239 protein-coding genes, 1 tRNA gene, 1 rRNA gene, 1 other RNA gene, 4 pseudogenes and 2 other annotated features are annotated in these 230,686 nt (G+C 40.8%); of the genes and pseudogenes, 180 read left to right on the top strand and 66 right to left on the bottom strand.

What is annotated here, in order from left to right; translation table 11 throughout:
• Nucleotides 1–5 precede the first annotated feature (5 nt).
• Together LM917_RS01225 and LM917_RS01220 are read right to left on the bottom strand one after the other, a co-directional pair.
• Complete coding sequence (locus LM917_RS01225; protein ID WP_232695571.1) at nt 6–608, bottom strand: TlpA family protein disulfide reductase; 603 nt, start codon at nt 606–608, stop codon at nt 6–8.
• Nucleotides 609–628: 20 nt separating this feature from the next.
• A complete protein-coding gene (locus tag LM917_RS01220) occupies nt 629–1,147 on the bottom strand; it encodes a MauE/DoxX family redox-associated membrane protein (RefSeq protein ID WP_232695570.1) in 519 nt (172 codons plus the stop codon).
• Between the two features lie 449 nt (nt 1,148–1,596).
• Here LM917_RS01220 and LM917_RS01215 point away from each other — a divergent pair, with 449 nt between their 5' ends.
• The 7 genes from LM917_RS01215 (at nt 1,597) to yajC (ending at nt 7,275) form a co-directional block, all read left to right on the top strand.
• Nucleotides 1,597–1,788, top strand: coding sequence for a hypothetical protein (locus tag LM917_RS01215; protein WP_232695569.1), 192 nt, complete (start codon nt 1,597–1,599; stop codon nt 1,786–1,788).
• A 708-nt stretch (nt 1,789–2,496) separates the two neighbouring features.
• Nucleotides 2,497–2,997, top strand: a complete 501-nt coding sequence (gene ruvC, locus LM917_RS01210; protein ID WP_232695568.1) for a crossover junction endodeoxyribonuclease RuvC — start codon at nt 2,497–2,499, stop codon at nt 2,995–2,997.
• Nucleotides 2,994–3,614 carry a Holliday junction branch migration protein RuvA gene (gene ruvA, locus LM917_RS01205; protein WP_232695567.1) on the top strand — a complete coding sequence of 207 codons (621 nt, stop codon included), beginning with the start codon at nt 2,994–2,996 and terminating at the stop codon, nt 3,612–3,614. Before ruvC ends, ruvA begins: the two co-directional genes overlap by 4 nt.
• A 3-nt stretch (nt 3,615–3,617) precedes the next feature.
• Nucleotides 3,618–4,616, top strand: a complete 999-nt coding sequence (gene ruvB, locus LM917_RS01200) for a Holliday junction branch migration DNA helicase RuvB (protein ID WP_232695566.1) — start codon at nt 3,618–3,620, stop codon at nt 4,614–4,616.
• A 48-nt stretch (nt 4,617–4,664) separates the two neighbouring features.
• Nucleotides 4,665–5,693, top strand: coding sequence for a tRNA preQ1(34) S-adenosylmethionine ribosyltransferase-isomerase QueA (gene queA, locus LM917_RS01195; RefSeq protein WP_232695565.1), 1,029 nt, complete (start codon nt 4,665–4,667; stop codon nt 5,691–5,693).
• A 140-nt stretch (nt 5,694–5,833) separates the two neighbouring features.
• Entirely contained in the window at nt 5,834–6,964 is a 1,131-nt protein-coding gene (gene tgt, locus LM917_RS01190; RefSeq protein WP_232695564.1) for a tRNA guanosine(34) transglycosylase Tgt, read from the top strand.
• A gap of 20 nt (nt 6,965–6,984) precedes the next feature.
• Nucleotides 6,985–7,275 (top strand): preprotein translocase subunit YajC, encoded by a 291-nt coding sequence (yajC, locus tag LM917_RS01185; protein ID WP_232695563.1) that lies wholly within the window; start codon nt 6,985–6,987, stop codon nt 7,273–7,275.
• A gap of 387 nt (nt 7,276–7,662) precedes the next feature.
• On the opposite strand, the gene LM917_RS01180 is transcribed toward yajC, so the two are convergent.
• A complete protein-coding gene (locus tag LM917_RS01180; protein WP_232695958.1) occupies nt 7,663–8,034 on the bottom strand; it encodes a TIGR04086 family membrane protein in 372 nt (123 codons plus the stop codon).
• Nucleotides 8,035–8,163: 129 nt separating this feature from the next.
• On the opposite strand from LM917_RS01180, the gene corA reads away from it, so the two are divergent.
• Nucleotides 8,164–9,141, top strand: a complete 978-nt coding sequence (gene corA, locus LM917_RS01175) for a magnesium/cobalt transporter CorA (RefSeq protein WP_232695562.1) — start codon at nt 8,164–8,166, stop codon at nt 9,139–9,141.
• Nucleotides 9,142–9,246: 105 nt separating this feature from the next.
• The gene (locus LM917_RS01170; RefSeq protein WP_232695561.1) at nt 9,247–9,960 is read left to right on the top strand and encodes a DUF421 domain-containing protein; all 714 of its coding nucleotides are present in this window, start codon (nt 9,247–9,249) and stop codon (nt 9,958–9,960) included.
• On the opposite strand, the gene spoVB is transcribed toward LM917_RS01170, so the two are convergent.
• Nucleotides 9,961–11,544 (bottom strand): stage V sporulation protein B, encoded by a 1,584-nt coding sequence (gene spoVB, locus LM917_RS01165; protein ID WP_232695560.1) that lies wholly within the window; start codon nt 11,542–11,544, stop codon nt 9,961–9,963.
• A 138-nt stretch (nt 11,545–11,682) separates the two neighbouring features.
• Between spoVB and LM917_RS01160 the strand changes: the two genes are divergently transcribed.
• The 8 genes from LM917_RS01160 to dtd all read left to right on the top strand — a co-directional run bounded on the left by LM917_RS01160 (nt 11,683) and on the right by dtd (nt 20,746).
• Nucleotides 11,683–11,943, top strand: coding sequence for a post-transcriptional regulator (locus LM917_RS01160; protein ID WP_232695559.1), 261 nt, complete (start codon nt 11,683–11,685; stop codon nt 11,941–11,943).
• Nucleotides 11,944–12,048: 105 nt separating this feature from the next.
• Nucleotides 12,049–13,284 carry a protein translocase subunit SecD gene (secD, locus tag LM917_RS01155; protein WP_232695558.1) on the top strand — a complete coding sequence of 412 codons (1,236 nt, stop codon included), beginning with the start codon at nt 12,049–12,051 and terminating at the stop codon, nt 13,282–13,284.
• Nucleotides 13,274–14,209 (top strand): protein translocase subunit SecF, encoded by a 936-nt coding sequence (gene secF, locus LM917_RS01150; protein ID WP_232695557.1) that lies wholly within the window; start codon nt 13,274–13,276, stop codon nt 14,207–14,209. Before secD ends, secF begins: the two co-directional genes overlap by 11 nt.
• A gap of 159 nt (nt 14,210–14,368) precedes the next feature.
• Nucleotides 14,369–16,732 (top strand): single-stranded-DNA-specific exonuclease RecJ, encoded by a 2,364-nt coding sequence (gene recJ / locus LM917_RS01145; RefSeq protein ID WP_232695556.1) that lies wholly within the window; start codon nt 14,369–14,371, stop codon nt 16,730–16,732.
• A 48-nt stretch (nt 16,733–16,780) separates the two neighbouring features.
• Nucleotides 16,781–17,290, top strand: coding sequence for an adenine phosphoribosyltransferase (locus LM917_RS01140; RefSeq protein ID WP_232695555.1), 510 nt, complete (start codon nt 16,781–16,783; stop codon nt 17,288–17,290).
• A 91-nt stretch (nt 17,291–17,381) separates the two neighbouring features.
• Nucleotides 17,382–17,747 carry a YybH family protein gene (locus LM917_RS01135; RefSeq protein ID WP_232695554.1) on the top strand — a complete coding sequence of 122 codons (366 nt, stop codon included), beginning with the start codon at nt 17,382–17,384 and terminating at the stop codon, nt 17,745–17,747.
• A 183-nt stretch (nt 17,748–17,930) separates the two neighbouring features.
• Nucleotides 17,931–20,108, top strand: a complete 2,178-nt coding sequence (locus LM917_RS01130) for a RelA/SpoT family protein (protein ID WP_232695553.1) — start codon at nt 17,931–17,933, stop codon at nt 20,106–20,108.
• A 200-nt stretch (nt 20,109–20,308) separates the two neighbouring features.
• Nucleotides 20,309–20,746 (top strand): D-aminoacyl-tRNA deacylase, encoded by a 438-nt coding sequence (gene dtd, locus LM917_RS01125; RefSeq protein WP_232695552.1) that lies wholly within the window; start codon nt 20,309–20,311, stop codon nt 20,744–20,746.
• A gap of 71 nt (nt 20,747–20,817) precedes the next feature.
• Here the strand turns inward: dtd and LM917_RS01120 are convergent, their stop codons facing one another.
• Nucleotides 20,818–22,725, bottom strand: a complete 1,908-nt coding sequence (locus LM917_RS01120) for an N-acetylmuramoyl-L-alanine amidase family protein (protein ID WP_232695551.1) — start codon at nt 22,723–22,725, stop codon at nt 20,818–20,820.
• A 268-nt stretch (nt 22,726–22,993) separates the two neighbouring features.
• Here LM917_RS01120 and LM917_RS01115 point away from each other — a divergent pair, with 268 nt between their 5' ends.
• The 6 genes from LM917_RS01115 (at nt 22,994) to LM917_RS01090 (ending at nt 29,988) form a co-directional block, all read left to right on the top strand.
• Nucleotides 22,994–23,167, top strand: coding sequence for a hypothetical protein (locus tag LM917_RS01115; protein WP_232695550.1), 174 nt, complete (start codon nt 22,994–22,996; stop codon nt 23,165–23,167).
• Between the two features lie 113 nt (nt 23,168–23,280).
• Entirely contained in the window at nt 23,281–24,795 is a 1,515-nt protein-coding gene (locus LM917_RS01110) for a coproporphyrinogen III oxidase (protein WP_232695549.1), read from the top strand.
• 558 nt (nt 24,796–25,353) lie between these two features.
• Nucleotides 25,354–26,619 (top strand): histidine--tRNA ligase, encoded by a 1,266-nt coding sequence (gene hisS, locus LM917_RS01105; RefSeq protein ID WP_232695548.1) that lies wholly within the window; start codon nt 25,354–25,356, stop codon nt 26,617–26,619.
• A gap of 98 nt (nt 26,620–26,717) precedes the next feature.
• The gene (gene aspS / locus LM917_RS01100; protein WP_232695547.1) at nt 26,718–28,508 is read left to right on the top strand and encodes an aspartate--tRNA ligase; all 1,791 of its coding nucleotides are present in this window, start codon (nt 26,718–26,720) and stop codon (nt 28,506–28,508) included.
• Nucleotides 28,509–28,946: 438 nt separating this feature from the next.
• Nucleotides 28,947–29,125: non-coding RNA, 6S RNA (gene ssrS, locus LM917_RS01095), on the top strand.
• A 110-nt stretch (nt 29,126–29,235) separates the two neighbouring features.
• Nucleotides 29,236–29,988: a tRNA threonylcarbamoyladenosine dehydratase gene (locus LM917_RS01090; protein ID WP_232695546.1), complete on the top strand. Its 753-nt coding sequence runs from the start codon at nt 29,236–29,238 to the stop codon at nt 29,986–29,988.
• A 161-nt stretch (nt 29,989–30,149) separates the two neighbouring features.
• Here LM917_RS01090 and LM917_RS01085 read toward each other — a convergent pair whose 3' ends face one another.
• Nucleotides 30,150–30,614 carry a DinB family protein gene (locus tag LM917_RS01085; RefSeq protein WP_232695545.1) on the bottom strand — a complete coding sequence of 155 codons (465 nt, stop codon included), beginning with the start codon at nt 30,612–30,614 and terminating at the stop codon, nt 30,150–30,152.
• A 248-nt stretch (nt 30,615–30,862) separates the two neighbouring features.
• Here LM917_RS01085 and LM917_RS01080 point away from each other — a divergent pair, with 248 nt between their 5' ends.
• From LM917_RS01080 to LM917_RS01065, 4 genes are all read left to right on the top strand, one after another.
• A complete protein-coding gene (locus LM917_RS01080) occupies nt 30,863–31,201 on the top strand; it encodes a PadR family transcriptional regulator (RefSeq protein WP_232695544.1) in 339 nt (112 codons plus the stop codon).
• Nucleotides 31,194–31,766 carry a DUF1700 domain-containing protein gene (locus LM917_RS01075; protein ID WP_232695543.1) on the top strand — a complete coding sequence of 191 codons (573 nt, stop codon included), beginning with the start codon at nt 31,194–31,196 and terminating at the stop codon, nt 31,764–31,766. Before LM917_RS01080 ends, LM917_RS01075 begins: the two co-directional genes overlap by 8 nt.
• Nucleotides 31,767–32,645 carry a DUF4097 family beta strand repeat-containing protein gene (locus LM917_RS01070; protein WP_232695542.1) on the top strand — a complete coding sequence of 293 codons (879 nt, stop codon included), beginning with the start codon at nt 31,767–31,769 and terminating at the stop codon, nt 32,643–32,645.
• 210 nt (nt 32,646–32,855) lie between these two features.
• On the top strand, nt 32,856–34,187 hold the full coding sequence (locus tag LM917_RS01065; RefSeq protein ID WP_232695541.1) for a replication-associated recombination protein A: 1,332 nt from the start codon (nt 32,856–32,858) through the stop codon (nt 34,185–34,187).
• 164 nt (nt 34,188–34,351) lie between these two features.
• On the opposite strand, the gene LM917_RS01060 is transcribed toward LM917_RS01065, so the two are convergent.
• Nucleotides 34,352–34,543, bottom strand: a complete 192-nt coding sequence (locus LM917_RS01060; RefSeq protein WP_232695540.1) for a hypothetical protein — start codon at nt 34,541–34,543, stop codon at nt 34,352–34,354.
• A gap of 111 nt (nt 34,544–34,654) precedes the next feature.
• Here LM917_RS01060 and cymR point away from each other — a divergent pair, with 111 nt between their 5' ends.
• From cymR to LM917_RS00990, 14 genes are all read left to right on the top strand, one after another.
• Complete coding sequence (gene cymR / locus LM917_RS01055) at nt 34,655–35,074, top strand: cysteine metabolism transcriptional regulator CymR (protein ID WP_232695539.1); 420 nt, start codon at nt 34,655–34,657, stop codon at nt 35,072–35,074.
• 39 nt (nt 35,075–35,113) lie between these two features.
• Nucleotides 35,114–36,256 carry a cysteine desulfurase family protein gene (locus LM917_RS01050; RefSeq protein ID WP_232695538.1) on the top strand — a complete coding sequence of 381 codons (1,143 nt, stop codon included), beginning with the start codon at nt 35,114–35,116 and terminating at the stop codon, nt 36,254–36,256.
• Between the two features lie 129 nt (nt 36,257–36,385).
• Complete coding sequence (recD2, locus tag LM917_RS01045; RefSeq protein ID WP_232695537.1) at nt 36,386–38,650, top strand: SF1B family DNA helicase RecD2; 2,265 nt, start codon at nt 36,386–36,388, stop codon at nt 38,648–38,650.
• An 84-nt stretch (nt 38,651–38,734) separates the two neighbouring features.
• Nucleotides 38,735–39,220 carry a PRC-barrel domain-containing protein gene (locus LM917_RS01040; RefSeq protein ID WP_232695536.1) on the top strand — a complete coding sequence of 162 codons (486 nt, stop codon included), beginning with the start codon at nt 38,735–38,737 and terminating at the stop codon, nt 39,218–39,220.
• A gap of 40 nt (nt 39,221–39,260) precedes the next feature.
• Nucleotides 39,261–39,458, top strand: a complete 198-nt coding sequence (locus LM917_RS01035) for a YrzR-like zinc ribbon domain (protein ID WP_232695535.1) — start codon at nt 39,261–39,263, stop codon at nt 39,456–39,458.
• Between the two features lie 26 nt (nt 39,459–39,484).
• Nucleotides 39,485–39,724 carry a hypothetical protein gene (locus tag LM917_RS01030; RefSeq protein ID WP_232695534.1) on the top strand — a complete coding sequence of 80 codons (240 nt, stop codon included), beginning with the start codon at nt 39,485–39,487 and terminating at the stop codon, nt 39,722–39,724.
• Between the two features lie 518 nt (nt 39,725–40,242).
• The gene (locus LM917_RS01025; protein ID WP_232695533.1) at nt 40,243–40,605 is read left to right on the top strand and encodes a nuclear transport factor 2 family protein; all 363 of its coding nucleotides are present in this window, start codon (nt 40,243–40,245) and stop codon (nt 40,603–40,605) included.
• A gap of 49 nt (nt 40,606–40,654) precedes the next feature.
• Entirely contained in the window at nt 40,655–41,443 is a 789-nt protein-coding gene (locus tag LM917_RS01020; RefSeq protein WP_232695532.1) for an alpha/beta fold hydrolase, read from the top strand.
• Nucleotides 41,444–41,499: 56 nt separating this feature from the next.
• Nucleotides 41,500–42,579: an AI-2E family transporter gene (locus tag LM917_RS01015; protein ID WP_232695531.1), complete on the top strand. Its 1,080-nt coding sequence runs from the start codon at nt 41,500–41,502 to the stop codon at nt 42,577–42,579.
• Nucleotides 42,580–43,016: 437 nt separating this feature from the next.
• Nucleotides 43,017–45,671 (top strand): alanine--tRNA ligase, encoded by a 2,655-nt coding sequence (gene alaS / locus LM917_RS01010; RefSeq protein WP_232695530.1) that lies wholly within the window; start codon nt 43,017–43,019, stop codon nt 45,669–45,671.
• Between the two features lie 247 nt (nt 45,672–45,918).
• Entirely contained in the window at nt 45,919–46,179 is a 261-nt protein-coding gene (locus LM917_RS01005; protein WP_232695529.1) for an IreB family regulatory phosphoprotein, read from the top strand.
• Nucleotides 46,180–46,196: 17 nt separating this feature from the next.
• The gene (gene ruvX, locus LM917_RS01000; RefSeq protein ID WP_232695957.1) at nt 46,197–46,610 is read left to right on the top strand and encodes a Holliday junction resolvase RuvX; all 414 of its coding nucleotides are present in this window, start codon (nt 46,197–46,199) and stop codon (nt 46,608–46,610) included.
• 6 nt (nt 46,611–46,616) lie between these two features.
• Nucleotides 46,617–46,910, top strand: coding sequence for a DUF1292 domain-containing protein (locus tag LM917_RS00995; protein ID WP_232695528.1), 294 nt, complete (start codon nt 46,617–46,619; stop codon nt 46,908–46,910).
• A 230-nt stretch (nt 46,911–47,140) separates the two neighbouring features.
• Nucleotides 47,141–49,105 carry a methyl-accepting chemotaxis protein gene (locus LM917_RS00990; protein WP_232695527.1) on the top strand — a complete coding sequence of 655 codons (1,965 nt, stop codon included), beginning with the start codon at nt 47,141–47,143 and terminating at the stop codon, nt 49,103–49,105.
• Between the two features lie 122 nt (nt 49,106–49,227).
• On the opposite strand, the gene LM917_RS00985 is transcribed toward LM917_RS00990, so the two are convergent.
• The 4 genes from LM917_RS00985 to LM917_RS00970 all read right to left on the bottom strand — a co-directional run bounded on the left by LM917_RS00985 (nt 49,228) and on the right by LM917_RS00970 (nt 56,045).
• Entirely contained in the window at nt 49,228–50,373 is a 1,146-nt protein-coding gene (locus LM917_RS00985) for a glycerate kinase family protein (RefSeq protein ID WP_232695526.1), read from the bottom strand.
• A 244-nt stretch (nt 50,374–50,617) separates the two neighbouring features.
• Complete coding sequence (gene mngB, locus LM917_RS00980; RefSeq protein ID WP_232695525.1) at nt 50,618–53,221, bottom strand: mannosylglycerate hydrolase; 2,604 nt, start codon at nt 53,219–53,221, stop codon at nt 50,618–50,620.
• A gap of 16 nt (nt 53,222–53,237) precedes the next feature.
• Nucleotides 53,238–55,178: a PTS 2-O-a-mannosyl-D-glycerate transporter subunit IIABC gene (gene mngA, locus LM917_RS00975; RefSeq protein WP_232695524.1), complete on the bottom strand. Its 1,941-nt coding sequence runs from the start codon at nt 55,176–55,178 to the stop codon at nt 53,238–53,240.
• 132 nt (nt 55,179–55,310) lie between these two features.
• Nucleotides 55,311–56,045, bottom strand: a complete 735-nt coding sequence (locus tag LM917_RS00970; RefSeq protein WP_232695523.1) for a MurR/RpiR family transcriptional regulator — start codon at nt 56,043–56,045, stop codon at nt 55,311–55,313.
• A 387-nt stretch (nt 56,046–56,432) separates the two neighbouring features.
• Between LM917_RS00970 and LM917_RS00965 the strand changes: the two genes are divergently transcribed.
• From LM917_RS00965 to LM917_RS00935, 7 genes are all read left to right on the top strand, one after another.
• Nucleotides 56,433–58,403 (top strand): methyl-accepting chemotaxis protein, encoded by a 1,971-nt coding sequence (locus LM917_RS00965; RefSeq protein ID WP_232695522.1) that lies wholly within the window; start codon nt 56,433–56,435, stop codon nt 58,401–58,403.
• A 241-nt stretch (nt 58,404–58,644) separates the two neighbouring features.
• The gene (gene mltG, locus LM917_RS00960) at nt 58,645–59,742 is read left to right on the top strand and encodes an endolytic transglycosylase MltG (RefSeq protein WP_232695521.1); all 1,098 of its coding nucleotides are present in this window, start codon (nt 58,645–58,647) and stop codon (nt 59,740–59,742) included.
• A 215-nt stretch (nt 59,743–59,957) separates the two neighbouring features.
• On the top strand, nt 59,958–60,611 hold the full coding sequence (locus tag LM917_RS00955) for an O-methyltransferase (protein ID WP_232695520.1): 654 nt from the start codon (nt 59,958–59,960) through the stop codon (nt 60,609–60,611).
• Entirely contained in the window at nt 60,608–61,549 is a 942-nt protein-coding gene (locus LM917_RS00950; RefSeq protein WP_232695519.1) for a peptidase U32 family protein, read from the top strand. Before LM917_RS00955 ends, LM917_RS00950 begins: the two co-directional genes overlap by 4 nt.
• 82 nt (nt 61,550–61,631) lie before the next feature.
• The gene (locus LM917_RS00945; protein ID WP_232695518.1) at nt 61,632–62,912 is read left to right on the top strand and encodes a peptidase U32 family protein; all 1,281 of its coding nucleotides are present in this window, start codon (nt 61,632–61,634) and stop codon (nt 62,910–62,912) included.
• Between the two features lies 1 nt (nt 62,913).
• On the top strand, nt 62,914–63,561 hold the full coding sequence (gene udk / locus LM917_RS00940) for a uridine kinase (protein WP_232695517.1): 648 nt from the start codon (nt 62,914–62,916) through the stop codon (nt 63,559–63,561).
• Between the two features lie 846 nt (nt 63,562–64,407).
• Nucleotides 64,408–66,237, top strand: coding sequence for a peptidoglycan D,D-transpeptidase FtsI family protein (locus LM917_RS00935; RefSeq protein ID WP_232695516.1), 1,830 nt, complete (start codon nt 64,408–64,410; stop codon nt 66,235–66,237).
• Here LM917_RS00935 and LM917_RS00930 read toward each other — a convergent pair.
• The 3 genes from LM917_RS00930 to LM917_RS00920 form a co-directional block, all read right to left on the bottom strand.
• Nucleotides 66,176–66,643, bottom strand: coding sequence for a Mov34/MPN/PAD-1 family protein (locus LM917_RS00930; protein WP_232695515.1), 468 nt, complete (start codon nt 66,641–66,643; stop codon nt 66,176–66,178). The two genes, LM917_RS00935 and LM917_RS00930, sit on opposite strands and share 62 nt — an antisense overlap.
• Nucleotides 66,644–66,932: 289 nt before the next feature.
• Nucleotides 66,933–67,208: a Wzz/FepE/Etk N-terminal domain-containing protein gene (locus tag LM917_RS00925; RefSeq protein ID WP_232695514.1), complete on the bottom strand. Its 276-nt coding sequence runs from the start codon at nt 67,206–67,208 to the stop codon at nt 66,933–66,935.
• 61 nt (nt 67,209–67,269) lie between these two features.
• Nucleotides 67,270–68,292 (bottom strand): polysaccharide deacetylase family protein, encoded by a 1,023-nt coding sequence (locus LM917_RS00920; protein ID WP_232695513.1) that lies wholly within the window; start codon nt 68,290–68,292, stop codon nt 67,270–67,272.
• A 231-nt stretch (nt 68,293–68,523) separates the two neighbouring features.
• Nucleotides 68,524–68,781 (top strand) — a binding site (T-box leader).
• Between the two features lie 65 nt (nt 68,782–68,846).
• On the opposite strand from LM917_RS00920, the gene trpS reads away from it, so the two are divergent.
• Nucleotides 68,847–69,833, top strand: coding sequence for a tryptophan--tRNA ligase (gene trpS, locus LM917_RS00915; protein WP_232695512.1), 987 nt, complete (start codon nt 68,847–68,849; stop codon nt 69,831–69,833).
• A gap of 250 nt (nt 69,834–70,083) precedes the next feature.
• Nucleotides 70,084–70,515 (top strand): annotated as a pseudogene (locus LM917_RS00910) (sigma-70 family RNA polymerase sigma factor); the annotation flags it as partial.
• An 8-nt stretch (nt 70,516–70,523) separates the two neighbouring features.
• Here LM917_RS00910 and LM917_RS00905 read toward each other — a convergent pair.
• Nucleotides 70,524–72,086: a recombinase family protein gene (locus tag LM917_RS00905; protein ID WP_232695511.1), complete on the bottom strand. Its 1,563-nt coding sequence runs from the start codon at nt 72,084–72,086 to the stop codon at nt 70,524–70,526.
• A gap of 11 nt (nt 72,087–72,097) precedes the next feature.
• The gene (locus LM917_RS00900; protein WP_232695510.1) at nt 72,098–72,502 is read right to left on the bottom strand and encodes a hypothetical protein; all 405 of its coding nucleotides are present in this window, start codon (nt 72,500–72,502) and stop codon (nt 72,098–72,100) included.
• A gap of 198 nt (nt 72,503–72,700) precedes the next feature.
• Between LM917_RS00900 and LM917_RS00895 the strand changes: the two genes are divergently transcribed.
• A complete protein-coding gene (locus tag LM917_RS00895) occupies nt 72,701–72,880 on the top strand; it encodes a hypothetical protein (protein ID WP_232695509.1) in 180 nt (59 codons plus the stop codon).
• Nucleotides 72,881–72,921: 41 nt separating this feature from the next.
• On the opposite strand, the gene LM917_RS00890 is transcribed toward LM917_RS00895, so the two are convergent.
• The 3 genes from LM917_RS00890 to LM917_RS00885 all read right to left on the bottom strand — a co-directional run bounded on the left by LM917_RS00890 (nt 72,922) and on the right by LM917_RS00885 (nt 75,366).
• Nucleotides 72,922–73,623 (bottom strand): L,D-transpeptidase family protein, encoded by a 702-nt coding sequence (locus LM917_RS00890; RefSeq protein ID WP_232695508.1) that lies wholly within the window; start codon nt 73,621–73,623, stop codon nt 72,922–72,924.
• A gap of 132 nt (nt 73,624–73,755) precedes the next feature.
• Nucleotides 73,756–73,881, bottom strand: coding sequence for a hypothetical protein (locus tag LM917_RS24335; RefSeq protein ID WP_255667854.1), 126 nt, complete (start codon nt 73,879–73,881; stop codon nt 73,756–73,758).
• 600 nt (nt 73,882–74,481) lie between these two features.
• Complete coding sequence (locus tag LM917_RS00885) at nt 74,482–75,366, bottom strand: cation diffusion facilitator family transporter (protein WP_232695507.1); 885 nt, start codon at nt 75,364–75,366, stop codon at nt 74,482–74,484.
• 141 nt (nt 75,367–75,507) lie between these two features.
• Between LM917_RS00885 and LM917_RS00880 the strand changes: the two are divergent.
• The 4 genes and pseudogenes from LM917_RS00880 to LM917_RS00865 form a co-directional block, all read left to right on the top strand.
• Nucleotides 75,508–75,798: pseudogene (locus tag LM917_RS00880) on the top strand (sigma-70 family RNA polymerase sigma factor); the annotation flags it as partial.
• 335 nt (nt 75,799–76,133) lie between these two features.
• A complete protein-coding gene (locus LM917_RS00875; protein WP_232695505.1) occupies nt 76,134–77,000 on the top strand; it encodes a ComEC/Rec2 family competence protein in 867 nt (288 codons plus the stop codon).
• An 8-nt stretch (nt 77,001–77,008) separates the two neighbouring features.
• Nucleotides 77,009–77,218, top strand: a complete 210-nt coding sequence (locus tag LM917_RS00870) for a DUF3006 domain-containing protein (RefSeq protein WP_232695504.1) — start codon at nt 77,009–77,011, stop codon at nt 77,216–77,218.
• A 163-nt stretch (nt 77,219–77,381) separates the two neighbouring features.
• A complete protein-coding gene (locus tag LM917_RS00865) occupies nt 77,382–78,056 on the top strand; it encodes a tetratricopeptide repeat protein (protein WP_232695503.1) in 675 nt (224 codons plus the stop codon).
• Between the two features lie 94 nt (nt 78,057–78,150).
• Here the strand turns inward: LM917_RS00865 and LM917_RS00860 are convergent.
• The 3 genes and pseudogenes from LM917_RS00860 to LM917_RS00850 all read right to left on the bottom strand — a co-directional run.
• Nucleotides 78,151–78,348: pseudogene (locus tag LM917_RS00860) on the bottom strand (HIT family protein); the annotation flags it as partial.
• Between the two features lie 138 nt (nt 78,349–78,486).
• On the bottom strand, nt 78,487–79,209 hold the full coding sequence (locus LM917_RS00855; protein WP_232695502.1) for a Crp/Fnr family transcriptional regulator: 723 nt from the start codon (nt 79,207–79,209) through the stop codon (nt 78,487–78,489).
• A gap of 78 nt (nt 79,210–79,287) precedes the next feature.
• A complete protein-coding gene (locus LM917_RS00850) occupies nt 79,288–79,995 on the bottom strand; it encodes a class I SAM-dependent methyltransferase (protein ID WP_232695501.1) in 708 nt (235 codons plus the stop codon).
• A gap of 152 nt (nt 79,996–80,147) precedes the next feature.
• Between LM917_RS00850 and LM917_RS00845 the strand changes: the two genes are divergently transcribed.
• The 4 genes from LM917_RS00845 (at nt 80,148) to LM917_RS00830 (ending at nt 86,247) form a co-directional block, all read left to right on the top strand.
• Entirely contained in the window at nt 80,148–81,416 is a 1,269-nt protein-coding gene (locus LM917_RS00845; protein WP_232695500.1) for a DUF438 domain-containing protein, read from the top strand.
• A gap of 462 nt (nt 81,417–81,878) precedes the next feature.
• Nucleotides 81,879–83,663 (top strand): methyl-accepting chemotaxis protein, encoded by a 1,785-nt coding sequence (locus tag LM917_RS00840; protein ID WP_232695499.1) that lies wholly within the window; start codon nt 81,879–81,881, stop codon nt 83,661–83,663.
• Nucleotides 83,664–84,117: 454 nt separating this feature from the next.
• Complete coding sequence (locus LM917_RS00835; RefSeq protein WP_232695498.1) at nt 84,118–85,476, top strand: sodium-dependent transporter; 1,359 nt, start codon at nt 84,118–84,120, stop codon at nt 85,474–85,476.
• A 225-nt stretch (nt 85,477–85,701) separates the two neighbouring features.
• Complete coding sequence (locus LM917_RS00830; protein ID WP_232695497.1) at nt 85,702–86,247, top strand: GNAT family N-acetyltransferase; 546 nt, start codon at nt 85,702–85,704, stop codon at nt 86,245–86,247.
• A 2-nt stretch (nt 86,248–86,249) separates the two neighbouring features.
• Here LM917_RS00830 and LM917_RS00825 read toward each other — a convergent pair whose 3' ends face one another.
• On the bottom strand, nt 86,250–87,164 hold the full coding sequence (locus LM917_RS00825) for an RNA polymerase sigma-70 factor (RefSeq protein ID WP_232695496.1): 915 nt from the start codon (nt 87,162–87,164) through the stop codon (nt 86,250–86,252).
• Entirely contained in the window at nt 87,137–88,318 is a 1,182-nt protein-coding gene (locus LM917_RS00820; protein ID WP_232695495.1) for an NAD(P)/FAD-dependent oxidoreductase, read from the bottom strand. The genes LM917_RS00825 and LM917_RS00820 overlap by 28 nt, the downstream gene beginning before the upstream one ends.
• Before the next feature lie 280 nt (nt 88,319–88,598).
• Here LM917_RS00820 and LM917_RS00815 point away from each other — a divergent pair, with 280 nt between their 5' ends.
• The 6 genes from LM917_RS00815 to LM917_RS00790 all read left to right on the top strand — a co-directional run bounded on the left by LM917_RS00815 (nt 88,599) and on the right by LM917_RS00790 (nt 91,203).
• Nucleotides 88,599–88,910: a rhodanese-like domain-containing protein gene (locus tag LM917_RS00815; protein WP_232695494.1), complete on the top strand. Its 312-nt coding sequence runs from the start codon at nt 88,599–88,601 to the stop codon at nt 88,908–88,910.
• Between the two features lie 21 nt (nt 88,911–88,931).
• Nucleotides 88,932–89,513 carry a sulfurtransferase TusA family protein gene (locus LM917_RS00810; protein WP_232695493.1) on the top strand — a complete coding sequence of 194 codons (582 nt, stop codon included), beginning with the start codon at nt 88,932–88,934 and terminating at the stop codon, nt 89,511–89,513.
• A 107-nt stretch (nt 89,514–89,620) separates the two neighbouring features.
• Entirely contained in the window at nt 89,621–89,848 is a 228-nt protein-coding gene (locus tag LM917_RS00805) for a sulfurtransferase TusA family protein (RefSeq protein WP_232695492.1), read from the top strand.
• A 121-nt stretch (nt 89,849–89,969) separates the two neighbouring features.
• A complete protein-coding gene (locus LM917_RS00800; RefSeq protein WP_232695491.1) occupies nt 89,970–90,452 on the top strand; it encodes a DsrE/DsrF/DrsH-like family protein in 483 nt (160 codons plus the stop codon).
• Nucleotides 90,453–90,516: 64 nt separating this feature from the next.
• Nucleotides 90,517–90,789, top strand: coding sequence for a metal-sensitive transcriptional regulator (locus tag LM917_RS00795; protein ID WP_232695490.1), 273 nt, complete (start codon nt 90,517–90,519; stop codon nt 90,787–90,789).
• Nucleotides 90,790–90,813: 24 nt separating this feature from the next.
• On the top strand, nt 90,814–91,203 hold the full coding sequence (locus LM917_RS00790; RefSeq protein ID WP_232695489.1) for a rhodanese-like domain-containing protein: 390 nt from the start codon (nt 90,814–90,816) through the stop codon (nt 91,201–91,203).
• 92 nt (nt 91,204–91,295) lie between these two features.
• Here the strand turns inward: LM917_RS00790 and LM917_RS00785 are convergent, their stop codons facing one another.
• Nucleotides 91,296–91,847 (bottom strand): ImmA/IrrE family metallo-endopeptidase, encoded by a 552-nt coding sequence (locus LM917_RS00785; RefSeq protein ID WP_232695488.1) that lies wholly within the window; start codon nt 91,845–91,847, stop codon nt 91,296–91,298.
• Nucleotides 91,848–91,904: 57 nt separating this feature from the next.
• On the bottom strand, nt 91,905–92,294 hold the full coding sequence (locus LM917_RS00780; RefSeq protein ID WP_232695487.1) for a helix-turn-helix domain-containing protein: 390 nt from the start codon (nt 92,292–92,294) through the stop codon (nt 91,905–91,907).
• Nucleotides 92,295–92,525: 231 nt separating this feature from the next.
• Between LM917_RS00780 and LM917_RS00775 the strand changes: the two genes are divergently transcribed.
• The gene (locus tag LM917_RS00775) at nt 92,526–92,699 is read left to right on the top strand and encodes a hypothetical protein (RefSeq protein WP_232695486.1); all 174 of its coding nucleotides are present in this window, start codon (nt 92,526–92,528) and stop codon (nt 92,697–92,699) included.
• 178 nt (nt 92,700–92,877) lie between these two features.
• Nucleotides 92,878–93,408: a sigma-70 family RNA polymerase sigma factor gene (locus LM917_RS00770; protein WP_232695485.1), complete on the top strand. Its 531-nt coding sequence runs from the start codon at nt 92,878–92,880 to the stop codon at nt 93,406–93,408.
• Nucleotides 93,409–93,549: 141 nt separating this feature from the next.
• Here LM917_RS00770 and LM917_RS00765 read toward each other — a convergent pair whose 3' ends face one another.
• Nucleotides 93,550–93,933 (bottom strand): hypothetical protein, encoded by a 384-nt coding sequence (locus LM917_RS00765; RefSeq protein WP_232695484.1) that lies wholly within the window; start codon nt 93,931–93,933, stop codon nt 93,550–93,552.
• A 142-nt stretch (nt 93,934–94,075) separates the two neighbouring features.
• Between LM917_RS00765 and LM917_RS00760 the strand changes: the two genes are divergently transcribed.
• The 24 genes and pseudogenes from LM917_RS00760 to LM917_RS00645 form a co-directional block, all read left to right on the top strand.
• A complete protein-coding gene (locus tag LM917_RS00760; protein WP_232695483.1) occupies nt 94,076–94,315 on the top strand; it encodes a hypothetical protein in 240 nt (79 codons plus the stop codon).
• Between the two features lie 195 nt (nt 94,316–94,510).
• The gene (locus LM917_RS00755; protein WP_232695482.1) at nt 94,511–94,954 is read left to right on the top strand and encodes a hypothetical protein; all 444 of its coding nucleotides are present in this window, start codon (nt 94,511–94,513) and stop codon (nt 94,952–94,954) included.
• Between the two features lie 3 nt (nt 94,955–94,957).
• Nucleotides 94,958–95,116 (top strand): hypothetical protein, encoded by a 159-nt coding sequence (locus tag LM917_RS00750; RefSeq protein ID WP_232695481.1) that lies wholly within the window; start codon nt 94,958–94,960, stop codon nt 95,114–95,116.
• On the top strand, nt 95,117–96,454 hold the full coding sequence (locus LM917_RS00745; protein ID WP_232695480.1) for a phage tail sheath subtilisin-like domain-containing protein: 1,338 nt from the start codon (nt 95,117–95,119) through the stop codon (nt 96,452–96,454).
• A gap of 3 nt (nt 96,455–96,457) precedes the next feature.
• Nucleotides 96,458–96,910: a hypothetical protein gene (locus LM917_RS00740; protein WP_232695479.1), complete on the top strand. Its 453-nt coding sequence runs from the start codon at nt 96,458–96,460 to the stop codon at nt 96,908–96,910.
• 15 nt (nt 96,911–96,925) lie between these two features.
• The gene (locus LM917_RS00735; RefSeq protein ID WP_232695478.1) at nt 96,926–97,306 is read left to right on the top strand and encodes a hypothetical protein; all 381 of its coding nucleotides are present in this window, start codon (nt 96,926–96,928) and stop codon (nt 97,304–97,306) included.
• Nucleotides 97,307–97,613: 307 nt separating this feature from the next.
• A complete protein-coding gene (locus LM917_RS00730; protein ID WP_232695477.1) occupies nt 97,614–100,157 on the top strand; it encodes a hypothetical protein in 2,544 nt (847 codons plus the stop codon).
• The gene (locus LM917_RS00725) at nt 100,154–100,735 is read left to right on the top strand and encodes a hypothetical protein (RefSeq protein WP_232695476.1); all 582 of its coding nucleotides are present in this window, start codon (nt 100,154–100,156) and stop codon (nt 100,733–100,735) included. Before LM917_RS00730 ends, LM917_RS00725 begins: the two co-directional genes overlap by 4 nt.
• A gap of 13 nt (nt 100,736–100,748) precedes the next feature.
• On the top strand, nt 100,749–101,696 hold the full coding sequence (locus tag LM917_RS00720) for an XkdQ/YqbQ family protein (protein ID WP_232695475.1): 948 nt from the start codon (nt 100,749–100,751) through the stop codon (nt 101,694–101,696).
• Between the two features lie 3 nt (nt 101,697–101,699).
• A complete protein-coding gene (locus LM917_RS00715; RefSeq protein ID WP_232695474.1) occupies nt 101,700–101,954 on the top strand; it encodes a hypothetical protein in 255 nt (84 codons plus the stop codon).
• Nucleotides 101,955–101,963: 9 nt separating this feature from the next.
• The gene (locus LM917_RS00710) at nt 101,964–102,383 is read left to right on the top strand and encodes a DUF2634 domain-containing protein (RefSeq protein WP_373688748.1); all 420 of its coding nucleotides are present in this window, start codon (nt 101,964–101,966) and stop codon (nt 102,381–102,383) included.
• Entirely contained in the window at nt 102,371–103,198 is an 828-nt protein-coding gene (locus tag LM917_RS00705; RefSeq protein WP_232695472.1) for a baseplate J/gp47 family protein, read from the top strand. Before LM917_RS00710 ends, LM917_RS00705 begins: the two co-directional genes overlap by 13 nt.
• Complete coding sequence (locus LM917_RS00700) at nt 103,195–103,782, top strand: putative phage tail protein (protein ID WP_232695471.1); 588 nt, start codon at nt 103,195–103,197, stop codon at nt 103,780–103,782. Before LM917_RS00705 ends, LM917_RS00700 begins: the two co-directional genes overlap by 4 nt.
• Entirely contained in the window at nt 103,782–104,060 is a 279-nt protein-coding gene (locus LM917_RS00695; protein ID WP_232695470.1) for a hypothetical protein, read from the top strand. Before LM917_RS00700 ends, LM917_RS00695 begins: the two co-directional genes overlap by 1 nt.
• 2 nt (nt 104,061–104,062) lie before the next feature.
• The gene (locus tag LM917_RS00690; protein WP_232695469.1) at nt 104,063–104,335 is read left to right on the top strand and encodes a hypothetical protein; all 273 of its coding nucleotides are present in this window, start codon (nt 104,063–104,065) and stop codon (nt 104,333–104,335) included.
• 67 nt (nt 104,336–104,402) lie between these two features.
• Nucleotides 104,403–105,863 (top strand): Ig-like domain-containing protein, encoded by a 1,461-nt coding sequence (locus LM917_RS24595; protein ID WP_232695468.1) that lies wholly within the window; start codon nt 104,403–104,405, stop codon nt 105,861–105,863.
• Nucleotides 105,860–106,060: a hypothetical protein gene (locus LM917_RS00680; protein WP_444876682.1), complete on the top strand. Its 201-nt coding sequence runs from the start codon at nt 105,860–105,862 to the stop codon at nt 106,058–106,060. Before LM917_RS24595 ends, LM917_RS00680 begins: the two co-directional genes overlap by 4 nt.
• On the top strand, nt 106,060–106,203 hold the full coding sequence (locus tag LM917_RS00675) for an XkdX family protein (protein WP_232695467.1): 144 nt from the start codon (nt 106,060–106,062) through the stop codon (nt 106,201–106,203). Before LM917_RS00680 ends, LM917_RS00675 begins: the two co-directional genes overlap by 1 nt.
• Before the next feature lie 293 nt (nt 106,204–106,496).
• Nucleotides 106,497–106,697: a BhlA/UviB family holin-like peptide gene (locus LM917_RS00670; protein WP_232695466.1), complete on the top strand. Its 201-nt coding sequence runs from the start codon at nt 106,497–106,499 to the stop codon at nt 106,695–106,697.
• Between the two features lie 47 nt (nt 106,698–106,744).
• The gene (locus tag LM917_RS00665; RefSeq protein WP_232695465.1) at nt 106,745–107,455 is read left to right on the top strand and encodes an N-acetylmuramoyl-L-alanine amidase family protein; all 711 of its coding nucleotides are present in this window, start codon (nt 106,745–106,747) and stop codon (nt 107,453–107,455) included.
• Entirely contained in the window at nt 107,452–107,652 is a 201-nt protein-coding gene (locus LM917_RS00660; protein ID WP_232695464.1) for a hypothetical protein, read from the top strand. Before LM917_RS00665 ends, LM917_RS00660 begins: the two co-directional genes overlap by 4 nt.
• Nucleotides 107,653–107,773: 121 nt before the next feature.
• Nucleotides 107,774–108,310, top strand: a complete 537-nt coding sequence (locus tag LM917_RS00655; RefSeq protein ID WP_232695463.1) for a hypothetical protein — start codon at nt 107,774–107,776, stop codon at nt 108,308–108,310.
• A 175-nt stretch (nt 108,311–108,485) separates the two neighbouring features.
• A tRNA-Ser gene (locus LM917_RS00650) sits at nt 108,486–108,574 on the top strand.
• Nucleotides 108,575–108,634: 60 nt separating this feature from the next.
• Nucleotides 108,635–108,811, top strand: a pseudogene (locus LM917_RS00645) (amidohydrolase family protein); the annotation flags it as partial.
• Between the two features lie 86 nt (nt 108,812–108,897).
• Here LM917_RS00645 and LM917_RS00640 read toward each other — a convergent pair.
• The 8 genes from LM917_RS00640 to LM917_RS00605 all read right to left on the bottom strand — a co-directional run bounded on the left by LM917_RS00640 (nt 108,898) and on the right by LM917_RS00605 (nt 113,711).
• Nucleotides 108,898–109,752 (bottom strand): ABC transporter permease, encoded by an 855-nt coding sequence (locus tag LM917_RS00640; protein ID WP_232695461.1) that lies wholly within the window; start codon nt 109,750–109,752, stop codon nt 108,898–108,900.
• Nucleotides 109,752–110,666, bottom strand: coding sequence for an ABC transporter ATP-binding protein (locus tag LM917_RS00635; protein WP_232695460.1), 915 nt, complete (start codon nt 110,664–110,666; stop codon nt 109,752–109,754). Before LM917_RS00635 ends, LM917_RS00640 begins: the two co-directional genes overlap by 1 nt.
• Nucleotides 110,659–111,093 carry a DUF3021 domain-containing protein gene (locus LM917_RS00630; RefSeq protein ID WP_232695459.1) on the bottom strand — a complete coding sequence of 145 codons (435 nt, stop codon included), beginning with the start codon at nt 111,091–111,093 and terminating at the stop codon, nt 110,659–110,661. Before LM917_RS00630 ends, LM917_RS00635 begins: the two co-directional genes overlap by 8 nt.
• Nucleotides 111,094–111,107: 14 nt before the next feature.
• The gene (locus LM917_RS00625; RefSeq protein WP_232695458.1) at nt 111,108–111,545 is read right to left on the bottom strand and encodes a LytTR family DNA-binding domain-containing protein; all 438 of its coding nucleotides are present in this window, start codon (nt 111,543–111,545) and stop codon (nt 111,108–111,110) included.
• A 186-nt stretch (nt 111,546–111,731) separates the two neighbouring features.
• Complete coding sequence (locus tag LM917_RS00620; RefSeq protein WP_232695457.1) at nt 111,732–112,136, bottom strand: DUF2871 domain-containing protein; 405 nt, start codon at nt 112,134–112,136, stop codon at nt 111,732–111,734.
• 216 nt (nt 112,137–112,352) lie between these two features.
• On the bottom strand, nt 112,353–113,000 hold the full coding sequence (locus tag LM917_RS00615) for an SdpI family protein (protein ID WP_232695456.1): 648 nt from the start codon (nt 112,998–113,000) through the stop codon (nt 112,353–112,355).
• Nucleotide 113,001: 1 nt separating this feature from the next.
• Nucleotides 113,002–113,265 (bottom strand): autorepressor SdpR family transcription factor, encoded by a 264-nt coding sequence (locus tag LM917_RS00610; RefSeq protein ID WP_232695955.1) that lies wholly within the window; start codon nt 113,263–113,265, stop codon nt 113,002–113,004.
• A gap of 275 nt (nt 113,266–113,540) precedes the next feature.
• Nucleotides 113,541–113,711, bottom strand: a complete 171-nt coding sequence (locus tag LM917_RS00605) for a hypothetical protein (protein WP_232695455.1) — start codon at nt 113,709–113,711, stop codon at nt 113,541–113,543.
• A 500-nt stretch (nt 113,712–114,211) separates the two neighbouring features.
• Here LM917_RS00605 and LM917_RS00600 point away from each other — a divergent pair, with 500 nt between their 5' ends.
• From LM917_RS00600 to LM917_RS00585, 4 genes are all read left to right on the top strand, one after another.
• Entirely contained in the window at nt 114,212–115,345 is a 1,134-nt protein-coding gene (locus tag LM917_RS00600) for a virulence factor (RefSeq protein WP_232695454.1), read from the top strand.
• A gap of 53 nt (nt 115,346–115,398) precedes the next feature.
• On the top strand, nt 115,399–115,875 hold the full coding sequence (locus LM917_RS00595) for a peroxiredoxin family protein (RefSeq protein ID WP_232695453.1): 477 nt from the start codon (nt 115,399–115,401) through the stop codon (nt 115,873–115,875).
• A gap of 222 nt (nt 115,876–116,097) precedes the next feature.
• Nucleotides 116,098–117,153, top strand: coding sequence for an SGNH/GDSL hydrolase family protein (locus LM917_RS00590; RefSeq protein ID WP_232695452.1), 1,056 nt, complete (start codon nt 116,098–116,100; stop codon nt 117,151–117,153).
• Nucleotides 117,150–118,418, top strand: coding sequence for an MBOAT family O-acyltransferase (locus tag LM917_RS00585; protein ID WP_232695451.1), 1,269 nt, complete (start codon nt 117,150–117,152; stop codon nt 118,416–118,418). Before LM917_RS00590 ends, LM917_RS00585 begins: the two co-directional genes overlap by 4 nt.
• 226 nt (nt 118,419–118,644) lie before the next feature.
• Here LM917_RS00585 and LM917_RS00580 read toward each other — a convergent pair whose 3' ends face one another.
• On the bottom strand, nt 118,645–119,124 hold the full coding sequence (locus LM917_RS00580; protein ID WP_232695450.1) for a GNAT family N-acetyltransferase: 480 nt from the start codon (nt 119,122–119,124) through the stop codon (nt 118,645–118,647).
• Between the two features lie 323 nt (nt 119,125–119,447).
• A complete protein-coding gene (locus tag LM917_RS00575) occupies nt 119,448–119,813 on the bottom strand; it encodes a nucleotidyltransferase domain-containing protein (RefSeq protein ID WP_232695449.1) in 366 nt (121 codons plus the stop codon).
• A gap of 183 nt (nt 119,814–119,996) precedes the next feature.
• Here LM917_RS00575 and LM917_RS00570 point away from each other — a divergent pair, with 183 nt between their 5' ends.
• Together LM917_RS00570 and LM917_RS00565 are read left to right on the top strand one after the other, a co-directional pair.
• Nucleotides 119,997–120,728 carry an MBL fold metallo-hydrolase gene (locus LM917_RS00570; protein ID WP_232695448.1) on the top strand — a complete coding sequence of 244 codons (732 nt, stop codon included), beginning with the start codon at nt 119,997–119,999 and terminating at the stop codon, nt 120,726–120,728.
• A gap of 4 nt (nt 120,729–120,732) precedes the next feature.
• On the top strand, nt 120,733–121,308 hold the full coding sequence (locus tag LM917_RS00565; RefSeq protein ID WP_232695447.1) for a TetR-like C-terminal domain-containing protein: 576 nt from the start codon (nt 120,733–120,735) through the stop codon (nt 121,306–121,308).
• Nucleotides 121,309–121,425: 117 nt separating this feature from the next.
• Here the strand turns inward: LM917_RS00565 and LM917_RS00560 are convergent, their stop codons facing one another.
• Nucleotides 121,426–122,235: a serine hydrolase gene (locus LM917_RS00560; RefSeq protein WP_232695446.1), complete on the bottom strand. Its 810-nt coding sequence runs from the start codon at nt 122,233–122,235 to the stop codon at nt 121,426–121,428.
• A gap of 125 nt (nt 122,236–122,360) precedes the next feature.
• Here LM917_RS00560 and LM917_RS00555 point away from each other — a divergent pair, with 125 nt between their 5' ends.
• The 16 genes from LM917_RS00555 to leuS all read left to right on the top strand — a co-directional run bounded on the left by LM917_RS00555 (nt 122,361) and on the right by leuS (nt 135,900).
• Nucleotides 122,361–123,974, top strand: a complete 1,614-nt coding sequence (locus tag LM917_RS00555; protein WP_232695445.1) for a peptide ABC transporter substrate-binding protein — start codon at nt 122,361–122,363, stop codon at nt 123,972–123,974.
• A gap of 15 nt (nt 123,975–123,989) precedes the next feature.
• The gene (locus LM917_RS00550) at nt 123,990–124,721 is read left to right on the top strand and encodes a gamma-glutamyl-gamma-aminobutyrate hydrolase family protein (protein WP_232695444.1); all 732 of its coding nucleotides are present in this window, start codon (nt 123,990–123,992) and stop codon (nt 124,719–124,721) included.
• 119 nt (nt 124,722–124,840) lie between these two features.
• The gene (locus tag LM917_RS00545) at nt 124,841–125,311 is read left to right on the top strand and encodes a hypothetical protein (protein WP_232695443.1); all 471 of its coding nucleotides are present in this window, start codon (nt 124,841–124,843) and stop codon (nt 125,309–125,311) included.
• 112 nt (nt 125,312–125,423) lie between these two features.
• Nucleotides 125,424–126,062, top strand: coding sequence for a GNAT family N-acetyltransferase (locus tag LM917_RS00540; protein ID WP_232695442.1), 639 nt, complete (start codon nt 125,424–125,426; stop codon nt 126,060–126,062).
• 116 nt (nt 126,063–126,178) lie between these two features.
• Nucleotides 126,179–127,243 carry a DNA polymerase IV gene (gene dinB, locus LM917_RS00535; protein WP_232695441.1) on the top strand — a complete coding sequence of 355 codons (1,065 nt, stop codon included), beginning with the start codon at nt 126,179–126,181 and terminating at the stop codon, nt 127,241–127,243.
• Between the two features lie 2 nt (nt 127,244–127,245).
• On the top strand, nt 127,246–127,605 hold the full coding sequence (locus LM917_RS00530; RefSeq protein ID WP_232695440.1) for a thiol-disulfide oxidoreductase DCC family protein: 360 nt from the start codon (nt 127,246–127,248) through the stop codon (nt 127,603–127,605).
• Nucleotides 127,602–127,796, top strand: coding sequence for a hypothetical protein (locus LM917_RS00525; protein WP_232695439.1), 195 nt, complete (start codon nt 127,602–127,604; stop codon nt 127,794–127,796). The genes LM917_RS00530 and LM917_RS00525 overlap by 4 nt, the downstream gene beginning before the upstream one ends.
• A 120-nt stretch (nt 127,797–127,916) precedes the next feature.
• On the top strand, nt 127,917–128,444 hold the full coding sequence (locus LM917_RS00520) for a YqeG family HAD IIIA-type phosphatase (protein WP_232695438.1): 528 nt from the start codon (nt 127,917–127,919) through the stop codon (nt 128,442–128,444).
• Nucleotides 128,423–129,556: a ribosome biogenesis GTPase YqeH gene (yqeH, locus tag LM917_RS00515; protein WP_232695437.1), complete on the top strand. Its 1,134-nt coding sequence runs from the start codon at nt 128,423–128,425 to the stop codon at nt 129,554–129,556. Before LM917_RS00520 ends, yqeH begins: the two co-directional genes overlap by 22 nt.
• Nucleotides 129,557–129,652: 96 nt before the next feature.
• Nucleotides 129,653–130,507, top strand: a complete 855-nt coding sequence (gene aroE, locus LM917_RS00510; RefSeq protein ID WP_309241911.1) for a shikimate dehydrogenase — start codon at nt 129,653–129,655, stop codon at nt 130,505–130,507.
• Nucleotides 130,508–130,798: a ribosome assembly RNA-binding protein YhbY gene (gene yhbY, locus LM917_RS00505; RefSeq protein WP_232695436.1), complete on the top strand. Its 291-nt coding sequence runs from the start codon at nt 130,508–130,510 to the stop codon at nt 130,796–130,798.
• A 13-nt stretch (nt 130,799–130,811) separates the two neighbouring features.
• Nucleotides 130,812–131,402, top strand: a complete 591-nt coding sequence (locus LM917_RS00500; protein WP_232695435.1) for a nicotinate-nucleotide adenylyltransferase — start codon at nt 130,812–130,814, stop codon at nt 131,400–131,402.
• A complete protein-coding gene (yqeK, locus tag LM917_RS00495) occupies nt 131,383–131,952 on the top strand; it encodes a bis(5'-nucleosyl)-tetraphosphatase (symmetrical) YqeK (protein ID WP_232695434.1) in 570 nt (189 codons plus the stop codon). The genes LM917_RS00500 and yqeK overlap by 20 nt, the downstream gene beginning before the upstream one ends.
• An 11-nt stretch (nt 131,953–131,963) precedes the next feature.
• Complete coding sequence (gene rsfS, locus LM917_RS00490) at nt 131,964–132,320, top strand: ribosome silencing factor (RefSeq protein ID WP_232695433.1); 357 nt, start codon at nt 131,964–131,966, stop codon at nt 132,318–132,320.
• 1 nt (nt 132,321) lies between these two features.
• Complete coding sequence (locus LM917_RS00485) at nt 132,322–133,065, top strand: class I SAM-dependent DNA methyltransferase (RefSeq protein WP_232695432.1); 744 nt, start codon at nt 132,322–132,324, stop codon at nt 133,063–133,065.
• Nucleotides 133,066–133,113: 48 nt separating this feature from the next.
• Nucleotides 133,114–133,360: a binding site (T-box leader), on the top strand.
• 71 nt (nt 133,361–133,431) lie between these two features.
• Complete coding sequence (leuS, locus tag LM917_RS00480) at nt 133,432–135,900, top strand: leucine--tRNA ligase (protein WP_304502574.1); 2,469 nt, start codon at nt 133,432–133,434, stop codon at nt 135,898–135,900.
• A 240-nt stretch (nt 135,901–136,140) separates the two neighbouring features.
• Here the strand turns inward: leuS and LM917_RS00475 are convergent, their stop codons facing one another.
• The 3 genes from LM917_RS00475 to LM917_RS00465 all read right to left on the bottom strand — a co-directional run bounded on the left by LM917_RS00475 (nt 136,141) and on the right by LM917_RS00465 (nt 138,450).
• Nucleotides 136,141–136,392, bottom strand: coding sequence for a hypothetical protein (locus tag LM917_RS00475; RefSeq protein ID WP_232695431.1), 252 nt, complete (start codon nt 136,390–136,392; stop codon nt 136,141–136,143).
• Between the two features lie 57 nt (nt 136,393–136,449).
• Nucleotides 136,450–136,944 (bottom strand): VanZ family protein, encoded by a 495-nt coding sequence (locus tag LM917_RS00470; RefSeq protein ID WP_232695430.1) that lies wholly within the window; start codon nt 136,942–136,944, stop codon nt 136,450–136,452.
• 234 nt (nt 136,945–137,178) lie between these two features.
• Complete coding sequence (locus LM917_RS00465) at nt 137,179–138,450, bottom strand: MFS transporter (protein ID WP_232695950.1); 1,272 nt, start codon at nt 138,448–138,450, stop codon at nt 137,179–137,181.
• A gap of 203 nt (nt 138,451–138,653) precedes the next feature.
• Between LM917_RS00465 and tsaA the strand changes: the two genes are divergently transcribed.
• Nucleotides 138,654–139,115: a tRNA (N6-threonylcarbamoyladenosine(37)-N6)-methyltransferase TrmO gene (gene tsaA / locus LM917_RS00460; protein WP_232695429.1), complete on the top strand. Its 462-nt coding sequence runs from the start codon at nt 138,654–138,656 to the stop codon at nt 139,113–139,115.
• Between the two features lie 19 nt (nt 139,116–139,134).
• On the opposite strand, the gene LM917_RS00455 is transcribed toward tsaA, so the two are convergent.
• The 10 genes from LM917_RS00455 to LM917_RS00410 form a co-directional block, all read right to left on the bottom strand.
• Nucleotides 139,135–139,755: a class I SAM-dependent methyltransferase gene (locus tag LM917_RS00455; RefSeq protein ID WP_232695428.1), complete on the bottom strand. Its 621-nt coding sequence runs from the start codon at nt 139,753–139,755 to the stop codon at nt 139,135–139,137.
• A gap of 224 nt (nt 139,756–139,979) precedes the next feature.
• Nucleotides 139,980–140,804, bottom strand: a complete 825-nt coding sequence (gene comER / locus LM917_RS00450; RefSeq protein ID WP_232695427.1) for a late competence protein ComER — start codon at nt 140,802–140,804, stop codon at nt 139,980–139,982.
• Between the two features lie 287 nt (nt 140,805–141,091).
• Complete coding sequence (locus LM917_RS00445; RefSeq protein WP_232695426.1) at nt 141,092–142,714, bottom strand: solute symporter family protein; 1,623 nt, start codon at nt 142,712–142,714, stop codon at nt 141,092–141,094.
• 150 nt (nt 142,715–142,864) lie between these two features.
• Nucleotides 142,865–144,403 carry a solute symporter family protein gene (locus LM917_RS00440; RefSeq protein WP_232695425.1) on the bottom strand — a complete coding sequence of 513 codons (1,539 nt, stop codon included), beginning with the start codon at nt 144,401–144,403 and terminating at the stop codon, nt 142,865–142,867.
• Complete coding sequence (locus LM917_RS00435; protein WP_232695424.1) at nt 144,400–144,747, bottom strand: DUF485 domain-containing protein; 348 nt, start codon at nt 144,745–144,747, stop codon at nt 144,400–144,402. The genes LM917_RS00440 and LM917_RS00435 overlap by 4 nt, the downstream gene beginning before the upstream one ends.
• A gap of 179 nt (nt 144,748–144,926) precedes the next feature.
• Nucleotides 144,927–145,715 carry a LytR/AlgR family response regulator transcription factor gene (locus LM917_RS00430; RefSeq protein WP_232695423.1) on the bottom strand — a complete coding sequence of 263 codons (789 nt, stop codon included), beginning with the start codon at nt 145,713–145,715 and terminating at the stop codon, nt 144,927–144,929.
• A complete protein-coding gene (locus LM917_RS00425; protein WP_232695422.1) occupies nt 145,715–147,472 on the bottom strand; it encodes a LytS/YhcK type 5TM receptor domain-containing protein in 1,758 nt (585 codons plus the stop codon). The genes LM917_RS00430 and LM917_RS00425 overlap by 1 nt, the downstream gene beginning before the upstream one ends.
• A gap of 68 nt (nt 147,473–147,540) precedes the next feature.
• Nucleotides 147,541–148,344 (bottom strand): helix-hairpin-helix domain-containing protein, encoded by an 804-nt coding sequence (locus LM917_RS00420; RefSeq protein ID WP_232695421.1) that lies wholly within the window; start codon nt 148,342–148,344, stop codon nt 147,541–147,543.
• 129 nt (nt 148,345–148,473) lie between these two features.
• On the bottom strand, nt 148,474–150,411 hold the full coding sequence (gene asnB, locus LM917_RS00415; protein ID WP_232695420.1) for an asparagine synthase (glutamine-hydrolyzing): 1,938 nt from the start codon (nt 150,409–150,411) through the stop codon (nt 148,474–148,476).
• A gap of 105 nt (nt 150,412–150,516) precedes the next feature.
• Nucleotides 150,517–150,921, bottom strand: coding sequence for a deoxycytidylate deaminase (locus LM917_RS00410; RefSeq protein WP_232695419.1), 405 nt, complete (start codon nt 150,919–150,921; stop codon nt 150,517–150,519).
• A 232-nt stretch (nt 150,922–151,153) separates the two neighbouring features.
• On the opposite strand from LM917_RS00410, the gene LM917_RS00405 reads away from it, so the two are divergent.
• The 5 genes from LM917_RS00405 (at nt 151,154) to holA (ending at nt 157,053) form a co-directional block, all read left to right on the top strand.
• Nucleotides 151,154–153,538 carry a DNA internalization-related competence protein ComEC/Rec2 gene (locus tag LM917_RS00405; RefSeq protein WP_232695418.1) on the top strand — a complete coding sequence of 795 codons (2,385 nt, stop codon included), beginning with the start codon at nt 151,154–151,156 and terminating at the stop codon, nt 153,536–153,538.
• A gap of 71 nt (nt 153,539–153,609) precedes the next feature.
• Nucleotides 153,610–154,158 carry an RNA polymerase sigma factor gene (locus LM917_RS00400; protein ID WP_232695417.1) on the top strand — a complete coding sequence of 183 codons (549 nt, stop codon included), beginning with the start codon at nt 153,610–153,612 and terminating at the stop codon, nt 154,156–154,158.
• Nucleotides 154,155–155,300: an anti-sigma factor family protein gene (locus LM917_RS00395; RefSeq protein WP_232695416.1), complete on the top strand. Its 1,146-nt coding sequence runs from the start codon at nt 154,155–154,157 to the stop codon at nt 155,298–155,300. Before LM917_RS00400 ends, LM917_RS00395 begins: the two co-directional genes overlap by 4 nt.
• A 394-nt stretch (nt 155,301–155,694) precedes the next feature.
• Nucleotides 155,695–155,913, top strand: coding sequence for a hypothetical protein (locus LM917_RS00390; protein ID WP_232695415.1), 219 nt, complete (start codon nt 155,695–155,697; stop codon nt 155,911–155,913).
• A gap of 93 nt (nt 155,914–156,006) precedes the next feature.
• Complete coding sequence (gene holA / locus LM917_RS00385) at nt 156,007–157,053, top strand: DNA polymerase III subunit delta (protein WP_232695414.1); 1,047 nt, start codon at nt 156,007–156,009, stop codon at nt 157,051–157,053.
• A gap of 263 nt (nt 157,054–157,316) precedes the next feature.
• Here the strand turns inward: holA and rpsT are convergent, their stop codons facing one another.
• Nucleotides 157,317–157,583: a 30S ribosomal protein S20 gene (rpsT, locus tag LM917_RS00380; RefSeq protein ID WP_232695413.1), complete on the bottom strand. Its 267-nt coding sequence runs from the start codon at nt 157,581–157,583 to the stop codon at nt 157,317–157,319.
• A gap of 161 nt (nt 157,584–157,744) precedes the next feature.
• Here rpsT and gpr point away from each other — a divergent pair, with 161 nt between their 5' ends.
• The 10 genes from gpr (at nt 157,745) to LM917_RS00330 (ending at nt 168,225) form a co-directional block, all read left to right on the top strand.
• Nucleotides 157,745–158,851 (top strand): GPR endopeptidase, encoded by a 1,107-nt coding sequence (gene gpr / locus LM917_RS00375; protein ID WP_232695412.1) that lies wholly within the window; start codon nt 157,745–157,747, stop codon nt 158,849–158,851.
• A gap of 97 nt (nt 158,852–158,948) precedes the next feature.
• The gene (spoIIP, locus tag LM917_RS00370) at nt 158,949–160,112 is read left to right on the top strand and encodes a stage II sporulation protein P (protein WP_232695411.1); all 1,164 of its coding nucleotides are present in this window, start codon (nt 158,949–158,951) and stop codon (nt 160,110–160,112) included.
• 14 nt (nt 160,113–160,126) lie between these two features.
• Nucleotides 160,127–160,426, top strand: a complete 300-nt coding sequence (locus LM917_RS00365) for a DUF3679 domain-containing protein (RefSeq protein WP_232695410.1) — start codon at nt 160,127–160,129, stop codon at nt 160,424–160,426.
• Nucleotides 160,427–160,707: 281 nt separating this feature from the next.
• Nucleotides 160,708–161,679, top strand: coding sequence for an ABC transporter ATP-binding protein (locus LM917_RS00360; protein ID WP_232695409.1), 972 nt, complete (start codon nt 160,708–160,710; stop codon nt 161,677–161,679).
• 17 nt (nt 161,680–161,696) lie between these two features.
• Complete coding sequence (locus LM917_RS00355; RefSeq protein WP_309241909.1) at nt 161,697–162,668, top strand: ABC transporter ATP-binding protein; 972 nt, start codon at nt 161,697–161,699, stop codon at nt 162,666–162,668.
• 68 nt (nt 162,669–162,736) lie between these two features.
• Nucleotides 162,737–164,392 carry an ABC transporter substrate-binding protein gene (locus LM917_RS00350; protein ID WP_232695408.1) on the top strand — a complete coding sequence of 552 codons (1,656 nt, stop codon included), beginning with the start codon at nt 162,737–162,739 and terminating at the stop codon, nt 164,390–164,392.
• Between the two features lie 77 nt (nt 164,393–164,469).
• The gene (locus LM917_RS00345) at nt 164,470–165,474 is read left to right on the top strand and encodes an ABC transporter permease (protein WP_232695407.1); all 1,005 of its coding nucleotides are present in this window, start codon (nt 164,470–164,472) and stop codon (nt 165,472–165,474) included.
• Between the two features lie 14 nt (nt 165,475–165,488).
• Nucleotides 165,489–166,388: an ABC transporter permease gene (locus LM917_RS00340; protein WP_373688742.1), complete on the top strand. Its 900-nt coding sequence runs from the start codon at nt 165,489–165,491 to the stop codon at nt 166,386–166,388.
• A 131-nt stretch (nt 166,389–166,519) separates the two neighbouring features.
• A complete protein-coding gene (locus tag LM917_RS00335) occupies nt 166,520–167,608 on the top strand; it encodes a M24 family metallopeptidase (RefSeq protein ID WP_232695946.1) in 1,089 nt (362 codons plus the stop codon).
• 209 nt (nt 167,609–167,817) lie between these two features.
• Entirely contained in the window at nt 167,818–168,225 is a 408-nt protein-coding gene (locus LM917_RS00330) for a RidA family protein (protein WP_232695406.1), read from the top strand.
• A gap of 72 nt (nt 168,226–168,297) precedes the next feature.
• Here the strand turns inward: LM917_RS00330 and LM917_RS00325 are convergent, their stop codons facing one another.
• The 5 genes from LM917_RS00325 to LM917_RS00305 all read right to left on the bottom strand — a co-directional run bounded on the left by LM917_RS00325 (nt 168,298) and on the right by LM917_RS00305 (nt 173,194).
• The gene (locus LM917_RS00325; protein ID WP_232695405.1) at nt 168,298–169,179 is read right to left on the bottom strand and encodes a metal ABC transporter permease; all 882 of its coding nucleotides are present in this window, start codon (nt 169,177–169,179) and stop codon (nt 168,298–168,300) included.
• Nucleotides 169,176–170,519 carry a metal ABC transporter permease gene (locus LM917_RS00320; RefSeq protein WP_232695404.1) on the bottom strand — a complete coding sequence of 448 codons (1,344 nt, stop codon included), beginning with the start codon at nt 170,517–170,519 and terminating at the stop codon, nt 169,176–169,178. Before LM917_RS00320 ends, LM917_RS00325 begins: the two co-directional genes overlap by 4 nt.
• A complete protein-coding gene (locus tag LM917_RS00315) occupies nt 170,516–171,304 on the bottom strand; it encodes a metal ABC transporter ATP-binding protein (protein ID WP_232695403.1) in 789 nt (262 codons plus the stop codon). Before LM917_RS00315 ends, LM917_RS00320 begins: the two co-directional genes overlap by 4 nt.
• A gap of 16 nt (nt 171,305–171,320) precedes the next feature.
• Entirely contained in the window at nt 171,321–172,292 is a 972-nt protein-coding gene (locus tag LM917_RS00310; RefSeq protein WP_232695402.1) for a metal ABC transporter solute-binding protein, Zn/Mn family, read from the bottom strand.
• 233 nt (nt 172,293–172,525) lie between these two features.
• A complete protein-coding gene (locus tag LM917_RS00305) occupies nt 172,526–173,194 on the bottom strand; it encodes a VOC family protein (protein ID WP_232695401.1) in 669 nt (222 codons plus the stop codon).
• A 196-nt stretch (nt 173,195–173,390) separates the two neighbouring features.
• On the opposite strand from LM917_RS00305, the gene lepA reads away from it, so the two are divergent.
• From lepA to LM917_RS00205, 20 genes are all read left to right on the top strand, one after another.
• Entirely contained in the window at nt 173,391–175,211 is a 1,821-nt protein-coding gene (gene lepA / locus LM917_RS00300) for a translation elongation factor 4 (protein ID WP_232695400.1), read from the top strand.
• A 291-nt stretch (nt 175,212–175,502) separates the two neighbouring features.
• Nucleotides 175,503–175,676, top strand: coding sequence for a hypothetical protein (locus LM917_RS00295; RefSeq protein WP_232695399.1), 174 nt, complete (start codon nt 175,503–175,505; stop codon nt 175,674–175,676).
• 95 nt (nt 175,677–175,771) lie between these two features.
• On the top strand, nt 175,772–176,629 hold the full coding sequence (locus LM917_RS00290) for an McbB family protein (RefSeq protein ID WP_232695398.1): 858 nt from the start codon (nt 175,772–175,774) through the stop codon (nt 176,627–176,629).
• Nucleotides 176,619–177,374 carry a nitroreductase family protein gene (locus LM917_RS00285; RefSeq protein WP_232695397.1) on the top strand — a complete coding sequence of 252 codons (756 nt, stop codon included), beginning with the start codon at nt 176,619–176,621 and terminating at the stop codon, nt 177,372–177,374. The genes LM917_RS00290 and LM917_RS00285 overlap by 11 nt, the downstream gene beginning before the upstream one ends.
• 166 nt (nt 177,375–177,540) lie before the next feature.
• Nucleotides 177,541–178,530 (top strand): YcaO-like family protein, encoded by a 990-nt coding sequence (locus tag LM917_RS00280; protein ID WP_232695396.1) that lies wholly within the window; start codon nt 177,541–177,543, stop codon nt 178,528–178,530.
• Nucleotides 178,531–178,542: 12 nt separating this feature from the next.
• Nucleotides 178,543–179,625, top strand: coding sequence for a YcaO-like family protein (locus tag LM917_RS00275; protein ID WP_232695395.1), 1,083 nt, complete (start codon nt 178,543–178,545; stop codon nt 179,623–179,625).
• A gap of 23 nt (nt 179,626–179,648) precedes the next feature.
• Nucleotides 179,649–180,413, top strand: a complete 765-nt coding sequence (locus LM917_RS00270) for an ABC transporter (RefSeq protein ID WP_232695394.1) — start codon at nt 179,649–179,651, stop codon at nt 180,411–180,413.
• A gap of 15 nt (nt 180,414–180,428) precedes the next feature.
• Entirely contained in the window at nt 180,429–181,184 is a 756-nt protein-coding gene (locus LM917_RS00265) for an ATP-binding cassette domain-containing protein (protein ID WP_232695393.1), read from the top strand.
• A gap of 374 nt (nt 181,185–181,558) precedes the next feature.
• Complete coding sequence (locus LM917_RS00260) at nt 181,559–182,086, top strand: hypothetical protein (RefSeq protein ID WP_232695392.1); 528 nt, start codon at nt 181,559–181,561, stop codon at nt 182,084–182,086.
• A gap of 191 nt (nt 182,087–182,277) precedes the next feature.
• Nucleotides 182,278–183,426, top strand: a complete 1,149-nt coding sequence (gene hemW, locus LM917_RS00255; RefSeq protein WP_232695391.1) for a radical SAM family heme chaperone HemW — start codon at nt 182,278–182,280, stop codon at nt 183,424–183,426.
• Nucleotides 183,427–183,793: 367 nt separating this feature from the next.
• Nucleotides 183,794–184,834 (top strand): heat-inducible transcriptional repressor HrcA, encoded by a 1,041-nt coding sequence (hrcA, locus tag LM917_RS00250; protein ID WP_232695390.1) that lies wholly within the window; start codon nt 183,794–183,796, stop codon nt 184,832–184,834.
• Nucleotides 184,835–184,943: 109 nt separating this feature from the next.
• Complete coding sequence (gene grpE / locus LM917_RS00245; protein WP_373688747.1) at nt 184,944–185,492, top strand: nucleotide exchange factor GrpE; 549 nt, start codon at nt 184,944–184,946, stop codon at nt 185,490–185,492.
• A gap of 31 nt (nt 185,493–185,523) precedes the next feature.
• Nucleotides 185,524–187,365, top strand: coding sequence for a molecular chaperone DnaK (gene dnaK, locus LM917_RS00240; RefSeq protein WP_232695388.1), 1,842 nt, complete (start codon nt 185,524–185,526; stop codon nt 187,363–187,365).
• Nucleotides 187,366–187,598: 233 nt separating this feature from the next.
• Nucleotides 187,599–188,720, top strand: a complete 1,122-nt coding sequence (dnaJ, locus tag LM917_RS00235) for a molecular chaperone DnaJ (protein WP_232695387.1) — start codon at nt 187,599–187,601, stop codon at nt 188,718–188,720.
• Nucleotides 188,721–188,753: 33 nt separating this feature from the next.
• Nucleotides 188,754–189,692 carry a 50S ribosomal protein L11 methyltransferase gene (gene prmA, locus LM917_RS00230; protein WP_232695386.1) on the top strand — a complete coding sequence of 313 codons (939 nt, stop codon included), beginning with the start codon at nt 188,754–188,756 and terminating at the stop codon, nt 189,690–189,692.
• A 21-nt stretch (nt 189,693–189,713) separates the two neighbouring features.
• The gene (locus tag LM917_RS00225) at nt 189,714–190,451 is read left to right on the top strand and encodes a 16S rRNA (uracil(1498)-N(3))-methyltransferase (RefSeq protein ID WP_232695385.1); all 738 of its coding nucleotides are present in this window, start codon (nt 189,714–189,716) and stop codon (nt 190,449–190,451) included.
• 38 nt (nt 190,452–190,489) lie between these two features.
• The gene (mtaB, locus tag LM917_RS00220) at nt 190,490–191,848 is read left to right on the top strand and encodes a tRNA (N(6)-L-threonylcarbamoyladenosine(37)-C(2))-methylthiotransferase MtaB (RefSeq protein WP_232695384.1); all 1,359 of its coding nucleotides are present in this window, start codon (nt 190,490–190,492) and stop codon (nt 191,846–191,848) included.
• On the top strand, nt 191,845–192,276 hold the full coding sequence (locus tag LM917_RS00215; protein WP_232695383.1) for an NUDIX hydrolase: 432 nt from the start codon (nt 191,845–191,847) through the stop codon (nt 192,274–192,276). Before mtaB ends, LM917_RS00215 begins: the two co-directional genes overlap by 4 nt.
• A gap of 104 nt (nt 192,277–192,380) precedes the next feature.
• Nucleotides 192,381–192,797: a CidA/LrgA family protein gene (locus LM917_RS00210; RefSeq protein WP_232695382.1), complete on the top strand. Its 417-nt coding sequence runs from the start codon at nt 192,381–192,383 to the stop codon at nt 192,795–192,797.
• A gap of 7 nt (nt 192,798–192,804) precedes the next feature.
• Nucleotides 192,805–193,476 (top strand): LrgB family protein, encoded by a 672-nt coding sequence (locus LM917_RS00205; RefSeq protein ID WP_232695381.1) that lies wholly within the window; start codon nt 192,805–192,807, stop codon nt 193,474–193,476.
• Nucleotides 193,477–193,503: 27 nt separating this feature from the next.
• Here the strand turns inward: LM917_RS00205 and LM917_RS00200 are convergent, their stop codons facing one another.
• Nucleotides 193,504–194,448 carry a Na/Pi cotransporter family protein gene (locus LM917_RS00200; RefSeq protein WP_255667846.1) on the bottom strand — a complete coding sequence of 315 codons (945 nt, stop codon included), beginning with the start codon at nt 194,446–194,448 and terminating at the stop codon, nt 193,504–193,506.
• Between the two features lie 80 nt (nt 194,449–194,528).
• Here LM917_RS00200 and LM917_RS00195 point away from each other — a divergent pair, with 80 nt between their 5' ends.
• Nucleotides 194,529–195,887 carry a class I SAM-dependent rRNA methyltransferase gene (locus LM917_RS00195; RefSeq protein WP_232695380.1) on the top strand — a complete coding sequence of 453 codons (1,359 nt, stop codon included), beginning with the start codon at nt 194,529–194,531 and terminating at the stop codon, nt 195,885–195,887.
• A gap of 281 nt (nt 195,888–196,168) precedes the next feature.
• On the opposite strand, the gene LM917_RS00190 is transcribed toward LM917_RS00195, so the two are convergent.
• From LM917_RS00190 to LM917_RS00175, 4 genes are all read right to left on the bottom strand, one after another.
• A complete protein-coding gene (locus LM917_RS00190; protein WP_232695379.1) occupies nt 196,169–196,330 on the bottom strand; it encodes a type II toxin-antitoxin system antitoxin in 162 nt (53 codons plus the stop codon).
• Between the two features lie 11 nt (nt 196,331–196,341).
• A complete protein-coding gene (locus tag LM917_RS00185; RefSeq protein WP_232695378.1) occupies nt 196,342–197,202 on the bottom strand; it encodes an SPFH domain-containing protein in 861 nt (286 codons plus the stop codon).
• A 481-nt stretch (nt 197,203–197,683) separates the two neighbouring features.
• Nucleotides 197,684–198,094: a DUF5367 family protein gene (locus LM917_RS00180; RefSeq protein WP_232695377.1), complete on the bottom strand. Its 411-nt coding sequence runs from the start codon at nt 198,092–198,094 to the stop codon at nt 197,684–197,686.
• Complete coding sequence (locus tag LM917_RS00175; RefSeq protein ID WP_232695376.1) at nt 198,091–198,678, bottom strand: TetR/AcrR family transcriptional regulator; 588 nt, start codon at nt 198,676–198,678, stop codon at nt 198,091–198,093. Before LM917_RS00175 ends, LM917_RS00180 begins: the two co-directional genes overlap by 4 nt.
• A 297-nt stretch (nt 198,679–198,975) precedes the next feature.
• Here LM917_RS00175 and LM917_RS00170 point away from each other — a divergent pair, with 297 nt between their 5' ends.
• On the top strand, nt 198,976–200,121 hold the full coding sequence (locus tag LM917_RS00170; protein WP_232695375.1) for a D-alanine--D-alanine ligase: 1,146 nt from the start codon (nt 198,976–198,978) through the stop codon (nt 200,119–200,121).
• Between the two features lie 82 nt (nt 200,122–200,203).
• Here LM917_RS00170 and LM917_RS00165 read toward each other — a convergent pair whose 3' ends face one another.
• On the bottom strand, nt 200,204–200,485 hold the full coding sequence (locus tag LM917_RS00165; RefSeq protein ID WP_232695374.1) for a hypothetical protein: 282 nt from the start codon (nt 200,483–200,485) through the stop codon (nt 200,204–200,206).
• A gap of 168 nt (nt 200,486–200,653) precedes the next feature.
• Entirely contained in the window at nt 200,654–202,030 is a 1,377-nt protein-coding gene (locus LM917_RS00160) for a UDP-N-acetylmuramoyl-tripeptide--D-alanyl-D-alanine ligase (protein ID WP_232695373.1), read from the bottom strand.
• A 232-nt stretch (nt 202,031–202,262) separates the two neighbouring features.
• On the opposite strand from LM917_RS00160, the gene rpsU reads away from it, so the two are divergent.
• The 7 genes from rpsU to LM917_RS00125 all read left to right on the top strand — a co-directional run bounded on the left by rpsU (nt 202,263) and on the right by LM917_RS00125 (nt 207,443).
• Nucleotides 202,263–202,436 (top strand): 30S ribosomal protein S21, encoded by a 174-nt coding sequence (gene rpsU, locus LM917_RS00155; RefSeq protein ID WP_232695372.1) that lies wholly within the window; start codon nt 202,263–202,265, stop codon nt 202,434–202,436.
• Nucleotides 202,437–202,454: 18 nt separating this feature from the next.
• On the top strand, nt 202,455–202,901 hold the full coding sequence (locus LM917_RS00150; protein ID WP_232695371.1) for a GatB/YqeY domain-containing protein: 447 nt from the start codon (nt 202,455–202,457) through the stop codon (nt 202,899–202,901).
• Between the two features lie 443 nt (nt 202,902–203,344).
• Complete coding sequence (locus LM917_RS00145) at nt 203,345–204,694, top strand: NfeD family protein (RefSeq protein ID WP_232695370.1); 1,350 nt, start codon at nt 203,345–203,347, stop codon at nt 204,692–204,694.
• Between the two features lie 13 nt (nt 204,695–204,707).
• Nucleotides 204,708–205,703, top strand: coding sequence for a flotillin-like protein FloA (gene floA / locus LM917_RS00140; RefSeq protein WP_232695944.1), 996 nt, complete (start codon nt 204,708–204,710; stop codon nt 205,701–205,703).
• Nucleotides 205,704–205,709: 6 nt separating this feature from the next.
• Nucleotides 205,710–206,240: a hypothetical protein gene (locus LM917_RS00135; protein ID WP_232695369.1), complete on the top strand. Its 531-nt coding sequence runs from the start codon at nt 205,710–205,712 to the stop codon at nt 206,238–206,240.
• Nucleotides 206,241–206,485: 245 nt separating this feature from the next.
• Nucleotides 206,486–206,728, top strand: coding sequence for a CDGSH iron-sulfur domain-containing protein (locus tag LM917_RS00130; protein WP_232695368.1), 243 nt, complete (start codon nt 206,486–206,488; stop codon nt 206,726–206,728).
• 247 nt (nt 206,729–206,975) lie between these two features.
• Entirely contained in the window at nt 206,976–207,443 is a 468-nt protein-coding gene (locus tag LM917_RS00125) for a GNAT family N-acetyltransferase (protein ID WP_232695367.1), read from the top strand.
• 276 nt (nt 207,444–207,719) lie between these two features.
• Here LM917_RS00125 and LM917_RS00120 read toward each other — a convergent pair whose 3' ends face one another.
• Entirely contained in the window at nt 207,720–208,895 is a 1,176-nt protein-coding gene (locus LM917_RS00120) for an MFS transporter (RefSeq protein WP_232695366.1), read from the bottom strand.
• A gap of 85 nt (nt 208,896–208,980) precedes the next feature.
• Nucleotides 208,981–209,292, bottom strand: a complete 312-nt coding sequence (locus LM917_RS00115; protein ID WP_232695365.1) for an ArsR/SmtB family transcription factor — start codon at nt 209,290–209,292, stop codon at nt 208,981–208,983.
• Nucleotides 209,293–209,514: 222 nt separating this feature from the next.
• On the opposite strand from LM917_RS00115, the gene yqfC reads away from it, so the two are divergent.
• From yqfC to LM917_RS00005, 22 genes are all read left to right on the top strand, one after another.
• Nucleotides 209,515–209,799, top strand: coding sequence for a sporulation protein YqfC (yqfC, locus tag LM917_RS00110; RefSeq protein WP_232695364.1), 285 nt, complete (start codon nt 209,515–209,517; stop codon nt 209,797–209,799).
• Between the two features lie 25 nt (nt 209,800–209,824).
• Nucleotides 209,825–211,048, top strand: coding sequence for a sporulation protein YqfD (gene yqfD / locus LM917_RS00105; RefSeq protein ID WP_232695363.1), 1,224 nt, complete (start codon nt 209,825–209,827; stop codon nt 211,046–211,048).
• Nucleotides 211,049–211,069: 21 nt separating this feature from the next.
• Entirely contained in the window at nt 211,070–212,035 is a 966-nt protein-coding gene (locus LM917_RS00100) for a PhoH family protein (protein ID WP_232695362.1), read from the top strand.
• Nucleotides 212,036–212,083: 48 nt separating this feature from the next.
• Nucleotides 212,084–212,563: an rRNA maturation RNase YbeY gene (ybeY, locus tag LM917_RS00095; RefSeq protein WP_232695361.1), complete on the top strand. Its 480-nt coding sequence runs from the start codon at nt 212,084–212,086 to the stop codon at nt 212,561–212,563.
• Nucleotides 212,564–212,576: 13 nt separating this feature from the next.
• Nucleotides 212,577–212,969, top strand: coding sequence for a diacylglycerol kinase family protein (locus LM917_RS00090; RefSeq protein ID WP_232695360.1), 393 nt, complete (start codon nt 212,577–212,579; stop codon nt 212,967–212,969).
• A 153-nt stretch (nt 212,970–213,122) separates the two neighbouring features.
• Nucleotides 213,123–213,521 carry a cytidine deaminase gene (locus LM917_RS00085; protein ID WP_232695359.1) on the top strand — a complete coding sequence of 133 codons (399 nt, stop codon included), beginning with the start codon at nt 213,123–213,125 and terminating at the stop codon, nt 213,519–213,521.
• On the top strand, nt 213,514–214,440 hold the full coding sequence (era, locus tag LM917_RS00080) for a GTPase Era (RefSeq protein ID WP_232695358.1): 927 nt from the start codon (nt 213,514–213,516) through the stop codon (nt 214,438–214,440). Before LM917_RS00085 ends, era begins: the two co-directional genes overlap by 8 nt.
• Nucleotides 214,441–214,556: 116 nt before the next feature.
• Nucleotides 214,557–214,715, top strand: coding sequence for a YqzL family protein (locus LM917_RS00075; RefSeq protein WP_232695357.1), 159 nt, complete (start codon nt 214,557–214,559; stop codon nt 214,713–214,715).
• Nucleotides 214,706–215,479: a DNA repair protein RecO gene (gene recO, locus LM917_RS00070; protein ID WP_232695356.1), complete on the top strand. Its 774-nt coding sequence runs from the start codon at nt 214,706–214,708 to the stop codon at nt 215,477–215,479. Before LM917_RS00075 ends, recO begins: the two co-directional genes overlap by 10 nt.
• Nucleotides 215,480–215,676: 197 nt before the next feature.
• Entirely contained in the window at nt 215,677–216,321 is a 645-nt protein-coding gene (gene ccpN / locus LM917_RS00065) for a transcriptional regulator CcpN (protein ID WP_232695943.1), read from the top strand.
• An 11-nt stretch (nt 216,322–216,332) separates the two neighbouring features.
• Entirely contained in the window at nt 216,333–217,160 is an 828-nt protein-coding gene (locus LM917_RS00060) for a pyruvate, water dikinase regulatory protein (protein WP_232695355.1), read from the top strand.
• 104 nt (nt 217,161–217,264) lie between these two features.
• Nucleotides 217,265–219,109 (top strand): DNA primase, encoded by a 1,845-nt coding sequence (gene dnaG, locus LM917_RS00055; protein ID WP_232695354.1) that lies wholly within the window; start codon nt 217,265–217,267, stop codon nt 219,107–219,109.
• 37 nt (nt 219,110–219,146) lie between these two features.
• A complete protein-coding gene (rpoD, locus tag LM917_RS00050) occupies nt 219,147–220,274 on the top strand; it encodes an RNA polymerase sigma factor RpoD (protein WP_232695353.1) in 1,128 nt (375 codons plus the stop codon).
• 234 nt (nt 220,275–220,508) lie between these two features.
• Nucleotides 220,509–221,351, top strand: a complete 843-nt coding sequence (locus tag LM917_RS00045; RefSeq protein WP_232695352.1) for a hypothetical protein — start codon at nt 220,509–220,511, stop codon at nt 221,349–221,351.
• A 173-nt stretch (nt 221,352–221,524) separates the two neighbouring features.
• Nucleotides 221,525–222,664: an acyl-CoA dehydrogenase family protein gene (locus tag LM917_RS00040; RefSeq protein WP_232695351.1), complete on the top strand. Its 1,140-nt coding sequence runs from the start codon at nt 221,525–221,527 to the stop codon at nt 222,662–222,664.
• A gap of 243 nt (nt 222,665–222,907) precedes the next feature.
• Nucleotides 222,908–223,651, top strand: a complete 744-nt coding sequence (locus LM917_RS00035; protein ID WP_232695350.1) for a tRNA (adenine(22)-N(1))-methyltransferase — start codon at nt 222,908–222,910, stop codon at nt 223,649–223,651.
• Nucleotides 223,618–224,733, top strand: coding sequence for a Nif3-like dinuclear metal center hexameric protein (locus LM917_RS00030; RefSeq protein WP_232695349.1), 1,116 nt, complete (start codon nt 223,618–223,620; stop codon nt 224,731–224,733). Before LM917_RS00035 ends, LM917_RS00030 begins: the two co-directional genes overlap by 34 nt.
• Before the next feature lie 30 nt (nt 224,734–224,763).
• Entirely contained in the window at nt 224,764–225,258 is a 495-nt protein-coding gene (locus LM917_RS00025) for a C4-type zinc ribbon domain-containing protein (protein ID WP_232695348.1), read from the top strand.
• Complete coding sequence (locus tag LM917_RS00020; RefSeq protein ID WP_232695347.1) at nt 225,230–227,320, top strand: S-layer homology domain-containing protein; 2,091 nt, start codon at nt 225,230–225,232, stop codon at nt 227,318–227,320. Before LM917_RS00025 ends, LM917_RS00020 begins: the two co-directional genes overlap by 29 nt.
• On the top strand, nt 227,307–228,863 hold the full coding sequence (locus LM917_RS00015; protein WP_232695346.1) for a S41 family peptidase: 1,557 nt from the start codon (nt 227,307–227,309) through the stop codon (nt 228,861–228,863). The genes LM917_RS00020 and LM917_RS00015 overlap by 14 nt, the downstream gene beginning before the upstream one ends.
• 249 nt (nt 228,864–229,112) lie before the next feature.
• Complete coding sequence (locus LM917_RS00010) at nt 229,113–229,937, top strand: alpha/beta hydrolase family protein (RefSeq protein WP_232695345.1); 825 nt, start codon at nt 229,113–229,115, stop codon at nt 229,935–229,937.
• A gap of 629 nt (nt 229,938–230,566) precedes the next feature.
• Nucleotides 230,567–230,686, top strand: a 16S ribosomal RNA gene (locus tag LM917_RS00005); the annotation flags it as partial.

Below are 230,686 nucleotides of genomic sequence, written 5' to 3'. Positions count from 1 at the left end.
TGAATTTATGAAACATTAGACCCAATATCAAATCTTAAATATTTTTGAACAGCATCAATATGCCCTCTAAAGGTTCCGTAAATCCTCCCGTTTGGCTGAACTATAATAAGAGAAGGGAAAGAAAAGATGCCCATATTATCTAAAATTTCTTCACTAACTATATAGCTTTTACTTGTTAAAGCATGAACCATATTCAAATGTTTTTTTACATCGTCCTCACCAAATCCGTTTGGGGTATATGTGAATATAATAAGTTCTGGTAATAGATTATCTAATTTGTAATTTGCAAGTGTGTTCAGTGTTGCCTCACAAGGAGTACAACCTGTCCCTGTTATAAGAATTAATTTTTCATTATCGGAAATAACGCTTAATTCCTCTGGTTTATTTAATAGAGAATTTATTAAAGTAATTTGGGGAAACATTTCATTATAGGTAAGGTTAGATGATATAGTGTCTTCGTCAATTTTTGTTACGCTAGAATGATCCTTGATTGAATCTAAATAATGTTTCGTTATTTTGGTTTGTTTGAAAATAAAATAGATAATGATTAATAAAAGGACAATGGATATAGATGTCAATAATGAACTAAAAATAATTAAATCGTTCAAAGTAAATTTCTCCTTTATGTTTAGTTATTTGTAATTTCATTTAAAACATTTTTTGTTCGGTATATTAGTTGATAACTAATTAATGCTAGCAGTACTATAATTTGCGAAAATAGTATATTAGTAAAACTTAAATCATTAAAGTAAGGGATGAAGAAATTGATTGATAAAATAAGCATGAGTAATAAATTTCTAGCTGGAATTTTCATACTAATTATTTCATTTCCTAAAAAACCACCACAATTACATTTGATTTTTTCTCTTTTTAGTAATTTTTTAATTACCATAATATTAAAAATTAATAGTAAAATAATTAGTGAAGTCGTTGAAATGATATTATATTTTGGAAAAAGTAAACAAATACCTAAACTTATTTCGGAAATTATTATTGAAAAAGAAATTGAAAGCATTATTACTTTGTTTTTTGTACTCATAAATAAGCTAGTTGTATTTAAAAATTCTTTTAAATTTATAATTTTTGATATCCCGGAACTAACAAAGATGTTTAGTATCAGCAGATTAAATAGTAGAGATATATTCATCTAGCGACATCCTTTTTTGTTAAATTTATACATATATTACTATATTTATTGTTTAAGTGTCAATAAAAAATAGAGAATAATATAAAATATGTAAAATGATGTCGTTTATCAATTAATAATTATTCCGATAGATTCAAATAAATTAAATGTAAAAATGTATGAGAGCAAAATATTTAATAGGTACTTATTCAATAGGAGGAACAATAAGAGGTGCTAAGTTTCTCATCGTGCATGGATTGTTGTCACAAAATAGTTAAATGCTAGTAAGTGTTTTTTTAAAAGTCTTCTATCATGTTGAGGGTTTTTGTAGAAGAAATAATAAGTATCAATGCTATAAGTCTTGTAGGAAAAGTGGGTTGCAATAAAATAGTTAAGCTAGTTGGATACATAGTGATAGGTGACTATTCGCATACTGATATGAGACGGCATAACAAAGGAGGAGTTCTTGTATGTCTTCAATGTCTAGGGGAAGCTACAAAGACCAATACCACCAGCGTTTGTACGTTCAATTGAATCAGGGGCACAATAAGCTGAACTATCGTCGTATCAATAATATTCAGGAACAGATGCAAAGCAGTGTGGACGAATTCGCTCACTTGCAACATGATGCCTCTGATGCCCTTGGTCTGAACAAACATTAATATGCCGCTCGATCCTGACCTTCTTTTAGAGGAAGCGTCAGGGGGAAACAGCCTGTCAGAGAGAAATCTCGGCAGGCTGTTTTGTTTTTCTTTTAATGACAACTGTAGTGAGTAGCAGAAGAAGCACATTTTTTGTCTGTGAACTCGGTTAAGGTCCCGCAAGGGAGCTATGACTATCCGCTACACAGTAAAGAGTGCGGAAAGTGCAAAAGGTAGAGAATGCTACGAAGTAGCTCATGGGTTGCACTTTTTAACCCGCACTCTTTGCTGCGTAGCTAGGTAGGACCTTAAATAGTTCTGGACAAAAAATGTGCTTCTTCTGCAAACTGGTGCAGTGAAAAAAACACGAACAAACACATCAGCATGAAAAACCAGCTTCTCTTTTCACACAGAGCGTCTTGGCGAAGCCCGACCCAGCGGAGCACTGTTCATCGGGATAAAAAAGCGAAACCCAGCAAGTCTTACAGTGAAGACATCGTTTTGAGCTTTCTAGGGTGAATAGTGCGGAGCGGACAGTCAATCCCCATATGGGGCGAAGACTTTTAGCGAAGTGTGAAAAGAGAAGCTGGTTTTCTCCACTATAGTAGGAAGAAGACGATCTTTTTTCATTGAACCCAGCTATGGACTTACACACAAATACACGTTCGCTTTTCCCATCGTTTATGTTAAAGTTATAAGAAGACATGTTTTACGAAGCGGAGAGAAGATATGCGTATATTAGGAATAGATCCGGGAATTGCCATAGTGGGATTCGGATTTGTTGATAAAGAGGGTAGCAGATTAATACCAGTTCAATACGGGAGCATTCAGACGGAGGCTCACACGCCTGTTCCGTTGCGCTTACGTCAGGTTTATGATGCTACAATAGAGTTGTTAGATACGTTTAAACCAGATGAGATGGCTGTAGAGAAGCTATTCTTTAATCGCAATGTAACCACTGCTTTTACAGTTGGACAGGCGAGGGGCGTCATCATTCTGGCAGCAGAGCAGAAAGGCGTTCCGGTATATGAATACACTCCTATGCAGATCAAGCAGGCGGTAACTGGATATGGCGGTGCCGAAAAAAAACAAATACAAGAAATGGTACGAATGCTATTAAAATTAAAGCAAGTACCCAAGCCGGATGATGTGGCAGATGCGCTTGGTGTTGCCATCACGCATGGACAGAGTCGGACGTATTATCAGATATCGGAAGGTGCGAAAAAATGATTGATTTTGTTGAGGGTATCATAAGCTATATCGATACAGACTGTGTGGTTGTTCATGCTGGTGGATTGGGGTATCGAGTTTTTTGTCCCAATCCTTACTTTTATGTAAAGGATGAAGGGAAAAGTGCTCGTCTTTATACACATCATCATGTGCGTGAAGATGCCATGCATCTATATGGTTTTCCATCAAGAGATGAGCGTGATTTATACCGTAGGTTACTCGATGTAAATGGTATTGGTCCTAAAGGCGCATTAGCTATCCTTGCAGGAGCAACACCAGAACAGATTGTAACGGCAGTTCAGCAAGAGAATGTGAATTATCTGACCAAGTTCCCTGGCATTGGGAAAAAGACTGCCCAACGGATGATTCTGGATTTGAAAGACAAATTGAAAGATTTCACTCCATCCATGGTAGTAACCAATGCTCCAACCTCCCTTTTAAATGACGGATTAACCTACCAAAATGCATTGGAGGAAGCATTACAAGCATTGATGGCACTCGGTTATTCTGACAATGAAACACAGTCGATCAGACCGCAGCTACTCACGACTTCAAAATCAGGAGCAGGAGTGGAACAGTTGATTAAACAAGGGCTAGCGCTCTTGATGAGGGGATAATGTATGGAAAATCGGATCATAACGAACCACATGGAGTGGGAGGAAGATTCCAATGAATATAGCTTACGTCCGCGTTTTCTGTCTGAATATATTGGGCAACAACAAGTAAAAAACAATTTACGAGTATTTATCGAAGCGGCTAAAATGCGCAAGGAAGCGTTGGATCATGTACTCTTGTACGGACCTCCAGGCTTAGGAAAAACCACCTTGTCCCAAATTATTGCTAACGAGCTTGGTGTGAATATCAAGACCACCTCTGGACCAGCCATCGAGCGCCCGGGTGATTTGGCGGCTATTTTAACCAATCTACAGGAAAATGATGTACTGTTTATTGATGAGATCCATCGCTTAAACCGGAGTGTAGAAGAGGTTCTATATCCTGCGATGGAGGATTTTGCTCTTGATATCATAATCGGAAAAGGACCGAGTGCTCGTAACGTTCGCTTAGATCTCCCGCCATTCACCTTGATTGGAGCGACTACAAGAGCAGGGCTTCTTTCTGCCCCGCTTCGTGACCGTTTTGGCGTCGTTAGTAGACTGGAGTACTATACAGAGGAAGAATTAGCTTACATTGTTACGCGTGCTGCAGATATTCTTCAAGTAGGCATGCAGGAAAGCGGAGCAATAGAAATAGCTAAGCGTTCTCGTGGGACCCCGCGAATTGCGAATCGTTTGCTGAAGAGGGTTCGTGATTTTGCCCAAGTACAGGATCAAGCGATGATTACAGAAGATCTTGCACATGAAGCATTGGTTCGCCTACAGGTGGATGCACGCGGTCTTGATCATGTTGATCATAAGTTGCTTCTTGCCATCATTGAAAGATTTGCCGGAGGCCCGGTTGGACTGGACACAATTGCGGCAACAATAGGAGAAGAATCACAAACCATTGAAGATGTATATGAACCGTATTTATTACAGATTGGTTTCATGCAGCGTACGCCTCGTGGGCGCATTGTGACACCAGCTTGCTATGAACACTTACAGCGTCCCATGCCTGAGTAGCGAGAGTAGCAGCTAATTGGATAGTTGATAAAAGGAGATTAGAGTAACGTGGATGTAAAAGAGTATGATTTTGACTTACCAGAAGAACTGATTGCACAGCATCCTCTTCGTGATCGAACCTCTTCTCGATTGCTTGTACTAGATAAAAAATCAGGGGAAGTGGCGCATCGTCAGTTTACTGACTTGATTGATTATCTGGAACCAGGAGATGTGCTGGTTGTGAACGATAGTCGTGTTCTTCCTGCCAGATTGATCGGAGAAAAGAAAGATACTGGGGCTAATATTGAGCTGTTGCTTCTTAAACAATTGGGAGATGACCGTTGGGAAACATTAGTGCGTCCAGGTAAACGTGTAAAAGTCGGGACAGAAGTGGTGTTTGGAGATGGAATGCTTCGCTGTGTATGTGAAGAAATCACACCTACTGGTAGCCGAATTGTTCGTTTTCATTACGAAGGGATCTTTTATGAAATACTGGATCGATTAGGCTCAATGCCTCTCCCACCTTATATTCATGAACAGTTAGAGGATCGGGAGCGCTATCAAACCGTATACTCCCGTGAGCTAGGTTCGGCAGCAGCACCAACTGCCGGTTTGCACTTTACAAAAGAGTATCTAGAAAAAATCGAATCCAAGGGCGTTACTCTTGCGTATATAACATTACATGTGGGACTGGGTACTTTTCGCCCTGTGGAGGCAGATACCATAGAGGATCATGTCATGCACGCAGAATACTACGAAGTAACTCAGGAGTCGGCTAATATTGTGAATCAAGCGAAAGCTGCTGGTAAAAGAGTGATAGCAGTAGGAACAACATCGTGCCGAACATTGGAAACGATTGCGAGAGAGCATAATGGACAGCTGGTGGAACAGTCAGGCTGGACAGATATTTTTATCTATCCTGGCTATACTTTTTCGCTCATTAACGGATTGGTAACGAATTTTCATCTACCTAAATCAACGCTGGTGATGCTAATTAGTGCATTAGCAGGACGAGAGCATGTAATGAATGCTTATGCAGAGGCAATTGCTAAGCGTTATCGCTTTTTTAGCTTTGGAGATGCCATGTTGATTAAATAATCGTATGTTTATGAAGTAATGCGTTACTTTTTTATTGGATTTCTTGTGCTTAGCCTGCGGAGCTTTTATAATAGGTAAGACGTAGGGAAAACATGTTAAGAATATGTGATGCTTTACATCTGAGTGAGGAGTGCAAAACTTTGGCAGTACGCTATGAACTAATTAAAACTTGTAAGCAGACAGGCGCACGCCTTGGACGAGTCCATACGCCACACGGGTCTTTTGAAACACCGGTATTTATGCCTGTAGGCACACAAGCAACTGTTAAAACGATGAGTCCTGAAGAAGTAAGCGGCATGGGTGCTAACATTATTTTAAGTAATACCTACCACCTTTTCCTTCGACCAGGTCACGAGATCGTGAAGGAAGCAGGCGGTCTGCATAAATTCATGAACTGGGATGGTGCTATCCTAACAGATAGTGGAGGATTCCAGGTTTTTAGTCTGAGCAACTTGCGTAAGATTACGGAGGAAGGTGTTTCTTTCCGTTCTCATCTAAATGGTGAAAAGTTGTTTATTGGACCAGAAGAAGCGACTCAGATTCAAAATGCATTGGGTTCCGACATTATGATGGCTTTTGACGAGTGTGCCCCGTATCCAGCCGAATACGATTATGTGAAACATTCGATGGAAAGAACAACTCGTTGGGCAAAACGTTGTTTGGATGCCCATCAGCGTAAAGAAGATCAGGCGCTGTTCGGAATTGTGCAAGGTGGTATGTACAGAGACTTGCGTGAACAGAGTGCTCGTGAGCTAGTAGAACTTGATTTTCCAGGTTATGCGATCGGAGGATTAAGTGTAGGGGAACCATTCCCGCTCATGTATGAAGTCCTTGATTATACAGTTCCATTGTTGCCGGATAGTAAACCACGCTATCTGATGGGAGTTGGCTCTCCAGACGCGCTGATTGAAGGGGCGATGCGTGGGGTTGATATGTTTGACTGTGTGTTACCAACCCGAATTGCCCGCAATGGTACATGTATGACTAGCCAAGGTCGTCTGGTCGTACGCAATGCAAAATATGCACGTGATTTTACACCACTTGATCCGGCATGTGATTGCTACACTTGTAAAAATTATACACGAGCTTACATTCGCCATCTTATCAAGGCGGAGGAGACGTTCGGTATTCGTTTGACAACTCATCACAATCTCCATTTCCTGATTAAACTGATGGAACAAGTAAGACAGGCTATTCGCGAAGATCGCCTGGGAGATTTCAGAAACCAGTTTTTTGCTCAATACGGATTGGGTGAAAATAGATCTTTCTAAAGAAATAAGGAGGCTAACACATGCAAGAATTTGCAGGGCTATTGCCCATCATTATTATGTTTGTTATCTTTTACTTTTTGCTTATTCGTCCTCAACAAAAACGTAATAAACAACGCAACGCAATGCTAGGAGCATTAAAAAAAGGTGATCGTGTTGTAACAATTGGAGGAATGCATGGTACCGTTCAGGATTTGACTGATGATACAATGATCCTTAAAGTAGCTCACAACGCACACATCACTTTTGATCGTGGTTCAGTTAACTCTATTCTTGCATCAGAGCCTACTTCTGCTGAACCTGCGGAGGAGTAAAATATAGGTAAAAAGCTGCCAATAAGGCAGCTTTTTTACTGTATCAGAAAGTATAAACTTCGAAGGTTCACTTCCTGATACGCATGAAAAACATCCGCTAAGGAAGTACCAGCTTCCTCGAAAGGACTTCGATAGAAGTTTTTCTTATTTCATAAAGTGTAGGAAATCTGTAATAATTAGTAATAGCAATGCTACTCAACAGGTTTCAAGAATTTTCTTATCTGGTTTATTATGAACGAAGATCGCAATATTTCTTACTTGACCGTCGTTAGAAATCTACTGTGCGTGAAAAAGCATGATGGCCGGCGTAGCTTCCTTGGAACTGTCAATAGAAGCGAAGCCGACCATCATGCTTTTACCATCTCACTAGAACAAGTGTAGAACGTCTCACCGACGATTACTAGAATTAACTCCGAACACGCCGCCAATAGCTGCTATAACGAATGCAAATATTGTATAAAGCAGCGTGTTTAACTCTAGAGGTGCATCGAAGCCAAGAAAGCCGATTAATAGCACCAGTAAGAAATAACCAAGACCGGCCAAACCACCATAGTACCAGCCGCGGACACCACTTTTACGACCTGTTACATAGCCACCAATTAGAAGACTGATGACATTAATTGCATAACTGAAATAAGGGAGGGAACTCTCTTGAATATCGCTGAAGGATAGAAGAAGGGCGGTTATGATCGAGCCCAATAAGACAAGTCCCAGAGTTAAAAAAAGTCCGGTCATAACCGAGGTGGAATGACTACGCATATGTATCCGTCCTCTCACAATTCAATCTTGCTATCATATATATGAGAGGCTTGGCAAGCTTATTCATTCTTGATTGAATAACGTGCCGAATTTTCGTATGATGAATATGAAAAAAACGGGGGTGGGAAAATGATTAAAACTTATTTTTACAATCATTCTGAGCAGAGGATGTCTCACGATGTAGATCTAACAAAGAAGGATGAATGGTTGAAATCTCCCGAAGACTTGGTGTGGATAGATTTATATGATGTAGGTAACGATGAGCTTCATTACATTGCAGATATTTTTGAGTTTCACCCATTGGCGATAGAAGACTGTCTGCATGTAAGCCCTAGAGCAAAAGTGGATAAATATGATGGATATTATTTCTTCGTATTCCATGCTCTTCGTTATAACGAGGAAAGTGATACCGAGGTCACGACGGTTGAGCTGAATGTATTCTTGGGTCCCAATTACATCGTGACCATCCATAAGTCACCGATGAATACCATTGGTCGTATTGCTGCACAGTGTCACCGTAGTAATGCTCTGATGAATCGAGGTCCAGATTATTTGCTCTATGCGATTGTCGATGGGATTACCGATGAATACTTCCCGATCATGGACCGTCTAAGCGTGCGTATTGACGAATTGGAAGATGAAATTTATGAGCATCAGACGGAAGAAATTACGGAAGAATTCCTTGCCTTAAAGCGAACATTGCTCTTAATCAGGCGTGTAATCATGCCTCAGAAGAGGATTTTCGCCAATGTAAATGGACGATATTCCTTTGATATTTCGGAGGGAAATGTACCTTTTTATATTGACTTAACCGACCATCTGGAGCGAATCGCAGACTCAACAGAGATCTATCGGGACCTGGTTAACGGTACACTTGATACGTATTACACCATTATTACAGGTAGAAGCAATGAAACAGTACGAGTTCTGACCATCATTTCAACTGTAATTTTACCTCTTACTTTTATCACCGGTATTTTTGGAATGAACACGTTTGCCTGGCTTGGAGAAGAGGCAGAACCGATTATGTTTGTCATTGCGTTTGGTTCAATGATTCTGCTTACTGTCTGGATGGTGTATGTGTTTAAAAAGAAAAAATGGCTGTAAGATAATATCGAGTAGGATAGGCAACGATAGGAAAACAGAGGGACGCATAATCAGGTAACCTCCCGAAAAGACTATCAGGTATGATAGGAAGGGAGGCATTGCTACATGGAACTGGTCACCATTCTTTTGCGTACCCTCTTTAGTTATTTTTTTCTCCTGCTGCTTATGCGGATAATGGGGAAACGTGAAGTGGGTCAAATGTCCCCCTTTGATATTGTTATCTCCATTATGTTTGCTGAAATGGCCGTCTTGGCAATTGATCAAACTGATAGACCATTAGTCCACTTATTAAGCCCGATGGTCCTGCTTGCTATTTTGGAAATTGGTCTTTCCTATACGTTAATGAAGAGTAAAAAGTTCCGAAATTTCATTAGTGGTCACTCTGATGTATTAATTGAGGATGGCAAGATTAATGAAGAGGCATTAAGAAGCAATCGTCTAAATCTTGATGACTTATTACTCCAACTACGACAAAGTAATATTAAAAATCTAGCTGATGTAGAATTTGCTATATTAGAAACCACGGGAAAAGTGAGTGCTTTTACTAAAAAAGTGGAATCTCCTGTAACGATGAAAGAATTGGGACTAAAGCCGCGAAAACCAGTGATTGAAGAAATTGCTGCAAAATTACCTCTCCCTTTGATTATGGACGGGAAGGTTCAGGAAAATGCGTTAGACAAGATTGGAAAAAACCATCTGTGGTTAAAGAGAGAACTGAAAAAAATGGGAGTCAACAAATATCAACAGGTTTTCTTTTGCAGTGTGGATGAATACGGGAAATTATATATTGATCTAATGGAAAAAAAACCCCGCAAATAATTATCTGCGGGGAAATAGGATAGCGAGATATTGGCCAACCCAAGGGATTCTAAGTATATCCTGCCTGCCGATTACACGAAGGATAACCAGAATAATGATGTACAGTAAGGTTGCAGAAGCAGAACTGACAAAGAGCATGTTTATCAAACCGCTGGATGTCAAAATATCTGTAGCCAAATAGGATGCGAAGAAGCCGATCGTAATCATAGCTAATCCAATCTTAATAAAATCTCCGATAGGTAGAGTAAATCCGATTCCTTTTACCAGGCTGGCATAGTGTAGCATCGTAACCAAAGTAATATTTAAATTTAGTGCGATGATAGCGCCGCTGATACCAAATTCCTGGCGAGATGTAAGCAAGAACATTGCGATAATTTTTAGAACAGTACCAAATAGCGTATTACGGAGAACGATATGGGCTTGATCTAGTCCTTGCAGGGCAGCGGCCAAGGGTGCCTGAAAGAATAGGAAGACTGAGAACGGGGCTAACTGTCTTAACAACGTTCCTACCTCAGCCTGATTGTATAAAAGCAGAGTGAGAGGTTCTGCAAATATATATAGCAATACGGCGCAAGGGGCACCTACAACGAGTGTTATACGCATAGCTTGGTTAATTCTTCGCTTAACCATAGCTGTATTTCCTTGGAAGGCAGCCTCTGCAACAGCAGGTACCATGGAAATGGACAAGGAATAAGTTAAGAATGTGGGAAATAATAACAAAGGAACAGCCATACCGGCAAATTGACCATATAGGGAAGTAGCTTCCACCGTTTTATAGCCAGCCATTACTAATGCAAAAGGGACTAGCATTGGCTCAACTACATAAGCGATAGAGCCAACAACCCTGCTTAGAGTTACGGGTAATGAGACATGGAGCAGCTGTTTGATATATCTTGTGCTTCTAGCAAACATGTCACGTATCGGTCCTTGCTGTTTAAAAGTCTGCCTGATTGGATTTCTGCTCTTTTTATAATTCCACACGATATAACTTAATCCAGCAAGTTCACCAACTACTATGCTACCTACTGCACCTGCTGTCGCATACTCAATTCCATATGGTAGGAATGTTGCGGTCATCACAACTACCAGAAGAATTCTGACGATTTGTTCTACCAGTTGGGACACAGCTGTAGGGATCATGTTTTGTTTGCCTTGAAAATACCCGCGTAATATTGCTGACAAGCTGGCTAATGGCAGAACAGGCAAGGAGACGAGCAGAAGCAAATAAGTACGAGAATCGGTGAAGAACAGATTGGTAAAGAATCTGGCACCTACCAAGAGGAGCAGGCAGACGAACATGCTGATACCGCCTGTGATGCACAAGGAAAGATATAAGTATCTTCTGGATAGATGACGATCACCTGCAGATTCTGCTTCTGCCACTTGTTTGGCGATAGCGACAGGTAGACCAAACGTTGTGATTGCTATCAGAAAATACAGAAGTGGTACAATCATTTGATACAAACCCATACCTTCTGCACCAATAATACGTGAAAGAATAATTCGGTGGGCAAATCCCAGAACTTTTGTAAAACCACCTGCAACAATCAGTACCATTGTCCCGTAAAAAAAGGATTTTTTCATGGAATTACCCTTTCTTCTTGCATCGTGTGAAAAAAACATATTCCATTACTACCTTATGGACGTGCCTTGCTTAGCATGACTATATTTTGATGACAAGCTTCAATCAAAATATAAAAAATTTGGTTAGGAGAGTGAATTATGGAGGATATGGAACGTTTTGTTGATGCTGATAAATTAGAAGATATTATACAACTTTGCCAAAGTAAGGTAGAGGAATTTGCTATGCTAGGTTACGATAACATTACATATAAAGATGTTTGGGATTGTGTAACGGCGGGTTTTAAAGGTAGTGAGAAACCAGCTTTTCATAAGGTGGTCAATGAAATCTTATCCCTAAAAATTAACAAATATATGAATTACGTGATGATTAACATGTACAAAAATAATGGGTCGATTTGACATGCTTTTTTTCAGAAGTCTATAATGGGCATATTGATAAAATGAGTTAGGGATACAGTATTGACGTCGTGCTGCATCTGAGTGGGAAAGGGGCATTTTTTTAAGATGATTAAGTGGAGCAGATTTGTTCTCTTCCTAATTGTAGTCGGACTTATTGGTACAATTGTGGCCACTACTATTAAACCAGTAGCTGGAGGAATGGTACTCGGTCTTGACTTAAAAGGCGGATTCGAGATTTTGTATGAAGTACAGCCACTAGATGAAAAGCAAAAAGTGGATAAATCTGTGCTGACTGCAACCGCTCAAATGGTTGAGACGCGCGTAAACATTGGTAAAGTTCAAGAACCAGAGGTTACCATTGAACAACCTAATCGTATACGTGTAAAACTAGCAGGGGTTGATAACCCTGAGAAATTACGTGAGCTAATTGGTAAACCAGCTGTACTAACGTTCCGAGATTCTAAAGGAACAAAATTAATGAGTGGTAATGATTTGGCTCCAGGTGGTGCAGCTCTCAGCTATGGCAAACTAAACCAACCTGTCGTTGCTTTGAAATTCAAGGATGCTAAAAAATTTGCTGACATTACCCGTGAGATGGTCGGGAAACCTTTAAGCATTTACCTTGATGAAAACTTGATTACCAGCCCTACGATTAACGATATTATTACCACCGGTAGTGCAATCATAGAGGGTAGCTATACAAAAGAATCAGCTAGAGAAATGGCTGAAATCCTAAATGCTGGTGCGCTTCCTGCTAAATTGATTGAGAAATCGGTAACATCGGTAGGGGCATCTCTTGGTGAGATGGCATTACAAAAAACCTTAAATGCAGGAGTTATCGGTTCTATCCTTATTCTCATTTTCATGCTAGTGGTATATCGCGTTCCTGGGCTTATTGCGAATATCATGCTGATCTTCTTTGCATATTTGAGTCTACTTGTTTTGTACTGGATGAATGCGACCTTAACCTTGCCAGGTATTGCCGGATTTATTCTATCAGTAGGGATGGCGGTTGACTCCAATATTATTACCAATGAGCGGATACAAGAGGAGATTAGAAGCGGTAAGACGATCTTGTCAGCTTTCCGTGCAGGTTCCAGACGATCGTTCATTACGATCATTGACTCACACGTAACTACGTTGATTGCAGCTGGAGTTCTGTTTTACTTTGGAACAAGTGCTATTCAAGGATTTGCCCTTACAATGGTTGTTACGATCATAGTAAGTTTGATTACCAACGTATTTGGTACCCGCTTCTTGCTCTCGTTACTGCTTCGTGCCAATATGTGCAAAAAACCACGTTGGTTCGGTGTAAAGGAGAGTGAAATCGGTGAACTCTAAAAAAGAAACGAAAATATACTTTGATTTTGCTCGTCATCGTCGGAAGTTCTTCCTGTTCTCAGCAATTCTTTTAGTGCTTGGATTAGTATCTACCTTGATTTTTGGTCTAAATGCCGGGGTAGATTTTAAATCAGGGACTCGACTTGATATGTTAATAAATAAACAGTTTGAATTAAATGATGTACAAGCTATCGTGCAGGAAGTTGTTCCTGATGTAGAGTTTGAAGAAATAACGAAGTATGGAAATAACAAGGAGTTTGCAACGACAACTTTTGAGAAGGTTATTGAACCTGTAAAACTAACAGAGATAGAGAAAAAACTGCAAGATAAATATGGACCACAAGTAACGAAACAAGAGTCTACAGTGGACCCGGTAATTGCTAATGAGATGGTAAACAAAGCGGTTATTGCCGTCCTGATTGCTTCTGCTTTTATCGTTGTTTACATTGCAATTCGCTTTGAGTTATACTTTGGTCTTGCTTGTATCGGAGCACTACTGCATGATGCTTTCATTCCAGTTGCGATGTTCTCTATTTTCCGTATTGAAGTAGACTTAACTTTCGTTGCTGCGATTCTAACCATTGTCGGTTACTCGATTAACGATACCATCGTTATCTTTGACCGGATTCGTGAAAATATGCGCTCTATGAAATGCGATACGATTGATTCTATCGAGCATATGGTTAACGTCAGCCTATGGCAAACCATGCGCCGTTCTATCTTCACAGTTGGTACGGTATTCATTGCAACAGTGATCCTTGCTATCTTTGGTAGTGAAGGAATTCGTAACTTCTCACTAGCGCTGATTTTCGGTTTGGTTAGTGGTACCTATTCTTCCATCTTTATTGCGGCACAAACATGGATTTCTCTAAAAGAGCGAGATATGAAGAAAAAAGCGAAGTTGGAACCTACTCCTGAGGCATAAGATCAACTTCTAACAAAAAATCAACCGTGGTCCTATTGCCATGGTTGATTTTTTTTGAGTTTAATTAGACTGTTTACATTTCAGAGAGTGAAATATAGACAACTGCTTGGCGCAACCTCCGATATCTACTATAATAAATGGGTATTGGAGGGTTGTCCTATGCTAAAAGCAAGGTCGAGATGGCAGCTTTCCTCATTTGATGATTCAGTGAGTAAAGAAATTGCAGAGGCCTGTGATATATCATTGCTCCTTGCAAGATTACTTGTACTTCGAGGGATGAATACGCCAGAGCTGGTAAAGGCATTTTTACATGCTAGTCCAGAACAATTTCATCATCCTTTTCTCATGGATGGAATGGAAAAAAGCGTACATCGAATACGCCAAGCAATTGCTAATAAAGAAGCAATTTGTATCTATGGTGATTATGATGCGGATGGAGTCAGTTCCACATCTCTAATGGTACATCTAATGCGTAAGCTAGGTGCTACATTTGATTATTATATTCCGAACCGTTTTAAAGAAGGATATGGTTTAAACAAAGACGCGCTGTCATATTTACATGACAGCGGTTTTCAGCTTGTGGTTACAGTAGATACAGGGATAAGTGCTGTGGATCAAGTGGAACATTCGAAACAGCTTGGTCTTGATCTGATTATTACGGACCACCATGAACCACCTGCAATTATTCCAGATGCCTACGCTGTCATTAATCCTAAGAAGCCCGGGTGTTCGTATCCGTTTGACATGCTTGCAGGTGTAGGAGTTGCATTCAAATTGGGTCATGCTCTTCTAGAGGAGCCACCAATGGATTTAATTGATCTCGCTGCGATTGGAACCATTGCTGATTTGGTGCCGCTTATTGATGAGAATCGCGTGTTGGCCAGTCTTGGTTTGAAACGATTAAATCAAACAAGAAATATTGGAATAAAAGCATTGATTGATGTATGTGGCCTTGGTGACAAGGAGCTTACTGCTGGACACGTTGGATTTGCGATCGGACCAAGGATCAATGCAGTTGGCAGATTGGAGACAGCAGAAGCCGCAGTCCAGTTACTCGTTACAGATGATAAAGAAGAAGCGAAAGACCTTGCAGAAACACTGGATCAAATAAATAAAGAGCGCCAGGATCTCGTTTCGGAAATGGCTGATGAAGCGATTGCCATGGTTGAAGAGATGTATCCGCCAGATTCAAACCATGTATTGGTTGTGGCAAAAGAGGGCTGGAACGTTGGAGTCGTAGGTATCGTTGCTTCGCGACTGGTAGAGAAATTTTATCGTCCAACAATTGTTCTTGGAATTGATTCAGAAAAAGGGATAGCAAAAGGATCGGCCAGAAGTATTGCCGGATTTGATATGTATGAGGCTCTAACTGCCAGCAAAGAGCTTCTTCCTCATTATGGGGGGCATACAATGGCAGCGGGAATGACGTTGCCTATAGAGAATCTGGAGCCGTTTAGAGAGCAGTTAAATCAGTTGGCTGGTACGTTGCTTTCGCCTGAGGATTATATTCCACAGTCTCGTGTAGATCTTGAGGTAACGATTGAGGATATGAGCCTTGATCTTGCTTCCGAGTTGGAAGAAATGGCTCCGTTTGGTATGGGGAACCCTACTCCAATCCTTTTATGTAAAGAAGCTAGCCACCAGGGAATGCGTAAGATTGGTAAAGACGAGTCCCATTTAAAATGCATGTTGTCTCACAATCAAAAGCAGATTGATGCGATCGGCTTTCAATTTGCTTCAATAATGGAAAAAGTGACTCCAAATGCACGGCTCTCATTACTGGGTGAGTTACAAGTCAATGAGTGGAACGGAAATAAGAAACCACAGTTTATGCTAAAAGATATCGCTGTGATGCATCAGCAGATTTTTGACTGGCGTGGCATACGTGACAAAGAGCGAAAATGGCTGGAGCAACATAGACATCAACCAAGTATAACTGTAACCTTTCAGAAACAAAGCTACGATACCCTTTGTCAAATATGCAAAGATAGCGGGCTAGATGATACTCGGATTTCGTATATTACAGAAATTGGGATTATGGAAGGGAAGAAACCCGGTGGAGAACCAAGGCTACTCATATATGATTTGCCAACCTCTCCGAAAGCGTTGCAGCATGCACTCACAGCATTTTCTGAGTTAGAAGTGGTTACGTGTATGTTCGGGGAATCGGACCACAGTTTTGAATTATTGCATGTCCCAAGTAGAGAAGATTTCAAGGTGCTATATCAAATCTTTAGACAATATGATAAAATCAACAAGGCTCATCTTGATTCACTTGCCAAAAAAATGAAAGTAAAGAGATCGGTACTTGAGCGAATGCTTGCTGTTTTTTTGGATCTGCAATTTATCAGTGAGGAAGAAAAGACGTATTCGTATTACCCTGAGCCGAAGAAATCCTCACTAGAGTCATCGGAACTTTTAGTAACTTGGAAAAGAGAGGCAGAAATGCATGCAGAGCTTCTTCTTTCTAATCATGAAGGGCTTGCAAAATACCTAGAAGCAATTCATCATTTACCTGAATGATGTTGCTACTTTTTAACCTGTGATTTTATTATTAGGAGGCTTTCCTTGATGAATTTCAAAGATTATATTCGTGTGATTCCAGACTATCCACAACCAGGAATTCGGTTTAAAGATATTACAACCCTGTTAAAAGAGGGTGAAGTATACCGTGCAGCGATTGCAGAGCTAAAAACGTTCACTGAAACGCTTGATGCAGACATCATCGCTGGTCCTGAAGCTCGTGGATTCGTGGTGGGAACACCCCTTGCTGTTGAAATGGGACTTGGTTTTATTCCAGTACGCAAAGCTAACAAGCTTCCTTATAAATCAATTCAAGCAGACTATAGTCTGGAGTATGGTAAAGATTCATTAGCGATTCATGAAGATGCAATCAAGCCGGGAGATCGTGTTGTCATTGCAGACGACTTACTTGCTACAGGTGGAACGATTGAAACGACCGTGAAGCTGATTGAGCAGTTGGGTGGAATTGTAGTTGGAGCTGTTTTCCTGATTGAATTGAGTTATCTTGAAGGCCGCAAGAAACTAGACTTTCCAATTTTTTCATTAGTAACATACTAAATAATACCTATCACACAACCATCGAACCTACACCACGATGGTTGTTTTTTTTTCTATAAAAATATACATAGAAAATGGTAAACACGATAACATGACTTATAACAATGCACTACAAACATACATAGAGGCTACGAACACCCATGATTTTTCTCAAGTACGTCAAATACTGCACCCTGATGCCGTGTATTGGTTTTCAGATAAAACATGTACCACTTTGGTTGAAATTCAGGCGTATTTTGAGAATGCGTGGAATGTGATTAAGGATGAAGTGTATGAAGCCAGGGATGTTACGTGGATTGTGTCAGAAAAAAAATCAGCTACCTGTCTGTATACCTATCATTGGCAGGGCTATCATAAAGGAAAGTTTGCTTCTGGTTCTGGACGTGCCACTAATGTCTTTATACGTAATGAACAAGGTGAATGGAAGCTTATTCACGAGCATTTGAGCGCTTTATAGGCGAAGATTTGGGGAAAGTGTCTAAATATCAGGAAATCCGCACAGAATGGAAGATTATTACCTTTACATTTTTTCCTTCTTACAAGATAATAAAAGGTAACACGTTTTAAGAGAATGAGATACATTTTCGGTACCAATATATCTTAATAAGCTTTAACAGAGTGAAGGTTAAGGAAGGGAAATATGATAACGGGCATCGAGGAAATCATTGAGAAAGCGAAAAGCTATATGTCAGAAGAAGATATTCTTCTGCTGGAACGTGCCCATGAGCTGGCACGAAAAGCTCATGACGGACAGGTGCGCAAGTCCGGAGTTCCTTACATCATGCACCCAATTGCGGTAGCTGGCATTTTAACGGATATGCACATGGATGCAGTTACCGTAGCTGCCGGTTTTTTGCATGACGTAGTGGAGGATACGGAGGTTACTCTTGATGACCTTCGCAACCAATATGGTACTGAGGTTGCTTGTTTAGTTGACGGCGTAACCAAGCTGGAAAAGATTAAATACAAATCAAAAGAAGAACAACTAGCTGAAAATCATCGAAAAATGCTGGTAGCTATGGCGCAGGACATCCGTGTGATACTGATCAAGCTGGCTGACCGTTTGCATAATATGCGTACCCTAAGACATATGTCTGAAGAGAAGCAACGTGAAATTTCTGATGAAACCTTGGAGATTTTTGCACCGTTAGCACACCGTCTGGGGATCGCCTTTGTTAAATGGGAGCTGGAGGACATTGCCCTTCGCTATTTAAATCCGCAACAATATTATCGCATCGTTAATCTGATGCAGAAGAAGCGTACTGAGAGAGAAGAGTACATTGCGGAAGCCAAGGAAATGATTACGGAAAAGCTAGATGAACTGCACATTGAGGCAGAAATTTCAGGTCGTCCTAAACATATATACAGTATTTATAAGAAGATGGTTTCACAAAACAAGCAGTTTAACGAAATTTATGATCTACTGGCTTTACGTATCATTGTGAATGATATTCGTGATTGCTACGCTGTGTTAGGTATCGTCCATACATTATGGAAACCAATGCCGGGACGCTTTAAGGACTATATAGCTATGCCTAAAGCAAATATGTACCAGTCACTTCATACCACAGTTATTGGACCAAAAGGTGAGCCATTGGAAGTACAGATTCGTACATGGGAGATGCACCGAACAGCGGAGATCGGTATTGCTGCGCACTGGGCTTATAAGGAAGGCAAGGGCTCTGTGCAAGGCTCTTTTGAAGAGAAAATTGGTAACCTCCGTGAAATTATTCAAGGTGGACAAGAAGAGACGCCAAATGCTCAGGAATTCATGGAGTCATTGAAGCAGGATCTCTTCTCAGATACAGTTTTCGTCTTTACACCAAAAGGGGATGTAGTTGAACTACCAAAGGGTTCAGTTCCACTTGATTTTGCCTATCGGATTCACTCTGCTGTAGGTAACCGCACGATCGGGGCAAAGGTAAACGGCAAGATTGTCCCACTCGATTTTGCCCTGCGGACGGGAGATATTATTGAAATCCTGACATCTAAGCATTCCTATGGACCTAGTCAAGACTGGTTAAAAATCGCCAAGTCTGCTCATGCAAAAAATAAGATCAAGCAATGGTTCAAGAAAGAGAAGCGCGAAGAGAATGTGGCAAAAGGCCTTTCCATGGTAGAAGCGGAGATTAAGTCTCGGGGCTTTGATCTGAAGGAAACGCTGACCGCAGATAATATAAAAGAGGCAGTAACGAAGTTTAATTTTCAGAATGATGAAGATATGTATTCGGCTGTAGGATATGGTGGACTTACTTCTGCTCAGGTAGTCAACCGCTTAACAGAAAAGCTGCGACGTGATCGGGAAGAACAGCAACAACTGCAAGCTGTTCAAGAGTTTAAGACGCAAGCACCTCAGCATAAGCAAGGGAGAACGATTACTGGTATTCGCGTGCAGGGAATCGATAATCTGTTAACGCGTATTTCCAGATGCTGCTCCCCTGTTCCTGGTGATGATATTATTGGATTTATCACTCGGGGAAGAGGTGTATCTGTCCATCGAAAAGATTGTCCGAATGTAGAATTAGAAGATGCGGAACGTCTGATTCCTCTCCAATGGGAGGGTGATCACACTCAAAATTACAATGTCGATATTGAGATTACCGGTCATGATAGGTCTGGGTTACTTAATGATGTGTTACATGTAGTGGGTGAAACGAAAACCAACATTGCAGCTGTCAGTGGAAAAGCAGACCGTAACAGAGTGGCTACGATCAATATGACAATTGTTATAACAAATATCGATCATTTACAACGAGTGGTCGAACGTATAAAGCGGATCAAAGATATTTATTCCGTACGTCGGATTTTAAATACGTAACAAGACTGAAAGCAAATTAGAGGAGGGCAGCGCTTAGAAAGGCTGCTTTTTTTCTTACTGTATAAGAAAGTAATAACACCTGAGCTTCACTTCCTTATACGCATGAAAAACTTCCTTTAAAGAAGAACTAGCTTCTTCGAAAGACTACGATAGAAGTTTTTCTTAAATAGTAATAATTCCAGCAGGGAGATGAAAGAGACATGCGTGTAGTTGTCCAACGCTCCAAACAATCTAAAGTTACGGTTGCAGGAGAAATAGTAGGGAAAATTGAACATGGATTAGTACTGTTGGTGGGCATTACCCACGAAGATACGGAGAAAGACCTCGCGTTTGTAGCGGATAAAGTAGCCAATTTGCGAATATTTGAGGATGATCAGGAGAAAATGAATCACTCCGTATTAGATACTGGTGGTGCAATTCTCTCTATCTCCCAATTCACGTTGTATGGCGATTGCAGAAAAGGACGTAGACCTAGCTTCATCCAGGCAGCTAGACCTGAAGTGGCAAAACCTTTGTATGATAGATTTAATGAGCTTCTTCGCGAAAAAGGTTTACAGGTAGAGACAGGACGCTTTGGAGCAATGATGGATGTAGAAATTTTTAATGATGGACCTGTTACTTTAATCGTAGAAAGCTAAGTGAAAACGGCATGTGAGTATCTCAATAGATACTTCACATGCCGTTTTTTTCTGTATAAGAGAGAATAAACTTACTGAGGATAAACCTGGAAGTAACGAAGGATACCACGGAATAGTCCTTCAGCAGCAGATTCTTGCAGTTGTGGTTGACGTAATTTTGCTTCTTCTTCTGGGTTACTAATGAAGCCGATTTCAGCTAACAAGGAAGGCTTCGGATTTTCACGTATTACGTGGAAATCACCAAAGCGAGCATTTAAGTCTTTCAGTTGAGTCGTATTTACCATCTCTATCTGTGTCAATTTGGCAAAATCCTGGGATTTACCTTTTTCATAGTAGAACATAATGGTGCCGTTTGTAGCTGAGTTACTATGTGTATTGTGATGAACACTGATAAACAAGTCAGCATTATTTTGGACTGCTACATCTACTCGACTCTGGAGAGATAGCGTTTGGTCGCCCGCACGGGTCATAATGACCTGGGCACCAGCCGCTTCCAACTTTTGCTGTAATAATTGTGCAATGGCTAAATTAAGCTCTTTTTCTTTCGAGCCGTAGGTTGACCCTGAGGCACCGTTCTGGGTACCACCGTGCCCTGCATCCACTACTACAATTTTTCCACGAGCTTCATTACCTGTTAAAGGAGGGAGATTCTTAAATTCCGGCGAATCTTTCTCCACTACCCAACTAGCAATATAAGCGGTTGAGTTGTCTTTCAAACGAATTTGATACCATTCACCTTCTGTTTTAACAACAGGGTAAACCTCGCCAGGCTGAACGGTTCCAACTACCTGTGCATTAATATCCGGAGCGATACGAAGATTTGTATTGCTGGTTTTTATCTTAATGTTAAATCCTGTTTGAGCTGGAATAAGTGCACCACTGTTATTGTGATTGGCTGTTTCATTCGGATCAACATATATATCTGAAGGAGTGGACGGTTTATTTACCAACCATCCGGCAACCCAGCCAGTAGCTCCATTTGGTAACGTAATCTGATACCAGTCATTGCTCTTAGAAACGACAGTAAGAACGGTACCTTTGTTTACCTTTGATACCACCTGACTTTCCATATTTGCCTGACTTCTGATGTTAACATTGTCTCCGTTAACGGTAACAGTAGCAGGTAAAGTGGACTCAGGGTAGCCAGGTAATGTCTGTATTCCTGGCGGTTGATCCTGAGAAGTCTCAGCAGGACTCGGGTTAACGATCCAGCCAATATATCCATTGTACAAAATTTGTACCCAGCCATTTGATTCCGCGTATTTATAGACCTGATCACCAGAGCTAAGCTGCCCGAGAAGCATGGCGTTACTGTTTGGTTCTATATAGACACTTGTAGTAGTGGCTATATTCACAGTGCCAAGCGAGTTTGCCGGTGGGTTTTGTGAAGCAATAGAACCGGTAGTCGGTGGAGTCACCGTAGTAGGTTTTGAGGTGGTATCTGGTTTGGTTGTTGTATTCGTATTTGGTTTAGGTTCAGGAACAGCTGGTTTCTGTTGAGGTGTTGCAGGAGCAGCTGTAGATTGTAAAAACTTGGTATTTGCCCATCCCATTGTCTTGTCAGACAATTTGAGTTGTGTCCAGTCACCTTGCTTTTTCAGTTCTTGATAGGTTCCATTCTTATTAATGACTTGAACGATTTGGGATGTTGTATTCGGTTCTTTTCGAATATTTAGTTGATCTGCTGTACTCTTTACATACTTGACAGATGGAACATCTTTTACATGCGTATTGATAACCCAACCGTCTTTTCCATTGGGGAGCTTAACCTTGGTCCATGAATTTTGCTTGGAAACAACCGTTAGTTTTGCTGGCTGGGAGACACTGGTGACAATACTGTAATTCGTTCCAGGACCGGAGCGAATATTTAGGTTATCTGCAGTCACTTGTACTTGATCCGCAGCCCATGCCAGTTGGAAGGGGACAACTAAGCTTGTGAGGCATGTTGCCATCCCAATAAACATTTTTCGTGATACCACGTTAATTCATTCCTTTCAGATGCAGTTTATTCGCCAGTAAACAAGCGAACAGCGATGTTAGATGAAATACAGGGCTTGTCCAAGCGTGAGTTAGTACTCGTCAAGAAGTAAATATTAGTAATTTCTAGTGTAAAAGATTAAAATTCTACTTTTCACCTACATTATCCTGCAAGAAACGACAGATTAATTGATATTTTTTCTTCAAAAGCTTGAACGCTCTTATGAAAAATCCAAAGACAGGTAACACTATGTCAAGGAGGGATTTCATATGCGTCAATCGAACAAAGAGCGCTTTGCTCAGGAACAAAGCCGAAGATTGTTTCATGTAGATTTTCATGATTTTTTGCAAAAGGAAACCATTTTAAATGACATAGAAATGTCGCAGGAATTCCATATCAGCATTCGTGAAGTACAGGAAATGCGCCGACGGGTAAAACGGTAGGAAAGTGTATTGCTTTTAGGGTATAGAAAGAAATGCAAACATGCTTCTTACATTGACCTTGCTTTTCTGCATGGGGTAAGATGGTATAGATTGTTGAAAAGCAGGTGAATAGCATGTTAAAAGTGAAGTGTATCGGGCATCAGTTTGAGCGGGAAATTGGCTTTATTACCGCCCTTTTTTATGAAGAGCCACAAATCAGTTATGTAGATAGTTGGGAAGATATTTCCCAGGAAGAACTGAAAATTGAGTTAGTCATGGAGCCTGAAGAGCATGGTGTACATGTTTTTGGGCGTCTTTTATTTATGGATAAAGAAGATTCGTTCGATTATGAGCGTTCTTATCAGGATCGTACAGAGAAAGGAATGCGCAAAACTGCAAAGCAAGCAGTATCTTATACGCTTCTCACGTTACTGGAACGTCATACGGGCATGACACAAGGCTGGGGTATTCTTACTGGCATTCGTCCCAGCAAGCTATTGCACAGTATGCTAAAGTCCAAAATGACCAGAGATGATGCGCATAAACGCTTGCGTGAAGACTATATGGTACGCCCTCATAAACTCCAGCTGCTTCAAGGAATTGTAGATCGGCAGTTAGAGATTGTACCTGATCTATACAACATTGATCGGGAAGTATCTATTTACATTGGCATTCCTTTTTGTCCGACCAAATGCGCATATTGTACGTTTCCAGCTTATGCGATTGGTGCTCATCGACAAAATGTTAACCCGTTTTTAGAAGGATTACACTACGAAATTCGCGCGCTGGGAGAGTGGCTTACTCGCCATGATCTTCGCATCACCTCCATTTATTTTGGCGGAGGCACACCTACCAGTATTAGTGCAGACGAATTGGATTCTCTTTTTGTTACAATGTTCGAGAAATTTCCTCATATGGAACAAGTTCGTGAGTTAACTGTCGAAGCTGGTCGACCTGACACCATTACAGAAGAAAAGCTGGAAGTCATGAAAAAATGGAAGGTAACTCGTATTAGTATTAATCCGCAATCATTTACACAGGAAACCTTACAAGCAATTGGTCGCCATCATACGGTGGAAGAAACCATTGATACGTATCATATGGCGATGGAACTCGGTGTAACCAATATTAATATGGACTTAATTATCGGGCTTCCCAATGAAGGCATTAATGAAATGAGACATTCTCTTGAGCAGACAGCAGAATTGTTGCCTACATCGGTAACGGTTCATACATTATCGTTTAAACGAGCATCAGAAATGACCCAGAATCGTGACAAGTATAAAGTAGCTGATCGGGAAGAGATTATGCAGATGATGGAGATGACAGAAGAGTGGGCGAAGGAGCATGATTATGTGCCCTATTACCTCTATCGCCAAAAAAACATCCTCGGGAATCTGGAAAACGTCGGCTATGCCAGAGAAAATCAGGATTCTATCTATAACATAGTCATGATGGAAGAAGTACAGACGATTTTGGGGCTGGGCTGCGGTGCCGTCTCCAAATTTATGAAGCCTGGTACTACGCAACTAACACGCTGGCCTAACCCGAAAGATCCTAAAACATATAACGATACGTATAAAGAGTTAGTTGATCGTAAAATAAAAGATCTAGATGAATTGTATGGGAAAATGAAAGAAGAAGTTTAAACAAAAGGATGTAATAATAGTGAATGATACGATAATTGGAAGGAATTGGTATAAAAATCTATGGAATACAATTTGAAGCTCTAATCAGCATAGTATTTTACCAAATTGTACCTACAATCTGTATTGAATTATAGGCAACAATTCAGTTGACTAAAGCGTATTTCATTTGCTATGATAATTCCTATATATTTTGATCTGATGACGGGACTAAGTAACCTGACAACGAATAGCCAGAGATGAAGAGCCGTGGCTGAGAGCGCTTCTCTATTACGATTAGGTGAATGACTTCCCTGAAGACCCCAGTGAAATGTGGTGAATGAATAATTACCAGATAGTAACTGTAAGGCGCGGCATCGGCGTTACGATGATTAAATGAGTGGGATATTATGATGTATATATATCCAATCAGGGTGGCACCACGGGAGAACGCACATCTCTCGTCCCTGACATGTTAGCAGTAGGGCATGTCAAGGATGAGGGATTTTTTTTATACCCAAAATGAGGTGGCGCCCTGTGCGGATTTTAATATGGAAATGAAATAGTAAAGGAGAATCGGGTATGGAAAAAATCCAAATTCCCCGCGGGACACAGGACATTATGCCTGGAGTGGTGGAGCTTTGGCAACACATCGAGGAGAAGATGCGCGACCTGTGCAAGCGCTACAACTATCAGGAGATTCGTACACCTATTTTTGAACAGACGGAGTTATTCCGTCGTGGAGTGGGCGAGACTACTGATATTGTGGAAAAAGAGATGTACAGTGTAGTATCTCGGGGTGAAGGTAATTTTACCTTGCGTCCTGAAGGAACAGCAGGTGTGGTTCGTTCTTATGTAGATAAGAAATTGTATGGTGTTCCTAATCAACCTACGAAATTGTACTACTGTGGCCCGATGTTCCGTCACGAGCGTCCACAAGCAGGTCGTTTCCGTCAATTCGTCCAGTTCGGTGTGGAAGCAATTGGCTCGGCAGACCCTGCCATTGACGCTGAAGTAATTTCAGTAGCAATGCGTTTGTATCAGGAATTGGGCTTAACTGGTTTATCCGTTGATCTGAACAGCGTTGGGACAGTAGAAGATCGTGCACGTCATCGTGAAGCGCTTATCGCAGCGCTCAACCCTGTTCGAGATCAGCTATGTGAAGATTGTCAGTCCCGATTGGACCGCAATCCACTCAGAGTTTTGGATTGCAAAGTTAAAAAGGACCAGCAGCTAACTCAAAATGCTCCCTCCATCCTTGATTATCTGAGCGATGAGTCCAAAAAGCATTTTGAGGATGTGCAGGCTTACCTGACTGCGATCGGTATTCCGTATACAATCAACCCACGTCTTGTTCGTGGATTGGATTACTATACATTGACTGCATTCGAAATTAAGATGTCAGAAATCGGAGCAGTAGAAACATTATGTGGCGGTGGTCGCTACAATGGTCTTGTTGCTGAGATTGGCGGCGAAGATATGCCTGGTATCGGTTTTGCCATGAGTATTGAACGCCTGCTGATGGCACTTGAGAAACAAGCGGTAGCATTGCCGATTGAGACTGGAATTGACTGCTATCTCGTTATCCAGACGGAAGCAGCGAAGACAAAAGTATTCCAACAAGTAGACGTATTGCGTCAAGCTGGAATTAAAGCGGAGATGGATTATCTCGGTCGGAAAATGAAAGGTCAGTTAAAAGCTGCGGATCGCGTGGAAGCAAGGTTTGCTGTAATCATTGGTGAATCTGAAATGGAAAAAGGCGCGGCTATGGTCAAGGAAATGGCAACAGGGGAGCAGGAAGAGGTTCCGTTTGACCAATTAGTAAACTGGATACTTGCGAAGAAGTAAGGGTAGGTTTCGTAACAATGAACACGGGCATTGTGTCTGACAGCATGAATCATGCAACTGCCTGATTTCGATATAATAACATTTTGGAGGAGACCATCATGAAGTATGAAGTACGTTCAATCTATTGTGGTGAAGTAACAAACGAACAAGTTGGTCAAGAAATCACGCTAAACGGTTGGGTTCAAAAGCGCCGTGACCTAGGAGGAGTAATTTTCGTTGATCTACGCGATCGTACGGGAATTTGCCAGGTTGTATTTAATCCGGAAGTAAATAAAGAAGCATGGGAAAAAGCAGACCGCATACGCAGTGAGTATGTATTGTCTGTAACAGGTAAATTGGTTAATCGTGCACCAGAAGCGATTAATCCAAAAGTAAAAACAGGTGAGTTTGAGCTCTTGGTAACGGAGATTTCGATCTTAAATGATGCGAAAACACCTCCATTCCTGTTAGAAGATGAAGTAGATGTAGATGAGCAAATTCGCTTAAAATATCGCTATCTTGACCTTCGTCGTCCTGAGATGCAAAGAACCTTCTGGTTGCGCTCCAAAGCAACGAAAGCGTTCCGTGACTTCCTGGATCAACATGGTTTCCTTGATATCGAAACACCAATTTTGTCTAAGAGCACACCTGAGGGAGCACGCGATTACCTTGTTCCTTCCCGTGTTCATCCAAATGAATTTTATGCTTTGCCGCAATCTCCACAGCTATATAAACAGTTGTTGATGGTATCTGGCTTTGAGCGTTACTATCAGATTGCTCGTTGTTTCCGTGACGAAGACCTGCGCGCAGACCGTCAACCTGAATTTACTCAAATCGACATTGAGACTTCATTCCTGCCAGTGGAACAACTGCTTCCAATGATGGAGAAAATGGTTGCTCATGTATTTAAGGAAACGATCGGAGAAATCGTTCCTGAATCATTCCCGCGTCTAACTTATGCTGAAGCAATGGATCGTTATGGTTCTGACAAGCCGGATATTCGTTTTGGTATGGAACTGACCAACGTTTCTGATCTGGTAGAAGGCTGTGGCTTTAAAGTATTTGCGAGCACTGTGGAGAATGGTGGACAAGTAAAAGGGATTAATGCTAAAGGATGCGGTCACTATTCTCGTAAAGAAGTTGACGACCTTGGTAAATTTGCTTCCCGTTATGGAGCAAAAGGTCTAGCGTGGATTGCTTTCAAAGATGGAGAAGTGAAAGGTCCAATTGCTAAATTCTTTAATGAAGATGAAGTAGCAGCAATCAAAGATCGTTTGCAAGCAGAAGAAGGCGACCTGCTTCTATTCGTAGCAGACAAGCCAAAAGTAGTAGCAGATGCCCTAGGTGCTCTACGTAGCAAATTGGGAGCAGAGCTAGGCATGATCGATACGAGCAAGTTCGAATTCCTGTGGGTGGTGGACTTCCCATTGGTAGAGTGGGATGAAGAGGCGAAACGTTATGTAGCGTTGCACCATCCATTTACTCGTCCAAAAGACGAAGACCTGCACCTGTTTGACACTGACCCAGGCGCAATACGTGCTCAAGCCTATGACTTGGTATTGAACGGCTACGAGCTAGGTGGCGGTTCCATGCGTATCTTCAAGCGTGATATTCAAGAAAAAATGTTTAAAGCACTAGGATTCTCAGAAGAAGAAGCGAAAAAACAATTTGGCTTCTTGCTTAACGCATTCGACTATGGTACGCCTCCGCACGGTGGTATTGCACTAGGTCTGGACCGTTTGGTAATGCTTCTTGCTGGACGTACGAATCTGCGTGAAGTAATTGCATTCCCGAAAACAGCTAGCGCAACTGACCTAATGATGGATGCTCCTAGTTTGGTAGATGATAAGCAATTGAAAGAACTGTATATTGCTACCATTAAGGAAGAGAAAGAAGAAGACGAGAAGTAAGCTTTTTAAACGGCTTCTTTGACTTAAGATAAGCGATACGAAGTAAGATTGAGCTTATTTTCTGCAAAAGTACAGTTTACAAAAATAATAAGTCGCTTGGGTCTCTATTTCTCTGGAGATTCAAGCGGCTTTTATTGCTTTATGAGTAAGTAAAAATTTCGCAGAGTAACTTCCTGATACGTTTATAAAGATCTGCTTCTTCTGTAAATGGTTGCAGGGGAAATATTAAATACACTCTGAAATACCAGCTTCTCTTTTCACACGGAGCGGACAGTCCAACCCCTTGCGGGACGAAGACCTTAGCGAAGGGTGAAAAGAGAAGCTGGTTTTCTCCTCGATAGTAGGAAATTCAGGACAGTAAGTTATATTGAGCTATGCTTTCTTGCATTCCTGTCATCCATTATGATAGGATATCCTCACATTATTAATCGAACAAGCGAAGCCCTGAGATGTGCGTAGCGGCCAATGTTTTGAGCCACAAAGGTTTATTCGGGAGTTATTAGTCCGTAAGTCAGGAAGGCATGCCTCTTTTACGTGGACGTCTGAGCGGCTGGCAATACACCCACCTGCTCGTGCAGGTTCAAAACAGCGGTACCCCACGGCATACTGGGGCTTTTTATTTGGTATTATTTCATAGTTTTCCGGTGTGAAATAAATGCTTTGAAGTGGGAGTAAAAAATGATATGATCGACATATCGATTTTATTGAGAAAGGTTGTTTTATATCTATGTTGCATCAATTCTCTCGATGTGAGCTCGCTTTTGGACCAGAAGGCTTGGAAAAAATGAAGAACAGCGCAGTGGCGGTACTAGGTGTAGGTGGCGTAGGGTCATTTACAGTAGAGGCACTTGCTCGTACAGGAGTGGGTAAACTGGTGCTGGTAGATAAAGATGTAGTCGATATTACCAATATCAATAGACAAATTCATGCAACACTTGATACTGTAGGACAGGATAAAACGGAATTGATGAAAGAACGCATTCGTTCCATTAATCCAGAGTGTGAAGTAGTTACCCTGCATATGTTTTATAATGAAGAGACAGCTGATCGCTTGTTTGAACATAAGCTGGATTATATCGTTGATGCGATGGACACTGTATCTGCGAAGATTCATCTGATCGTAGAAGCGAAGAAGCGTAATATCCCAATCATTTCTAGTATGGGTGCTGCTAATAAAATGGACCCAACTCGATTTGAGGTCGAAGATATCTCCAAAACCAGCTATGATCCAATTGCCAAAGTAATTCGTCGTGAATTGAAAAATCATCGTATCTACAAAGGCGTACAAGTGGTTTACTCAAAGGAGATTCCTGTGACGATTAAAACGGAAGTGCGGGATCAGATTGTACAAAACCCGGACTCACCTATCCGTAAAGTAAAACAGCCGCCAGCAAGCAATGCCTTTGTACCTTCTGTTGCTGGATTGATTTTGGCGAGTGTTGTAGTGAGAGATTTGGTTGAGTGGGTACCTATGAAATAAGCAAGAATGAAATAAAGACATCCTACCTTAAGAAAACGGTAGGATGTTTTTTGTTACTGTATCTGAAAGTATAAACTGCGGAGCAACTCAACCTGATACGCCTGAAAAACATCCGCTAAGGAAGATCCAGCTTCTTCGAAGGGACTTCGATAGAGGTTTTTTTATGTTGCTGGGGTAGATATGAAGAAAGGTAATTTTTCTATTCCAACTAATCGGGCATAGACGAACATTTGTCCCTTGTGATGCACCTCATGATCAATCATAACATGAACCCATGATTTACCCAGTTGTTTCATGTTAATAAATTGGACTTCTCGTTCCAAATCTTCATCACTGATTTCTTGCAAGACAGCGATTGTCTTGTCAGTAAATTCATGAAAAATTCTTCGCACATCATCCATGGTTTCAAAAGCAGGCATTTGATCAGGTTTCTCGATGTATCCTTCTTTTAATCCGGCTACAAAATTATGGGACGTTAGAGCAGTATGTAGAAATTGCTCTCCAAATGAAAAGGCGCTCTCCCAAGGTTTATAATGCGTATGCTCATTTTCAATCAATTCCAACAAATTTGTCAACGCGCGTCGATGAACCATCCAGCCTTGCAATTTATTTTGAGATATGGACATAGAACAACCCTCCCTGTTTTTACCATATTCGCGAATGTTATCCCTTAATCCTTTTTTTTAGCGAATGACAATACCTCATTATATTCATTGAAAACCCTGATTATTTGGAACTTCATAAAAAGATAAGAATTTAATACTTGTACTTTCAAAGAGAGAGAAGTATACTTCAATTATCAGTAGTGTTTAATAAATAGTACTTAACAATGAACAGAATTAGTATTATTACACTACAGCAATGGAGTGAGAACATGAAAGAAATCGTTCAATTTAAAAAAGGAGTACTTGGTCTCTGTGTCCTTGTTCTTATTAACCAGCGTGATCGGTATGGTTTTGAATTGGCTCAGCAAATATCCAAACACATTGAAGTAGCGGAAGGAGCCATTTATCCTGTATTACGACGACTGGTAACAGACGGGCATTGTACCACGTATCTGCAAGAATCAACGGAAGGACCACCACGCAAGTATTACAAGCTGACTGCTGAAGGAAAGACATATCTGCAAGAATTAGTGGGCGAGTGGAATATATTTGTGGATAGTGTCGGAGCGTTGATTAGTGAAACGGAAGAGAGGAATCAAGATGAGTAAGGAACATTTTATTAATCTTCTTCGCCTCCACCTGCATAATATGGACCCAATGGAAAGAGATGAATTAATTGCAGAGTATGAAGCACACTTTCTATTTGGACAACAATCTGGCAAGAAAGAAGAACAGGTGGCAAGCGAATTAGGAGATCCGATTGATCTGGCAAAACAAGTAATGGGTGATCAGTACAGACCACCATATCACATACACGAACAAAGTAACAATGTAGATTCGTCTGGGAATAATTCTAGTTCATCCGGAGTTATTATTCGTTCACTCGGAGTCATTTTTTTATCAATATTTATCTTTCCCTTTCTATTAACTGGTTGGACAATGTGGCTTACTTATGCAATTTTGGTGTTTACATTTCTGATTTCTCCGTTCGTGCTAGTGTTAGAGCTGATGTTTGGCGGAGAATTTCTCACAGCAGAGGTATTTCTAGCTTCCTTATTAGTGGGGATAGGACTATTGTTAGTTACTTCGGTGCGAACAGTCATGCGCTGGTATCTAGTGATTAACCAAAAATATTTTAACTGGATGTCCAGCACTATAAAGGGGAGAAAATAAATGAAAGACGTATTTGGGGACGTAAAACGAGGAAATGGTCGGAAAATAGCTGGGATCGCTCTGATCATTATTGGGATAGTGGGACTGATTATTTTGGGTCCTAAAGCACTGATTGGAAATACGAATCCAGCCTACAATCATACGATTTTACTTAAACCTGGTATGTTAAAAGAAATTGAAATACTTTCTGATCGTGCGGATGTAGAGCTTATTATTGAAAAAGGGAGTACGGACCGGATTGAAATGCAGGGATTTGCCCCTGAACAGGTAGTAAGTAAGATAAAATCTTCGCAAGTGACAGGTGGAGAGTGGAATCTTGATATTCGTGACAATACGGTTAAATTAGTTAATTTTGGATTTTATAAAAAATCGCCTCGTCATCAGATTGTAGTTCAGCTCGAAAATGATAAGACTCTGGAAAAACTTATGGTACAGAATGCTCTAGGGGAGATATCTCTAAAAGGCGGAAAGATAGATGAATTATCTCTTAGTACTGACATGGGAGATGTAGAAGTGGAAGGAGTGATTGGTAAGAATACCACAGTTTCTTCAGGTGCAGGAGACGTTGACTTGGAGCGTGTAGATGCAATTATTCAAGTTTCAACCAGTATGGGAAATATTGAGATAAGTAACTCCAGTAAGCTTGTTACCACTAATACAGCGATGGGGAATACGAACATTGAAATGAAAGAACCACATGGGGTAGATGCAAAGGGAGATTTAGGAGATATAAAAATCATTGTCCCTAGAGGATTTAACGGAATTTATGATCTTGATACTGACCTTGGTGATATAGAAAAACCAGACTCACTAGTGGGGGCAGATACCATTATTAAGGCTCGTACGGCAATGGGTAACATAAAAGTAAAGGAGAACTAAATCATTCCTTACAAATTTGACCGGAACAAACTACATCTATTACACTATTCAAGAATGCAAGGTAACAACTTTGCATTCTTGTTGCTGTATAAGAAAGTATAAGCTTCTGGACTCTGCTTCCTTATACATCTCTAAAGTACCTGCTTCTTCGAAAGACATCGATAGAAGTTTTTCTTGTTTTCAAGCAAAATAGATAGGGATGAGATATAAATGGACTTATTCTCCTTCGCTCATGAACAGGGAGAGTCAAAAGGAAAAATGAAACCCTTAGCTGCACGAATGCGCCCGAAACAACTGGATGAAGTGTTGGGACAAGAACATATTCTGGCAAAAGGTTCTCTTCTGCGACGTGCAATTGAAGTGGATCAGGTTTCATCGCTGATTTTTTATGGACCACCAGGTACAGGAAAAACAACGCTGGCTAAGGTGATTGCAGGTACTACCAAATCACATTTCAGTGAATTGAATGCGGTAACAGCTGGCGTAGCTGACATTAGACGAATTGTAGAAGAAGCAAAAGATCGTCTGGTGATGGGTGAACAGCGAACGACATTATTCATCGATGAGATTCACCGATTTAATAAATCTCAACAGGATGCGCTCCTTCCTTATGTAGAGGAAGGGACAATCATTTTGATTGGTGCAACAACAGAAAATCCGTTTTTTGAAGTAAATGCAGCCTTGCTATCCCGCTCGCAAATTTTCCCCTTACACTCACTTACTGAGGTTGATCTGGATAAGGCAATAGATCGGGCACTTTCCAACGAGAAAGAAGGACTCGGAGAATTGCGGGTACGACTTGAAGTAGAAGCGAGGGAACATTTAATTCGTTATGCAGAAGGAGATGCCCGCCGTTTGCTTAATGCACTGGAACTGGCAGCAACAACTACTCCTCCAAATGAAAATAATGAAATCATCATTACTCTCGACGTCGCGGTAGAATCCATTCAACGACGTGCTGTTCGCTATGACAAAAGCGGGGATAACCACTACGATACGATTTCTGCTTTTATTAAATCCATTCGGGGGTCTGATCCTGATGGAGCTCTTTACTGGTTGGCACGTATGATCGATGCAGGGGAAGACCCGCGTTTTATTGCCAGACGATTAATTATTTCAGCTTCGGAAGATATCGGTAATGCTGATCCTCAGGCGTTAACTATAGCTGTATCTTGCTTTCAAGCATTGGAATTAATCGGGATGCCGGAAGGACGCATTTCACTCGGGCAGGCTACAACTTATTTAGCGACAGCTCCGAAAAGCAACGCCGCTTACAATGGTATTAACAAGGCACTTTCCCATGTGCAAAATGAGGGACATAAACCTGTTCCCACTCACTTACGGGATCGTTCCTATAAGGGAGCAGCTAAATTGGGGCATGGGGATGGCTACTTGTATCCACATAATTTTCCGGAAGGTTATGTAGAACAACAGTATTTGCCTGATGATGTGGACGAGGTGTTTTATGAACCTAAACCGATTGGATTTGAACAAAAAATTAGGGAAATACAAGAACGGCGAAAAGATAATAATAAGGAGTAAATTGTTATGATAGGAGCGTTATATCCTATCATTCCGATTCCTTTACAATCTTTTCTAAAACCACTATAGTTAAAATAGAAAAGGGAAAGACGATTAAAAAAAGGGCGGTCTTCACACCGGAGCGCAAAGACCCATGCTTCTAACTCGAACTTTCGTTCAATCCTCTACCCATCACAGTCAGATCCTGTGCGAGCAATTCCGCCTGGTTTATTAGGTAGGTTGCCGCATTTATCGGGATGTTTGCTGTTTTCGCTAGCACCATAACGAGCCTTGTGCGCGATGGTTCCGGCAGGTACATCATAGAGAACAGAGGACGGATGGTTTTTACCACGTTCTGAGCGTTTGTTCGTTGCCATGGAAGCACCCCTTTCGTACCTATTTTCAACTAGGAAGAGCAATCCCATGTGGTACAATAAAAGGGAAAATTGTCAAAGACCTACAGTGATTGATAAAGGGAGTTGTTAACCTTGAAAATATCTACAAAAGGACGCTACGGCCTAACTATCATGATGGAATTGGCATCACGATTTGGAGAAGGACCGATTTCACTTAAAAGCATTGCACAGCGACATGAATTATCCGAGCATTATTTAGAACAACTGATTGCTCCACTGCGTAATGCAGGTCTTGTAAAAAGTATTCGTGGAGCATATGGCGGTTATGTACTAGCCAAATCTCCCGATGATATTACCTCAGGTGACATTCTACGGGTGCTCGAAGGACCAATCAGTCCTGTGGAGTTTTCTGATGAAGATGATCCAGCAAAGCGTTACCTTTGGATTCGCATTCGAGACAGCATTACCTCGGTTATTGATTCAACAACGCTACGTGATCTGATTACGTATCAGGATGACGGACGTACAGATAATTACATGTTCTATATCTAACAAGTACGAGTAAAAGTATGAACAATGAGGGAAGTAAAAATGAAGCCTACCATCTATCTTGATCATGCCGCTACAACACCGGTACATCCTCGGGTGTTAGAGGCGATGCAACCATATTTTTTAGAGGTATTCGGAAACCCATCCAGCATTCATGGGTTTGGGCGTGAATCGCGTAAAGCAATGGAGAAGTCTAGAGAAATCATCGCAGATTTTCTCGGTGCTGATCCAGGTCAAATTATCTTTACCAGTGGCGGAACCGAAGCAGATAACATGGCTGTGATCGGTGGAGCCTTTGCTCGTGAAGAGAGAGGCAAGCATATCATTACGACACAGATTGAACACCATGCTGTGCTGCATGCCTGTGAACACTTGGAACGTATGGGATTTGAAGTTACGTATTTACCTGTGGATGAAACAGGCCAAATATCAGTTGAAGCTGTAAAAAATGCGGTTCGTCCAGATACGATCCTTGTCTCTGTTATTTATGGAAACAATGAAATTGGGACCATACAACCGATTCAAGAGATCGGGAATTTCTTGAAAGAAAAAGACATCTTGTTTCATTCCGACTGTGTACAAGCATTTGGGTTATTACGATTGAAGGCAAATGAATTGCCGGTTGATCTGATATCACTTTCAGCTCATAAAATTAACGGACCAAAAGGCATAGGAGCACTGTGTGTAGGGCGCAAGGTAACCTTGACTCCTCAGCTTCATGGCGGAGCACAAGAACGTAGACGCAGAGCTGGTACTGAAAATTTGGCAGGAATCGTCGGATTTGCCGAGGCAGTTCAATTGATTCGCTCCAATCGGGAAGAACGAAGAGAACATTATCTTGCTATGCGAGAAGAAATGATCAGCACTTTTGATCAGGCAGACATCTCGTATGCAATAAATGGACACCCTGAGCAGTTCTTGCCGCATATCCTAAATGTCAGTTTCATTGGGATCAGTACTGAAACGATGTTATTTAACCTTGATTTAGCAGGCATTGCTGCTTCAAGCGGTTCCGCATGTACCTCAGGCTCTCTGGAACTATCTCACGTGTTAAAAGCAATGAATCTGTCTGATGAGAGATCTCATGCAGCGATTCGTTTTAGTTTTGGCATTACCAATACAGTGGAAGAAGTAAAACAGGCGGCAGAACAGATTGTCAAAATCGTGAAGAGATTGGTTAGATAATAAGGATAAGTTGTCAATCTCACTAAAAAACAGTACAATTAAAGGCATCATAAGCATCCACTATCAGCAGGATAGTGGATTTTTCTTTCTCTAAGAGATACCAACAAAGCGTAAGGAGGCCTGCCTTTCATGCAGCAACAAACCCTCCCATTGTTTCGAGAAACCTATATTCGTGGACAGTTAAAACATGAAATTTTTTATAATGAAGAGAATTGGTACGCCATCATTCGGTTGAAGATTGAAGAGACGACGGAACCGATTAAAGATAGTGATGTGATTGTGGTCGGACATTTCCCAAGGCCACATGAGGATGAAATCTATACTTTTTATGGGGAATGGAAAGAACATCCCAAATACGGAAAACAGTATGTAGCTACTCGGTATGAACGGGAGACACCGAAAACATTGTCAGGCGTTGAAAAATACTTATCCAGCGGTCTCTTTAGTGGAGTAGGTAAAAAAATTGCCAAGAGAATTGTAAAGCATCTTGGCGTAGATGCACTTCAAACGATTGCTGATTACCCCGAACAACTAGCGGAAATCCCGGGTATTTCTGAACAGCGTGCTCGTCAAATTTACGAGTCCGTTTTGGAGCATCAATCATTGGAGAGAACAATGGTTTTTCTTTATGAATATGGGATTGGGGTTCATCTTGCCTTGCGTATTTATCAGGCATATAAGCTGGAGACCATGACCGTTCTAACGGAAACACCATATAGATTAGTGGAGGATATTCAAGGGATTGGCTTTAAGCGTGCCGACGATATTGCGTTAGCCAGTGGAATCGCAGCCTCTTCACCGGAACGAGTAAAAGCAGCGTGCCTATATGTATTGCAAGAAACCGGTTATAGCGAAGGGCATGTTTACATACCGAATGATGAGTTAATGGAACGAGCGCTTCAATTATTGACAGAGTGCGGTGGACATGTTTTTCACGCCCCAGATGTGGAGGAAGCTATCCAGCAATTATTTATGGATAACAAGCTTCAACTTGAAGAGGATCGAGTTTACCTTCCTTCGTTGTTCTTTGCAGAGATTGGACTTACGAAACGGCTGCATTACTTTGCTTCGAGGGAGCAGGAGGAGAGCTTTCCTGCGTCTGAATTTTATCAGGCGATTGGAAAAGTAGAGGATGAGCTGAAAATCAGCTATGCTCCCAAACAGCGGGAAGCAGTTGAGAAAGCTGTTCAGTCCGGCTTGATGCTTCTAACCGGAGGACCAGGTACAGGTAAAACTACTGTAATCCGCGGGATTTGTCATGTCTTCTCCCAGTTGCATGGAATCTCACTTGATCCAAAAAAATATAATCCAACGGAAAATCCGTTCCCTATTCTGCTAGTAGCACCAACTGGTCGTGCTGCTAAGCGGATGTCGGAAACAACAGGTCTACCAGCGATGACCATTCACCGTTTACTTGGCTGGAAGGGAGAGAGCTTTGAACACGATTCTGAGCATCCTATAAGCGGTAAATTAATGATTATTGATGAGATGTCCATGGTTGATGTCTGGCTTGCCAACCAACTTTTTCGCTCCCTCCCAAAAGAGATGACGGTAGTAATGGTAGGAGACCCGGATCAGCTACCATCTGTTGGACCGGGTAACGTTTTGCAAGATATGATTCAATCTGAGATGATTCCGATTGTGGAATTAACGGATATTTATCGACAATCGCAGGAATCGACAATTATCTCACTTGCCCATGATGTACGATTAGGAAAAGTTCCACAAGATTTACTTTCTCGCACGCATGACAGGCGCTTTTTCACATCATCGCCACAAAATGTTTTGGAAGTTGTGAAACAAATCTGCTCCAGCTCCGTATTAAAAGGATATACTGCAAAAGATATTCAGGTTCTGGCTCCGATCTATAAAGGAGTTGCAGGTGTAAATCAGATTAATGAAGAGTTGCAGAAGCTTTTTAACCCTCCTTCCGAGCAAAAACGGGAGGTTGCGTTTGGGGAAATGGTTTTTCGGGTAAAAGATAAAGTGCTTCAATTGGTAAACAATGCGGAAGAGCAGGTTTTTAATGGAGATATGGGCGAAGTGGTCGCTATTTTCCGTCCCTCTGAAAATGAGGAAAACGAAGAATTGATGGTGGTATCCTTTGATGGGCGAGAAGTTACGTATCGTCGTTCCCAGTATCATCAGTTGACGCTTGCTTATTGTTGTTCGGTCCATAAATCGCAAGGAAGCGAATTTCCGATTGTGATTATGCCTCTTGTCCGTAATTATTACCGAATGTTACGTAGAAAATTGGTGTATACAGGAATTACCCGCAGCAAGTCGTATCTCTTGATGTGTGGTGACCCTGATGCGTTTCGCATTGCAGTAGAAAACGATGAAGAAGGCGTCCGATACAGTTATTTACAGGACAGACTTCGAGAGCTTGGGTGAGATAACGTAACAATTGGTTTCTTTTGCACAGCATGCTCCCTCATATTCTTCCCGATACTACGTGGTGCGGGAGGAGATGCCCTTATGAAGAGAGCGCTGGATGTAATAGGCTTACCAGTTTTGGCTCTTGCGAATGGCGAAGAAATTGGGACTGTCCGAGACTTCCTTTGTGATCTTCAGTTGCGTGTCATCGGTTTTATTCTGCAAGAAGACAAGTGGTTTCAGAAAGGGATGTACATTCCTGCCGATAAGCTTGAAACAGTCGGGGCTGACTTCATCATGGTAAAAGACGAGCATGTGGTAACCTCTATGCGCCAGATTGACAACGAAAGCATAATGACTCTCATTAATGGAGAGTATTCAGTAAAAGGAAAACAAGTAGTAACAGAAAACGGAATCTGGCTCGGTAAGGTAGAGGATGTTTATTTTTCCAAAGACTGGGACAAACTGGTAGGGTACGAAGTGTCAGATGGATTTCTGACTGATCTGACGAAAGGGCGGAAGAGAATTACTGCCATCCCACCTGTTCAGTTCGGGAAAGAGCATCTGATTGTTACAGATACCAGGTAGACCGGAATTAGGCGCGATGGCGCGCAGGAGGTTATGATAGATGGTGACTTGCCCCAACTGTTCTTCAAAAGATATTGGCAAAATCGGTACAAACCAGTACTACTGCTGGAACTGCTATGTGGAAATGAGCATGTCAGGCAACCAGATTTCTTCTATTTATCAAGTAGAAGAGGACGGTTCGCTGGAGTCTTTGAACGATCTGTTTTTAGAAGATGAACAGATTCGCGCTCAGGCATAATGATTATCTGTAATGTCGAGGTAGACTTGTCTACGGATAATCAGGATATGGAAAAACCGTATGAACGAACGAATCATAAGGGAGCAGACATGACATTCAATGAATATTGGTCATGTCTGTTTTTTTGTGGAAGCTTTACTTATAATGACTACTTTAGTGGGGTGGCAGAAGAAGCACATTTTTTGTCTGCAAACTCGTTAAGGTCCCGCAAGGGAGCTATGACTGTCCGCTACAGGGCAAAGAGTGAGGAAAGTGCAAAAGGGTGAGAATGCTACGCAGTATCTCACAGGTTGCACTTTTTAATCCGCACTCTTTACCTAGTAGCTAAGTAGGACCTTAAATAGTTCTAGACAAAAAATGTGCTTCTTCTGCTTACGGCTTCTGTGGAAAAAAGAATCAAAACCAAAAGCATGAAAAAACCAGCTTCTCTTTTCACACAGAGCGACTTGGCGAAGCCCAACCCAGCGGAGCACTCTTCATCGGGATAAAAAAGCGAGACCAAGCAAGTCTTACAGTGAAGACATCGTTTTGAGCTTTCTAGGGTGAATAGTGGGGTGCGGACTGTTTATCCTGTTGGGGGGCGATGACTTTTAGCGATGTTTGAAATGAGATGCTGGTTTTCTCCACTATGGTAGGAAGAAGACGATCTTTTTTCATTAGCTATAACTAGAGGCACAAATTATTGTTCGCCTAATAGAAAAAATGCGATAAAATTCAGATTTTTTAATCTCTTTGTTTGAAATAAGGTATGCTATGTGAATAAATCAATTGAGGAGAGTAGGATATGGAAAGGGAGTCCTTACAAGCACAAATACTTGAATTTGAACTCCGATTGCAGAATCCAGATATTCGTCAGTCACTCGAGGAGTTTATTGATTTGCTTGCAGATGATTTTTTTGAAGTGGGTAGTTATGGAGATATTTGGTACAAAAAAGATTGTGAGAACGGACTTACACCATTTAAAATGACGCTATTAGATTTTCAACTACATTCCTTATCAACAGATTGCGTTTTAGCAACATATCGTTTGATTGATGAAACGAGAGAGATAAATACAATGCGTAGTTCAATTTGGAGACATAGAGACGGAAAATGGCAAATGTTCTATCATCAAAGCACAATTAAAAATAATAGATCACAATCATAGAGTCACTATTGGAACATGATAAATTATCAATCAAAAAAGGAGATCATATATGACAAGCCAGCACATCCATTACGAAATCTATGGAACAGGTCGTCCGCTTATTATCATTCACTCATTGTCGCTTGATCTGACAACCATGAAGTCCTTCATGGAGCCGCTTTTTACTGAAACATCAGGTTGGAAAAGGATTTATCTAGACTTACCAGGAATGGGTAAATCGCCTGTAGACGAGAGAATTACAGGCTCAGATCAGATGCTTGATCGTGTCCTTTCTTTCATTGACACCATTTTGCCAGGGCAGGATTTTGCGGTAGCGGGCATGTCCTATGGGGGTTATTTGGCAAGAGGAATCGTGAAAAAAGCAAGGGATCGTGTAACAGGCTTGTTACTCATTTGCCCACTGATAACAACCACAGATCGGCTGGTTCCAGATGCTCAAGTGGTAGTAGAGGATTCTACTCTAAGGAAAGCAGAACGAAGACTCCTTAGGGGACAAACAGTGGTTCATACCAAAGAGACCTGGGACGAATTCAATCGAGTCATCCTTCCTGCGGCTGCTAATAGTAACAGGCAATTTCTACAGTCAGACTTCCGAAAGAAGTATTATGCTTTTACATTTCAACTGGAAGATGATGCGATTCCGTTTGAGAAGCCAGTGGCAATCATTACGGGAAGGCAGGATTCCGTAGCCGGATATCAGAACCAATGGTCAGTCATTGAAAAATATCCGCGCGCCACCTTTGCTGTTCTCGATGAAGCGGGACATTTACTTCAGATCGAAAAAGAAAAAGTTGTACAAGCGTTAATTCTGGATTGGACCCAGCGAATTCAGAGATAGCATGATTTCTCTCCTTATTACACATGCTAACAAAAGCGATGTGTAAGGGGGGCAACATGGCGGATTTTCCTAAACTACCAACTAAGAAAAATCGTTTTTTTTACATAACAGCGGCTATTTTATTATGGGCACTTATCATATATCTGTTTTTTTTAATCAAGCCATCTTTAAAGCCTCTAAGTGAGTTTTTGCAAACGGTGTTTATTCCTGTTTTATTAGGGTTATTAATCGCCTATTTGCTTAATCCTGTGGTAAAGCGTCTTGAGAAATTCAAGATGCCAAGAATTGCTGCTTTACTTCTCATCTACTTCAGTTTCTTTTTAATCATTTCCATTGCAGTACTAAAAGCAATTCCTATATTAAGCAAGCAATTAATTGAGCTTTCAGATGATCTGCCTACTTTACGCAACAGGTATGAAACATGGATTCAGGAGTGGGACAATCATAAATATTTTTTACCTGATACTGTTCAAATTGGTGTTGATCGGGCGATCATATACTCTCAGGATAAAATGTCTAGTGGTATAACCAATCTGGTAGACGTAGCGAGAAATGCCTTAGGAAAGTTGGTTGGCTTTGCTGTCATTCCGTTTATTGCTTTTTACTTTCTTAAGGATATGAAAGAAATACAGCGAGGAATTTTATTATGGATTCCTCGGAAGTATCGACGTCATACACAATTGATTCTCCGTGATGTTCATGAATCATTGGGCAAATATATTCATGGACAGATCGTTATTTCACTTTTGGTTGGCGTTTGTAGTTACATCGGCTTATGGTTAATCGGGATGCCGTATCCATTTGTACTTGCTTCCTTTGTAGCAGTAACGAATATCATTCCCTATATTGGGCCGCTCATTGGGGCAATCCCGGCAGTATTAATCGCACTTACTATATCATTGCAAAAGGTTATCTTCGTGCTTGTACTAATTATTTTTCTTCAAATCATCGAAGGAAACATCATTGCTCCTAACATTATGGGAAAATCCCTTCATTTGCATCCTCTATTAATCATTATCCTTCTGCTTGCTGGAGAGGCGATTGGTGGGATATGGGGAATGATTCTAGTAGTGCCCCTATTTGCTGTCGCAAAAGTAATTTTGAACCGTATTATTCTCTTTCGTCAGGGAAGTTGACAGCCTGTATATTTTCCCACTATAATCGTTATTATAACAGCTATTACATAGCATAAATCGTTGATGGAACGAGTAAGTTAGCCCCTTTTTTTCAGAGAGGATGCTCCTTTGGCTGCAAGAGCGTCTAAAGAAGGACAACTGAAGGCTACTCCAGAAGACCGGGCTAAATCCCGGCGGCAGACCCCGTTATGGTCATGGAAAGCGACAGGAATGCACCTATTTTTAGCATCCTGTAAGCAGGGTGGTACCGCGAGAAAACAGTTCTCGTCCCTGAGTGGGATGAGGGCTTTTTTTATTTGTTTACTGTATCAGAAAGTATAAACTGCAGAGCATCGCTTCCTGATACGCATGAAAAACATCCGCTAAGGAAGGACCAGCTTCTTCGATGGGACTTCGATATAATTTTTTCTTATAAAAGATAAGGGGGCCAATGAATCATGAAACAGTTAACAGGTAATCAGATTCGCCAAATGTATTTGGATTTCTTTGTAACAAAAGGACATCGTATTGAACCGAGTGCACCATTGGTACCAGTAGACGATCCATCCTTGCTATGGATCAATAGTGGTGTTGCAACACTGAAAAAATATTTTGATGGTCGCATCATTCCAGACAATCCACGTATTACTAACGCTCAAAAATCTATTCGTACCAATGATATTGAGAACGTTGGACGTACCGCGCGTCACCATACATTCTTTGAGATGTTAGGTAACTTTTCCATTGGTGAATACTTCAAGAAAGAAGCGATTCACTGGGCGTGGGAATTTTTGACCAGCCCTGAGTGGATTGGTTTTGATCCTGAGAAGCTATCTGTTACGATTCATCCTGAGGATGAAGAAGCGTTTGAAATCTGGAATAAAGAGGTAGGCGTTCCTGGGGAGCGAATTATTCGTTTGGAAGGTAACTTCTGGGATATTGGGGAAGGTCCAAGTGGTCCGAACACTGAGATTTTCTATGATCGCGGAGAAGCGTTTGGAAATGATTTCAGTGATCCTGAACTATATCCAGGTGGAGAAAATGAGCGTTATCTGGAAGTATGGAATCTCGTATTCTCTCAATTTAACCACAATCCAGATGGTTCTTATACGCCACTACCGAAGAAAAACATTGATACCGGGATGGGTCTGGAGCGCATGGCTTCCGTTATTCAAAACGTGGAGAACAACTATGAGACTGACCTGTTGTTCCCGTTGATTGAAGAAACTAGCAGAATTTCTGGAGTAGCTTACAAATTCAACTCTGAGCAGGATGTAGCGTTGAAGGTAGTTGCTGACCACGTTCGTACCGTATCTTTTGCTATTGGTGATGGTGCTCTTCCATCCAATGAAGGACGTGGATATGTAATCCGCCGTCTGTTGCGTCGAGCAGTGCGCATGGGCAAAATGCTGGGTATTGAGAAACCGTTCTTATTCTCCCTGGTTAAAACGGTTGGAGATATGATGGGCGAGTTCTATCCAGAAGTGGTTACCAAGCGTGAGTTTATCGAACGCGTTATCCGTACAGAGGAAGAGCGCTTCCATGAAACATTGGAAGAAGGCTTGTCCATCCTAGAAGGTATGGTTAAAGCAACGAAAGAAGGCAAAAACACACAACTAAGCGGTGCTGATACCTTTAAACTATATGACACGTATGGCTTCCCGGTAGACTTAACAGAAGATTTCGCGATGGAGCATGGTTTAACAGTTGATCGTGATGGCTTCGATGCTGCGATGGAAGAACAACGTGAACGTGCACGTAAAGCTCGACATGATGTAGACAGCATGCAGACACAAGGTGGCGCGTTGTCAGAACTTACTGTTCCAAGTCAATTCGTAGGTTATACACAATTGACGGTTGAGGGAGCTAAGGTAGAGGCAATTATTATTGATAGCCAACTGGCAGAGGAAGCTCAAGAAGGAGTAACCTGCCAGGTCGTTTTAGATAGCACACCTTTCTATGCTGAGAGTGGTGGACAAATCAACGATGAAGGTTTCTTTACCTCTGATACAGTAAAAGCTCGTGTCCTGGACGTACAAAAAGGTCCTCATGGTCAACATGTACATCAGGTTCTCATTGAAGCTGGTACGTTGCATGTAGGTGATCAGATCAAAGCAGAAGTAAATCACGAAGCACGTAATGGCATCGTGAAAAACCATACGGCAACACACTTGTTACATCAAGCGCTAAAAGATGTTCTAGGTGTCCATGTTAACCAAGCGGGTTCACTGGTTGCACCAGACCGTCTGCGTTTTGACTTTACTCATATCAGTTCTGTTACACAAGAAGAGCTGGAGCGTATTGAACAAATCGTTAATGAGCAGATCTGGAGAAACATGAATGTAAACATCTCCAGCATGAAAATTGATGAAGCAAAAGCAATGGGCGCTATGGCATTGTTTGGCGAAAAATATGGCGACGTTGTGCGTGTCGTTCATGTTGAAGGCTACAGCATTGAGCTGTGCGGTGGATGCCACGTTTCTAACACAGCTGAAATTGGACTATGTAAGCTACTAAGTGAGAGCGGAATTGGTGCAGGAACACGTCGTATTGAGGCTGTTACTGGCAGAGGTGCATATGAGTATCTAAACCAACAACTTTCCTTACTAAAAGAAGTAGCTCATTCTGTTAAGTCTCCACAGTTGCATGAGACACCGGCACGCGTGGAAGGTGTACTTGCCCAATTAAAAGAAGCGCAGCGTGAGAGTGAATCACTACGCACAAAATTGGGTAATATTGAAGCAGCATCACTTACAGATAGCGTACAAGAAGTAAATGGCATGAAGGTACTTGCTACACAGGTTTCAGCAACGGATATGGATAACCTGCGCGGTATGGTAGATGAGCTGAAAAACAAGCTAGGTTCTGCTGTTATCGTACTTGGTTCTGCTGAAGGGGATAAAGTAAACATCGTTGCAGGTGTAACAAAAGACTTGATCGATCAAGGAATCCATGCAGGAAAGTTAGTAAAAGAAGTAGCAACTCGTTGCGGCGGAGGTGGCGGTGGCCGTCCAGATATGGCACAAGCAGGCGGCAAGGAACCAGCTAACCTGCAAGAAGCTTTATCTATCGTTCCACATGTCGTTGAAGAGCAAGCAGTTGCAAAGAAGTAGGAAAAACGTCTACAATATAATATAACGAATGGTACAGGATTCATCTGCGTACAGCGGATGAATCTTTTGCCTTTCGAAAGAGAATTTGAATTTCTTTACTAAGCGAGTAGACTAGCTTTCCACTTTCATTCACTATTAGTATGTGAAGCAAAATGGTATTTGCTTGTTATGCTGGCGTCAAAAAAGGCTTAACCTGTATGGCATGACTTTGGAAAGCTAGTATCTAAATAAAGCGAGGTGTTTGGCTATGTCGATGGACAACACAATGAAGTTTTCTGCTCCCAAAGAAAACAGCGAAGCGGAAGTAAGAGAAACTTTGGAGGAAGTGTATCAGGCTTTGCAAGAAAAGGGCTACAACCCAATTACGCAGATTGTCGGGTACTTACTTTCTGGTGATCCTGCGTTTATTCCTCGCCACAACAATGCGCGCAGCCTGATCGGCAAAATTGAACGTGACAGGATCTTGGAAGAAATGGTGAAGTCATACCTGTCACAAAAAGGCTCTTAAGATCATAGGAGATAATGATGCGAATACTTGGATTAGATGTGGGCGAAAAAACCATCGGTGTTGCAATTAGTGATGAGATGGGTTGGACTGCTCAAGGATTGGAAACAATTAAAAGGGCTTCCAAAGAGCGGGATTACGCCCGTCTTGAACACTGGGTTGCAATGTACCAGGTAGAAGCGTTCGTAGTAGGTCTTCCTAAAAATATGAATGGGACAATTGGTCCAAAAGGAGAGTACTGTCAGGCTTTTGCTAAAGATTTATCAGAGCGGACGGGCTTGCCTTCTCATCTTTGGGATGAGAGACTTACTACGATGGCTGCTGAAAAAATGTTGATCTCAGCAGATGTCAGCCGCCAAAAAAGAAAAAAAGTGATTGATAAAATGGCAGCAGTGCTTATCCTGCAAGGATATCTGGATGCCAACTCGAGGTGAATTGCTATGAGCGAAGATTTTCAACAAGAAGAGTATGAAGTAGGCGATGTGATTGGATTGGTGGAGGAAGGAGAGAACGATGAATCCTCCCGTGATTTCCGGATCATGTATAAGCTGGAAGTAAAGGATAAGAATTATTTGGTTCTTGTTCCTGTTGACCAGGAAGATGAAGAGGAGTACGAGGTACACTTCCTTCGTCTAGAAGGCAATGATATATTGGAGCCAATCGAGGACGATGATGAGTGGGATGCAGTGGAAGCTACATTTGAAACCTTGATTTCTGAACTGGATAACGAGTAATTGCAGGTTTAAATACAGGCATCTTAAGAGACCTAAGCTTAGGCTGGTCGCTTGGGATGCTTTTTTGTTTGTCACGAAAAATGTACAAAAATTGGATAAATGCTTTTATATGTAATATTATTCACATAATTTCTAAAATACTACTATTATACAAATGTTTATTTACCGATAAATTAATTATGCAAGATCCATTATTCCAAACGCCATGACACTACATTAGGAGGAAAAAAATGCAAAAACGAATAAGTGTAAGGATGAGATTAGTGTTGTCGTTTGCGCTGATTTTGTGCATCCCTACCATGATAATTGGAACATTTTCCTACTTGTCTGCTAGTTCTATTGTCAAAAAACAGATTGAACAGCAGTCAGTAATAAGTATTTCAGCATTAAATGAGCAAATTGATGCGCTTATTAAATCTAGTCAGGAAAACGTTACATTTTTATCAAAGTATATAACGATGAATGATGAAATTGTTGGGAATGGTTCGCCTACTCAAGCGGTTCTCGATAAATTTCAGCAAAGCCATTCTGGTTCAATCAATACATATCTGGGGAGTAAAGATGGTCGCTTTTTTCAATCACCAGTATTGGAACGGCCGGAAGGTTATGATCCAACGACACGCGATTGGTACATCGCTGCTATGGAACGAAGAGGGGAAACGATTATCATCCCCCCATATATTGACGCAGGAAATGACACAATGGTAGTAACCGTTTCGAGAGCATTAGAAGATGGTTCTGGGGTTGTAGCGCTTGATATCAACTTGGAGAGCATCATTCGAATAGCAGAGAATACAAAAATTGGTCAAGCTGGTTACCCTGTCATCATTGATGCTCAAAAGAGGTATATTTCACATCCTACAATAACAGCAGGGACAGAAAGTTCGAATGAGCTCGGTACATTGCTGTTTGAGAATGAACAAGGAAAGCTTACTTACGATAATCAAGGAGATTCTACAGAAGTAATTTTCGGTACGAATGAAAAAACAGGATGGAAAATAGCAGGTTTGTTTGTAAGTTCGGAGTTTGGAGAAGCAGCTAGTCCAATATTTACTACTACTTTTATTGTTATAGTTGCCTCAATAGTAGTGGGCTCACTTGCATTGTTTTTCATTATTAGATCTATTACAAAACCTCTTCACCAATTAGTTAAAACTTCCGAGGCAATTAGCAAAGGTGACTTGACTGAAAGCTTACAAATTACCACTAATGACGAGATTGGAGAGGTAGGAAACAGCTTTAACCAGATGAGTAGGTCGTTACGAACTTTACTTCAGGATGTAAAAGAAATGACGATAGCACTTACTTCTTCTTCTCAGGAGTTGGCGGATGCAGCTGAGCAGTCAGCGGAAGCCTCTCAACAAACAGCGGAAAACATTCAGCTGTTAGCCGAAGGTGTGGAAGTACAGGTTAATAGCATTCAAGAAGCGGATCAAACGGTACGAGATTTAATTAGCGGAGTTAATCGAATTACAGAAAGCTCGAAGCTTATTTCTCAGTCCGCTTCTGAATCATCAGAAATTGCTGCAGAGGGGAATAAAGCATTACAAATCGTTGAAGAACAGATGAATCGGATTAACAACAGTGTTACTAATCTAGGAAATTCTATGGTGGGCTTACAAAGTAATATTAGTAATATTGATGATATTGTAAAATCCATCAGTGATATTGCTGCTCAGACGAATTTACTGGCACTCAATGCATCGATCGAAGCAGCTCGAGCTGGTGAACACGGCAGAGGATTTGCTGTAGTAGCGAGTGAGGTAAGTAAACTGGCAGATGAATCTTCATCAATGGCTAATAAAATTGCCGAAACAATCGCCATTATTCAAAATGAAGTTTATCAAACAGCAAGTAATACAGAAAAAAGTGTAGAGGACGTAAACCAAGGAATCACTGTTATTCAAGATGCGGGAGTAGCCTTTCACCGTATAGAGAATTCTGTACAAAGTGTGGGAACACACATCCAGAACGCTATATCTATTACTCAAGAGGTAATAATTGGAATTAGAGAGATGAGTCTCAATATGGATAAGGTGAAGCATATCACGGAGCTGGCTGCGGATGGTACACAATCCGTCTCTGCAACAACAGAGGAGCAACTGGCATCTATGGAAGAAATCAGCACGTCTGCCGAATCCTTATCTCAAATGGCAGAACGATTACAATCGCAGATTATTAAATTTAAATTATAGGTTACGAGATGAACGAAGAAGATAGGAATTACGTGGAACAAAAGAACGCAGCCAACATAAATCCATTGTTGGCTGCGCTATCTTTTATGAATGCGAAATAATTATTTCAGCTTTGCCTCTACCTAACATTTCTTTACGGCCGCAAGAAAGCGGAATAATTGTTTGGTTGTCATTCTTAAGTTATCGAATGTAGTAGTCGAATCCATCGCTTTCTCAAGTGACATCGGTTCATTTGTGATAGAAAAGAAGGAGGTGATACCCATTTCATTTAATGTAAAAGCCTGCTTTGTCACACCACCAGCTAATGCAATAACCGGAATATCGTGTTTTGCTGCTACTTGTGCAACTCCTAACGGTGCTTTGCCCATAGAAGTTTGACCATCTAGTTTTCCTTCTCCTGTAATCATTATGTCAACGTCACTTATCTTTTCTTCCAATCCTATGGTTTCTAATACTAACTCTACACCTGATAGTAACTGCGCATCAAGGAATCCAGCAAAGGCAGCACCTAGTCCACCTGCGGCACCTGCACCCGCAATATTTTGGACATCTTTATTCAATTCACGAAACGCGACATGTGCAAAGTGTTCTAACCCAGCATCTAGTTCTTTGACCATTTCGGTTGTTGCACCTTTTTGATGTCCAAAAATATAGGCAGCTCCATTTTTACCATGAAGAGGATTGGTAACATCACAAGCTACTTTAAATGTACAATTCTTTATAGAATGGTGAACGTGGGACGAATCCATTGCACGAATTTTTTGTAACTCATACCCTCCATATGAAACTTCCTTGTTATTCTCATCAAGGAAGGAAAAGCCCAAAGCTTGAAGCATTCCAACACCTGCGTCATTTGTTGCACTTCCACCAAGACCAATTACAAATTCTTTACACCCTTTTTCAATTGCGTCACAAATAAGCTGACCAACACCATAGGTTGTAGTGAAATAAGGATTCCGTTTATTTTCAGGAACCAATGGCAATCCACATGCTGCGGCCACTTCAATAACAGCTGTATGGTTATTTCCCAATATTCCATATACCGCAGGAACCAGAGTTCCTAGGGGACCAATCACTTCTTTTTCAACGAATGTACCTTTAGTCGCCTGAACAAGCGCTTCAACTGTACCTTCCCCACCATCAGCTAACGGAAAGGTGATAATCTCGGCGTTATCGTACACATCTTTAATTCCTTCGGTAATCGCTTTGCTGCAATCCAAAGAAGAGAGACTACCTTTAAAAGAATCAATTGCAATTAGTACTTTCACGTTACCGCTTCCTTCCCATACGTATAAGAGACAATTAAAAGTTTTTATAATAATGACAGCTGTAGCGGACTGGCAGCAGTGGAAAAAACATAATAAAACCAAAAGCATGAAAAACCAGTTTCTCTTTTCACAAGGAGCGGACAGTCTAACCCCTTGCGGGGCGAAGACTTTTAGCGAAGAGTGAAAAGAGAAGCTGGTTTTCTCCACTATGGTAGGAAGAAGACAATCTTTTTTATCTTAATGGTTAGAACAAAATAGACTTCACTTGATTTGTTTGTACACTAACTTGAACTTGATTGTTGTTCACTGAAAGATTTTCTAACGCCTTTTCATTAAGGTTTGCCGTATGTGCCTGATGAATCTCACGGTTGAACTTGAATACTGCTGTTTCTTCTACATCTGTTGGATTATAGAAACGTAATACAAATTTGTTTTCTTTCTCTGCCTTTTTCAACGTACTTAGTACAATGTTTGGCTGAACCTCATTAATAAAGCTAAACTCTAATGGTGTCTTTACAGCTGCTTTGTTAAGTTTCATCGCATCGTGTGGTATTTTATTATAGGTTTCCACTGGTGTGAGATACTCTTTTGCGATACGTGCAACGTTCGATTGTAGAGTATGTGTTGTAATCGCAAAATCTAATGAGAGTTTTCCGATCATTTGAGAATCTGGCGTTGGTAATTTGATACCGGATGGACGACCAGGTCTGCGTAACATTTCCTCTTTTCCAAGGAAGCCTATACTTCTAAATAAGGTGATCGCGATTGTATCAAATTCCTCACCGATGATTTCAAACTCTCTTGAGCTATTTGTTAAAATACTTACGCCATGGTTGTCGTTTGACAAGCCTACAAAGCTTAGCATTGGATAGATTGAATCAGGACGCTCATCCCAACCCTCTTTTTCCCACACATGTATAGCAGAATCAACGACATCACGCTTAATAGAACCGAATTGATTATCAGAAATCGAGAACGAGGATGCAATGTTTGTTGGAATCAATGCTCTGAGACGGTGATCCTTCGCATAGTTAGTCACCTCGAATTTCACTTCAATAACCGGCTTGTGATTTGGAACAGTAATGACGATATGAACGTCAACTGCTCCATCGATGATTTGCGCTTTACGTTTTTCTAGATTAGATGGTACTGCTAACGTATACTCGATATTAATTGTTGCACCATATTGGTTTTGGTTCATTTCTGTTTTTACATTGGTGGCGCTATCACTGTATAGTAGCTCTTCGTTCGGTAGGGGAGAGTAGTCGTATTCATCCCCGTCATCTCCGCCATTTTCTAGGAGAAGAACATTATCAAAGTTTTGGTTTAATGTCTTATCAAATATATTAAGCGTTCCATTTTGATTTACGGTAATTTCGTAAAACTCCGTTACAACCTTATTTGTTGACTCGAATGAATTACTTACTTTTTCATCACATTCTACGACAAAATATGTTTTATAGCCCATTGCTGGAAGGGTATCTTTACATTGAATGGTGTACTTAATGAATGGATCATAGTTTCCGTAATGAACGATTTGACGATCGATTAAGCCTGGATCAGTAATTTCACTTTCAATTATCTCAAAATCAAGTTCATTCGAATCTTTATCAACGAGCTTGAATGACTTTAATTTCGTCATAACACTTGTTGTCACAACTTCTGTACGCTCATATGGAAGTAAATTAAATGCGGTAAGACGATCAAACTGTTTTTCTGTATCCATCGAATCAACTATTTTACGTTTATAATAATTGATGAGCTGATCGACTTTCTCCTCCGCAAGAAAGAATCGATTACAGATTTCACGATGTACCTTATCGGAACAACAACAGCCAATACTGTCATGAGCGTGATTCTTCATAATTTCTTTCCAAATAAGTTCAATCAATCCATGATGGTACTCAAAGCCTAAACTGTATGCAAGGGAAGCAAGCGGTTCTAAAATATTTGTGATTTTGTTCTCGATTCTTGCATTCGCCGCCTTTATATCCATGCGAGTGGAAAAAATACTGCGATGAACACGCATGTACTTACCATCTAAAAACTCACCCTGCAATGTAGGGAGATCCTTCTGTTTTTCGAGCTCAGAAAAGACATTTTCATATTTGCTTAAGAAAAATTCACGTTCTGGATAGAGCTTGCGCAGTTTTTCCATAATGGTAAAAATGTTCTTTTGAATCGGCATTTGGTCATGCCCGTTCGGTAAAATGATGTTGTCAGTAGTTGCCCCATGATCAAGCACAGTGAAGTACTTATCAATTCGTTTTTGAAGTTCTTGCTCGTCCTCTGGTAAATACTTTCCAATTGCATACCCTAGGGGGAATAATTGTACAAGTACCTTTGAACCATCGTCTGTTTGCCAATAAAACTCAGTTTTATCTGTGCCGTGACGTTCAGAAGTACCACGCCAGAATATTGAATACGTAATATCAAATCCGTTCAAAATCATCGGCATTTGAGCTGATTGTCCGAAAGAATCGGGGAGATATCCAATTTTCATAAATTCCCCATATTCTTCGCTATCTTTTATTCCGTATAAAAGGTTACGTACAATTGATTCTCCGCCAACAACCATTTCATCAGTCTGTGTATACCAAGGACCGATAATTAATCGACCTTCCTGAACAAGCTTTTTCACGCGTTCTTTATTTTCTGGTTTTACTGCGAAATAGTCTTCTAAAATTGAAGTTTGTCCATCTAATACATAGTAAGGATAATCTGGGTTGTTTTCTAACATCTCCATGATTTCTTCTATATTATTTACTAATAAAATTCTAGATTCTTCTGTAGAGAAATACCACTCTCTGTCCCAATGCATATGTGGAACGATATGAACGTTTTTCATTCTGATATCTCCATTCTTATGCAGCATTTTGTTGCATATTTTTATTTCGTTGCTCTTTATTTAACTTATTTTTACGAGTCATGATTAACAAAATCATTGAAATTAACGCACCGATTAATGCTGCTCCGAACCAAACACTAGCTGCTAGTAGTATGGGTTGGCCTTGTAATAATGCCAGTGAGAAAATACCAGCACCAGGAACATTTAAACCGATATCAAAGTAAGCTACAATTGCACCAGTTACCGCAGATCCCGCGATTAATGATGGGATAACGCGTAGTGGATCGTTAATCATGAAGGGGATTGCACCCTCAGTTATTCCGGCTAATCCAAGTAACCAAGTCTGTTTCCCAATTTCTTGTTCTTGTTTTGTAAAATATTTTTTACCGATGATAGTTGCACCTGTCACCGAAAATGCCGATACCATTTTTACAGATGCAAATGTTGCATAAGGAATAAAATTTCCACTTGCCATTGCACCGATACAGAACGTATATGCTGCTTTGTTCACTGGACCACCAAGGTCAAATGAAACCATTGCACCCAGGATTGCACCTAGAATAAGTGCGTTTGCTCCGCTCATTCCGCTAAGCCACTGAATTAACCCTTCGTTTAAGAATGCCAACGGCCTACCGATTACAAATAACATGATTGAACCAACAACAAGTGTTCCAACTACAGGATAAAACCAGAAGCTAATAAATCCAGCGAATGTACCCTTTGGTTGTACTGTCTTTTTTAGGTATTTTAAGAAATAACCTGCCAATAGACCCCCAAGCATCCCACCTAAGAATCCACTACCAATTAAGTTTGCTGCTACCCCTGCAGCGAAACCTGGTCCTAATGCTGGCTTATCAGCAATTGAGAATGCCATGTATGCCGCTAGAATAGGTATCATTAATTGACCTAATAGTGATCCGCCAAGTTGTCGTAATAGCCACAACCATGAACCTTCTTGTGCGTACAATTCTTGGAGACCAAATGCTTGTGAAATAAAGACAGCCGCCGCTAACGTCATACCACCTGCAACAATGACTGGAATGATATATGATATACCTGTTAATAGGGAATCTTTGATTTCTGTTTTTACAGATTTATCTTCTGTTTCGTATTCAGCAACATTTGAATCACCGTATTCTGATTTTTGTGAATTTTCGGCTTTTTTCAATGCTTCTTTTAGAATGTCTTGAGCATTTCTAAGTGGTGCTGCCACTGTTGTTTTCACCTTTGGAAGGTGGTTAAAACGCTCAGCGTCTTTTACAGCTACATCTACCGCGTACACGATCGCGTCTGCTTTTTTAAGAAGAGCTGTTGTGTGTCGGTCTTCGATACCGTTCGCACCTTGTTTTTCAACAAACACATCGATACCTAGTTCTTTTCCAGCTTTGACAAGTGCTTCTGCCGCCATATACGTATGTGCAATACCTGCTGGACAAGCGGTGATTGCTAGAACAGTTTTATCTAGCTTTTCAACATGGCTTGTACTTGGTTCTTTTTGTTGTACTGCATCGAGATTTTCGTAAAGCTCTTGATTTGTCTTTGCTTGTAGTAAGTTGTTTTTATATTCTTCGTTCGATAATCTTGTCACTAGCTCTGATAATAAGGAAAGATGTGTTGAACCCTCTTCCGCCTTTGGAATCGCTAACAAAATAACCAATTCAACTTGATTATTTGGATCGACGCTTTCCCATGTACCAATAGGCTTTTCAAGTGTTGCCACAGCAAATGCTGCTTCTTTTACAGTCGGTGATTTACCATGAGGAATTGCAAGACCACCCTCGAATCCAGTAGGGGATAGTGCTTCTCTATCCATTACGGCTTGATAAAACTCTTCTTCAGAGTGTATTTTTCCTTCAGCCGCTAATTTTTTAATTAGATACTCTATTACTTCCTCTTTAGAGGAGAAAGGTTGTTTTGTACTGATTAAGGATGGTGAAGTTAAGTTCCTTAATAACATATTTGTAACCCCTTTCATAAAGTTGTGAATCATTATGGTTACATCGTAGCAAAAAAAAAAGAAGAGCTTGGCTTCTTCTTTATTTTACACAGATATAAATTTCTAATTCTTTTTCATGTGTATTTCTACACATCATTTTGCTGTAGCCCAATACATTTCAGCCAATGCTCGCAGTACAAGCATCACTGGGGTTTTATCGGTGATATTATACTCATTTAATTTCTTCTCAGGAGAATAGCAATACAAGGTTGCATCTGCCATTTGCTGCAGGGAATTTTTAGAAAAATGCGTAAGGGTTAGTAAGCGAGCTCCTCTTTTCTTAGCTAACCGAGCCATGTCTAATACTTGGGGCGTTTCACCTGACACGCTTATGAGGAAAAGAATATCGGTTGCTTCCAGGTGGTTGACCTCATGAATCATATCGTGGCGATGATAATAATATTCCGCTTGCTTGCCAGCAACCTTAAGGTACTTCACCATCATTTCACAAAAAGGAGTCGTATCCCCTACAGCGAAACATAGGACCCGATGAGCTTCCTGAATCATTTTTGAAACGATCACCAGCTTGTCCTGATCGATGATGCTAAACGTTTTATTTATGTTAAAAGAAAGACTATCCTTCGTAGGCTCTTTCTTCTGATAAATTTCTTCTTTTAAACTAATTTTCATTTGGGAATACCCGTCGTAGCCTAATTTTTTTGATAATCTTGTAATCGTATTTGGTACCGTAAAAAGCTTAGCTGCTAAATTCTGTATCGAGAGGGTAACAGCTTCTTCTTTGTTTTTTAGGATATATTCAACGATTTGATCATCTGTATCATTTAATTTATATTCATATTTTTGAACTTGTTCTTCGAATAGCATCATGGGATAACACCTTCTAATCTGTGATTATGTATAGGATATGTGTTTCGATATCCACCTGTATATTGAGAAAAAGCTACACCCATCTTAATTGAAATGAGAGCTCGAAACAAGGATGGTCTGTGGTACTTGAAATGGGAAATCTGGCTAGTAGGAGTGATAGCTGATTTCCCTTTTCTCGTGAATCTGTTTGTTACAAGAAGGATGCTCTCCATTGTGTATTTTTTGTATATTTTTCACTCATAAACTTCATCATAATTTAATGTAATTCTATAATTTTCACAATTTATTAGCCCTATAATACAAATTGGTCGTGTTGAAAAAGAATATAACCTGTAAAAGCATGAGGGGAATGTACACAATAGAGAATTGCCCAGGGGGAGTAAAGGCATGATATCGAGATTAAGTGTCCAGAAGCGTTTGATCATAACGTTCATCTTACTCTTGAGTTTACCTAGTTTATTAATTGGTGGGATATCGTATCAATCTGCCAGTAGCATTGTGAAGGAACAGATGAAACAAGAGTCACAAAAAAGTGTGGAACAATTAAATGGTCAACTTGACTCACTTATCAGATCGACCAAACAGTCTCTTCACTTGTTATCCGGAATGATTACTACTCAGGATAAGGGAAGGATACAAGTTTCACCTACATTAAAGATATTTGAAGAGTTTAAACGGCTTCATCCTCATGTAAGTAATCTGTATGTAGCTACGAAGGATGGAGAATTTATTCAGACATCACCATACATAGCGGAAAAGGAAAGCAAGGACTTCATTTATAACTATTGGTACGAAGCAGCAATGGAAAAAAAGGGAGAAGTGGTTCTCACCTCCATCTATAAGGATCAGGAGCAAAATAAAACGGTCGTTACCTTATCAAAGATGCTTACTGATGGATCAGGCGTAATTGCATTAAATATCGATTTAAAGAGTATGATCACGTTAACCCAACAGATGAAGATTGGACGTGAAGGGTATGCATTTATTGTTGATCAATCTAAACAATATGTCGCTCATCCTGTAAACGAGGCAGGAATAAAAGTAGAAGCAGAATGGAATAGTCTGTTCGAGTCTGAGAGTGGTAGTGGTAGTGGCACCTATCAATTGTCAGATCAGTCTCAAGAGGTACTTCATGTAACGAATAAGGAGACAGGCTGGAAAATTGCTGGTACTTTCCTGACGCAGGAATATGAGGATGCAGCTTTGCCGATTTTTGTCACAACAGTCGTAGTTATCCTGCTTTCACTATTCTTTGGCTCTATCTTGATGTTTTTTCTGGTGCGTTCTATTACCATCCCGCTTCGCAGTCTGGTTGAGGCAACGCGAGCAATTAGTAATGGTGATCTAACAGAAAAAGTTAGGATAACCTCTCACGATGAAATCGGGGAAGTAGCCACTAGTTTTAATCAGATGAGAAGCTCACTGCGCAGTCTCCTTAAAGAGGTATCTGAAATGTCTACCGGACTAACCTCTGCTTCTGTAGATTTAGCAGAGTCTGCAGAACAATCAGCGGAAGCATCCCAGCAAACGGTAGCCAATATCCAAAAGCTAGCGGAAGGTGCAGAAATTCAGGTGAGTAACATGGCAGATACAGAAGAGTCTGTAAAACAGTTACTGCTAGGTACTGGCAAAATAAGCAAGAGTTCCGAGCTTGTTTCGATCACTGCACTACAATCGTCACAGGTAGCAACAGAAGGACATCAGGCATTGAAACGAGCAGAAAATCAAATGTTGCACATTAATGATAGGGTTCTGGAAGTAGGAGAATCTATCACTAATCTACAAATTCATCTTGCTACGATTGATGAAATTGTAGAAATGATTAGCAAAATAGCATCTCAAACCAATTTACTTGCACTGAATGCATCCATTGAAGCAGCGAGAGCAGGAGAACATGGTAAAGGTTTTGCTGTCGTGGCAAATGAAGTAAATAAATTAGCAGATGAATCAAAAGCAATGGCAAACAAGATCACAGAAACAATTGGTCTCATTCATGAAGTGATGAATAAAACAGCCGTACATACAAAGAAGAGTGCGGGTGAAGCCAAGCAGGGTATCCGTGTGATCCAAGAGGCAGGAGTTGCATTTGAGCGTATCGAAAGCTCGGTACATATAGTGGCAGAACAAGTACAAGACGCAATGAATGTTGTACAAGAAATGACCGCAGGGATCAAAGAGATGAGTCTTCACATCGAGACGGTAAAAAACGTAACCTTATTAGCTTCAAACAGCACACAGACAGTATCAGCTACTACGGAAGAACAGCTTGCATCCATGGAAGAAATTAGTGTTTCAGCTGAGTCTTTATCTCAGATGGCAAAACGTTTACAGTCACAAATCATTACTTTTACATTATAATGCGGATATGAAATAGGTAAGAGTGTCACAGGGGGAAATTGGTTGTTACTACAGCCAGTTTTCCTCGTTTTGTCTGTTGGCAGAAAGAACGCCCTATTTTCGGTCTTATGTTACAGAACGTACAGATTTTCTGGTAAAAAGAAGTCAAATATTAGGAAGAAAAAAACATCTTCTTTACTGTTAGGACCGATTACTTTACGGTATAATGAAGGGCGATGTAATCGAAGAAGGAGTGTGTGGCTTGAGAAAAGATCGTGAAGATAGACAAGCTTTCTCGGGAGAAAGAACGCATTCGCGTAAAAGACGCAGCGGAATTTTACTTAAAGGATTGATTGGCTTTCTCCTTCTTATTTTAGTAGTAGGTGGAGTAGGAACTTATTATGTATATCAACAGCTTAAACCTGTTACGCTTGCAGGCGAGATAGAAGTAGAGATACCATCTGGATCTAGTCTTTCCTCGATAGCGAACAAGCTTGAGGAGAAAGGCGTCATAAAAAATGCTACGGTATTCAGCTACTATGTACGCTATGAAGGTACTGGTGCTACATTAAAAGCAGGTACGTATCAGTTTAGCGGTAGCCCAACAGTATCTTCGCTCATTGATACCCTCAGTAAAGGGAGCAAGGCTGAGGTAGTTCGCTTTACCATTCCAGAGGGGTGGAATGTAACACAAATCGCACAAGGCTTAGCTGAAAAAGGTCTGATTGACAGAGAAAAATTTTTGAAAGAAGTAAATGAAGGCGATTTTTCTCAATTTGATTTTGTTTCGGCTATACCTAAGAAAGAAGGGCGAAAATATAGATTGGAAGGGTATTTATTCCCAGAAACGTACGAAGTGAAAAAAGGAGCGGATGAGCACGAGATCATTCTTACCATGCTTCGTCAGTTTGAAAAGGAATGGAAACCAGAGTGGAATGAGGAATTAAAGAAACGGAATATGACGCCCGATGATGCTGTTAACTTGGCGTCCATCGTAGAGCGTGAAGTGGTAAATGATAAAGAAAGACCGACTGTTGCAGGGATTTTTTACAATCGAATTCGAGACAATTGGAAGCTACAGTCCTGTGCAACGGTTCAATTTGTACTGGGTAAACAGCGTGACGTAATTACTTTTAAGGATTTAGAGGTTGAAAGTCCATATAATACGTATATACATGAAGGGTTACCACCCGGACCGATTGCGAGTCCAGGACGCGCCTCTCTAGACGCTGTTGCGAAACCAGAACAAAATGATTACTTCTTCTTCGTTACGAAGAAGGATGGTACACAAGAGCATTACTTCTCTAAAACATTTGCGGAGCATGCGTCCAAAAATGCAAAAAGTCAGGGTAGTTGGTAGAAACAGATACTGGCTGTTTTAATGAGTTATGTTATAATAAAACGGTTATAAAAGCTGAAATACAAATTTTGGTTAAAAATGTTTCATAATATAAATTGAAAAGAATATATCATCCAGAAGCATGCTGGTTTTCCGGCATGCTCTTGACATGTATAGAGCAACTAAAATTTTTTCATGTTGGAATTGATCGATGTTTGTTGAGGGGGCCGATAGTATTGATTACAAACCCTGCAATAGAGGAATATATAACGAATTTAATACCACAACGTTCCCTGCTCTTAACCAGATTAGAAGAAGAAGCAAGGCAGGAGAATATTCCTATCATTCAATTGGCGGGAGCTCAATTTTTGCGCACACTACTTCTAATGAAACAACCGAAGAGTATATGTGAAATTGGTACAGCAATCGGATATTCTACCATTTGGCTTGCTGAAGCAGCTTTGGAAGCACAAATTGTTACGATGGAGCTGGACACAGAGCGTAGCGCTCGTGCCAAGCAGACTTTTAAAGAGGCAGGTCTAGTTGACCGCATTACCCTGATTGAAGGGGATGCAACAGAAGGACTTGATCCTTCCTACCAGTTTGATTGCCTGTTTATTGATGCGGCAAAGGGGCAATACCCTGTTTTTTTGGAAAAATATTTGCCGCTGGTTAAAGAAGGCGGTCTTGTGATTACGGATAATGTTCTGTTTCGAGGTTTAGTGGTGAACCCCGAAGAGGCAGGTAAACGCCACAAAAAAATGGTGGAAAAAATTGATGGTTATAACCGCTTTCTTATGGATCATCCAGAATTGGAAACCTCTATTGTACCAATTGGAGACGGAATTGCCGTTAGTATCAAGCAGAAGAGAGGAGTGAGTGACACGTGAAAAAACCTGAGCTATTAGTAGCAGTAAAACGATTGGCTGACATTGAGCCATTACTTGAAGCAGGTGCGGATGCTCTCAGTTTTGGTGAGACGCGGTATGGCCTTCGTAACACGGGAGATTTTACGCTGGAGGAGCTGGAAAAAGGCATACGTTTGGCAAAGAAAAAAGGGGCAAAGGTTTATATTAACGTGAACACGCTGCTCCATAATGAAGAGCTGGACGAACTGGATGAATACCTGCGCCAACTGGAAAGTTGGGGAGCAGATGCGATCGTTTTTGGTGATCCAGCAGTTTTGGTTACTGCCAAACAAGTAGCACCTAAGCTTCAATTACATTGGAGTCAGGAAATGCTGTCCACCAGCTACGATACAATTAACTACTGGGCGGAAAAAGGGGCAAGCCGCGCAGTATTAGCACGTGAATTAACCATTGATGAAACTGTAGAAAATAAACTGGAAGCTACCTGTGAGATTCAAGCGCAGGTACACGGACCAACTTGTATTTTTCAATCTCGTCGCGATCTGGTTTCAGCATACTTTGGTCATCAAGGACGTGATCTGGACCAAGAAGATACTGGTATGGAGCGGGGCATGTATGTAAAAGAAGAGAAACGTCGCAACATAAGTTACCCAGTTTACGAAGATAATCATGGTACACATATTATTAGTGCAGAAGATATCTGTATGATTGATGGACTTACTGATTTTGTTAATGGTGAGATCGATAGTCTGAAAATCGAAGGAATCCTCCACACTTCTGAATACTTGATTGAGGCTACCCGAATCTACCGGGAAGCCATTGACCTTTGTGCAGAGGATGAGGATACTTACTACGAGAAAGCTTCTCAATTCCTGGAACAAATCGAAGCGATTCAACCTAAGAACAGACCATTAAATACTGGATTTTATTATAAACCACCAATTCCATACCATACCTAACATGAGTGAGACATGATAAAAACCAAAACTGTCATATGAAAAACGTGAAGTTATATGTGACTAATTGAGAGGTGAAAGTAGCATGAGCACGATCCTAACTCCTAATCAAACAGGATTTCAACCTGTTGTGTCAAAACCTGAGCTATTATCTCCTGCAGGTAACTTGGAAAAATTGCAATTTGCCATACGTTACGGGGCAGATGCTGTTTATATTGGTGGACAAGTATACAGTTTGCGTGCCAATGCGGATAACTTTTCCTACGATGAAATGCGCGAAGGTGTCAAATTCGCTCATGAGCGTGGGGCGAAGGTTTTTGTGGCGACCAATATTATTGCCCATAATGAAGATTTGGGCGGGATGGCAGAATATTATCAGGAACTGCAAAACATCGGAATCGATGCGGTCATCGTTGCAGACCCTGCTTTGATTCAGGCATGTAAAAAAGCCGCACCAAAAATCGAGGTGCATCTTAGCACACAAGCCTCTACTACGAATTGGCGTTCGGTTCAATTTTGGAAAGATGAAGGAATTTCTCGTGTCGTTTTGGCTCGTGAAGTTTCCATGAAAGAGATTTATGATATTAAATCTCATGTCGATGTTGAGATTGAAGCTTTTATCCACGGGGCGATGTGCATTGCTTATTCCGGGCGTTGCGTATTATCTAACCATATGGCGATGCGTGACTCGAATCGAGGCGGATGTGCACAATCCTGTCGCTGGAAATATGACCTGTTCGAGGATGGATATAACTTTGAAGAGGCAGAAAACCAGCTAGGTAAAGCTCTCTACAAAGAAGGTGAAGAGCAATACACCATGTCTCCAAAGGATTTGAGCATGCTTCCATATATTGCAGACATGATTGAAGCAGGCGTTGACTCATTAAAAGTAGAAGGACGCATGAAGTCCATTCACTATGTAGCTACTGTATCACGCGCCTATAGAAGAGCGATTGATTCTTATTATGAAGATCCGAAGAATTTCAAGATCAAGCAGGAATGGATTGATGAAGTTTACAAGGCTGCACCACGTACACTATCTACAGGCTTCTTCTACGGAAGTCCTAGTACAGAGGAGCAAATATTTGGTGAGCCGAATCATCCAATCCCCTATGATTTCGCAGGGCTCGTAATGGATTATGATCCAGATACGCAGATTGCTTTGGTACAAGTACGTAACCACTTCAAAGTGGGAGCGAACGTGGAATTCTTTGGTCCAGATACATTCTTTGCACAAAAGGTAGAAAAAATTTGGCATCATGTCACGGATGAAGAAATGCAAGCAGCACGTCATCCGATGGAGTTGGTAAAGATCAAAGTGGACCAGCCTGTGAAACCATATGACATGATGAGAAAGGAGCTATAGCATGGGTCGCCCCGTATTAATTGGGGTAGCCGGGGGGAGCGGTTCCGGTAAAACCACCGTGGCACGAGAATTGTATCGTCAATTTATGGATCAGAGCGTTCTGATGATTGAACAGGATTCTTATTACAAGGATCAAAGTCACATGTCGATGGATGAACGCGTGAAAACAAACTATGATCATCCATTTGCCTTTGATAACGATCTGTTATTGTCCCATCTCCATGAGCTACTCAACCATCAAGCAATCGAAAAACCACAATACGATTTTAAAGAACATAATCGTTCAAACAAAACGGTACATGTACAACCGGCTTCTGTAATCATTTTGGAGGGTATGTTGATTCTTGAGGATCAACGTATTCGCGACTTAATGGATATCAAGGTTTTTGTAGATACCGATGCGGATGTACGGATTGTTCGACGCATTCAACGCGATATCGAAGAGCGCGGACGCAGCCTGAATAGTGTTGTGAAACAGTATTTGAATGTCGTTCGTCCTATGCATCTTCAATTCATTGAACCGACGAAAAGATATGCAAATATCATTATTCCAGAGGGTGGTTACAATAAGGTGGCGCTTGACTTGTTGTCTACTAAAATCTATAACATCCTGTTGGAGAGCACGGCGATTACACAACAATCTAAATAGTAACGTGTACGAAAAAGAACCCACAAAAGTCTACTGTGGGTTCTTTTTTTAATGACTACTGTAGTGGACAGGCAGAAGAAGCACATTATTTGACAGATAAGAATGTATAAAAATTCTCATCAGCATAAGTGCAACTAAGGCTTTGCCTGTGCCAAAGGCTTGGCAAAGCCAAGTTTTCTAATCTGCAAACTCGTTAAGGTCCAACATGGTAGTATGTACTGTTCTCTACACAATTAAGAGTGCGGAAAGTGCAAAAGGTCGTAGATGCTACGAAGTAGCTCATGGGTTGCACTTTTTAACTGTATAAGAATGTATAAACTTCTAGGCTTCGCTTCCTTATCCGCATGAAAAACATCCGCTAAAGAAGAACCAGCTTCTTCGAAAGACTTCGATAGAAGTTTTTCTTATCAGCACTCTTTACCCAGTAGCTAGGTAGGACCTTAAATAGTACTGGACAAAAAATGTGCTTCTTCTGCTAACAGCTTCAGGGGTTTAATAAGACTTGCATTAAAACCTGCAGCATGAAAAACCAGATTCTCTTTTCACAAGGAGCGTCTTGGCGAAGCCCGACCCAGCGGAGCATTATTCATCGGGAATAAGAAGCGAGATCCAGCAAGTCTTACAGTGAAGACATCGTTTTGAGCTTCCCCGGTGAATGATGGGGAGCGGCCAGTCTAACCCCTTGCGGGGCGAAGACCTTTAGCGAAGGGTGAAAAGAGAAGCTGGTTTTCTCCACGAAAGTAGGATCAAGACGATACTTAAAAAGGAGTACCTTTATGTCTATCTATCTGGTGAACGGGCAATAATGAGGATGAAATGAACAGCGAAACGAGGTAGTTACCACAAATGAAAGGAACATCGATTACCAAACGGCGCAGTTTTTTGATTCTTCTTTTGGTTAGCCTGTTATTTTCGGGATTGATCGTTAGGCTTTGGTGGATTCAAATTGCGGCAACCCATTCCTTTTCTCCCCATAAAGTTGATCTGGTAAAAGCAGCAGTCAAACAAAGACAACAAGCCATCACCTTGAACAGTGGAAGAGGGGATATAGTTGACCGTAACGGGACCCCGCTGACCGGGATTGAAAAACGTGCGCTCATTATTTTTCCCTTGGCAAGAGGTAGTGTTGAAGCGACAGATAACATAAAGCAAATTGCAAAAATAGCAAATGTATCCGAACAGCAAATCATTCAACTCATTCAGAATGGTAAAAGCCCAACCCCTCTAACAGATCACAAAGGTGCCATTATAGAATTGACTGAGAGTCAAATGACTAAGATTAACCAGTTGCAGGTTCCTGGTATCTTGGCAGTAACGATGACGGAAAGGTATGCACCTATTAGCGTAGCCAAGCACGTAATTGGCTATGTAAGTCAAAATCCAGAACGTATCAAAAAAGAGTATGAAGAAGATTGGAAAAGCGGGAAAATGACTCTGGAGACAGCCGTAGGTGCTTCTGGAATAGAGAAGAGCTTTGACCGATTTTTACAAGGAATGGAGCCTTCGACGTTATCTTATTATGTAGACGGACAGGGTAATCCGTTACGTGGACTTCAAACGAGATTTTCAGAAGCAGAGAACAGCTTTTATCCATTGACGATCAAAACTACGCTTCATCTGGATATTCAGCAAGCTGCCGAAGAGGCGTTGCAGCAGGCGGGTATTGAAGAAGGAGCAATTATCGTTTTGGATGTGGCAACAAGCGATGTGCTTGCTATGGCTTCTCGTCCACTATTTGATCCTCATGATGTGGAAATTGACAAGGGAAATTGGCAGAATCAGGCTGTTAAACAAATTGCTCCTGGTTCCGTACTGAAAACAGTAGTTGCCGCAGCAGCGCTAGAGGATGGCGTCGTTTCTCCAACAGAAGAATTCAATTGTTCAGGTAGCTACGGTAAATACGGCTTTTCATGCTGGAAAAAAGAAGGACATGGGAAACTTACCTTAGCTGAAGCATTTGCAGAATCATGCAATATCACATTTGCGGAGGTAGCAAAACGGCTCGGTGGAGAACGATTACAGCAACAAGCGGAAAAAATGGGTATAACCATGAAAAATGGCTGGAATACCGAGCAATTATTTAAAATGGACAATTTTTCTCAGGTGGATGGTGAACACAAAGGGCAATTGTTTGCTGATCAGAAACCAACTGATGACGAGGGCATTCTAATTCAGACAGCAATAGGGCAACGTGATGCACAAATAACCCCGCTACAGGCAGCAAACATGATGGCAATGATTGCACGCGGAGGAGAAGCGAAGCAAGTTCGACTTGTTTCGCGAATTGAATATCGAAATGGCAGTTCTTTTACTGATTTTCAAGAGAATGAATTGCCTGTGAAAGGGCTGGATGCCGTCGTTTCGCAAAAACTACGTAAGATGATGGGGAATGTGATTCAAGAGGGTACGGCTACTTCACTCAAAAACCTTCCCATATCTGTTGCAGGAAAAACAGGTACAGCACAGGTTACCCACAAAGGGGAGCCGGCTATCCATCAATGGTTCGCCGGATTTGCGCCTGTAGATAACCCAGAATATGCGATTGTAGTCGTGGCCAAGAATCAGTCTGTCACGTCACCCAATCGATCATTCCAGGCGATCTCTCATCTTTTTTCTAGGCTTTGGAAGAAAGAAGCTCAATCTTCCTTACAGGACGTATCCCCTTCTGGTGAATAAATGCCCGGGCATTCAATTCGTTCTGACGGCTCAACCCGACGATCAACATGATCGGAGAGGAGGAGCCGTATTTTTTTTCAATGGTTTTTTGATTAAATGTAACACGGTCAATCTTACTAGGGGCGAGCTTCGATACCGTATGGCTGTGCCAATCACCTACATAATGAGATCGATTGGAAAATCTGGTTTTTTGCCTAACCATCTGGTGAAGATAGGAATCATCAAACATGATTGCATTCTGCATCCGTAACGCGTTAGGACCAGGGTCGCTTGCAAAAGTGATGATCCAATCCTTTTCATTCGTTTCATTCCCCAGTAGGATGCCACCTGTTTCTAAATCGGGATACAACCGGACAGCTTTTTCGATTTGTGACCAGGCACGCTGTGAAATATATAAGGTTGTCAACAAAGTTCCTCCCCTCACACAAAGAGTTCATAGATGTGGTTGTAGTATATGTGGGTAGAAAGACAGACGTGTGGTTAACAGGTTATTATCTATGCCTAATTAACATTTTATTTATAAAGGTAACAGAGTCTTGCTGAATAATTTACATAATTGCCACAGATGCAGATTCTCCCCGGGAATCCAGCGTGAGTAGTGATTTACTTGGTAGGGATGGTTATATTTGTTGTCTGGATCAACGGATTAGGACCATATGCTGTGATTTCACCATGCTTGTTTGAAAGACGTTGCATTACTGACGTTCAATCACATCATTTGCAACAGTTCTACTCCTGATAATTTCACCAAATGTAGAAACCAGCTTTTCATTAGTAATGATGTCTTGGTAGTTTAATCGAGCCTCTTCTGTTTGAGGTTGTACGAGTAACGTTGTTGTTACTTCATATTTTGACGGCAACAGATAATAACTAATGAAGGCTGTAATCCCAACAGCAGTCAGCGTTGTTATCAACAAAAAAAGTAAGCGTTGGCGTATGACCATAAGTAGCTTGGAGAGATCCCATTCCATGGTAGTTACGATCTCCTTTCGTTCTGTAAAAGAATGTATATGTCAGCTAGATCAATGCGAATTAGAGGGTAAGCACCTTGTTTTCATGTAGCTGTTTGGGGCGATAGTGCTCCTTTGCAATCTGAGCCGTTTTATACATGGATAAAGACTGCATGCCAAACTGTAGATGCATTCTCTTAAATTCTTCCAGAATTTCGATGAGAGCATAAAAATTTTCATCTACAGCGTTTCCAAAATTGTGAGGATTCCACCACAAATGAAAGATTTGTCGAGTTCTCGCAGCTTCTTGGATCGCTGATTTGATGAGTTCTAACCGTTTGGTTTCCAGAGACGAAAGATAGGGCTGATAGGGACGGAAAAAACGACTGCCAGCGACGTTGCACAAGCCGGATGGATCAACTACTTTATCCCAGGGATGGAGTAGAGAACCACTAAAGTGCCAGTAGGAATCAGATAGACGATAGATTCGCTTGGAAATCGATTGCGACTTTTGGTCAATATGGTAGGCGGGATGAGTAGGATTGCCACGATAACATAAGATTCCGTGATCAAGCAGGACCTTATCGTAAGCTGGATTATGCTGATTGCGTGGAAAGACAATCGAACGAATTTGAATGTCCATATCTTTTGCAATAGCCATCGCACTCTTCAAATCGGACGCAAACATTTCTTTGGTTTGTCCTTTTTCGAGACAATAATAATGGGAATAAGTGTGAGTGCCGATTTCTTGTTTGCTGCTTTGTTTAATCAGCTTAATTAAACTAGAAGCGTAATGAAGTGGATCATCCCATTCGCCTTCACCCATATCTTCTGAGTAAGGAAACAGACGAATATTTGAATAGGAGGGTAAAATCGTAGGTAAATGTCGCTGATAATGTTCACGATTCTCAGCAAATAATGATCCTACGATTGCCCAGGTAGCTTCCACATTGTATTGCTCAAATATATCAAGAAGTCTGGGGACAACTCGCCTCGAATGAAGTAAGTTCAGATTATAAGGATGATTGGGTCCGCAGTAATCACGGACTCCCCAATGTAATTCAAAATCGAGTGAAATTACAAAAGCCCCATAGGGTAGTCCCATAAAGAAAGAGAAGCCTCCTTCAAGAGAGTTTTGTAGATAGAATATTCCCTGGAAAATGTAATATTCCAATAAAAAAATCTTGTAGGGCAGGCAGTGAATAAAAAAAGTTGATTTATTTGTAGGAAAAAAGCTATGATGAAGAAGTACACTTTTAGAAATTCTACTGGTTACGTGTAGGTAAAATCATTTTTCTAGCAATAATTGCCCATATTAGTAATGAAATGAAAAATATATATGGCGTTGATGAAGGAGAGTAACAATCGAGGAAGGCAAAGAGAGCTGATGGATGGTGCGAATCAGTGTGGAATCGATTGTGAATGGGCTTCTGAGCTCCAAACCGAACCTTGCTATCGTTGTGCAAGAAGTAGGCTTTGGCGTTTGTCCAGGCGTTATCTGGATATCACACGTATGACCAGTTAGTGTGTGAGGTAAGAGATTTTGACTTGTTCAAAATAATTAGGGTGGCACCGCGGTCCATTCGTCCCTACAAGATAGGGATGAATGGGCTTTTTTGCGTAGAAAAAAATAAGCACACAGGTTTAGGAGGAAAAATAATGAAAACCATCTTTTCAGGCATTCAACCGAGTGGGGTAATTACATTAGGGAACTATTTAGGAGCCCTAAGACAATTCGTACAATTGCAGGATGAATACAACTGCTACTTTTGCATTGTAAATCAACATGCTATTACCGTCCCGCAAGATCCACAGAAACTGAAGGAAAATACAAGAAGCCTGGCAGCTCTCTATTTGGCAGTAGGTCTTGACCCGGCAAAAATCACCTTGTTTGTACAATCAGAAGTGCCAGCGCATACCAAATTGGGCTGGATCATGCAATGTACGACATACGTAGGCGAAATGGAACGCATGACACAATATAAAGATAAATCCCAAGGACGAAATGAAAGCATTCCATTAGGATTGCTAGCATATCCTCCACTCATGGCAGCAGACATTCTGTTGTACGATACGCACTTTGTACCAGTGGGTGAGGATCAGAAGCAACATCTCGAGCTGACTCGTGATTTGGCACAGCGCTTTAATAATCGTTATGGCGAAACGTTTGTCATTCCAGAAGTGAGGATAGCTGAATCAGGGGCACGCGTAATGTCCTTACAGGAACCAACCAAAAAAATGAGCAAATCAGACCCTAATACAGCTTCCTTCGTCTCCCTGTTGGACAGTGAAAAGGATATCGTGAAAAAAATCAAACGCTCGCAGACTGACTCGGACAACCAAGTTCGTTATGACAAGGAAAACAAACCAGGGATTTCTAATCTCATGAGCATCTATTCCGCTCTTACTGGTAAAACAATTGAGCAGATTGAAATTGAATTCGATGGCCAAGGGTATGGCCAATTTAAAGGCGCAGTTGCCGATGCTGTTGTGGCAACACTGGCTCCGATTCAAGAGAAGTATGAAAAATATCTTGCTTCTGATGAGCTAGATAAAATTCTGGATGAAGGCGCTCGGAAGGCTAGTGAAGTAGCGAATAAAATGATGGATAAAGTAGAGCGTGCAATGGGTATGCAACGCGGATAAAAAGCAAGGCCCCTCATGGCAGGGGAAAAAGGAAAAAAGACATCAGAAATACGTTGAAGTCTTTTACCTTTTCCCTTCAGCATGAGGTTTTTTTTTGGTTCATAGAAATTCTGTGGAAGGTAGAATTATGTTTGGGTTCACCTAACTTGATTTCTCTGATTCTCAAATAGTTGTATCTTTTCTGGTACAGACACACCTAGGCTCTTGCCTACATATACTTGGGTAACAGTCTATCTGGGAGGTGGCAAGCGTGTCCAGTATCTTAATGACACTTTCGCTCGCGTTCAAAGAGCTTGTTATGTTCGTTGCATATGTAAGAAACAACGCCTTTCCTCAACCATTGCCTGAGGTGGAGGAAGAGAAGTATCTCCGTCTAATGGGGACTGGAGACCCTTCTGCTCGTAACAAACTCATTGAACATAATTTGCGCCTTGTCGCTCATATTGTCAAGAAGTTCGAAAACACTGGGGAAGACAGTGAGGACCTTATTTCCATCGGCACAATCGGTCTGATAAAAGCGATTGAGAGCTATCAGGTAAACAAGGGAACCAAATTGGCGACGTATGCAGCGAGGTGTATAGAGAACGAGATCCTAATGCATTTAAGAAGTCTAAAGAAGACGAAGAAAGATGTATCCCTTCATGATCCGATTGGGATGGATAAAGAGGGGAATGAGTTCACCCCACACAGTTAGACGTGTGAGGTGTTTTTTTGTGGTAATTTTGGATGGAGTGTAATTTCAAAGTGGTCGTTCTTTTGCCACTTCTCTTTTTTATAAACAGCCTTTTCAAGAACTGATTTAAGCAACGTGTTTTTTTCAAGTGGATCATCAGAGTGGTGGTACATTTTTAACACATATTCCACACTAGGAATAATTTCCTTTCGAGCTGTTCCTCGCACTTGTTCTATCTTTAATTCTTTATCAACTCTTTCAATTGCCTCTGAAAGATTTTCTATTCGAATGGCTAGGTTTTGGGATCTATCTACATATGTTTCCTCATCATAGATACCTCGCTCCAAAAAGTCGTGAAGCCTTCCTTTCTGATTCTCTACTTCGGTTTTTTCTTTCAGCATGGATTGAAGAATGGATTGTTTACTATCGATCTGGCTTTCTTGTGGTTCATCTGCATGTTTCTCCCATTGTGCTTTATACTCTGCAAGCCATTTTGTAAGACTGGATACGATGCGGGTTTCTACATAGTCGAATCTGGAACTTTTGGAATTACAGAAATCATTGCTACATCTAATATGCCCAGGTCCATTTTGGTAGGGTCTATAAACAGCTGCTGAATCACATAAACCACAACGTATGATGCCAGCCAATGGATTTGTTATTCCATTTTGCAGCTTGTATGGTATGTGATATCTGGTTTTCAGTATTTTCTGTGCTTTGAGAAACACTTCATTTGAAATGATAGGTCTGTGTTTCCCTTTGGTATCAATCCATTCATCAACAGGTCGAGTTTTTCTGTCTGTTTTCTTTAGGGGATCCTTTGACTTTTTGTATTGTTTCTTTTTCCACTGAATTCTTCCTATATAAACAGCATTTTTTAATACGGTCAGTACACTAGATGGCATCCATTTCCGGCCAGTGTAAGTAGGGATACCCATATTATTCAGCTCATTGGCAATTCTTCTGGTTCCCATCTGCTTTTGAGGATCAGAATGTGTATACCAATTGAATATCATTTTAACCACATGTTCTTGGTCGGGATGGGGGATTAAATATCTTTCCTTGCCGTTATTTTCGATTAGATATCCATAGGGTGGGCGAGTGGCAATGTAGTTACCCTCCTCAATCGAACGTACTCTGCCACCTTGTAATCGTCTGTTGATTAGTTTTAGCTCTTTACGAGCCATAAAAGCTTCAAATTCGCTGTATTCTTCATCCCATTCATCTTCAAGATCATAGGTTTTACGTGGGGTGATTATTTTTGTTTTGGATTGCCTAAATGTTTCTAAGATTAAGCCTTGTTCCTGCATGTTACCACGTCCGAGACGGTCAACGTCCATGACCAGGACAGCGTCATACTTTTTTGATTCAACTTCTTTTAAAAGCTCCTGCATTTCTGGACGATGAAGGAGGCTTTCACCTGAGACGATTTCCTCACGTATATTTACGATGTTTAGATTCTGGTGTTTAGCGACTTTCATCAGAGCCTTTTTGTGTTTCGCAAGGGTTTCACCTTCGCCACGTGCCTCTGCTTCTATATCAGCACGAGATTTACGTAAATAAATGGCGACACGTTCCATAAGAGACCTCCTTACAAATCGTCAGTTGGAACTCCTGTACTGGAAATGAACCTTTCTTTTACATATGTCATCTGCATAATTTCCTCAAGGTCAGCTATCAACAAAATAAACTGTTCGATTTCTTCAGGTGGGTACCCATACCCTTTAATACGTTTATGTACTAATTCTAAATTAATCCCGAAGCTGTTCAATTTTTCTGGATGTCTTAGGAGTTCATCATAACTGATGGACATACTTACTGTCTCACTATAAAAATCTTCTTCATCATGTAGTTGAAATGGAGCTTCAATTGAGAAATACATTCTTTTATGCTCCTCCCAATTGATCCTCTCAGCTCCAAAGTAAATGACATATTTTTGAGGTACTATGTTTCCATCTATTTTCTCGTATATGACGCTGATTCTCTTTTTTGGCATCTCACTACTCCCATATGTTAGTTATCTTGTAGTCAAGCTTCTTCTGATTACATCTAGATTGTTATTGTTACGGTCATTCCGTGTTATGTATCGAGTAAATGATGGGTCAATGGAATGAATAATCGAACCTGATTACAAATGAATAGGTTAGTCCGCTGGAAATCACCGCATAGGTATAAGAGTAGAGGTGATTACTCCATGAAAAATCATAATCCTGCCAAGAAATACGACATGACATACAAGGAAGGAAATACTACTGTGAATATTGTAGCACCACCAAGAATGACAGAGGAAGAAATAGAGAAGGTGCTTGAAGACTTTCACAAAGCTGGATGGATGATTGTAAAATCGCTCAGAGCAAAAGGTATAGAGATTTGAGCGCCCACTGGGCGTATGGGACAGGCCTATCTAACACAGCATTACTCCAGCAATCCCAGTTCTTCATAAATTTTAATTGAGACGACACCGTTCTGTGCCAAGTGACGGTCGCGTTGATATTTTTTTAGAGCAGCAGTTGTATTTGAACGGAACTTGCCATCACATTTTCCATTGTAGTATCCAGCGCTTTTTAAACGGGATTGAATCAGTTGTACATCTCCGCCGACATCACCTTCGGCTAAATCTCTCGGATTATGGCTCGGGTCCCCCAAAACATGCCCATAAATCGTAACTTTTGATCCGAGTGGAATCATATCGAATAATTCGGTGATATCTCTATTGCGCATACGGATACAACCATGGCTCAAATGTTGTCCAATAGAATGAGGCCTGTTCGTGCCGTGAATGCCGTAATTTCCCCAAGGAACGTTTAATCCTAGCCACCTTGGTCCAAAAGATGGTCCCCAATTTTTCCCTTTGTATACAATTTTGTATTCTCCAACAGGTGTAGGGGTGGACGGATTACCAACAGCGATAGAATAGGTCTTTATTTTTTGACCATGTTTCCGAACAATTAATTGGTGTTGCAGAGGGTGAACGTCAATGCAATAGATCCCTTTATCAACTACAATCGGCAGCGATAGATCGGCGTAAACAGGCTGGTAACCAATTACCACATATATGATCAAACTGAGAAAAATAGTTGCAATGGCTCGAAAAAGAAGAGAAATTCGTTTCATCATTTATCACTACTTTATCCAATAGTTATCTGATCCACACGATATCATTTAACATGTGTCATCTTTAAAAATTTTATTTAAGCATTCTGTGAAGAAATAAGAAAAGCCCCCGTTAGGAGGCGATTCTCTCAATAACTAATATGGTACGCAGCAAATTCCCCTTGGGTTGCAACAACCACTTGGTTCACTAGCAGCAGATGCAGCACCAGAAATAGACATAACCATCATGACTGCAAATGCTATAGCCAAAAACTTTTTCATAAACTCACCTCCAAACATAATATTTTATAGAATGCTATGACAATAATATAACATTATTGTAATTAAATGGAAATACATAATAATAAAAAAGCTCCCCTCATCAGGAGCAACGGTATATATGTTAGCAAAGCTATTATTACATGAGCAGATGGTGCGGGGGAATGAATGATGAACACAATGCAGGACCTTCTTCAAGAGTGTAAAGTGACAAGAAAAAGCTTGAGAAGGTGGATTTGAAAGAAGAGCAGCATATGAAAGAAAAGTCTCTATCGATCTAGTAAGAATGCAAGCGTTTGTATATAAGGGAACAGCCGGAAGCCATGTAACCTTACAGAGTGGAAAAAATTTCAGTTAGAAGATGCATTAGCTTGTCTTACTGAAAGAGAATGTTATATTTTTACACATGACGAAGAATTTTCATTTGAGGAAATGGCTAGATTATTTGTTTCAAAAAACAGTGTACTAACATTGGTAACGAGAGCACAAAATAAAATTGCAAATTGTGTAGCTACGAGCCTATTCCTTGTGGGATAGGCTCTTTAAAAAAGTTTCTAATTCATTTTTACTTCCTAAAAAACATAGAAAAACTCACTTTACAACTCATCTAATTTTTTCATTTGGTTCAATATGAACATGAACATCGTATACACCGTATTTTTGCTTTAATTCATTTTCAACATTTGTCGAAATATCATGGGCATCACTGATATCCAGATTAGAGGTAACAAGAAGAACAATATCCACTACAGCATTATTCCCATAACTTCTTGCTCGTATATTTTTTACCCCTTTTACCCCATGAACAGTTAAGACAGTTTCTTTATAGGAGTTTATTAACATTTCATCAAACCCATCCGTTAAATGGTTAGAGGCATCACGAAAAATCTCCCAAGCCGTTTTACAAATCAAAAAACCTACCAAAACAGCAGCAAGGGAATCGAACCAAGGTAGATTAAATTGTGCACCCACGATCCCTATTACCGTACCTATACTTACCCAGGCATCAGAAAGATTATCCTTTGCTGCTGCCATTAGAGACTGGCTATTTATCTGTGTAGCAAGGTTTTTGTTATATCGATAAACAAAGTACATAACTACAGCACAAAAAAGTCCAGTCCATGCCGAAATCAAATCTGGTGATCCATGTTTTCCCTGCACTACAGAAGATATAGCTTCATATAATACTTGTAAACCTACAGCCATCATAATGAAAGAAGCTATCAAGGAAGCTACAGCTTCAGCCTTCCAGTGTCCATAAGGGTGATCTTTATCAGCAGGTTTTCGTGATAAGCGCAATCCAATTAAAACAGATAGAGAGGCTACGATATCTGTAGCATTATTTAGTCCGTCAGCTCGTAAGGCTTCGGAATTCGCTGTATAGCCAATGAATAATTTAAGGGTAGATAGACAAATGTATGCAATTATACTAATTATGGCGCCTTTTTCTCCCAGTTTTAAATTATCATATCGTTGTTGCTGCTCCACATTTAAAAGCTCCTTCCCCACATTCCTTTTGATCTTTGCTCATATTATCTACAGTAACGTTTTTTCCTATGTTTCAATAAATGTTGAAGGGCAAAAAAAGTTGCCTACGGATAAAATTGACACGTCTAACTGTAGCAGGTGAATGAAATCACCCTAATCGATGTATTAGGAACCGAAACGGATGAAGTTGTGGATGCCGTTCAGTTAAAGCTGGAGAGCAATAAGATTTATCAGCATATTCATATTCTGGACGAAAGAGAAAAAGAGGTAATCATTGGCAGGTTTGGTCTGGATCAGGATAAAGAAAAAACGCAGAGAGAAATTGCGCGGGAGTTGGGTATCTCACGTTCTTATGTATCTCGAATTGAGAAACGTGCACTTATGAAATTGTTCCATGAATTTTACCGAACAAAGCAGGCTCAAGGACGTTAGTCGATCCGATTCTTGACTTAAAAAATTGGTCAGCTATTCCAATTACATGTAGAACTTAAAGCAGGAAAACAGAGAATAGAACATCAAGCTAGTAACTGATAACTGCTAAGTCATGTTCCAATCATATATAGATTCAAAATAAACAAAAGTCGCTTCTTCAATAATGAAGAAGTGGCTTTTTCATACCCAATACAGAGATCAGAACCAATACATACAATACTTCACACTATTTGTTTACACAACTCATAAGTCGGCATGTTTTTAATTTATAGTAAAAAAAGTGAATTTAGACTATAATTTTTGTGACAATTATTTCAGACATAAAGGAGTACATCATGAAAAAATTTATATGCACGGTAGCTTCACTCGCATTGCTAATGGGCTGTTCAGTAGAAGGAACGGTACAACCACCTACGAAACCAGAGGAAGTAGCTGTTCCATCTGGAGAGCTGGAAGTACACTTCATAGATGTAGGTCAAGGCGATTCCACGTACATAAAAACTCCTGCAGGAGACGATATCGTCATTGATGCAGGAACGGCAAGTAGCGGAAAAGTTGTTGTCGACTATCTAAAAGGTCAACAGGTAGATGATATCGAAGTATTAATTGCCACTCATCCGGACGCAGACCATATAGGAGGATTAGCGGAAGTGCTGGCAGCCTATGATGTGGAAGCAGTTTATGCACCAAAAGTTAGCCATACAACCGATACATACAAGAATTTTCTTTTAGCTGTAAAAGCGGAAGGCGTAACGATTAAAGCTGTAAAAGCAGGGATGAAACTACCACTTCAGGATGTTACCGCACAATTTTTGGGTCCTGTAGGTGATTACGGTAAAGATCTGAATGCATGGAGCGCCGTGTTGCATGTAACACACGGAGAAACTTCCTTTATTTTCACGGCTGATGCAGAAGGAAAAGCAGAAGGGGATATGGTAAGCTCAGGTCAGTCTCTTAAAGCAGACGTGTATAAAGTAGGGCATCACGGTTCTGATACGTCGTCATCTGCCTCGTTCTTAAAAGCTGTTAATCCAACGTATGCAGTTATCAGTGCTGGTGAAGGCAACAGATATGGTCATCCAACCCCGTCAACTTTAGATAAACTGAAAAAGGCAGGTATTAAAACGTATCGTACCGATCAACAAGGTAACGTGATTGCAACAAGTAATGGTAAAACCATAGTCTTTCAAACAGAAAGGTGAGGATAAATATGAAAACGACGACGGGCATCATTGATCGTTTCGAAGGTGACTTTGCAGTAGTTGAGATTAATGGTGATACATATGATCTTCCGCGTAACATCCTGCCAGAAGAAGCTACTGTGGGGCAGCATCTTATTCTGAACATCGAGATAGATATAAAAGGAACGGCTGCTCGGGAGAAAGAAATAAAGGGCCTAATGGACGATTTATTTGAATAATGAGGAGTTCGAAAAGATAGGTAGAGACGTGATCAACGTTTTTACCTGTTTTTTTGACGAATAAGCGAGTGTATTTGAACTTTCCCCATCTTTTTCAAAAAATGTATGATCGATAGACCACCCATGCTAAAATAAAAAGGTATACACAAAAAGGAGGAACAACATGGGGAAATTTTTTATCTTTTCATTGTTGTTTTGGATTACTGGTAATCCGTTTGTAGCACTGCTCGTGATTTTTCTCATCCTTTATTTACTTGATCTTCGCTTTGTAAAATTAATGCCGAACTTATTTCGTCCGATTAAACAGTCTAACCGATTGCGACGAATTATGCAGGATATAAGACTTAATCCTCATGATACTTCTTCTAAGCTGGAAGCAGCTAGAATACTCATGGAGAAAAGAAGGTATGGCGAAGCGAAACAATATCTGGATGAGATTTCTAAAGTGATGAAGGATTCCGCTGAGTTTTTAAGTGATTACGGAATTCTACATATAAAAATGGGCGATAAGGTAGAGGGAGAAGCTTTGCTCAAGCAAGCGTTACATTTGAATCCAAGAGTTAAATATGGTGAGCCTTTTCTATACTTGAGCGAGGTATATGCTGAGAAGGATACCTCGAAGGCGATGAATTTTCTTACGGAGCTACAGAAATTAAATTCTTCTTCCGCAGAGGTATGCTACCGAATGGGACTACTGTTTGCACAAATGGGCCAAAAAGAAGAGGCAAAACAGGCGTATAACGAAGCAATTGAGGTATATCGTGGTCTTCCCAAATATAAAAAGCGAATGGAAAGACGATGGGCATTATTATCCCGCTTTAAAATGTCATCCTTATAGTATGAAAAGGTAAGAATGCCTTTCAACAAATAACTGTTGGAAGGCATTCATCTTATATAAATTCAATAAATGATGTGTTGTGAAGTGATAGCGATCAGTCGCTAGGAGTAAACTGACGTTTATTCTCCCTACTTTTTAGCCAGTGTCTGATTCCTTTTCCAGCAAACGGTTCGCTTTTATAACGGGGAATGACATGTAAATGTGCATGTTGAATATGTTGACCACCCACCGCCTTGCAATTCCAGCCAATGTTATAACCGTCTGGATTATATCTTTGATCAAGGCCTTGTTTAAATAACAGTCATACAAAAAATAAGCTTCAATCTTGATTACAGATCGAAGCTTATTTCTTGTTCAGTTATATAATGTCACGCTTTTTACTTTAAGTGGTCTTCGATGAGTGGAACCTTCCATGAGTGTCTTGGCTTCGTTAAAGATTGTCCATTGTCACCATGCCCCGAAGTGTTGATACGTTTTTGACAAGGATTTGCTTATTTCCGGTTGATACAATCAAGCCTAACTCTTCAAAACGGCTTAGTTTACGACTAACAGTTTCTCTCGTGACTCCAACATAATTTGCCATTTCTTCGCGAGTAATAGGCAAATTAACTACAATACCTTCATCATTTTCTTTACCGTACTTTTCACATAATTCGATGATTAAATATGCGATTCTGACCTCAGGATCCTTTGTAGCCAGATTATGAGCTAATTTTTCTGTTTGCGCTAAACGTTTAGTAACCGTCTTTAATAGTTTTATACAGATAACGGGACTTATTTTCATAATGTGATCCATATCACTTTTCGTTAACATACAAATGTCCGTATCCGTCAGTGCATAAGCACTAAAATTGCTTAATTCATCATGATTAAAAACATGAAGTTCACAAAAGAAATCTCCGCTTGTTAATAAATGAAGTATTTGCTCTTTACCTTCAAGCGTTAATTTAGATAGTTTAACTCGTCCTCTGTTGATGATAAATAACGTATCTGATTTTGCGCCTTCATGGATTAATGCCTCACCTTTATGGAAGCGTTTATGTTTTGTCATTTTAGCAATTTGGATGATTTCCTCATCCGATAATGATTGAAAAATGGGGACTTTTTTTGGACAAAGTTCTATCGAACGAAAGTGACAACACATTTCTTTCATCTTACACCGCCTTAAAGTAAACGATCTGTTATCCTCGTTGTATCATATTCTTTACTCGGTGCATGATTTTATCCTCATTTACTTTGCAGCTACAAGGATAAGCGCTGGTGCATCCGCAGTATATGGGGCTTTTTCAAAGTTTGCGAAAAACTCAATTGATGTAAAGCCACTGTCTCGTAACACAGGTTCCAGTTGGTCTTTTGTTGCAGGAAACAATGGTATCGTATTGGACATTTTTTGACTATCTACAGTCAATGTCGTCGTAAATAATACATGTTCACCTGATAACTCATAACTTCGTTCAAATGTGAATGTTTCCTTATTCATGATGGGGAATTTGAAGTCTTTTTTTACTAAGACTTTATCATAATTAACGATTTGTATAATTAATTTACCATGTTCTTTTAGTTTCTTGCAAGCTTGTTGCAGGAAAGTGGTGATTTCAGCCATATCATGCAAATGAACAAGCGTGTTTCCATTACAATAGATGCCGTCGTAAGAGTCCGTATGTTTCTCCAACTCTTGCATCGAGTCTGTTAAGACATGTAATTTTCCATCGTACTTCGCCGCTTTCTCTTTAATCTTGGCAGCCATCATCTCTTCGGGCTCAGAAGCTGTAACGACGTATCCTTCTTCTACAAGTGCACATGCAACATTACCTGTTCCTGCACCTACATCAAGAAGAGAACTACCCTTCTCAAAAGTATCATTTATAAAATTAATTTGTTTTTGGTTTGCAGGGAAAATCTGATCATAATATGGAGTCAATGTTTGATAAAATGTCATCTTCTCTTCAATCCCTTCTGTGTTTGATCGCTATCACTATACACCTCGATTTTTTATCAATGATGTGATTTAAATCAAATCGCATTTCGTAACTTTTTGATATGATTACGACAAAATTGATAATAGTTCTCAACAAAAGGAGGGGCACATCAATGAGCGAAATAATTAATAACCGGGAACAACACGCAAAAAATCGTACTGAGCGACAACAGTTGTTAAAAGAAATTATTAAAGAATTACATGCGGGTCAGCCGGAAGAATCAGTACGAGAACGCTTCAAACTTGCGGTCGGCGATGTTACCGTTTCCGAGATTTCACAAATGGAAGAAGCACTAATGAAAGAAGAAGGGATTCCAGTTGACGAGGTACAGCGTTTATGCTCGGTACATGCTTCTATCTTCGAAGGGTCAATTGAGGAAATTCATCGTTCGGACCGACCAGAAGAACAACCTGGCCATCCTATCCATACATTCAAATTAGAAAATAAAGAATTAGATCGTCTCGTAAACTTTAAGCTTCAGTTACATGGTGATCATTTTATAAAGAGTGATTCACAAGAAAACATTTATAAGTTGATTGAAGACGTGAACTTACTGCTTGACGTCGATAAACACTATAGTCGAAAGGAAAATTTACTCTTTCCTTATTTAGAAAAGTACGGTATTTACGGGCCAACAAAAGTGATGTGGGGACTTGATGATCTAATTCGCGCCATGATTAAGGAATTGAAGGGTTATTTAATACGGTACGATGGTAATCGGGAACCCATTCTGCATTCAATAGAGCTGGTGACCAAAGAAGTAACAGGTATGATCTTTAAAGAGGAAACCATTCTGTTCCCGATGGCGTTAGAAGCCCTTACTGAAGATGAATGGGTTAAGATTGCACATGAAAGTGACGCGATTGGTTTTTGTTTAACGCCCCCTGCTGGTGTGTGGGTACCTGTGCGCCATTCAATTGAAGAGATGGAAGAGTCTATGGAAGAGTCCACAGAAAATCCATCCGGAACGACTCCAGATGGATTCGTTCATCTTGAAACAGGTATCTTATCAATTAAACAATTAGAATTGATTATGAGTCATTTACCTGTTGACCTAACTTTTATTGATCATAATGATGTGGTGCGATTCTTCTCCCACGGGAAAGATAGGATCTTTGCACGAACAAAAGCAGTGATTGGACGTACCGTACAGAATTGCCACCCACCTCAAAGTGTTCATATTGTTAACGAATTACTGGAGGACTTCAAAGCTGGAAGAAAAGACGTTGAAGATTTTTGGATTCCATTAAAAGATAAATTCGTATATATCCGTTATTTTGCAGTACGGAATGAGCATGGTGAGTACATGGGGACATTAGAATTCACGCAAAACATTAGTCCTATTCGTGCATTAGAGGGTCAAAAACGTATTATATCTTAAAACAAAAGGCTTGTTTTGTACGTACCCATAAGTTGAGCGAAGTTGAGAATGGAAACGTGAGCTTAGCAATGCACAAAATAACCATGAACAAAATCCTGGGGATTTTGTTTACAGATAGGAATTTATAAAAAATTCCTATCTGCATAAGTGCAACTAAGGCTTAACCTGCGCCAGAGGCTTGGCAAAGCCAAGTTTTATAATCAATAAAGTATGATTTTTGTGTCGTATTTAATATGCCTGATTGTATAACAAAACGCAGTAAACAAGCATGTTTTTAGGCGTATTTAAACATTGAAATAATAGAGACAATTTGTGTGCTAAAAAGCTAACTTCTCACTTAAAAAATGACGATATATATATAGAAAGTATACTCCTGCATTGTTATATCTATCATTTGAGTAGATTTTTTGCCATGGTCAATACTCATCTTCATGCAGAGTTTTATATTATGGGGGGATTTTTTTGAGAAGCAAAAGCATGTCGTTTCGAGCGATTGCTTTCATTACCGTGGGCATCATTCTATTTACCTCCGTGTCAATCGCATTGTCATTTAATAGACAGACAACAATGTATGATCAAGTGCTCTCAGCTATATCGAATACAGTTGAGATTCAGGTGGCTTCGTCTGTGCCGGAAATTGAAGCGGTAAAACGTTCCATTACGGAACAGAATGCAGAGAACTCAGGCTATACGACCGTTTTTATCGGTTTATCCAATAAGATGGAAAACGCGCTAAAAGCGGAATATATCTCGAACGGCTATATCCTCTATCCTGACTTGGAAGAAAAAGATGGCAAATCTTATTTGAAGTTGATTATGTCGAGTCAGGAAACCATGAAAGGTGATTTGAAACCTAATTCATTGAAGGAGCTGACACCTGAAGAGCGGAATGCAATTGATATGCTTAAAGGTTCAGCTAAATTAACTTCTAAACCATACGAGACGCCTAATGGAGAACGATTGGCATATTATACTCTGGTAAAGAACAAGAGTGATGAAACGATCGCAATCCTGGCTGTGGAATTCGATTACGGTATGGTCAAAAGCAATATAATAAACGACTTATTAATTCCTTTATCAATCAGCGTAGTCTTGGCAATCATTGTTCTAACAGGAAGTATCATGATGGTTAGACGCTGGCTTCAACCGATTAAGAGCATATCGCAAGTCACCCAGCAGGCTGCGCGAGGAGATCTCACTGTTCGTATACCGGTAAAATCAGATGATGAACTGGGAATGCTGTCGAGGCATGTGAACACGATGCTGGATAGTATCAAAAATGTTGTCCAAGGCATACATACTACGACAGATGAAATGGTTCTTGCTTCAGAGCGATTACAGAGACTTGCCGAGCAAACGAAAATGGTATCTATACAAATTTCTGCAGACATTCAGGAAGTGGCAGCTGGTTCGGAAACACAAGTGAATGGTGCACAAGAAAGCGCACGATCAATGGAAGAAATGGCAACGGGAATACAGCGGATTGCTGAGTCGGCAGGAAAGGTTGCAGAGTCTGCAACAGAGGTTTCCAGAGAGGCAGAATCGGGGAATACAGTCATTCAAAGCACAGTAAGTCAGATGCGTGAATTAAATCAAACCGTACAGGAAGCAGTTACTGTTATTCGCATATTAAATGAGGTTTCTGCTGAAATAGGACATATCACAGGCGCCATTACCGACATCTCCAACCAAACCAACCTGCTTTCATTGAATGCAGCCATTGAAGCAGCTCGTGCAGGTGAAAATGGTAAAGGATTCGCTGTAGTAGCCAACGAGGTACGAAAATTGGCAGAGCAGTCCAAAGAATCTTCAGACCAAATCAAGCTGTTAGTTCAGGGAATTCAGGATGGTACGCAGCAAGCCATGGAATCAATGAGTAAAGGTGAGAGAGAAGTGGCTGCTACTGTTGAAACAACTGAGCGTGCGGGAGAGGCATTTGAGAAAATTGTGCTCTCCATTCAAGGGATTACGGGGCAAGTGGAGGATGTATCTGCTTCTGCGGAGCAAATGTCAGCCAGTTCCCAACAGGTAAATGCAACCATTGAACAACTATCAAGGATTGCTGAGAGTGCATCGCAGTATACGTTGAATGTAGCCAATGCATCACAAGATCAGGTAACAGCAATGGAAGATGTAGCTAAATCAATTTATTCCTTAAACGAGACAGCACAACGATTACAAAGGGCTGTTGATTCCTTTACGGTAGAGGAAGCACAAGCGTGTGATCTAAGTAATAAACCAGAATAATAATAGACAAGGATAGATAAAAGCAGAGTGTACTTTGCTTTATCTATCCTTTTTTTGTGATAGATGCATCCATTACACTTCAGATAGGGTTGATTAATAATTTTCTCGTTTCTCTCGTTAATACAGCACCGCCACCATCATCATTTGCAAGGACAATAAATACCAACCTATCTTTTGGTGATTAGAAGCAATAAATTGTTTTGCCTGTAAAGCCGAAGTCTAAGTTCTTTCTTCGTTTGTTTCACGTAATTAAATTGAAGTGACGATAATACCATACTAACTTCTTCTTATAATAAATACTTGGAATCTTATAAGAATACGGTATAATAGTGAAATCGAAGAATCGATTTGGTTGATCGATAAAGTAAAACAGACAGTTACTAGATTGACTGTATAGGGTCTATCGTAGTAAGTCTAGACTAGTTAGAAGAGAAGAGAGTCAGGAGAGAAGAGAATGAGTCAATCTAACAGAGAACAATGGACATCACGATTTGGATTTATTATGGCAGCTGCAGGGTCTGCTGTCGGTTTAGGAGCTATCTGGAAGTTTCCTTATGTAGCTGGTACAAGCGGTGGCGGTGCCTTTTTCCTCTTGTTTATCATATTTACCTTGCTTATTGGATTGCCACTTTTACTATGTGAATTTGTCATTGGGCGAAGTACGGGTAAAGAAGCGGTATCTGCTTATAAAGAATTAGCACCTAAGACCAAATGGCATTGGGTCGGCATAATGGGGGTTGTTACCTGCTTTTTGCTGTTTTCCTTCTATAGTGTCGTTGGTGGATGGATATTGATTTATTTCGGAAAGGCGTTAACAGGGGCACTCTCTAATCCAGCCATTTCCTACGAGGGTTTATTTGCAGAGACGATCTCAGATCCATTTATCGCCCTGGGAGCACAATTGTTATTTATTGTAATTACGATTCTTGTCGTTTCCCGCGGTGTTCAGAATGGAATTGAAAAAGCTAATAAATATATGTTTCCCGCTTTATTTATCTTGTTCCTTGTTATAATGGTTCGCTCGCTAACTTTGCCAGGGGCATGGGAAGGTATTGTTTTCTTCTTAAAGCCAGATATTTCTCGCATTGATTCATCAACTATTTTGGCTGCGATGGGACAATCGTTCTTTGCATTGAGCCTTGGTGCTTCCGCGATGGCTACCTATACGTCTTATCTGGATAAAAACGTAAGCCTTACGCGTTCCGCTGTATCAGTAGTTAGCCTTAATCTTATGATTTCACTACTTGCGGGGCTTGCCATTTTTCCGGCTGTCTTCGCTCTAGGCTTTTCTCCGGCACAAGGACCGGGGTTATTATTTCAAGTGTTGCCAGCCGTCTTTAGTCAGATCCCACTAGGTGGTTTCTTCTTGATTTGTTTCCTTGCTTTATTCTTTTTCGCTACGATTACTTCCGCGTTTTCTTTACTGGAGATTACCGTAGCATCATTAACCCAGAAAAAACCGGAGAAGCGACGCAAAGCATCCTGGTACGCAGGGCTTGGCGTATTCCTCTTGGGTATCCCGTCATGTTTATCTTACGGAGTATGGTCAGACGTTCTGATATTCGATAAAAGTTTTTTTGATGCAGCAGATTATCTGGTAAGTAACTTGTTACTCCCAGTAGGTGCGTTGTTTATCTCTTTATTTGTCTCTTTTAAGATGAAGAGAGAGTTGCTACAATCAGAATTTGTGCGTGGTTCTAAAATAGCATCTCGCTTTTTTGGAATATGGTACGCGGTGGTGCGCTATGTATTGCCACTATTAATTGTGTTAGTATTTCTAAACGTGATTGGGATTGTTCGATTTACCCAATAAACCGTCTAGGAAGAATGTAATAAACAAGAGGCCCATCCACATTTTCTTCATGTCGATGGGCTTTTTTGTGAAAAACGTATCGACGTTTTTCATAAAATTAGATGTGACCGCTTGCGGTCCAACAAAACGGTCATGACTGTTTTGTTGCTACAGAGGAAATTTGGGTTATCATAGAGGTATCAACCAGCTCATAAACAGATAATTTTGAAAAGGAGAAACGAACAGATGAAATCATTTCCGACACTTACTACGAACAGGCTAATCCTACGACAATTAAGAAACGAAGATGTACCTGACTTATTTCATTATTTTTCAAAAGATGAAGTGACAAAATATTATGATCTTGAGAGTTTTACGGAGCACACACAAGCAAGCAACTTAATCCAATTCTGGAAACAACGCTTTGAAGCAGAGCAAGGAATTAGGTGGGGCATTTCACTTGCAAATCAAGATCGAATCATAGGAACATGCGGTTATCACAATTGGAGCAAGGAACATTATAAAGCAGAGATCGGATATGAATTAACTCCTGAGTATTGGCGTAAAGGTATCATGACCGAAGCGGTTGAAGCCATTATCAAGTATGGATTTATGAACCTTCAATTAAATCGGATTGAAGCTTTCATCGATCCAGACAATCTGAGTTCGAGAAAACTGTTGGAGAAAGCAGGCATGAAAGAAGAAGGTTTAATGAAAGAGTATTTCTTTGAAAAAGGGCAATTTGTTGATGCAGTTCTATTTGCGATTCTTAAAAAAGAGTATACACATTAGCCTTAAACCGAAACGGTTACATTCAGAGTCTTAGCAACTTGAGCTAATTTATCCGGGTTAAGAATAAGATATATCTCCTGAATTTGATTGTTGGTAATCCGTAATGCTAGAAAGCCTACTAATTGGGAGCCATTGATAATAACTAAACCTGTTTCGCCATTCATTTGAACGGGGTATATTTGAGCAGCCTCCATATACTCCTTGTTCTTATGCAATAAACCAGCAATAAATTGGGCAATATACTTCCTGGATACGATAGGACGGACAGCTGCTTTCACTCTACCGCCTCCATCAGAGTACATAACGGCATCCTCAGTGAGTAATTGTACGAAATTATCAATTTGTCCTAATTGAATTGCATCTATAAACATTTGAACGAAGTACTCTGTTTCTGTTGGCTCTTTAGCCAAATGTTCCTCATGATGGAGCTTCTCTTTGGCTCGACTGTGTATTTTCCGGCAGTTTGAAGGGGTTTTCCCAACAATAGTATTAATATCTGAATAGTCGAAGTCGAACACTTCCCGTAAAAGAAAAACGGCACGCTCTACTGGATTTAGCTGCTCTAATAGGGTCAAGAGTGCATAAGAAATATTCTCTCTTTGAAGTATGGTCTCCTCGGGATCATTTGACGTGAGATCTTTCAGTAGGGGCTCTGGCAACCATGCCCCTACATAAAGTTCTCGTTTTTTTTGTGTAGATCTCAATTGGTCCAAACAACGGTTTAGCGTTATTTTAGCTAAAAATGCTTTGGCATTTCGTATTTGAGATGGTTCATAGTGTTGGATACGAAGATAAACATCTTGAATCACGTCTTCAGCATCTGATATGGTCCCGAGCATTTGGTAAGCCAGACCGAAGAGGAACTTTTTATATTCCATATATAAGGTGTCTATTTCACTAAGCTGGCGATCTTCCATGTGTATTCTTTCACCTTTCCGGGGAGCTTTCCTGTGAGAACAAAATCGATTCCCCACTGGTTTTTCCACAAGAAACCGTTATTTGGTCCTAGGGCAATACAAAAAAACTTCGCATATTTGTCTTCGTGAATTGGAGCCTGTTCACCACAACTATCAGCTTTCATTATCTTACCAAGAAGTTTAGCTTGAAGGGTAGCTTCTTTACAATTCATTCCATCGACTTGCCCTGTTTTTGGATCGATGATACGTGTGCAATCGCCTAGCGAATAGATGTGATTATGCCCTTTCACCCGATAGCTTTCATCTACCAGTATGCGACCGTCTTCATGAACAGGTAATCCGATCTGTTTTACTAGTGGAGCTGGAGAGGTTCCCAAGGTCCATACGCAAAGACCTGTAGGAATTTGGCTATTGAGCAACGTCACGAATCCGTCTTTAAACTGAATCGCCTTCGTATTTAGATGGAGAGCGACGCCTAACTTATTAAGCTTTTGTTCGAGTAGATGTCTGGTTTTATCGGAAGAGTCAGGGAATAAATGCTGTCCGGAATGAATCAAACTGACTGCCATTCGATTTTTGTCTAGTCCAAGGGTATTACCTTTTTCTCGTAAATAGTATGCTAATTCCGCAGCTAGTTCAATTCCAGAGATTCCACCACCTACCACGGTAGCGTGTAGCAAGTTTTCACGTTCAGTTAGATTATTCGTTTGTAGGGCTTGAATGGTAAGTGATTCTAGCGTATCACGAATTTGTTTTACATCTGACTCTTCATGTAAAGCGATACCTCCATGATCGTCATTCGGTTTTCTCATTACACTGCCGACAGCTATGACGAGCTGATCATATCGAAGCGTTACGGTGTTGCCTTCTGAAGTTTTATACTGAATTATTTGTTGCCGAGACATCACATCAAATAGTTCCCCTTGTAATATTTCCACGTTATCCCAGCCATATGAGCTGAACGGAACTCGTAGATCCTCAGGTCGTGTAGGGGCTTTTACTAGCAGTACCTTCCTAAAATGATAGGGATTCTTGTCTAGTAAAATCAGCCGAATCCGGGTGCCGATTTCGTGTCTCCATGCTTGACGCAGTGATTCCACAGTGTGCAGGCCTGCATACCCGCCTCCAACAACAATTATGGTTATTTGCTTCATGAGAGATCCTCTCCTTCTGTCGTAATTCTGCAATTATGACGGGGAGAGGATTCTTTTTGTGACATGGATGAAAAAGAATGGGCTGTTTAACAGATAGGAATATATAAAAAATCCTCTCTGCATAAGGGCAACTAAGGCTTTACTTGCGCCAGAGGCTTGGCAAAGTCAAGTTTTCTAATATCTAGGGTGTTGACAGATGAAAAAATCAATCTTATTATATACCCATAGATGTATATGTATACAAAATTCCTAAACATAAATCAGGAGGACATATCAGGTTATGCATAGTGGCTGGCAGAATATAACCCCGAATGAATTAGAAAACAAAATGGCGAAAGAAAATGAACTTCAATTAATTGATGTCCGGACACCAGAAGAGTATGCAGAAGAACGAATGGAAGGGGCAATCTCAATTCCTTTACATGAATTACCCAATCGTATCCATGAACTAAACCCTACCAAAAACCTTTATATGATATGTCGAAGTGGTAACAGAAGCGGTCAAGCCTGTGAGTTCTTAGCTAGTTTGGGATATAAGAACTTGTATAACATGGTTGGTGGCATGATGAATTGGCATGGAAAAGTCGAGTAGGAAACAACGGAGGAATGAAGAATGTCAGACAAATCAATGATTACAGCAGATAAAACAATTGATTGCAAAGGGCTTGCTTGCCCGTTGCCAATCGTAAGGACCAAAAAAGCAATGGATGAGATTCAACCAGGTCAGGTTATCGAGGTGCAAGCTACTGATAAAGGGTCACTAGCCGATATGCAAGGCTGGGCGAAAAATACGGGGCATCAATATTTGGGAACTGTGCAACAAGGAGACGTACTTGTCCACTACTTGCGTAAAGCAAATTCCAATGAATCGAAGGAAGAACAGAAATATCCTCATACTGCTACTAATGAGGAGCTTCAACAAAAACGTAAAAGTAACAACAAGATCGTTATTCTAGATGTTCGTGAACCTGCAGAATATGCGTTTAGTCGCATTCCAGGGGCAAAATCAATACCGCTTGGTGTATTAGAAGAGAGAGTAAGTGAATTACATCCTGCAGATGAAATGTATGTGGTATGTCGTACGGGAAATAGAAGTGATATCGCTTGTAAATTGTTGGCAGAGAAAGGCTTCACGAATATTAAAACTCTAGTAACTGGGATGGCTGAGTGGACTGGACCTGTTGAGACTAACTAAAAGAGGAAATTGGTCCAAACCGCTGTGACGTTCACGATAGATAAGAATTATTTGGATAAAAAACAGTATAAAAAGAAATTCCCTAAACCTGAGGAGGAACTGAAAAGATGAAAGCAGATTTATTCTTAGATGCAAAAGATTTGGCATGCCCAATGCCTATTGTTAGAGCAAAGAAAGCCTTGGATAGCCTAGAGCCAGGTCAAATTATGGAAGTTCACACCACGGATAAAGGATCGTTACTTGATTTCCAAGCGTGGGTGAAGCAAACGAAACATGAGATGGTATCACATGAAGAAGAGAATGGTATATATAAATTCCTTGTTAAGAAAGTCTAATGGAAGAAATAAGCGAGCACTGTCCAGGTGTTCGCTTATATTTCATCTCTCTATGGTAGTTGAAAGGATATTTGATAAATATTATAAGTTGCAAAAGAGTAGTGTAAAAGGAGAGGTTCTAATGGAAAATAAAAAAGAGCAAACAACAATTGTCCTGTTCAGTGGGGATTTAGATAAAGCGATTGCGGCTTTCATCATCGCGAATGGAGCTGCTGCCTATGACCATGATGTCACAATCTTTTTCACTTTCTGGGGATTAAATACTCTGCGCAAGGACGAAGTGGTTCACGTGAAAAAGGGATTCCTGGAAAAAGCATTCGGATGGATGATGCCACGAGGGGCCAAGAAATTAGGATTATCCAAAATGAATATGATGGGTATGGGACCTGAAATGATTAAGCATGTAATGAAAAAGCATAATGCCTTGTCTCTACCACAGTTAATTGAATTGGCACAAGAACAAGGTGTGAAACTTGTCGCTTGTACAATGACGATGGATCTTTTAGGATTAAAACAGGAAGAATTATTAGATGGAATTGAATATGCTGGAGTAGCAGCTTATCTCGGCGATGCCAACCAAGCGAAAGTAAATCTATTTATTTAATTTTCTTCCTCTTATTTTTGTATATAATATACCTACGGATAGGTGTAAAAAGGAGGATACGAAAATGGAAACAGATTACAACTATAGTGACGATATTAAAAAACGGTTACGTAGAATAGAAGGTCAGGTTCGCGGTGTTCTGAACATGATGGAAGAGCAAAAAAGCTGTAAAGATGTAGTAGCGCAGCTTTCTGCCATTCGAAATGCATCAGATAAAGCAATCGCACAAATCGTGGTAGATAACCTGCAACGCTGCTTGCTTGAAGAAAAAGAATCCAGTGGAAACACAGATAAAATGGTTGAGGAAGCTGTAAGATTACTGGTGAAAAGCCGCTAAGATATTGCTTAAGGGGATGTAGCAATGGATTTTTCAACGATCTTTACTATCATTTTGTATGCGTTACTTGCCTGGTTCCTATACACGCGCTTTGGTCCGGTAAAAGGCTTGAATACTGTATCAGCTGAAGAATTCAAAGAAAAAATGAGCCAAAGAGGTAAAGTTGTCCTAATTGATGTAAGACAGCCTGACGAATATAAATCGGGTTATATTGCACCGGCAATCAATATTCCTGTTGGTCAAATACAATCTAGATTGAATGAAATAAACAAGAATAAAGAAGTATTGCTATACTGTAAAAGCGGAATGCGGAGTAAGCTAGCTGCCAAGATATTAAAGAAGAATGGATATACGAATCTGGTGCAATTGCGACGTGGAGTTACGGGCTGGCGTTGGGCATTAAAACATAAATAATTGCATCACAACCAGGATAGACCCGCTTTGACTTTATAGAGTCAAGGCGGGTTTTTTCACAAAGTGTATGGATTTATTATCATGTCAATCAACTACTCAAGCCATTTAATATACCCAAATCCTTGTTTGCTCCTCGCTAACGCATGCGCCTGTTCCGGAAAAATCAGCGACAATCGATAGTAGACAAATTCTTCTGAAACAAGGAATTCATCAGCTAGCATGGAGATATCAACAGGCTGATCATGAGAAATAACAATCTCTTTTAACAAGTGAAGGGGCATAAACAGGAAGGATGAGAAATCCTTTGCTTGCCTTTCCTGATGAGCGAGAAGCATTTTTGTTGTTTGAAACTGACTTATGGTATGCAAATACAGATGACCAAATTCTTCGCCAACTAGTTCTTTAAATCTCAAGTAATTACACGTTTTTGGAACATAAATGAATCCCCGACGCAGGCCTGTACAGATTGAATAGGTGAGATCTTCTTCAGGAGAGGCTTTAATTCTAATTTTGTAATAATGGCAGATTTCTTGAATGTCTATTTGGTCTGGGTATCGATAATTGAATTTTTCTAGTACCTGATTTGCTCTTTGTTCCATATGATTTGCAGGGGTTCGCTGGGGAAGAATGCTAGAGAATTTCATTTCGTTTCCTCCCGTTTGTCGTATAGAATCTAATATTCAAAATGGCAGTAACCAGAATTAGTCTTGTGGCTCTTCTTCAGAATCATCTTCTATATCGTTTCTGATAAACTCCCACATTTTCATGACCTTGGAGATTTTAGTTGGATCACTAGCTAAATCATGAAAGAAAACCGGATACTTTTTCATTTCCTCCAGTATTTGAAGCTCATTCTCCGTGAATCTCTCAGATTGAATAGAAGATGTATGTTGATCAGTTCTCCCCAATAGATAATCTACCTGAACATCGAAAAAATCTGCAATTTTCTCCGTCGTTTCATAATCGGGCTCTCTTCTGTCCTTTTCGTAATGAGATAATGAGGCACGAGTTATCCCAAGACGTTTTGCCAATTCTTCTTGCGTCATTTTTTTTCCAAGCCGTAGCTTTGCTATTCGTTCTCCATACCCCATACTGTCACCACCTATGTTTCAAGCTATTTAATAATACTGGTTGACTTGATACAAATTGTATCGTAATATGATCTCATAATCAAGAAATGGGACAAAATTCTTTTTGATTCATAAAAAATAGGACAAAAACAAGAAGGATATGTACAGGTATGATATTTTTTTGGGGAATAATGATACGAAATGTATCATTAACTTATGATCACTTTCTTGGATGACGATAGGAGGCTATTTATGAACGATATACTTGTAAAAATCCCCGTTGAAAAGGGTGTGCGTGTCTTAATCATGGAAGATGGGATGCTGCGGGATAATATGAAACTGGAGGCTTTTCATAAGCTGACGATTGTCACGCAAAATGACAAGCTACTAGATATCGAAGCTACTAAACGAAAAAGATACAGATAATAGCCTGACCGAAATGCGGAGGGCACCAGAGACTTATCACTGAAAAAGTGGTTAGTCCCTGGTGCCCTCTTTTGTTTACAGATAAGAATTTATAAAAATTCTTATTTGAATAAGTGCTTTATCTGCGCCAGAGGCTGGAAAAGCCAAGTTTTCTAATTATCTGAAAGGGGGAGCTACCATGCAAGAGCTTTTACAGCAATATAAGAGAACGAGAAAGAACTTGGCAAAAGCGAGAGATACGTATAAAGAGACTGTGACAGAACAATTGAGCGAGAAGGGGAACCGCAAGAGCGAGTATGAGCTGCTCACAGAAATGATGGGAAGCGTGGAATATGTAATCGCCTGGCTCGAAACAGGAAAATGTCCAGGGAACAAGCGGGGAATTGAAAGACGATCTGCCTATCAACGCGAGGTATTAATGGACCCTATTCTGCTTCAATCCCATATCAATCGAACCAACGCAGGAAGTCCTGCCAATATAACTGACAGTCAGCGTAGTGAGATAGAGTCGGCATTATCCACGTTAAGTGAAAGAGAAAAAGATTGCTATATCATGGCACATGGACAAGGTATTAGTCAGTATGACATAGCTGAATTGCTGGGAGTATCTCGTGGAACAGTTGATACCTACATTAGAAGGGGGCAAGCAAAGATCTCTACTTATTTGAAGTTGAAAAAAGAAGAACCATTTGGCATCTCTAAGAAATAATGGAGGTGCCATTTTTTCAACGAATCTGAAAAAGTTAGTAGTGCTTGTCTGTCGAATGCCACCTATTTTTATAGATAAAAAGAGAAAACCCGCGCACAATTACGCGGGTTTGTCTTTCACAATATGATTGAAGCTGGAAAATTAAAATTTTGTGTCGCGCTGCAAAGCGTTCTGGTTGTCGGTCGTATGGGCTATCATCGGAGAGATAAAATTATTAGACATTGGATAAGGGTTTTGGTATTGATTCAGGGATTGTATCGCTTGTGGCGAAACCTGTCCTTTGTAGACAAGAGCAGCAGGAGAAACCTGATTGTTGTATGCCGTTGTCTTTTCGTTGTAAGTAGGTTGGTCGTTGTACAAATGATGGGGTTGTGTGTTAGAGCCCATGTAAGCTTGGTTTTGATGAAACGTAACTTGTTGTTGGTGGAACAAGGCCTGCTGATGATGAGCATCTGCGTGATAGCGGTGCAATTGTGCGTGCTGCTGATGAGCGAAGGCCCGTTCTTGGTGTTGACGTATATGCATCTGCATCTCTCCTCCAGAACATGCTGTTTTTTCATATGCTGCGGCATCCAGGTGCCTTTCAAAGTATGTCCAACTGGTAGAAGAACATGCAACTAGGAATGTACAGATGACGCTGGGGGCAGGATCAAGGAGAATACACCTCTTGGCGGGTAAGAGAAGGGAGCTATACGATATGGAAAAGGATTGGATAGAAATAGCGCAACCTGAGATTCCGGATGAAGTGAGGCAGGTGGAATTGCCCGAGATCGGCGAGACGACCCCTCATCCAAAACCAGAGGGTCCGTTGCTTCGAATGGGAAAGCGATGGTTGCAGAAGGCGGGGCTGGAGAGTCAAGATTTCGAAAAACACATTTTTTCAAGACATCGTAATCAGCCAAAATAGCGATACTTACAAGGTTTAATGACCATCTACGAATGAACACCCCGCAACTTTTTTGCATGATCTGAAGAAATCTAGCAATGCTTGTCTGCCGAATGCCACCTATAAGTGAAAGCTAAATTATCTCCACGATGGAAGAGAGGAGTGTTTCTCGAAAAACAGACAAGAGCTGATCCAGTTAGAAAAGAAGGTGAGGGAATGGAAAGAGATGTAGCTACGCTGGTTGATCTAGTAAATCAGGCATACCCGACTCTTCCAGTTATGACAAATTTGGAAGAGTGGATGAGCAGTCTGATAGAGAACGAACTGATTTTTGTACAACGAACGGCTGTTACAGAAAAGGGCAACAGCTTAACGAGTACAAAAGTGATGACAGAAGCAATCATTGTTCTTCATTATCCGAAACGAGATGGAAAGTACCAGCCATTATCGGCTTCTCCATTAAGCAATATCTTGCGTAACGGGAGATATTCCTACCGGGGAACTACAACCGGACTTCTCATAGATGTTGATCTTAGTACTCTACGGATTGATTCTACGAGGAGAGATCGAACAGAAATAACGTTTCGTTTCGAATATCTGCAACCAGTTGTAAGGGATCAGGTAGAGAAAATCCAGAAATTTATGGTAGAGGAAGGATAACAATTGAAATCTATAACAAAAGCAGATTGGATCGATTCAGCGAGACTACTTAACGCAGAACGATTCGAGATTGCTGGTGCACTTTATGATGTTGAAGAAAAAGAGTTGATTCAAGAAACGGAAGTGCTAATTCGACTTCATAACTATAAAGGAGGAGTATAAATGGGATTGATTCGTGAACGAGCAGGTGTACATGTTGAATTAAAAGCAAAGGCGCAGGAGCGAGTACTACCAAAAAGCGGTGTTGTACTAGTTCCTTATCAGGCTGAGTGGGGTGCCCCCAACCAACTGGTAACCATGAAGGGATTTGAAGAACGAATTCAAGAGACCTTCGGCAAGGTGGATACATTGGAATTGGCAGCGGAGAGTGGTGCTACGATTTTGGGATACCGAATGACCTCAGCATCTGCAACCTCTGCAAGCTATACTCAACCTGATTCCATTACAATTGAAGCTCTGTATCCAGGCACGTTAGGTAATCAAATTATGATTACGATCGTAGATTCAACAGCGGAATTGGGCAAGAAGGAACTACAAATTGCAGGTCCGATTAAAACGGAGAAGTTCTCATTTGCTGATCATGATGAACTCATGACGAAAACAAAGCAGTCCATTTATGTACGAGTGGAAAAAATCGGTGAAGCAGCTATTGCAATTGAAGCTCAAACTGCCTTAGAGGGTGCAACGACAGGCGTTAAGGAGCTTACCGCAGGCGATTTTACCCTTCTTTTGCAGGCTGTATCGGGAGCTGACTTTGACGCTTTGTACCTGCCAAGTGCTGAGCTTTCCGTACAAGCAGCGGCCAAGCAGTTCGTGTTTGATCGAGAAAAGTTCAACAACAAGCGAAGTACGTTGGTTATTGGTGGCGCTATTGAAAATGATACCAACATGCAGGAATTAATGGACCGTTCTTTGTCCCAGAATTCTAGACGTGTCGTAAACTGCGCGATTTCCGGTATGCATCATAACGGTACTCACTATGCTAGTCTTGAGTGGGCAGCTTGGGTAGCTGGGATGATTGCTGCTACACCAGCACATATCTCCCTCACTGCGCAGCTAGTTCCCTTGAAAAAAGCGACTAAAGATTGGGGCCATTCCGATATTCAATCTGCCCTTAATTCAGGTACGCTAATTGCTGTTCGAGATGGTGATGTCTACCTGATCGAAAGTGCAATTAACACCTTAACCACCCTGAAGCAAGGCGAACGTGAAGACTTCGGGAAGATCCGTGTATCTATGACTCTGGACCAGATTGTCAATGATATTTCAATGGTTGGTAAAAAGTATAAAGGTAAGCTCAACAATAATGATATTGGTGGAGCAACGTTTGTAGGTGCGGTAAAAACCTATCTGGAAGTACGTGAAAATCAGGGTGCCATTGATACGGGCTGGATTTTTGAAGATAAGAAAAATGGTCAAGGGGACAAGCGTGGCTTTAAGCTTGCCGCCAAACCGCTAGATGCCATTGAGATTTTCGATATTGAATGGGAGGTGCTGTAAGATATGCGTCAAAGTGATATCAAGCTTAAAAATTGCCAGATTTATGATGAGAATGGTGACCCAATCTACGGAACACTGGAGGGTAAACTTACCCTGAAAGCGGAGTATGGAGATGTAAAGCGTCTGCAAAAAGGTGCTGTGCAAACCGTAGATTCCTGGCACGTTGAAGTTACTTTAAAAGTATCATCTGTTAACGCTGCCTTCAAATATTTTTGTGTTGATCAGATTACATCAGGTAAAACGCCTGTTATTCCGCAACTTCTTGGGGAATCTATTGATAAAGAGAATGAAAATGCTGAGCGTGTAAGAATTAGCGATATCTACTTGAATCCTGAAGAGATTACTCTATGGGAAGCGAAAGCAGACGGAACAGATCATGCGACCTATGAGATTAAAGGACGTAGCAACAAAAAGCCAGATTTCCTGGATGTATTACCAGAATATATTGAAGAATAGGAGTGGCGAGCTACAATGAACAAGCTAGAAAAATTCTTGGCAAAAGCGACAGAACCAGTTGTGCATACAGAAGTGGAAGAAATTATTGATGGTGAACGATGGAACGTAAGAAAGTTAAACCTAGTTGAAAATCGTCTATGCGAGCGTGAAGCAAGCAAGGGAGATGATTTCGACTGGTATCGCTACAACGATGCACGCATTGTAAAAGCAACCGAACACGATTTTAACTGGAATGATCCAGAGTTACTTCGTGCCTATAAGGCTGCCAATAAATTTGAACTGCCTGGCAAATTGTTTAATCATAACATTGATGCTTATGCCGCCTTACTAGAAGCAGTTCGTCGGGTAAATCAGGGACAAACTGAAGCAGAAGCTATTGAAGAAGCAAAAAACTAATCAGATCCGACGGGGAAGCCTGGCATATAGCTAAGGCTTTTTTACGAGGACGTGGTGTGCCGTCGGACTTAGTAGAGTATGAAGTAGATCGATATAAGCAAAAATTATTTATCATTGCGTGTCAATTGGTAGAAGAGGAAGCGGGAGAAGAGTAGTACTCCCGCTTTTTTCTATTTGACAGATAAGAATTTAAAAAAATTCTCATCTGCATAAGTGCAACTAAGGCTTTGCCTGCGCAAAAGGCTTGACAAAGCCAAGTTTTCTAAGATGAATGGACTTCTTCAAGTTGAAAGAGGAGGTGAGCAATGTGGGAAGTGAAACAGCTGCTGTTACCTCGGAGTTATTTACGATCAAGCGTGAAATGGCAAAAATCAGGCAAGGTATCTCAGGTGTTGAACGAGAGATTAAGCTCAGTTCTTCTGGGATGCAAAGGGAAATCTCTGGGGTAACAAAGGAGTTAGGTAAAGCTCGTACCGAGTATGGTAAGTTAGGCACGGAATTAACAAAAGTGGGGAATATGCGTGTTAAGCCTAAAATAGATGTAGATCATGGCATCTTTAAAAAGATCATGGATGCAAGAAATTCACTAGTTGAAGTTTCTGGTTCAATCATTACATTATCTGCTGGAGCAGGATTTTCTACCGTACTTTCTGACATGAAAGAAGTAAACAGGGAGCTAGCCTTATACAGAGCAAAAGACAAGACGGCTGAAGATGAGAAAAGGCTAAAAGAGACGACTGCTGAAATCAGAAAGTTAGATCCTTATCTATCAGGGGCAGTAGCAACCAAACTGGCAATAAAGAGTGAACAAATGAATGGGGTACGATTCGGCGGAGCATACGCTACTCGTGCTGCAAAGCTAGAGCAATCCACTGGGCTTAGTGCAGACAAGAATCTTGAACTGATACATGCACTAGCTAAGGGAACAGATGTAACGGATGCTGATCGACTAGCTAATTCCATTCAATATATGAGTAAGGAATTACCTCAGTTTAATGAGGATTTTGTCAAGTCAATGGTAGAATTTTCTCCTCAGATGGGTAACTTTTTTGATTCGCCTGAGCAAGTAGCAACGCTCGTAGGTGAAATGAAAAACCTTGATATCCTGTCTCCCGGAGCAGGGACAAAGGCATTGAAGGATACAGCTAACAAAATGGGCAACGAGGAAGATTTGGTCCAGTTATTTGTCACTGGCTATAAAGCAAGCGGCTTATCCTCGGAGGAAGCGAATGAAAAGGCAAAGGTTCAGTCTGCTGAGCTTAGTGAGCTCTTAAACTCGTCAGATGAGTCCGCAAACCGTGAAGGTATGGGACAACTAATGCTTATGATAGCCACTCTGAAGGATCAGAAAGTGCGAGATAGTATGCTAGTAAAACTTGGTGGTCCAGAATTTGGCAAGCAATATGCAGATTTTTTTGAAACAGCTGGTCTTATTTCAACGGGTGGAATTGCTTCGAAAGTAGCTAATGACGAGGCTGACAAAGCATATAAGGCTAGTACAGAAAATGATCAGTTTAAAATTCAGCAAGCTCAGATAGAGGTTCAGCAAAAATTAATGGAATTGGGTAATAAAATAGCCACAGATCTTACTCCCGCCATGCTGATTCTGTCTAAGGTGGTGGAGGGAACCATCTTTGGTATAAGCTTTTTACCTGGGCCATTACTAGCAGCTGGTGCAGGCTTACTAGCAGGTCTAAAGGTAATTGATAAATTCGTAAGTTTTTTATCTGCTAGTAAGAATCTGTTTGGCAGAGGAAAAGATATTGGTGGCAAAATGGCTGGAACATTTTCAGGCTGTTGTTGTGAAGGTAGTGGAATAGGTGGAAATCGGGGTAAGAGAAAAAAGAAAGGAAGCAAGAAAGGTAGCAAGAAAGGAACCGAGAAAAACAAAGGAAAAACGGCTGGAAAGCTAGGCGGCAAACCAGGTGAAAAACCAAAAGGAATCTTTTCAAATATTAAAGAAAAATGGTTTGGTGGAGGAAAAAACAATAAAGATGCTAGTACTAATACGTTAGATTCCTCGAAAAAAGCTAAACCGACTCCACCGAAGGACGTTACTGATTCTGGTGCAGCGGCTAAAAAGACTCCAAAGGACTCTGGATCTGGTTTTTTTGGCAAATGGGGAAAACGAATCGGTAAAAAAATCCCTCTGCTTGGACATGCATATACTGTAAAAAACGCTTTACAAGCTGAGGATAAAAAGGATGCGTTACTAGGAGTAGGTTCTGAACTAGTAGGCGGGGCTGCAGGAGCAGCAATTGGAGCAACAATTGGAACTTTTGTTCTTCCGGGTATTGGAACAGCGGTTGGCGGGTACATCGGAAATGTGCTTGGTTCCGAGGGAGGAAGAGCACTCTATGACAAAGCTAAAGGCTTCTTTGGTTTTGGTAAATCTGAACCTGTTTCCTTACCTGAAAAAGAACAACCACCAATAGCTTCTTCTCTTCCTGACCGTTCTGCCAAAGAAATGTTCCAGTCATACGGAGCAAGTGTAAAAGGCTTGTTCGCAAATACGAGTATAGGAAAATTAGGGAGTAAGCTTCACGGAAAGTTTAGCCCTGGTGTAAAAACATGGTGGGATGGGCAGGTAAACCAATATAAGGAGCGTCAACAGAACTCCCCGGCTTTACATGCACCGAACACAAGTCCAGCGATAAAAAACCAGGAGAAGGCTAAACTGGTCTCTGTCACGATTCCCTCCTTGCCTATCACGTTACAGGCAGAGGGAGTCTTGCAAGATATCGCAGGGATGCTACAGATGCTAAAAGATCCAAAAGTCGGTTCTGAAATAAAATGGATTGTAGAAAAAGCGATCATTGATGCCGTTGAAACAAAAGGGGGATTGGCATGATACGTTTGCAAGGCAAGTATCGGCTAACTTTTCCTGTCACCCCGGCAGAAATAAGTGTCAAAGGTTATGGGAATGACACGGAAAGCACGACAAATATCTCACTCTATACCAAGAATAGACTTGCTGCCCATCGTGCCAAGTCTATTTCTTTTGATTTTTGGCTGCCAGGAGATATAAGCTCTCCTTTAATTGAAGTAGAGGGATATAAGGGACCAAGGGAATGGCTAGCTGGTTTGGATCGTATTTCCGGCAAGGAAGTTCTGCTAACTATTGAAGAGCTGAATTTAGCCTGGAATGTCTTGATTGGTCCAGTAGATGGGGTCTTTAAAGGCGTCAATACAGATTATTATGGATCAATTGAACTACCTATCTTTTTAAAAGACGAGCTGTTTCAATGGTCGAATAACAAGGAGCTGTTAAAGCCGCCTGTTATTCTTGTCCAAACTCAAAAGACAAGACCAAATACGAGCGGAAAAACAGCCAAGAAGAAACCATCTACAGCATCAAAAGGTGCGAATAGCAATGAAAAAACTAGAATTCAACAGAAAAGAAATCTTCGCAATACGCCAGAGCATTAGGGGAGGGAGAAACGTGAAGGTCGTATACGGAAAAGAACAGGAACGAATAGATCTTACGCCTCTTGTAACCAGTGTAAACTGGTCTTCCTCACGTGGACAAATTGCTCAGATAGCAGATATTCAGATTTCGGACTCCCCTACTTTGCAGGCAGCTGGTTATCTGATGCTTTTTGCCAAGGAGATGAAAACAAGAGAGCAATTTTTTCATGGACCTATCCTCAAGCTGGATCGCGATGAAAAGACACATGATCTGCACGCAACAGCTTATGAATTATCCTGGTATTTGCAAAAAAATGAAGTAAGTCGTCCTTATCTAAAAGGGGATGCAGGTAGGGAATTGGAACGTCTCATCAAGGGGGCAGGAATCAACTTTTCCTGTCCTTCTTTTGGTTTTACGGTTAAGGAACGAATGAGTACACAATCATACGCTTCACTTTTTACCAGCCTTGTTGAACAAGCCTATGACAAGACGGGTATCCGTTATTTTATTCAACATGAACGAGATGTACTTACCGTATTAGCAGAAGGGAATAACTCGCTTATTCCCGTTTTTCAGATTAACCAACTAGAATCAGCTTCTCTGGGTGAGTCAATCGAAGAGGTTTATACCGTGATTACGGTCGAGCGATACCAGGACGAACGAGTAGCTGGAAGTGTCACTAAGGAATCTGCTCAGCTAATTAAGCAGATTGGAAGAATGCAAAAGATTATTGATACAGGAGAAGAGAAAAATCTATCTGCAATGGCTGCCAAACAACTGGCTGAGCTGTCTCGTATTCCGAAGACAAGAGCAATATCTGTCCGTTTTTCAGATTCTTCCCTGTTACGGTTGCGTGCTGGTTGGAAAATCAAGATTCAGGAGAAAAGTGGCAATCTAACGGAATGGATTGTTACATCCTGTAGCGGAAGTGGAAAAGGAACGGAATTTACGATGGAATTGCAACTGGAAAGGAGAGGATAGACGGTGCATGATGCGATTAATCGAATCATGAAGGGAGCCAGGCAAGGTTTCACAGACACACAGGTTGAGTTTGGCACACTAGAGGTTTATTCTCCTGTCGTGTTTAAGCTGCATGAAGATCCTGCTCCCTTGAAGGAAACAGATAAGGATCTGGTATTTTTTCATCGGGAAGTGTTCACCGTTCTCGACGTGGGTGCTACCTATGCATTAGCACGTTGTAGCAATGGACAATATCTGGTGCTGGGGAAGGTGAAATAATTGTTTCCAGTGATTACAGAAGATGAGATGAATCAAGAGGTACAATTGCGAATGCCGTGGACATACCGTATTGATTGGGGAACGAATCAACTCATGCAGGGCGCAGATGGACGATATATACGCACTTCTAGCTATGCTGAGTATCTGGAGGAGGTTTGTAAAAAGATTTTAAATACAAAACGATTCCAATATCAGATATACAGTGACCGAATGGGTGTGGACTATTTTGACCATATCGGAAAAGTGCCCAAATACGTCTCCCTCTCCATGATTCAGCGAGAAGCTGAGGATGCCTTGGAAGCACATCCAGAGATTGAGCGTGCTGAGGTATCAGAAGTGCGCTTTGTTGAGAACCGAGTAGCCTTCTTCGTATCGATAGAAGGGGTGCGCGGAAAAACAAAGGTGGTGGTAAATACATGGCAACAGTAAAAAAGCCTGAAATGCCTATTTTACGAGAATCAGCAGATGAAATCTATCAACGAATCTATAATCGTGCGGTTGAACTTGCTTCTTTACGGGGAGATACGCCTCCTTCACCGGAAGAAGGGCAAATTTTTTATGATTTCCAGTATCCACTTGCAGAGGAAATATCGGAACAACAGCAATTGGATGAGTATAAATTCTTGCAGTGGTTTTTACCTTGGTCAGACGGAGAGTTCCTCGATGCCTGGGGAGTGTTTCTCGGATTAAAACGAAAAGAGAATGAGTTAGACAAACCATACCGAGAACGCTTACTTGCTAAAGCTTCTGAGGAAGAAGGAAGTGGGGCTATCTACGATTACACAAGATGGGTAAAGGAAGTGCCAGGTGCAGGGGAAGCTTACATTTGGGGAGAGGCACCCAATACCGTGCATATTGCCATTACTGGTGAAAACGGGTTGCCTGCTTCAGAAGATCTGGTTGCGACAGTCCTGCAACATCTTCAACGGGAAGATCGCCATCACATGAACGATAAACTGGTGGTGAAGCCCTCCGAAATATTGGAGATTACCATTACGGGAACGATCACGGTATGGGAGCCAGATGTTTCTATTGAAGCAAATATTTTGGAAATAGAAAAAAATATCCGTACCTATGTGCAAGAACAGACGAAAAAAATTGTTTATTCTGACCTTTATCGTCTTTTTAAGGTAGATGGTGTACTGGATTACGGACAGGTGACGCTTAACGGGGGGCAAGCCAATGTAGAGATACCATTTGCAAGCATTCCCGTAATCAAGAGCCTGGTGGTGACGAGTCAATGAGCATGATTCCAGAGCGATACAGGGAACAGGTACCTCCCTATTGGTATGAAAATAAGGCTGCACTTTATCACTATGAGTCTGGTGGTGGAGAGACAGAATTTCAGAGAGCTAAAAAAATGGACCTAGACCGTCAGATGAGTATTACAACAGCTACATGGGGACTTGTTTTTTGGGAGTATATGTTCCAGGTTAAAGCTAAGCTAGGTGATTCATATGAGACAAGACGTGCCCGAGTCATCGCCAAGTACAGGGAGCGTAATCCATTTACGCCTGCTTTAGGGAGAAGTATTACCAAATTGTTTGTTACTCAAAAAGGAGAAGAGCGGATTCAGATTACGGAAGAGCCTGATACAGGCTTTTTTTATATTGCTGTTCCACTTGATACCGTCTATGATATCGCCTCTTGGGTGCAGGATATTCATAAACGAAAAAGAGTCCCGCATGTTTTTATGCCACAGCTTGTGGTTGAAGCAGGCGTGGTTATTGACGAAATGGTGTTTGTTAGACAGAGACGTTATCACATGGTGAAAGAGTTCCGAGTAGGGATGACACCGATGAAATACCAGAATGAGGTGATGATTTGATGGACCAAGCATATTTAGAACGGGTCACACATGATCTAGCCACTCGAGTGACCAGCTTGATTGTAAATAATCAGACGGTAAGAATTCGATCTTCCGTTGAAAATGGGACAACACTGACTGTAATCACTGAGCCTGTACGCGGGATTGAGAGAGTCAGTTCGTTGAAATTACTAGATGAGCGAGGACAGGTTATTATAGAGCGAACAGCAGACCTATTCGTTCTGGATGACCAATCGCTAGAATTCCGCTTTGAAATGAATGTGAGAGGAGAGCGGTAAGTATGCCGTACCAAGCAAAGCTGGATTGGACTCCTGATAGTCCAGTGACAGAGACAGATATTAATCGCTGGGAAAAGGGAATTGATGATGCCCATAAGCTGCTAGAGCTGCATGCCATTGATATTTCCCGGTTGTTGATAGATTTGAAGACAGTGAAGGATGCCGTGTTTAACAACTTTACGGATAATGTGTTTTTTGAGGATTTTCATACGTTGGATGATGTGTTGCTGGTTGAGGGATGGTATGACGAGGAGAATAAGAGGGTGGTGGTTTGATGGGGATTAGAAAAATGTGGATGTCTTCGGATAACGGCCAGTTTGCGATGAAAGGAGGGAGGACACCGTGGCTACTTTAACACATAAGTTTCCAGAATCTACAAGTTCTACACAAACACAGAAGTTAACTATCTCGAAACTAAAACAAGTTAAGAGTGTAACGGTTGACAAAGGAACGGTTACTTACTCAGTAGATGGTGAAGAGATCACGTTTAATCTAAAAGGGCGACCTTATGATCGTCGTGTCCAAACTGGCGGTTCATCACCTGTATCAAAAACAGCAAGCACGACCAGTTCCGATACTGGTAATTCATTTGGAAGTTGTTCGGATGCACAATCACTTGGTGCAGGAAAATTACCACAGAATGTATCATATAATAGCGGGGGATATAGCGGCACGCTATATAGACAGTCTACTTCATATGGAAGTTGTACGTGGGATCCTGAAATAACTTACGGTCGCATATATAGCGTAACCGCAACGGGACATTATAGTGGAACGGTGTGGACTGCTGACACCAGAACTTATGCTTACTATTACTCTTATACAGTTACGGTCGAGTATATAGACAATGCTAATCCTACCGTATCGCTTACGAATCCTATTGACAATCAGATATTGACCGAAGGAAATGAATTAAGAATTGAAGGCTCCGCTTCAGACTCAGATAACAGCAACGTCATCACAACAAAATACAAAATCAACAATGGAACGACTAGGGCTCTCGCATCCGGTATTTCGGATGGCACGAGCCCTCTTTCTTTTGCAAAAACCTTTACCTATAAAAACAAACGCCTACATGATGGCTCAGTCGATATCACAGGCACCGATCTCCCAGAAAACACCGATCACACCATTACAATCTGGGCAGAAGATGACCAAGGAGGCAAATCACCAGAAACGATTCGCACCTTCCGAGTCATTCACAACCGCCCACCACTAGTCAGTGGTCAAAACAGCAATCTTGGAGCAATCAATACAGTACCAACCATAACCTATTCGGTGACCGACCCAGAGCAAAACGCCTTTACCATCACAGAAAAAATAAACAACCAGACCATCCGTAGTTTTGCTGGAGTAGCATCACAAGAATACACAGCTACCATCCCACAAGAAAAATGGATTCGCCTTTCGCTAACAGATGTACACAAGCTAACGATTGAAGCTACAGACAGTCAGGGTCTTACTTCGGTACGTAGCTACACCTTCACCAGAACAGCAGACAAAATTTCATACCAATTAAAAAATCCTTTCCAGACAGATATAGCAGCTAAGCGTATTCTCATTACCATTGATGCGGATATTCCGGCTGGAGCCACATACAAAGTTGAAGTAACGAACAACGGGCAGGATGCTGAACCATTTTGGGAAGATGCTACAAACAACGTAAAGTTTAACCGCGGCTATATGTTCACAAACACAACAAAAACCGCAGAACAATGGGCGGTAAACGTCCGAATGTTATTCGAGAAAAATTCAGCAGGCTCTCCTGTTATTGTTCGTGGATTCGGAGGTGCATTCGATTGATTCTGATGAAACCTAAACCACTTTCTCAAATTGAGAAGGAGCGACAAGATTCCCAATTACCACTCCTTACTATTGGTCAGGAATTATCGTTACAGAAGCTGGATCTCATGCAAAAAGAAGAGATGATCAAAACGATGGGGCAAGAAATTGCGGCGTTAAAACTGGAAATCATACAGCTGAGGGGAGCGGGTCAATAATGCAATTTTGGCAGCTAGCTTATGAATGGAAATGGGTAACAATCGAACAGTTATGCTTGGCGGTCAGACATGAACAGAATCATTATGGGGACATTACAAGAGAAGAATTTACAATAATAACTGGTCAAGATTTTGATCTATAGAATGTAGAGTATAACTGTCGACATCAACCTTGATATGAAAGTACCATTCAATGGAGAATGGGAGAAGACTTCGCAGTAGATGCAGCAGAAATGGTAATGAAGAGCTAAGGTCCTATATAATCTCTTATTTAAACGTATTAGTACAAAAAGCAATGCCCTTACAAGTAGCCTCTGGGAAGTATCCCCAGAGGCTTTTTCTACCTGTACCAAAAAATTTAAACCGAGCAAAGTTACTTCCTAAACCGCATGAAAAACATCCTCTAAAGAAACCAACTAGTTAAAGGAGGTTCCAAATGGGATTAGACGAAAGTGTCTTCAAGCTTTTGTTGCAACAGGGCCCTTATGCTGCCCTTTTTATTTGGTTGTTATTTTATGTGATTCGAACGAACAAGGAACGTGAAAATCGACTCCAAGACTTGTTGGACAAATTTAGTGATAAGTATGATCTCATTATTTCTGAATTACGTGATTTAAAAAATCGAGTTCATAAATAAACGAACAGATGGCATCTATGCTAGAAAAGGAAAGGATGACACACGTAATGAATGCAGTACCACTTGTAGTGATTGATTCTGGCCACGGAGGAACAGATCCCGGAGCGGTAGGCAATGGGATGCAAGAAAAACAACTTACCCTTCAAATCAGTCTGTATCAAAAGAATCGGTTTGAACAATTAGGGATACCTGTGATTCTCACGAGAGAGACTGACCGCACTCTTACACCGAAAGAAAGAACAAGTGCTGTAAAATCAAGCGGAGCAAAATACTGTATTTCCAATCATATTAATGCAGGCGGTGGAGAAGGGGTGGAGGCAATCCACTCTGTTTTTTCATCCGATCTGTTAGCGAAGGTAGTAGTTGAGGCCATCGCAGCATGTGGCCTAAAATACCGACGAGCTTATAGCAAAAAGGGAAATGACGGTCGAGATTATTTTTTTATGCATCGGGACACGGGTAGCGTAGAGACTGTAATCGTGGAGTATGGTTTTATCGATCATCCACGAGATGCAGAACTCCTGAAAAAGAATGGTAATGTATATGCGGAGGCAGTAGTCAAAGCATTTTGTGAGTTCTTTAAGCATTCTTATACAGCACCGGTAGCGCAAGTTCATTGGGCGAAAAAAGAGAACGATGAGTTATTTCAGGCCGGTATTCTCAAGAATGATCATAGCCATGAACTAGATCAACCCATCACGTGGGGAGCGGCGTTGTCTCTGATAAATCGCCTGAGAAAGGGGGGGAAACACTCATGAAACCGACAGCCAATCTGTCTGTAATGATTGTGGGAATTTTGGGATCTGCAAAATTGATCGCAGAGGCTTTTGGATTAGAGGTAATTTCCAATGAGCAAATTAATCTAATTGCAAATGGTGTTGCCGCAGCTGCTACCGTACTTGCTACGACCTGGAATCAGATCAGGAAAAAAACGGAACAGACAAAAGTCCTCTAATTTGCTGCAAAAAGGATTCTTCTTAAGCACCTTATTCGAGGGAGTATGTAAGCAGGTCACTGCTCATATCTTATGAATAGAGGCATTTTGTTACTTCATAAGGCTAAAAGGAGGAACCGGCATGAAGGGCTTCATGTACGTTTTTTGGGGTTTGATACTATTATTTGTGGATTTTAAACTGGTTCAGTATGATATTCTTCCTGATCTGGTAGGCTGTATTTTAATAATTATTGGGCTTAAACAATTGTCATCTCATCACATGCACTTTAAAAACGCCATGAATTACATCATACTGTTAGCAATACTCTCTCTTTTCGAATACATCCCTTTATTTAATCCGAACAATTGGTTTCTAGCGATTCTGTTTGTTTATGTTAATTTGGTGTTGCATCTCTACTTCATCTACAATCTTTGTAAAGGAATAGAGAAAGTGGCTAGTCGGAAGGGACATATTACACTTGAAAGGAATGCATCCAGCAGATTTAAAATTTTTTTGTGGGCAACGATCACATCTGCCATTGTTGTCTTACTGTTGTTGATGACGAATGCATCTCTTTTTGGACTTTTGACCTTCGTAGCGATTATCTTCCAAATCATCTCCTATGTACTAGTTCTTGCATTGGTTTGGGAAGCAGAAACGCGTTTAGGCGCAAGATAACAAGGAATAATTCATCCATACAGGCAGGTACAAGAGAGGAACGTTCTCTTGCACCTGCCTTTTTTTTGTCCTACATTTATACGCTGTAAAAAAACTTTAATAATAATGTAATTTCACTCTTGCTAAATATATATGTTTATTGTATACTAATTTTTGTTGAGCAAACAACATATACGGAGAGATACCGAAGTGGTCATAACGGGGCGGTCTTGAAAACCGTTAGGCGGCAACGTCACGGGGGTTCGAATCCCTCTCTCTCCGCCATTACCTTACATAATGAACCTGATGAACATCCCATGTTTGTCAGGTTTTTTTGTGTCTCCAAGCAACGTGGATGATCTTACAGGTTCTATTGAAGTAGGTAAGAAAGCCGATTTTATCATCTTGGACAAAAATCTGTTCAACATTCCAGTAACAGGAATTAAAAGTGCAAAAGTACTTGTAACTGTAGTGGAAGGCAAGAAAACTTATGTTGACCCGCAAATGAATCTAAAGAAATAGTCTTATACCCGGAATCGTGGGCAGTATCAATTGGCCACGATTCCTTTTTTTGCTGGATAATAAGTAAGGAACAACCACGGATCTAATCAGGCAGATTTTCTGGAAATATTCAGTACAGATAATCCATAAAACAGGATTGTTGTCACAATGAGAATACTTACGCTAGTACCAACACCAATCGTATAATCTCCAAATTGATATACCACTCCCATATCAAGCATGAATGTTTCGACTACTTCGGCAGGAGCATTTGCGAAGGAGGTTTCCATCGGCTGCTGTAACAATACCTGACGAATTAATGCGCCAGCGTGTGATATTGGGAAGATCTTGATAAAAAATTGAACGGCTTCTGGAAGTAGTCCGATTGGAAGATAGATACCAGTCAGAAAACCAATAAGCGTTCCGACGATGGTACTGGCGGTCGAAAAAGCATTTTGACTTTTGAAGAATGAGACGATAAAAAAGACCATTGAACTGCTGGCAAGAACTGATAAAATCAAAAGGGCAAATATCTTCAGCATGTTTGTGATGGATAAGATCTGTCCACCGACGCTGACGATGTAGATCTCGGCAAGGATAAAAGTGACCAGACTCATAATGATTCCGATAATAACGGAGCTTACGATGTATCCGCCAGCTAGACCGGACCTCTTCATTGGTGAAGCAGAGAAATCCTTAAAGAGCATTTTAGAGCGGTCTTCCACCATAATGCCGAATGCGCCCATAGTTGTTGTTACCGATGTCACAGCTAGTATACCTGCCATCACCCAACTAATGATCAACGTTTTGCCACCATCGATGTTCCCTACACTTCTCACCAGGTTATCTCCTAGAAACAGTGCATATAAGCCAATAATGATAAATACAGCTAATAATGAGAAAAATACTGCGCTTTTATCCCGGAAAAAAATCAACAGATTCCGTTTCGCAATCGGTAACATTATGATTCAACCCCCTTGCCCGTGACGTGAATAAATACATCGTCCATGGTGCCATTAATAACTTCCAGATTAGCTATATTCGATTTACAGTTCTCAATTATTTCAATGGAATCTATCGTGCGTTGAAGCTGTATTTGGAATACGTGATTGGTAATAGTAAAAGGTACATGTAATCTGTTTAGGGTTTCGGACAACTCCGCTTCATCTATTGGTTTGATTTTTAACAAATCCGTGGCAAAGCGTTCTTTTAATTCAAGAGGAGTACCTTTTGCTACGATTTCACCATGCCCCATGATGGTAATGTAGTCGGCCTGAGCAGCTTCCTCCATGTAATGAGTCGTTAAAAACACAGTCATTCCTGTCTCTTTTTGCAATTTTTTAATCGTATCCCATACATTTTTTCTTGTTTGAGGGTCCAATCCAGTTGTCGGCTCATCAAGAAACAAAATTTTGGGTGTATGAATAAGTGCTCGTGCTATATCAACACGTCTACGCTGGCCCCCTGACAGCTTCCCATAAGGACGATTAATAAACTCGTTAATATCCGCAATCTCCGCTGCCTGCTTTATTGCTATTTGAAGTGCAGCACGTTTTAATTGATAAAAAGAACCTCGAATCTCCAGGTTTTCTTTCACTGTAAGCAGGGGATCGAGCAGGCTATCCTGAAAGACGATTCCGATACTACTGCGTATCTGATTATCCTCTTTACCCAGAGTGAAACCATCGATTAGTACGTTTCCGCTGTTAGGCTTTAATAAGGTAGAAATAATGTCGATGGTAGTTGATTTACCAGCGCCGTTTTCTCCTAAAAAGGCGAAGAGAGTACCTTGTTCCACATAAAAATTGATGCCCTTTACTGCATGTACATTGCCATATGATTTTGTAAGCTCTGAAACCTGAATGATTTTATTCATGTTCAGTATCTCCTTTGCCAGTTTGCTGCTTGCGTGAATGAATTTTTTTGTTAATATAATTGGCATCAACATGATTTTTGATCATGACAACACTATATACTCCGAAATAAACCAAAAGGATTATGATACAGATTGCCAATAGATTTGTTTTCGATAGTACAAACATGTTCATGAGCAATCCCACTGTAAGAACAACAAATAGAATGTCTGATAAATGAATGGCAATCATCATCAGATTGTTTTTTACAGGGATTTTATCTGTGAAGTACATCAAAACTGTGATACAGGAGGTCATGAAAAAAATTTGAAAAACAGAATATGCAGTAATAGGAGGGAAAACATTAATGATATCCAAAATTGAAAAAATCAAAATGAGCAAGGTGAACGAAATACAAGAGGTAGTAAGATAATGTTTTAGTTTAAACAAAAGGATTGCCTCCTTTATGTATTAAATTTTTGTTTAAATGACTGCACATAATGACGATTAATTATCACTTTTTCTTTGTTCGTTAGCTCAGCTTCAAATTTTCCGTTCAGCAGGGCACGAACATTAGAAACTTTTGTTGTATTTATGATGCATGATTTACTAATCCGCACAAAGCTGGTGGCTAGCAGTTGGTGCTCAAGTTCATATAGTTTAAGCTCACACTCAAATATCTCTTTTTCACAATAAACGAAGGTCTTATCATCAATTGATTCTATGTAGAACACATCTTCAAAACGAATGATGTAGCTACGCCCTTCTTTTTTCCCTGTAATAGAAAAGGAGTAAAGTCTGATTTGGGCAATCAAATTTTCTAAATGGGCATCCATTAAACCACATTTAATCGTGATTTCCACTTCCTTATATTCAAGTGATTGGTCAATAATTAATCTCAAGGATTTCACTTCCTTCCTTAATCTAGATTGTTCCACTTGATGAATATACACTAACACGCATACCGTTTTCATTACAATTCTTGTCGAGGTAAGTTGCTTAAAAAGGTAGGTAACATGCAAAAAAAAGCAGGATATCCCTGCTTTTTTTGTCATCAGTTTCAGTGAAATTGTACGTTGTTCGATTGCTTACTTTTGCAGTTTCTTGCCTAACATAAACATGAACCAGATTATTCCTGCCCCAAGAACGGCATGTCCAAGTCCCGCAAAGTGATTTAAGCCGTTAATATCGAAGCCCTGTACTTGAGCAATTCCACGCACATACATAGTAACAAGAGTTAATACTAAACCCGCATTATAGACGATGAACCATAATGTAAAAGAGCGAACCTCATTTACGGCAAATAACTTAGCCAGAATTAAAACAATCAGGAAAAACATGAAGCCCAATACAAGAAGATGCGTGTGCGTTCCTTTTAAGATTGTAACTCCTTCAAATTCATTCACCTTAGTAAATTCTCGGTAAAAAATCCCGGAAAGTAATCCTGCAATCGCATAAAAAAATGAGGTGTAATATAAGCTTTTTTCTTTCATGACAAACCCTCCAATCTACAATGATAGGTAATAACTGACCTTTTGTTAAAACTGAGTATCTATGTAATTCTTTTTATATAAGAACAATTTTAACAAATGAATATGACCGTTAGATGAACAAAGTGTTACAAATAGAATAACTAATCTGCATAAAAAAATGCCCTAAGCTTATACCAAGATTGGCACATGCTTAGAGCGAATGGTTATTGTATGGTTTTAGTTTTGATCTTCATATTTATTTGAATAAAAATAGCTGATCCATACGGATAAAATAATCACAAGTAACAATACCGGAAGACCAATCCAGATCATGCTTTCCGAAATGAAGATGGAGAGGATCAGTAATAATACTCCACCAGTGAAAAATATCTTGCCGCCAGCTTGTTGAGTTTTTTTCCAAACCCATTCATTTTTAAATGACCAAGGTGTACGTATACCCATGTAGGAGTTCATTTTGAGCCGGGGCATGTAATTGCCTATTATGATGAATAAACAGCCAAGCAATAATATGATCATATTTCCCATTGAGAAGCTACCCCAGATGTTTTCAGCAATTATCAAGATGTGCATGACAAGCACAAAGAGCATAATTAACTGTTGAACCAAGCTTATTGTACGGTCAGAGTAAGATGCAGATTGGGTATCATTTTTTCCTTTCTTATTTGGTAGAAAGGTGAGTAAGAGCTGTAAAACGACCAAAATTATCGGGAATAACAAGATAGCAAACCATTTGGATGTAAACCCATCTGCTACTCCGGACGGCCCCCAGTGAATGGCAACCTGATCCGGAAGATATGGTATGCTGGCAAAACCGAGTAATAAACTTGCTGCTAATGTCGCTAGAAAAAAAAGATGTTGTTTCATCTTATTTCTCTCCCTTCTTAAATGTCCATAACCAGCTCATCAGATCTTGGAGAACAGTTGTGTTAATCGAGTAGTAAATGAATTGCCCTTGCCGCTCATCTATGACAAGATCTGCTTGCTTCAACAGGTTGAGATGATGAGAGATGCTTGGTTTTGTCATGTTAAATTGTTCGGCTATTTCTCCGGCAGTCATATCCCGTTCTCGAAGAAGCTCAAGAATGTCACGTCGTGTTGGATCTGACAAAGCCTTGAAAGCCAGTTGTATACTCATGTAGGTTACTCTCCTTACTTCGATATTTAGAAAATTATCTAACTATCTAATATGTTACATGACGTTTTATCATTCGTCAAGAGAGCAACAAAACGGTCATGACCGTTTTGTTGGACCGCAAATGGTCACATCCCAATTTTGTGAAAAACGTCGAGACGTTTTTCACAGAAAAAAAACACCCTTTCTCTTGTAAGAAAGGGCGTTTCATGTGCTTAGATTGGAATATGTCATCAAATCACCTGCCGCTTAGCAATCAGTAGATAGTAACGTTATACTGCTCTTCCGTGATAAAAAGAAAACATAATTCTTGTTGCAAGTGCATTAGACTTCATTACAGCTAGTTCTTTAGCCTTACGGGCGGCATCGAGCATACTATTTGCTTCAACGCGTTCTTCCCATTTTTTTGTCTTGGTTTCAAACAAGAACGTGTACGTTCTCATTTATTTTCAGCTCCTTTTTTAGTCTGTTACTAAATATATACGAATAAGTGTGTGATATGTTTCACTTTTTATTGGAAAATAAAAAAAATGCAAATCACTACAAGCTCCGAACCGACATATCAGAGAAATAATAGGTTATATATAAGTATATCATAATTTCCATATTTTTTATTATATGAATTGATTTCATAAATAGTGCTTCAAAGTTGGCAGCAGAATGAATTCAGAAAAAGTTAGAAAATAAGGTAGTAGCTGCTCCCTATGAACAAGCCGTCGTCGAAACGTTGGAGCGGTTTAAGCGGATTGCAAACAATTAAAAAATGTAAAAAGTAACTAACTCAACTATAGACTTAAAGCGGAGAAAGCCAGATAGTAGGCTTTTAAGCATATGCAATTGATCTGGCACTAACTAAACTTTGAACCGTATGTAAATGGCTCAGCTATGATATAATCGATGTCACCTTAGACTAATTATTATCTGATAAAAGGGGTTGTGCTGATTGAAGATTCGTTCTATAGAACCTACACCTAGTCCAAACAGCATGAAGCTTAACCTGGATGAACGACTACCACAAGGAATACAACATAATTATACCCAACAAAACGTGGATCAAGCTCCTGCGTATATAAAACAATTGCTACATGTTGAAGGGGTAAAAGCGGTCTTTCAGGTAGTTGATTTTATCGCTCTCGATCGTTTTCCGAATGCGTCTTGGCAAGCGATCCTGGCTCAAGTCAGAGAAGTGCTAGGCTCAATTGAATCAGGCGGGAAGACGGAAGCGGCAATAGAAGAAGGAACAGCTGCTTTTGGGGAAATTCAAGTCTTCGTACAAATGTTTCGCCAGATTCCTATGCAGGTAAAAGTAGTAGCCAATCAAGAGGAAGTGCGTGTTGGCTTACCAGAACGCTTCGCCAGGATAGCGATGTCCGCAGGTGTTAGCTCTCCTAATCTGGTGATGGAGCGTCAATGGATAGAGCAGGGGGCAAGGTACGGAAATCAACGGGAAGTTGGAGAAGAAGTAGCTCAAGAGTTGGATGCTGCTTATGATGAAGCACGATTGAATGGACTGCTTGAACATGCATTGGCGCAAGGTGGTCAGGACGTGCCTGTGAAAAAAACACCTGCTCCAAAGGTATCATTGGAAATGCTGGATCACGATGATTGGCGTAAACGGTATGCCGTGCTGGAAAGAATGGAGCCAACGGAAGATGACCTTGCGATTATGGATAAAGCATTGCAGGATGAAAAATCGTCCATTCGCCGTCTCGCAGTTGTTTATCTTGGCATGATTGCTACGGATGATGTGTTTCCTCTATTGTTTAAGGCGCTCAAGGATTCATCTGCTTCTGTAAGAAGAACGGCAGGAGATACGCTGTCTGATTTAGGTAATCCTATTGCAATACCGGCCATGATAGAGGCTATGAGGGACCGTAATAAGTTGGTTCGTTGGCGTGCTGCCCGTTATTTGTATGAAGTGGGAGATGAGACTGCTCTCATCGCCTTGAAGGAAGCAGAAGATGATCCGGAATTTGAGATTAGTCTGCAAATACGGATGGCGATTGAGCGAATCGAATCAGGAGAAGAGGCAAGTGGTACAGTATGGCAACAAATGTTGAACCGTACTCGTGACTAAAGCAAGGTATTCACATGGATAATGAAAATTTATGAGACCAGGGGGCAGAGAAAATGGGTAAAAAGGGGTTAACTGTCGGTGCAAAAGCTCCAGATTTCCAACTGGAATCAACAAGTGGAACGATCAACCTTGCTGATTACCTGGGAAGACCACTGGTGATCCTGTTTTTTCGCGGCACCTGGTGTCCAAATTGTCGAAAACAACTAGAAGTAATTCAGCAGCATGTACAGCGATTTACGGACAAGGGTATTTCGATTATCGGGATTGCTGGTCAAAAATTGGAGAACTTGAAACAGTATGCCGATGCAAATCTGGTTCCATTTCCCCTGTTGTCCGATTCATCACGTGAAGTTATGAAAGCGTATGAGGTTTTTACGTTATTGAAATGGGATTCGTACAGAATTGCCGTACCAAGCACCTATGTACTAGATGGAAACCAGGAGATTCGATATGTATATATTGGTAGCTCACAGTTCGATCGGCCTCGGGTGGATGAAATTATTAGTCAGGCTACCCGTTTAGTAGAATAGATAAACAACGCAGCGTACACATGCTGAATCCATAAAAAAGGCTTATTCTGACTCCCTTAGGATGAGGAATAAGCTTTTTTCGTTTTAGAAAACACCCGAAGTTATTGTTATGAAATGGTTTTCGGTATGAGAATTATCACTACTTATTCAATTTTCGTATATCTCTTTTTATCATTATATTATATGATTTTGGATGGGAATTCAGGCGGAAGGAGTATAGCTGTGAAAGAGAAGTTTCGACCAAAGTTGAATGTAATTATTATTATTCTTGTTTTGATAAGTTTCGTTCTCATAGATCTACTAGTCGTACCCCAGTTTGTTGCAAAACGAATAGAGGCAGATGCTTCATTTCGTCTGCCAGTTAACTTCGGTTTTGGTGAATTAAAGGCTTTTGTAGACGTTGTTAATAAAGATGATGATCCCAAAATTATTCTTGTAGGTGATTCCGTTATTAAAGGTGGGGGAGTTGATAATGGGACGGAAAGTCTTGCCCATTACCTTGAAGATGAAGTGGATGAAGTAGCCCCTGATTATCAGGTTTATAATTTGGGGTTGAGTGGGGGAGCACCAGGCGATGCATTTTTTATCGTAAAGGCACTTGATCTAGAGCCTGAAGATATCGTTATTTTCGATCTGAATACAGGTCATTATGGTAACACGGTAGTCAAATTCATGGATAAAACAGGACACCTTGCCTTTAAAGAAATAAATGGAGCTTCCTTATATGATGATTTACAAATCACTGAAGATCGTATAGAAGATCGATTACAAACGCTGATGGTGAACGTTTGGGACTTATATGCCTACCGCGACATGATCAAGGAATTAATGTTTCCCGACCCGGACAAGCCTATGCCACAACCTATAAATTATAATGTGTGGAGTGCGACGGACTGGACTGAGAAGGTAAAGGGTACTTCCAAACGTGGAGCGTATCTAATCAGCGATAAGGATCTGTCTGTAGATTTTACCAGATATATGATTCAGGATGTAAAAGAGCAGGGTAGCAATATCCTGATTTTTAATACTCCGCTTAATCAAGAAATGATGCAAAAATACAATATGATTGATCGATTCAATTATGATCGCAACATAGATTTTCTGGAGCAAGTAGTAGAAAAAGAAGGCGGAGAGTTCGTCGATTATGAAAAAATTGTCCCTGCAGATGATTTTACCGATAGCATCCATCCTATGGCCAAAGGGAACAGGATTATTGCTAACCACTTGGTCGATGATATGGAAAGCTGGTTGCTGAAAGAAAAGAGGGACATACCTTGATTTTTAACACATGGGTTTTTGCTGCGTTTTGTCTGATAACCTTTCTGATCTATTGGTTTGGGGTGTCAGGTAAATATAGGGCGCATGTCATGTTGTTTGCCAGCTATCTATTTTTTACCTACCATTTTCCGTGGCATACTGTTCTTATTTTATTTATGACGGTAGTTGTTTATCTGCTTTCGCTCAAGATCTTTCGCTATAAACCGGAAGTTGATGCTGGTAAAAAGCTGCCTTGGTATCAGCATCCCAAGTTCTATCTGATCACAATCATTATCTTTAGCGTCTCTATTCTGGCTTATTATAAGTATTTTAAAATGATGGTTTCTACGCTAAATGACATCTTCCAGCTGGTTGATGTCGAAGTAGCATATCAGATACCAGCCATTATTGTACCACTTGGATTGTCGTTTCTGGTGTTTGAATTCGTTCACTATTCCATCGACGTATATCTGGGAAAAGCAGTAAAAACAGGACCGTTCCAATTTGCACTATTTATCATGTATTTTCCTACATTAGTATCAGGTCCTATTAAACGGTATCAGTCTTTTAATGAGCAAACCGTTACCATGGGGAATTTCAAGAAAGAGTACGTCATGGAAGGCTTGTCACGGATTCTTGTAGGTATGTTTAAAAAAGTGGTAATTGCTGATCAAATGACGGTATTCGCCGATTATTTACTTACCCCTGAAACTGCGACAACCGGAGAGCTTTGGATAGGGATGTACGCCTATGCGATTAAAATTTTCTTCGATTTCTCTGGTTACTCCGATATTGCAATCGGGTGTGCCCGACTCTTTGGATATCGTGTGCCTGAGAACTTCAATTATCCATATTTACAAAAGAATATAGCGGCCTTCTGGAATAACTGGCACATGTCACTATCTAGCTGGATTCGGGATTATATTTATATTCCGTTAGGTGGAAGCAGAGGGTCCATGTTGTTAGCGGCAAGAAACTCGCTTATTGCAATGGGAATTAGTGGTTTATGGCATGGAGCGGCATGGCATTTTGTATTTTGGGGCCTCTACCATGGAATGGGACTCGCCATCTATCGCTTTTATAAAGCAGGGAAAAAAGAGTTGGCAACTAACTTTGCACCTGTTGCAGCAACAGGCACGATGAAAGGGAAAATCCCATATATCTCAGGTATTCGGGACGTGGGAGCCATTCTGCTCACCTTCCATTTTGTTGCGATTGGCTGGATTTTCTTTTACTGCGAATTTGATGTGGCAATACAGGTAATTGTCAAAATGATAGGGGGATAACATAGAGATGAGGAAGGTCATTTCCTATCTGTACAGTACGCTGTTCTGGGTGGTCATTATTATCTCGGTAGTTTTGGCTAGCTCAGGGGTAGAATCACGATTTATTTATACCGATTTTTAATGTAGTTCATATCATTGATTGTAAGAGTAAGTAGAAGGAGCATGTTTTTGAAAAAAATTGATCAAAACATGCTCTTTCATATATGTAAATGAATCGTTCCATTATCTATAGTAACGATAATTTCATTATAAACTGTTCACCTTTTGGGCCGATTTTTCTGTTACCAGTATCTGTAAAACCTACTTTTACATACAGTTGCTGGGCAGCAATATTCTTGTGGTTAACAGCTAGTGCAATTTCATCACAGGTAGGAAATTGAGTTGTAACAAACTCTCTTAGTAATAACATACCTTGTTTAGCATAGCCTTTTCCTTGCTTGGCATGGTTTAAAGATAATGAGGTTAATAACATAGCATTCTGATTATCTGAATAGTCCTTAACTCGTTTGGTTGAATGTAATAAAAAGAAGCCTACAGGCTCATTATCATGTAAAATAACGATACGATGCTGGCCTTCTGTTACCTCCCAAAATTTATTTGGTAATGAAGTGAATTGTGATTGATTTTCAGGAAGTTCAAAAGAATTTAATACTTCTACATGTTCATTCGAAAAGTGGGCTAGCTCTATGCAATCAATCTTTTCCATATCCGTATATACACCTCTGTAGTTTCTTTATAGATTATCATGCGAACATACATTTGTAAATGAGAGTTGATTAATTATTCCGTTTAATCAGTTGCAGAGTGAAATCAAAATGCATACTTCAAAAAATAAACAGGGGTGTATGCTAAGCACCCCTGTTTATTTCTTTCCTTGTGAAAAACCAGCAAATAATTGTCCGCCAATCGGTTTATATATCTCGTCAACAAAGTCGATAAGTGGTTGCTTGTTCTCCTCTTTGTAGAAGCTTTTAAGTCCATTAAAAAATTTCTCGCTTATATCTTTATCAAATTTAGACAAGGCTCTTGTTAATGCTTTTCCTCTGCCAGTAAGAACTCAGATGCTTCTTGTTTCAGTTTTTCAGCATCCCCGTTGTCTATTAGTATTTTCCCCTCCATTATCATAGTAGCTAGTATTGGTTTTCCACTTTCTTTATCAGATGCTAACTGTTTCGCGTATGATTCTTTATTATGAATGAAGCATTCTATCCGCCATCCGAACATAAAAAAGCTTTCTCGGTATTCATTTGAGTTGTTATCAAATACGACAATATCTAAATCAGAAGTTTTCGTTTCCTCGCCCCTCGAAGCACTGCCGGCAAGAAAAGCTATCTCACAGGTAGGAAATTTATCGTCTATAAACAATTTTGATGCTTCAAATGAAGAATACTTCAAAGAGAACACCTCCACGAAATCATGGCTCAGACTCTTTTGTATGATATCACAATTTTCTGTAAACTAATTCCTGTTCCGTTACTATTAGAACTTTTTCTTTTTTGTAAAAAAATGTTGCAAAACTAATATCATTAGTTATAATGAAACTAACGATATTAGTTTTATGACTCAGGAGGAGTTTTCATGCGATTACGAAACGAGAAAACGATTCATCAGCTTAGTTTTTTACCTAACCTATTTCCAGTTAACTGTTACTTGGTTGAGGAAAAAAATGAACTGACGTTAATTGATGCGGCCCTACCTTATTGTGCTACATCCATTATTCAAACCGCAGCGAATATTGGAAAGCCAATTACACGAATCTTGCTTACGCATGCTCATGATGACCATGTAGGAGCATTAGACAAACTAGTAGCATCATTACCAGATGTGAAAGTGTACATTTCAGAACGGGATGCACGATTATTAGCAAATGATGTTTCTCTCGATCCCCATGAACCACAAACAAAGATTCGTGGTGGTGTTCCGAAACAAATTGTAACTCGCCCGCATGTCCTATTGAATGAGGGGGATCAGATCGGGTCGTTACTTGCTGTTGCAACACCAGGACATACACCAGGCTCCATGACATTTTTGGACACAAGAAGTCAAGCAATGATCGCAGGAGATGCTTTTCAAACTAGGGGAGGAATCGCTGTATCTGGGCATATGAAACCCTGGTTTCCTTTTCCGGCAATGGCAACCTGGCATAAGGAAACAGCCTTACAAAGTGCTCACAAATTATTATCATATAAACCAACCTTACTCGCTGTTGGTCATGGCTTGATGATAAACGAACCAAGAGTAGCAATGGAGAAGGCGATCAATGAAATGGAGAAAAGCTTAAAAGGAACCATGTTACAGGAAAGGGTGTAAACAAATGTCTCCAAGAGTAGGTCTTGATTTGACTAGAATATTACAGGTAGCAGGAGAGATGGCAGATAAGGATGGAATTGATGCGGTAACGCTCGCTTCCCTTGCTAAGGAACTGCATATACGTCCTCCTTCTCTTTATAATCATGTAGATGGGTTAGCAGGCTTGAGAAAAAAATTAGCGACGTATGGATTAGAGCAGCTTTATCAAGTGATGGCGACAGCGGCAATTGGTAGGGCAAAAGACGAGGCTATTCGGTCAATTGGAGAAGCGTATTTAACCTTTGCACGAGAACATCCGGGATTATATGAAATTACGTTACGCTCACAGGTGGACGATGACCCCGATCTACAATTGGTGGGCGAAAAAAGTGTCAATTTGATCCTGCAGGTTCTTCGTGCCTATGGAATTGAAGGAGAAGAAGGGTATCATACGGTGAGAGGTTTGCGGAGCATTTTTCACGGATTTGCTTCTCTTGAACAAAAAGGTGGGTTCGGGATGCCACTAGAAGCAGAGGTGAGTTATCGAATACTGGTGGATACTTACTTAACGGGGTTGCATGCAAGAGATATGAGGAAATGATAGATTAAAATCATGACTGACAGGACGTTAATAACCAAGTAAAAACCAGTCCACACGATGTCTCGATCATGTAGACTGGTTTTGTTGTTTGAAGTAGTAAAAGAGCGATTTTTCGTTTTACCGTGCTTGATAATAATCAAACACCATTTTACCAAGCTTACTAATCCCCTGTTTTGCGACGCTATTTTCCACTCCTTTTGAAAGGAAGGATAACAAGACAGCATGTCTCCCTATGTATAATATCCCTGTGTCATGCTGAACATTGGTTACATTTCCTGTCTTATTAGCCAGCTCCCAAAGGGGCAGACCACCAATAATTTCATGATCAGGATCAGGGAATAACCCAGGAATTACATCGCGGACCTGTTGCTTTTTCAAAATAGACAGCATTTTCTGGCTGGCATCATAAGAGATGATCTTCCCTTGAGCTAATAAGCGATAATGATTGGTCATATCTGCTGGTGTAACAGAATTAACTCCTTCTAAATCTGCTGGAATAACCATGAGCTTGTTATAAAACGCGCTATTGTTCATGCCGGTTTTTTCCATAATAGCATGAATGCTATCCTTGCCCACTAATTCTATCAGCATGTTGGTAGCGGTGTTGTCACTTTGAATAATCATGAGAGTAACTAAATCTTGAATGGAGAGTGGAGTTCCAGGTGTCATGTGTTGCAGTACTCCTGCTCCGCCAACTAGATCCTCTGCTCGCAAATCAAGAATATCCTCCATGGCGAACCGCCCTTCATTAGCACCAGCAAAAACAGCTGACATGACAGGGACTTTAATTAAACTAGCGGCATAGAAAGAGTCATTTTCTTTGTAAGAAAACTTTTCAGCCGTAACTATATCCTCTACAACAACTCCCCACTCCCCTTGAAAACCTTCAATTGCCTGCAATAAATCGTTTTGTAAATTTGTAAACAAGAATCTTCACCTCTTCTTTTTGTATATACATAAATAAACGAATCTACTATACTATTAAAAATATAAGCTTTTATGAAAGAAACGCCACAATTTTCTACATAATTCGAAGCAAGGAGTGTTACTTAATGAAGAAATTCGTATTTCGAACTCTATGTGCTGTGTTGGCGTTAAGCACGGTGCTTGCTGGCTGTGGTTCTACCAATCAGGCAAACGAAGGCACAGGGCAGAGTCCTCAAGCTGGGAACAAAGAACAAGTTTTTCGTGTCAATATTAAAACAGAGCCACCTACCGCTGATCCTGGTTTAGCACAAGATGCTATTTCCATGGCAGTAGCAAAAGCGGGTTTTGACGGTTTGATGCGTCTAGGTGAAGATGGTAAGTTACACGAGTCTGTTGCAGAGAGCTACAAGATATCAGATGATCTAAAAACGTATACCTTTACCTTGCGTGAAAGCAAATGGTCAAATGGTGATCCGGTAACGGCTCATGATTTTGAATACGCTTGGAAACGCGTATTAAATCCAGCTACAGCATCTGAGTACGCCTATCAACTTTATTATATAAAAAACGGGCAGAAAGCAAATGCTGGTGAAGTCCCAACTGATCAGATTGGGGTAAAAGCTTTGGATGAAAAAACGTTGGAAGTAACCTTGGAGAATCCAGCACCGTATTTCCTTGAGCTTGTCTCTTCCGTAACTTATATGCCTGTGAATAAAAAAATTGTTGAAGGCAACAAGGATTGGGCTAATGAAGCGAGTACTTATATAGGAAACGGTCCTTTCATTATGGAGGAATGGAACCATAAATCCAAGATTACATTTAAAAAGAATCCTACATACTGGGATGAGAAAAATGTGAAGCTGGAAAAATTGGAGTACAACATGATTGAGGATACGAACACCGAATTAAACATGTTTGAAAATGGTGACCTTGATTGGGCTGGCTCTCCCTTAGGTGATATTCCTTCCGATGCGATTGCGACGCTGGAGGATAGATTAGAAACACAAGCAACTGCGGGTACTTACTGGTATGTATTTAATACGAAACAAGCCCCGTTTAATAATAAGAAAATTCGCCAGGCATTTGCGTATTCCATTAATCGTCAAGCCTTGATTGATAATATCGTACAAACAGGTGGAACAGCTGCTCTTGGAATTCTGCCTCCATCCATGATGTTAAAACCAGAAGGTCACTTTAAGGATAATGACGCAGAAAAAGCGAAACAGTTACTGGCAGAAGGTATGAAAGAAGAAAAAATGACTAAGCTGCCTGAGATCACTTTGTTGTATAATACAGATGAACTTCACGGTAAGCTGGCACAAGCAATTCAGGATCAATGGCGCACAACCTTGGGCGTTGAAGTGAAACTGAAAAATATGGAGTTAAAAGTAGTTCGTGATGCCATGAAACAAGGCGATTTCCAAGTAGCACGCGCTAGCTGGATTGGTGACTTCAACGATCCGATTAACTTCCTAGAAGTATATAAAACAGATGGTGGCAGCAATCGCTCTGGATGGTCCAATCCTGAGTATGCCAAGCTTCTTGATCAGTCCATGGTAGAAATAGATCCTGAAAAACGCAAGAAGATTTTACTGCAAGCAGATGAAATGATCATGGAAGAAATGCCTGTGACTCCACTTTATTACTACACATATAAATGGTTGAAAAAGGATGATGTCAAAGGCGTTGTGATTGACGCACTAGGCTTCGTCGATTATAAATACGCACGACGAGAATAGAAGGGATGAGAGTCCGTGAAACCGGTTATTGGGATTGCAGGACCACGTATGTTTTTACCTGATGTACATGTAGAACATTATTATTATGTGAGTAATGGTTTTGTTGAAGGCGTAATGAAAAGCGGGGGACTTCCCGTAATGATTCCTTTGTTGCATCAGGACCAATATCCGATTCCTGACATTCTTGATGCGGTGGATGCACTCATTTTTACAGGTGGCGTTGATCCAGCCCCCCATCTCTATCACGAAGCACCTCATCCAGAGCTGGGAGAAGTAGATGCTGAGCGGGATCAAGCAGAGCTAAGATTGATTCAGGCAGCCAGAGAACGTAACCTACCGATGTTTGGGGTGTGCCGTGGTGCTCAGATTTTGGCTGTTGCCTTGGGCGGTTCACTCGTTCAGGATATTGCCAGCCAGATACCTGGTGCAATCGGTCATCGTCAAAAAGGTACGATTCAATATGCTTCGCATGAAGTGGTGCTTCAGCCAGGCTTTATTCAATCTGCACTAGGTACTGACAAAATTTTGGTTAACAGTACCCATCATCAGTCAGTAAAGGATTTGCCCGAGGGTTATCGTGTTACTGCTATTGCTCCCGATGGTGTAGTTGAAGGCTTTGAGAGTGAAGATGGACGTATTATTGGTGTTCAGTGGCATCCGGAGCGGATGTGGGTGAGAGAAGAGCAAATGCTGGGACTTTTGAAGGCATTTGTAAGTGAGGTAGCATCTTCCTCAGTGAAGGTGTAAGCATGGAAGGGTTTTAAACGTCTAATAGAATGAAGTATGCATAAGGGTAGACCCGTTTTCCTGTTACGATAGCAGAGAGAACGGGTCTATTTCCTTTAAGAGAAAAGGATGATGAATAAATGAAGATAATATTCAGAAACCTGATTGTCGTACTGATACTTGGATATTTTAATGATGCCACTGAATTAGTAGATACGCAGGCAACAACATATTTGGAGAACAAGGGATACAGTATTGAATCATATGAAGGCATAGTAGATCAATACATCCTTACGAAGCAACACCTTGTCACACTACCTCACATGATGTACTGGGAATTGCAAGAAGTTGATCCCTCCTTATATATTGGTAAAAATATTATCGTAAAAAAATTCATCGTGACTCACCATCCCCTTTCAGAAGGAAAAGTCGAAGCTTTTGTCTATGAAGTTGATAAGAAACCAATAGGAGGAACCGCGCAGCCAATGAGTAGAGAAAGAATGGTAGGTGGCTATTTTTCAATAGATGGGAAAACGGTCGAAGAACTTCACTTTCGCTCTTTTTTAAGTTGGCAAGACGAGTGGCTGAAGAAATATGAGAATGAAGAATAGATGATAAGTTCCTGATACACGCAGGAAAGATATTGAATGAAATGAAATATGTTTACAATAATTCGAATGAAAAATTTCATTCTAGTCTAGTTAGAGAAAGCAGGAGAGGGTCTTGAGTGTAACCATCGAATACAGAATACTTACACAAATAGAAGACGTTGAAATGGTCTGTACATTACAGGATGCCATTTGGGGAAAAGGGACGGGGACGTCGTCGGGCCATATAATTGCCGCATTACATAATGGTGGGATTGTGATAGGTGCTTTTGAGCAGCATAAATTGGTTGGTTTTTGTTATGGTTTTGCTGGGTATAAGGAGGGCGAGGCATATCTTTGCTCCCATCTTTTAGCTATTGATCCTGTCTACCGAGATCAAGGTATTGGTCAGCAATTAAAAGTAGAACAACGAAAATGGGCGCTTGCGTATGGATACAAGCGAATCACGTGGACTTTTGATCCCCTGGAATCCCGAAATGCATACCTTAACATTTGCAAACTAGGCGGTGTAGTCCGAACGTATTTGCCATCCTATTATGGAGAACTGGATGATGACATTAATCGGGGATTACCGTCTGATCGGCTTTTGCTAGAATGGAATCTGATCTCCGAACGTGTTCTACAACGAGTAGATAACAACTTTTACCTCTCACCTGAATGGATGTCATATGTCCTGCTCTTTTCCGGGGATGACGTCTGTGAAACATCGGTTCCTCAAGCATCTTTTGATATGGTTACACGCTGCACAAGTTAGGTAATGCGAGGTATGCTCATGCTCCTTACCCTTTACTCAGACAGTTTAACTTGCAACTCACCTTAAAATAGAGGATAATAAAATGAGAATATATGTTTGGGTAACGGTGAGCGCCTATGAAAAAATTCATCCATCTGGACATTGATGCTTTTTACGCCAGCGTGGAACAACTAGATCATCCTGAATACCTGGGACATCCCGTTATTGTTGGGGGCACAGGAAACCGAGGAGTAGTAGCCACCTGTAGCTATGAGGCACGTGAATTTGGTGTTCACTCTGCTATGCCTGTAGCCATCGCGCGTAGAAAATGTCCACAAGGGATCTTTGTTCCATGTCGTTTTGACCGATATCATGAAAAGTCTGCGGAGATTCGTGCTATTTTTACCGACTATGCAGAATTATTCGAAACGGTAGGATTGGATGAGGCTTATTTGGACGTGTCTCATTATGATAATGCCGTTCCTGTTGCGAAGATTATTAAAGAGAGAATTCGGCTTGAAGCTGGTCTTACCTGTAGCATTGGACTTTCCTACAACATGTCGCTTGCCAAAATTGCAAGTGATTTAAGGAAACCGGACGCCTTTGTTATCATTCGACCAGAGGAAGCACTAGATATACTGGCTCCTCTTCCTATTGGGGTAATTAATGGAATCGGGAAAAAGTCACAGGAAGTATTGAAGCGACGACACATCGAGACGGTACGAGACCTCTGGGAGCATTCAGAGGAGGAGCTTGTTCAATTGTTTGGAAAGTGGGGTCATGCCCTTTACCAGAGAGCACGAGGAATTGATTACCGAGAAATCAAAATGGAACGTTCAGTGAAGTCAATTAGTCGTGAAACCACACTGATTTATGATCTGCACGAACGAGAAAGAATAATTGAGGTCGCACGTGAATTGCTGGAGGAAATAAAGCAAGAGTCAGAAGATGAACAAGTGATGCCTCAGACGTTAACGCTTAAAATACGTTATACAGACTTCACAACCAGAAGCAAACAACGTAAAGTGGAAGCAGGAAGTAATTGGGAAGAGTGGCTGGAATACCTGGTAGATGATTTTGATTTTTCTAAGGGAGTCAGGCTAATTGGGGCTGGGTTTAGTAATTTTTTGCATATAGACGAGCCGGGCACTCGCTTTGAACAGTTGACTATGTTTCAGCTTCCCAGTTGGAAAGAGGGATAATAGTGAAGAGCGCCATTGTCTATTATGATAAAGAGTGTAATATGTGCCGATTCATTCGTAAATGGCTGATTCGCCTTGCACGTCCAGCCTATAAAAAGAATCTGGTTTGGCGACATTATGTAGATGCTCCAGCCTGTGACATACATGATCGTTCATGCGGTGAATCATTGAAAGTGGAGCTGCCATCCACAGAGATCCTACAAGCTTTTTATGCCGTACGCATGTTACTTCGTTTTACGTGGTTTTTCTGGTTAGTCCCTCTGCTTTACATCCCGGGAATGTCATATGTCGGCGAACGTGTTTATCGCTATGTTGCCAAAAACCGTTATAGCTGGTTCGGACGATCGGAGGAGAAAGGATGACAGAGAAAGCAAACCGTTTTCACTGCTGTGCTACTTGCACGAATTACCACGTGGAACCTAAGAATGAAGGCAAACCAACATATCGATGCAGCCGTCTTGGGTTTGAAACAAAACCGACTTATCAGTTTCATTGTTGGAATCCAAATGAGCATGTTAGAAGACTGATGAAAAAAGAAGAGCAAAACCCTTAACAGATATGTTTTTCTTTTGCAAGAGTATCCATTGATATGGTATAGTTAGTCCCGATATCTTCGTTCTGAAATGTATCGCTTATCGCTATGCCAGAACGTTTGTACGGGAGGTTTATACATTTGCTGCTACAAAAACTGACCCCTAATGAATATGTGGAATCTGTTTTCACAATTGATATAGAGCAGTTAATAAAGCAAAACATTAAAGCGATTATCACCGATCTGGATAATACGCTAGTTTCTTGGGATGCACCAGATGTTACCGAGGAAGTGAAAGAGTGGTTTAAACGTCTTGATGAAGCGGGGATTCAAGTGACCATCGTGTCGAATAATAACAAGGCACGAGTCCTTCATTTTTGCCAACCGTTGCGATGCAGGTATATACCAGCTGCCAAAAAACCGGGCAAACAGGCTTTTGTGCGTGCGATTGAGCTAATGGGGGTAACCATTGAGGAAACCGTAGTAATTGGCGACCAGCTATTTACGGATATACTTGGGGGTAATAGGCTGGGCTTTCACACGATTTTGGTCGTACCAGTTAAGGACTCGGACGGGTTTTTTACCCGTTTTAACAGACAAATGGAGCGGATTGCGCTCAGTTGGATGCGCAAGAAAGGAATGATTTCGTGGTACAACAACAAGAAGTAGATCAAACTCAGCCGTATTCCTGTGCAGGCTGTGGTATCGAAATACAGACAGAGAATAAAAACAAGTCTGGCTATGCTCCTGCTTCAGCCCTGAAGCGGGATATTGTAATTTGTCAGCGCTGTTTCCGTATTAAGCATTATAATGAAGTTGCTCCAGTAGAGATGCACGATGATGATTTTTTGCGGATATTAAACGGGATTGGATCCACTGACAGCTTGGTTGTAATGGTTGTTGATATTTTTGATTTCCATGGTTCCTGGCTGAGAGGTTTACCTCGTTTTGTAGGACAAAATCCGATTTTATTAGTGGGGAACAAGGTTGACCTGTTACCACGCAATATTAGTCAGAATCGGGTACGTAACTGGATTCAGCATGAAGCCAAAGAACGTGGCTTGCGTCCAGACGATGTAGTATTAGTAAGTGCTGCAAAAGGTGAGGGAATTGATGAATTGCTTGCCCGTATTGGTCAATTGCGCAAAGGACGTGACGTATACATTGTAGGTGTCACGAATGTAGGAAAATCGACGTTGATTAATCGGATTTTACATGATTACGGTGCGGCTGATATGGAGATTACCACTTCTCCGTTTCCTGGTACGACCCTTGATAAGATTGAGATTCCACTTGAGGATGATCGTTCCATCTTTGATACGCCTGGTATTATCAACCGTGATCAGATTGGACATTTGGTATCTCCGGAAGATCTGCGTAAGATAACACCACGCACCAGGATCAATCCTACGGTGTTCCAATTAAATGATCAGCAAACCTTGTTTCTTGGTGGATTGGCAAGGGTGGATTATGTAAGTGGCGAACGTCAGCCGTTTGCTTGTTATACAGCAAAGGATGTGTACATCCATCGAACCAAGCTTGAAAACGCCGACGAAGTATTGGCTAAGCATCATGGAGAATTGTTGACACCTCCAACAGGAGCAGCAGCAAAAGAACTGCCTCCTTTTACACGTTATACTTTTAAAATAGATACAAAAGGTCCAACTGATATCGTGATTGCCGGCTTAGGCTGGATCGCTCTTCAAGGAAAAGTGAAGGGCGTTGTTGAGGTACATGCTCCAAAAGGAGTTAGTGTTGGGTTACGTAAAGGGCTTATCTAGCTTTATCGTCGGGTTCTTCAGATTTAGAAAGATAAAGGAACTTGGCCCCTTTCTAAGCGGAAGGGGCTTTTCCACTCAAGACGGGGAGTGTCGTTTGTGATTGGGAGTAAAACAACAATGGTTGGTTTATTTGGACGCCCAGTAGCTCATTCATTATCACCACTTATGCATAATGCAGCATTTGAATACCAGCAATTGCCGTTTGCTTATGCTGCATTTGAAATACAGAATGATCAGGTGAAAGAAGCAGTAGAGGCAATACGCGCGTTAGGGATGCGCGGTGTAAATGTTACCATTCCGCATAAAGTGGCTGTTATGCCTTATTTGGATCGCATTGACCCCCTTGCTGAACGAATCGGTGCAGTTAATACGATCGTGAATGAGCAGGGTGAGCTGATTGGGTATAATACGGATGGAGCAGGATTTGTGCGATCGTTAGTGGAAGAAACGGAAATAGAACTCCGCGATCTAACCATAACGATGCTCGGAGCAGGTGGAGCAGCACGTGCAGTTGCCTGTACTCTTGCTGAAGCAGGCGTACAAAAGATTAATATTGTTAACCGTTCACTGGGACGAGCAGAAACGCTTGCTTCTTTTTTATCGCCCATGGTAGCTGTAGAAGTACTTCCTTTTACACAAGCTAAAGAAGCGGTAGCCGAGAGCTCTCTTCTTATTAACACGACATCCATCGGAATGTTCCCGCACATGGAAGAGATGCCGGTTGAGAGTGAATGTCTTCGTCAAGACTTGATCGTAAGTGATTTGATTTATAACCCGCTTGAGACAAAATTAATTCAGCAGGCAAAAGAACGAGGAGCGGTTCACCACTCCGGTGTAGGTATGTTTATTAATCAGGGAGCGCTTGCCTACGAGCTATGGACTGGTCAGGCTGCTCCAGTAAATAAAATGAGAGAGATCGTGCTGCAACATTTGCAGCAAGGAGGAAATTAAATGTTAACTGGTAAACAAAAAAGATTTTTACGTTCGAAGGCACATCATCTTACCCCAATCTTTCAGGTTGGTAAAGGCGGGGTAAATGAAAATATGATCAAACAAATCGGTGAAGCGATAGAAGTACGCGAATTGATTAAGGTATCTATTTTGACAAATAATCTGGATAACAAACACGATGTTGCTGAAGATATCGCAACAGGTGCCGAGGCAGAATTGGTACAATTGATTGGTAACACCATTGTTCTTTACAAGGAATCAAAGGAAAACAAAACCATCGTATTACCATAAAGGTGGACTTTTCATGAAGCGAATCGGAATACTGGGTGGCACTTTTGATCCCATCCATAATGCACATCTTTTGATTGCGGAACAGGCAAGAGATAACCTGCAATTGGATGAGGTTTGGTTCATGCCCGCCTACATTCCTCCGCATAAGCAAGAGAAGAGGGAGATTACGGGGGCAAAGCACCGGGTACAAATGGTCCAAGCAGCAATTGCTGACAATCCGCACTTTCTCATGACATCGGTGGAACTTAACAGAGGGGGAGCATCCTATACCTTTGATACAATGAACCAACTGGTTAAGGATTATCCAGATACCCGATTTTTCTTCATTATTGGTGGAGATATGATTGAAATGTTACCGAAGTGGCATCGGATTGATGAACTGGTTCAGCACGTCCGATTTATTGGCTTTAAACGACCACACTCAGTAATATCCGAGACGAAGTATACCCCTTATATTGATCTGGTACCCATGTCGCTATGGGACTTGTCTTCAACACTGATTCGAAATAAGCTTGCAGCTGGAAAAAGCATACGTTATCTTGTGCCTGCTGAAGTGGAAAGATATATAAAGGAGAATCGGTTGTATGGAACTACTGGAAAATAGAGAAGCGTTACTTGTGAAAATCCATGAACAAATGCATGAAAAGCGCTACTTACACACATTAGGAGTAGCTGAGACTGCCAAGCAACTTGCCATTCAATATGGTGCTGATCCGAAAAAGGCAGAGCTGGCAGGATTGTTACATGACTACTGCAAGTGCTGGGAGTCAAGTCGGATGAAAGAGCTTTTGCTTCAACACGATCATCCTGAAGATTTGCTTGATGCGGATAAATCATTATGGCATTCGTTTGCAGGAGCCATTGCTGTTCAGGAAGAAGTAGGCGTTACGGACGAGGAAATTCTCGATGCTATTCGATATCATACATCAGGCAGACCACAGATGACCCTACTGGAAAAAGTCGTTTGTCTGGCAGATTATATTGAACCAAACCGTACTTTTCCCGGTGTGGATGAGCTACGTAAGGGAGCAGAGACAGAGTTAGAATCAACATTACAGCAAGCGTTTGGTGGAACAATAAAGTCTTTAGTTAAACGTAACCAACGAGTTTATCCATTAACGATACTTGCCTACAATGATTTGATTCAAAAATAAGGAGGCCATATATGGTACAAACAGATAATCAATTACTTGAAATTGTTTATAAAGCAGCAGAGGATAAAAAAGCGGAGAACATTATCGTGCTAGATATTCACCAAGTCTCGATAATGGCTGATCATTTTGTTATTTGTCATGGTAATAACGAGCGCCAAGTACAAGCTATTGTACGTGAAATCCGTGATCAAGTACACAAGCAAGGCTTTGAGATCAAAGGAATCGAAGGAGCAGAACAAGGCCGTTGGACACTGATCGATATGGGTGATGTGATTGCACATGTGTTCCATAAAGAAGAACGCGATTTCTACAACCTGGAAAAATTATGGTCTGATGCACCGCGTGTCTCTGTGAAAGTGACTGAGTAGCATGGCATACACACATTTAGCACATGTGTATGATGCCCTAATGGGAGACGCTAAGTACGAGGATTGGATTACGTTCGCAGAAGAGTATTGGCATAAGGAAGGTAAACCTTCTCGAATTATCGATCTTGGCTGCGGAACGGGTAATATTACTATTCCGTTGGCTAAGAAAGGGTTTCAAGTAACAGGGGTGGATCTTTCCCCTGAAATGCTTGCCATTGCTTATGAAAAGATGAAAGAAGCCCGGGTGGATGTGACATGGATAGAGCAGGATATGGCTGAATTGATGTTGGAAAAGGTGGATTCAGTGATTTCCTTTTGCGATTGCCTTAGCTATGTAACCGACGAAGAGGCTGTTAAAAAAACCTTCGAGCGTGTATATCAACATCTTATTCCGGGTGGATCATTTCTTTTTGATGTGCATAGTCCTTATAAAATTCTTCATTTCTTTGCTGATCATACCTTTACGCTAGATACGGATGAAATTACGTATATTTGGCAATGCTATACAGATGATGAGCGAATGGAAGTTGAGCACGACCTTACTTTTTTTGTTCAACAACCAAATGGATACTATCAACGCATGGAAGAAGTTCATGCCCAACGAGCCTATCAGCCGACCCAGATTATTTCTTGGTTGCGAGAAGCGGGGTTTGAACAGATTAAACTGACGGCTGATTTTGTTAATCTACCTCCACATGCGGAGAGTGAACGCCTGTTTTTTACGGCAAAACGCCCAACTGATTGACATTCTCGATAAAAACCGACTATAATACTCATAGTCAAATTATATATGCATAAAGCAAAAATGAGGAAAATAACCGAAATGTTTGTGCAATCAGAGAGTTGACGGATGGTGTGAGTCAACCCAAGCTTTCGATGAACTCCCCTCATTGCTCTTTTGCCGAAGATGATCAACTTTCATTGAGTAGGCAGAAGCGTTTTCCACGTTAAGGATGAATGAGTGAGCAACCTTTACCTCGTATAGGTTTGCTAATTAGGGTGGTACCGCGAGAAGAAACCAGAGTCTCCTCGTCCCTAACTTGCTGAAATGCAGCAGTTAGCGACAGGAGGCTTTTTTTGTATTTCCTACATATCTGAAGGAGGCTATATCATGGCAATGCCGTATAATCCACAACAATTGGAAGGAAAGTGGCAAAAGTTCTGGAACGAACAAGGAACCAACAAAACAGCAGAGGATTCCTCTAAACCGAAATTTTACTGCCTAGAGCAGTTTCCATATCCGTCTGGTCGTCTTCACATGGGACATATGCGCGTTTATTCTATTGGCGATGTGATTGCACGTTTGAAGCGTATGAATGGCTATCAAGTGCTTCACCCAATGGGTTGGGATGCCTTTGGTTTGCCAGCAGAGAATGCAGCAGTTAAATTTGGCGCACAACCGGCAAAATGGACATATGAAAATATTGATTTTATGAAAAATCAGCTGAACCGACTTGGTGTGAGCATTGATTGGAGCCGTGAAGTAGCTACTTGCTCACCTGATTACTACAAATGGACGCAGTGGCTGTTCCTAACTTTCCTGGAACAAGGTCTTGCCTACCGTAAACGTGCTTTTGTTAACTGGTGCCCAGAATGCTCCACTGTTCTAGCTAATGAGCAGGTAATTGATGGTTTGTGCTGGCGTTGTGATTCTGAAGTAACCAAGAAGGATTTGGAACAATGGTTCTTCAAAATTACCGACTATGCAGAGCGTTTGTTAACAGATCTTGATAATTTGCCAGGCTGGCCAGAAAAAGTGCGTACGATGCAGAAAAACTGGATCGGTAAAAGTGAAGGTGCGAATATTACCTTTACGATTCCAGAACTAGACAATGAGGAAGTAACGGTCTTTACGACTCGTCCTGATACACTATTCGGTGTAAGTTACATGGTACTTGCGCCTGAACATCCATTAGTACCTAAGCTAATCGCTGGTAAAGCAGAAGAAGCAAAAGTGCTTGCTTTTGTAGAAGAAATGAAAAAAGAGAGCGATATCACTCGTACCTCCACAGATGCTGAGAAAGTAGGTCTGTTCACAGGCGCTTACGCAAAGCATGCATTAACAGGAGAACAAGTACCAATTTGGGTAGCAAACTATGTCTTGCTTGATTATGGAACAGGTTCTGTAATGGGTGTACCGGCTCACGATGAACGTGACTTTGCTTTTGCTAAAAAATATGACCTGCCTATTCATGTGGTTATTAATCCTGAAGATGCAGATGTATTGGTTGAAGAGATTGGTGTAGATGCTGCCTTTACGGAAGATGGCACCATGATTAATTCCGGTCAGTTCGACGGGATGCCTAATCGTGAAGCGATCAAGGCAATCGCGGATCATTTGGAAAAAGAGGGTAAAGGTGGTTTAACCACCACATATCGTCTACGTGACTGGCTAGTATCTCGTCAACGTTACTGGGGTACACCAATTCCGATTATTTATTGCGATGATTGCGGAGTCGTTCCAGTACCAAAAGATCAGCTTCCTGTTACCTTGCCTGAAGATGTTGTGATCGACGGAAAACGAAACCCATTAACGAGCTCTGAAGACTTCCTTCACACAACATGCCCAACTTGTGGCGGTAAAGCTCGCCGTGAGACGGATACCATGGATACGTTTATTGATTCTTCCTGGTACTATCTGCGTTATACAGACAGTCAAAATAAAGAAATGCCGTTCTCCAAAGAGAATGCAGACAAATGGATGCAAGTGGATGAATACATCGGTGGAATTGAGCATGCAATCTTGCACTTGTTATATTCCCGTTTCTTCACGAAAGTGTTGCATGATGCAGGAATGTTTTCCTTTGATGAACCATTCCGTAGCTTGTTAACACAAGGTATGGTACTAAAAGATGGTACAAAAATGTCTAAATCCAAGGGTAACGTAGTAAGCCCTGATGAAATGATTGAGAAATACGGAGCGGACACAGTACGTCTATTCATCCTTTTTGCAGCACCACCAGAGAGAGATTTGGACTGGACTGATACTGGGGTTGAGGGCAGCTTCCGTTTCTTGAATCGGGTATGGCGTTTGGTAGAAAGTCATTCTGACCTTATCAAAACGGGGCAAGTAGTGAATGCACAAGATGATGCTGCCAAAGAACTTAACCGCACCACTCACTACGCTATTAAGAAAGTAACTGAAGATATTGGCGAACGATATACTTTTAATACAGCAATCAGTACGATCATGGAATTGGTAAACAAATTGTATACCTATCCAGAAACATCAGATCGTGGAACACTTGCCTTCGGATTGGAAAATCTGATCGTATTACTAGCACCAATTGCTCCACATATCGCAGAAGAAATGTGGCAAATGATTGGTAAATCCGGAAGTGTGCATAACCAGGAATGGCCACAATTTGACCCACAAGCATTAGTGTTGGATGAAGTAGAAATTGTAATCCAAATCAATGGTAAGGTACGCGATAAAATGGTGGTAGCTAACGGACTCTCTAAGGAAGATCTGGAGAAACATGTTCTTGCAACAGAAAAGGCTATAGCCCTAATCGATGGGAAAACCGTTCGTAAGGTCATTGCAGTACCAGGCAAACTGGTTAATATCGTTGTTGGCTAAATGTAGGTAAATAAACAAAATACGCTGTATGTGAATGAGAAACCCCTGTTCTTCCTAAATGGAAGGCAGGGGTTTTTGAGCGAGGTTTATGCCTGAAAGGGTGGAAAGAACAATTTTCTCTAGTTTCCTGCTGTGAATGAACGTTTATTATATGGCACTGTAAAATAAAATTGCTAATAGTAGCTTATAAAAATGGGGCCTCCTATTGGAGTCCCTGATATTTTTCTACAATGCATTAATCTAGTCTTGATACTCAGCATGACCATGGCGAGAGCAACCAAATAGGTAACATGCTGTCTGAATAGATGTTTCAAATTCCATGATAGGAATGTAACCAGACCTGATTTGATCTAGCATTTGTTCAAACTCTTTCTTCTCATTACGTAATCTTTTAATGTAGGCTTGTTTATCGCTTTCTGTCCAATCATCAGCACAATCCTCTTCATATTCATTTTTTTCAAGTAATTCCATAGCTTTTTGATGAATATTCAATGATTTTCCCCTCTTGTTTATAAGAATTAAAATCAACTCAAATAATGGTCAATGTATTTAGTAGCCACGCCATTGAATTGAGCCTTTCTTAGTAATATACCTACTCACAAAAGCAATAGTCATGTAACCTACTAAACCCCCAATGGTATTGAGAAGGAGATCGTCAACGTCAAAGCTACCAAGACTAAATAGGAATTGAAGTATTTCATAAGTAAGACTCAAACAAAATGTTGCAATGGTGACAGAACTAAGCTTGGAGAATTTTTTTGATAGCAAAGGGAGTAAAAATCCAAAAGGGACAAAAGCAATAATGTTCCCGATTACATTTTCGACCCGTACGAATACAGGTACGTCTGATACAAATAAATAATAAGATATCGTTTTAAAAGGGATAAAGTTTACGGAAAGCCATTGATAGTTCTCAATTTTCCAATTGAACTGACTGATAATCATTTCAATAGTGTGGTTCCTGATAAATACTAAGTTTGTTAAAATATACAAATAAGCAATCATGATAATGAGGGTGACAGCTTTGATCAATGGTTTGGTCATGGAATTTCTCCTATCCCTATGCCTGAATTAAATACATTGTGATTGAATTAGTGTCCGTTTTATCCTATCATTCATGACGTTTCACCAATGATTAAAGTCACAAGCAAAAAGATAATGACCAAATGGTGGTAGCTTCTATGCTTTTTGAAACAAGCAAAGAGGTATCGATTGATCCACGATTGTAATATGAAAAAATAAACCGAGGGATAGGTAAATATCCCTCGGTTATTTAACTTAGCCTTTATTATTGCTACGAGACCAGATAACTGTTGGGATAAGCAGCAATGAAAGGATGCCCCCAGCTAATGAAAGAGTTGCGTAACTAGAGTGCGCCACGACCATGCCGGAAAGTGCTCCACCAGATGCCCCAGCTAGAGCGACCAAGACATCAACAGTCCCCTGCGTCTTAGCACGAGTAGATGGGTGAGTGGAATCAACGATAAGCGCTGTACCACTAATCAAGCCAAAGTTCCAGCCAAGTCCGAGCAGAGCAAGTGCGGTGATAAGGACCAACATGGAATCGGTAGGTGCAACAGCAGCCACTACACCGGCGGCCAGCAGTGTAGCACCTGAAGCGATTGCCATTGCAGTGCGTCCAATCTTGTCAGCAAGAAGACCGGTCAATAGAGAAGGAAGGTACATTGCACCTATATGGATACCTATCACTAGCCCTATCTCGTTTAAACCATATCCGTGATGCCCCATATGTACTGGCGTCATCGTCATAATGGCCACCATGACAATTTGTGTTAAGACCATTACGGTAGCTCCGACAACAATTCCCCGTTTGTTTATTGCGAGTTTTTTGAAATTAGTGTCTGAAAGATTACTCTCGTTCGTTTTTTGCATCTCTGCAAGTGCTTTGGCAATAACCAGAGGGTCAGGGCGAAGCAAAACTAATAGCACCAAACCTGCTAGGATGTAGGCTGCAGCAGCAAGAATGAACGGTCCAGATAAAGCAGGAACACCAACTGACATGGCGAATTGACCCATTACTCCAACCAGATTTGGACCCGCGACAGCACCGAACGTGGTAGATACCATCGCAATACTGATTGCGGTTGCTCGTTGTGTGGAAGTTGCCAGGTCGGTACCTGCATAGCGAGCTTGTAGGTTTGTAGCAGTTCCGGCACCATAGATTAATAGGGAAGCAAAAAGAAGTAGAATATTGTTGGTTGCTGCTGAAACCACTACTCCAATTGCGCCAATACCGCCAGCTAGGAATCCTGTTGCGAGTCCAAAACGGCGACTATAACGTTGGGAGAGTCTCCCTATAAGTAACGCTGCCCCAGCTGAACCAAGAGTGAGCAGCGCAGCCGGAAGTCCTGCATAACTATCTGCTCCTAGCATGTCCTGTGCAAGAAGTGCTCCGACAGTAACGCCTGCTGCAAGTCCTGCTCCACCAAAAATTTGTGAAATGACAACAATGATCAATGTCCGTCGATATAGCTTTTGTTGCTTTTCTGGAGAATCAATGAAACGATATAACATGGATGATTGACTCATACTAACGACTGAATTATCTGGATTATTTGACACCACTCAGACTTCCTTCCTACGGAACAGACTCATTCTATTGTTTAATCGAATAGTTGTATTGTAATGAGATTAACTCTGAACAGTCAATCGCTAAACTACGTGTTTGTCCTTCCAAAGTTTTTTGAGTATGCTGATAACAAACAAGAAAAATCAATAGAGGTGGATCCAAGATGGAATTTACTTTGAAGCCAATTGCATTTGTTAGTAATACCCGCAAAGAGATAAAAGATGATCGATGGGGTGAGATTGTCTCCAAAATAAAATTGACTCACTCGTTCAATGAAGGAGCATTCGAAGGAATAACGGAATTTTCGCACCTAGATATCGTCTTCTATTTTGATCAAGTTACAGATGAACAGATACAATACGAAGCAAGACATCCAAGAAACAACAAGGACTTTCCGAAAGTTGGGATATTCGCTCAACGAGGTAAAAATCGCCCGAATAAAATTGGAATTACTACGGTTGAGCTTCTGGAACAGAATGGTCCTGTGTTAGTAGTAAAAGGATTGGATGCGATTGATGGTACTCCTGTGATTGATATTAAACCTGTTATGAAAGAATTTTTAGCAAAGGGTGAGGTAAAGCAGCCTGATTGGTCTATTTCTATCATGGAAAAGTATTGGAAGTAGAAGGTAGGAAATTGAGAGACTAGAGAATCTCTTTTCTAGGTTTCGCCCACATTATATAGATCATTCCAGCAAAATGACGCTCAACTCTTTGTAATTCTAATGGGGACTGGGTTACTAAGCCTGCCATATCACGATTAAAGTGGCATCCTTCTAATTTCTTGAATAGTGGATGTGTTAGATGTTGGAGTCCTCGTAAGGCATGATTATGACCTAGACCATGCTCTAAAAGTAAAATCTCACCATCAGCATGACACCACCGATTCATATTAGTAAGAACTTGTAGCGGATTATCGTAGCCACAAAGAGAGAGTGTAGAAATGACGAAATCAAATGAATCATCAGGTAGTTCCAGGTGATCAACGTCAGCTTGTACAAAATTCGCAGTAATACCATATTCAACTGCTGCGTGCTTAGCCTTGTGTATCATGTTTGGGCTAAAATCAACAGCGGTAACTTCGACTCTGCTTGCATCATAATAGGGAAAATTAGCGCCTGCTCCCACTCCTAACTCCAGAACTTTTCCTGTCACATTTTTTAGGAGTTGCTGGCGCCAAAGACCGAGAGCGCCTGTTTTTCTGTTGCGCTCATACATGTTGGCTTTTCTATCAAATTTTGCAGCTAACTCTACTTTTCTATTCACAATGAATCACCTTAACCTTACCTACTTTTTTTCGAATAAAGATGCCGGAATCCCCGTTACAATAATGGGGACGAATAGTAGTACCATGTAAAGGACCATAGGTGAATCGGCCTTATAATATAGTACCATTGTAGGTTCCATAACGGAAATTAGGGCATAAGAAAACCCGAGAATTATGTGTAAAAAATCTTGCGTACTTACATAATCTCGGGTAAACAGGTATTTTATTTTGATCGTAGTTGATTAGCCATTTCCAATTGGTCCTCAGCAAATCGTTCTTGCGTACTGCGAAATACCCGATGGAACACCCCAGGAATATTTCCTTCAAGAACACGTAAACCTTCCCCAGTAACGCCTCCTGGAACGCATACCCGTTGTTGTAGCTCTGGTAAGCTAAAATGTCCTTGCTTTAATAATTCACCTAATCCAATAATCATTTGTGTAGTGAGACTTGTTGCTGTATCTTCGGGAAGTCCAGTCTCATCACAAGCAGATGTAATAAATTGTTGTAATACGTAGCTGATAAAGGCAGGACCACAACTAGAGATATCTGCTGAAATACGTAAGTAGGGCTGTTGTATTTCAACTGGCAAACCAAGATGGGACAGAAGCGGTATGACCATTTCTTTTGATTTTTCTCCCATACTTTCTCCATACTCAACCAATACAAGTCCGCTTAATGCCTGATTTGTAATACTGGGAATGACACGCATTACGGAAGAAGGAACCAACCCCTCTAGCTCAGAGACTTGAACTGGACTAGTTATTGTTATTAAAACCTGGTCCTTTGTCATAATGGGTGCTACATCGAGAAGTGCTGTTCGATACTCTTTTGGTTTCACACAAAGAAAAAGAATGTCGCATGATTTTGCAACTTCTGCATTCGACTCCGCTACTTGTAACCCTGGATATTTTTCAGCAAGAGTCTTTACCTTGGTTGTCGTTCGATTTGCTGCCCAAATTTGTTGAGGAAGAACCGCTTGGGAACGAATTAGCGATGAAATTAACATTGAGCCCATACTACCAGTTCCGATAAAGCCTATGTTCATGAGTTTTTCTCCAACCCTTCCTAAGTAAGTATACATATTTTGGGTAACCATTTGGTTAGCTAAGATAATTGTTTGTACGTCTGTTTGACAGGGATGGTATGTTGGTAGCTGACCAAGGTACCGCGTATAAAATGTGCTTTTACATTTTATGTACACGTGGGAAGGAACATGAATAAGCTTTTTCACTGTTTAAAAATGTATATATGACAAGGTTTTACTCTTTTTCGTACACGTACATGTATTTCCACAGGAAACATCAGTACTTTGAGCAAATTTTACCTGGAAGTTCAATTAGCTTGTTGAGATGCAGATCCGATTTCAGATTCCGTTTCGATTTCAGAGTAAGTTCCCGTTTCCGTTCTCGAGCTATTTTGTGGAAGAACCAGATCATTTTCGCTGCTCCCTAAATGAGCTTTCACTTGCATATATGCAAAATCTCCATGATTGCTACTTTTTTGACTCCATAATGAGACAAGCAAAGAGACGATAAATCCAATTGGAATGGAAATAATCCCTGGATACTGAAGTGGGAAAAGAGGTTCGGCACGGATGATTCCATCGATAGGATTCATAAAGGTAGGACTAATCACAGCTAACAGTAATGAAGAAATTAATCCACTCATGCTTCCAACGATAGCCCCTTTTTCAGTGTAACGGGACCAATAAAAACTAAGTAGTATGATAGGTAATAGCGATGAGGCTGCTACGGTAAAAGCAAATGAGACGACAAAAGCAGCATTAAGTTGTTTAGAAGATACAGCTAATAGAGTCGAAATAACTCCAACAGCAATGGCAGAAATTTTAGCAGCATACATTTGTTGTTTTTCAGTAGCAATTCCTTTTCGTAGCATAACCGTATAGATATCATGAGCAAATGCAGAAGAACCACTAAGCACTAATCCCGTAACCACTGCTAAGATGGTTGCAAAAGCGACTGCCGACATGAATGCCATCCAAAAATTCCCCCCAAGAGCAAGTGCCAGTAATGGAGCTGCTAGATTGCCATTATCTCCAGCGGATAATAACTGGTCTGGACCAACTAAAAGGGAAGCACCAAGACCTAAGACAACTGTCATTAAGTAAAAGCCTCCAATAATAAAAACGGCAGTGATTACAGATTGTCGAGAGGCTTTAGCATTGGATACGGTATAAAAGCGAGTAACAATATGTGGTAGTCCAGATGTCCCAAGTAATAAGGCTAGATAAAGAGAGAATGTATCGCTTGACTGTGAAAACATATGGCCAGCTTCCAAAAGCTGTTCAGTAGAGGTGCTGGTCTTGGACACTTGTTCAAATAATGTTAGTAGGCTCCAATCAAAGCGGGCAAGAACCATGAGACAAAGCATCAAGGTACCAAAGAGAAGAAGCACACTTTTCACAATTTGAATCCATGAGGTGGCAACCATTCCGCCAATGACAACAAAGACTGTCATTAATAATCCAATCACCATTACAGCTACTTCATAAGGTAAATCGAGCAAAAGGAAAATAAGCGCCCCTGCACCCACAAGTTGTGCCATCATATAAATGATTGTCAGAATGAGCGTGGTTAACGCAATCATCCCTCTAAGGCGTAAGGTTGGAAAACGGACTGCAATTGAATCAGCTAGCGTATATCGCCCTAAATTATGCATCGGCTCTGCAATCAACAGTAGGATAATAAGATAAGAACAGAAGAATCCAATTGCATAAAAGAATCCATCAAAACCATATAACGCGATCATTCCTGTAATCCCCAAAAAGGAAGCAGCACTGACAAAATCCCCGGCGATAGCAAAGCCATTTTGCAACCCACTCAGCCGATTTCCTGCTGCATAAAAATCATTTGTACTGGTTGTCCGCTTACTGGCAGAGAAGGTAATAGCTAACGTGCCAATAATAATGGCTGCAAAAAAGAAGAATCCTGTCATATCACAATGTGGCTCCTTTTCGTATGATGAAAAATGTTAGTTTAATTGATGGAGAAAAAGCTGACACCAAAATGGCGTTCAGCTTTTCCAGGTATACGAACGTTTTTTCTGGACAATAACCTAAGAGAAATAGAAAGGCAGAACAGAACCTTACGCTGTTTCGCTATCTTTCATACCTGTGTTCGCTTTAACATAGATTTCATCAAATTTGGCGTGATCTTGTTTTTTGGAGAGATATGTCCCCAAGAAGGCTGCAAGGAAACCGAGCGGAATGGAGATGATACCTGGATTCGTTAAAGAAATGAGCGGTTCTCCCACCAAAATGGCTTTTCCTTCAGGACCCCATACATTAGGGCTGATTGCAACAAGGATGAGACAGCTAAATAACCCGACTAACATACCTGTAACAGCCCCAGCCGTATTAAAGCGGCGCCAGAAAATAGTGAGTAGTATAACTGGTAGATTAGCACTTGCCGCTACTGCGAAGGCAAGAGCTACGAGGAAAGCAACATTCATTTTTTGTGCAAACAATGACAGGATGATAGATATGATTGCCACCCCAACAGAAGCCCAACGAGCGGTTTTCATCTGTTCTTTTTCTGTTACCTTACCCTTGCGAACGATATGTGTATAGAAGTCATGAGCAAAAGCGGAAGCAGCAGATAGAACGAGTCCAGCAACAACTGCAAGAATCGTGGCAAAGGCAACTGCGGATACAAAGGCAAACAGGAAGTCACCACCCAATGCTTTAGCTAAGAGAGGGGCAGCCATGTTTCCACCTTTGTCTGCAGCTAAAATTCCTTCGTGTCCAACCAGATAAGCGGCACCAAACCCGAGGAAGATCGTCATTACATAAAAGATTCCGATGATCCAGGTAGCAGTGACAACGGAACTGCGTGCGGTTGGTGCATCCTTTACAGTGAAAAAGCGAATAAGAATATGAGGAAGTCCTGCTGTTCCAAGTACGAGAGCAAGATTAAGAGAAATGGTATCAAGTCCATTTTTAAATTTGTTGCCAGACTCCAAGAACATATCTCCTAGTGGAGTAGCTGTCCGCATATGTTCAAACATGGCAGCGAAATTAAAGTCAAATTTGGCAAAAACCATCACGGAAATGATGAATGTACCAGCCATGAGAAGTATTGCTTTAATAATTTGAACCCAGCTAGTAGCAGTCATTCCGCCAAATACAACATAGATGGTCATCAAGGTGCCTACGATCAATACTGAAGTAGTGAAATCTAAATTGAGCAACAGCTTGATAAGACCACCTGCACCTACAAGCTGAGCAATCATGTAAAAAATACTGATCGTCATGGTATTAAGTGCTGCGACACCACGAATGCGTTTATCGTTAAAACGGGCTGCAATCATATCAGCTAGCGTATATTTTCCCAGATTTCGAAGAGGTTCTGCTACCAGATATAAAACCACAAGATAAGCAACTAGGAATCCAATACTATAGAAAAAGCCATCGAAGCCGAATAGAGCAATCATTCCGGCAATTCCCAGGAATGAAGCGGCAGACATGTAATCTCCTGCGATCGCCCACCCATTTTGCCATCCAGTCAAACCGCCACCTGCTGTATAAAATTCACTGGTGGTGTTTGTTCTTTTCGATGCGTAATAAGTAACAACCAGGGTACCGACTACGATTATGAGGAACAAGCTAAAGGCGAGAATGTTCATAGTCCAACTCCTCCTTTTCTTGCTTCCTGTTTAATCTCTTCTACAATAACATCGAACTTTTTAGCCTTGTTGGAATACAGCATGCACAAGCTCCAGGTCATGATAAATTGTGCAAATCCAAGTAGCCATGCCCAGGTAATAGCCCCGATAGCCGGTTGATTAATAGTAGGAAAGTATGATGTCATGATGGGTAACAAAAAATAAAAGATGAAGAAGAAAATCGTCAAAGGTAGTACAAATGAGTTTTTCTGTTTCATTAATCGTTTGAATTTTTCTGATTGAACGATAGCTGAGTAATCAATAGATTGTCCTGATTTCTTCGATTGGCCATCTTTAACGGACATACGATCCCTCCTAATGAAAGCGCTTTACTACACTCCATGATTATACGTAAAATTACGAAAAATTAGTTAAATGTGTAGTAAATGGTAGAAAATCGTGTCTATTTTGTAAGGATAGCTCCCTGTTTGGTAAGAGATAGTGAGCGTAGGCCTGGATGAAAAATCAGAGCAATCTATTACATTTAACTATGAAATTGTCGTAAAAACTCTTTTGCGGATGCACGTGAGACAGGTATCTGTGCTCGTTGCTGATTTTTCATGACAAGGTTATATGTACCGTTAAACCAGGGGATTACTTCCAGAACATGATGCAAGTTCACCAAATAACTGCGATGAATGCGAAAGAAGGCATAATCATGCAGTTTTTCCTCTAATTGTTGCAGCGTCATTTTGCTCGAGTATGTTTTAGAAACGGTATGAATTTGAACGGCTCGTTCCTCACGTACTGCAAATAAGATAGTTTGAGGATCAATTACATACATACGCTGGTTCTCCTCGACCAGTAATTTGGATACCTTGGGGAGAAGTGAGGGGGAGTTCTTTTTTCCATCCTCGTCATCGGATTCATGTTGTGGCAGAGATATTGAGGTGATTTGATTCATTTCGTTCATTCGCTGCCTAATTCTTGTTAATGTTTCACGTAGACGAAGATGATCATAAGGTTTTAATAAATAGTCAATCGCATGTATTCGAAAGGCTTCCACTGCATAATCCTCGTGAGCGGTTGAGAACACGAGCAAGGGAGATTTAGGACGAGCTCTTAACATACGTGCAGCCTGAATACCGTACATTTCAGGCATATGAATATCAAGAAAGACAACATCAGGCTGATGCTCTTCTACGAGGAGCAGTAATTCCTGACCTGTTGAAGCAGAAGGAAGGATCTCGATATCCTCTTCCTGTGAGAGGAGATAGTGAAGCTCTTCTCTAGCTAAACGTTCGTCCTCCGCAACCATAATTCTAATTACCATCAAGACACCCTTCCTTTTTGGCCGGAGACAGGAATATAAAAAGTAGTTCTGGAACCGCCTTCGGTTTTATTTTCAATATGTAACTTGGCAGTAGCTCCTAAAAGATTGATTAGACGTTGATTGACATTATATACGCCGATCCCATTACCAGAGCTATGTTCCAATGGATAAGTTCCCAATTGTTGCAAAAGAGCAGGAGGTATACCAGTTCCATTATCTTCAATAGAGATACGTGCCGATCCGTTTTGCTGAAGAACCGTAAGAATTATGATACCACCATGAGTCTTTTCCCTTAAACCATGGTGAATACAATTCTCTATTAATGGTTGTAGGGTAGAGGGAGGGATAAATATCTCTTCCAAATTAGCATCCAGGTTTAATTGGATACTAAACTGATCATCAAATCGAATTTGAATGATCTCTAAAAAAGCACGCAAATGATCTAGTTCTTGTTGAAGGGTAACAAGCTTGGAATCAGTTATTTTTAAATTAAGCCGCATGAATGTTCCAAGCTGAACAGTTACATGTCGTGCCTGATCTGGATTCAGTCGTATTAATGTGACGATTGAATTTAATGTATTGAATAAAAAGTGTGGATTTATTTGAGCCTGTAATAAGCGTAATTCTGCATCCTTCATCAAATGAACAAGCTGTTCCGTCCGTGCAGCACTCATTTGATAAGAAATCAAGCTGCCAAGACCTTTAGCTAATTCCTCCTCAATTTTACGTATCTGCTGTGGACGTCGAAAATAGAGTATGATTAGACCTGCTGTTTTATCAGATACTGAAAAGGGAACGATGATTCCAGCGTGAAGACCACAAGAACATTGATGACAACCAAGCTGTTCGCGTCTATTTGTCACTCGCATTTCTTGTGTTTGCATGACTTCTTGAATCAGCGGAGTAAATTGTAATTCACCTGGTGTATGATAGGAAGAGCCTTGTCCGACATGAGCCAACACTTGTGTGTTATTTGAAACAGAAACCGCAGAAACCTTACATTCTCGTAATAAAATTTTTGCCGTGACCAGTGCAGTTTCCTGTGTTAAACCTTGTTTTAGATGAGGCAGGATATATTCAGCAATTGTAAAAGAGCTTGCTGTGGCTAATACAGCAGAGCGTTCTTCTTCTTTCAAGGCAAGATGGATCATTGCTGTAAAAATGGCTATTGCAATGCTGTTCGTAAAGACCATAGGTATACCTACTTGATCCACTAAAAATATGGCATTATTTTTTGGGCTCGCACCAACCAAAATAAAGCCCATCTGTAAAATTGGAGCAAACATCCCGATGAAAAGTGCTTTTGATGGAGAAATAACTCGCTCTTGGGAAAAAAAACGAGCAATGAAACCCGCTAATAAACCAATGAAGGGAAGAGAGAGAGCTACCGGCGCGGAGATAAAGCCTCCCAATTGAAAATAATGAGTCGCTGAAATTATACCCGCGCCAGCACCGACCATGGGACCTCCGAGTAAACCCCCAATAACAACACCTACAGAGGTTGAGTTGGCAATAGCTTGGTCGTTACTCAACGAATGAATCCAGAAGGCAGGCATGGGTTGTCCCTGATCAATCATTACTCCTGCGTATGTTCCTGCTATTCCGAATAATCCGAATAATAACGAGAAAACAAGTGCAATGTGAAACCTGATTTCCCGGTCAAGCAACTGACGGAACAAGGGAATACGTGTCAGTATAAATGTGAGGAGCAGTAAAAGACCCATCCGTTCCACTAATAGAAGCGTTAATTGTTCCAAGGATTTTTCATCCTTCCTAAAAAATCTTCCCTCCTTATTATACAACTATTATCAATACTGGAAATTATTTATTCATAAACAGCCGCTTTTTTTATTTTTTCAAAAGTTTTTGGACCAATGCCAGGAATTTTGCGCAGATCTTCTAATTTGGTAAAACCGTGTTGTTCCCGATAAACAAGAATTTCCTCAGCGCGAGTAGGTCCAATCCCTGGTAGCTTCATAATCTCTTCTTTGGTTGCAGTACGTATATTTATAGGCGCTGGACCAGATGATGTGTCTCCATTCGGTGAAGGTTGCTGGCCGGATATAGTTGGTATGCTATTTGTAGCAGGAGTTGGAGTTATCACCATTGATTGTCCATTGACAGTTTTTTGGTCCTTACGATCTGGAACAAACAAGATCATGCCATCCGTTAATTTTTGTGCAAGATTAACTTGCAGGGTATTGGCAGAAGGTAAGAATCCTCCAGCCCGTTCAATAGCATGTGAAACACGTTCATTCTGTTGGAACTGATACATTCCAGGATTTTTAACCGAACCCTTTATATCAATATAATATGTAGAGGAGTCTTTCGTATTTATCCCAGCAGAGCTAACCCCGGTTTTAGTAGAATCCTCAACTTTAGATTGAGATTGTTGAAATGGCTGTACTTTCAAGTCGGGACTTACTTCCTCAGTCCGTTCACCAGAAGTTACGGATTTTGCAAAAGAATAGGATGACGCTTCAGCTTCTGTTGAATAAGAGATTGGCAATAGATCATTAGATGTGCTTGCATTTGATAAAGGATAAAGCCAAAGGCTGATGATCACAAAAAGGACGCATCCTACTATCATCAACCACTTGCGATAACGCTCCCAAAAATCATACAACATGTACATCCTTCCTCTCCATTAAATCTCCTGCTATCAGGCTAATAAAAGACAGAGCTAAGCGCAAAAAAACCTTTCATATTGCTAGAAATACTAGCAATTATGAAAGGTTCGTATGATTGATCAAACATACTATTGAGCAATACTGCTCTCATTTTCATGAGCATTTTTTTGACGACGAAGCTCTACAGAAGGGCTTACATACTGTTGAAAGTTATACTTCTGTTCAATAAAGATCTGATGCCATAGCATAAAGATCAGAATCGTCCAGATCTTACGGCTGTAATCACCATGACCTTCCTTGTGTTCGTCCAGTATGTAAAGAACATATGCTTTATTAATCAGGTGGTCAACCTTAGCTTCAAAGATAAGCTCTTTTGCCCATTTATAGAAGTCGTTTTTCAACCATTCACGTGTTGGAACCGGGAAACCCAGCTTCGGACGCATTTTGATTTCAGGTGGTAAAAAGTCTTTCATTGCTTCACGCAAAACATGCTTGGTTGTGCCTTCAGCAATTTTGTATTTGGTTGGGATAGTAGCAGCAAACTCAAATACTTTAGGATCGATGAACGGTACGCGTAATTCAAGTGAATTAGCCATCGTCATTTTATCTGCTTTCATAAGAATGTTTCCACGTAGCCAAGTATGAATATCAAGATATTGCATTTTGGTTACGTCGTCATATCCTTGCACTCGTTTATAGATTTTTTCTGTGATGGAGAATGGAGATATGTAATTTTCCATGTGCTTGATGTTTTCCATCACTACTTTCTCTTTAAGCTCCTCATTAAAGATCAGAGCGTTTCCGAAAAAGCGTTCTTCTACCGTTTTTGAACCACGGATGAGGAAGTTTCTTCCTTTAATATTTTCAGGCAAATGTTCTGCCATTCCACGCATTGAAGATCTCATCCATCCAGGCATGTTTTTGAACATACGCAAGGAATGAGGTTCACGATAAATGTTATAACCACCGAAAAACTCATCAGCACCTTCACCAGACAGTACGACCGTTACATGCTGGCTAGCCAGTTCAGCAACGAAGTATAGCAATATTGCAGATGGATCGGCTACAGGTTCATCCTGATGCCAAACGAGGCGAGGTAACTCCTGTAAATATCTTTCTGCATTCATGATTACTTCATGATGTTCTGTTCCGTGATGAATAGCTGTACGTTTTGCATATTCCAGCTCACTGTATCCAGGGATGTCTGAACCAATAGAGAACGTTTTGACCGGTTCAAACTTGCGAAGCATTCCAACGATACTACTGGAATCAACACCAGAAGAAAGGAAAGCACCACGAGGCACTTCACTGACACGATGTTTGTCTACAGAGTCGAGTAAGATGGAGCGAGTTCCTTCCACAAAGTAGGAGAATGGTTTGCTCTCATCCGGTTCAAAGTTAACATCCCAATACTGTTCGATTGTAATCTTGTCATCTTTGACTACAAAAGAGTGACCTGGTGGAATTCGATAGATTCCTTCGAACATCGTCTCAGGATCGGGTACGTATTGGAAAGTTAAATAATGATAAAATCCTTGTTGATTGACTGCTCGGTTAAAACCTGGTAGTTCTAGGATGCTTTTAATTTCACTTGCGATCGCAATCGTATTTTCGGTTTCCGTATAATAGAGAGGCTTGATCCCGAAATGGTCACGAGCCCCAAATAGCAGTCGCTTACGACTATCATAAATCGTAAACCCGAACATACCACGTAACTTTTTGGGAGCGTCCATACCTACTTCTTCATACAAATGTAGGATGGTCTCAATATCGGAGTCCGTGCGAAATACATGGCCTAAATCTTTTAGCCAATTTTGTAGCTCTTTGTAGTTATATACTTCACCATTACCGATAATCCAAATATCTTTATTTTCGTTATATAAAGGTTGATGTCCTCCAGCAACGTCGATGATACTAAGGCGACGGAAACCAAGAGCGATATTATCCTCCACATGGAATCCATCATCATCAGGACCGCGGTGCATAATCACATCGGTCATCTTTTTAATCGTTTCGAGTTGAGCAGGAGCATTATGTTTTTGAAAGAACGAAACAATTCCACACATTTATTATAGACTCTTCCTCTCACAGGGTGGTCCCCTGAAAATACACTATCTTAATCTAACATGGAATGGGTAGTTACGCAATGTGACTGATACCCGTTTCCAAGGCTATTCCAAATGTATCCATTCCATCGGTTCGATGAAATATTGGTTAAATTCACTTGTGTATGCTTTACGGAATACAACGCGAGTCACGCCAGCTTGATTCAACCTTTTTGTGCAGTTTTCACAAGGCTCATGAGTTACATAAGCTGTTGCACCAGGTAAATCTTCACGCCTTGCATGTAAAATAGCATTTTCTTCAGCATGAAGAGTTCTGATACATCTACCTTCTTTTAATAGACATCCAACATCCGTACAATGAGGGTGACCGTGAATAGAACCGTTGTAGCCAGTAGATACAATATGATTGCGATTAACAATAACGCATCCTACTTGCAGACGGTTGCAAGTGGCACGTGTAGCCACCTCTTCAGCCAAGTCTAAATAGTACTGATCCCACGTTTTTCTCATATTTTTCACCTCTGTCCTATCGAAAAGAAAAAACACATTCTTGTAGCGATACAGTATAGAAATTACTAGTTTAACATTCATTATACTATAGTGTAGTCAAAAACTGCTCAGTCGAACGCCAAATCACATAGAGCTATGCGCGACTAGTATGTGACGGGGCTGAGATCAGTTTTTTTGTCCGTTCGTACCCTTTTATACTTCTTCGTAAGGGATGAATGGGGGATCGGATAGAATGGCATGGCATAGATGGTTTATTATCTGCCTACTTTATATGGGTGGTCTCATACTTGGGGATTGGATTCGTCTTCCATTTATTTTACTAATGTTTTGCGTGATTGTTCTTACCATTTTTTTCATGAAAAAAATGAGTAATAAAGGTAACATTTTGGCAGGAGCGTTCGTTGTCTTATTAGGTGTTGTGTATTTTAACTGGTACGATAATCAACACGATTCACTCCTGTATGAAATAGTTGAGGAGCCAACGACGGCAATCGTAACGGGTATGATTGATTCGGGCGTAAAAAGAGATGGAGATATCGTTACTTTTTATGCACGTCTGAATGGATGGTGCATACAAAATAAATGTTCCGCTAGCAGTGAGCGTGTCTCATTCAGATTAAAACTAGATCAAGAAAATGAGATACCCATTGTGGAAGGCTATCAAATTGGTCAACAGTTTCAAGGCGAGGTAACGATTCAACGTCCTGATCCCGCAAGAAATCCACATGCATTTGATTATGCAAGATATTTACATTGGCAAGCGGTGCATGTCGTAGCTGAGTCAAAATGTGAATCGATCAGAATAATCGGGACTACTAGCGATTGGCGCACTTTTTTTGAAAACTGGCAAAAAAATGAGGCCGGGTTACTTCAAAATCTTTTTCAAGATAAAGAAATAGGTGGCTTTTTTCTATCATTGATTCTAGGATTGCAAGATGAGGTGGAGCCTGAGCTACAAACTGTTTATTCTGATTTAGGGCTTGTGCATGTAATTGCAATATCTGGTCTTCACATCACCATATTAACGGGTTGCTTACTCCTGGTGTTTGAGAAAGTAGGTCTTTCTAAAAAAAGTAGTTACGTGATTGCAGCCTGCTCTGTACTCTTATATGTTGGGCTTGCAGGGGCAAGTGCATCGGCTGTACGATCAGGGCTAATGGGTTCGATTGGACTAATGGCAAGATCTCGCGAAAAGTCTCTTGAAGGGCTTCAACTACTTGGACTATCAGGGCTTAGCATGTTACTCTATAATCCCTATCAATTGTGGCATATTGGATTTCAATTGTCTTTTGGGGTAACGGCAGGCTTGCTGCTACTAGTTCCTTTATGTATGCAGGTAGTTTGGATCAGACCAGCATGGTTTCGGGCGGCATTGGGTGTTCCTGTTATCTCTCAACTAGTCTCTTTTCCCGTTATCATCTATACATTTCATATAAATTCTCCTCTGTCATGGATCGTGAATTTTTTGTTTGTTCCTCTGTATTCTTTTATAGTTTTACCACTGGGATATACCATACTTTTCCTGGGAAACATTCATCCGGTTTTAACAACGATTCCGATCCTTCTGGCAGAGTTTATGTTAACATGGTTACATATTCTGCTTTCCCATGTACATACATGGCTGGTTCCTTTTACCCATTGGCCGCATCCGACAATATGGTGGCTAGCGGTATACAGCTTAGTAGTTATTGCGATAGGTATGTGGTGGAATAAGGGGTATCATCGCAAAAAAGATATCGTCCTCTATTCCCTACTCATGTTACTATTGCTGGTGGCAGCGAGACAGCCCTTTTCCAATGTTAATCAGGTCAAGATCACTGTTCTTGACGTGGGACAAGGAGATTCTATAGTAGTTGAGATAGGTAACCATAAGACATATCTGATAGACGTAGGAGGGACGATTTCTTTTCCAAAGAAAGAGTGGCAAAAGAGGCGGGACCCCTTTGAAGTGGGTAAAGATATAGTATTACCTTCGCTTCGAACATTGGGAATCGAGCGGATAGACCATTTGATTCTGACGCATAACGATCACGATCATGTAGGTGGATTACCTGCCATTCTTCCTTATTTTCGAATAGGTGCAGTCTTGCTAAATGGACAGAAACCAGCCGAAGAGAAAGAATGGAACCAGGCATTACGTGATAAAAAAACGGATCTTTTGACGGGTTATGCTACCGCGGAGTGGAATGACGGCGATGAGATAACGTGGACCTGGCTTTCGCCTGATCCCACTCAACATAGTGAATCCGAAAATAATGCATCTATTGTTCTATTGCTGGAAGCATATGGAACCCGAGTTCTTTTTACTGGTGATTTGGAAGAGCAGGGAGAAGCAGATTTGCTCAAAAAATACCAGTTGCCAAAAATTGATATCCTGAAGATTGGTCATCACGGGAGTAAAACATCGACAACAGCTCCATTTTTACAAAAATTGGACCCTAACGTCGCATTAATTTCTGTTGGAAGAAACAATCGGTACAAACATCCGTCGCAAGAAGTAGTGGATCGCATACAGAAATCTGGTATCCAATTATTTAGGACGGATAGACATGGTGCTATTACGGTGACGATTGATCCAACAGGATATCAGATTATTTCACAACTAATTCAAAATTGAAGAACGATAACAATAAAGAAGACTGCAACTTTCAGAAGTTCGTCATCGTCTGTAGGAAGGAGAGAGCGCTGATGAATGAAGCTGACCTGATTAAACGGGCACAATCTGGTGATCACGAAGCTTTGGTAGAATTGCTACGCTCAATCGAGAACTCTGTATACCGGAGCGCTTTCTATATCCTTGGCAACGAGCACGACGCTATGGATGCAGCCCAAGAAGCGCTGCTACGAGTTTACCGGAAGATTGACACCTTTCAGGAAAAAGCGAAGTTTTCCACATGGGTGCAACGAATCGTCAGTAACATTTGTATGGACCGCTTTCGCGCAAAAAAGGAGACCCTCTCCATTGATGAATATGAGCTAACCCTCACTGACAAACAAAATGTAGAGGAAGCGATCCTGCTACAAGATATGTCAGAGGATATACATCGCGCGATTGCAAAATTACCGGAGCATTATCGAACAGTAGTCGTGCTCCGTTATCTGCAGGATCTCTCATATCAAGAGATTGCTGATTTGTTAAATGTACCGCTTAATACTGTAAAATCGTATCTATTTCGGGCAAGGCAACAATTGCAGAATCTCTTGCAAGAATATCAGAAGGGGGGGATAAGAGGATGACGCAGGAAGAAATTTATGACTTGATGCAAAGGGACTTGGATCATGATTTATCAGATGTAGAAAAGCAAACCTTGCAATATTATTTGGCTAATAATCCTAATTTTATGCTTCAATATGAACGATTGAAAAAAGTATCATCTCAGTTAGAAGATCTACCTATGGTTACACCGCCCTTTAGTTTGGTCGATGCGATCTTGCCTCAACTGGAGCAATCCAAGAGAACCCCTGCTACACAAAATGCACCACCTGTTCTTGCACGCCTAGAGTTGAAGCAGCCAAAAGCAGACAAGCCAAAAGAACGGCGACGTTTTCCTGTGTGGGCTGCCAAAATGGGTAGCGGTGTTGCAGCTGCCTGTATGGTAGTAAGCTTGTTCGTCATAACGAATCAGAATGATAGAACAGGAACAACTACTTCAGGTGGATCGCAAGGCGGTGGTCAAGTTGCTGGCACGGTGGTCTTACCGAGTGAGGAACTACTTGCTGTTAATAAGCCAGACAAAAAGCAAGAGTCTGGCGATAATAAGCAAAAGGAAGAACAGGAAACCAAGAAAGATCCGAAGAAAGACACACAACAGAAACCAGCACATGAAGCTAATGGTTCGACTGGTTCAGATGGTGAGAAATCACCTGCCAAAGAGGACCCTGCTAGTAAACCTGACTCAGATAAAGAGGTAGCAATTGCGGACCTTCCTGGAAACAAAGGGGAGGCAGGATTACCAACAGATAAGCAACCATTGGATATACTTGACATTGCTAAATCTCAGAAGCCAAAGAATCCAGCAGCTACCAATTCAAACTCAGAATCAGAAAAGATGCTTGGTCTTTTCCCAGATCAGCAGAAAAAATATGAGCAACTTGATGCGGAAGGCAAAAAAAAGGCACTTGAATTAGCGTTGAAAGAGCTGGAAAAATTCCTGGAGAAGAATCCAAATCTTGAGTTTGACAAAGATCAGAAAGAGCTGGAACAGGTTGTAGAAGACGCGATTGAATCAGCTTTGGAAGAACAGAAGAAACGGGAGCAAGAAATAAAGCAGGAATCAATACCTCAACAAAACAAAGATAAAGAAGATAACAAGGAAGATAAAAAAGAATCAGAGAAAGAAACTGAAAAGCAGGAAATACATGCTGGATCAAACGAGTAGAAGAAAAAATGAAGCGTAGTTGGTCATGGGGTGAATTATATCGGGCTATGTAAGATCTCCCATTTTTTTGACAAACAAGCACCATTTTCTTTCTGTTGCGTAGTATATGGTATCAAGCACCCCCTGCTTCCCGTAGAGAGAGAAAGCAACCGGGGCTTTCTCTCTTGCGTTTACATAAAAGCGATGCTTGGTATAACCACGACAAAGGGCTGGTCGTGGTTTTTTGGCGTTTTCATTTGATTAGATCATATAGGTTGGGATGAGTACATAAATAAAGTTGGCAGAAAAACTGGTTATCGTTATCAAAATAGGACCATGAAAGCAAGTAATACCAATATACACATAATGTAAAATATGGTACTTTTAAGATGTTCCTAACTTTTTCTTGGGGAGAGTGTTTCCAATTAAAAAGGTAATGATCTCTATTATGCTAATCTTATTAGGCATTACCATATTATGTTTCATGATGGGTAAAATGATGCTTGGATATTTTTTTGTATTTCTGCTGATTACCATCATTACTGCATTAAGCCAGATGTATAGTACAGATGCGGCCATTTATTTAGATAAAAAGGGTATGAATACCCATTATGATAAATGGAAAGATGAATAAGGAAAAGCCATAAAGATGCATGTCAGGCAGGTAATCTCGTTCCATGTTATAATGAATAAATGAAATTGGTTCGGTAATAAAGGAGAGATTATCATGCCGGTACGTGCGGCGATGAGGGATATTAAGGAGAAGCGCTTTGCTCCTATTTATGTATTATATGGGGCTGAATCCTACTTGAAAGAAGAGTTCATCAAGCTGCTTCGTAAAGAGATGGTTGACCCAACCTACGCTGATTTAAATTATGGGGTATATGATTGTGCCGAGACTCCTCTTGAAGATATTGTGGTTGAAGCAAATACTTTGCCATTTTTAGCCGATTACAGGCTGCTTATCGCAGATAATGCGTACTTCTTGACAGGGGCAAAGCCTCCATCAAAAGTGGAACACAACATCGATTCGCTGATGGACTATCTACAGAATCCATCACCAAGCAGTTCGTTGATACTTCATGTACAGGCAGACAAGCTGGACGAACGGAAAAAACTAACCAAACAGCTTCATCAACGAGCGCTGGTCCTGCCATTCCAGCCATTACGAGATCAAGATCTATATGCGTGGGTGGAGCGTACGGCAAAGCGATACGACGCTCACATTGAGCGAGAGAACACCATGCTCTTAACGGATAGACTTGGGAATGAATTGAGACTTTTGGTAAAAGAGATTGAGAAGATGTCCCTTTATGTAAAAAGTGGCGATAAACCAGGAGAAATTACGGAAGAGACCATTCGGTTACTGGCCTCTCGTTCCCTTGAGCAGGATGTTTTTTCATTGGTGGAATCTGTAGTCTTGGGCAAGCAGCAGGATGCCTACCGCACCATGTACGACTGTTTCAAAATGGGAGAGGAGCCGATCAAGCTGTTGGCTCTTTTATCCAGACAGTTTCGCATGCTTCTTCATGTGAAGATGTGGGCACCGCGAGGATACACGCAGCAACAACTAGCCACCATGCTTAAGGTCCATCCGTTTGCCGTTAAAAAGGCCATGGAGCAGGCGAAGCATTTTTCGGAAAATAGTTTGCGTAATCTGCTTGCAATCCTGGCAGAAGAAGATTTTCGGATGAAATCAGGACAGACAGACAAGCGCCTTGCCTTAGAAATGTTTATCTCTAAGGTAGCGATGGAACTAAACAAGGTACAATAAAAAAATTTATATCAGAGAGTTATCGAAGAAGCGAGTTTACCCTGCATATTTTCATTCATAATGCGGGGACTTCTCGCTATTTTTGCATATAGTAAGAAAAACTTCTATGGAAGTCTTTCTAAGAAGCCGGTTCTTCTATAGTGGATGTTTTTCATGCGTATCAGGATGAGAAGCTCGGCAGTTTATACTTTCTGATACAGTAAAAAAACCCTGCGAACCAAATGGTTTGCGGGGTTTTTAGCCTGCTTACATATCTTTATGCATTATGCAGAAAGAACGTTAAGTTTTTTCATCAGGCGAGATTTTTGACGATTAGCTGCGTTTTTATGAATAAGACCTTTCGTAGCAGCCTTGTCAAGCTTCTTAACAGCTACGATAAGGGTAGTTTTAGCTAATTCAACGTCATTAGCAAGAACCGCTTTTTCAAAGTTCTTGACAGTTGTACGCAAGTCAGACTTTTGGGAAGTGCGAAGTGCACGACGTTTTTCGATAGTCTTCGTACGTTTGATAGCGGATTTAATGTTTGGCATACTTTCACCTCCTTAAAGCAGTAAAAAACCAATAGCAAAAGAAATGCAACAAATAGTATTTTAGCACGGGGTTTATCCATTTGCAAGAAATGATTTTGAGAATAAAAACGGAAGAAGCATGCAACCTACTACTAGGAAATAGATAAGGAGGTATTTTAAGTATGAGCGAAATCCATAATATTGACTTGTCCGTTTATAATATCCGCACAGATTTGGCAGTTGAGGCACATGAATTGGCACGTGAACAAAATCAAAGTGATCTTCCAGGTGTGTTCTTATCGGTAGATGGGAGTCAGTCGGGGATCACGGTCACACGTGTTCAAGTGGAAAATGAAGAAGCTGGAAAGCAAATTGGCAAGGTACCTGGGCGTTATGTCACGATAGAAGTACCCAAATTACGCGATAACGATACAGAGCTTGAGGCGGTAGTAGCCCAGAGATTTGCTGAAGAAATTGCTAGATTCTTGAAAGATCTGGGCATTACAGAAGATAAGAAAGCACTAGTAGTAGGTCTTGGAAACTGGAATGTTACACCAGACGCACTGGGTCCCATGGTGGTTGAGAATTTGCTAGTTACCAGACATTTGTTTGAACTGGCACCTGAATCAGTTGAAGAAGGATATAGAGAAGTAAGCGCACTCTCGCCTGGGGTATTAGGGATCACCGGTATTGAAACAAGCGAGATCGTCTTCGGGGTAGTGGAGAAAAGCAAACCAGATTTTGTTATCGCCATTGATGCCCTTGCTTCCCGTGCCCTTCACAGAGTAAATACTACGATTCAAATTGCTGATACAGGAATTCACCCGGGATCTGGGGTAGGTAACAAGCGTAAGTCAATTGATCAGAAAACCCTAGGGATTCCTGTCATTTCGATCGGGGTTCCCACAGTTGTTTTTGCTTCTACCATTGTAAATGACGCGATTACCTATTTAATGGGACACTTTAACCAGACAATGAAGGAGAGTAAGCGAGCCTTTAACCGACTGACAGCAAGTGAGATTCCTGAAAGAAAAGAGCCTTATACAGAAGAGGATTTACCTGATATGGAAGCAAGAGGGACGTTTATGGGGCTAGTCGGACAGTTGCCAGATGAGGAAAAAAGACAGTTAATTCATGAGGTATTGCGACCGTTAGGGCAAGACTTGGTTGTTACTCCAAAAGAAGTAGATGATTTTATGGAAGGTATCTCCAATGTAGTAGCTACTGGATTAAACCAAGCGTTGCACCCGGCAGTCTCGAAAGAAAACGCAGCTTCCTATACTCACTAGATTGTAAGAGAAAATGAGAGGGTGTTCGTTCTATCTACTCTATGACCGGCATAGTATAAGGTATTAGGAGCCGAAAGTCAGAGGAGGAAGAGAGAGTATGGGCACCCTTTTACAACGTTATTTTTTACTGCTATCCCTAGGAACAGCCGTGTTATTCGTCATGATTAGTCTGTTGATCGTTCAAACGAGCCAACGAGATTTACTATACTCAAGCAGTATTAGTAGAGCTGCATCCAATTTGCCAGGTACGATGCTACTGGATGTGATGGGAATGGAAATCCCTGCCCTGCATAAAACGGTACAAGCACAAGGAGAACCGGAAAAATCTACGGTTTCGAGCTTTTTCTTTCAATTAGCTACGGGGATATATCCCGGAGATTTGCGGAGTCTGTTGGGCAGAGAAATTCCTGGAATCTTGACGTATGAGGATGCACGGATTATCGTTCCAGGACAGGGGTTGGAGTTAAAAGATCTGTTCGTGGAATCAGCAGCACCTCATGGTGAAATAGACACAGGAAAACAAGAGGTACTGCCGCCCGTTACCAAACCTGGACCTCCTAATGAAGATAAAAAACCGCATGTAACTCCGCCAGCCATTAAAAATGTATTTGTCTATACAACTCATAATCGGGAATCATGGAGTAATGTAGAAGGAATAACAAAAGATGTACAACATCCCAAAACAAATATTTCATTAGTTAGTGAACGTCTAGGTACGAAGCTGAATGAAAAAGGAATAGGTTCATTGGTGAATCAAAGTGATATCATACAGCAATTAGTTGACCAGAATAAATTATACCCACTTGCCTATGCTGAGTCGTTCAAATCTGTGAAAGAGGCAGCCAAGAGCAATCCATCTTTGCAGTATTATTTTGATATACATCGGGATGCTGACATACCTCGTAAGAAAACAGCCGTAACCATTAATGGAAAAACTTACGCCAGAATCATGTTTGTAATCGGGACAGGAAACCGAAAATATAAGGAAAATGAAAAACTGGCAGTAGAGCTAAACAAGCTAGTGGAAGAGAAATACCCAGGTCTATCAAGAGGTGTGATAGCAAGAGGAATAAAAGATGGTGATGGAGAGTATAATCAGTCCTTCTCTTCGGGTAGTCTATTACTAGAGTTTGGCGGGACTAACAACACATTGCAGGAAGTATACAGCACAGCAGATGCATTTGCAGAGGTTTTTGCAGATTACTATATGCAAGCGGAGAAGGTAAGTAAGGAGCAACCGTCAGCTAACGGTACAAGGTAGAGGAGTGAAGTTGGATGGCGCATACGATCAAATTTATTAGTATGGTCATCTTACTGCTGGTTGGCATTGTTGTTGGGATGCAGACAGCAGAGCAAGGCATGAAAAAGATTGATGGCAGCGAGGAGCAAAAATCACAGACATTTGCAGTTACCAAAGTGAATCAAAATCAGGTTGATATCGCCGTGATGGGCAAGCAAATCAGGACCGAACCAAAGAAGATGGTTACTTACGTTAGTCAAACAGGTGAGTCAATCGGACTGTGGGTGAAGAAAAACACAGAGGCAGCGATACAATGGCTCTCAGGATTCTTTTAACGGATTACTATGAAGTAGCATCAAATGAATTCTTAAAAAAGTTAAACAGAGGGGTGGTTTTCCTCCTGATTAACTTTTTTGCATTTATGTAAAGAATTATTTGTTTTCCAAACAATTACTTTATCATTATAAGTAGGAAGCAGATTGTGAAAGAAATATTTTATATTTAAGCTGACTAAAATAATTTTATGTTGCTAGTTTTCTGATAAAATGCAATAATTATCTAAGTTATCAAAATATTATAATTATAAAATACGCTGGTATAGTGAGGTGCGGTCCCTTTGACGCAGAAGATTTTACACATTGAGAACCTTGAGACCCATTTTTTTACCGATCGAGGACAAATTCCGGCGGTTGATCGTATTCATTTATCGATCAATAAAGGTGAAATTGTAGGGATAGTAGGAGAATCGGGATGTGGAAAAAGTGTAACGTCCCTATCAGTCATGCGGCTTATTCCTAGTCCACCTGGTAGAATCGTAGGTGGCAGCATTCGTTACAAGGATGAAGATCTGACAACGGCGAGCGAAAAGAGAATGAAAGAGATTCGTGGAAATGAGATCGCGATGATTTTTCAGGAACCTATGACTTCCCTTAATCCGGTCTTCACAATAGGTAACCAAATCACAGAATCTATCTTAATCCACAAAAAAGCAAGTAAAAAAGAAGCGAAAAAGCATGGTATTGAAATGCTTAGGCGCGTCGGAATACCTCGTGCAGAAGAAATAATGAATGAATACCCCCATCAATTGTCAGGCGGAATGAGACAACGCGTCATGATAGCAATGGCGATGGCCTGTAACCCACAACTTCTTATCGCAGATGAACCTACCACAGCACTAGACGTAACAATCCAAGCACAAATCCTAGACTTAATGCGCAACTTGAATGAAGAATCTGGAACCGCCATCATGCTGATAACTCATGACCTCGGTGTTGTAGCCGAAATGTGTCATCGGGTAATCGTTATGTACAGCGGGAACATTGTTGAACAAGGCACCACACGTGCTATTCTGAAAAATCCAAAACATCCATATACACAAGGACTACTTAAATCTATTCCTCAGTTGGATGAAAGTCAGAAGAGACTCTACTCCATACCAGGAAATGTTCCGTTACCAGGAGCAATTCAGGAAGGCTGTCGTTTTGCCCCTCGCTGCGAATTTGTCATGGACAAGTGCAGAGCTTTAAACCCTGAACTTATTGAAACGGATGCCGGTCATTTATCCCGATGCTGGCTACATGAACAATAATCGAGAGGAGCAGGCATGTGGGAGATCTTTTGGTCATAAATAATCTTAAAAAGTACTATCCCATCTCTGGTGGTGTATTAGGTCGCACGCAAGCACAGGTAAAAGCCGTTGATGATGTCTCCTTTACTGTAAAACAAGGAGAAACACTAGGATTGGTAGGCGAAAGTGGTTGTGGGAAGTCAACAGCAGGGCGTTCCATATTGCGATTGATTGAACCAACTGAAGGTGAGATTCTTTTTGACGGAAAAAATGTAAGCGCTATGAAACAAGATGAAGTTCGGCGAATGCGGCGTGATATGCAGATCATTTTTCAAGATCCATTCGCCTCTCTTAATCCAAGGCATAACATCGGTAAAATTTTGGAAGAGCCGCTGATTGTACATGGTATCTCCTCTTCAGCCGAACGTAAGGAACGAGTAAAGCGAATGTTGGAAGTAGTGGGCTTGTCCCCCTATCATGCCACGCGCTATCCCCATCAGTTTAGCGGTGGACAGAGGCAACGAATAGGAATTGCTCGTGCTCTCATGCTCAATCCGAAGCTAATTGTAGCTGATGAACCTGTGTCAGCTCTGGATGTATCGGTTCAATCGCAGGTCCTTAATCTCATGCAAGACCTGCAAAAAGAATTTGGACTTACTTATGTGTTCATTGCCCATGATTTAAGTGTTGTTCGCCATATTAGCAATCGCGTGGGCGTTATGTATCTAGGCAGAATCGCTGAGCTTGCAGATAAAGATGAACTCTACACCAATCCACTGCACCCTTACACCAAGGCACTCCTCTCCGCCGTCCCAGTTGCAGATCCGGATAAAAAACAAGAAAGAATTATCCTTCAGGGAGATTTACCCAGCCCGGCAAATCCACCATCAGGATGTACGTTTCATACCAGATGTCCACAAGTGATGGATATTTGCAAACAAGTACGACCAGAAAACCGCAATATGGGCAATAACCATCTGGTAGCCTGTCATCTGTATGAAGAATTCTAACCAGTGTCATGATGAGCAGAATCTTTTATAGATTCTCTGCATGAATATAGAATCTAGGGGGAGTACAAATGAAAAAAAGAAAACTGGCAACAGCACTTTCTGGAGTGATGGCCGTTTCTCTTGCATTGGCAGGTTGCGCAGGCACAGAAAATGCTTCCAATCCAAAGCCTGCTGAGGGGACAAAACCAACTGAAGTGAAGAAAGAAGAGCCAAAACCAGCGCAAACAACAATCATTGTGGGACGCGGTGGAGATTCTGTAGGTCTTGACCCAGCTCGTATTACAGATGGTGAATCTTCTAGGGTAACAGAGAACGTTCTGGAGACACTGGTTGCCTACGAACAAGATAATACGAATATCATCCCAGGACTAGCTGAAAAATGGGAGATTGCACCAGACGGAAAAACGTATACGTTTACGCTTCGGAAAGGTGTTAAATTCCATGATGGTACTGAATTTAACTCAGAAGCAGTCAAATTTAACTTTGATCGCTGGATGGATAAGAGCAATCCATACCATGACAAAGAAGGTTACGAGTATTACAACGATATGTTTGGTGGATATAAGGGCGATCCAAATCACATTATCGCTTCAATTGAAACTCCAGATCCATCTACTGTAATTTTTAAAATGAATCGTCCACTTGCACCATTTATGCAAAATTTAGGGATGTTCCCGTTTGCTATTGCTTCACCTGAAGCAATTAAGAAAGACAAAGATAAATTTATGGAGCATCCAGTGGGAACAGGTCCATTCAAATTTGTTGAGTGGAAACGAAATGATTCTATTACGCTGGAAAAGAATCCGGACTACTGGCAACAAGGTTTACCTAAGCTGGAAAAAATCGTGTTCCGCTCTATCCCTGACAACTCTGCCCGTTTGACTGCTCTTACCTCTGGTGAGATTGACATCATGGATGGCTTAAACCCAGATGACACGCAAAGGGTTCTGGATAATAAAGATTTACAATTATTTAAACGTCCATCTATGAATGCAGGATGGCTTGGTTTTAACCTGGAGAAGAAACCGCTAGATAATGAGAAAGTTCGCCAGGCTATTGCCTATGCGATCGATAAGCCAGGCTTAATCAAAGCATTCTATGGCGATTTCGCTGTACCTGCTGTTAACCCAATGCCATCTTCCATCTGGGGATATAACGATTCAATTAAAGATCGTACCCAAGACATTGAAAAGGCGAAGCAATTGCTTGCCGAAGCAGGTCATGCTAACGGTTTGAAACTGAAGTTCTGGGCAATGCCTGTACCGCGTCCTTACATCATCAATGGACAAAAGATGGCAGAAGCCATGCAACAAGATCTGAAGAAGGTTGGTATTGAAACAGAAATCGTTTCGATGGACTGGGCAACTTATCTGGAAAAAACCAGACTAGGTGAGCAGGAACTGTATCTGCTTGGTTGGACAGGTGACAATGGAGACCCAGACAACTTCCTGAACAATCACTTCAATAAAAATAATATTGGTGGTAGTAACCGCTCCTTCTACAAGGATGAAAAAGTTACCGACTTACTGCTAAAAGCTCAATCAGAAGTCGACCAAGCAAAACGTACCGAGATTTATAAAGAAGTACAACAAATTCTGTTTGATCAAGCTATCATGCTTCCTTTAGTTCACTCCACGCAACCAATTGCAGCGAGCGCAAAACTTAAAGGGTATGTTCCACATCCAAAAGGTAACGAAAGTCTGGAGCACGTTTACTTCGAATAAGAAAACAGAGCAAGGGTAGGAGTGAAATCTGGCTCTTACCCTTGTTTTTTAAGCCAAGGAAAGCGAGGAGAGATTATTTGCTGGCATACACCGTACGTCGATTGATTATGCTGATTCCAGTACTCTTCGGCATGTCGCTCATTGTATTTTCGATCATCCACGCCATTCCAGGTGACCCTGCACTCACGATTCTTGGTGAGAAGGCAAGTCCACAATCTGTAGAGGAATTGCGTGAAAACCTGGGGCTTAATAATCCTTGGTATCAGCAATATTTTTCTTATGTAAAAGATGTCGTGACAGGGGATTTGGGTACCTCTCTTCTAACGAAAAAAGAGATTAGTGGAGAGATTGGACCTTATCTGGCTGCCACTACTGAACTGGCAATATTCAGTTTGATTTTTGCTTTGTTCGTAGGTATTAACGCAGGTATTATTTCAGCCTGGAAACAAAATTCCTGGTTTGATTATCTTTGTATGCTAATCGCTTTAATTGGAGTATCGATGCCAGTATTCTGGCTCGGGTTAATGGAACAATGGTTATTCGCACAAGAATTGAAATGGCTTCCCTCTGTAGGACGTGATAATGCGCGCGATTCTGTGGAAGCAATCACCCATTTTTATCTGATTGATACGATTATGGCAGGTAGATGGGATCAGTTTAATGATGTTGTGAAGCATTTAATCTTGCCAGGAATTGCTCTTGGAACCATTCCAATGGCGATCATTGCTAGGATCACCCGATCTAGTATGCTTGAGGTTATGCGTTCGGATTATATTCGTACTGCTCGGGCCAAAGGGCTTGGACAATTCTTTGTGGTGTACAAGCATGCACTGAAAAATGCCATGATTCCCATTATTACTATCGTCGGTTTACAACTTGGCATGTTGCTTGGCGGTGCGATTCTTACGGAAACCATTTTTGGTTGGCCTGGAATTGGCAGCTACATATATACTGCGATTAACAATCGGGATTATCCGGTAATCCAGTCAGGTATCTTGGTTATTGCAGTCATCTTCGTTTTGATTAATCTGGTGGTAGACCTGCTATATGCCTATGTTGATCCACGAATCAAATATCGCTAAGGAGGTTTTCATCAGTGGGACAAATTACACCTGATACACAGGCTGTTGTTGTACAAGACCATGCAGGACATGCTGTTTCTCCTTGGCGGGATGCCTGGCGAACATTACGCAAGAATAAAATGGCCATTATCGGCTTTTGTATAATTGCTTTCTTCATTTTGGTTGCCGTTGCAGCACCACTTTTAACCAGTTTTGAGTATGATCAGGGAGAATTAAAGAATAAACATCTTCCACCATCAGCTGAGTTCTGGTTTGGAACGGATTATAATGGACGTGATGTATTTACCCGAGTCGTATATGGAGCACAAATTTCGCTTTGGGTTGGGTTTTTCTCTGTCATAGGCTCTATTGTGATGGGAACTATACTAGGGTTATTGGCTGGATTTTATGGGAAATGGATTGATACGCTTATTTCTCGTATCTTTGATATTATGTTAGCTTTTCCTAGTATTTTGCTTGCGATTGCGATTGTATCTATCTTTGGACCTTCGTTGCAGAATGCATTGATGGCTATCGCGATTATTAACGTACCCACTTATGGAAGGCTAGTACGATCCAGGGTACTCAGCCTGAAAGAGGAAGAATTCGTAATGGCTGCAAGAGCAGTGGGAATGAAGAATTCCCGAATTATCATGCAACATATTTTGCCAAATAGCTTAGCACCAATAATCGTTACGGGGACACTAGGAATTGCTACGGCTATCCTGGAAGCAGCAGCATTAGGGTTCCTGGGATTGGGTGCTCAGGTACCTCAACCAGAGTGGGGAAAAATGCTGGCTGATTCGAGAGAATACATTCAGCAAGCTCCGTGGACCGTTATTTTCCCAGGTCTATCCATTGTACTAACGGTGCTTGGATTTAACCTGATTGGTGATGGTCTTCGCGACGCACTTGATCCAAGAATGAAAAATTAATAGTTTGTACCAAAAGGTGTTCATCTCTATGGAACACCTTCTTTTTCATCCTCCGTAATTTTTGATTTGGTTTCCTTATTGGCGCATATGGTATGCTACAAGTACGATTTAAGAAAGGATTGGTGGAAAAGATGGATGTAAATCGTCTTTCTCAATTACGTTCCTTTATGGAGGAACAAAAAGCGGACGCAGTGTTGGTAACACTTCCTATGCATGTGTACTATTTAACAGGATTTAATACCAACCCACATGAGCGTTTTCTCGGTCTGGTCATTCCTCGCGATGGGGAACCTGTACTGATTGTACCAGCATTGGATAAGGATGCAGCAATGGCGGCGTCTAGTGTTACCAACATTCAGACGCATTCAGATACACAGAATCCTTATCAGGTTCTGAAGCAAGCTCTACCTGCGGGCATAGCCAAGCTGGCTGTTGAAAAAAGCCATCTTACTATGCAGATTTATGAAAGAATGGTAGACGAGCTAGATATTGCAGCGTTTGTGGATGTAGAGGAGCCTCTGCGTCAAATGAGACTGAAAAAAAGTCCAGAAGAAGCTAGCAAGATCAGAAAAGCGTGTGAAGTCATTGAAGAGGTTCTTCGCCAAGGTCTGAGCAGAGTAAAAGCAGGCGTAACGGAAGCGGATATGGTAGCGGAACTGGAATATCTAATGAAGAAGTTGGGTTCACAAGGTCCTTCCTTCTCTACTATGGTGCTTAGTGGTGCCAATTCTGCATTACCACATGGCAAGCCTGGTACCAAAAAAATTGAGCACGGCGATTTATTGTTGTTTGACATGGGAGTCTATCTGAATGGTTATGTCTCCGATATTACCCGAACATTTGCTGTTGGAGATATCAACGAGCGCCAAAAGGAAATATATGATGCTGTACTTAGAGCTAACTTGGCTGCTATTAAAGAAGTACGTCCAGGTGTTACTCTCGCACATTTAGATCAGACAGCACGTGATGTAATTGTAGAGAGTGGTTATGGGGAGTATTTCACTCATCGCTTAGGGCATGGTATGGGAATGGATGTTCATGAATATCCTTCTGTGCACGGAGCTAATCAGGATAAGCTGGTAAGTGGTATGGTATTTACAATTGAGCCAGGAATCTATTTGCCAGGTGTTGGTGGCGTTCGCATTGAGGATGATGTGTTTGTTACAGATAATGGGGTAGAGCTGTTGACCTCTTATCCAAAAGAGTTACAAATTCTGTAGATGACTGTTACATAAATAAGCAGTAATGAAAGAGAAGGATCTTGAATTCTTCTCTTTTATTAACTGAAAAAAATATATACTTCTGGGCTTCACTTACTTGTATGCTACTCAGTTAATGGGCAGGGATGACCTAGATGTATTAAAATGTTTTTCCTAACAAATGGTAACCAGTCGTAGATTCAAAAGACCAAGAGGGAGGAGCAAATTAGATGCAGAATAGTAAACAAGTAAAATTTATTAACCCTGAAACGATGCCAGCAACATTTGGTTACACGAACGTGGTGGAGGTTAGGAACGTACGGACGATTTATGTATCCGGACAGGTGGCCCTAAATAAGGATGGCCAAGTGGTCGGTACAGGCGATCTAGCCTCGCAAACGAAACAGGTTTTCGAAAATATAAAATGTGCATTGGAAGCTGCAGGAGTCTGCTTTAACGATGTGGTGAAATTGACATTTTTTTTGACCGACATTTCGAAAATGCAGATTGTACGGGAAATTAGGGATCAGTACGTCAATACACTGAATCCGCCAGCCAGCTCAGCGGTTGAAGTTCGAAAGCTCATCAGGGATGAACTGTTGATTGAGATTGAGGCAATCGCCGTTGGGGACTTGTAGGTCTCGTTGAATACGTTCAATAAAAGAATACCCAAGAGAATCGTCCAAGAACTCTAGGGTATTCCTCCTATACTATTCAAGCTCTAACTTTATCTGTCTACGAACCTGCCATTTTGACACAAGACCATAACGAGGAGAGAAAAGAAAGCTGATCAAAAATAATAAACCAGCAACCACTGTCATGGATCCCGCAATAGAACTATCTAGCCAAGTAGCTAGGCTATATCCAAGTATTGAGCATAATACTCCAATTAGCATGCTTAACCCGAGCATAACAGGAAGTCGATCGGTTAAAAGATAAGCAGTAGCACTGGGAACAACCATCATTGCCACAACAAGGATAGCACCTACGCTTTCAAAAGAGGCGACAGTAGCCATCGATACTAAACCCATAAGTAAGTAATGGAAGAGAGCAACAGGAATTCCAATCGCTGCAGCCATTGCTGGATCAAAGGTGCAAATTTTGAATTGCTTGAAGAAAAGACCAACTACGAGCAAGCTGATTATAAATATGATGCCCAATCCCCAAACAGCTCGTGGACCCCATTCTGCACCGTTAATGACAAGGGTGTCCCAAGGAACATAGGCAATCTCTCCATATAACACACAATCTAGATCAAGGTCGATGTGTGAACCATACAGGGAGATGAGGACAACACCGATAGCAAATAATGCTGTAAAAGTTACACCGATGGCTGCGTCAGATTTTACTCCGCTTTGATGGAAGAGTTGTATCAAAAAAACAGTGAGTAGGCCAATGACGGCTGCACCCACAAGCATAGCAATAGAATCACGTCCACCAGTCAATAAAAAAGCGATGGCAATGCCAGGTAAAATAGCGTGGCTGATCGCATCTCCTAACATAGCCATCCTTCTTAAAATAAGGAAACAACCAAGAAAGCCACACGTAGCTGCTACGAGAGAACCAGTTAGTATAATCCAAAAACTATTCATGCTGTTACACCTCCTTGATCAGGTGTATGATTTGCTATTTTATAGGATTGAATAGCAACTAGTGTCGGAGTCATATTATGGTGCTCTAGTTCTTTTAACATCATTTCCAATTGGACACCGTTTAATTGAGGAATAATCTCTTCCTCACTTTGGTCAATTGTGTAGCCATGGAAATTTTGCTCGTGCATCTGAAATAAATCCCATAAACGTTGATTTAGAACCAGGGAATGTGCGACATGAAGTCCTTTCTGATTAAATCCCCATTTTTGCGGATCTTCCTTATCCTGGGTTACCCATCCCTTTTTCAGCAAGGTGCGCAATGCTTTTTCAACAGTTTGGGCTTGTTTGCCACTCTTGATTGCTAGCCTTTCCACTGAGAAGAAAGAGGCCGGGATAGAATTCTCTTTTTTACTATCTTCCATTACATCATACAGGGAACGTAGGATATCCTGATGCAGTACTTTTTTACGAACCTGCATGAATCTGAGAAAACGGAACAGAATCCCTCTCTTTGGTGAAAATAGAAGTGAGAACAGAAAGAGGGTGGTGGAGCCTAAGACGATAATAGGACCAGTCGGAAGGTTCTGGATCTGTGTGCTGAGCAGAGTTCCAAAAGCACCACTTAATGCCCCAAACAAACCTGAAAGAATAACCATGGTACTTAATTTGTTCGTCCAATATCTCGCAGTAACTGCTGGCGTGATCAGCATGGCTGCCATTAGTACGACACCAACTGCCTGAAGGCCGATTACGACTGACATTAAAAGCATAACCATCAATAGTCCATCTAGAAATCCCATTGGGAAGCCGAGACCTTTGCCGAAACCTTGGTCGAAGGAGAGCAGCTTAAACTCCTTAAACAAGAGTGCAGTGATAATCAATAAGACTGAGCTAACAGCTATCATCGTATTGACATCGCTTCCCACCAGAGAGGCTGCCTGACCAAACAAGAATTTATCAAGTCCGCTTTGGTTACCGCTGTCACTGTGCTGGATATAGGTAAGCAGTACGATCCCAATTCCGAAAAAAACAGACAAGTTCAAGGCGAGAGCGGTATCCTCCTTTATCCTTGAATGTTTGGTTATCATGGTGATGCAATATGTGGCTAACAAACCAGAGATAGCGGCACCTACCAGGAAGAAACCAATAGATTTAGAACCTGTTAACAAAAAGACTAAACAAACGCCGGGGAGCGCAGCATGCGCTAGCGCATCCCCCATAAGAGAACGCCCCCGCAAGAAGGCAAAGCTGCCAAGCACACCGCTACTAATGCCTAACAATATACATCCGGCAAGAACCCATTGTGTGTTAGGATCTTGCAAGACTTGAAGCCAGTTCATACAAGTGCCCCCTTTTTGTTTGTATCGGTATGGACAGCCGTGTGTTCACCGATAAACTGAAGGCGCCCCCCATATGTTTTTTGTAGATTGTCTGAAGTGAAAACTTCCTCTGTAGGACCAGCAGCAATGAGCCGTTTGTTTATCATGACAATATAGTCAAAATATTCTGTAACAGTCTGTAAGTCGTGGTGTACAACCAGCACGGTTTTTTTCTGTGCTTTCAAATCATTCAAGAGCTGGATGATAGCTTTTTCTGTGGCAGCGTCTACGCCAGCAAAGGGTTCATCCATAAAATATATCTGCGCTTCTTGAGCGAGAGCTCGTGCGAGGAAAACACGCTGTTGTTGCCCTCCAGACAACTGACTTATCTGTCTGTTGGAGTAATCGGCCATTCCCACTTTACTAAGACATTCCATAGCCCATTCCTTATCGCGCTTGCTAGGTCGCTTAAACCACCCAAGTTTTCCGTAACGACCCATTAGCACGACATCAAGAGCATCAGTAGGGAAATCCCAATCAACAGATTCTCTTTGTGGAACGTAACCAATCAGCTTTCGTTGCTCTTTGAAAGGTTTTCCGTAAATACTTACTTGACCAGAGGCTGCTGGAACAAGACCTTGAATCGATTTGATCAAGGTAGACTTTCCAGCGCCATTGGGACCAATAATTCCGATCAGCCTACCTTCAGGAATGTCTAATGATACGTGTCGAAGCACAGGTTTTTTTTGATAGGCTACAGTAATATCACGTATAGATAACGGTAAATCTGGATGAGCGATTCCCATGAGGACAACCTCCTTATTATTTTAATGCAGAGACAATTGAATCGACGTTATGCTTCACCATACCCAGATAGGTTCCTTCGGGTGTTCCTGGATTCCCCATTGCGTCGGAGAATAACTCACCACCAATGACTACCTGATGGTTTTTAGCTGCTGCTCCTTCAATTACTGCTTCAATCGAACGTTTGGAGACAGATGATTCCACAAACACAGCTTTTATTTTTGTATCAACAAGCTGATCTACTAACTTTTGAACATCTTTTAGACCATATTCAGATGCGGTGCTTATTCCTTGTAAAGCACTAACCTCGATATCATATGCTTTACCAAAATAAGCAAAAGCATCATGAGCGGTAACCAGTACTCGTTGTTCTTTTGGAATGGAAGCAATTTGTGCTTTGGCGTATTCATGCATGTTATCTAGTTCTTTGATATAGGCAGAAGCATTTGTTTCGTATGTCGTTTTATTTACTGGATCAATTTCAATCAGAGAGTCACGAACCTGCTCAACAGCCATTCTCCAAAGGGAGACATCAAACCAAATGTGCGGATCAGCTTGGTCAGGATAAGTAGGATCGCCTAACAAGAGATCTTTTGGAACGTTTTTTGAAACTGGAATAACAGGTTTATGCTTTTCCATTTTTTCGAAAATTTCCGTCATCTTCCCTTCCAAGTGAAGTCCATTGTAGAAGACGATATCTGCTTCTTCTATTCGTTTGATATCACCCTGCGATGCTTTATATAGATGGGGATCAACACCAGCACCCATCAATTGTGTGACCTCCACTTTATCTCCGCCAACATTTTTCGTAATATCAGCAATCATTCCGATAGTTGTGGTTACTTTCCATTTTTTATCTCCTTGGTATTCAGTCTGAACGGAAGGAGAGGCGGATTCTGAAAAAGCACCGCAACCTGCCAGAAGAATTGAACCTAGCAAACCATAAACGATAACTAGATGCCTAAAAAGCTTATTTCTGAATAATCCCATAATTGTCCTCCTGCAATTTTTTTATATTAAACCTAAAATGTTTCCCTGGGTAAACATTAACATACACATTTGCCCTTGTGCAACAATTTTAAATTAAAGAAATTTTTTTGGTCATGCTCATCACCTTTTATGTGCAACTAAAACGGTAACAAAAAAACACCCCTGAAAATGTAACTATCTTCAGGGGTGTTCTATGTAAGAAACGTAAAAAGATAAAAGTTATTAGTTCACTATTACATATAAATTGTATCGTCTAGAAGTAGTCCCTTTGGTTCAAAATAACTAATCCCGTTCTTATCTGCGGATTCTAAGCGTAAGGATGCATTTGCTAAGGGGAGAAAGCCTGTATTCATTCCAGGATAGGTACCCATTATGGCAGTAACCCCTACCAATTTTTCTAAAAGCGCTACATCGGCTGTCAAAGTTGTTGTACGAATGATAGCCGCTTGAGCATAGTCAGGTTTTGCTTGCGTAGTTTTTTCATACTCGATAAACCAAGGCAAATGTGAGGAAGTACCAAGCATTCGCATCCGTAGTTTTTCACCAGTAATTGTAGTGATTTCATGTACTCCTGTTTTGTATATAGGATAGTTCTCTTCACGCAGTACATTTTCTACGTGTGTTAGATCAGCAGTTTCTAGCAAAAGGGAGTAATAACCTTCCCCCTGTTCTTCTAGAAAAGCAAGGAGTCCTTGACCAACTTCGGTTTGAGTAGCTTTTTCCTTGTCTTCTACATATGCTATCTCTAAGTAACCTCCACCAGGAAATGGATAATGACGAGTCGCAATACCAGGATAAGAATTACCAGCTGCCACACACTCATAGCCTTTTTCCTGGGTTAAAATGCGGTCAATATCATCTGGACGGTTAGTCGCATAGATTAATCGGTCTAACAAGAACATGAAATCTCTCCTTTAGGTAGATGGCATCCTATTTACTGTACTCCTACAATCTACCACACAAGAAGAAATGACGATAGACCCTAATGATAAGCGGAGAAATCTTGCTTGAGAAGCACTCTTTTGGTATAGTTAAACCTACTGCAATTTTTGAAGAACGTAATGTTGTATTCCACATTGCGTGGGAGGGAACAAGTAGATGGATCGTCTGGAAAGACAAAAGAAAATACGTAATTTCTCTATTATCGCTCATATTGACCACGGGAAATCCACATTAGCTGACCGTATTCTTGAACTTACAGGAGCATTGACTACCCGTGAAATGGAAGCCCAGTTCCTTGACACGATGGATCTGGAAAGAGAACGTGGTATTACCATTAAATTAAATGCAGTTCGTTTAAATTATAAAGCGGATGATGGCGAAGAGTATATTCTTCACCTGATTGATACGCCTGGACACGTCGATTTTACCTATGAGGTGTCACGAAGCCTGGCTGCTTGTGAAGGGGCACTACTTGTAGTGGATGCCGCACAAGGAATTGAAGCTCAGACATTGGCTAACGTGTATTTGGCTTTGGATAACGAATTGGAAATCATCCCGATTATCAACAAAATCGACCTGCCTAGCGCAGAACCTGAGCGTGTAAAGCTGGAAGTGGAGGACGTTATCGGTCTTGATGCGAGCGATGCGGTACTTACTTCAGCTAAATCAGGTATCGGGATTAAGGATGTACTGGAAGCAGTTGTGAAAAAAGTACCAGCTCCAACTGGAGATCCTGATGCGCCATTGCAAGCACTGATTTTTGATTCCTATTTTGATGCGTATCGTGGCGTTATCGCCTCTGTGCGTATCATGAATGGTACTCTTAAAAAAGGTATGAAAATCAAAATGATGGCGACCAACAAGACGTTCGAGGTAACGGAGGTTGGTACATATACTCCTCGTCAGACTCAGGTAGACGAGCTGACTGTAGGTGATGTAGGTTATGTCGCAGCAGCAATTAAAACTGTAGGAGATACACGTGTCGGGGATACTATTACGGATGTAAGCCGTCCAGCAGCAAAAGCGCTTCCAGGTTACCGTAAAATTAACCCGATGGTATTCTGTGGTCTCTATCCGATTGATACAAGCGATTACAATGACTTGCGTGATGCGCTTGATAAATTGCAGTTAAATGATGCTTCTCTGCAATTTGAGCCTGAGACATCTCAGGCACTAGGCTTCGGATTCCGTTGCGGGTTCCTTGGTCTGTTGCACATGGAAATCATTCAGGAACGTATTGAGCGTGAGTTTAACATTGACCTGATTACCACAGCACCTAGCGTTATCTATCGAATTACGAAGACAAATGGTGAGGTTTTTGAAATCGACAACCCATCCAAAATGCCAGATATTCAAAAGATCGAACAGATTGAGGAGCCGTATGTTACTTCTACAATCATGGTACCAAAGGATTATGTCGGGGATGTTATGCAGCTTTGCCAAGGCAAACGGGGTAACTTCTTAGACATGCAATATCTAGGCGAGAATCGCGTGCAGTTGAAATATGACATGCCGCTTTCTGAGATCGTCTATGATTTCTTTGACCTATTAAAATCAGGAACAAAAGGCTATGCCTCCTTCGATTATGAAATGGCAGGGTACAAGGCTTCCAAACTAGTTAAAATGGATATTCTTCTCAACGGTGAGGTAGTCGATGCTCTTTCCTTTATCGTGCACAAGGATACCGCTTATCCACGTGGTAAGGTGATTTGTGAAAAACTGAAGGAACTAATTCCTCGCCAACAATTTGAAGTGCCGATTCAGGCTGCCATTGGTCAAAAGATCGTTGCGCGTGAATCAATTAGCGCTATGCGTAAAAACGTACTTGCAAAATGTTACGGTGGTGACATTTCCCGTAAACGTAAACTTCTTGAGAAACAAAAAGAGGGTAAGAAACGCATGAAATCGGTAGGTTCTGTAGAAGTTCCTCAAGAGGCGTTTATGGCTGTATTACGTATGGATAATAATAAGAAATAATTGGTGGATAGAGATTTTTGAAACATTTTCTCATTTTAAAGACGACAAGAGCTGGATTTTAAATCAGCTTCTGTCGTCTTTTTTTGGTAGATAGATGTAGAAAATATAATAATCTTTCATAAGCCAATACGATAATGTAGATCATTTATTTTATATGAGCAATGTATTTTACATCTAAATAGTTTCTATTACAACTACTATTCGAATCAATAAATAGAAAATTAATAATATTTTTATTATTGTAAAAAATAAATAAAATGCTATAATTTCCCATAAATAGGAGGTGATAATATGGTTGGTGGTACAAAATGGAAAACGCAAGTAAATGGTTCTCAATCTGGAGTGAAGAGAAGATTTGGAACAGGTGTACAAACACGCTCTGAAAGTACACGGGGGCGTGATGAATACATTCCGCTGTGTGCATGTGCTTCAGGTTGTGGAGCAACAGCTAAGAAAAAGGCATAATCGTATTTTGTGATTTTTGAGAAAAGTGATAATCTCTTTTCAAATCGAGAAAAGGTTATCACTTTTCCAATTAAGTAAGAATAGAGGGATTTCTGATGAAGTATATCATAAATAAGTACATTGCTTTTCAATTAGAAAACAATGATCTGGTTGTTCAAAATCAGGATAGCATTGTTACCATTACAGATGAAATGTTAAAGCATGTTCTTCAATTATGGATGGAAAACAATAAAACGAGAGTATCTATCGAGGAAATTGCAGCTGACTTTAATGAGGACACAGAAGATGTGGTTCAATTTTTAGAAGAGTACGCTATTTTAAGAGAAGAGAAGCCCAAAAAAATTGATAGTAACAAAATAACCATCGTGACTAACAATCATGAAGTAGGTGAGTTGATTTACTCAGCGATATATCAGGATTATGCAAGTAAGATCCCGGTAGAATATAAAAAACTTGAAGAGATAGAGGCGGTTGATGATGATGAATTATTGATCGTTTTTCTTAACCCATACAGTAAAAAACTGGCACGGAGTATTACGGATAAGCTTTCAGATTCTACGAAATTGGTGTTCAGCTATATCTATAATAACAATTTTTATATGGATTGCCTTTACTCAAATGAATGGAAAGTTCCTTGTCATTTTTGTCATGTAGGTCATATTGAAGCTCAATCACAAATTGAGAATGAAAATGGAGCGACCTATCAGCAAATGATCGATTCCCTTTATCATGTTGACGAAAACTTTGAGGTGAATATTCCCTTATCTGGTGTACAAAAATTAAATATTGCACGGCTCCTGACAAATAAAACCTCCAGATTTTTACATAATTTACAAGTTTCTTTGATGCATCCTGAAGAAATAAGCAACTGCACATTATTGGATCTGTTGACTTTGAAAATATATGAAGATACTTCAATACATTGGGAGATGTGTAGCTGTTATGAAAGTTGATAGGAAACCAACTCACTCAAGTCAAATGGAAAGAATTGCGAGAGCGAAAAAAGCAGATACGATGCTAGAGACGATTCGCAACGAAAAACAATTACATGACATTTTAACTTTTCATCAGAAGACAACCTGGCAAAATCCGTTTCAATTTCAATTTGATTCTACGATTGTAGAGTGGATAGAGCGTGTTCAGAATACGGATGTATTACCAGAGTATTATGAATACAAAGTGAGCTTGCCTGTATGTAAAACGTATAAGGAAAAAACAACCACGATCAGAGAATACGATGAAAACTGGCAAATTACGCTAGATGAGCTTGGTCACATTTTATATGATGCGTTTGGAAGAGCGGAAGGAGTCCCCTCTAAAGCCTATCCTTCGGCTGGGGCTTTATACCCGATCATTCCCGTTTTCCTTACTTTTAATGATGTAGACAGACTAGTGAAACGGGGGAGCTATGTATTTAATTCACATGATAATGAACTCCTCTTACTTGAGAACTTTGACGATAAAAAAATCGAGAAAATCAAAAAAAATAGTTGTCCGTTGGAGACAAAGGTTCCTTCCCCGTTTGCAATTGCTTATGCATTTGATGTGAGAAGGGCAATTACAAAATACGGATATAGAGGGTATAGACATGGCATGATTGAGGTGGGATTAATGAGTCAGAGTCTTAGATATGCCTTACAGAAGAAGGGATTAGGCGATTTATGCTGGTCCGGCTTCAACGATAATATAATGCACTAACCAATCAAATTGGATTAAGTCCGAGATTATCCCCTGTAGTACTAATCCAGTGGTTCGGTAAACCAATATGATCTTTTCTTACAAAAAAGGAGAACATTTTGGTTTTAGGAGTAGTCTGTTTCCTAAGCATCAAATGTACACTTCCATTTCTAGTATAGGAAATTACGTGGATGAATCGGGATTAATGGGACCAACCAATTGTGGTGGAGTCGCTGAAGAAAAAATACTTTCGTTTAAAAAAGCATTTTCCGAGTCAATCGAACGAAGGTCATTAAATTTTGGAGCATTAACCGGATACAAGGATGGAAGAATTCAAGTTTTTAATTTAATCAAGAATGAAATTACATCAATTCCTCAAGAATACTCTTGTTTTCGTCTAACAACGCCCGTTATTGATACAACAGGTACTGCTGTACATTTCAATCCAGACGAAGCACTTTATAACGCGCTTGCAGAGTTGCTAGAAAAGAATAGTGTCTTCCTTCTTTGGTATGGAAAGCTAGGCCGCAAGCTTACAACTACCCATGTTGATACAACAGCAGGTAAGAGTTTACTTTTTGAGGATGGAACCTTTACGTTTTTTATCCAAGAATCGTTTTATCCTTTGTTGGTTGTTGTTTGTATCTTTGAAAGTGAGACGAGTCCAGTCCGATTTAAAGTTGGAATTGGTTCTGGATTTTTACTCGAACAAGCAATAAATAAATCTGTCTCTGAAGCTTATATGCTAGGTTTATATTATGAAAAGCTTTACTATCAAGCTAAAAGCAAGCACAGTGAACGAAGTGAAAATACTTATGATAGCTTAGTAATAAACTTATTGAATGACAAAAAGTGCATTGAACATGTACGAAGCCTTGATAATCTTCCGCTGGCTGTGGAGAAGGAGTTTTCACAGAGGCTACATAATTCGTTAGGTGTCAAACAGAAGATAAGCATGGTGGTAAAAAATTTGCCAAAATGGATAGAAGATTTGTATGTGATGAATCTAAAGCAGCTTATTACAAGGGAACTTGTGGCTGTAAAGGTTTTTTCACCACAGTTACTTTCTCATATCCCTGTAAAAGAGTTTATCGACGTAGATATTCGAATCAACAAGGAGGTTCTACAGTTTACAAAGGAGAGGCTATTGGAAGTGCCAGATTGTCCATTCATATAGGAGGTAAAATCAGTGGGTAGAGGTCATCCGTTTATCGTAAAATCATTTCATGTACGTCAATCTTCCTTTCTGAATCATCTGAAACATTGTCAAATCAATTCTTGTTTGCATGATCATGCCAATGGCAACTCAGTAAAAATTCGTGTGGAGGAGGTTATCAAGTCCTCAATTGGTGAATTTCAGGAAAGGCTGTCCATCTTTAAATGTTTGCAGAAGGATTGGGCTCAATTTGGAACTCCTAGTTTTAAAGGTGTTCATGTATTAAATGGAACGATAATTGATGTTCCAGCAACAGATATTATCTTGGAACCAACATCTCCAATTTTTGCCCATGTCAAAAAAGACACATTCACTGATACGTGTGGGATGGCTGCACATGTGAACGGGCGGAAAGCTATGGAAAAAGCTTATTTTGAATATGTGGAGCGTCAATCGCTTATTCATATGTGGTTGACAAAGAGTGAGGGAGAGCATATTAAACCTGACCTAACAAATCCAAGCATCTCTCGGAAGTACCGTCTGTTAACAGAATTATTAGAAAAAATATATTTTGTCAATATTTCAATTCGGCCAGATATTTATGTCATTATGACGATTGGCTTTGATCAGCAAGTCTTTTCTGTTGGGCTAGCGGCTCACAGGGATATTAATAAGGCAATAGAGTCGAGTATTGATGAATTTATAATGATCGGAGAGAGTCTAATCTCTTTCAAGGTGGAGACTACTGGACAGCCGATGGCTTCGGGTAATATTTTTGTTGATTATTTTTATAACATGGAACGAGATGAATTTTATCAGGAAATAAAGTTTTTACTTGAGAGTTCATCTCCAATGAATAAAATAGAAGAGCGAACGGAAGAGTGGAACCTGAGAAGATCGATGAAAGCGTACTGCGAAGAATTAGATGTGGATTTATATCTCGTTGATATTCCCATGCCGATAGATACGAACAGTTGTAAAGTAGTGAAACTATATTCTCCAGATGGCTATCCACATATGCATACAGAATTATTTGACCCATCTGAGTATAAGATTTCTCGTTCTTTGAAAGCGACATTTTTTCCTAATCAAAATAGAATGATTCCCTTTGCGTAATGGCAAGAGATAAGAGGTGGGGCATGTCGCTAGTAAAAAGTAGTTATGAATTTTTTTTATTCTATAACAAAATAGTGATAAGAGAAGGTGTCCTTGGGCTAGTTTGGGCAGTCCTTGTTCCGATAATCATCTTTATTTCCTTAAATATTAATTGGTTTGATCATAAACAAACAATTACAGAAGCATTACCGTTTCTTTGTGCATTCTGGGCTTATATCACAGTGAACACTTTCTTATTTGGTGTTGCCTTTCGAATCATTATCTTTAGAGAAAATGGCTTTCTACGCTGTTTTACCTATATAGGCGGTTCAAAAGCCCCCATTATTTTGGGCTTACTTTTCTTGCAAATCGTACACGGACTCATTAATATTGCTTTCTTTACATCTGTGGTAAGTTCGGTCTTTGGCTATCCCTTATTCTTGTTAGTAGAAATAGCAACTGTGACCTTTCTAGTTGTGAGCATACCTTTAATCGGGCTTATGCTCTCTTTAACAACGCTTTCCTTACAAACATCTACGTTATACTCTATCGCAAATATGTTTATGCTGCCTGCTATGTTTATTGCCTTATATAGAGGTACCATCAGTAATGGCTTCTTGGAATTTATTTTCAGACTAACCCCTGTTGAGTTCGTATATAACACAGCATTAAACATCTCGGATATTATGCTCGTTCAGAGTAATGGTTACACGCTGTTTGGACTTCTCAGTGTGAGTCTCATCTATTTAATTTGTGGCATTTTTTCTTGGAAGAGAATCAAACTAATCTCTGTTACTACGAGAACGTAATAAGGGGGGAGCAAATTGATTACGATTGAGAATTTATCATTCACCTACCCAAAAGCAGATCGGCCAGCACTTCAAAATATGTCGATTAGATTTGAAACTGGACTTGTTAATGTCCTGATTGGGCTAAATGGTGCTGGAAAAACAACATTATTTGATATTATTTCTGGGTTATATAAACCTCAACATGGGCACATTACCAATCTCCCCCACATACAAGATATGTTATATCAAATCCAAGGAACATTCCTTTCTGCTCTTGTAAAAGGTAAGGAGTATATTCGGCTCATCTATAATATATCTGGTAAAAAATTTATTAATGATGAAAATTACATCATAGAACAGATGAATTTAAAGAGCGACCGTGAAAAAGAGTTGTTAAAAGATTTATGGAACAAAAAAATTGGGCAAATGTCAGTAGGGGAAAGAAGATGGTTGTACGTCATAACCTTAACGCAGTTGAAGAGAAGCTTATATATTTTTGATGAACCAACAAGCGGCGTAGACCCGTCATCAAGAATAAAGATCTATAAGAGAATTGAAGAATTATCTCAAATGGAAGGGAACGTTATTATTTTATCTACGCATCATTTACATGACTTAAAGTTTATTACTTGTAAAATCAATGTTTTACATAAAGGAAGTATTCTATTTGAAGGGGATTATCAGTCTTTTATTAGTTTGTATGGGTCTGAGAATCCAGATATCGCTTTTGACAATTGTATCAACAATCTCAATCAGGAGGTTATTACTGAAGCACAGGTTTATGCATAACGCGAAATGAATCATGAATTCATTTGTTGTGAAGGCTCCATCCGTTTATAGCTAATGATTTGGTAAGTAGTTGATTTACCAAAGAATCCCCTCACCATGAGCTACCGAATTGGTCAAATGGTGAGGGCTTTTCCTCATTGATGAATCAGTAATGTGTTATTTATGTGCTCAATCGGCGCAATATCGGCACAAGAAGTTTTTTTATTGGTTTTGAAAGAGTGAATATGCGCGGATATTTTGAATCAAGTATTGTTTACTTAATTATTATTATGATTAAGTGTATTACTGGTAAGGAAAACAAATGAGTGGATATGATCATTGAGCCGAGGAAAGGAATATTAACCTCGGTTATTTCTACATAAAGGGTTTTAATAATGGAAGGGAGCAAGACTGAAATGCCAAATAGTCTTAGCTATCTTTTTATGTCACTCTTTGTTGCATTTATTTTTGTAATTTACATATGTAGCCTCATACTAAGTAAAAAATTGTTAAACAGTAAAAAGAACACGATTGTAATTACTTCATCATTTATTATTTTGCAATTGTACTTTTGGAATAATGATTTTAATGATTTTACTAAAAGTATTGTTTTCTTTGACTCATATTACAAATGCGAGCAATGGAATGTACCATTACCAAAACGTACAGTACTTCAGGGCAGCTCCAATCACTGTTCTTCTTTTTACCGAACATATATTAAAGAGGATGAATTTTTCACTTTCTACCAAACAGAACTGGCGAAACAGAAACTCCAAGGTGCCATTAGCGACTTTATTGCAATAGGTACATCCAAAGGTTTTGTTGTCTATAGAGATGATGAGTTAATAAGCATTACTTATAAATGTCTTCGTAATAACTATTATCAAATTAAGTTTTCATATCAAATCAATCAAGCCACCTAATCCGATCAAAGCCAAGTTGACGCGATGTGCTAGTATACATTATGATGTTCAAGCACACATAAAACCTTGTTATATGAAGGATTGCAGAATACAATAGAATATAACGAGTTGACCTGGCACCTGCTATCTGGTGGTCAGGTCTTCTCACTTTTAGCGTTTTTCACTATATTTATAAAAAAGGGGGATATCGGATGAGCCCACATGCTGTCTATATCCACATACCGTTTTGTACGAATAAATGTTTTTACTGCGATTTTAATTCCTTTGTGACTAATAATCCGCAGCTGGTTTGGGATTATCTTGAAGCGCTAAAGCGAGAAATGAAGCTTACCTTTCAAGAAACCACTCCAAAGAAGATTGATACGATCTTTGTCGGGGGAGGCACGCCAACCTATCTGGACCATAAACAAATGGCAGCTTTTTTACAATCTGTAACGGATGAAGTTGGTTCTTGTTTTGCTCCAGATATGGAATGGACAATGGAAGCCAATCCGGGTACGACTGATCTCGAAAAGTTGAAACTGATGAAATCCTTCGGGGTAAATCGTGTCAGTTTTGGTGTTCAGTCATTTGATGATAGCTTGCTTTCGCGAATTGGACGAATTCATAATGTGGACGAAGTGTATCAGAGTCTTGATAATGCGGTAAAAGCTGGTTTTGATAATCTGTCGATTGATTTGATGTTTGGATTGCCGGATCAGTCAATGGATACGTTTACTGCTAGCTTGGACAAAGCCCTTCAACTGCCAATCACCCATCTTTCTTCTTATGGGTTAAAAGTGGAGGAGAATACGTTATTCCATACGTTGTACCAGAAGGATCAGCTACCGCTTCCGACTGAAGAGACAGAACTTGCGATGTACCTTACCCTCATAGATACTTTGGAGAAACGTGGCATGCACATGTATGAGATTAGCAATTTTGCTTATCCTGGTAAGGAGAGCCGTCATAACAAAACATATTGGCTTAATGAGGACTATTATGGACTTGGCGCAGGAGCCCATGGATATGTGAACGGTCAACGCCATGTAAACGCTGGACCCCTAGCTGTATATAATAGGATGGCAATGGAAGGTTCACCTCGAGTCGAACAATTTATGGTGGCAAATGAGGAAGCGATGGAAGATCAGATGATTCTCGGATTACGTCTGCGAGAAGGTGTTAAACTTCAGGCATTCTCCGACCGATTTGGTAGAACGGTGATGGAAGAGTTCGGAGCTATTGTTCAAGAGGAAGTGGAAAAAGGGATGCTGGAGATTAAAGACAATCATCTCCGCTTAACCAAAAAGGCGCTTCCGCTTGGAAATGAAGTTTTTGCAAGGTTTTTGCGTGATAAATAACCAAAATGAGCAATGCTGAATATCTTAAAAATCTGGGGGGATCTCTTCCAGATTTTTTGTTACTGGATCAGTATTTATATGCTTTACAAGGTTTCTTCCTGTTACGTATGAAAAATAACCTATAAAGAAGAACCAGCTTCCTCCGATGGAATCATATAGAAGTTTTACTTCGTGTACTTGTCTTTTGTTAACTAATTTTCTTCCCAAAAAGTTGACAAAATGACGGCTGATTGATAAATTATTAGTATGGTTTAGCACTCAACAGGAGTGAGTGCTAACAAAGCATTATACTCGATGAAAATGCGAGGGCGCCTCGTCACCTTAAGAAGAGGGTACAGAGCTGACTTTACGCGGGAGGGAGACTTTCATGTTATCAGACCGACAACATTTGATCTTGCAAGCGATCATTGAGAATTATATACATTCGGCAGAACCTGTTGGCTCCCGAACGATTTCGAAGCGACCAGAAATCAGCTTTAGTTCAGCTACGATTCGTAATGAGATGTCCGACTTAGAAGATCTAGGATATTTGGAACAACCACATACATCAGCAGGACGAGTTCCTTCGACTAAGGGCTATCGTTATTATGTGGACAATATGATCCAGCCTGATCTTGAGAACAGTGACGATCTTACCAATTGGAAGCAGCTTTTTGCTGACCGCATTTTTTATTTTGAGAATGCTATTGAACAGACGGCTTCTGTTTTGACACAACTTACTAATTATACGGCTGTGGTTCTAGGCCCTGAGATTTTTGAGCACCGTTTAAAGCATCTACAGATCATTTCCTTGAATGAAACACAGGCTGTGGCAATTATTGTGACGCAGACAGGACGTGTGGAAAACAAGCGAATTGATTTACCTTCAGGCGTATCTCCTGGTGAAATGGAGAAACTGGTTAATATCCTGAATACGAAGCTGCACGATACGCCACTGTGGAAATTGCGTCAGCGGCTATATCAGGAAGTATCGGTTGAATTGAAACGTCATGTGGAACAATATGAAGAAATGCTTACCATTCTTGGTAAAGCAGTGGATGGGGATGCTACAGATCGCTTGCTACTAAAAGGTACTACAAAAATCATGGAGCAACCCGAGTTCCAGGACATGGAAAAGGTTAAGGAGATACTAGAGTTGTTTGAGCATAGTGAGCAGCTTACTCCAAGGTTTGATCCAAGTCGCTCCGGCTTGCAAATTAGTATTGGTCAGGAACACAGTCTCGAAGCTATGAAGAATTGTAGTATTGTTACAACCAGCTATACCTTTAATGGAAAACCTGTGGGAACGATTGGGATTCTGGGACCGACGAGGATGGAATATGGCAAGGTGATTGCTGTTCTGGACTTTATCGCTCTGGGCCTGTCTCAGATGTTATCCACCCATCTTAATGGAGATGAAAAGAAATAAAGATTGAACAAGACGAGGCAAGCTAGAAGCAGGTATATAACCTGCTTACATAGATAGAGTCTTACAGTAGGAGGTAGTAAAAGTGAGCGAAGATAAAGCAAAAGTGGATGTGGATCAGGATGAAATCGTAACTGATCAAGAGTCAGCAGAACAGCCAGAAGAAATGGATCAGGCTACTGAACCTGAGATTTGGCAACCACAAGACTTGGAAAAAGAAGTGGAGCGTCTGCAAGCTCTCGTCCAGGAACAAGAAAATCGTATTCTGCGCACATTGGCAGACATGGATAACATGCGTCGTCGTGTACGAAAGGAAAACGAGGATCTACAAAAATATGCATCTCAACAGGTTGTAGAGTCATTACTTCCTGCTGTAGATAACTTTGAACGTGCACTTGCGGTTGACCCAACTAGTGCTAGCGCAGAAAGCATTCTGCAAGGTGTTCAAATGGTATATCGCCAAGTGATGCAAGTGTTCGAACAAGAAGGCTTGCAACCAATTGAAGCAACAGGTAAACCATTTGATCCACAATTCCACCAAGCCGTGATGCAGGTATCAGAACCTGATCATGAATCTGGTGTGATTGTTGAAGAACTGCAAAAAGGTTATCAATTTAAGGATCGGGTTATCCGCCCATCCATGGTAAAAGTAAACTCTTAATTTTGTTTAGATATTGAGGAGGAAATGTATCATGAGTAGAGTAATTGGTATTGACCTTGGAACAACAAACTCTTGCGTTGCTGTTATGGAAGGTAGCGAGCCAGTAGTAATTTCTAACATGGAGGGAAACCGCACAACACCATCCGTTGTTGCTTTTAAAAACGGAGAGCGTATTGTAGGTGAAGTGGCAAAACGCCAAGCGATCACGAATCCTGATAACACGGTTAGCTCCGTAAAACGTTGGATGGGTACGAACCACAAAGAAACCTTAGAAGGCAAAGATTACACGCCACAAGAAGTATCTGCAATGATCTTGCAAAAACTAAAATCTGATGCAGAAGCTTATCTTGGCCAGCCTGTAACCCAAGCGGTTATCACGGTTCCTGCCTATTTTAATGATAGTCAACGTCAAGCAACTAAAGATGCTGGTAAAATTGCTGGTTTGGAAGTACTGCGTATCGTGAACGAGCCAACAGCAGCAGCTCTTTCTTATGGTTTAGAAAAAAACCATGACCAAACCATTCTGGTATATGACCTAGGTGGTGGTACGTTTGACGTATCTATCCTTGAATTGTCTGAAGGCTTCTTTGAAGTAAAAGCTACTTCTGGAGATAACAAACTGGGTGGAGATGACTTTGACCAAGTTGTCATCGACTACCTGGTAGCTGAGTTCAAAAAAGAGAATGGCATTGATCTAAATCAAGATCGTATGGCTATGCAACGTTTGAAAGATGCAGCGGAAAAAGCGAAAAAAGATTTGTCTGGTGTTGTTACAACCACGATCTCTCTGCCGTTCATTACAGCTGATGCGACAGGTCCTAAACACTTGGAGTTGAATCTGACTCGCGCTAAATTTGAAGAAATCTCTGCTAGTTTGGTAGAGCGTACAATGGGACCAACTCGTCAAGCATTGCAAGATTCAGGTTTGTCTCCTAATCAAATCGATCTAGTGCTACTAGTTGGTGGTTCTACTCGTATCCCAGCGGTACAAGAAGCTATCAAGAAATTTACTGGTAAAGAGCCACATAAAGGGGTTAACCCGGATGAAGTTGTTGCACTAGGTGCAGCGGTTCAAGCAGGGGTATTAACTGGTGATGTTAAAGACGTCGTTCTTCTTGACGTAACACCACTTTCCTTGGGTATTGAAACACTTGGTGGCGTATTTACGAAACTGATTGATCGTAACACGACAATCCCAACAAGCAAATCCCAAGTATTTTCTACAGCAGCTGACAGCCAAACTGCGGTAGATATCCATGTACTTCAAGGGGAGCGTCAAATGGCTTCCGACAACAAAACATTGGGTCGCTTCCAGCTTAGTGATATTCCGCCAGCACCACGTGGTATTCCACAAATCGAAGTAAGCTTCGACATTGATGCGAATGGTATTGTTAACGTACGTGCGAAAGATTTGGGGACTGGTAAAGAACAAACCATTACGATTACGTCTAACTCTGGTCTGTCTGACGATGATATCGAACGCATGGTAAAAGATGCGGAATTAAATGCGGAAGCAGATAAAATGCGTAAAGAAGAAGTTGAAGTGAAAAACGAAGCGGACCAACTTATCTTCGCAACAGAAAAAACGTTGAAAGAAGTAGAAGGTAAAGTAGACCAAGCTGAGATCGATAAAGCGAACGAAGCAAAAGATAAAGTGAAAAAAGCACTTGAAGGTGGAAACATCGAAGAAATCAAGACTGCTAAAGACGCATTGTCTGAAATCGTTCAACAGCTATCCGTTAAATTATATGAGCAGGCAGCACAAGCTCAGCAAGCAGCACAACAAGCGGGCGCTGAAGGCGCAGGTCAAGCTAAAGATAACGTAGTTGATGCGGATTATGAAGTAGTAGACGAGAAGAAAGAAAACCAATAAAAGGGAGCGAAACCACCTACCTATCGATAAGAATGCATGAATATAGGTAGGCTGGGGTGCTACGAAAGAGTCAAAGTCAGACATCTGTTGGCTTTGACTCTTTTCCCGTATAGGGATGGTGGAAGGCTATTTCTTTGGTAGAAATATACCAAGTAGCCTGTCTATTGAAGCTTTGGTAGAGAAATGCTAAGATTATCTTTGATTGTCTGGGATAACGGGAGTGATAGACAAGTATGAAACGCGATTATTACGAAGTGCTGGGCGTTGAAAAAGGTGCCAGTTCAGATGAAATAAAAAAAGCTTACCGCAAATTGGCAAGACAGTATCATCCTGACGTAAATAAAGCTGACGATGCGGAAACAAAGTTTAAAGAAGTAAAAGATGCCTATGATGTTTTGTCCGATGACCAGAAGAAGGCGCACTATGACCAATTTGGACATACAGATCCAAATCAGGGCTTTGGTGGTGGCTTTGATGGATCAGGTATGGGCGGTTTTGGCGATATCTTTGACATGTTCTTTGGTGGCGGTGGACGTCGTGCTAACCCTAATGCGCCACGCAGAGGTGCTGACCTGGAATATGCGATTAATATCGACTTCCTTGAAGCTGTGTTTGGCAAAGAAAAAGAGATTGAAATTACAAAAGAAGTTAATTGTGATACATGTCATGGATCAGGTGCCAAGCCTGGTAGTAAAGTAGACACTTGTTCACGTTGTAATGGAACTGGACAGGAAGAAGTGCAGGCTAATACTCCATTTGGCCGTATTGTCAATCGTCGTGTCTGCTCCATATGTCACGGTAATGGGAAACAAATCAAAGAAAAATGTAACACGTGTCATGGTGCAGGACGTATGAAGATTAAGCGTAAAATCAACATCAATATCCCTGCTGGTGTAGATGACGGACAACAAATGCGTGTAACCGGAGAAGGGGAAGCTGGAGCAAATGGTGGACCTTCTGGAGACGTATATATTATGTTCCGAATTCGTAAGCATGATTTCTTTGAGCGAGATGGCGTAGATATTTATTGCGAGATGCCAATTACCTTTGCACAAGCAGCTCTAGGTGATGAAATTGAAGTACCTACGGTGGATGGACGAGTGAAATTGAAAATCCCTGCTGGAACGCAGACAAATACACAATTCCGTTTACGTGGCAAAGGTGTACCACATTTGCGCGGCAATGGCAGAGGTGACCAGCATGTTCAGGTAAAAGTGGTAACACCAACCAAACTGACTGATCACCAAAAAGAGCTATTGCGTGAACTGGGTAGTACCAGTGAGGGAACTCCAATCCATGAGCAACCGGAAGAAGGGTTTTTCGATAAAATCAAACGCACACTACGTGGTGAATAATTTTTGATTAGCATGATGGGAGATGGTAGATGTATGAATTGGTCGGAAATCAGTATCCATACCACGGCTGAGGCAGTGGAGGCGGTATCCAGTATTTTTTATGAGGCGGGTGCCGGTGGTGTCGTCATTGAGGACCCGGAAATCCTCGAGCGTGAATGGAGTACGCCATTTGGTGAAATCTACCATCTTTCTCCTGATGATTTTCCTACTGATGGTGTCATCGTGAAAGCATACTTCCCTGTAAACAGTTATCTGGGTGAAACAGTGGAAGAAATCAAGTCGCAATTAGATGAATTGTTAACGTATGGACTTGATATAGGTAAGGGAACGGTTACCCTAACAGAAATTCACGAGGACGACTGGGCAACAGCTTGGAAAAAGTACTACAAGCCAGTAAAGATTTCTGATCGTATTACCATTACACCAATTTGGGAAGATTACCAGCCAGCACATTCTGATGAATTAATCATCGAAATGGACCCAGGAATGGCATTTGGTACAGGAACGCATCCAACAACTGTACTTTGTATACGAGCTATCGAAAAGTATATTACAGCAGGAGACAAGGTATACGACGTAGGAACGGGAACAGGTATCCTGAGTATAGCTGCTGCAAAATTGGGTGCTGACTCCATTATTGCAATGGATTTGGATGAGATTGCCGTGCGTTCTGCAGATGCAAACTGCGAAATCAATAAGGTAAGCAGTCAAGTACATGTGAAGCAGAATAACTTGCTGGATGGTGTTACTGACCAGGTAGAATTGGTTGTAGCCAATATTTTGGCTGAGGTCATTGTTCGTTTTACGGATGATGTAGAGCGTGTCCTGTTACCAGGGGGAACCTTTATTGCTTCAGGTATTATTGGTGCCCGTGAAGCAGATGTGAAAAATGCTTTGGCTGACTCAAATTTGGAAGTTATAGAAACAGTTTACATGGAAGACTGGGTAGCCATTGTAGCCAAAAAACGTTAGAATAATGGGGTTATCAATCGCATGCAACGTTATTTTATAGATTCACAGCAATTTTTTGATCATCATGTTGTAATTACAGGTGATGACGTTCATCACTTGGTCAAAGTGATGCGAGCAGAAATTGGAGAGTTAATCTGGGTAAGTGACGGAAGAGGACGGGTGGTAAAAGCCCGTCTTTCTGCCTTGGATACAAAAGAAGTGCGAGCTGACATCATGGAGGATGTGCAGCAGGAGACAGAACTGCCGATTCAGGTTACCATCGCACAGGGTTTACCAAAAGGGGACAAGCTGGAATGGATTTTGCAAAAAGGCACGGAGCTTGGGGCGACTGCCTTTTTGCCGTTTCAGTCGGAGCGGACAATCGTTAAGTTGGATGCCAAAAAAGAGCCGAAAAAGCTGGAGCGATGGAACAAGATTGTGAAGGAAGCAGCAGAACAATCCCATCGAGCTTACCTTCCAGAAGTTAAGGCATCCGTATCTTTTAAACAAGTAATGGAGCTTGCTAAAGGATACAGTAAGGCAATGATTGCCTATGAAAAAGAAGATACCAAGCGGATGGGTGAAGCACTACAAGACCTGCAGCCTGGGGATTCTTTACTTGTCATTATTGGTCCTGAAGGTGGCTTGTCTGAAGCGGAAGTTCGTCTTGCTGAGGCGAATGGAATAACCTCAGTCTCTTTGGGTCCTCGTATTTTACGTACAGAGACAGCGAGTCAATATGTGCTTTCTGCTATCTCGTATCAGTTTGAGCAAGTATAAACAGCATTTTTGCAAAAGTTGAAAGGAGGAGAGCAGCAATGAATAAGGTTGCTTTCCATACATTAGGCTGCAAAGTAAATAGCTATGAGACAGAAGCCATCTGGAATCTGTTTAAACAAAACGGCTATGATCGAGTTGATTTTGAACAAGATACAGCTGATGTATATATCATTAATACATGTACCGTTACAAATACAGGGGATAAGAAAAGCCGACAAGTGATTCGGCGTGCCATAAGACGTAATCCAGAGGCAATCGTTGCCGTTACAGGCTGTTATGCCCAAACATCTCCAAAAGAGATCGCGGAGATTCCAGGGGTAGATCTGATTATTGGAACACAGGGACGCGATCGTCTGTTAGAATATGTGGCACAAATCAGAGCGGAACGTGCACCGATCAATGCTGTAGGTAACATCATGAAAACTCGTGAGTTTGAGGAATTGGATGTACCTAACTTCATGGACCGCACGCGTGCTTCGTTAAAGATTCAAGAAGGATGCAACAACTTCTGTACCTTCTGTATTATCCCTTGGGCACGTGGTCTCATGCGCTCCCGTAAACCAGAAAGCGTAATTCAACAAGCCGAAAAACTGGTTGCAGAAGGGTATCTGGAAATCGTGTTGACCGGTATTCATACTGGTGGATACGGAGAGGATCTCGAAGATTACAACTTGGCTAAACTTCTTGTTGATCTGGAAAAAGTAGAAGGATTGAAACGTATCCGTATCAGTTCCATCGAAGCGAGTCAGATTACAGATGAAGTGATTGAAGTGATCAATCGTTCAGAAAAAATCTGTCGCCACCTACACGTACCATTACAAGCTGGGGATAGCGATGTATTAAAACGAATGCGCCGTAAATATACAGTAGAAGAATTCATGGATCGCATTAAAGAGGTTCGTAAAGCTCTTCCAGGCGTAGCAATTACTACAGATGTTATTGTAGGCTTCCCTGGTGAGACAGAAGAACAGTACATGAACGGCTATAACTTCATCAAGGAATTAGGTTTTGCGGAACTTCATGTATTCCCTTATTCCATGCGTACTGGTACACCAGCTGCACGTATGGATGGTCAGATTCCTGAAGAAGAGAAAAGAGCTCGTGTAGCCAAACTGATTGAGTTGAATCAACAGTTGACTGTGGAATACGCAACTCCATTTATTGGAGATGTACTAGAAGTAATTCCAGAGCGTCCATACAAAGAGGACCCTACTAGTGGCAAACTGATGGGTTACTCCGATAACTATCTGAATGTTGTTTTTGAAGGAACAGAGGATATGATCGGGAAAGTATGCGAGGTTCGTCTGGATAAAGTAGGCTCTGAGTACTGTGAGGGTACGTTGGTCCGTGTTCTTGAAAATGTGAAGAATGGGCAAAACGAGGAACAAGCGGTATGAGAGAGATTTCAGCAGGCGGAGTAGTTTACCGTAACCAGGATGGCACTGTTCTACTCCTGATGATCCAGGATCGTTTTGGTGCGATCACGCTGGCTAAAGGAAAGCAGGAAACTGGTGAAACGCTGGAAGAAACAGCGATTCGCGAAATTGAGGAAGAGACTGCGGTAAAAGGAGAGATCGAGCAACTGCTTGAAGTAATCCACTATACCTATAAGCATCCCTCTACTGGCGAAACAGTTGGAAAAGAAGTTCATTACTATTTGGTACAAGCTTTGTCTGATCAACTGGCTGCACAAGTTGAGGAGATCAATCATGTTCAATGGATGACAGCCGAGGAAGCTTGGAACATGCATGAAAAAGCGGGTTATGACAACAATCGCAGTGTGCTTGCGAAAGCATTGAATGCTTTGGGCATTCAACCTGCTTAATGATACAGGTTGCAAGGCTCGACCCAATAAAGGTCGGGCCTTTTCCTGTCAACAATAATAGTTTTCTAGAAAAAGATAGATAGAACAACAGGAGTGAGAGAAAAATGTACGGATGGATCATTCTATTCGGCTTTTATGGAATCGGGACAATACTTAATCAATATGCATACATACCGTTGCCAGGGAGTTTGATTGGACTGTTACTGCTTACTACATGTATTATTACTGGCATCATCCCGTTACGCCTTGTTGAGAAAGCTGCTGATTTTATGCTTAAACATATGCTGCTGTTTTTTGTTCCCGTGATTGTTGGGGTCACACCATATTTTCATCATTTTTTACAAAATCCAGTAGCAATTCTCGCTGGATTGGTGATTGGTCCAATAGTGGTCATGTTTGTGACTGGCGTAGTAGTACAGAAATGGCGAGATTGGGAGAAAAAGAAGATGGGGTCAAATTTGAAAGAGTGTACGGAGCCTCAATTGGAACAAGTCGTGTCAAAAACGGATGCAGGAGTGTGAGTGAATCATGTGGGAAATACTAGCAACCTTACTAACGGTAGGAGGTTATGCTATCACAAAAAAGATTTCCACTCGATTTCCAGCTTTGCAGCCGATGGTAGTTGCCTCCCTTCTAGTTTGGTTAATCTGGTGGCTAATAAGCAGTGACTGGGAAACATATGATCGAGGTTCTTATGTGATCACTTTCTTACTCGGACCTGCTACTGTAGCTTTAGCGATTCCACTTGCTAGACAATACAAGCGAGTCCTTTCGATGTGGAAAGCAATTGTAGTCGGGGTAGCAAGTGGTTCATTAGTAGCGATAGGAATTGTCTGGATAGTAATTTGGATAATGGGCGGGGATGATTTATTGATTCGTAGTATGATCTCCAAATCAGTAACCACGCCAATCTCTGTTGAATTAACAAGCACAATAGGGGGAATCCCTGCATTAGCTGCCGTCTTTACGGCGGTAACTGGAATTGTGGGCGGAATGTTTTATCGGATAGTGATGAGAGTGTCAGGGGTTACGGATGAATGGGCAATAGGGCTTGCTGTCGGTACCAGTTCTCATGCAGTTGGGACGGCAAGCCTCATCAATGAAAGTCAAAGTAAAGCAGCTGCATCCAGCTTAGCAATGATTTTGTCTGGCATCATCACCTCATTGTACTTTATTCCTGTACAATACTTGCTTCAATAACATAAGAAAAGTAAGCGATGCCTAGAATTATCTCGTTCGTTCTGAAGGAATCAGCCATTGCATCATGGAAGCGAGAAGGCCTGTAAATGGAAGGGCGATTACTGAACATAGCAGATTAAAAATGGTTTGTGCATGGGCAATTTGCTGTGAGGGATCACTACTTAATAGCGATGATACCTCACCTAACCAAGCAATGAATGGCATGAAGGCAAGTGCGCCACCTACATTGAACAAAGTATGAAACCAGGCTACTTGCTTAGATGCTGGATTGGTACCAATACTTGCAATGATAGCGGTCACGCATGTTCCAATATTACCACCCAGTACGATCGCAATAGCTGTCTCCGTTGAAAAGATACCGTGACTAATCAATGTCATGGTTATGGCAGTTGTAGCTGCACTGCTGTGTACCAAAGCTGAAAATAGTGTTCCAGTCAAAAGTCCAATCCACATAGAATGTTGGCTTTCCAGAAAGAGTTTATGAAAGGTTTGGGAATGTTCCAGTGGTTTTGCAATAATCTGCATGGTGTCGATTCCAAGAAACATAAGGCCAAAACCGCCTAGAATTAGTCCAAATGCTTTGGTATTTTGCCTTGGCTGAAGCCAACATGCCACACCGATTAAAAGCATTGGTACAGCCAAATCTTCCAGGTTAAGCGCAATCAATTGAGTGGTTATCGTAGAACCAATATTGGTTCCTAAGATTATTCCCACTGTCTGCGTGAAACTAATGATACCTGCATGGGTAAGCCCGATGGTCAGGACTGTAACCGCAGTTGAGCTCTGCAATAACATGGTAGAGAAAAGGCCAGTTAAAAAACTATGTGTCGTTGAACGGGTAAATCGTGTTATAATCAGTTCCATTCGTTCTCCTGCGAAAAGATTGAAGCCTGTACGCATACTGGACAGGCCAAGCAGGAAAAAACTTAAACCCATAAAAAACGGTAGAACGGTTTGATAGAGGAAAGGCAAAATCAATACCCCCTGTATACACGTACTACCATTACGCTATGCTGTTAGAGAGACAAGCATGACTAGGAGGAATTACGAAAGTGGCAAAAGTACTTTTGCAACGAAATCGAAAAAAACGACTGGAAGCAGGACATCCCTGGATTTTTCAGTCAGAAGTGTTAGAAATTCAAGGGGAGGTAACTCCAGGTGAGATTGTGGAAGTGTGCAATCATCAAGGACACTTTCTGGCAAAAGGATATATTAATCCAGCCTCTCAAATGATTGTGCGTATCTTAAGCTACACGCCTGAGGAAGAGATAGATACAGAGTTTTTTATCAAACGCTTTCAGGAAGCAAAAGAGTTGCGTGAGAGATTCGTCGAAAATCCTCTTGCTTGTCGTATGATATATGGTGAAGCTGACTTTGTACCAGGTCTAATTGTAGATCGTTACAATGGTGTGCTAGTTGTACAGGTGCTCTCACTTGGCATGGAGATCCGCATGGATATGATTAAGGCGGCTCTAATCGAAGTCTTTGAGCCTACTGGAATCTATCTGCGCAACGATGTTCCTGTCCGTTCATTGGAGGGCTTGGAACAGGGGAAAGGTGTATTGTTCGGCGATTGTCCTCGAGAGATTGAGATTGTGGAAAATGGACTAAAGTATGTGGTTGATATCGTGGAAGGTCAAAAAACCGGCTTCTTCTATGATCAACGAGAAAATCGTGCTTCCATTGCTCCATTAATGACAGGTTGGGGAGAAAAACATGGCTTGAGTTTGCAACCAATCGGTGAGGATGACCAACCCCTTTATGATAAAAAAGGAAAGAAACGTGATGTACAGCCGAAGCTAAATGAGACAGGTGAAGTAATCACTCGTCCAGTAGATGCTCGTGGAAAAGTTGTAAAGAATCCTTATTGGAGTGGTGCAGAGGTTCTGGAATGCTTTACCCATACTGGTTCCTTTACCTTAAATGCGTGCAAGCATGGAGCGAAAAAAGTAACGGCATTAGATATATCTGAACATGCCATCGAAACAGCAAAACGAAATGTTATGCTAAATGGTTTCCTGCATCGTGTTGATTTTGTAGTTGCCAATGCTTTTGACTATCTTCGTGAAAATGTGGAAGCAGGCAAGAGCTGGGATGTCGTTATCCTTGATCCACCTGCCTTTGCAAAATCACGGGGTGCAGTGAAAGGTGCATGTCGGGGCTATAAGGATATCAACCTGCATGGGATGAAGCTGGTTCGTCCGGGTGGTTACCTTGTAACGGCATCTTGTTCCTATCATATGTCACCTGAGCTGTTCCTTGAGACGATTCAGGAGGCAGCGCGTGACGCGAGAAAAATTCTTCGCCTAGTTGAGTGGCGTGGAGCAGGAAAAGATCATCCGCAAATCAGTGGTGCTGATGAAGCACATTATTTGAAGTTTGCCATTTTTGAGGTGCGTGATCGGAAGTAGGGAGTAACCCTCAAAAAAAAAGGACATAAGTTAGCAAGAAGAAGCAAGTTATTTGGCAAAAAGCACTGTTTAACATCCCGCAGGGATGTGAGACTGTCCGCTCCGCTAAGCAGGATGTTAAAAGGTGCTAAGCCAAATAACATGCTGGAAAAGGATAGATACAAGCAGAGAAGATTATCTGTTGTATCTATCCTTTTTTTATTAGAGAGGAATTAGTTAGTTTCGCTATGTTCGATCATGGTGTTTCATGTGATTTCTTTTATACTTGCATCACATCGACTTCACTCTTTATCTTTTTTCCATCTTCCTGCTTTTTTCACTGCTTCTTTTAAGATTATTTCAATTTGAGCATTAACACTTCGCAGCTCATCATCTGCCCATTTTTCAAGCGCATCATAGAGCTTAGGATCTATTCTTAGCGGATAAGCTTTTCGTTTTGCCATTCAGCTAGATCCTAATGGATGCTTCCTGTATTAATGACAGGTTGCGTTCCTTTTTCAGACACAATGGCAACCATCAGGTTATTAACCATTTGCGCCTTTTTATCATCATCAAGCTCGACAACATTTTCATCCGCTAATTGCTCAATTGCACTTTTTACTAAACCGACAGCCCCATCTACAATAACTTTACGTGCAGATAATACGGCCTGTGCTTGTTGTCTCTGCAACATGGCAGATGCAATCTCAGAAGAGTAAGCGAGGTGCATGATACGAGCCTCAATTACAACAACTCCGGCAACTGCTAGACGATTTTGGAGATCTTGGGCTAAAAAATCAGCTATCTCATCACTATTTTTTCGTAATGACATTTCGGATTCTTTTTCAAAGTGATCATAAGCATATTGACTGGCAATATGACGAATACCTGTTTCACTTTGAATCTGTACAAATTCTTCGTAATTTTCCACATCGAATGTAGCTTTAGCGCTATCAGATACTTTATATACGACAACAGCTGCAATTTCGATTGGATTCCCTTCCAGATCATTTACCTTTAACTTTTCACTATTAAAGTTGATGACGCGAAGAGAGACTCTGGATTTAATGCTTAAAGGAATGGCAATCCAAAGTCCTTGCTCCCTGATTACCCCGATATAGGTTCCGAAAAATGTAAGGACCTTTGCCTCATTTGGATGAACAATCGTTACTCCTGAAAGAATCAGTAAGGCTACAATCACTAAGATAATGGGCGCTACCAGAGCTGCCCCTATAGATTCCATAGAAATGAACAGGAATGCAGCAAAACCGATAAGTAGTAACGATACAATAATACCGAGATAGCCGTTTATCTTGAATGCTTGTTTTTCTTGCATGTTCATACCCTCCTACATATCAATGTGATATCACAATAATATCATAAATGTGAAATTATATGCAACTTGATTTTCGCCCGTTTTTCTGTAGGAGGTAATGTCTGTTAGCAATATCCACATCTAAAGCAGCAGTTTAAAGTAGGCACTCCCAGTTGTCTGCATTCTATAACACAAGGGTCATCCTCAGGAAGAAAAGAATAAGGAGCATGATAGGGATAAGGTGGATAAGGATATGGCATAGGTGGAAAAGGATGAACTGGATAATATTGCCAAAAAACATGAAAAATCCCCTCGAACTAAGTAGGACGGGGGATTTTTCGAATAATCGTTACCTCAATATGAAAAATTCTTTTCTGACTAGTCAATGTTTTGTGCATATAATTTATTTGATTTTATTTTTTATATTTATTATATGAATATACTTAAAAAATACTGTTTTAACATTTATGTGACGATGGAAGAGATCAATGGTCACTTTTATTTATTGAGAGGCAATTCTTCTCTTATTATTCTTATGAAAGATCAGAGGGATTAGTAGATATAGAGCGTATGCGAAGCTCATCCACACAGCAAAAGCAACTATTTGAGATTCAGTTAGATTAGGGAATAGGAAGGGGTGATTTGCTAAGGAAAATGTATCTAAAATAAGACCAACCATTGTCCCGATTATTCCAAATCGCAATGTGGAGTTTTCGGATTTATCAAACTTCATATACAAAAAAGTAACCAGTAATAATGAAATCGCTGTTCCAGCTATCAATAAGATACTGCTAATAACGAATGAGTTTGTACCAGGATTAAAAAGAACATATTCTCCAAAAATCACAAAAAACATAATCGCAATAAACCATACGAATAAACCCCATAACGTTGTTATAATATATTTATTCATTGGTTACCCTCCTGAATGGATAGATTAGTTAATCGTAATAATAATTGTTCAAGCTCGCTATATGTTTTTTCAATCGGAAACTCTTTTACTAACAAAGCTTGAATGGCTATTCCATCAATAAGCGAATTTAATATAATTCCCCACGTATCAGGTGAAACACCCTCGACTGGATTCTCACTCCATATTTTCGATAGATTTGAAGATAGCGCCTGATTCTCTTTATGTAAAATATCTCCCATTTGTTCTCTGATTCTCTCATTCGTAAAACTTGAAGTAATTAATGTAAGGAACAACTTGTGATAATAAGAGGTAGAAGAGCATCTGCTTTTTGATGACTCTAATGCCATTCTTAATAGGTTTTCATTGGTACGTGATATTTCGTTCCAAGAATTATCACAAATATCTTTTGTGATATCTATCAACAATTGTTCCTTTGTTCGAAAATGGTAGTAAACGGTACCTTGTGTTACTCCAGCAATTTCTGCGACGGCCTTCAAAGTGAATTTCTCTATCCCGTTTGTTACTAAGCATTCTTTTGCAGATTCAATTAATTCATTTTTACTAATAACATTAGGCTTAGCCATATATGCCTCCTTTATTAGTTATTCAACTAACTAACTATAATTAGGTAAATGTTACCACTGTAATTTACTGATTTCAACCTTAGATTACATTAATATTTTCCAGGTAGCATTGTTCCAACTTTTTATCATTGCATTATCATTTCCAGTACTATTGTCTAACGGGACAACATTCGGTATGCTGATAAAGGTAAAAAACATGCACAAGCAAATAGAGACGCACACTCTGGGCGGTCTGCATAATCTAAACACGTGAGAAAAGCAACAGCTATGCTGGTAAGAGGAGAAAGGGGCATTTTCATGAAAGACAAAATTCGATTAGGCATCATTTACGGTGGAAAAACATCAGAGCACGAAGTCTCGCTTTCGACAGCCCTTTCCATTATGAAAGCTGTAGACCTCGATAAATATGAAGTGCAACCAATTTATGTACAGATGGATGGTACATGGGTGAAAGGGGAAACAATCACCAAGGAGCTTCCAGGGAATGTACATTCCTTGCGTCTGGGCGTTCAACATTCAGCGTCCCCTTCACAGAGTAAAGCGGAAGAAAAGACTGCATTACTAGAAAAAAATCAACCTCGTTCTGGCAAACCAGCCAACGTCATGTCTATTAATCAGGAAGTAGACGTCATTTTCCCAGTAATCCACGGACCAAATGGGGAAGATGGAACAGTGCAGGGTATGTTGGAACTTGCTGGCATTCCTTACGTAGGTACCGGAGTTATGGCATCCGCAGTAGGTATGGATAAATGGATGATGAAAAACGTGTTTGCTCAAGCTGGTTTGGAGCAGGTTCAATATGTAGGGTTCTTGCGCTCACAAATTGAACGTAATGTTGAGCAAGTAATGGATCAGATCGAGGAGAAACTGGGGTATCCATGTTTCGTAAAACCTGCCAATATGGGGTCGAGTGTAGGAATTAGTAAAGCAAAAGACCGTGATGAACTTAAAGAAGCCCTTGCCATCGCTGGTAAATTTGATCGTCGCATTATCGTAGAAGAATTCATTAAAGCGCGTGAAGTAGAAATTGGTGTTCTTGGTAATGAAGAAATTATTACGTCAGCGATTGGCGAAGTGATCGCAGCCAAAGAATTTTATGATTACGAAGCGAAGTATAAAGGCGGCGGAACTGAATTGCAGATTCCTGCCATGCTTCCTGATGGAGTAAAGGAACGCATTGAAGAAATGGCGAAGTTGGCGTTCCAGGCTATTGATGGTTCTGGATTGTCACGGGTTGATTTTTTCTATGATGAAACGAATGACCGTGTTGTGATTAATGAAGTAAACACAATGCCTGGGTTTACCCCATTTAGTATGTACCCGATGTTATTTGCAGAAGCGGGTATCCCTTATGAAGAGTTGATTGATCGACTTGTTCAGCTAGGGCTTGAGCGTTTTGAAGAAAAACAGAAGAATATCGTTGCTGCAGAGGAATTGGATTAAGACAAAATATACATGTGGATACACTTCTATTAGAAAACTTGGCTTTGCCAAGCCTTTGGCGCAGGCAAAGCCCTAGTTGCACTTATGCAGATAAGAATTTATATAAATTCTTATCTGTCAAAAAAGAGGCAGAGAGCGTAGTAATATGCTCCCTGCCTCTTTTCAATATTAGAATGCTAATCGCCGCCGCCGCCGGAACATCCACCTGAATCTCCGCCAGAATCCCCACCGAACCATCCACTATCACTGCAATTGTTATCGTGACTGTCAGTGTATGAATAAATAGTGTCTGAACCAGAACCGCTCGAATAGAAGTAATTCCGTCGTCTCTTTGTCTTGGATTTATTACTGGATCGGAAAGCATACACGAAACCGGATGCGATAATAAACAAAATGAATAAGAAACCAAAAAGGTCATATGTATCCATAGTTATCACTTCCTTGTGACAGGTTAATAGAATATACGAAAAATGAAGGAAAAAGTTTCAAATTAAGTATTGTCATAAGGGTTGTACATGCTTTCCTGATTTACCTACAATTTTTGCAGGTCATCAAGCATCGTTTCCATTTTCATTCCACGAGATCCTTTTATGATCACAGCGTGCTCTGGAGATAAAACGTCTGATAAATAAGCAACCGCGTCCTCCTTGGTATTAAAATGTTGGTGAGCACCAGTAAAGGCATTGCTTATTTCATGTGAGTGGTCTCCAACAGTAACGATAAGGTCCCATTTATCCTGAATAGAGGATAAAAATTCACCTACACTCGCATGTAGTGCAAGACTATCGTCTCCCAGCTCATAGATATCTCCCAGAATCGCTACTTTGGGACGCTCTGGATATAGGTTGGCAAACGTATCAAGAGCTGTTTTCATGGAGTAAGGACTCGCGTTGTACGAATCGTTAACCAGTATCAGATTGGAGTGACAAGGAATAATTTCAAAACGCATGCTTGAAACTTGTAGTCCAAGCAGAGCCTCTTTAATCTCAGCGAGGGACATTCCCAGATCACGAGCGATGCCAATAGCAGGCAAGACATTCGCGACATTATAATGGCCTAACAGCGGCATACTCATTCGTTGGCTCTCACCAGAAGCTACATAAACAGTAAAATGAGAACCAGTTTCATCAGATACCAAATCGTCTGCCCAGATGTCAGCAGGCTTCGAAATGGAATAATAACGCAGGTGAGCATCTGTTAAATGGCTCACTTTAGCTAAATATGGATCGTCTGCATTTAAGTACACTTGGCCCTCTGCTTTGGTATGAGGTAGCAATTCAGCTTTTGCCAGCGCAATTTTATCTTGAGTACCGAAATATCCAATGTGAGCATCTCCGATATTCGTAATCACACTGTACATTGGTTGGACGATACCAGCCAAGAGATCAATCTCCCCAGGATGGCTCATTCCTACTTCCATTACAGCAACTTGGTGGGAGTCATCCAATTGCAAGAGGGAAAAGGGCAATCCAATATGGTTATTAAAGTTTTTGTATGTTTTACATACAGAGAAGGAATGGGACAAGATATGAGCGATCATATCCTTGGTGGTTGTTTTACCATTACTCCCGGTCACAGCAATAAACGGAATGGAAAATTGATTGCGATAGGCCTGCCCTAATTTTTGAAAGGCAGTTAATGTATCATTAACAAGGATAAGTCCGATTTGTTTTGGTAGATCAGCAGGAATTTTTTCTGGGTTGGATACCAGAACTGCGGTCGCTCCCTGTTCAACAGCTGTCATCATGTAATCATGACCGTCTCTTTCTTGAACAAGAGGAACAAAAAGACTATTCGCTGTAAGCTGTCGACTATCAAAGTGGGCTCCTGTTATCATTGCTTCAGGATCTCCTTGTAAAAGTATCCCTTGCGCCAGTTTACTTAGTTGCTTCAGGGAAGTAGGTTTCATATGATAATTCTCTCCTAATTAATCAAATTGACATGTTTGCTATTCAATACTCTATAGGTTATGATATCATGTAGATGTGCGTTGGGGATAAAGAAATTCTTCAGGCATGTTTATTATGGAAAAAGGGATGAAAAAGGTTGACCTAATGCCCTTTCCTAAATTATAATGAAGTCTGACAGTCTGTAGAAAAGAACAGTTGTCCCACGGTTTCAAGCGGAGGGAGGGAAATTAGATGGCAGAAGTACGCATTAGAAAAAACGAATCTTTGGAGAGCGCGCTTCGTCGTTTTAAGCGTGAAAATGCTAAAAGTGGAGTGTTGGCTGAAGTTCGTAAACGTCGCCACTTTGAAAAGCCTAGCATTGCTCGTAAGAAAAAATCCGAAGCGGCTCGTAAACGTAAGTTCTAATAAACGGGAGGGCTCATCATGAGTGTAATGGAGCAACTCAACCAGGATATGAAGCAAGCGATGAAGGACAAAGCGGTCCTTAAGCTCTCCGTTATCCGCATGGTCAAAGCCACCATCCAAAACGAAGAGATCAAGTTAGGCCGACAGCTATCCGATGACGATGTGCTGACTATCTTGACCCGTGAGTTAAAGCAACGCCGTGACTCCCTCCATGAGTTCGAGAAAGCGGGTCGTGAAGATTTAGCGACCAAAACACGCGACGAAATGGATATACTGATTTCATATATGCCTGCTCAACTTAGCGAAGAGGAGATTCGTCAAATCGTTCGTGAGGCTGTTGTTTCTGTAGGAGCAACTTCCAAGAAAGAGATGGGTAAAGTAATGGGTGCAATCATGCCTAAGGTAAAAGGTAAGGCGGATGGCAAAGTAATCCAACGTATCGTTTCGGAAGAATTACCTTCATAAAGTTAAAGAGAAATCCAGCCTGCTTGTCGGGTTGGATTTTTTAACTGTATAAGAAAGTATTAACTTCTTGGCACAACCAGGTCACATTATCAAAGTACTTGTTAGGAGTAGAGAGCTGGAATATTACCGTCATGGGGTCGTTTTGCCTATGATATTACGGAATAAAGGTAGATAACAGTAATGAAATACCCGAATAAGGAACATGTCCTCATTCGGGTATTTTTATTTGGTAAGGAGTTCATCAAGATGTGCTCGGACCGCATCGGGATTTCCAGCTAATCAACTATAGAAAAACTGCTCGAAGCATTCAAAAAGAACATTGAAAGCCATAGAGAAAGGGTATGACTAATAGGTGAATCATAAGAAAAATGAAACTACATACCAAAACGTTCGTATATAATGGTATGACGTAAGAGAACTATGAAAGGAAGGAGGAGAAACCCATGTACCTGCAACGTAAGTTAACTCGTGTGATCACTACCATACTTGCACTTGTACTAATGGTAAGTGGTTTGTCAATTTTTGGTCCTACTTCAAATAAGGTAAATGCAGCTGGAAAACTAGCCGTTTACATACCCATCGAACATGATATTGAACAGGGATTAGAAAGCTTTTTAACCAGAGCTTTTCAGGAAGCAGAGGATCAACGAGCTGATATTGTCATACTCGATATCAATACCCCTGGGGGAACCGTTGATGCTGCAATGAACATAGGGACGTTAATTAGAAGTGCTCCCATGCATGTAGTTGCCTATATTAATAGCAAAGCGTTTTCTGCGGGAACCTATATCGCTTTAAATGCAGATGAAATTATTATGGAACCAGGTAGTAGTATAGGCGCAGCTGCTCCCATTAATTCACAGGGGAATGCAGCACCGATTAAAATAACCTCTGCTTGGGCACAACAGATGGAGGAAGCAGCAAAGCTAAATGGCAGAGATCCAAAATATGCTCGTGCTATGGTAGTAATAGATGAAGATATCCCAGGTATTAAGAAAAGAGGAGAAATCCTTTCTCTCGGTTCGACTGAGGCCGAAAAGGTTGGTTATGCGGACAAGATTGTAACCAGTAAAACAGAGTTATTTCAGCATCTAGGAATTACCGAAGCAAGTATTCAACAAATTAATCCAACTCTTTCAGAAAAAATTGCTCGATTTGTAACGAATCCCGTAGTACTTAGTATCTTACTACTTGCAGGTTTGCTCGGGATTGTAATTGAACTCTTTGCTCCTGGTTTTGGAGTAGGGGGAATCATAGGACTATTAGCGTTTACTCTGTATTTCTTCGGACATTTTGTTGCAGGATTTGCAGATTGGCTCGATATTGGATTATTTATCGTGGGAATCATTTTTCTGGTAATGGAGATATTCTTGCCAGGTGGTATTGTAGGAGTCCTAGGCTTCATCAGTATGGGTTCTGGTCTTGTTCTCGCTGCTTATGATACGAAACAAGGTATCGCTTCCCTTGGAATTGCAGCAGTTATTACAATTGTTGTTGCTTTCTTCTTGGTGAAGTATTTCGGGATGCGAGGGACTTGGAGTAAGTTTGTTCTCCAAGATGAACAAAATAAAGAAACAGGATATATTGCACCAAAAGATCAGACTCATTTGGTAGGAGAAGTAGGGACCGCACTGACACCGCTTCGTCCTGCAGGAGTGATTGAGGTGAAGGGGCAACGGATTGATGCTGTGACTCTTGGAGGATTTGTGGCTCCTGGTGTCAAAATTGAAGTAGTGCAAGTAGAAGGTACACGTGTTGTTGTACAAGAAATAAAAACTGTAGTAGAGGAGTAGATTTACTGTGGATATGGATAGTAGCATGATTTCTTTAATTTTCATGGTGGCTGTAGTCATCGTGATCCTTTCCGTTTTCTTTTCGTTCGTACCGGTTATGCTCTGGATTTCTGCCTTAGCATCCGGGGTAAACGTGGGTATTATTACACTAGTAGCGATGCGTTTACGCCGAGTTACACCTGCTCGCATTGTTAATCCATTGATTAAAGCGAGGAAAGCTGGTATTGATTTAAATACGAACCAGTTGGAGAGTCACTTTTTATCTGGTGGTAACGTTGACCGAGTGGTAGATGCACTTGTCGCAGCTCAACGTGCTGATATTCCATTAGGATTCGAACGTGCAGCTGCCATTGATTTGGCAGGTCGCGATGTATTACAGGCTGTACAAATGAGCGTTAATCCAAAAGTAATTGAAACTCCAGTCATTGCAGCTGTTGCGATGGATGGTATCGAAGTGAAAGCGAAGGCAAAAGTAACCGTTCGTGCTAATATTGACCGCCTTGTCGGTGGTGCTGGTGAAGAAACGATTATTGCCCGTGTTGGAGAGGGTATCGTAACCACGATTGGTTCGTCCCAATTTCATAAAGATGTACTGGAAAATCCTGACCGTATCTCCCAGACCGTTCTGAATAAAGGTCTTGATTCTGGTACTGCTTTTGAAATCCTATCGATTGATATCGCAGATGTAGATGTAGGTAAAAACATTGGTGCGATTCTACAAACAGACCAGGCAGAAGCGGACAAACGCATTGCTCAAGCAAAAGCGGAAGAACGTCGTGCAATGGCTGTCGCAACCGAGCAAGAGATGAAAGCTCGCGTCGAAGAAATGAAAGCCAAGGTTGTAGAAGCAGAAGCAGAAGTACCAATGGCATTGGCAGAAGCATTGCGCACTGGTAAGCTAGGGGTAATGGATTACTACAACATGCAAAACATTATGGCTGACACGACAATGAGAGAAGCGTTTGGAAACACGAATGATAGAAAGAAAAATGACACAGATAAGAAATAGGTGTTGATGGATGATATCATTGAGGTAATTATTAGGTTGATCTATAGCGTTGTAACAGGTAAAAACCCTGATAAGACTGAATGGAAACGTAAAACAGCCTCAACCATCCCTGCCCCAACAGGTAGCAATCAATCGTTAAACCCGTACCAACGCCAGAGTAAGCCAGCTAGCCTACCAGACATGGCTACTAGTTACAGTTATGAGGAAGAGGATAGTTACAAGAACAAAACTCTGCTCAACGTAAATACGGAGCTGGAAACCCGTGTAGCTGAGGGCAGATCGATGATGGATGCATATTCTCAGACGGCTGTGGGAATGGAAGGTATGAGCAGTGAGGCGAGAGAACGAGCCCTGAAGGATCTTTTGAAAAAAACGCTCGATACACCTGTTGGACAACGGGACGAAAGAAAATATGGTTCTGTAAGCGGCGATGCTAGAGAAGGGATGAAATGGGCCCTGATCCTTGGCAAGCCTCGTAGTTTGTCTCCACACTCTACATCGGGTGTCGGAGGATACAGACCAGGAAAATACCAATAGTGTAGCTGAGTAACATAGCGGGCGACTCTCTAGATAAATAGAGAGTTGTCCGCTTTTCTGTTGATCTACATAATTAAGTTGCGGCCCAAATAAAATTCGATCATGTACTCATGGTATACTTGTATTGAAAATTTGAACATGTAAGCGAACAATAAAATAATAACGTTTCAATTAAAAGTGAGTAGATCCAGTACATCCAGTACATAACTGAGATATTCATGAGAGAACAAAAGGGGAGAACAACGATGGCATTATATGATAAAAAAGGTCCTTATATCATTAAAGAAGAAGCGGGCGTACGTTTTTACTGTATGTGTGGATTATCTGAGGAAGCTCCTTATTGTGATGGTTCCCATAATGGTAAAGGTACAGGCAAGACACCGTATATCGTGAGGTACGCACAAGAGAAAACAGTAAAGATTTGTGGGTGTGGTCAATCTAACACCCTTCCATATTGCGATGGAGCCCATAATCCAACTAAAGAGTAAGATCGAATCATTTCAAATTGAGAAGACCTTGTTTACTTTTTGGTTAGCCTATTAAAGAGAAACAGGGTCTTTTGTTATGAATTGGGCAAAGTAATGATGATAGAAGAAGAGTTACCACCCTTGAAGTAATTATATACAGAAAATTATGATGATAATCACGATGTTTGCAATATGATAAAGGCAAGTGGAATCTATGCACATGCCATCTATGAGTTGGCGAAGTAAATGGAAAAAGGGTGATCCAAACGTGAATCTGATTACGTGTAGCAACACCAATTTTTCACCTATAGAATTAGGTGAACTAGCAATCGAGGCAGAAGAAGGAGGATATGAATTCGTAAAAAGAAGTATGCAGGAATACCAAAACGGAAAGAACCGGTTCGATCAAGAAGGGGAGATTTTCCTGGTTGTGAAAAACGACCAACAAGAAATTGTTGGACAATGTGGTCTTAATCACGACCCCTATCTGAATCAAACAGGTGTATATCGCCTCCGTCACCTCTATGTAAGCCATAAACATCGTCAAGCTGGTATCGGTGACCTGCTGTTATTAGCATGTATCGCACATGGGAGAAAGGTGGGAGCGGTTTGTATCACTCTACGTACACGGAATCCCATAGCCGCCAGTTTTTACGAAAAACGAGGCTTTCTCTCCGGAAGTACTCGCCCTGAAGTGACCCATTTTTTCCCCATTCATTTTGAAAAGACCACGTAGTAACATACCACCAATCCGTCATTAATCTGCCTAAAACCGAGGAGATTGTGATAAACACGAAATCTAACCTGCGAGTCTAATTCTCACTAAAAAGCAGTCCGGACCTATTCATACTTATTCCGGACTGCCAACTCTCAATCGTACTATCAATCGATTCACATACATATGGGAGATATCGGGTCTGTCAAGAGTTTTGTGTAAAATCATTAAACCTATGTTCAGCGAAAATAAAGTCCTAAACTGTCGCTGTTTTATGGAACTATCGTTTGCCTTAGTTTAACGTACGTTTACTTCCTCTGCGTTCGATTTGCACATTTTTATTTTTATCAAGATCAATAAGAAAGCAAGCAGTGTAAACAAAATTCCACTCCAAATGAGTTGATGTATCCCAAAGTTAGAAATAGTCCAGCCACCGATAGAAGCCCCTACAGTAATTCCAAGATTGGAAAATGAGACAAACAAGCTGTTGCCGAATTCGGGAGCTTCTTTCGTCTCGGTCGTTAACCATGCTTGACTGATAATAAGCCCGCCGGAATGCACTGCCCCCCAAATAAATACGATAACAACCATCGGAATAAGATAAGATCCCAGATAATAAACGAATAAGTAAATTACCGCATATAGCAGAGGAAACATGATGACGGTCTTTGTCATGTTTTTATACAAAAGACCCCCAAATAAAAAATTACCAAAAATCATGATTATACCAAAGGCCATCAACATGATACTAATCCATGAACCGTTCATATGTGTTACTTGTCCAAGATATTCAGCAAAGTAGCTGTAAACAGAAAACATAGCTGCAAAGATAAAAATAACTGTCATGATATTTAACCACAATTGAGGTTTGCGTAATATACCAAGCTGCTTGCCATAAGACATTTTTTCCTTAACAGGCATGGAAGGAAGCCAAACTAAGATCCCTACAAAGGCAATTATACTTACAACAGCTCCAAACAGGAAAGCGACTTCTAACGAAATTTTGTCCGCGAGATAAGAAGTCAAAGGCACGCCAAAAGCAAACCCGACCGTTATACCGGCGAAAACCTTTGTGACCGCTTTGCTGCTCTTTTCCGGAGGAACAAGTTTGGCTGCGGTCACAAGGGCAACCGAAAAAAAGACGGGATGAAAAATAGCAGGGATAATACGGAAAATCAGCATCACATCGAACATAGTTGTATAGGCATAAACAATATTTGAAATCGCAAAAATAAGCACAGCGGTTAATAGAATGACTTTACGATTAATACCGGAAGCGAGTAATGTCAGGAATGGACCTGAAATGGCAACGACGAAAGAAAATATACTTACAAGCCATCCGGCCTGTGAAGTCGATATATTAAATTTTTGAGTGACCTGGGGGAGAACACCTATAATCCCCATTTCTGTTGTGATAATGCCGAATACGCCTAAAGCCAGAATAATGATAAGCAAAGAGTTAACCTTTTTCATTTTAAATGTAAGTCTCCATTCATATTTTATATACAGAAATATAGATATATAGATATATAATAAAAAAAAAAGACCTCCTTTCCGTTTATAGTTTCTTGTGAATGTACTCGGAAAATTCCTGTATTGTCTTTTCGTTCCGACGATAGTACGTCCACTTCCCAATTCGCTCAGATTCCAACAAACCAGCTTTTTGCATAGTCAACAAATAACTCGAAATAACAGACTGTGCAAGTCCCGCTTTAGCCTGAATATCTCCCACGCATACACCAATTCGAAAATTGAGGCCTTGTTGTAAATAAGGCTTTTCATCAAAGAATTCCTCTGGATTCTTTAACCAATGCATAATTTGACTACGAGTCTCGTTAGACAAAGCTTTATAAATCAATAAAGGTTCCATACAGATTATTATATCTACTTTTATAGATTTGTAAATATAAAATGTGCTGCGCTGTTGAATTCGTAACCAGCAAGCTTCATCGGAATCTCATTTTACGAAAAAACTTTGCACCCATTCATTTTAGTGAAGTTTTTCCCAGCTTTGGCATGAAAAAGGCCTTTCCCCGCATACATATGAAAGAACGATGTAGCAAGAGTGACCTTGACGAAAGGGGGCTTGCCTATGAGGAAGTGGAGCAGACGCTTGCGTCGAATTGCCATAGGCGTTCTCGATCTGCCACAGGACGTGGTGATCGAGGTCCCGCGTGTAACAATGATTGGACACCTGCAAATGTATATAGAAAACCATCGAGGAGTTTTGCAGTTTACGGAGCATGAGCTTCGCTTGTTATTAACAAACGGTCAATTGCTGGTAAAAGGAGATAAATTGGTCATTCGGGCGATTTTGAAGGAGGAAGTGCTTCTGGAAGGTCGTATTTCGGGTGTTACCTTTATCCAAAATGCGTAGGTAATCTGTTGGGAAGGGGATTCATATGCGAAATGTGGTTAAAGAATGGTCTGAGGGACATGTCACAGTAACCGTACGTGGTAAGCGATTTGAACGTCTCATTAACCTGGCAGTGCGCGAGGGATTGACTATATGGAACATTACAAGGAAAGAACCAGACCTTGGGCAATGTGAGATGATGATCGCCGATTTCCATCGGCTTCGTCCGCTGTTAAAAGAGACAGGCTGTCGTGTGCACGTGGAAAATCGGAATGGGCTACCATTTTTATTATTACGTATGCGAGCACGTGCTGGGTTTGTCATGGGTATATTTCTGTTTCTTATCGGATTGTACATGCTATCCACCTTTGTTTGGCAAATAGAAGTACAAGGAACACAAAACATTCCACCCCAAACCGTATTACGAGCAGCGGGAAAAGCTGGATTACAGGCAGGTTCGTGGAAATGGAGAATGGACAACCCTCAGGTGCTTCAACAACGTATTAAACTGGATATTCCAAAAGCATCGTATGTAGCTGTAGAAATAATCGGCACGAAAGCAATCATCCAGGTAGTGGAAAAAGTAGAGGGTGAAAAGCCCATTATTCAGGATTCCAAACATATTGTAGCGAAGAAGAAAGCAGTTATACACAGTATTTTTGCTGAAACAGGAAAAACTATGGTTAAGGTAGACCAGTATGTAGAACCAGGTCAAGTATTGATATCAGGTATTATCGGTAATGATCAACGGCAGGCTTTGGTTCCAGCCAATGGAAAGGTTGAAGGCGAGGTTTGGTATCGGTCAGAAGTAATCGTTCCTCTCATCCAAAATCGACTTGTCTACACGGGTGAAAAGCAGAAACGCCACTATCTGCTTGCTGGTTCCAATGTTCTTAGAATCTGGCCTTTTGAAACAATCACCTACAAACATGAGAAAAAAACGGAGAAACGCTATCAACCCTCCTTTTTTGACTTTTCACTCCCCATAGGATGGAAGATGGAGATTGACCGGGAGTTGGAACCACAAATTGTCAGAATGACAGAGCAGGAGGCTATTGAGGTCGCAAAGCGGTTTGCACGGAAGGACATCTTGAAACAGGCTGGAGAAGATGCGAAGATAAAGGAAGAAAAAGTTTTGCACGTAAAACAAGAGAATGGTAAAGTTTATATAAGTATCTATTATTCCGTCATTGAGAACATAGCAATGGACCAGCCGATCATTCCGCAGGTTCCCAAGCAAGAAGCTGGTCAGTCTAACCAAAATAACTGATGGCAAGGAGATGGACTAGGGTTGCAAGTACAAGAAGAGGTAGTAATCCAGTTTGCAGATGCACAAGAAGCATTACTTTTGTTTGGACCTCACGATTCCTATTTAAAGAAAATCGAAGAAAAGACTACAGCGCAGATAGGAACAAGAACAGGAGCAATTGTCATCACTGGGGAAAAGGCAGAAGTTGACAAGCTGGCAACGCTATTTAACACGTTACTGCAGCTAATTCGCCGCGGTATCACACTCTCTGAACGAGACGTGTCCTATGCGATGCAGCTTACTGAAAAGGGAGAGGAACAAGAACTTCTTCACTTATTTGAAGAGGAAGTAGCACGTTCCCACCGTGGTAAGCTAATACGTGCAAAAACTCTTGGTCAGCGCCACTATCTATCTGCAATTAAACGTCAAGACATTGTATTTGGAATTGGTCCTGCCGGTACAGGAAAAACGTATCTGGCAGTAGTAATGGCTGTACAAGCTCTAAAGAATGGCAGAGTGAAGAAAATTGTGCTTACTCGACCTGCTGTTGAAGCAGGGGAAAGCTTAGGATTTTTACCAGGTGACTTGCAAGAAAAGGTAGACCCTTATCTTCGTCCGCTTTATGATGCATTATACGACATGTTAGGAACGGAACAGGTTGCCAAGATGATGGAACGCGGACTCATTGAAGTGGCACCGCTTGCATACATGCGGGGAAGAACATTGGAAGACTCCTTTGTTATCCTTGATGAAGCGCAAAATACGACGCCGGAACAGATGAAAATGTTCTTGACCCGTCTGGGTTTTGGCTCCAAAATGGTTGTTACAGGTGACATTACCCAAATTGACTTACCAAAAGGTAAAAAACCAGGATTACGAGAAGCAGAGCGGATTCTGAAAAACATTTCAGATATCGGATTTATTTACTTCCAGGATAGTGATGTGGTTCGTCACAGTCTGGTTCAAAAAATTATTACAGCGTATTCCTTAGAGGAGCAGCCAAGCTAGCTCCTCTTGGAGTCTCTATAGACTGATTGATAAGAAGAGGGAAGAACATTGCTAACAATTGAGATTTTAAATGAACAAGATACTCAGATAACAGCTGAGCATGAAGCATTGATGCAAAAGTGTTTAGAAATGGCTGCTACTTTGGAAAATGTGACAGGTGAAGTGGTTGTCACACTCGTGGATAACGAGCGTATCCACGAATTGAATCGTGATTATCGTGGAGTTGATCGTCCAACAGATGTTTTATCATTTGCCCTGAACGAAGAAGGGGAAGATGAAATGGAGATTTTGATCGACGACAATGATTTTGATGACTATCCGAATATGCTAGGTGACATTATTATTTCGATCCCACGGACCATGGAGCAGGCAGAAGATTATGGTCATAGCTTTGAGCGTGAACTTGGCTTTTTAACGGTTCATGGCTTTTTACATCTGATCGGCTATGATCATGGCACACCTGAGGAAGAAAAAGAAATGTTCGGTCGTCAGGATGAGATTCTTGCCCAGGTAGGTTTGACGAGATAAGGGGAGAAAGACCGTGAAAGAGGTAAAACGGTTATGGCGAAGCTTTGGCTATGCTGCCGAGGGATGGCGTCATGCAATCAAGACACAGCGCAACTTACAGATCCATGTAGGTGTTGCTTTAGCTGTTGTAGTACTTGCTTATCTACTGCAAGTAACTCGGCTTGAGTTTAGTCTGCTTCTCCTAACCATTGCTCTAGTCTGGGGCTTAGAACTGATGAATACCGCGATTGAGGCTGTTGTCGATCTGGTCAGCCCTGACTTTCATCCGTTAGCCAAAATCGCAAAGGATGTGGCTGCAGGTGCAGTGTTTATCGCAGTGATTATAGCCGTCACCATTGGTATTATTATTTTTGGTCCCCCCTTGTACGATATTTTTGCACCGATGGTAGTAGGAACGGGTAAGTAAAACTGGGTTAAAGATGAGCTAGATGGACATTCCTGCAGAATGGCCCCATCTGGCTTGTTGGCATCTTCACTATTTGTTCCGGTTGGGGGATGTAGGTAGGTAAGGAAGAGCTGAGAGAATGAATCGTAAGACGACATTGAAAGGAAGAAGAGTATGAATCATAACGAGCTAATTGAAAAAGCAAAAGAGGCAAGAGAACGCGCATATGTACCCTATTCCAAATTCCCTGTTGGAGCTGCGCTATTAACAGAGGAGGGCTCGGTTGTTCTAGGTTGTAACATTGAGAATGCGGCTTATCCGCTTTGTAATTGTGCAGAACGAACAGCACTGTTTAAAGCATATTCCGATGGGAAAACCAAATACAAGGCGATCGCAGTAGTCGCAGATACGCCTAAAGCAGTACCGCCGTGCGGAGCTTGCAGACAAGTATTGGCAGAAATGTGTCCGTCCGACATGGAAGTAATCTTGTCTAACTTGTGTGGAGATGTTACGGTAACAACAGTAGGTGATCTGCTGCCAGGCGCTTTTACAAAGGAGGATCTTCTTGGTTAATCAGAATAACAAGCAAAATAATCAACCATTCCGTTCAGGGTTTGTCGCAATCATTGGCCGTCCAAATGTAGGGAAGTCTACGTTATTAAATCACGTAGTTGGTCAAAAGGTTGCCATTATGTCCAATAAGCCACAAACCACACGTAATCAAATCAGAGCGGTTCATACATCAGAGAAAGGCCAATTAATCTTTATCGATACCCCAGGAATTCACAAGCCTAAGTCAAAACTGGGCGATTACATGGTAACGACGGCAGAGAACACTCTGAATGAAGTTGATCTGGTCCTATTTGTGATTGATGCGACAGAAAAGCGTGGAGCAGGAGAAGAGTATATTTTAGAACGGCTGAAAAAGGTTAACACACCTGTATTTTTGGTTATTAATAAAATTGATCAAATCCATCCTGAAGCGTTGCTACCGCTTATTGATGAATATCGCAAGCAGCATGACTTTAAAGAGATCGTACCCATCTCGGCATTGGAAGGAAATAATACAGCAGCATTGGTAGACACCATCTACAAGATTATGCCAGAGGGACCGATGTATTATCCTGCCGATCAGGTAAGTGATCATCCAGAGAGATTCATTGTTGCTGAGCTGATCAGGGAGAAAGTTCTTCATTTAACACGTGAAGAAATCCCCCATTCCATAGCTGTCTCTGTAGAAGAAATGAAGCGTGGCGAGAATGGGAAAACACTCTACATTTACGCGGCAATCTATGTAGAACGCGATTCTCAAAAGGGAATCTTGATTGGAAAACGTGGCGAGATGCTTAAAGAGATTTCCAAGCGTGCCCGTTTTGATATGGAGCGACTGCTAGGCGAAAAAATCTTTCTTGAAGTATGGGTAAAAGTGAAGAAAGACTGGAGAAATCAGGAACGTATGCTTCGTAATTTCGGATTTTATGATGAAAATTAAGGGATACACTTATTGATTTTCTATGCGTGACAATTTTTCCAAGGGATAGAAATAGGGACAAAAGTGGATTCTATATAAAGAAAGTGGACGGCCGAATAAGAAAGGATGATGAACGTATGCTTCGCAACTTTTCTTGGTCTTATTTCGCTTCAACGGGTGATATTCATGCTTACCTTCTTTATAAGGAACATCATCAGCAAAATAATTTTATTGATGATGAAGGAACACTGTCTCATTCCCTTTCAGAACAGGGTGAGTCGCAGGCATGCTTGTAAAGTGGGAAGGGATCGTAATTCGCAGTGTTGACTATGGCGAAAGCAGTAAAGTAGTCACGCTCTACACCCGAGAATACGGTAAGGTCGGGACTATGGCTAGGGGAGCTAAGAAACCCAGAAGCCGCCTGGCCGCCGTTTCTCAATTATTCACTCATGGCTATTATCTCTGCAAAAAAGGAACAGGTACAGGAATGCCAGAGCTTACGCAAGGTGATATCATCCATTCCTTTAAGGATTTGAGACAAGACCTGATGCAGACCGCTTATACGGCTTACATGGCGGAATTGCTTGATCGTTTAACGGAAGAGCGTGAGCCCAATCCTTACTTGTTCCAGCTTTTATCCCTTGCCTTACAGTATGTGGATGAAGGTAAGGATGCAGAGATTATTTGCCGTATTTTTGAGAGTAAAATGTTAGTAGTAGCTGGAATTCGACCCAATTTGGAAGGTTGCAGCTCATGTGGACAGGAAAAAGAACCATATGCTTTCAGCATCACAGACGGAGGTTTATTGTGTCCGGAATGTGTTCATTACGATCCGTATGCCATTCAGGTGATGCCTGCTACTTGGAAACTGTTGCGATTATTTATTCTTTTCCCAATTGAACGGTTGGGCGAAATTGAAGTTAAACAGAGCACAAGAAATCAATTACGCTTTTTGATGCATAAATACATGGATCAACATTTAGATCTCCATGTGAAAAGCAGAAAGTTTCTCGAACAGATGGAACGTCTGCAATTATCAGATGGATTTGACAAGGAATAGTATTATGGATATGATGAGACAATACATATATAGTGCAACAAGTTGGGATATTTTAACTTCCCCGCCTCCAAATATGGAGGCTTTTTTCTGTCTTGATTGGATGAAAAAAGGGAAAATAAGCTTTTTCATAACTTTTTGCAGGAATCTCTCAACAAATAGAGTAATACTAGGGATAGTAATTATTGAACCGGTGGTGAATTATCATCGAACTGACTAAACGCCAAGAGTTGATCTTACAAATCGTAAAAGACCATGGCCCAATTACAGGTGAGAATATTGCTGAGAGGTTAAACCTTACCAGGGCTACGCTACGACCTGATTTATCCATCCTAACAATGTCAGGCTATCTTGATGCCAGACCGCGGGTTGGTTATTTTTATGCTGGCCGCCCTGCCTCATCAGTAATAATTGAGCGCCTGCACAAACTGCTGGTTAACGACTACAAAGCTTTGCCGATTGTTGTCCATGAATCAGCCAGTGTGTACGATGCAATTGTGCAACTGTTTTTAGAGGATGTAGGAACTTTGTATGTTGTTAACCAAAAAGGATATCTGGCAGGCGTAGTCTCCCGGAAGGATTTGTTACGTGCCTCTATGGGTAACAAGGCATTGGAGAGCATTCCTGTCAGCATTATCATGACACGTATGCCGAACATCGTTACTTGTCACTCGCAGGACACTCTGTTAGACGCGGCACAAAAATTGATTAATTTCCAGATTGATTCTTTGCCCGTTGTGAGAAATAGCGAAGAGGATGCGGGAGGCTATGAGCTACTCGGGAGAATTACCAAGACAACTATTGCAAAAGCATTTGTGGAACTAGGTAAAGAAACGAATGTGTAGGGGGAAACAAAATGGATTCTAATCCACAGCTGATTTATGTAGTCTCTGATTCGATTGGGGAAACAGCAGAATTCGTGGTACGTGCAGTAGCTAGCCAGTTTAGTGGGAAAGATATAGAAATCCACAAGTATCCTTATATTGAGGACAAGGAATCTATTGATGAAGTTGTGGTTTCTGCTAAGGAAGCAAAGGCACTCATTGTGTTTACCTTGGTCGTTCCTGAGTTAAAAAACTATATTACACTAGAGGCAACCAAAAAACAGGTGCCTATCGTAGATGTGTTAGGACCTTTACTCAACATCATGGAAGAGATTTTACTTACACAGCAATCTGGCAAACCTGGACTTGTTAGAAAATTGGATGAGGAATATTTCCGAAAAGTGGAAGCGATTGAATTTGCAGTGAAATACGATGATGGTAGAGACCCTCGTGGTTTACTTCGTGCAGATGTTGTACTAATTGGAGTTTCACGTACATCCAAGACGCCGCTTTCCATGTATCTTGCCAATAAACGGTTAAAAGTTGCTAATGTACCACTTGTTCCTGAAGTGGAACCTCCAGAAGAGCTTTTTTTACTTCCGGCTGAAAAGTGCATTGGGTTAACGATTAATTCGGAACAGTTAAATGGCATTCGTACAGAACGTTTAAAAGCGTTGGGATTAACTGCTCAAGCACAATATGCGACATTTGAACGCATAGAAGCTGAATTAAATTATTCCAAAGAAATCATGAAACGCGTGGGATGCCCTGTTATTGATGTATCTAACAAGGCTGTCGAAGAAACAGCAAATATTATTTTGGATATGATTCGTCGCAACCAACAAAAAGGTCGCTTGTAAGAAGCGACTACACTTGGTTGGTAAAAAGTTAAAAAAGCAAAGAAGGAATTTTGCCGAACTTTGACGAATAAAGTAAACTCATTGCCCGAAATAAGGTGAATGCGATGGCTCAATCTACACCCGAAGAGTTTGTCAATCAGGTGCGTTCATCTGTTGACATTGTTGATGTGATAGGGGAATATGTTCAATTGAAGAAGCGAGGGAGAGCCTATCTGGGTCTCTGTCCGTTTCATTCTGAGAAGACTCCTTCATTTAACGTGAATGCAGAGCGGCAGTTTTTTCATTGCTTTGGATGCAATGCTGGTGGAGATGTATTTTCTTTTGTAATGCAGATGGAACAATTCACATTTCCGGAAGCTTTGAATAAGCTAGCCGACCGGGTCGGACTGACCCCACCTGTTCCTATTTCTTCGGAAGAAAATAAACAACACAGTGCAAAGGCTACCATGTATGAAGCTTGTAACTTTGTGGCGAGACTATACCATTACATGTTAACCTCCACACCTTATGGAGCTGAAGCCCTTCGTTATCTGGAGAATCGAGGAATTACCCGGAAGACCATTGATGAATATCAAATCGGTTTTGCCCCTGATTCCTGGGATTTTTTAAAAACACAGCTAGCGAAGAGAAGTTTTCCTCAGGATCTGATGGTAGAAGCAGGTCTGTTGTCATCCAATGATAGAGGAAAGATATTTGATAAATTTCGCAAGCGCGTGATTTTTCCTATTTATGATTCTCAAGGGGAAGTGATCGGGTTTGGTGGAAGATCAATAGACGGTTCAGACCCCAAATATCTGAATAGCCCTGAGACACTTTTGTTTAACAAAAGTAAAACAATTTTTAACTTACATCGTGCCAGACCCTCAATACGCAAGCGGAATCAAGCTATCCTATTTGAAGGATATGCGGATGTGATTGCTGCTTGGCAGGCGGGGATTACCAACGGGATCGCTACGCTTGGTACCGCCTTTACCGAACAACAGGCACAAATCATACGTCGGAATACCGATCAGGTAATCCTCTGCTATGATGGAGATGCCGCTGGTCAGGAGGCTACATCTCGTGCAATCGAACAGTTGCGAAAAACGGGATGTACGGTGCGCATTGCTCCCCTTCCACAGGGTACGGACCCTGATGATTATATAAGGCAGTTTGGTGCAGAGCAATTTTCCCAACAGGTATTGCTGCAAGCCATGCCAATAACTTCATTCCAATTGAAACATTTACGTAGTAAAATCGTAATACAAGATGAAGCGGACAAAGCTGAATATGTAAAACAGGCACTCTCGTTTATTGTTTCTCTACCGAATGCCATTGAACGTGACATGTACGAGCGACAGCTAGCAGAAGAGTATGGTTTGTCCCTTGAGGCTGTTAAATTGGAAGCAAAAAAGCTATTCAAACAGCAAAAATTAAGTAATCAAAGGGATAAAGATACAACCAGAAGGAATAATAGTATAAATAATGGCAAATCTGCGGTTGCGAAAGCTCCTGCACATGAAATGGCAGAACGAATGCTGTTGTACTATATAATGAGAAATCCTGAGATAGCCTGGCGTGTGCAACAAGAATGTAACGTTGATTTTCAAGTGGATGAACATAGTGCTTTAGCTGCATATTTGTACGCGTATTACGCTGAAGGGCGTCAGCCAGACCCTGGAGCCTTTATACACTACGTTGAAGATGAAAAGTGCAAGCAATTAGCCTCGGGATTGGCCATGATGCAATGCAAAGAAGATGTATCTGATAAAGAAATTGAGGATTTCATCAAGCAAGTAAACAACTACCCCATTCGTGCAGAGCTTATTGCCCTGCGTGATGAACAAAAACAATTGAATTTGCAAGCTACGGGTTCGGAAGACGAAGAACGTCGCAAACAGTTGGTTATTGAAGCAGCTTTAATAGGGATGAAGATCGCTCAATTGGAAAATGCTTTAAAGGATGGGTAGTCATCTGCATCATTCCCGAGGAAGGAGGGAAATTAAGGTGAACAAGCAAAATATAACATCAGACATGGAACAATTGTCTGTTGATCAGGTAAAAGAACAATTGGTGGAACTGGGTAAAAAGCGGGGAAGCCTTACGTACAAAGAGATCATGGATCGTCTGTCTAATTTTGATCAGGATTCAGATCAAATGGATGAGTTTTTTGAATTCTTGGGAGATCAAGGAATTGAAGTGAGCAATAATGAGAATGAGGAAGACGAAGAACCAGACACGATGATGATTAAAGATGAGGAACAGGAAGAATTTGAATACGATGATCTTTCTGTACCGCCGGGTATCAAGATTAATGATCCCGTTCGTATGTATCTAAAAGAGATCGGTCGAGTACCCCTCCTTTCTGCTGAAGAAGAGATTAAGCTTGCACAACGTATTGAGCAAGGGGATGAAGAAGCAAAACGTCGACTTGCTGAAGCGAACCTGCGTCTAGTAGTTAGTATAGCTAAACGTTATGTAGGACGTGGAATGCTGTTCCTTGACTTGATTCAAGAAGGGAACATGGGTCTGATTAAGGCTGTTGAAAAGTTCGACTATCAAAAGGGTTATAAATTCAGTACGTATGCTACTTGGTGGATTCGCCAAGCAATAACTCGTGCCATTGCCGATCAGGCTAGAACAATTCGTATTCCTGTCCACATGGTTGAGACAATTAATAAATTGATTCGTGTTTCCCGTCAATTGCTACAAGAATTGGGACGCGAACCATCTCCAGAAGAAATTGCTGAAAAAATGGACCTGACTCCAGAAAAAGTGCGTGAAATTATGAAAATCGCACAAGAGCCAGTATCACTTGAGACCCCAATCGGGGAAGAAGATGATTCTCATTTAGGAGATTTTATTGAGGATCAAGAGGCTTTAGCTCCATCAGATGCAGCTGCCTATGAATTATTAAAAGAACAATTAGAAGATGTACTTGATACATTAACTGATCGTGAAGAAAACGTACTGCGCCTTCGCTTCGGACTAGACGACGGACGTACCCGTACGCTAGAAGAAGTAGGAAAAGTGTTTGGTGTAACTCGTGAACGTATTCGTCAAATTGAGGCGAAAGCACTACGTAAATTGCGCCATCCGTCCCGTAGTAAACGTTTAAAAGATTTCCTAGAATAGCCGATAAATAAATAGAACATATTCGCCTACGTTCTGCTGTTAGCTGCTGCGTAGGCTTTTCTTTTTTTTTGTTGAGTGGCTCTTAAGAAAAACTTTTATCGAAGTCCTTTCAAAGAAGCTGGTTCTTCATTAGCGGAAGTTTTTCATGCGTACCAGGAAATAACCCTTCGAAGTTCATACTTTCTGATGCAGTTAAAAAGTCATAACCAATTTAGCAATAGGGGGCACCTTGTTTTGGATGAAAAACGAAAGCAAATTATTGTATCTGAAATTGAGCAATGGCGTAAAAATAATCTATTGCCAGAGCATTATTGCATTTTTCTGTTAAATTTATATACCGAGGGAGAACATGCAAAAAAAGGCAAGGATCAAAATAAAGCAGACCCAAGAAAGCAGGGAGAATCGAACATAAAAACCTTTGGAATGATCCTCCTAACTGGGATTGTAATGGCTTTCATGGTTTTACTTGCTTCTCATTTTAACGCTTTTCAATTACCAATGCAAATAGCCATCATTGCTTTATTTTGGTTATTCTCCTATATATTGACTTTTATTTTCAGGACAAGAAAACTGCTCTTATCACATGTTTTTTTATTGCTTAGCTTATTAATTCCATCTATTGCTTTACTTTTCTTCGCCAATCAAAACCCTGAAAATCAAGATTTTATTTTTCTGTTAGGCTGTCTCGTCGGTGTATTTGGTGTATGCAACGGCTGGATATTCCGATCAAGATATCTCATGATTATCAGTTTGGTGGGAATCGGTATTTTGTACGGAGAGGCTATGCTTACGAGAATGGGGTATCTGTTTAGTTGGGCTAATGTTCAATTGTATTGGGTACCTTTGGCGATATTGATGACTGGTTTAGGATTCTTGTTCCAAGAGCGTAATCAGCATGTAGCATTTGCCTTAGCCACTAGTGGAGTTCTTTACTTTTTCGGAGCGGAGATTACGGCCTTGCAGTTTCCTTTAGCTAACGTAGAATCCATTCAGATATTTTTGTTTGCAAAAGTAATACTCGTATCGATCCTTGTGTTTTTTACTCGTTCATACTGGATTGTATGGCTTCGTCACTAGACGGAGCTATTTTTTTCTCTCATACTACTTGTCATGAACTGTTTTTTTCTACCCAAGAAGTAAAATAATGTATTATAATAATAGTAGATATATTCTGAACAAACGCTCAGTCGGATTAGAATGGTAACGTACACCAAGTGTGGTAGCTTGTTTGTGTGAAGGGAGAGATAGATGTGCATTATGATTTAACCCAAGATCAAGCCATGCTTCAAAAAATGATCCGAGAATTTTCACAAGAAGAGGTGGCTCCTGGCGCGGATAAACGGGACAAAGAAAAAGTATTTCCGCATGATGTTTTTAAAAAACTATCAGATCTCGAATTGATGGGGCTTCCTTTTTCTGAGGAGTATGGAGGAGCAGGTGCAGACACAATCAGTTTTGCCATTGTTGTAGAAGAATTGAGTAGAGCGTGTGCCTCAACAGGTATTACGTACTCCGCTCATATTTCGCTTGGAGGAGCACCCATTAACATGTATGGAACAAAAGAGCAGAAGAGAACCTATTTGTCTCAAATTTGTTCAGGTGAAAGCATGGGAGCATTTGGTTTGACAGAGCCTGGTGCTGGATCTGATGCTGGTGGAACACGTACACAAGCGCATATTCAAGATGGTAATTACGTTATTTCAGGTTCGAAGTGTTTCATTACAAATGCATCTTATGCTAAATTTCTCGCTTTAACGGCAGTAACAGATAAATCCAAAGGAACAAAAGGAATTACGGCGATTATTGTGCCTACTGGTGTAAAAGGCATTCAAGTTTTGGATAAATACGAAAAATTAGGGCTTCATGCTTCGAATACGACAGAGATTATTTTTGACGGATTAGAGGTTCCTGTAGAAAATATGCTTGGTAAAGAGGGAGAAGGATACAAACAATTTTTGATTACGCTAGATGGAGGCAGGATTGGAATAGGAGCCATGGCAGTTGGAATGGCACAAGCCGCTTATGATCGTGCCTTGCAGTACGCGAAGGAGAGAAAAGCATTTGGTTCTACCCTTTCAACCTTCCAACTCATTCAACAAAAATTGGCCGACATGGCGATGCAGATTGAACTGGCACGCAATATGGTTTATAAGGCAGCCTGGCTTAAGGATCAAGGGCGTCCTTTTACCAAGGAAGCAGCTATGGCTAAATTGTACGCTTCTGAAATTGCAATGTCAGCTGCTCATCAAGCGATCCAAATTCATGGTGGCTACGGGTATATGCGTGATTATGAAGTGGAACGAATTTTCCGTGATGCGCGCTTACTGGAGATTGGGGAAGGCACGTCAGAAATATTGCGGATGGTAATCGCTAGGCAGATCGGTTGTTAACTTTAGAAATAAGGATTGTAGAAAATGGTCTCCCCGGGTGATTATGCCCGGGATTTATTTTTTGATAGATATCAACCGCATGAAATGTCACATATTGACGTTAAAAATGTGTAACAGATCATGCCAGAAGTACGTATTAATTAGAAGCACTACAGATATTTCCAGACTTTTAATGTTATCTATCCAGATATACATGTGTTTTTGTTCTGGTTGAGGTAAAATAGTAAAACTGGAGGTATCTACATGACTCAAATACAGATTTCAAAACGATTACAAACAATTGCATCCTATTGCCCACAAGACGCTATCATTGCTGATATCGGTTCTGACCACGCGCTACTGGCTTCTTATTTATTGGTCAAGCATGAGGCTCGTTTTGTTATTGCTGGGGAACTAAATGAAGGGCCATATCAAGCAGCAGTAAGACAAATTGCCTCGTTAACTGCCAAAGACCATGCCTCTGTACGTAAAGGAGATGGTCTAGCCGTTTTAGAGCCAAATGAGGCAGAAGTAATTTGCATAGCGGGTATGGGAGGTCAGTTGATTGCTTCCATTTTGAACAATGGTATTACGAAGCTAGGTAAGGTGAAACGTCTTATTTTACAACCAAATGTTGGTGAAGACTCGCTGAGAAGATGGCTATATGACCACGGTTTTCAACTTGTTGCAGAGGAAATTCTTGAAGAGGATGGCATCATTTACGAGATCATTGTTGCTGAACCTGGAAATCCGGAATCACCTTACCAATCAGATAGGTGGAGTAGAGACGAACTAATGCAGATAGGTCCTTTTTTACTACAAAAAAAATCTGCCATTATGCAAAAGAAGTGGATCAATGAGTTGGATAAATGGGTAAAAATCAAAGAAAGAATGCAACAGTCCACACGAGAAGAGACTCGTGAAAAGCTGTCAGAAATAGACGGAAAAATCACTTGGATTAAGGGGGTTTTGACATGCTTGCAAACGGACAAAGCATCATACAAGTAGTAGAACGATTGGCACCGAAATCTCTTGCCATGGAGTGGGACAAGGTTGGATTGCAAGTAGGTAGTTTGCAAAAACCAGTGGAAAAAGTAATGACCGCACTTGATGTGACGGAAGAGGTCGTCGATGAGGCTATTTCATTAGGAGTTAATCTAATTATTGCTCACCACCCTGTAATCTTTCGCCCATTAAAACATTTGCGAACCGATCTCCCTGCTGGAAAATTACTCGCTAAATTACTTGCTCATGATATTGCTGTATATAGCACACATACCAATCTGGATGTTGCAGATGGTGGTCTTAATGATTGGCTTGCCGAAGATCTGGAATTGGTTCAACCGCAAATTCTGGATGTTACTTCTTCGGACCCGTTGAAAAAGCTTGTAGTTTTTGTGCCGAGCACACACAAAGAACAGGTTTTTGGAGCGATGGCGAGAGCAGGTGCTGGTCATATTGGCAATTACAGTCACTGTAGCTTTCAAGTGAATGGGACAGGAACTTTTTTACCTCTGGTTGGATCTACTCCATTTCTTGGAGAACAAGGAAAAATGGCAGAAGCAAGTGAGGTACGTATAGAAACTGTCATCCCAGCTTCCATTCAAAATAGTGTCGTACGTGCCATGAAAGAGGCTCATCCCTATGAAGAAGTAGCTTATGATATCTATCCGCTTGATTTGCCTCCTGTGCCTCTTGGCCTAGGTAGAATTGGTCACCTACCAGTTCCGATGACGTTAACAGAACTTGCTGATTCTCTTAAGGAAAAGTGGGGTTTACAAGCAGTCAGAGTGGTTGGTCCCTTAGATAGGCCGATCAAAAAAGTTGCTGTTCTAGGCGGAAGCGGTGGTTCGTATCTAATGAAAGCGGCATTCCGTGGAGCAGATGTAATGATTACGGGTGATGTTGGTTACCACGAAGCGCATGATGCACTAGTGGAAGGCTTGTCCGTAATCGATGCAGGGCACAACATAGAGAAAATTATGAAGCGGAAACTGGCTGAATACCTTAAAAAGCGTCTAGCAGAAGAGAAATATGAGACAGAAGTTGTTGCTTCCGCTATTCATACCGATCCGTTTCACTATCAATAAGAGAGCCATGTATGACGGAGGGGAATTGAAATGTCTTCAACGCGTGAAGTATACAAGTGGCATCAGTTACAAGTAAGTGTAGAGAAAGAAGAGGCAGAATTGTTGGCGGTTCTTGAACAGGAACAATCAAAACAACAACAGATTGTTCAACTGAAACAAAAGATAGCCGCCATGCCTATCTCAACAGAAGAGGAACAAATCTCGAAGCTTTTAGCTGAACAAGAGTTATGGATGGCTAATAAGGAGTTCGAGCGTATCCAGCATGAATTATTGGAACGTAAATTTTCCTTGGAGCAATCTATAACTTATAAGAAACTGGATATTGAGGCAGGCAAGATCAATTTGGACAAAGACGTGCTTACCGCCTATGAAAAAGTAGCTGAAACGAAGAAAAATCCTATAGTAGAAGTGAAAAATAAGTCCTGCATGGGCTGTTTCATGCCGCTCTCGCTTAGCAATTATGAGCGATGGCGGAGGGGGAAGGGGCTAGTATATTGTGACGAATGCGAGAGAATCCTCGTATAAGCCAAGCGTAACGAAATGGATACCGCTAGCGATGGCAGGTGTAATTGCAACTGGAGTTGTAATGGAACCTGTTCAAGCTGCGGTGCCAGGAGGACTGTCAGGAGCTTTTCCTGGAAAGGCTAATCCTGTAGTAAGTTTGCCTTATTTAGATATTGTGAATCACCCCTATAAAGAGTCGATCCAAAAGGCATTCGACAGAGGTTTTTTTGCTGAATCATCGAAAGCGATCAAGCAGTTTTATCCTGATCGACCGATAACCCGAGCGGAATTTTTTACATTAACCAGCAATTTTATCGCTTATAACGATTTTGAACTGTTTCCGTTAGTGTTGCGTGGAGAAAGTGATATACTAGGACGCGGTGAAGGCATGAATCAGCCTTACCTACCGTATAAGGATGTAGACTACATGACCTGGATGTATCCGGGAATATTGAAGGTTTATGCCTATCATGAACGGTTGTCAGGTCCAAGAACTTTGTCTCAACTCTTCCCTGGTGACGAATTCTATCCGAATAAACCCATTACCCAGGAGGAAGCGGCTAAAGTCTTATCCGTTTTCGCTGTTCCTACATTACATAATAAACCTGAATGGGAAAAACTGCTGAAAAGCAGTAATGGAATTCTTACCCGTGCAGAAGCAGCAGTGTTACTCAATCAGGTACAAGATGAACTGGAGACCCAGCAAATCTTGCCTCTTATGGATGAGCGAAGATCTCTTTATCCACTTTTACCTGTACACGATGATGGGTACCCTCTGTTTGCAGATTATGCGAGTCCGACCGAACAAGACAAGATTTACATGGATGTAGTAAAAGCACTCAAAGATTATACGGAAGATGAAACAACTTTTGAAGCATTAGAGAAGCTCTCAGATGACTTTCCTAATCAAGTAGGTGTTCATTACTACAAGAGTTGGAACTATTTTAATGAAATCGAAGAGAATCTGAAACAGGCTTTCTTAGCAATTGATGCTTATCTTGCCAAGTCTGAGCATGATGCCGCCTCCTTTGAGTATCTGTTAGCGAATGTATACGACATCGGCCAATACGCCATTCAAGCAGATAAACTTGATCTGTTTGAGAAGGCTTATAAGGAATTGAATGGTTACGAAGAAAAGCTGGTCAAAGGTTCTGATGAATGGAAAAAACTAGGTATTTACACCGCGGCATTTGAAATTTATCTGGGTAAGAATGATCAGGCAATCGACAGGTATGTAGTCAGAGTAGATGATTTAATTGCTGTCAAGAACGGTATTTATTATTTATTGAAGGCAGATCGATATAAAGAGGCTGTGAAACTATTGGATCAGGCGAAAAAAGCAGATACCACGAAACAGTACAGCCAGTATTTTCAGCATGCAGAGACTCAGCTTGATATCCTATCACCCATCAGGCAAAATTCTTACGCTTCTGTGTTAGTTAAATCCTTTGAACAGATGGATCAGATTGAAGATTTGATCGTACAAACTGAAATGAACTTTTCTGGCTCTCTGTTTAACGTAACAGAACAACTGGATGGCGAATCGCGTGTTACGCATACAAAGGGGATTTTTCAGGCGTATGATAAAGCTGTCCTAAATAAAATGGAAGCCTATCGTGACTATTCAGAAGGTATCGATTATATCTGGGATAATGAAGAGCGAAAATGGAAGAAAGAAAAGAGAGCAGATTCTAATCAACTAGAATATTTGCATGAGGCAATCAATGGAATGTCCATTGAGACACGAAGAGAGAAATTAAAGGCACGCTATATGCAACAGAGCTTCGGTTCTTATCACATCATCACAGAATGGTTTGATTCCTCACAATTGGATCAATATGCAAAAAAACTTACATTGAAAGACAAGAAGCTGCTATATGTACCAACCTATGTGACGAAATATTATATCGATACAAAATCTAATCAGCTCATTCGCAAATCATGGGAAATCACCGAGGTATATGACAATGGTGAGATCATAGAGATGAATGGTGATGAATCCTACGATTATTCAAAGGATTTCAATCTCGTCATTCCAGAAGAGGTGACGAAAGGAGCTGTAGAGAAGCATGAAAGCAAATAAACTGATCAGCCTACTTCTTGCTCTCTTTCTACTCGTAACCGGTGTTCCAGCGCACGTAGTATATGCGCAGGAGCAGGCAGCTTGGCAACAAGATCCAATGATCGAATTGCAACAGGTTTATTACATCTTGCAAGAGAACCATTTGAAAAGACCAACAGAACAGATGTTGGTTAAGGGTGCCTTGCAAGAGGTAAGTGATTTTGTGCTAGAGGAGAAACGAATAACCTTACCAGTGGATAAGGATGACGATACGCTAGAAGAAATGGTCGAACAATTATCCGAGTGGCAAAAAAGCTACAAGCTAAACTGGAAAGATATCAATTATTACGGAATAGTGGGTATGGTGGAAACTGTTAACGATCCTTATACCAATTATTTTACTCTGCAAGATTTTATAGATTTTCAGAACAGTGTAGACAACACTTTTGTGGGCTTTGGTATTCTCTTGAATATTTCTGATGAGGGTGTTGTTATTCGTGGTGTTTTGAAAAATTCACCTGCGGCAAACGCAGGACTAGTTCCAGGTGACAGATTAATTGCCATCGATCAGAAGAAGATTGCTGTCGATACAGAGGTACATTTAGAAGAATTTAATAACTTGTTACGAGGAGAGGAAGGATCAGAGGCAGTTCTCACGGTTTTTAAACCTTCCTTAAATAAACAAGTAGAGTACAAATTAAAAAGAGCAAAAATTATCAGCAGAGAGGCAAACGGTCACAAATTCCAATCATCTGCTGGTACTTTTGGTTACATTCAGTTAGAGACATTTGGTTCAGAAGCGAGTTATCAGTTTAAGGAAGAGCTTGATAAGCTGGAGAACAGTGGCAAAAAGTTGTCTGGTCTCTTGATTGATTTACGTAATAATGGTGGTGGATATTTGTTTTCAGCACAGGAGATTGCCAGCTTGTTTATGGAAGAGGGCATCCTCATGTATACAACGAACCGTAATGATGTAGAAGTTGCAACTTGGATACGTAATGGTCGTCCGGTCAGTTATCCGGTACGGATTTTAATTAATGATCAAACTGCATCAGCTTCTGAGATGTTAGCAGGTGCATTGCGTGATAATCAGGTTGCTAAATTAGTGGGAACTACTTCGTACGGCAAGGGAGTCGCACAAAATATCTTGCCATTGGTTACAGGTGATTCAGCTCTAAAAGTAACCTTACATGAGTATTTAACACCGAAAAAACAGAAGGTAAATGAAATTGGCCTCACGCCAGACATTATTTCAAATGATGTAATAGGTCAAGTGGTAGACGCCTTGTATTCTATGGGTGAAAAAAGAATAGAGATTAAGCAGATTAGTGCAGGGGAAGTTGTTGTAAACGGCGTACCGTTCTTTACCCCTAAACCAATTGTGACGCAAACAACTAATGGTATGCAGATACGAAGTGAACTGCTTGATAGTCTGTTGCAAAAACCTAAAAATAAGGTTGCTACTGAATATGTACCGTTGGTAGCCACAAATACGGCAGACATGTCTGTTAGTTGGAAAAAGGATCAAGATCAAATTGTCATTGTAAGTCAAAAAATAAAATAGGGTGTTTAAATAAAGGCTGCTTTCAATTTTCAGGGTTGAAGGCATCTTTTATATGTTTAATTCATACTTGACAGGTAGGAATAATAGGTATTAAACTCAAGGGTATAGAACATAAGCCGTTTTAAAGCCGACATCGAGAGATAAAATGGGTAAATCAAGCATGTGGTGACACTATCTTTATAGACGAAATTAAAGCTCCTGGCTTTTTCTAATAATCAGATACATTTAAATAGGTAAGGAGAGAAAATTATGTTGCAACATATAACGATCCCATGGGAACAAGAAAAATTAGCTGCAGTGCTTCAATTTCCTAAAGACTCTAATCAAAGACTTCCCCTTGTTATCATCTGCCATGGATTTATTGGTTCTAAAACAGGCGTAAATCGACTATTTGTGGAAGCTTCATCTCTTTTTGTACAGAAAGGATACGCTGTTCTTCGCTTTGATTATGCGGGATGTGGTGAAAGTAGCGGAGAGTATGGGAAAGGCGGTCTCGATCAGATCCTTTCGCAAACACGGTCAGCAATCAAATATGCCTCATCTCTCACAGAGATTGATCCCAAACAAATTTCACTACTAGGACATAGTTTAGGTGGTGCTGTTGCTTTGATTATTTCTAAGCAAATGCCAGATATCCATAAATTGATCATGTGGGCTCCCGTTGCCCATCCGTATAAAGATTTAGTACGAATCGTGGGATCGCATAGTTATTCTGACCTGATTCAGACAGGCAATATGGATCATATGGGGTATGAATTTATTCCAAGCTTTTTTCATTCCTTACAACAGTATCAACCATTGAAGGAAGCGATCTCTGTTACCCAGGATGTACTCGTTGTTCACGGAACTGCCGATCAGGATATTCCTGTTGAATATTGCTTTCATTATGACTATGCATTTCGAACAAGGAAAAAAGGCAGAATTGATAAGGAAGTAATAACTGGTGGAGACCATACATTCTCAAGCATAAAAGGGAGAGAAAAATTATTTACAGCAACTTTGGATTGGTTAACAGGTGTGCGGTATATGCGACAAGCGGGCCATTTTGACGAAGATTACTCGCAATCTATTTAAATACCTACAAAGGAAGCATATTCAAACAAAGCTGGATAATTAAAGATGTAACAGGATGGGGTGACGAATTGAAGTCATCCTTTTTTTGAGGAGTTGAAGTGGCTTTTTTCTGTAAAAAACGTCTCGACGTTTTTTATAAAATTGGATGTGACCGCTTGCGGTCAAACAAAACGGTCATGACCGTTTTGTTTAGTCAAGGTAAACGATAATTTAACTCGAATCGTTCTAAACAATAATCGTCATAGTGAGTAAGTAACAAGTATAGTTACATCATGCTGTGAAATAGAAACATTCTTTCTTAGTAATATGAGGAAGAGTATGAATCCAAAAGATGGCTTGATAATGGGCAAGTCTATTTATTTCAGAGATGATCTATAGCAAGGTGGATCTCTAAAATCTTTTAGTATGAATGATACATTTTGAGCATATAGTAGTTTGGAAGTGATGCGTTAAGATTGCAATTTATTTTTAGTTAAATTTAAAAAAGGTATTGCAATCCGAAAAGTGATGTGATATATTTATAAACGTCGCCGCTGAACTTGTTGACTGCGGTGAAGTGAAGTTTGTACCTTGAAAATCAGATAGAATACACCATGTATGCAAGTTTTAAGAATTAGCCAGCACCAATTTTATTGGAGAGTTTGATCCTGGCTCAGGACGAACGCTGGCGGCGTGCCTAATACATGCAAGTCGAGCGAGGAACTTTTAGTTCCTAGCGGCGGACGGGTGAGTAACACGTAGGCAACCTG

Source organism: Brevibacillus daliensis (genome assembly GCF_021245735.1).
GTDB lineage: Bacteria > Bacillota > Bacilli > Brevibacillales > Brevibacillaceae > Brevibacillus_B > Brevibacillus_B daliensis.
The sequence above is the reverse complement of the archived record's forward strand: the minus strand, read 5'-3'. Positions and strand labels throughout refer to the sequence as shown.

Excerpts from the sequence above, each read along its gene's own strand:
- LM917_RS00470 (WP_232695430.1), bottom strand. The coding sequence starts at position 136,944 with ATGACCAAACCATTGATCAAAGCTGTCACCCTCATTATCATGATTGCT.
- LM917_RS00545 (WP_232695443.1), top strand. The coding sequence starts at position 124,841 with ATGAAGATAATATTCAGAAACCTGATTGTCGTACTGATACTTGGATAT.
- LM917_RS01065 (WP_232695541.1), top strand. The coding sequence starts at position 32,856 with ATGGACTTATTCTCCTTCGCTCATGAACAGGGAGAGTCAAAAGGAAAA.
- alaS (WP_232695530.1), top strand. The coding sequence starts at position 43,017 with ATGAAACAGTTAACAGGTAATCAGATTCGCCAAATGTATTTGGATTTC.
- LM917_RS01050 (WP_232695538.1), top strand. The coding sequence starts at position 35,114 with ATGAAGCCTACCATCTATCTTGATCATGCCGCTACAACACCGGTACAT.
- spoIIP (WP_232695411.1), top strand. The coding sequence starts at position 158,949 with ATGGGCACCCTTTTACAACGTTATTTTTTACTGCTATCCCTAGGAACA.
- LM917_RS00805 (WP_232695492.1), top strand. The coding sequence starts at position 89,621 with ATGAAAGCAGATTTATTCTTAGATGCAAAAGATTTGGCATGCCCAATG.
- LM917_RS00705 (WP_232695472.1), top strand. The coding sequence starts at position 102,371 with ATGGCAACAGTAAAAAAGCCTGAAATGCCTATTTTACGAGAATCAGCA.
- LM917_RS00565 (WP_232695447.1), top strand. The coding sequence starts at position 120,733 with ATGTCTCCAAGAGTAGGTCTTGATTTGACTAGAATATTACAGGTAGCA.
- LM917_RS00010 (WP_232695345.1), top strand. The coding sequence starts at position 229,113 with ATGTTGCAACATATAACGATCCCATGGGAACAAGAAAAATTAGCTGCA.
- LM917_RS00815 (WP_232695494.1), top strand. The coding sequence starts at position 88,599 with ATGCATAGTGGCTGGCAGAATATAACCCCGAATGAATTAGAAAACAAA.
- LM917_RS01135 (WP_232695554.1), top strand. The coding sequence starts at position 17,382 with ATGACTTATAACAATGCACTACAAACATACATAGAGGCTACGAACACC.
- LM917_RS00335 (WP_232695946.1), top strand. The coding sequence starts at position 166,520 with ATGGATGTAAATCGTCTTTCTCAATTACGTTCCTTTATGGAGGAACAA.
- LM917_RS00445 (WP_232695426.1), bottom strand. The coding sequence starts at position 142,714 with ATGACAGGATTCTTCTTTTTTGCAGCCATTATTATTGGCACGTTAGCT.
- LM917_RS00205 (WP_232695381.1), top strand. The coding sequence starts at position 192,805 with ATGTGGGAAATACTAGCAACCTTACTAACGGTAGGAGGTTATGCTATC.
- LM917_RS00890 (WP_232695508.1), bottom strand. The coding sequence starts at position 73,623 with ATGATGAAACGAATTTCTCTTCTTTTTCGAGCCATTGCAACTATTTTT.
- LM917_RS01220 (WP_232695570.1), bottom strand. The coding sequence starts at position 1,147 with ATGAATATATCTCTACTATTTAATCTGCTGATACTAAACATCTTTGTT.
- dtd (WP_232695552.1), top strand. The coding sequence starts at position 20,309 with ATGCGTGTAGTTGTCCAACGCTCCAAACAATCTAAAGTTACGGTTGCA.
- LM917_RS00175 (WP_232695376.1), bottom strand. The coding sequence starts at position 198,678 with ATGGCTAAGCCTAATGTTATTAGTAAAAATGAATTAATTGAATCTGCA.
- LM917_RS00635 (WP_232695460.1), bottom strand. The coding sequence starts at position 110,666 with ATGAATAAAATCATTCAGGTTTCAGAGCTTACAAAATCATATGGCAAT.
- LM917_RS00315 (WP_232695403.1), bottom strand. The coding sequence starts at position 171,304 with ATGGGAATCGCTCATCCAGATTTACCGTTATCTATACGTGATATTACT.
- LM917_RS00270 (WP_232695394.1), top strand. The coding sequence starts at position 179,649 with ATGTCGCTAGTAAAAAGTAGTTATGAATTTTTTTTATTCTATAACAAA.
- LM917_RS00465 (WP_232695950.1), bottom strand. The coding sequence starts at position 138,450 with ATGAGTCAATCATCCATGTTATATCGTTTCATTGATTCTCCAGAAAAG.
- LM917_RS01070 (WP_232695542.1), top strand. The coding sequence starts at position 31,767 with ATGAAAGACGTATTTGGGGACGTAAAACGAGGAAATGGTCGGAAAATA.
- LM917_RS00580 (WP_232695450.1), bottom strand. The coding sequence starts at position 119,124 with ATGGAAAAGATTGATTGCATAGAGCTAGCCCACTTTTCGAATGAACAT.
- recJ (WP_232695556.1), top strand. The coding sequence starts at position 14,369 with ATGCTAAAAGCAAGGTCGAGATGGCAGCTTTCCTCATTTGATGATTCA.
- LM917_RS00755 (WP_232695482.1), top strand. The coding sequence starts at position 94,511 with ATGGAAAGAGATGTAGCTACGCTGGTTGATCTAGTAAATCAGGCATAC.
- LM917_RS00905 (WP_232695511.1), bottom strand. The coding sequence starts at position 72,086 with ATGGAACGTGTCGCCATTTATTTACGTAAATCTCGTGCTGATATAGAA.
- mngB (WP_232695525.1), bottom strand. The coding sequence starts at position 53,221 with ATGAAAAACGTTCATATCGTTCCACATATGCATTGGGACAGAGAGTGG.
- LM917_RS00670 (WP_232695466.1), top strand. The coding sequence starts at position 106,497 with ATGGGATTAGACGAAAGTGTCTTCAAGCTTTTGTTGCAACAGGGCCCT.
- LM917_RS01080 (WP_232695544.1), top strand. The coding sequence starts at position 30,863 with ATGAAAGAAATCGTTCAATTTAAAAAAGGAGTACTTGGTCTCTGTGTC.
- leuS (WP_304502574.1), top strand. The coding sequence starts at position 133,432 with ATGGCAATGCCGTATAATCCACAACAATTGGAAGGAAAGTGGCAAAAG.
- LM917_RS00900 (WP_232695510.1), bottom strand. The coding sequence starts at position 72,502 with ATGCCAAAAAAGAGAATCAGCGTCATATACGAGAAAATAGATGGAAAC.
- LM917_RS01090 (WP_232695546.1), top strand. The coding sequence starts at position 29,236 with ATGTTGCATCAATTCTCTCGATGTGAGCTCGCTTTTGGACCAGAAGGC.
- hrcA (WP_232695390.1), top strand. The coding sequence starts at position 183,794 with ATGTTATCAGACCGACAACATTTGATCTTGCAAGCGATCATTGAGAAT.
- LM917_RS00170 (WP_232695375.1), top strand. The coding sequence starts at position 198,976 with ATGAAAGACAAAATTCGATTAGGCATCATTTACGGTGGAAAAACATCA.
- LM917_RS00190 (WP_232695379.1), bottom strand. The coding sequence starts at position 196,330 with ATGGCAAAACGAAAAGCTTATCCGCTAAGAATAGATCCTAAGCTCTAT.
- LM917_RS01025 (WP_232695533.1), top strand. The coding sequence starts at position 40,243 with ATGGAAAGGGAGTCCTTACAAGCACAAATACTTGAATTTGAACTCCGA.
- LM917_RS00925 (WP_232695514.1), bottom strand. The coding sequence starts at position 67,208 with ATGGAATGGGATCTCTCCAAGCTACTTATGGTCATACGCCAACGCTTA.
- LM917_RS00605 (WP_232695455.1), bottom strand. The coding sequence starts at position 113,711 with ATGAGAACGTACACGTTCTTGTTTGAAACCAAGACAAAAAAATGGGAA.
- LM917_RS00185 (WP_232695378.1), bottom strand. The coding sequence starts at position 197,202 with ATGCAAGAAAAACAAGCATTCAAGATAAACGGCTATCTCGGTATTATT.
- gpr (WP_232695412.1), top strand. The coding sequence starts at position 157,745 with ATGAGCGAAATCCATAATATTGACTTGTCCGTTTATAATATCCGCACA.
- LM917_RS00215 (WP_232695383.1), top strand. The coding sequence starts at position 191,845 with ATGAGAGAGATTTCAGCAGGCGGAGTAGTTTACCGTAACCAGGATGGC.
- tsaA (WP_232695429.1), top strand. The coding sequence starts at position 138,654 with ATGGAATTTACTTTGAAGCCAATTGCATTTGTTAGTAATACCCGCAAA.
- hisS (WP_232695548.1), top strand. The coding sequence starts at position 25,354 with ATGGAAAAAATCCAAATTCCCCGCGGGACACAGGACATTATGCCTGGA.
- LM917_RS00285 (WP_232695397.1), top strand. The coding sequence starts at position 176,619 with ATGAAAGTTGATAGGAAACCAACTCACTCAAGTCAAATGGAAAGAATT.
- mtaB (WP_232695384.1), top strand. The coding sequence starts at position 190,490 with ATGAATAAGGTTGCTTTCCATACATTAGGCTGCAAAGTAAATAGCTAT.
- secD (WP_232695558.1), top strand. The coding sequence starts at position 12,049 with ATGATTAAGTGGAGCAGATTTGTTCTCTTCCTAATTGTAGTCGGACTT.
- LM917_RS00180 (WP_232695377.1), bottom strand. The coding sequence starts at position 198,094 with ATGAATAAATATATTATAACAACGTTATGGGGTTTATTCGTATGGTTT.
- LM917_RS00430 (WP_232695423.1), bottom strand. The coding sequence starts at position 145,715 with ATGGTAATTAGAATTATGGTTGCGGAGGACGAACGTTTAGCTAGAGAA.
- LM917_RS01035 (WP_232695535.1), top strand. The coding sequence starts at position 39,261 with ATGGTGACTTGCCCCAACTGTTCTTCAAAAGATATTGGCAAAATCGGT.
- LM917_RS00115 (WP_232695365.1), bottom strand. The coding sequence starts at position 209,292 with ATGGAACCTTTATTGATTTATAAAGCTTTGTCTAACGAGACTCGTAGT.
- LM917_RS00855 (WP_232695502.1), bottom strand. The coding sequence starts at position 79,209 with ATGAAAGAAATGTGTTGTCACTTTCGTTCGATAGAACTTTGTCCAAAA.
- LM917_RS00350 (WP_232695408.1), top strand. The coding sequence starts at position 162,737 with ATGAAAAAAAGAAAACTGGCAACAGCACTTTCTGGAGTGATGGCCGTT.
- LM917_RS01170 (WP_232695561.1), top strand. The coding sequence starts at position 9,247 with ATGGAACTGGTCACCATTCTTTTGCGTACCCTCTTTAGTTATTTTTTT.
- LM917_RS00965 (WP_232695522.1), top strand. The coding sequence starts at position 56,433 with ATGATATCGAGATTAAGTGTCCAGAAGCGTTTGATCATAACGTTCATC.
- LM917_RS00085 (WP_232695359.1), top strand. The coding sequence starts at position 213,123 with ATGAATCATAACGAGCTAATTGAAAAAGCAAAAGAGGCAAGAGAACGC.
- LM917_RS00290 (WP_232695398.1), top strand. The coding sequence starts at position 175,772 with ATGAAGTATATCATAAATAAGTACATTGCTTTTCAATTAGAAAACAAT.
- asnB (WP_232695420.1), bottom strand. The coding sequence starts at position 150,411 with ATGTGTGGAATTGTTTCGTTCTTTCAAAAACATAATGCTCCTGCTCAA.
- LM917_RS00210 (WP_232695382.1), top strand. The coding sequence starts at position 192,381 with ATGTACGGATGGATCATTCTATTCGGCTTTTATGGAATCGGGACAATA.
- LM917_RS00810 (WP_232695493.1), top strand. The coding sequence starts at position 88,932 with ATGTCAGACAAATCAATGATTACAGCAGATAAAACAATTGATTGCAAA.
- LM917_RS01180 (WP_232695958.1), bottom strand. The coding sequence starts at position 8,034 with ATGCGTAGTCATTCCACCTCGGTTATGACCGGACTTTTTTTAACTCTG.
- LM917_RS00775 (WP_232695486.1), top strand. The coding sequence starts at position 92,526 with ATGAACGATATACTTGTAAAAATCCCCGTTGAAAAGGGTGTGCGTGTC.
- floA (WP_232695944.1), top strand. The coding sequence starts at position 204,708 with ATGGATAGTAGCATGATTTCTTTAATTTTCATGGTGGCTGTAGTCATC.
- LM917_RS00120 (WP_232695366.1), bottom strand. The coding sequence starts at position 208,895 with ATGAAAAAGGTTAACTCTTTGCTTATCATTATTCTGGCTTTAGGCGTA.
- holA (WP_232695414.1), top strand. The coding sequence starts at position 156,007 with ATGCCGGTACGTGCGGCGATGAGGGATATTAAGGAGAAGCGCTTTGCT.
- LM917_RS01015 (WP_232695531.1), top strand. The coding sequence starts at position 41,500 with ATGGCGGATTTTCCTAAACTACCAACTAAGAAAAATCGTTTTTTTTAC.
- ruvC (WP_232695568.1), top strand. The coding sequence starts at position 2,497 with ATGCGTATATTAGGAATAGATCCGGGAATTGCCATAGTGGGATTCGGA.
- recD2 (WP_232695537.1), top strand. The coding sequence starts at position 36,386 with ATGCAGCAACAAACCCTCCCATTGTTTCGAGAAACCTATATTCGTGGA.
- LM917_RS00800 (WP_232695491.1), top strand. The coding sequence starts at position 89,970 with ATGGAAAATAAAAAAGAGCAAACAACAATTGTCCTGTTCAGTGGGGAT.
- LM917_RS00060 (WP_232695355.1), top strand. The coding sequence starts at position 216,333 with ATGGATTCTAATCCACAGCTGATTTATGTAGTCTCTGATTCGATTGGG.
- dnaJ (WP_232695387.1), top strand. The coding sequence starts at position 187,599 with ATGAAACGCGATTATTACGAAGTGCTGGGCGTTGAAAAAGGTGCCAGT.
- LM917_RS00850 (WP_232695501.1), bottom strand. The coding sequence starts at position 79,995 with ATGACATTTTATCAAACATTGACTCCATATTATGATCAGATTTTCCCT.
- LM917_RS24335 (WP_255667854.1), bottom strand. The coding sequence starts at position 73,881 with ATGAAAAAGTTTTTGGCTATAGCATTTGCAGTCATGATGGTTATGTCT.
- LM917_RS00500 (WP_232695435.1), top strand. The coding sequence starts at position 130,812 with ATGAAGCGAATCGGAATACTGGGTGGCACTTTTGATCCCATCCATAAT.
- LM917_RS00160 (WP_232695373.1), bottom strand. The coding sequence starts at position 202,030 with ATGAAACCTACTTCCCTGAAGCAACTAAGTAAACTGGCGCAAGGGATA.
- mngA (WP_232695524.1), bottom strand. The coding sequence starts at position 55,178 with ATGTTATTAAGGAACTTAACTTCACCATCCTTAATCAGTACAAAACAA.
- LM917_RS01075 (WP_232695543.1), top strand. The coding sequence starts at position 31,194 with ATGAGTAAGGAACATTTTATTAATCTTCTTCGCCTCCACCTGCATAAT.
- LM917_RS00615 (WP_232695456.1), bottom strand. The coding sequence starts at position 113,000 with ATGAAACAACATCTTTTTTTTCTAGCGACATTAGCAGCAAGTTTATTA.
- LM917_RS00845 (WP_232695500.1), top strand. The coding sequence starts at position 80,148 with ATGAGCGAAATAATTAATAACCGGGAACAACACGCAAAAAATCGTACT.
- LM917_RS01005 (WP_232695529.1), top strand. The coding sequence starts at position 45,919 with ATGTCGATGGACAACACAATGAAGTTTTCTGCTCCCAAAGAAAACAGC.
- yajC (WP_232695563.1), top strand. The coding sequence starts at position 6,985 with ATGCAAGAATTTGCAGGGCTATTGCCCATCATTATTATGTTTGTTATC.
- LM917_RS00165 (WP_232695374.1), bottom strand. The coding sequence starts at position 200,485 with ATGCTTTCCGATCCAGTAATAAATCCAAGACAAAGAGACGACGGAATT.
- LM917_RS00150 (WP_232695371.1), top strand. The coding sequence starts at position 202,455 with ATGAGTGTAATGGAGCAACTCAACCAGGATATGAAGCAAGCGATGAAG.
- LM917_RS00485 (WP_232695432.1), top strand. The coding sequence starts at position 132,322 with ATGGCATACACACATTTAGCACATGTGTATGATGCCCTAATGGGAGAC.
- LM917_RS00945 (WP_232695518.1), top strand. The coding sequence starts at position 61,632 with ATGAGCACGATCCTAACTCCTAATCAAACAGGATTTCAACCTGTTGTG.
- LM917_RS00555 (WP_232695445.1), top strand. The coding sequence starts at position 122,361 with ATGAAGAAATTCGTATTTCGAACTCTATGTGCTGTGTTGGCGTTAAGC.
- LM917_RS01110 (WP_232695549.1), top strand. The coding sequence starts at position 23,281 with ATGTTAAAAGTGAAGTGTATCGGGCATCAGTTTGAGCGGGAAATTGGC.
- yqfD (WP_232695363.1), top strand. The coding sequence starts at position 209,825 with ATGCGAAATGTGGTTAAAGAATGGTCTGAGGGACATGTCACAGTAACC.
- LM917_RS00260 (WP_232695392.1), top strand. The coding sequence starts at position 181,559 with ATGGAAGGGAGCAAGACTGAAATGCCAAATAGTCTTAGCTATCTTTTT.
- trpS (WP_232695512.1), top strand. The coding sequence starts at position 68,847 with ATGAAAACCATCTTTTCAGGCATTCAACCGAGTGGGGTAATTACATTA.
- LM917_RS00325 (WP_232695405.1), bottom strand. The coding sequence starts at position 169,179 with ATGAATAGTTTTTGGATTATACTAACTGGTTCTCTCGTAGCAGCTACG.
- LM917_RS00570 (WP_232695448.1), top strand. The coding sequence starts at position 119,997 with ATGCGATTACGAAACGAGAAAACGATTCATCAGCTTAGTTTTTTACCT.
- rsfS (WP_232695433.1), top strand. The coding sequence starts at position 131,964 with ATGGTACAAACAGATAATCAATTACTTGAAATTGTTTATAAAGCAGCA.
- LM917_RS00365 (WP_232695410.1), top strand. The coding sequence starts at position 160,127 with ATGGCGCATACGATCAAATTTATTAGTATGGTCATCTTACTGCTGGTT.
- LM917_RS01060 (WP_232695540.1), bottom strand. The coding sequence starts at position 34,543 with ATGGCAACGAACAAACGCTCAGAACGTGGTAAAAACCATCCGTCCTCT.
- LM917_RS00695 (WP_232695470.1), top strand. The coding sequence starts at position 103,782 with ATGGACCAAGCATATTTAGAACGGGTCACACATGATCTAGCCACTCGA.
- LM917_RS00130 (WP_232695368.1), top strand. The coding sequence starts at position 206,486 with ATGGCATTATATGATAAAAAAGGTCCTTATATCATTAAAGAAGAAGCG.
- LM917_RS00620 (WP_232695457.1), bottom strand. The coding sequence starts at position 112,136 with ATGAAAGAAAAAAGCTTATATTACACCTCATTTTTTTATGCGATTGCA.
- LM917_RS01040 (WP_232695536.1), top strand. The coding sequence starts at position 38,735 with ATGAAGAGAGCGCTGGATGTAATAGGCTTACCAGTTTTGGCTCTTGCG.
- LM917_RS00305 (WP_232695401.1), bottom strand. The coding sequence starts at position 173,194 with ATGTTCTTGTTAGACCGATTAATCTATGCGACTAACCGTCCAGATGAT.
- LM917_RS00820 (WP_232695495.1), bottom strand. The coding sequence starts at position 88,318 with ATGAAGCAAATAACCATAATTGTTGTTGGAGGCGGGTATGCAGGCCTG.
- LM917_RS00400 (WP_232695417.1), top strand. The coding sequence starts at position 153,610 with ATGAATGAAGCTGACCTGATTAAACGGGCACAATCTGGTGATCACGAA.
- ruvB (WP_232695566.1), top strand. The coding sequence starts at position 3,618 with ATGGAAAATCGGATCATAACGAACCACATGGAGTGGGAGGAAGATTCC.
- dnaK (WP_232695388.1), top strand. The coding sequence starts at position 185,524 with ATGAGTAGAGTAATTGGTATTGACCTTGGAACAACAAACTCTTGCGTT.
- LM917_RS00795 (WP_232695490.1), top strand. The coding sequence starts at position 90,517 with ATGGAAACAGATTACAACTATAGTGACGATATTAAAAAACGGTTACGT.
- ruvA (WP_232695567.1), top strand. The coding sequence starts at position 2,994 with ATGATTGATTTTGTTGAGGGTATCATAAGCTATATCGATACAGACTGT.
- LM917_RS00075 (WP_232695357.1), top strand. The coding sequence starts at position 214,557 with ATGCTTCGCAACTTTTCTTGGTCTTATTTCGCTTCAACGGGTGATATT.
- LM917_RS00970 (WP_232695523.1), bottom strand. The coding sequence starts at position 56,045 with ATGATGCTATTCGAAGAACAAGTTCAAAAATATGAATATAAATTAAAT.
- LM917_RS00035 (WP_232695350.1), top strand. The coding sequence starts at position 222,908 with ATGACTCAAATACAGATTTCAAAACGATTACAAACAATTGCATCCTAT.
- LM917_RS00405 (WP_232695418.1), top strand. The coding sequence starts at position 151,154 with ATGGCATGGCATAGATGGTTTATTATCTGCCTACTTTATATGGGTGGT.
- dinB (WP_232695441.1), top strand. The coding sequence starts at position 126,179 with ATGAAAAAATTCATCCATCTGGACATTGATGCTTTTTACGCCAGCGTG.
- LM917_RS00660 (WP_232695464.1), top strand. The coding sequence starts at position 107,452 with ATGAAACCGACAGCCAATCTGTCTGTAATGATTGTGGGAATTTTGGGA.
- LM917_RS00735 (WP_232695478.1), top strand. The coding sequence starts at position 96,926 with ATGAACAAGCTAGAAAAATTCTTGGCAAAAGCGACAGAACCAGTTGTG.
- LM917_RS00790 (WP_232695489.1), top strand. The coding sequence starts at position 90,814 with ATGGATTTTTCAACGATCTTTACTATCATTTTGTATGCGTTACTTGCC.
- LM917_RS00990 (WP_232695527.1), top strand. The coding sequence starts at position 47,141 with ATGCAAAAACGAATAAGTGTAAGGATGAGATTAGTGTTGTCGTTTGCG.
- LM917_RS00330 (WP_232695406.1), top strand. The coding sequence starts at position 167,818 with ATGCAGAATAGTAAACAAGTAAAATTTATTAACCCTGAAACGATGCCA.
- LM917_RS00595 (WP_232695453.1), top strand. The coding sequence starts at position 115,399 with ATGGGTAAAAAGGGGTTAACTGTCGGTGCAAAAGCTCCAGATTTCCAA.
- recO (WP_232695356.1), top strand. The coding sequence starts at position 214,706 with ATGCTTGTAAAGTGGGAAGGGATCGTAATTCGCAGTGTTGACTATGGC.
- LM917_RS01085 (WP_232695545.1), bottom strand. The coding sequence starts at position 30,614 with ATGTCCATATCTCAAAATAAATTGCAAGGCTGGATGGTTCATCGACGC.
- LM917_RS00655 (WP_232695463.1), top strand. The coding sequence starts at position 107,774 with ATGAAGGGCTTCATGTACGTTTTTTGGGGTTTGATACTATTATTTGTG.
- LM917_RS00440 (WP_232695425.1), bottom strand. The coding sequence starts at position 144,403 with ATGAACATTCTCGCCTTTAGCTTGTTCCTCATAATCGTAGTCGGTACC.
- yqfC (WP_232695364.1), top strand. The coding sequence starts at position 209,515 with ATGAGGAAGTGGAGCAGACGCTTGCGTCGAATTGCCATAGGCGTTCTC.
- LM917_RS01140 (WP_232695555.1), top strand. The coding sequence starts at position 16,781 with ATGAATTTCAAAGATTATATTCGTGTGATTCCAGACTATCCACAACCA.
- LM917_RS00435 (WP_232695424.1), bottom strand. The coding sequence starts at position 144,747 with ATGTCCGTTAAAGATGGCCAATCGAAGAAATCAGGACAATCTATTGAT.
- LM917_RS00295 (WP_232695399.1), top strand. The coding sequence starts at position 175,503 with ATGGTTGGTGGTACAAAATGGAAAACGCAAGTAAATGGTTCTCAATCT.
- LM917_RS00025 (WP_232695348.1), top strand. The coding sequence starts at position 224,764 with ATGTCTTCAACGCGTGAAGTATACAAGTGGCATCAGTTACAAGTAAGT.
- aspS (WP_232695547.1), top strand. The coding sequence starts at position 26,718 with ATGAAGTATGAAGTACGTTCAATCTATTGTGGTGAAGTAACAAACGAA.
- LM917_RS01130 (WP_232695553.1), top strand. The coding sequence starts at position 17,931 with ATGATAACGGGCATCGAGGAAATCATTGAGAAAGCGAAAAGCTATATG.
- LM917_RS00410 (WP_232695419.1), bottom strand. The coding sequence starts at position 150,921 with ATGAGAAAAACGTGGGATCAGTACTATTTAGACTTGGCTGAAGAGGTG.
- LM917_RS00135 (WP_232695369.1), top strand. The coding sequence starts at position 205,710 with ATGGATGATATCATTGAGGTAATTATTAGGTTGATCTATAGCGTTGTA.
- LM917_RS00665 (WP_232695465.1), top strand. The coding sequence starts at position 106,745 with ATGAATGCAGTACCACTTGTAGTGATTGATTCTGGCCACGGAGGAACA.
- LM917_RS00875 (WP_232695505.1), top strand. The coding sequence starts at position 76,134 with ATGAAAAAATTTATATGCACGGTAGCTTCACTCGCATTGCTAATGGGC.
- spoVB (WP_232695560.1), bottom strand. The coding sequence starts at position 11,544 with ATGAAAAAATCCTTTTTTTACGGGACAATGGTACTGATTGTTGCAGGT.
- LM917_RS00640 (WP_232695461.1), bottom strand. The coding sequence starts at position 109,752 with ATGTTACCGATTGCGAAACGGAATCTGTTGATTTTTTTCCGGGATAAA.
- LM917_RS00825 (WP_232695496.1), bottom strand. The coding sequence starts at position 87,164 with ATGGAAGATCGCCAGCTTAGTGAAATAGACACCTTATATATGGAATAT.
- LM917_RS00145 (WP_232695370.1), top strand. The coding sequence starts at position 203,345 with ATGTACCTGCAACGTAAGTTAACTCGTGTGATCACTACCATACTTGCA.
- LM917_RS00765 (WP_232695484.1), bottom strand. The coding sequence starts at position 93,933 with ATGCATATACGTCAACACCAAGAACGGGCCTTCGCTCATCAGCAGCAC.
- LM917_RS00690 (WP_232695469.1), top strand. The coding sequence starts at position 104,063 with ATGCCGTACCAAGCAAAGCTGGATTGGACTCCTGATAGTCCAGTGACA.
- rpsU (WP_232695372.1), top strand. The coding sequence starts at position 202,263 with ATGGCAGAAGTACGCATTAGAAAAAACGAATCTTTGGAGAGCGCGCTT.
- LM917_RS00895 (WP_232695509.1), top strand. The coding sequence starts at position 72,701 with ATGAAAAATCATAATCCTGCCAAGAAATACGACATGACATACAAGGAA.
- LM917_RS00770 (WP_232695485.1), top strand. The coding sequence starts at position 92,878 with ATGCAAGAGCTTTTACAGCAATATAAGAGAACGAGAAAGAACTTGGCA.
- LM917_RS00420 (WP_232695421.1), bottom strand. The coding sequence starts at position 148,344 with ATGTTGTATGATTTTTGGGAGCGTTATCGCAAGTGGTTGATGATAGTA.
- corA (WP_232695562.1), top strand. The coding sequence starts at position 8,164 with ATGATTAAAACTTATTTTTACAATCATTCTGAGCAGAGGATGTCTCAC.
- LM917_RS00865 (WP_232695503.1), top strand. The coding sequence starts at position 77,382 with ATGGGGAAATTTTTTATCTTTTCATTGTTGTTTTGGATTACTGGTAAT.
- LM917_RS00525 (WP_232695439.1), top strand. The coding sequence starts at position 127,602 with ATGACAGAGAAAGCAAACCGTTTTCACTGCTGTGCTACTTGCACGAAT.
- dnaG (WP_232695354.1), top strand. The coding sequence starts at position 217,265 with ATGGCTCAATCTACACCCGAAGAGTTTGTCAATCAGGTGCGTTCATCT.
- LM917_RS00700 (WP_232695471.1), top strand. The coding sequence starts at position 103,195 with ATGAGCATGATTCCAGAGCGATACAGGGAACAGGTACCTCCCTATTGG.
- LM917_RS00870 (WP_232695504.1), top strand. The coding sequence starts at position 77,009 with ATGAAAACGACGACGGGCATCATTGATCGTTTCGAAGGTGACTTTGCA.
- LM917_RS00675 (WP_232695467.1), top strand. The coding sequence starts at position 106,060 with ATGCAATTTTGGCAGCTAGCTTATGAATGGAAATGGGTAACAATCGAA.
- lepA (WP_232695400.1), top strand. The coding sequence starts at position 173,391 with ATGGATCGTCTGGAAAGACAAAAGAAAATACGTAATTTCTCTATTATC.
- LM917_RS00740 (WP_232695479.1), top strand. The coding sequence starts at position 96,458 with ATGCGTCAAAGTGATATCAAGCTTAAAAATTGCCAGATTTATGATGAG.
- LM917_RS00785 (WP_232695488.1), bottom strand. The coding sequence starts at position 91,847 with ATGAAATTCTCTAGCATTCTTCCCCAGCGAACCCCTGCAAATCATATG.
- ruvX (WP_232695957.1), top strand. The coding sequence starts at position 46,197 with ATGCGAATACTTGGATTAGATGTGGGCGAAAAAACCATCGGTGTTGCA.
- hemW (WP_232695391.1), top strand. The coding sequence starts at position 182,278 with ATGAGCCCACATGCTGTCTATATCCACATACCGTTTTGTACGAATAAA.
- LM917_RS01215 (WP_232695569.1), top strand. The coding sequence starts at position 1,597 with ATGTCTTCAATGTCTAGGGGAAGCTACAAAGACCAATACCACCAGCGT.
- LM917_RS00225 (WP_232695385.1), top strand. The coding sequence starts at position 189,714 with ATGCAACGTTATTTTATAGATTCACAGCAATTTTTTGATCATCATGTT.
- LM917_RS00995 (WP_232695528.1), top strand. The coding sequence starts at position 46,617 with ATGAGCGAAGATTTTCAACAAGAAGAGTATGAAGTAGGCGATGTGATT.
- yqeK (WP_232695434.1), top strand. The coding sequence starts at position 131,383 with ATGGAACTACTGGAAAATAGAGAAGCGTTACTTGTGAAAATCCATGAA.
- yhbY (WP_232695436.1), top strand. The coding sequence starts at position 130,508 with ATGTTAACTGGTAAACAAAAAAGATTTTTACGTTCGAAGGCACATCAT.
- comER (WP_232695427.1), bottom strand. The coding sequence starts at position 140,804 with ATGAACATAGGCTTTATCGGAACTGGTAGTATGGGCTCAATGTTAATT.
- LM917_RS00320 (WP_232695404.1), bottom strand. The coding sequence starts at position 170,519 with ATGAACTGGCTTCAAGTCTTGCAAGATCCTAACACACAATGGGTTCTT.
- LM917_RS00725 (WP_232695476.1), top strand. The coding sequence starts at position 100,154 with ATGATACGTTTGCAAGGCAAGTATCGGCTAACTTTTCCTGTCACCCCG.
- LM917_RS00780 (WP_232695487.1), bottom strand. The coding sequence starts at position 92,294 with ATGGGGTATGGAGAACGAATAGCAAAGCTACGGCTTGGAAAAAAAATG.
- LM917_RS01020 (WP_232695532.1), top strand. The coding sequence starts at position 40,655 with ATGACAAGCCAGCACATCCATTACGAAATCTATGGAACAGGTCGTCCG.
- LM917_RS00835 (WP_232695498.1), top strand. The coding sequence starts at position 84,118 with ATGAGTCAATCTAACAGAGAACAATGGACATCACGATTTGGATTTATT.
- LM917_RS00310 (WP_232695402.1), bottom strand. The coding sequence starts at position 172,292 with ATGGGATTATTCAGAAATAAGCTTTTTAGGCATCTAGTTATCGTTTAT.
- LM917_RS00015 (WP_232695346.1), top strand. The coding sequence starts at position 227,307 with ATGAAAGCAAATAAACTGATCAGCCTACTTCTTGCTCTCTTTCTACTC.
- LM917_RS00030 (WP_232695349.1), top strand. The coding sequence starts at position 223,618 with ATGCTTGCAAACGGACAAAGCATCATACAAGTAGTAGAACGATTGGCA.
- LM917_RS01160 (WP_232695559.1), top strand. The coding sequence starts at position 11,683 with ATGGAGGATATGGAACGTTTTGTTGATGCTGATAAATTAGAAGATATT.
- prmA (WP_232695386.1), top strand. The coding sequence starts at position 188,754 with ATGAATTGGTCGGAAATCAGTATCCATACCACGGCTGAGGCAGTGGAG.
- rpsT (WP_232695413.1), bottom strand. The coding sequence starts at position 157,583 with ATGCCAAACATTAAATCCGCTATCAAACGTACGAAGACTATCGAAAAA.
- LM917_RS00920 (WP_232695513.1), bottom strand. The coding sequence starts at position 68,292 with ATGGGACTACCCTATGGGGCTTTTGTAATTTCACTCGATTTTGAATTA.
- LM917_RS01115 (WP_232695550.1), top strand. The coding sequence starts at position 22,994 with ATGCGTCAATCGAACAAAGAGCGCTTTGCTCAGGAACAAAGCCGAAGA.
- udk (WP_232695517.1), top strand. The coding sequence starts at position 62,914 with ATGGGTCGCCCCGTATTAATTGGGGTAGCCGGGGGGAGCGGTTCCGGT.
- LM917_RS00395 (WP_232695416.1), top strand. The coding sequence starts at position 154,155 with ATGACGCAGGAAGAAATTTATGACTTGATGCAAAGGGACTTGGATCAT.
- LM917_RS00935 (WP_232695516.1), top strand. The coding sequence starts at position 64,408 with ATGAAAGGAACATCGATTACCAAACGGCGCAGTTTTTTGATTCTTCTT.
- LM917_RS00830 (WP_232695497.1), top strand. The coding sequence starts at position 85,702 with ATGAAATCATTTCCGACACTTACTACGAACAGGCTAATCCTACGACAA.
- LM917_RS00745 (WP_232695480.1), top strand. The coding sequence starts at position 95,117 with ATGGGATTGATTCGTGAACGAGCAGGTGTACATGTTGAATTAAAAGCA.